A 224020-nucleotide genomic window follows, 5' to 3' on the forward strand; every position below is an offset into this window, starting at 1 on the left:
GCCGCCACGACCAGCCCGCTGCACAGCCAGATGCCGGGCTTCCAGTTGACCCGGCCGACCGGCTTCCAGACGTTGCCGAGCATGTCCTGGAGCATGAAGCGCCCGACCCGGGTGCCCGCGTCGACGGTCGTCAGGATGAACAGCGCCTCGAACATGATCGCGAAGTGGTACCAGAAGGCCTTCATGGCCGTCCCGCCGAAGACCCCGGAGAAGATCTCCGACATGCCGACGGCGAGGGTCGGGGCGCCTCCGGAGCGGGCGATCAGTGTCTGTTCCTCCACCGCCTTCGCGGCCTGCGTGAGCTGGTCGGGCGTGATGGTGAAGCCCAGGCCCGCGACCGCGTGGGACGCCGACTCGGCCGTCGTGCCGAGCAGCCCCGCCGGGGCGTTCATCGCGTAGTACAGGCCCGGCTCCAGGGTCGCCGCGGCGATCAGCGCCATGATCGCGACGAACGACTCCATCAGCATGGCGCCGTAGCCGATCATCCGGATCTGCGACTCCTTCTGGATCAGCTTGGGAGTCGTCCCGGAGGAGACCAGGGCGTGGAAGCCGGACAGGGCGCCGCAGGCGATCGTGATGAAGAGGAAGGGGAACAGCGAACCGGCGAAGACCGGGCCCGCGCCCGATGAGGCGAAGTCGGTCACCGCGTCCGCGCGCAGCACCGGGGCGGCGACCACGACCCCCACCGCGAGCAGCGCGATCGTGCCGATCTTCATGAAGGTGGAGAGGTAGTCGCGGGGGGCGAGCAGCATCCAGACCGGGAGGACGGAGGCGACGAAGCCGTAGCCGACGAGACAGAAGACGAGGGTCGTCGGGCTCAGGGTGAAGGTCGAGGCCAGCGAGGACTCCTGGACCCAGCTGCCGCCGACGATCGCGAGCAGCAGCAGTACGACACCGATGAGGCTGGTCTCGACGACCCGGCCGGGGCGGATGCGGTGCAGCCAGAAGCCCATGAACAGGGCGATCGGGATGGTCATCGCGACGGAGAAGGTGCCCCACGGGGAGTGGGCGAGGGCGTTGACCACGACCAGGGCGAGTACGCCAAGGAGGATGATCATGATGGCGAAGACCGCGATCAGCGCCGCCGCGCCGCCCGCCCGGCCGATCTCGTCCCGGGCCATCTGCCCGAGCGACTTGCCGTCCCGGCGCATGGACAGGAACAGCACGACCATGTCCTGCACCGCACCCGCGAAGATCACTCCCGCGACGATCCACAGCGTGCCGGGCAGATAGCCCATCTGGGCCGCGAGGACCGGGCCCACGAGCGGTCCGGCGCCCGCGATCGCCGCGAAGTGGTGGCCGAGGAGCACCCGGCGGTCGGTGGGGTGGAAGTCGACGCCGTCCTCCAGTCGCTCGGCCGGGGTGGCCCGGCGGTCGTCCGGTTTCAGGACGCGCCGCACGATGAAGCGGGAGTAGAAGCGGTAGGCGATCGCGTACGAGCCGAGCGCGGCGACGACCAGCCAGACCGCGGAGATCTTCTCCCCGCGGGCCAGCGCGAGGACGCCCCAGGCGACCGCGCCGAGCAGCGCGACGGCCGCCCACAAGAGGATCGACCGAGGTGACATACGTGACTTTTCAGGCGACTCAAGGGCAGGCTGAAGGGCGGTTTCGGGCATGGCGGCTCCTCACCGGAAACGGTGGAACGAGAAAGGAAGGGAAAAGGAAGAGAAAGGAGGGAAGGACTCAGCGGCGGTGTCGGTCCGTCAGCGCGTACGCCGCGAGCAGACAGAGACCGCACCCCGGCACCCAGGCCAGCTGGTACCAGTAGAAGAACGGCGTCCCCGCAAGCCGCGGCTCCGCGCCGGCGTACAGCGGAACCCACAGCAGTCCCGCGGCGGGTGCGAGAAGCAGTACGGCGATCGCGACGCGCCGTAGCCGGTGATGACCGGTCCGTGCCATGACCTGCGCTCCTCTCCCCTTCACTGTGGGTCTGTGCAAGAGTTGCCCACCCGTCGCAGACGGTTGACAGCGAATGTCGAGAAGATTTCCCGCCGGTTCCCTGTCATCCGAACCGGCCGCACGCGCAACTCTTGCGCGAGGGTCAAGCCACACCTGCGGGCACACCAAGGACGGTGACCATGGCCGACAGCGCCATGACCGCGACGTTCCTCGCCGTGATCGGCGGAGCGTCGCTGCTCGCCGTGACCGCGCGCCGGCTGCACCCCAGCGACCGGCTGCCGTCCCTGGAGGGCTGGGCGCTCGCCGACCGCAGCCTCGGCCCGGTGTGGACCTGGCTGTTGCTGGGCGGCACGATCTTCACCGCGTACACCTTCACGGCCGTACCGGGGCTGGCGTACGGCAACGGCGCGGCCGCCTTCTTCGCGGTGCCGTACACGGTGATCGTCTGCCCGATCGCCTTCGTGCTGCTCAGCCGCCTCGGGGAGGTGGCCCGGCGGCACGGCTACATCACCGCCGCCGACTTCGTGCGCGGCCGCTACGGTTCGGCGCCGCTGGCCCTGGTGGTCGCGCTGACCGGGATCCTGGCGACGATGCCGTATCTGGCGCTCCAGTTGCTCGGGATACGGGCGGTGCTGACCGCGGGGGGCGTCTATCCGCGGGGCGCGGCCGGTGATCTGGTGATGGTGGCGCTGTTCGCGGGCCTCGCGGTGGCCACCTACCGGCACGGACTGCGGGCGCCCACCGTGATCTCCGCGCTCAAGGCGGTCGCCGTCTTCGTCTCGCTCACCGCCGTCACCTGGCTGGTCCTGGAACGGCTCGGCGGACCGGGCGCCGTCTTCGACGGAGCCGCCGAACGCCTCGGCGGCCCGGCGCTGCTGCTCTCCCCCGAGCAGCAGCCCTCCTACGCCACCCTCGCTCTCGGCTCCGCCCTCGCCCTGCTGATGTACCCGCACGTCCTGACCGCCGCCTTCGCCGCCGACAGCCCGCGCACCCTGCGCAAGGTCGCCGTGGCCCTGCCCGCCTGGACCGGGCTGCTCGCCCTCTTCGGGTTCCTCGGCATCGCGGCGCTCGCGGCGGGTGTGCGGGCACCGGAGGGCGGCGCCGAGACCGCCGTACCGATGCTGGTCGACCGACTGATGCCGGGGCCGCTGGCCGGACTGGTGTTCGGGGCGATCACCGTGGGGGCGCTGGTCCCGGCCGCGGTGATGTCGATCGCGGCGGCCACCAGCTTCGTGCGCAACGTCTACGTCGAGTACGTACACCCCACCGCCACGCCCAAGCGCCAGGTGCGCATCGCCAAGGCCGTGTCGCTGACGGCTAAGGTCGGCGCGGTCGCGTTCGTGTTCGGACTGCGCGACCAGGACGCCGTCAACCTCCAACTCCTCGGCGGGGTCTGGATCCTCCAGATCTTCCCGGCCGTCGCCGTGGGCCTGTTCACCGGACGGCTGCATCCACGGGCGCTGCTCGCCGGATGGGGCGCGGGCATGCTGTCCGGCACCTACCTGGTCGTCCGCGAGGGGTTCTCGTCGGTCGGCACCGGCCCCTTCCAGATCTACGCCGGCCTCACCGCCCTCCTGCTCAACCTGACCGTCGCCGTGATCGGCACCGCGGTCCTCGAACGACTCGGCGTCCCGCGCGGCGCCGACCTGACCGATCTGCCGTCGCGCCTGACCCTCGGCCGGCGCCCGGAGACGGGAGCGAACAACCCGTGAGACAGCACCTGAGACACACCACCTCCGTACCGGTACCGCTCACCCCCGCGGCGACCGATCCGGCCGAGCTGGAACGCGAGGCCGGGGTGGCCCGGCTCTTCGAGCAGCACTACGCCTCGATGCTGCGGCTCGCCGTGCTGCTCGGCGCCGACGACCCGGAGAACGTGGTCGCCGAGGCCTACTACCAGATCTACCGCAAGTGGCGGCGGCTGCGGGACACCGAGGCGGCGGAGGCCTATCTGCGCTCCACCGTCTGCAATCTGACCCGGATGCGGATACGGCACCTCCAAGTTGCCCGCAGACACGTGGAGAACCCTCCTGCCCCACTGGACGAGCTCGTCGCCTCCGCCGAGAGCACCGCACTCCTCCACGACGACCAGCGCGTCCTCATCGACGCCCTCCAGCAGCTGCCGCCCCGCCAGCGCGAGGCGCTGGTGCTGCGACACTGGCTCGGTCTGAAGGAGAGCGAGATCGCCTCCGCGATGGGGATCTCCTGCGGCTCCGTCAAGACGCACACGGCACGCGGCCTCGCCGCCCTGACCCAGGCGATGGAGGCCCGGCGATGAAGGACACGACCCCGGACCGCACCGAGCGGGAACTCCAGGAGGCGCTGGCCGCGTTGGCGGGCGGTGTGCACGCGGCCCCCGACGCCTATCGCACGGCACGCGGCGAGTGGCTGCGCCGCGAACGCCGCCGCCGGCTCGTCCTGGCCGTGCTCATCGCGGTCGTCTTCGCACTGGCGACGCTGATCGGTCTGTGGGTGCTGAACCAGGCGCCCGCCGACCCGGGGGTCATCTTCTCCGGTACGCAGGCGTCACTCCCCCGGCCCTCCCCCTGATTGTCGCCGGGGTTCACCGGGAACCCGCATCCCGTGCCCCGTATCGAGGATTACGCCCTGATCGGCGACGAACAGACAGCTGCCCTGGTCGGCAAGGACGGCAGCGTCGACTGGCTGTGCCTGCCCCGCTTCGACTCCGCCGCCTGCTTCGCCAGACTTCTCGGCGACGAGGAGAACGGCCATTGGCGCATCGCGCCCAAGGGAGTCGACGGTGAGTGCACCCGCCGCGCCTACCGCCCAGGCACCCTCGTCCTGGACACCGACTGGGAGACCGGCGAAGGCTCGGTGCGCGTCACCGACCTTATGCCGCAACGCCACCAGGCTCCCGACCTCGTACGCATCGTGGAAGGTCTCAGCGGCCGGGTCACCGTGCGCAGCACGCTCAGGCTGCGCTTCGACTACGGCTCGGTCGTGCCGTGGGTGCGCGAGTCCGACGGACACCGGGTGGCCGTCGCGGGGCCCGACTCGACGTGGCTGCGCAGCGAGCCGCCGGTACACACCTGGGGCGAACACCTCGGGACGCACTCGGAGTTCACCGTCGAGAAGGGCGAGAAGGTCGCCTTCGTGCTCACCTGGCACCCCTCGCACGAGCCGCGCCCTCCGCTGGTCGACCCGTACGAGTCGCTGGAGTCCAGCGTCACCGACTGGCAGGCGTGGGCGGCGCGCTGCCGCTACGACGGTCCGCACCGGGACGCCGTGGTCCGTTCCCTGATCACCCTGAAGGCGCTCACCTACCGGCCGACCGGCGGCATCGTGGCCGCGGCCACCACCTCACTGCCCGAGGAACTGGGCGGGGTACGCAACTGGGACTACCGCTACTGCTGGCTGCGCGACTCCACGCTCACCCTGGGCGCCCTGGCGTCGTGCGGCTATCTGGAGGAGGCCGAGGCCTGGCGGGACTGGCTGCTGCGCGCGGTCGCCGGCGACCCGGCCGACCTCCAGATCATGTACGGCCTCGCGGGCGAGCGGCGGCTGCCCGAGTACGAACTGCCGTGGCTGTCCGGTTTCGCCGGCTCCAAGCCCGTACGGATCGGCAACGAGGCCGTGAAACAGCTCCAGCTGGACGTGTACGGCGAGGTCATGGACTCGCTGTCGGTGGCCCGGCGGGCGGGGCTGCCCGCGAAACCGCACATGTGGTCCCTCCAGAGCGTCCTGCTGGACTTTCTCCGGGCCTCCTGGCGGCAGCCGGACGAGGGGCTGTGGGAGGTGCGCGGCGGCCGCCGCGACTTCGTCCACTCGAGGATCATGGTGTGGGTCGCCGCCGACCGCGCGGTGCGCGCCCTGGAGACCTACCCGGAGCTGAGCGGCGACGTGGACGGCTGGCGCGCGCTGCGCGACGAGGTGCACGGCGAGGTGTGCGAGAAGGGCTACGACCCCGAGCGGAACACGTTCACCCAGTACTACGGCTCGCGCGAGCTCGACGCGTCCCTGCTGCTGATCCCGCGCGTCGGCTTCCTGCCGCCGGACGACCCCCGGGTCGTCGGCACCGTCGACGCGGTCCGCGCGGAGCTGAACCACGGCGGTTTCGTACGGCGTTACAGCGTCGAGGGGATGCCCGTGGACGGGCTGCCCGGCGGCGAGGGCGCGTTCCTGGCGTGTTCGTTCTGGCTCGCCGACGCGCTCCACATGACGGGCCGTACGAAGGAGGCACGGGACCTCTTCGAACGGCTGCTGGCGCTGACCAACGACGTGGGGCTGCTGGCCGAGGAGTACGACCCGGTGGGCGGCGTGCAGCTCGGCAACTTCCCGCAGGCGTTCAGCCACATCGGTCTGGTGAACACCGCCCTCGCCCTGTTCGGGGGCGAGGAGGCAGGATAGGAGCCATGGATCTTGGACTGAAGGACCGCGTGTACGTCGTCACCGGGGCCACGCGTGGCCTCGGCAACGCGTCCGCGCGTGAGCTGGTCGCCGACGGGGCGAAGGTCGTTCTCACCGGGCGCGACGAGAAGCGGACCGCCGACGCGGCGGCCGAGCTGGGGCCGAACGCGGTCGGGGTGGCCGTCGACAACGCCGATCCGGATGCTCCCGCACGGCTGATCGCGGCCGCGCGGGAGCGCTTCGGCGGCTTCGACGGCATCCTCGTCAGCGTCGGCGGTCCGGCGCCGGGCTTCCTCGCGGACAACACGGACGAGCAGTGGGCCACGGCCTTCGAGTCGGTGTTCCTGGGCGCGGTGCGGCTCGCCCGCGCGGCGGCGGCCGGGCTGGAGGCGGGCGGTGTCATCGGGTTCGTGCTGTCGGGCTCGGTGCACGAGCCGATTCCGGGGCTGACCATCTCGAACGGGCTGCGTCCGGGGCTCGCCGGGTTCGCGAAGTCCCTCGCGGACGAGTTGGGGCCGCGCGGGATCCGGGTCGTGGGGCTGCTGCCGTCCCGTATCGACACGGATCGCGTGCGCGAGCTGGACGGGTTGTCCGCGGACCCGGAGGCCACGCGTGCGGCCAACGAGTCGAGGATTCCGTTGCGGCGGTACGGGACTCCGGAGGAGTTCGGGCGCACGGCGGCGTTCCTGCTGTCGCCGGCCGCCTCCTACCTGACCGGGATCATGGTCCCTGTGGACGGCGGCATGCGGCACGGGTTCTAGATGTCAACTGACCCTTTCCGCCCGGTGCTTGACCGCCTTCAGGCGGACCTCCGCCGGCAGTGACGCCAGGCCCGCCGAAGTGCGGGCGTGGGTCAGGGCCTCCGTCGTCAGGTGGCTCAGCACCGTCCCGGGGTCCACGTGCGGTTCCAGCAGGAGCCGTACGCGGGTCTCCGGGGCGTTGCGCCTGCCCGTCAGGTGGACGTGGGCATGGGACACGCCGTCCAGCTCGGTCGCCTCGTTGGCCAGTACGCCTTCCAGGGCCCGGCCCCGCAGCAGCGCGCCCTCGCCGTCGCCGGTGTCCACCAGGAGCTCGGTCAGACGGTGCCGGCGCAGGTTCGCGGTCAGCCACCACAGGGCGAGCAGGACGAGGACGGCCAGTACGGCGAGGACGGTCGGCCACCACCAGCCGTGGTTCTCCCAGCGGGTGCGTTCGGTGTCGTCGAGCAGTACGTCGTGAGGGCCGTCGTGGATCCACCAGGACGGCGGGTTCAGCCCCAGCCCCACGGCCAGCACCGAACCGCCGACCACCAGCAGGACGAGTCCGGCCACACCGAGCACGACACGGTTGACGATCCGCAGCATCGGACTCACCCCTTCTTTCCCGGCCGCCGTACATGCACCGACAGCGCGGGCGGCCTGGCCAGGCCGAGCCCGCTGATCGCCTCGGCCAGCGTGGCGTCGAGGTCGGCGCGTACGTCGTCCAGTTCGCGGAAGTGCGAGACCGCGCCGACGTCGGCCTTGGTGCGGGTCAGGCGTACGTGTACCGACTGGACGCCGGCGACCTCCACGGCCCGGTCGCGCAGGACCAGGGCGGCGGCCTCGCGGTGGAGTCCGGCGCGTACGTCGGTCCGGATGCGCCGCATCGACAGGACGCCGCGCAGACCGGGGGTGGCGGCGAGGACGATCAGCCAGACGCCGAGCGCCGCGGCGATGCCGGCGCCGACGAGGACCCAGGTGTCGTCGAGGGGGCGTTCGGCGAGTTGCGCGGCCAGCTCTCGGCGCCAGCGCATGGCGGGCTGCTCGGCGCGGACCGCTGTGATGTCGTAGAGGAAGAATCCGGCGACCACCACGAGCAGCAGCGCGACGATGCCCGCGGGGACGCGCCGTGCCGACCAGAAACGGCCCTCTGCCGCGCCCTCATCCTCCGGTACGGGTGGGGGTTCGTACTCCCCGGTGTCGGTGTCGGTCGCCTTCTCCAGCACCGGTAGTCGTTGTGTGGTGCCTTCCGTGCCCTGTGAGCCCTGGGGCTCGCTCATCGCGTCCTCCCCTGTGCCGGACCGTACGGCGGCGTCAGGTGCAGTCGTTCCACATGGACGACGACCTCCGACACCTCCATTCCCACCAACGCGACTACCCGCTCCCCGACATGACGACGCACCTGAGCACAGCGGGCGCCGATGTCGGCGGGGTAGCCGAGTTCGAGGTGGACACGGACGCGGGCGGTCCGATGGTGGACGACGACCGCGGCGTGCGGGCGTGCGGCCCCCTCGGGGAGGTCGCCGATCGCCTCGCCCGCCGCCTGGGAGGCGATCTTCGCCACGACCCGGTCGGCGATCCGGGTCGCACCGCGCTCTCCGGGCGGGACGACGGTCAGCGGTCTGCGGAGCTCACCGGAGTCGGTGGTCACCTATGTCACCGCCGGTCACGGCGGCTGTCACGGGTACGGAAGAAGTCACCGAGCTCCAGGTCCCCCTCCAGAAACCGCCCGACGACGAAACCGATGGCGCCCAGGGCCGCCACCAGCAGGAAGGCACCGAATCCGCCGAAGTACCCGGCGAAGCCCAGCGCCATGCCGGCGATCATGCCGACCACGGCCATGCTCATCCTGCGCTCCCCTCAGCTCTCGCCGGACTCACTGGAGCCGGGACTCCGGCTCTTCGTCCTCTTCCTCGGGCAGCTTCACATCGCTCACCGCGATGTTGACCTCGACGACCTCGAGGCCGGTCATCCGCTCCACCGCCGCGATCACGTTCTCCCGTACGGCGTGGGCCACCTCGTTGATCGACACGCCGTAGTCGACGACGATCTCCAGGTCGAGCGCGGTCTGCACCTCGCCGACCTCGACCTTCACGCCCCGGGTCACGGACTTCGCCCCGCCCGGCACCCGGTCCCGCACGGCCCCGAAGGTGCGGCTCAGCCCACTGCCCATCGCGTGCACGCCGACCACGTCCCGGGCTGCCAGCCCGGCGATCTTCTCCACGACCCCGTCGGCGATGGTGGTGCGCCCGCGCGTCGCCGGGTCCCCTCCACCGCGTTTGGTGGGCTTGCGCGGCTGCACGCCGGTCTCCACCTCGGGAGTCTGCGTCATGTCAGTCATCGCCGTACGTCCCTTCTGATCGTCCTCCTTCGACCACCGTAAGCGGGGTTACGTCGTTGCGCGCCGTCGATGCGGCAGGCTGGAGCAATGACGGCGGACCGGTGGGCGCAGACAGTGCGGCATCAGCTGGGGCTCGGCAGGCTGCTGCCGCTGGGCGGCGCGCACGACGGCGCGTGGATCGCGGAGGAGGCGGCCGAGGCGGTGCTGCGGCGTGCGGTACGGGGGCTGCGCGGCGTACGGCTGGACCGGCTGCGGATCTCCCTCGCCGACCCGGAGGACGTGCACGACCCCGTCGTACCGCCTCCGCCCAGTGCGCTGCCGCCGGGCCCGCTGCGGGTGACGGCGGACTTCGCGGCGACGGCGGACGAGCCGCTGCCGGCCACGGCGGCCCTCCTGCGCACCGCCCTGTCGACGGCGGCGACGCAGCGGCTCGGTCTGACGGTGACCGAGGTCGACCTGCGGGTGACGTCCCTGCTGGACGCGGAACCGGAAGCCGAACCCGTACGGCGGCCGGAACCGGCGTCGGCCGAGCCGGCCGACGATCCCGCGGCCGCCGCGGCGCTGTCGGTGCCCGGTGTCACCGGGCTGACCGCCGCGCTGGGCCGTGCGGTGCAGATCGAGGAGCGGCAGGGCGAGACGGCCCTGCCGCGGCGCCACGTCCGGGTGGAGGTGGCGGTGGATGCGGAGCGCCGGGCGGTGGATGTCGCCCGGGCGGTCCGCCAAGAGGTGGGGAAGGCGCTCCCCGGTCACCCGACCGTGGCGGTGCTGGTCACCGCCGTCGGGTGAGGGCTCACTCGCCCACGCCGGCCAGGTCCCGCAGACGGCGCGTCTGAGCGGCACGCTCGGCGGCGCGCTGCTCGTCGTAGGTGCGGTCCTGCGCACCGCGCAGCAGGGCCTTGGTCTCGATGACGGCGTCCCTGGGGGCGGCCAGAAGTGCCGCGGCCAGGTCCTGGACCGCGCCGTCGAGCTGGTCGAGCGGTACGGCGATGTTGGCGAGGCCGGTGTTCACCGCTTCCTCGGCCGACACGAAGCGCCCGGTGGCGCAGATCTCCAGCGCCCGGGCATAGCCGACCAGCGAGACGAGCGGATGCGTGCCCGTGAGGTCCGGGACCAGACCCAGGCTGGTCTCGCGCATGGCGAACTGCACGTCGTCGGCGACGACGCGAAAGTCGCAGGCGAGCGCGAGCTGGAAGCCCGCCCCGATGGCATGCCCCTGGACGGCGGCGATGGACACGACGTCGCTACGCCGCCACCAGGTGAAGCCCTCCTGGAACTCCGCGATGGCAGCGTCGAGTTCGGCGTCACCACTGCGGGCGAGGTCGATGAACGACGGCTCGCCCTCGATCCCCTCCGGCGTGAACATCTGCCGGTCGAGCCCCGCGGAGAAGGACTTGCCCTCTCCACGCAGCACGACGACACGGACGGAGCCGGGCACGAGCCGACCGGCCTCGGCGAGCGTTCGCCACAGAGCGGGGCTCTGCGCGTTGCGCTTGGCGGGGTTGGTCAGCGTCACCGTGGCGAGCGCGTTGTCGACGGTGAGCCGTACGCCGTCCTTGTCGAGCAGGGGAACGAGTTCCTGGCCCATGGGGCGCCTCCGATGAGTGCGGTCATCCTCCGTGCCACATGGCACGGCTAAGTGACTGCACAGTAACCACCCGGACGATCGGACGACCGACCGGGTGGCCACCATCGAAAGCCGAGGGGCCGCCCGGAATCAGGACGACGCGGCCTTCTTGCCCCGGGTCGCGCCGCCACGCCCACGGAGCGTGACGCCCGACTCGCTGAGCATCCGGTGTACGAAGCCATACGAGCGGCCGGTCTCCTCGGCCAGCGCTCGGATGCTCGCACCGGAGTCGTACTTCTTCTTCAGGTCTGCCGCGAGCTTGTCGCGCGCGGCGCCGGTTACCCGGCTGCCCTTCTTCAGAGTCTCGGCCACCCGTGCCTCCTCATGGGAAGTGCGCTCTGGTCCCCTCATGATCACCCCTCCGGGGCTTCATGGCCACCCATTCGGCAAGGTCCGTAAGACAAGGTTGTGACGACAGGAGCGCATCCCCACATACGGAATCTGTGATTCCGCAGAGAGTTGTTCGTACCGCCGAACGGGTTCTTTTGTGAAATGCCTGGTCAGAGACGCAGCGCGGCCGACCCCTTGTCGATAAAGGGATCGGCCGCGAATTGGATGTAGGACACACCTCGGTACGAGGAGATCTCACACAGATGATGGATCACCGGTAGGCCGAATGATCCATACCTAGTTGATCAACCGTTCGATCAAGCGAGGGCGACGAGGTCCGCGTAGTCGGAACCCCACAGATCCTCGACCCCGTCCGGCAGCAGAATGATCCGCTCCGGCTGGAGCGCCTCGACGGCGCCCTCGTCATGGGTGACCAGGACGACCGCGCCCTTGTAGGTGCGCAGCGCGCCGAGGATCTCCTCGCGGCTGGCCGGGTCGAGGTTGTTGGTGGGCTCGTCCAGAAGCAGCACGTTCGCCGAGGAGACGACCAGGGTGGCGAGGGCCAGACGGGTCTTCTCGCCGCCGGAGAGGACCCCGGCGGGCTTGTCCACGTCGTCGCCGGAGAACAGGAAGGAGCCCAGCACCTTGCGGACCTCGACCAGGTCCAGGTCGGGGGCGGAGGAGCGCATGTTCTCCAGGACCGAGCGCTCCGGGTCGAGGGTCTCGTGCTCCTGGGCGTAGTAGCCGATCTTGAGCCCGTGGCCGGGGACGACCGCGCCGGTGTCCGGCTGCTCGGCGCCGGCGAGGAGCCGGAGCAGGGTCGTCTTTCCGGCGCCGTTGAGCCCGAGGATGACGACCCGGGAGCCCTTGTCGATGGCCAGGTCGACGTCGGTGAAGATCTCGAGGGAGCCGTAGGACTTCGACAGGCCCTCGGCCGTCAGCGGGGTCTTGCCGCAGGGCGCGGGGTCGGGGAAGCGGAGCTTGGCGACCTTGTCGGAGACCCGCACCGCGTCGAGCCCGGCGAGCAGCCGGTCGGCGCGCTTGGCCATGTTCTGCGCGGCGACCGTCTTGGTGGCCTTGGCGCGCATCTTGTCGGCCTGGGAGTGCAGCGCGGCGGCCTTCTTCTCGGCGTTCTGCCGCTCGCGCTTGCGACGCTTCTCATCCGCCTCGCGCTGCTGCTGGTAGAGCTTCCAGCCCATGTTGTAGACGTCGATCTGGGCGCGGTTGGCGTCCAGGTAGAAGACCTTGTTGACGACCGTCTCGACCAGGTCGACGTCGTGGGAGATCACGATGAAGCCGCCGCGGTACGTCTTGAGGTAGTCGCGCAGCCAGACGATCGAGTCGGCGTCGAGGTGGTTCGTGGGCTCGTCGAGGAGCAGGGTGTCCGCGTCCGAGAACAGGATCCGCGCCAGCTCGATGCGGCGGCGCTGACCGCCGGAGAGCGTGTGCAGCGGCTGGCCGAGCACCCGGTCGGGCAGGTTGAGCGCGGCGGCGATGGTGGCGGCCTCGGCCTCGGCGGAGTACCCGCCCTTGGTGAGGAACTCGGTCTCCTGGCGCTCGTACTGCCGCAGGGCCTTCTCACGGGTGGCGCCGCTGCCGTTGGCGATCCGCTGCTCGTTCTCGCGCATCTTGCGGATCAGTACGTCGAGACCGCGCGCGGAGAGGATCCGGTCGCGGGCGAGGACGTCGAGGTCGCCGGTGCGGGGGTCCTGCGGGAGGTAGCCGACCTCGCCGGAGCGGGTGATGGCGCCGCCCGCCGGCTGGCCCTCGCCGGCGAGGCACTTGGTGAGAGTGGTCTTCCCCGCCCCGTTGCGGCCGACCAGACCGATGCGGTCGCCCTTGGCGACACGGAAGGTGGCGGACTCGATGAGTACTCGGGCGCCGGCGCGCAGCTCGATACCGGAGGCGGAGATCACGGACAGACTCCAGGGCAGGTTGTTTGGCGGTTGGGCGGCTGAGGACGTTCCCGCCGTCTAATGCGCGAGGAGAATGGCCATGGGCCAAGTCTAACGGGACCGTGCAACCACTTTTTCTGAGTTCGGGTGTTCGATGGCGCACTGTGCGGTGTCCCTCGTTCGGGTGAGCGCCCGGCGCCGTGCCCCGGGCAGCGGGCGACGATGGCCCCATGCAGTTCGACGACGACGCCCAGCTGGACACCTCCGAGGTCCAGGACGTGCGCGGCAGCCGCATCCCCGGGGGCAAGGCGACCGTGGGCGGCGGCATCGCCGGGCTGATCGCGCTGCTGCTGGGGCTGTTCCTCGGGGTCGGTCCCGACCAGCTCGGGCTCAGCGACGAGGGAGGCGGCCGACCCGTCGCCACGGCTTCCGCCCTCGCCCAGGTCCAGCAGTCCTGCCGCACCGGCCGGGACGCCAACAGCAGGGACGACTGCCGCACGGTGGCCGTGGTCAACAGCGTCCAGGACTACTGGGACCAGGAGTTCCAGCGGCGCAGCGGGACGTACACCCGCTCCCCCACCGTCTTCTTCAGCGAGCGGGTCGGCACCGCGTGCGGCGCGGCCACCTCGGCGGTCGGGCCGTTCTACTGCCCCGGCGACCGCAAGGTCTATCTGGACCTGGGCTTCTTCGACGAGCTGCGCTCCACGTTCGGCGCGAGCGGCGGCGCCTTCGCCCAGGCCTATGTCGTCGCGCACGAGTACGGGCATCACGTGCAGGACCTGATGGGCACGCTGAACCGGTCGCAGGACGGGCGCGCGGGCGAGAACAGCAACGCGGTGAAGGTGGAACTGCAGGCCGACTGCTACGCGGGCGTGTGGGCGCACCACGCGACCACGACGAAGGACGAGTCGACCGGGCGGCCGCTGATCACCAGCCTCACCGAGGCGGACATCACCGACGGTCTGGACGCGGCGGCGGCCGTGGGGGACGACCGGATCCAGGAGCGGTTCCAGGGACGGGTGACGCCGGAGTCGTGGACGCACGGGTCGGCGGCGCAGCGTCAGCAGTGGTTCCACCAGGGGTTCGAGACCGGCGACATGGCCCGGTGCAACACCTTCCGCTGAGCTGTCCTGGCGGTGTTCCGGCTGGTCGGGCGCTGTTGTCAGTGGTCGCTGCAAGACTGGTGACAGGTTCGGATTCGCGGCATTTGATCACAAGGGAGTGATCGGCATGACAGGCACGAGCGGTGGGCGGCCCAGCATCTATCCGACGTTGCTGTACGCGGACGCCAAGGCGGCGGTCAAGCAGCTCACGGAGGCTTTCGGCTTCTCCGAGCTGGCGGTCTACGAGGCCGAGGACGGCAAGGTGGCGCACGCCGAGCTGGCGCAGGGCAACGGCGTGATCATGCTCGGCTCGAAGGGCACCGGCAGCAAGTTCGACGCCGCCATGAAGGACGCCGGCACCACCGGTGTGTACGTCGTCGTGGACGACGTCGACGCACACCACCGGCAGGCGGTGGAGCAGGGCGCGGAGATCCTGATGCCCCCGACCGACCAGGACTACGGATCGCGGGACTACATGGCCCGGGACCTCGAGGGCAACGTGTGGAGCTTCGGGACGTACGCCCCCGAGATCACCGCCTGACCGGCTGTCAGCTGCCCCCCGTGTGCACCTGGAAGGCCGCCCGGCGGACCGCCTTGGCCAGCGCGGGGTCGGGGTGGGCGGCGGCGAGCGCCACCAGGACCTGCACCGTGCGGGGGTGACCGACGGCGCGCACCTCGTCGAGCAGCATGGGGACGGTCGGCTGCACCGCGGACTCGAGATGCCGCACCAGCAGCGGGGCCTCCCCGTGGTCGGCGACGGCGGCGGCGGTGTCGACCCACAGCCAGGTGGCCTCCTCCCGGGTGAGCACCTCGTGGGCGTCCTCCGGGTCGGCGCCGTCGTGCACGGCGAGCCACAGCAGGGCGTACGGCCGCAGGGTCGGCTCGTCGGCCACCGCGCGCACATCGGGCTCGGCGGGGGCGCCGACGACCCGCAGCGCCTCGAAGGCGAGGCCGCGCAGCAGGGCGTCCTCGCCGCGGGCGGCGCCGAGGAGCTCGGTGACGGCGCTGCCGACCGGACGGGCGGCGAGCCAGGCCCGGTACTCGTCGCGGGCCGCTTTGGGGCGGAGCTGGGCACAGCCGCGGAGCATCTCCTCGGCGACGGCCTCGATGTTGCCGGCGGGGCTCTGCGCGGCGACGCAGATCTGCTCCAGCTTGACCCAGACCGCCCAGCTGCCGAGCGGGGTCAGCGTGGCCTGCGCGTCGCCGTAGGTGAGGGCGCCGACGGAGGCGAGGGCGTGCAGGGCCCAGTCGAGGAGCGGGTCGAGCGGGGTGTCCCGGGGCTGTGCCTGGTCCGGGTCGGGCTGCGGACCGTAGGGGATCTCGCACCGTTCGGTGCGCAGTTCGGTGACTCGCTGCTCCAGGAGGTCCAGCAGCTGCTCCACGGGCACGGGCCCGGCGGAGAGCTGGAGGAAGGAGAGCACCTGCGGCATGGCGGAGACGACCTCGGCGACCGCGGCGCCCTCGTGCTCCGCGGGTTCCGGGTGGGCGAGCGACCAGGCGTCGAAGAGGGCGACCCAGCCGCGCAGGACGGCGCTGTCGTCGCGGTCCCAGGCGCGCAGGCGCCAGCCGGGGCGGGCGCTGTCGCCGTGCACCTCGACCAGTCCTGCGAGCCGGGCGGTGTCCCACTCGGCACGCACCTGAGCCGTGCTCAGGCCCAGAGAGGCCGCGGCCTGTTCGGCGCTGGCGTCGGACAGGGTGGCCTTGCCGTCGTGCTGCCCGGCGTCCCGGCCGGGGCCCAGGGCGGCGTCGGCCCAGTGGGCGACGCGGGCGGCGCCGGCCAGCAGGGAGCGCGCCATTCTGGCCAGCTCGGCCTGGGCCGGGGTGCCCTCCGGGGGGCGGGGCGCAGGGCGGCGCGAGGGCCGCTGGGTCATCGCTCGGGGGGCGGCGGCCAGGGGTCGCGGTCGGACGAGTCGAAGCCTGGAGTCGCGCGGGATACGGGACGTCACGGGTGCAGTCTTCCGGTTGACGGTCCGAAAACCCAAACGGAATGTAACGGCGGGCTACGGGGATGGCCAACGCAGGGGTCTCGGCTGGCGTCCGGGGGCCGGAAACTGGCCAGTGGTACGCCCTTAAACGGAACCGGTGGATGTGTCTGCCGGGTGCCGTCGGCGGTCGTCACATCAGCGGGGTCAGAAAGCGGCGGAGCGCCTCTTCGTACCCCGCGGGGTCGGCGTTCCACATGGCTCCGTGCGGAGCGTGCGCAACGGTGTGGAGGGCGATCAGGTCGGGGCGGGCGGCGGCGAGACGGCGCGAGAGGGCCCAGGGGGCGATCGTGTCGTCGGGGCCGTGGACGATCAGGGTGGGCACCTTGAGGAGGTCCGGGTCGGCGCCCTCGGCGGCGGCGTCGGAGTGCAGTCCGGTGCGGCCCTGGGCGGCGCGGACGGCGAGCGGCAGCAGGGCGCCGGGGGTGCGGCGGGCGCTGGCGAGGGCGCGCAGGGTGGTCTGCCAGCTGAGGACAGGGGAGTCCAGGATCAGCCCGGAGACGCGGTCGCGGACCCCGGAGTGGGCGGCGGCGCGCAGCGCCATGGTGGCGCCGGTGGACCAGCCGTGCAGGACGACCTTCTTGGCGCCGTGGCGGACGGCGTAGCGGATCGCCGCGTCCAGGTCGCGCCACTCGGTCTCGCCGAGGTGGTTGAGGCCGTCCGGCGGGCGGGGCGCGCCGAGGTCGCCGCGGTAGGCGAGGGCGAGCACCGGGAAGCGGCGGCTCGTGAGGAACTCCATGACGTTCAGGGAGAGTTCGCGGGTGGTGCCGAGGCCGTGCACGGAGATGACCCACGTGCTCCGTACGCCGGGGACGAACCAGGCGGGCAGGGTGCCGAGTTCGCCCGGGATCTCGACGTCCTCATGGTCGAGGCCCAGGGCGGATCCGGGGTCGCCGATGTGGGTGTTCGGGGTGAACCACACCTTGTCGCCGGGTCGCAGGGTGCCGTGGGTGACGCGTTCCAGGCGGCGTACGACGGTGTCGGCGGAGTGGGACGCGGTGTCGAGGACGGGGCCGACGACCGCGTGGGCGGTGTCGCCGGAGAGGCCGTAGGTGCCGGGGCGCAGGGCGGCCAGGTCCCGGGTGAGCGCGACCTGGCCGGCGGCCGTGGCGTGCACGGTGAGCCGGGGTTCGTTGGGCAGGGGACGGCCAGGGGGCGCCTTCAGCGCGGCGTCGCTGGCGAGTCGTCCGGCGGCGACGCTCGCGGCGCCGGCGGCCAGGGCCATGGTGACGGCTGCGGCCGTCGCTTTGACAGTGCGCACCCGTCCAGTGTCCTGGCGGACCCGGTCACGGGCCAGTGGGAGGGCGATTCGGAGTGACGCGGGACAGTTCGCCGCCGCCGTGCCCGGTCATTGCCGGGACGGCCGGGCGCGCACGGACCCGCGTCACCCGCGCTGCCCGTACCCCCGTAGCCGCTCCCCCGCCTCCGCCACCTGTTCCTGCGACAGCAGGGTCGGGGTCAGGCCCGGCACGGAGGACGCCGTCAGCCACAGGCGGCACATCCACTCGAGCTGGGCGGTGCGGTCGTAGGCCTGGTCCAGGGTGGTGCCGTAGGCGATCGTGCCGTGGTTGCGCAGGAGGCAGCCGGTGCGGTCGGCGAGGGCGTGGAGCATGTTCTCGGCCAACTCCTGGGTGCCGTACGTCGCATACGGGGCAACCCGGACGGCTCCGCCGAGGGCGCCGGACATGTAGTGGATCGCCGGGAGCTCCGGGACGAGCGTCGAGACGGCCGTCGCGTGGACGGCGTGGGTGTGGACGACGGCGCCGGCGTCGGTGGTGCGGTAGATCGCGAGGTGCATGGGGAGCTCGCTCGTCGGGACGAGCGAGCCCAGGACCCGGCGGCCGTCGAGGTCGACGCCGGTCACGTCGTCCGGTGTCAGCCGGTCGTACGGCACACCCGAGGGCGTGACCAGCACGGTGTCGCCGACGCGGACGGAGACGTTGCCGGAGGTGCCGACGACGAGTCCGTCAAGGACGGTGCGGCGGGCGGTCGCGACCAGCGCCTCCCAGGCGGGCACCTCCTCGGCGCGCACACTCCGCTTCCACGGCTCCGGCACATCCTGTGCGCCCTCTCCGGCGCCCCGCCCGTCCCCTTGGTCGCGTCGCTGCTCAGCCATGCCGCGATCCTGTCAGGTGGGGCCGCCGAACGCGGCCGGGCGGGGGCACTTTAGGGCGGAGGCCAGGCGTCCGGAAGGTCGCAAATACGGACACTTCCCCCTTCGCTGCGGCTTGGCCGTAGAGCGCCGAGCATGCGCGGATCTTCCAGTAATCTCTGCCTGTTTTGTCGTGCACGTCGCCATTCCGGGGGGACATATGGCCCGTGATCGCACACCTTCCCGTCACCGCGGCCGCGTCCTTGCCGCGTCCGTGGCAGCGCTCACCCTCGCGGGGACCGCGCTGGCCGAGTTTCCGGCTTCGGCGGCCGGTAAACCCAAGGGGCACGACGTCTCCTCGCATCAGAAGAACGTCGACTGGCCGAAGGCGAAGTCCAAGGGGGCGAAGTTCGTCTACGTCAAGGCGACCGAGTCCCACACCTACCGCAACCCGTACTTCAACCAGCAGTACGACGGCGCGCGCAACGCGGGCCTGATCCGCGGGGCCTACCACTTCGCCCTGCCGAACAAGTCGTCGGGCAAGGCACAGGCGGCGCACTTCGTACGCAACGGCGGCGGCTGGAGCGCGGACGGCTGGACGCTGCCGCCGGCTCTCGACATCGAGTACAACCCGTACGACAGCAAGCACAAGTGCTACGGCCTGAAGAAGGCCGGCATGGTCAGCTGGATCAAGTCCTTCAGCAACGAGGTGAAGCGGCTGACCGGGCGCCGCCCGGTGATCTACACGACCGCCCACTGGTGGAACACCTGCACCGGCGGCAGCGGCGCCTTCGCCTCCAACCACGCGCTGTGGGTGGCCCGCTACAACTCGGCGGACGCCGGGGCGCTGCCGACCGGATGGGGCTACTGGACCATCTGGCAGTACGACAACAGCGGCAGCCTGCCGGGGGATCAGAATCTCTTCAACGGGTCCCTGGCACAGCTGAAGAAGTTCGCCCGGGGCTCGTAACCGCGCGGCGGTCGGGCCGCACCGGAGGATCGGAGGGGAAACCCTCGATTCCAGACACCCTGCGGCCCGCCTCAGTTCACCTTCCGTTCACCCTGGTTACCTACGTTCGACCAGCCAATGACGCTCGAACGATTGCCTGGGTAAATGGAAAACTTCTCGCTGATCCTCGCGATTGTGGTAGTAACCGCACTTGCGTTCGATTTCACGAACGGTTTTCACGACACCGCCAACGCGATGGCCACGACCATCTCGACCGGTGCACTCAAGCCCAAGGTCGCGGTGGCCATGTCCGCCGTGCTGAACCTTGTGGGCGCATTTCTCTCCGTGGAGGTCGCCAACACGATCTCCAAGGGTCTCGTCGACGAGAGCGGCATACGTCCCGAGGTCATCTTCGCCGCCCTGGTCGGCGCGATCCTCTGGAACCTGCTGACCTGGCTGGTCGGACTCCCCTCCAGCTCCTCGCACGCCCTCATGGGCGGTCTGATCGGCGCCACCATCGCCTCGGCGGGCATGGGCGCGGTCCACGGTGACGTCCTGGTCACCAAGGTCCTGATCCCGGCGATCGCGGCGCCCATCGTCGCGGGCCTCGCCGCGATGCTCGCGACCCGCCTCTCCTACTCCATGGGCAAGAAGGCCGACGGCAAGGCCGCCGCGAAGGGCTTCCGCGCCGGCCAGATCGCCTCGGCGGGCCTGGTCTCGCTGGCCCACGGCACGAACGACGCGCAGAAGACGATGGGCATCATCACCCTCGCCCTGGTCGCCGGCGGCGCCGTCGCCCCCGACTCCGACCCGCCCACCTGGGTCATCCTCTCCGCGGGTCTCGCCATCGCGCTCGGCACCTACCTCGGCGGCTGGCGCATCATCCGCACGATGGGCAAGGGCCTGACCGACCTCCAGCCGCAGCAGGGCTTCGCCGCCCAGACCAGCGCGGCCACGGTCATCCTGGCCTCCTCGCACCTCGGTTTCTCCCTCTCCACCACGCACTCGGTCTCGGGTGCGGTGATGGGCGCGGGCCTCGGCCGCAAGGGCGGCGTCGTCCGCTGGTCCACGGCGACGCGGATGTTCGTGGCGTGGGGCCTGACCCTGCCGGCCGCGGCCCTGGTGGGCGCACTGGCGGAGTGGGTCACCGGCTTCGGCGACTGGGGCACGGCGGTCGTGGCGGTCTTCCTCATCGCCTCGAGCGCGGCGATCTGGAAGCTCTCGCGCCGCGAGGTCATCGACCACACGAACGTCAACGACAGCGACGAGGAGCCGGCCGGCGTGGTGACGACGGCGATCGCCGCGGTCACCCCTCCCCCGGCGGGCACGGTGACCGAGGACCTCACGGCCACGATCCCGGCCCCGGCCCCGGCCCCGACCGCAGCCCCGGAGCCCGCCGCTCCGCCGGCCGCCGTCTGAGCCCGCCGCACCCAGGAACGAAGGAATCACCGACATGAAGATCGACTGGGAAGCGCTGGGCTCCGTCTTCGGCGTCAGCCTCGTGGTCACCGTGGCCCTCGTGGCCCTGTTCACCCTCGGCATCATGGGCCTCTCCCGCCAGGAACGGGCCACCGCACAGGGCGGATCCGCGGCCCTCGCGGTCACCGGCGCGTACGCCTGCTTCGCGGCCTGCGCGGCGGCGGTGACGTACGGGATCTATCTGATCGTCGCCTGACGCGACGAGCGAACACCCTGTGGGGTGCGGGACGGTTCACCGTCCCGCACCCCACGTTTTTGTCAGGCCCGCAACCCCCCGTATGTGGGCCTCAGCACACTCTCCCGTCCCAGGTCAACGGCAAGTTGACGGCCCTTCCGGGCCCATGGTGGACTGCCGGAGCCATGTACGACGGCAGAAGAGGAAGCCGGTGGAAGTCCGGCGCGGTCCCGCCACTGTCACCGGGGTAGGTAGCCCCGGGAGCCAGGAACTCTCGTCGTCGGTCTCGTCGAACCAGGGCGTGGACACCCTGAGTGAGGACATATCGCCATGCTCGCCTGCCGTTTGAGATACCGCTCCAGGTCGCTGCCCGACGCCACGGCCGGCTGAGCCGATGCGTGCCGATCGCGTCTTCGCGTACGGCGCCGCCGCCGGACTTCTCGGTGACCTGCTGCTCGGTGATCCACGCCGGGGGCATCCGGTCGCCGTGTTCGGGCGGGCCGCGGGTGCCGTGGAGCGGGTGTTGTGGCGGGACCACCGGGGTTGGGGGGCCTTGCACACCGCGGTGTGCGCCGGGGGCGCCGTCGTGCTCGGTGCCGTGGCGCAGAAGGCCGTACGTCCCTCCCCCGCCGCCTCCGTCGCGCTGACCGGTGTCGCCACCTGGGCCGTCGTGGGCGGCACCTCGCTCGTGCGCGAGGCACGAACCGTCGGGCGTGCCCTGGAAGTCGGGGACGTCGTGGCGGCGCGGGAGCGGCTGCCTCATCTGTGCGGGCGGGATCCGCAGACCCTGGATGCCGACGGGATCGCCCGGGCCGTGGTCGAGTCCGTTGCCGAGAACACCTCCGACGCCGTCGTGGGGGCCCTGGTATGGGGAGCCGTCGGTGGCGTGCCCGGGCTGCTCGGGTTCCGTGCCGTCAACACCCTTGACGCCATGGTCGGGCACAAGTCGCCGCGTCATCGGCGGTACGGCTGGGCCTCGGCCCGGCTCGACGACGTCGCCGGGTGGCCGGGGGCTCGGCTGACCGCCGTACTGGCCGCTGTCGCCGGGAGCGATCCGCGGGGGGCCGTACGAGCCTGGCGTGCCGACGCCGGCGAGCATCCGAGCCCCAACGCCGGGCCCGTGGAGGCCTCGTTCGCCGGGGCCCTGGGCGTGCGGCTCGGCGGGACCTTGTCGTATGCGGGGCGCGTCGAGCACCGGCCCGTGCTGAACCAGGAGGGGCGTTCCGTGGAGGTCCACGACATCGAGCGGGCCGTACGGCTGTCCCGTCGCGTCGGTCTGCTCGCGCTCGGCGTCAGTGTCGCCGCGCGGGTCGCTCTCAAGGCGCGTGCGTCATGACCGGCGGTGGGCTTCTCGTCGCCGGCACCACCTCCGACGCGGGCAAGAGTGTCGTCACCGCCGGGATCTGCCGGTGGCTGGTACGGCAGGGGGTGAAGGTCGCGCCCTTCAAGGCGCAGAACATGTCCCTCAATTCCTTCGTGACCCGCGAGGGCGCCGAGATCGGGCGGGCTCAGGCCATGCAGGCCCAGGCCTGCCGTGTCGAGCCGACCGCGCTCATGAATCCCGTGCTGCTGAAGCCGGGTGGTGAGCAGAGCAGTCAGGTCGTGCTGCTCGGCAAACCGGTCGGTGAGCTCAGTGCGCGCGGCTACCACGGGGGACGCCAGCAGCAGTTGCTCGGCACGGTGCTGGACTGTCTCGCCGAACTGCGGGGCACGTATGACGCGGTGATCTGTGAGGGGGCCGGCAGTCCTGCCGAGATCAATCTGCGGCGGACCGACATCGTCAACATGGGCATCGCCAGGAATGCCCGGCTTCCTGTCCTCGTCGTCGGCGACATCGACCGCGGTGGCGTCTTCGCCTCCTTCTTCGGGACCGTCGCGCTGCTCTCGCCGGAGGACCAGGCCCTCGTCGCCGGGTTCCTCGTGAACAAGTTCCGGGGCGATGTCAGCCTCCTGGAGCCCGGGCTCGACATGCTCCACGGCCTCACCGGGCGGCACACGTACGGTGTGCTGCCCTTCCGGCACGGGCTCGGCATCGACGAGGAGGACGGGCTGCGGGTCTCCCTGCGGGGGACCATACGGGAGTCGAACACGGCCCCGCCCGTCGGCGAGGACGTGCTGCGGGTCGCCGTCTGCGCGATTCCGCTCATGTCCAACTTCACCGACGTGGACGCCCTCGCCGCCGAACCGGGCGTCGTCGTGCGGTTCGTGGACCGGCCGGAGGAACTGGCCGACGCCGACCTCGTGGTGATCCCGGGGACCCGGGGAACGGTCCGGGCGCTGGAGTGGCTGCGGGAGCGGGGTCTGGCTGAGGCCCTCAAGCGCAGGGTTGCCGAGCGGCGGCCCGTCCTCGGCATCTGCGGTGGCTTCCAGGTCCTCGGCGAGCACATCGAGGACGAGGTCGAGAGTCGGCAGGGCCAGGTGGACGGGCTTGGGCTCCTTCCCGTGCGGGTGCGGTTCGCCCGCGAGAAGACCCTCACCCGGCCGGTGGGGGAAGCCCTCGGCGAGCGGGTCGAGGGGTACGAGATCCATCACGGGATCGCCTCCGTGACTTCAGGGGAACCCTTCCTCGACGGGTGCCGGGTCGGCCAGACCTGGGGCACCCACTGGCACGGCTCGCTGGAGTCGGACGGATTCCGGCGGGCCTTCCTGCGCGAGGTGGCGGCCGCCGCGGGCCGCCGTTTCGTGCCGGCCCCTGACACGTCGTTCGCCGCGTTGCGCGAGGAGCAGCTCGACCGGCTCGGCGACCTCATCGAACAGCACGCGGACACGGACGCGCTGTGGCGGCTCATCGAGTCCGGCGCGCCGCAAGGACTGCCTTTCATTCCACCGGGAGCGCCTGCATGAGCACTGTGTTGTTGTTGTCGACCGCCGACACGGACCTGCTGGCGGCCCGCGCCGCTTCCGGTGCCGACTACCGGATCGGCAACCCGACCCGCGTGGACGTCGCCGAGGAGCTGCCCGCGCTCGTCGAGGGCGCCGACATCGCCGTCGTACGACTGCTCGGCGGCAAGCGTGCCTGGGAGGACGGGCTGGCCGCGCTGAAGGCCGCCGGTATCCCGACCGTGCTGCTGGGCGGAGAGAGCGTTCCGGACGCCGAGTTGATGGCCGAGTCGTCGGTGCCTGCCGGTGTCGTGGCCGAGGCGCTCAGATATCTCGTCGAGGGCGGGCCCGCCAACCTGACCGAGCTGGCCCGGTTCCTGTCCGACACCGTGCTGCTGACCGGTGAGGGGTTCGTCGAGCCGCAGAAGATGCCGGAGTACGGCGTCCACGGCGAGCGGACCCATGTGGAAGGCCGCCCGACCATCGGCGTGCTCTTCTACCGGGCCCATCAACTCAGCGGCAACACCGCCTTCGTGGACACCCTCTGCGACGCCATCGAGGCACGCGACGCCAATGCCCTTCCCGTGTACTGCGGTTCGCTGCGCGGGGCCGACGCGGAGTTCTACGAACTGCTGACCAAGGCCGACGCCCTCGTCGCCACCGTCCTCGCCGCCGGCGGCACCCACGCCTCGCAGGCCTCGGCGGGCGGTGACGAGGAGGCCTGGGACATCGGGGCGCTGGCCGACCTGAACGTGCCGGTGCTGCAAGGACTCTGCCTCACGTCGTCCAAGGCCGCCTGGGACGAGTCCGACGCCGCCCTCTCCCCCATGGACGCGGCGATGCAGGTCGCGATCCCCGAGTTCGACGGGCGGCTGATCACGGTTCCCTTCTCCTTCAAGGAGCAGGGTCCGGACGATGTCCCGGTCTACATCGCCGACCCCGAGCGGGCCGCGCGCGTCGCCGGGATCGCCGTACGGCACGCCCGGTTGAAGCACAGGCCGAACGCCGAGAAGAAGCTCGCGCTCGTCTTCACCGCGTACCCGACCAAGCACTCGCGCGTCGGCAACGCGGTGGGACTCGACACGCCCGCGTCGGCGGTGCGGGTGCTGGACTCGCTCCGGGACGCCGGTTACGTCGTCGAGGGGCACCCCGACAACGGCGACGAGCTGATCCACCGGCTCATCAACGCCGGTGGCCACGACGTGGAGTGGCTCACCGAGGAGCAGCTGGCCGCCGCTCCCGCGCGCGTGCCGCTGGCCGACTACCGGGCGTGGTTCGACAAGCTCGACCCGGAGCTGCGGGACGGCATGCTGGAGGCCTGGGGCGAGCCGCCGGGCAACCTGTACGTCGACGGGGACGACATCGTGCTCGCGTCGCTCCGGTTCGGGAACGTCGTCGTGATGATCCAGCCGCCGCGCGGCTTCGGTGAGAACCCGATCGCGATCTACCACGACCCGGACATGCCGCCGTCGCACCACTACATGGCCGCCTACCGGTGGCTGGACAACAGCTTCGGCGCCGACGCCGTCGTCCACATGGGCAAGCACGGCACGATGGAGTGGCTGCCCGGCAAGGGCCTCGGTCTCAGCGGGGGCTGCGCTCCGGACGCCGTCCTCGGTGAGCTGCCGCTGATCTACCCCTTCATCGTCAACGACCCCGGTGAGGGCACCCAGGCCAAGCGCCGCGGGCACGCCACCGTCGTCGACCACCTGGTACCGCCCATGGCGCGTGCGGACACGTACGGCGACCTGGCCAAGCTGGAGCAGCTCCTCGACGAGTACGCGCTCGTCTCCGACCTGGACCCGACGAAGGCACCGGCCGTGCGGGCGCAGATCTGGACGCTGGTGAAGGCGGCCGAGCTCCATCACGACCTCCATGTCGAGGACCAGCCGGACGACGACGCCTTCGACGAGTTCGTCATGCACATCGACGGCTATCTGTGCGAGATCAAGGACGTGCAGATCCGCGACGGGCTGCACATCCTCGGCGGGGGCCCGGTCGACGAGGCGCGGGTCAACCTGGTGCTGGCCGTGCTGCGGGCCTCGCAGGTGTGGGGCGGGCAGGCGAACGCGCTGCCGGGGCTCAGGGCTTCCTTCGCGGCCCATTTCGGGCTCAGCGAGAAGGAGTTGCTGGCCGAGCCGGGGGCGCCGGTGAAGGTGCCGGTGGAGCTCTCCGACCTCGTCGAGGGCCCGTCGCGTACGGCCGCCGACGCGATCGACCTGCTGGAGCAGCTGTGCCGGCGGGTCGCGGAGGGGATGGAGGCGCGGGACTGGGACGCCACGGTCGTCCCGGCTCTCGTCCGCGGTGTGCTCGGCACGGAACTCCCGGACGCGGTCGCCGTGCTGGAGTTCGCCTGCGACGAGGTCGTACCGCGTCTCGCGAAGACCACCGACGAGATCGACCACATCCTCAAGGCGCTCAACGGCGGTTACGTCCCCGCCGGTCCGTCCGGCTCCCCCACCCGCGGTCTCGTCAACGTGCTCCCGACGGGCCGGAACTTCTACTCGGTCGACCCCAAGGCCATTCCGTCCAGGCTGAGTTGGGAGGTCGGGCAGGCGCTCGCCGACTCGCTGGTCCAGCGGTACCTCCAGGACAACGGCGAGTACCCGAAGTCCGTCGGCCTGACGGTCTGGGGCACCTCCGCGATGCGCACCCAGGGCGACGACATCGCCGAGATCCTCGCGCTGCTGGGCTGCCGCCCGGTGTGGGACGAGGCCTCGCGCCGGGTGACCGGCTTCGAGATCATCGGCCTGGAGGAGCTCGGGCGCCCGCGCGTCGACGTCACCGTCCGTATCTCCGGCTTCTTCCGGGACGCGTTCCCGCACGTGATCGGCCTGATCGACGACGCGGTGCGCAAGGTCGCCGAGCTGGACGAGCCCGCCGAGCAGAACTTCGTCAAGGCGCACGCCGACGAGGACACCGCCGAGCACGGTGACCGGCGGCGCGCGACGGCCCGTATCTTCGGCTCCAAGCCGGGGGCGTACGGCGCCGGTCTGCTGCCGCTGATCGACGCGCGGAACTGGCGGTCGGACGCAGACCTCGCCGAGGTGTACGCCGTCTGGGGCGGTTACGCCTACGGGCGCGGACTCGACGGACGGACGGCGCGCGGGGACATGGAGACCGCGTTCAAGCGGATCAACGTCGCCGCGAAGAACGTCGACACCCGCGAACACGACCTCGTCGACGCCGACGACTACTTCCAGTACCACGGCGGCATGGTCGCCATGGTCCGCCACCTCACCGGCGCCAACCCCGAGGCGTACGTGGGCGATTCCGCCACTCCCGACCAGGTGAAGACCCGCACCCTCGGCGAGGAGACCCACCGCGTCTTCCGCGCCCGCGTGGTCAACCCGCGCTGGATGGCGGCCATGCGCCGGCACGGCTACAAGGGCGCCTTCGAGATGGCGGCGACCGTCGACTACCTCTTCGGCTACGACGCCACGGCGGGCGTGGTCGACGACTGGATGTACGAGAAGCTCAGCGCCGAGTACGTCTTCGACCCGGAGAACCGGGACTTCATGAAGAAGTCCAACCCGTGGGCGCTGCGCGGCATCACCGAGCGGCTTCTCGAGGCCGCCGACCGCGGCCTGTGGGCCGAGCCGGACGCGGAGACGCTGGAGCGGCTGCGCGCCACCTACCTGGAGCTCGAAGGCGACCTGGAGGGCGACGACCAGTGACCACCCCCTTTCCCTTTACGGCCGTCGTCGGACAGGACGATCTGCGGCTCGCGCTGCTGCTGAACGCCGTGTCGCCGGCGGTCGGCGGTGTGCTGGTGCGCGGTGAGAAGGGCACGGCCAAGTCCACGGCCGTGCGGGCGCTTTCGGCGTTGCTGCCGGAGGTGCCGGTCGTCGCCGGATGCCGTTTCTCCTGTGACCCTGCCAAGCCGGACCCCGCCTGCCCGGACGGGCCGCACGAGCCCGGCAACGGCGTCGAGCGCCCCGCCCGCATGGTCGAACTCCCCGTCGGCGCCTCCGAGGACCGGCTCGTCGGGTCGCTCGACATCGAGCGGGCGCTCGCCGAGGGCGTGAAGTCCTTCGAGCCGGGCCTCCTCGCGGACGCGCACCGCGGCATCCTCTACGTCGACGAGGTCAACCTGCTCCACGACCACCTGGTCGACCTGTTGCTGGACGCGGCGGCGATGGGCGCGTCGTACGTCGAACGTGAAGGTGTCTCCGTACGGCACGCCTCGAAGTTCCTGCTCGTCGGCACCATGAACCCCGAAGAGGGCGAGCTGCGGCCGCAGTTGCTCGACCGGTTCGGGCTGACCGTCGAGGTCGCGGCCTCGCGGGAGCCGGACCAGCGGGTGGAGGTCGTCCGGCGGCGGCTGGCGTACGACGACGACCCGTCGTCCTTCTCGGCGCGTTGGGCGGACGAGGAGGCTTCCGTACGCCAACGGATCATCGGCGCGCGGGAGTTGTTGCCGTCGGTGCGGCTGGGGGACGGTGCGCTGCGGCAGATCGCGGCGACCTGCGCGGCGTTCGAGGTGGACGGGATGCGGGCCGACATCGTGATGGCCCGGACGGCCACCGCGCTGGCGGCCTGGGCGGGGCGGACCGAGGTGCTGGCGGAGGATGTGCGGCAGGCCGCGCTGCTCGCGCTGCCGCATCGGCGTCGGCGTAATCCCTTCGACGCGCCCGGACTCGACGAGGACAAGCTCGACGAGACGCTGGAGGAGTTCTCCGGCGAGAGCGAGGGCGACGAGGACCCCGATCCGGACGGGCCCGGTGGGGGTGGCGGTCAGCCGCCCTCCGACGGGCCGCAGGACGACGGTGGCTCCGGTGCGCAGCCGGAGGCCGGTGACGGTGGTGAGCCGCAGGCCGGCGGTGCCGGTGCGGGTGAACAGTCCGCCGTACGGGCTGCCGAGCCCTTCCGTACCAAGGTGCTCAGCGTGCCGGGGCTCGGGGACGGGGCCGCCGGGCGGCGTTCGCGGGCGCGCACCGAGCACGGTCGGACGACCGGTGCGCGACGGCCCCGGGGGGCGCTGACCAAGCTGCACCTGGCCGCGACGGTGCAGGCTGCGGCCCCTCATCAGCGGGCGCGCGGGCGGTCCGGGCCCGGCCTCGTACTGCGCCGGGACGATCTGCGGCAGGCGACGCGGGAGGGGCGTGAGGGGAACCTCGTGCTGTTCGTCGTGGACGCCTCCGGTTCGATGGCGGCGCGGCAGCGGATGAGCGCGGTGAAGGGGGCCGTGCTGTCGCTGCTGCTGGACGCGTATCAGCGGCGGGACAAGGTGGGGCTGGTGACGTTCCGGGGTTCGGCGGCGGATGTGGCGTTGCCGCCGACGTCGTCCGTGGACGCGGCCGCGGCTCGGCTGGAGACGTTGCCCACCGGTGGGCGGACGCCGCTTGCCTCCGGGCTGCTGAAGGCCCATGAGGTGCTGCGGGTCGAGCGGCTGCGGGATCCCGCGCGGCGGGCGCTCGTGGTGGTCGTGACCGACGGGCGGGCCACCGGTGGGCCCGAGCCTGTCGCGCTGGCTTCGCGGGCGGCTCGGCTGTTCGCCGCCGAGGGGGTCGCCTCCGTGGTCGTCGACTGTGAGTCGGGGCCTGTGCGGTTGGGGCTGGCGGGGCAGCTCGCCGGTGAACTGGGCGGTACCGCGGTCACATTGGACGAGCTGCGGGCGGACTCCATCGCCGGGCTCGTGAAGGACGTACAGAGGAGGGCCGCGTAATGCCTCAGGGGCAGCCGAGTGTGGTGCCGGACGATGGTCTGACCACGCGTCAGCGTCGTAACCGGCCTTTGGTGGTCGTGCATACGGGGATCGGCAAGGGGAAGTCGACCGCCGCCTTCGGGCTTGCGCTGCGGGCCTGGAACCAGGGGTGGCCCATCGGGGTGTTCCAGTTCGTCAAGTCGGCGAAGTGGAAGGTCGGCGAGGAGAACGCGCTGCGGGTGCTCGGCGCCAGCGGTGAGGGTGGCTCCGTCGACTGGCACAAGATGGGTGAGGGCTGGTCGTGGGTGCAGCGCGACCTTCAGGGTGACAACTTCAGCAACGAGGAGAAGGCCCGGGAGGGCTGGGAGCAGGTCAAGCGGGACCTGGCCGCCGAGACGTATCAGTTGTACGTGCTCGACGAGTTCGCCTATCCCATGCACTGGGGGTGGGTGGACACCGATGAGGTGATCTCCGTGCTGCGGGATCGGCCGGGCACGCAACACGTCGTCATCACCGGGCGGAACGCTCCGGAGAAGCTGGTCGACTTCGCCGATCTCGTGACCGACATGTCCAAGGTCAAGCACCCCATGGATGCCGGGCAGAAGGGGCAGCGGGGTATCGAGTGGTGATGTCCTCGTCCGTTTCCGTTCCTCGGCTGGTCATCGCCGCGCCCTCGTCGGGCAGCGGCAAGACCACCGTTGCCACGGGGTTGATGGCCGCGTTCGCCGCGCGGGGGCTTGTCGTGTCTCCGCACAAGGTGGGCCCTGACTACATCGATCCCGGGTATCACGCGCTCGCCACCGGGCGGGTGGGGCGGAATCTCGACGCGTATCTGTGCGGGGCCGAGTTGGTCGGGCCGCTGTTCGCGCACGGTGCGCGCGGGTGCGACATCGCCGTCGTCGAGGGTGTGATGGGGCTGTACGACGGGGCCGCGGGGGAAGGTGAGCTGGCGTCCACTGCTCATGTCGCGAAGTTGCTCCGGGCGCCGGTGGTGCTGGTCGTGGACGCGTCGTCGCAGTCACGGTCGGTGGCGGCGCTGGTGCATGGGTTCGCCTCCTGGGATCCCGAGGTGCGGGTCGGGGGCGTGATCCTCAACAAGGTCGCTTCGGATCGGCATGAGGAGTTGCTGCGGGAGGCGTTGGACTCGGCCGGCGTGCCGGTGCTCGGGGTGCTGCGGCGGGTGGCTCAGGTGGACACGCCTTCGCGGCATCTGGGGTTGGTGCCGGTCGCCGAGCGGCGGGCGGAGGCCCTGGACGCGGTGGCGGCGATGGCTGCGCAGGTTTCCGCCGGGTGCGATCTTGAGGCGCTGGTGGAGTTGGCGCGGGGTGCGGGTGCGTTGTCCTGGGCGGCCTGGGATGCGGCTGAGGTCCTGGCTTCTTCGCCCCCTCCACCCCTTCCCGTCCCGACCCTGGGGGCTGCGCCCCCGGACAGGCTGGTGGTCGCCGTTGCCGGTGGGTCCGCCTTCACCTTCTCCTATGCCGAGCATGCCGAGCTGCTCACCGCTGCCGGGGCCGTCGTCGTTCCCTTCGATCCGCTTCGTGACGAGCGGCTGCCCGACGGTACCCGTGGGCTGGTCATCGGGGGTGGGTTTCCCGAGGTGTATGCGTCCGAGTTGTCCGCCAACGAGCCTCTGCGCAAGGCCATCGGGGAGCTCGCTCTCCGTGGTGCTCCCGTTGCCGCCGAGTGTGCCGGGCTGCTCTATCTGTGCCGGGAGCTCGACGGGCTGCCCATGTGCGGGGTGCTCGACGCGTCCGCGCGGATGAGCGAGCGGCTGACGCTCGGGTATCGGGATGCCGTGGCCGTCAGTGACAGTGTCCTCGCCGTCGCGGGGACCCGGATGCGCGGGCACGAGTTTCATCGGACCGTCGTCGAGCCGGGCTCGGGGGCGGCTCCCGCCTGGGGGGTGCGCGCCCCTCAACGGCGGGTCGAAGGTTTCGTACAACAAGGGGTGCACGCGAGTTATGTGCACACGCACTGGGCGTCGCAGCCCGGTGTCGCCCGTCGGTTCGTGGAGAGGTGCCGGACGTCATGAGCAGCAAGCTGGTCGGAGTCGGGGTAGGGCCCGGTGATCCGGAGCTGGTGACCGTCAAGGGCGTCAACGCTCTGCGGGCCGCCGATGTCGTCGTCGTGCCGGTCATGGACACCGGGGAGCGGGGGCGGGCCGAGGCGACCGTCCTGCACTACGTGGGTCAGGAGAAGGTCGTACGGGTCGTGTTCGCGCTCAACGAGCGGACCGACCGGGCCCGGCGCGAGGCCGCCTGGGACGCCGCCGGGGAGCGGGTCGCCCAGCTGCTCGCCGAGCATTCCTCCGTCGCCTTCGCCACCATCGGCGATCCGAACGTGTACTCCACCTTCACCTATCTCGCGCAGACCATCGCCGAGCTCGTGCCGGGGACCGTCGTGGAGACCGTGCCGGGCATCACCGCCATGCAGGATCTCGCCGCCCGTTCCGGTGCCGTGCTCACCGAGGGGACCGAGCCGCTGACCCTGGTGCCGGTGACCGCCGGGGCCGCGGCGCTGAAGGAGGCCCTCGCCGGGCCCGGGACCGTGGTGGCGTACAAGTTCGGGCGGCAGGCGCAGGAGGTCGCCGAGGCGCTGCGGGAGACCGGGCGGATCGACGACGCCGTATGGGGGTCCGCGCTCGGGCTGCCGGAGGAGTCCGTGCAGCCCGCCTCCGAGCTCGGCGAGGCCGCGCTGCCCTATCTCTCCACGCTCATCGCGCCCGCCCCGCGCGACGGTGGTCGGGGCGGCAAGCTGTGACACCCCCCGGCCCGCCCGCCAGAGGCTCAGTCGGCGATGCCGACCACCAGCCAGATGAACGCCGCGCCCGCGACCGTGCACAGCAGGGTCGAGCGGGCGGGGTGTTCGTGGTGCGCCTCGGGGAGGATCTCGGCTGCCGCGAGGTAGAGGAGGGCGCCACCGAAGAAGCCCAGATAGGCGCCGAGCAGCTGCTCCGGGATGGTGAGGAACAGGGTGGACGCGGCTCCCACCACCGGGGCCACCGCGTCCGCGAACAGCATCGCGAGGGCTTTGCGGCGGGCGTTCCCGTACAGGCTCGTGATCGTGTACGTGTTGAAGCCGTCCGCGAAGTCGTGGGCGATCACCGCCAGGGCCACGGCCGTGCCCATGCCGCCGCCGACCTGGAAGGCCGCGCCGATCGCCACGCCGTCCATCGCGCTGTGACCGACCATCGCGGCCGCGGCCGTCAGGCCCACCTCGGGGACCCGGCCGTCGTGCTCGTCGCCGCCGTGTGCCGCCTGGCGGACCGCCAGCAGACGTTCCACCAGATGGGCCAACAGGAAGCCGGCCACGAACAGCAGGAGTGCCGCCGGTACACCGAACACCTCGGTGCCCGCCGCCTCCAGCGCCTCCGGCAGCAGGTCGAGGCCCACCACGCCCAGCATCAGGCCGCCTGCCAGGCCGAGGACGAGGTGACGGCGGTCGGTGACGCGTTGTGCCGTCCAGCCGCCGGCCAACGTCATCAGGAACGCGCCGAGCGCGACGAACACCGCCATGGGCCCTTCGTATCCGATCGGACCCCGTGCGCGCACATCCAGCTGCCCTGCGAATCTCTGTGAATCTTCGTTCGAGAGGACCCGAAACCATGGCCGACGCCCCTGCCGGCAAGGTGACCTTCGTCGGTGCCGGCCCCGGCGCCGCCGACCTGCTGACGTTCCGTGCCGCGCGCGCGATCGCCGCGGCCGACGTCGTGATCTGGGCGGCCAGCCTGGTCCAGGCGGAGGTTCTGGAGCACGCCCGCGCAGGCGCGGAGATCCTCGACTCGGCGACCATGTCCCTGGAGGACGTCGTCGCCGTGTACGAGCGGGCCGTCACCGAGGGCCTCCATGTCGCCCGTATCCACTCCGGCGACCCCGCCCTGTGGGGCGGCACCCAGGAGCAGCTCGACCGGTGCGCCCGGATCGGTATCGCCACCGAGGTGATCCCCGGTGTCTCCGCCTTCTCCGCCGTCGCCGCGCTCGCCCAGCGCGAGCTGACCATCCCGGAGGTCGCGCAGTCCGTCGTCCTCACCCGGCTCGGCGGCGGCAAGACGCCGATGCCGCCCGGCGAGGAGGTGCGGGAGTTCGCCAAGCACGGGACCACCATGGCGATCTTCCTGTCGGCGGCCCGTAGTGGGCAGCTCGTGCGGGAGCTGCTCGAGGGCGGCTATCCGACCGCCACCCCCGTCGTGGTCGCCTACCAGGCCACCTGGCCCGAGGAGCTCATCGTGCGGTGCACGATCGAGACGCTGGAGGAGACCGTCAAGGAGCACAAGCTCTGGAAGCACACCCTCTTCCTCGTCGGTCCTGCGCTCGACGCCGAGGGCACCCGCTCGCACCTCTACCACCCCGGCCACTTCCACGGGTACCGCAAGGCCGACCCGGAGGCCCGCCGCGCGTTGCGTCAGCGGGGTGCGAGTACGTGATCACGGTCTTCGGTACGGGGACGGGGACGCCGGTTCCCGCCGATGTGCTGGCCGGGGCCCGGCTGGTCGTGGGCGGCCGGCGTCATCTGGCGTCCGCGGCCCTTCCCGGGGACGTGGAGCAGGTCGTCCTCGGGCCGCTCGCTCCCGCGCTGGACGTCATCGAGCGGCATCTGGACAAGCGGGACCGTGTGGTCGTGCTGGCCTCCGGCGACCCCGGGTTCTTCGGGATCGTGCGGGTGCTGGCCGAGCGGTTCGGGGCCGAGCGGCTCGATGTCCGTGCCGGGGTCTCCTCCGTCGCCGCCGCCTTCGCGCGCGCGGGGCTGCCGTGGGACGACGCCGTGGTGGTCAGCGCACATGGCAGGGACCTTCGTACGGCCGTCAACGTGTGCCGGGCGCGGCCCAAGGTCGCCGTGCTGACCGGGCCGGGGGCCGGGCCCGCGGAGATCGGGGCCGCGCTCAGGGCCGACGACCGGGTCCTCGTCGTGGCGTCCGCGCTCGGGTCGCGGGAGGAGCGCGTCGAGCGGGTCACGCCCGCCGAGGCCGCCGCCCGCGACTGGGGGACGGAGGTGAGCGTGGTGCTGTGTCTGGACGAGGCGCGGGCGCTCGGTGCCGTGCGGACGGTCGCCGGGGCCCCGCCCGGGCCTCCTCAATGGGCCCTGGACGAGGGCGAGTTCACCCATCGCGACTCGATGATCACCAAGTTCGAGGTGCGGGCGCTGGCGCTGGCCCGGCTCGGTCCCCGGCTAGGCGATCTGGTCTGGGACGTCGGCGCGGGCTCCGGGTCCGTGGCCGTGGAGTGCGCGCGGTTCGGGGCCGCCGTCGTCGCGGTCGAGAAGACCCGGGACGGCGTCGAGCGGATCCGCGCCAACGCGGTGGCGCACGGTGTCGACGTACGGGCCGTGCACGGGGCCGCGCCGACCGTGCTGTCCGATCTCGACGATCCGGACGCCGTGTTCATCGGTGGCGGGGGGCGTGAACTGCCCGCCATCGTCACCGCCTGTGCGCGACGGGCGCGGCGGACGGTCGTGGTCGCGATGGCGGCGCTCGACCGGGTGCCGGCGGTGCGCGAGGCGCTCACCGGTGCCGGGTTCGGTTGTGACGGGGTGCTGTTGCACTCCTCGCGGCTGGCGCCGCTGCCGGGTGATGTGACCCGGCTCGCGGCGACCAATCCCGTCTTTCTGTTGTGGGGGGTCCGAACCCCCGTCCCTGAAGAAGGAGTTGCTCTGTGATCGGCCTCATTTCCGCCACCTCGGCGGGCGCGGCTGCGCGGGACCGGCTGGCCGCGGCGTGGCCGGAGCGGACGCGTGTGTACGAGGGTCCCGTCGGGGATGCCGTACGGGCCGCGTTCGCGGAGTGCGAGCAGCTCGTGTGTTTCCTCGCCACGGGTGCCGTGGTGCGGCTGATCGCGCCGCTGCTCGGCGACAAGACGTCGGACCCGGGTGTGGTGTGCGTCGACGAGGGCGGGCGGTTCGCCGTTTCGCTGGTCGGCGGGCACGGCGGTGGCGCCAATGAACTCGCCCGTGAGGTCGGGGAGTTGCTGGATGCGGAGCCCGTGGTGACGACGGCCACGGATGCCGTCGGGCTGCCGGGCCTGGACACGCTCGGGTTCCCGGTGGAGGGCGATGTCGCCGCCGTGTCGCGGGCGCTGCTCGACGGTGAACCGGTCGCTCTCAAGGCGGAGTCGACGTGGCCGCTGCCCGCGCTGAAGGTCACGGGGGAAGGCGACTACTCCGTCCGTCTCACCGACCGTCTCGTCGAGGCCGCCGAGCGCGAGGTCGTGCTGCGGCCGCCGTCCCTCGTCGTCGGGGTCGGTGCCTCGAAGGGGGCGTCGGTGGACGAGGTGCTGGGCCTGATCGAGGGTGTGCTGCGGGGCGCCGGACTGTCGGCCGCGTCGGTCGCCGAACTGGCCACCGTGGACGCCAAGTCCGAGGAGCCCGGCATCGTCCGGGCGGCTCAGCGGCTCGGTGTGCCCCTGGTGACGTACTCCGCCGAGGAGTTGGCGTCCGTCGAGGTCCCCAACCCCTCCGACGCGCCCCTCGCCGCGGTGGGCACGCCGTCGGTGGCGGAGGCCGCCGCGCTCGTCCGGGGCGGCGAACTCCTCGTCCCCAAGCGGAAGTCGGAGCGTGCGGACGGTCAGCCGGCCATGGCGACCTGTGCCGTCGTACGGCGTCCCGCGCGCGGCCGGCTCGCGGTCGTCGGGCTCGGTCCCGGCGCCCGGGACCTCCTCACGCCCCGCGCGAAGGCGGAGTTGCGGCGGGCTTCGGTGCTCGTCGGGCTGGACCAGTACGTCGACCAGATCCGCGATCTGCTGCGGCCCGGCACCCGGATCCTGGAGTCGGGGCTCGGGGCCGAGGAGGAGCGGGCGCGGACCGCTGTGGCGGAGGCCCGCAAGGGGCAGGCCGTCGCGCTGATCGGCAGCGGGGACGCGGGCGTGTACGCCATGGCCTCCCCCGCGCTCGCCGAGGCCTCCGACGACATCGACGTGATCGGCGTACCGGGTGTGACGGCCGCGCTCGCGGCCGCCGCGATCCTCGGTGCCCCGCTCGGCCACGACCATGTGTCGATCAGCCTCTCCGACCTGCACACTCCATGGGAGGTCATCGAGCGGCGGGTGCGTGCGGCGGCCGAGGCGGACATCGTGGTCACCTTCTACAACCCCCGCTCGCGCGGCCGGGACTGGCAGCTGCCGAAGGCGCTCGCGATCCTCGCCGAGCACCGGGAGCCGACGACGCCGGTCGGTGTCGTACGGAACGCGTCGCGGCCGGACGAGTCCGGTCGTCTCACGTCGCTGGGCTCCCTGGACCCGGCGACGGTCGACATGATGACAGTGGTGACCGTGGGCAACACGGCGACCCGTGACATCGCGGGACGCATGGTGACGCCGCGCGGCTACCGCTGGCAGACGGCAGAGGAGGGCGCCAAGTGATCCGTGAGGTCCATCCGATCGAGGTGGAGTCCTACCGGCGGCTGCGCGCCCGCCTGGACACCTCGCACTTCCCGCCGCTGACCCGGTCAGTGGTCGAGAGGGTCATCCACTCCGCCGCCGACCTGGAGTATGCGAGCGATCTCGTCATGGACGAGGGCGAGCTGGAGAAGGCACACGCGGCCCTGCACGGCGGTGCGCCCGTCGTCGTGGACGTGGAGATGGTCGCGGCCGGCATCACCCGGCGCGAGACCGTCTGCCGGCTGAGGGACGCCGTGGCCGGTGCGGGGCTGACCCGTTCCGCGCACGCCGTCCGGCTCGCCTACGAGCAGGTCGGTCCCGGCGCCCTGTGGGTCATCGGCAACGCTCCCACCGCGCTGGAGGAGCTGCTGACCCTGGACGCCGCCCCGGCGCTCGTCATCGGTCTGCCCGTCGGCTTCGTCGGCGCGGTCGAGTCCAAGGCCGCGCTGCGCGAGAGCGGGCTGCCCGCCGTGAGCAACGTGTCCGAGAAGGGCGGCTCCGCGGTCGCCTCGGCCGCGCTCAACGCCCTGCTGTACCACCCCGTTCCGTCTTCCGAGGAGAAATCGTGACCACCCCCCAGCCCGCCCTGCTCATCGCCGGACATGGCACCCGGGACGAGGCCGGAGCCGAGGCGTTCCGCGACTTCGTACGGGAGCTGGGGCGCCGCAACCCCGAGCTGCCCGTCGCGGGCGGCTTCATCGAGCTGTCCCCACCGCCGCTGGGCGACGCCGTCGCCGAGCTGGTGGAGCGGGGTGTACGACGGTTCGCCGCCGTTCCGCTGATGCTGGTGTCCGCCGGACACGCCAAGGGCGACATCCCGGCGGCGCTGGCCCGCGAGAAGGAGCGGCACCCCGGGATCTCGTACACCTACGGCCGTCCGCTGGGCCCGCACCCGGCGCTGCTGTCGGTGCTGGAGCGGCGGCTGGACGAGGCGCTCGGCTCCGCCGAGCGCACCCCCGGCGACCGTTCGGACGTGACCGTGCTGCTCGTCGGGCGCGGCTCGACCGACCCGGACGCCAACGCCGAGGTGTACAAGGCGGCCCGGCTGCTGTGGGAGGGACGCGGGTACGCGGGTGTGGAGACGGCGTTCGTGTCGCTGGCCGCGCCGGACGTGCCGAGCGGGCTCGACCGCTGTGTGAAGCTGGGCGCGCGACGGATCGTCGTGCTCCCCTACTTCCTGTTCACCGGCATCCTCCCGGAGCGGGTCAGGCAGCAGACCGAGGGCTGGGCGGCCGCCCACCCGGAGGTCGAGGTGCACTCGGCGGACGTCATCGGTCCGGAGCCGGAGCTCCTCGATCTGGTGATGGAGCGGTACCGGGAGGCCATCGCGGGCGATCTGCGGATGAACTGCGACTCGTGCGTGTACCGCATCGCGCTGCCGGGCTTCGAGGACAAGGTCGGTCTGCCGCAGCAGCCGCACTTCCACCCGGACGACGACGGCCACCATCACCACCACGGACACCACCATGGCGCCCACTCACATGCGCACTGACGCGGAGGGGGCGGCGGCGCACGACCTCCGCCACCACGGCGACGCCGAGGTCCGCGACGGCGGGGCCCGGCTCACCGACCTCGCCGTGAACGTCCGCGCGAACACGCCCCCGGCGTGGCTGCGGGAGCGGATCGCCGAGTCGCTGACCGGACTGGCCGCCTACCCGGACGGCCGGGACGCACGGGCGGCGGTGGCGGCCCGCCATGGCCTCCCGGTAGACCGCGTGCTGCTGACGGCGGGCGCGGCCGAGGCCTTCGTGCTGCTCGCCCGCGCCCTGGATGTCCGTCAGCCGCTCGTCGTGCACCCGCAGTTCACGGAGCCGGAGGCGGCGCTGCGGGACGCGGGCCACACGGTCGACCGGCTGCTGCTGCGCCAGGAGGACGGCTTCGGCCTGGACCCGGCGGCCGTCCCTGCGGACGCGGACCTGGTGGTGATCGGCAACCCGACCAACCCCACGTCGGTCCTGCACCCGGCCGACACCGTCGCCCGACTGGCCCGTCCGGGGCGGACGTTGGTGGTGGACGAGGCGTTCATGGACGCGGTGCCGGGCGAACGGGAGGCCCTGGCGGGCCGCACGGACATCCCGGGCCTGGTCGTCCTGCGCAGCCTGACGAAGACCTGGGGTCTGGCGGGCCTGCGCATCGGCTACGTCCTGGCCGCCCCGGAGACCATCGCGGAGCTGGAGCGCGCCCAGCCCCTGTGGCCGGTGTCCACCCCGGCCCTCGCGGCCGCCCAGGCCTGCATGGAACCGCAGGCCCTGGCCGAGGCGGCCCACGCGGCCCACCGCATCGCCGCCGACCGCGCCCATCTCGTCGCCGGACTACGGGAGTTCGCCCCGGACGGCCTGGCGGTGGCCGAACCGGCGGAGGGCCCCTTCGTCCTCGTACGGCTGCCTCGTGCGGCCGCCGTGCGCCGGCATCTGCGCGACCTCGGTTTCGCGGTCCGGCGCGGGGACACGTTCCCGGGTCTGGACGAGGAGTGGCTGCGGCTGGCGGTGCGGGACCGGCAGACGGTCAACTCGTTCCTCCAGGCGCTGGATCAGGCGATGGTCCTGGCGAGGTACTGATCCGCTCCCGGGTTCCGTCCGGGAAGCGGATGCCGATGGCTCCCTCGGCGTCGACGGTGACGCTCGCGCCGGTGGTGCGCGCGTCCCCCTTGGTCAGGACGACGAGGGTGACCAGGAGCGGGCCGGTGCCTTCGAGGACGGGGGTCGCGGAGTGGCGTCCGTAGGCGTTGGCGTCGAGGGAGCGTACGACCCTGCCCTCGGCGTCGCTCCAGCCGTGCAGGGCGACGAGGGCGCTGGTGAGGCCGTCGGTACGGCGGGCGAGGGCGAGGCCGGGGCCGGTCTGCGCGTGGGGTGCTGCGGTGTCGTCGGCGACGGCCCAGCCCCCCTCGCGCACACGTGAGTTGCCCGGTACCCGATGGACCCGCACTTCCCATGGTCCGTGCACGACGCTCACTGTCTCGATCCCCGTGGCCTGGCTGGAGGCGGCGCGTCGGCCCTCGACGCCCAGGGGGTGGATGCGCCCCCGTTCGGACGGGGTCCCGTCCGGGCCGAGGAGGGCGATGTGGTTGTCGGGCCCGATCGGTGTGTCCGGGGCGGTGGCGCTGGAGTAGGCGAGCTTGGCGTAGTGCGGGCTGTCCTCGTCCGTGGCCGGTGGGGGCGGGAGGCGGTCGCTGCCGTGGTTGACGAGCCGGACGATCCCGTCGGCCGCCGTGGAGTGCAGCAGCCAGCCCGGGGCGGGCAGGGCGAGGGTGGAGTCGGCGGCGTCGACGGGGCCGGGTTCCTCGGTGGCCGTCCACACGGGGTGGGTCGCGGGCAGGAGGAGACCGAGGAAGGCCTTGCTCGCCCAGTACGGGGAGGCGGGGCCCGAGTAGCGCTGGGTGACCGGGAGGAAGGGCCGGTACCAGCCGAGGCTGAGCAGGCCCCGCTCGTCGGGGGCGCCTCGCTCGGCGAAGTGCTTCAGGGTGCCGGAGGCCAGGCGCCGGGTGCGGCCGGGCGGCAGCGGGGTGGCGTCGGCGAGGGCGCCGGCCCAGAGGGGGGCGGCCGCGGCGAAGCGGTAGGTGAGGGAGCGGCCCTGGTGGACGGGGGCGCCGTCCGAACCGAAGAAGTACTGGTGGGCGGTGAGGAATTCACGCAGACGGGTGCGGTGTCGGGCGACGGTACCGGCGTCCGCACGCGGGCCGGCGATCCGCGCCCACAGCACCGGGTACAGGTGCAGCGCCCAGGCGTTGTAGTAGTCGAACTTCTTGCCCTCCCCGTCGGTGTACCAGCCTCCGCCGCGGTACCAGTCGTCCAGCCTGGCGAGCCCGGCGTCGATCTCGCCACGGCTGTGCGGGGCGCCGACGGAGGCGAGGAACTCCTCCGTGATGACCTGGAAGAGCCGCCAGTTGGAGTCATTGGCGACGGCACCGACGAAGTGGCCCAGCCACTCGGTGACTTGACCTCGTACGGTGTCGTCGAGTCGGTCCCAGAGCCACGGGCGTGACTCGTGCAGCGCGATGGCGATCGAGGCGGCCTCGACCATCGGCTGGCCCCGGTCGGTGATGGGCGGCCAGCGCTCGTCGCCGTACGGATCGGTGCCGGCGGCCAGTCCGGCCGCGTACCGCTCGATGAGGGCGGGGTCGACGCGACCCTCGGCGCCCGCGATACGGAACGCGGCCAGCAGGAAGGACCGGGCGAACCCTTCGAGCCCGTCGGACCAGGGGCCGGAGTGGCTGGGAGGTCCGGGTAGGCGGTACTGGGCGTAGTTCGGGGAGGCGTAGGGAAGCAGGCCGCCGAGGAGCCGGTCGGCGAGGGTTTCCCAGTGGGCGCGGGTCCAGCCGGTGAGGGGTGAGAGCAGTGTGTCCGGGGGTAGAAGGTACGTCGATTCGGAAAGCGGCACGTGAGGCGCGGCCATACGGCTTGGGGTCTCCATTTGTCAGGGGGATGTGGAGCGCCCCGTCAGGGGCGCGGGGAACTGCGCGACCAGCCACAACGAACCGGCAGCCTCACGACGGCGGGCCGCTCACGCTGCGACGAACGACGATGTGAGTGCCGAGCAGGTGGTGGCTCCCGGCCGCCTGAGCGGGATCGCGCAGCGCAATCCGAACGGCAGCCCGCCCCAGCTCCTCCGCAGGCGTACGCACGGTCGTGAGCGGCGGATTGAAGTCCTCGGCAAGCGGGATGTCGTTGTACCCGACGACGGAGATGTCGTCCGGCACCCTCAACCCTGCATCGGCTATCGCGCGAAGCACCCCCGCCGCGACCATGTCGTCACCGGCCACGACAGCGGTGAACTCCCGGGTCTCCTTGAGAAGTTCGGTCATGGCCCGCAACCCGGCCGCCCGTCCGAGCCCGCAGTCGACGACACGCGCGGCCTCCCCGGGCAACCCGTGCTCGGCAAGCGCCGCACGGTAACCGGCGACACGAGCATCCAGAGCCGTGTTACCGGGCAGTCCTCCGAGGAAGACGATCCGGCGATGCCCCGCCGACAACAGGTGCCCCGTGATCGCCCGCGCCCCCGCCTCGTTGTCGAACTCGACGACCAGCGCCGGGATCTCCGGATCCGGCGCCGGACGCCCGCACAGCACGAGCCGCGCGCCCGACGAGTCCAGCGCCTGCGCGTAGTGCGCCACGCGCGAGCGGTACGCGTCGTCCTCGACCACGCCGCCCACCAGAATCACCAGCCGCGCCCCCTCCTCCCGCATGAGCTGCACGAACTCCATCTCCCGCTGCGGATCCCCACCGGTGGCACCCACGACGCACAGCCACCCCCGATCGGCGGCCTCGGCCTCGACGCCCTCGGCGACCTGGGCGTAGAAGGGGCTGGTGACCTGTCGGACGACGACCGCGGCCATCTTCCGGCCGCCCCCCACCAGCGCCCGGGCATGCGCGTTGGCGACATAGTCGAGGTCCCGTGCGGCACGCAGCACGCGGGCCCGGGTCGCGGGTGGCACGGGATGGTTCCCGGTGAGCGCACGCGACGCCGTCGCCGTCGAGACACCCGCCCGCTCGGCGACCTCGCGGATCGTGACCCGTCCCTTGCCTGTCATACCGTTCCCCATCCCCCGCGCCTCTCGCTCCGCCGCCGGAGCGTCACGTATTGGCCGCATAGTCCTTCGCGAACTCCTCGGCCATTCTGTCGCCGCCCCGCGATCGCCACTTCTTCACGGCCGCGTCCCACTCCGACAGCGAGATCCGTCCGGCGACGATCCCGGTGACCGTGTCGTCGAGCATCGCCTTGAGTGTGGTCCCCTGAGCGTTCTTCGTACGGGACTGGAGTCCGTACGAGGCGTTGCGGACGGCGTGCGGCACCGTCTGCTGCTGCCAGGTGTGCAGGGCCCGTACGGCATCCGGCATCCCCGGTACGAACAGCACCTGCGGGCCCTCGGCGAGGTACTTCAGCGGCAGGTTGGTGTTGTTCTCGACCTCGCCGAGCTTGGTGGGCTGCGGGGAGCCGTCCTTGCCGCGGGTGAAGTGGGTGCCCTCGACGCCGTAGTGGACGAGCTCCCACTCCTTGCTGCCGAAGGGGGCGGCGAGGTAGTCGAGGATGCGGAGGAGCAGCTCGACGCGTTCCTTCTTCGCCTTCTTCAGGACGGTGTAGCCGAAGGAGCGGCGGGCGGCGACTATGCCGCCGGGGGTGCCGTCGACGCTGTACGGGAGGGCGGCTGCCGGGGTCAACTTGCCTTGACTCTCACGGTACTTGGGGAGGTAGGCGCCGAAGCCGTCCTGCATGGAACCGACGGTGCCGTTGTAGAAGAGGGTCGTCAGGTCGATCTGGGAGATGGAGGTCGCGTCCGGGTGGTACGCGCCCCCCTTCCGCAGTCCGGCCTGGAAGGCGATCGCGGCCTTGAAGCGTTCGTCGGCCCAACCCGGCTGGAAGACACCGGACTTGGTGACGGCCCACTCCTGCGGTGCGTTGTGCGCGGCGGAGTGCACGGCGTTGCCGAACAGGGACCCCTGGGCGGCACCAAGAGCGTAGGTACGGCCGCTCGTGGCCTTCTTGGCAACGGCCGCGAAGTCCTCCGATGTCCAGCCCTCCGTCATGCCGGCGTCGGTGAACAAGCCCTGGTTGAGCCAGAGGGTGGAGCCGGGCAGCGGGCGTTCCAGGGGGATGCCGTAGACACGGCCGCCGATGCGGCCCATGTCGTGCCAGGCGTGGGTGGGGATGTTGGCGAGGTTGGGGTAGTCGGCGACGGCCGCACCCGAGAGGAACGGGGTGAGGTCCTCGGCCCTGCGCTGCACGAACTCGGCCTCACGGGGCAGGACGAACCCGGAGAACATGTTGATGATGTCCGGCAGGCTGTCGGGGTCGCCCGCCATCACCGTCGCCATCTTCTTCTGGTAGTCGGCCTGGGAGATGATCGTGTACTCGATCTTCACGCCGAGGGCCTTCTCGACGGCCGCCCAGAACTGGTTGGCGGAGGCCGGCTTGGGCGGCGTGCCGAAGGACACCGACATGACCTTGACCGTGGAGCCGTCGCCCGGAGTGCGGGCGACGGACTTCACCAACTCGGCGGGGTAGGCGGTGTATCCGGCCTGGACACCGGCGTCGGTGGGGGCCAGGTCGGGCTTGGGGCCGGTGGCGGGCCGGTACGACGGCCAGGGGGCGAGCTTCTTGCCGGCGTTGGAGACGTCGCTGTCGCCGGAGCCGGTGGAACAGGCCGTCAGTACGCCCGGGACGGCGACGGCGGCCATGGAGCCGAGCAGGGTGCGACGGGACATGCGGGGCATGGGTGAATCACCTCGTGTCAGCTTGTGGGAGCTTGCGTCAGCTCTTGATGGCGCCGGTGAGCACGCCCTTGGTGAAGTACTTCTGCAGGAAGGGGTAGACGAGCAGGATCGGCACGGTGGCGATCACCAGGACCGCCATCTGCACGGTCTGCGGGGCGGTGACCGTGCCCTCGCCGGTGGTGGCGTCGGTGAGTCCGGAACCGGCCACCACGTAGGTGCGCAGCACCTGTTGGAGGGGCCAGTGGTCGCTCTCCAGGTAGAGCGAGGCGTAGAACCAGGAGTTCCAGTACGCCACCGCGTAGAAGAGTCCTACGACGGCCAACGCGGCCTTGGACAGCGGCAGTACGACCGAGAAGAGCACCCGCCAGTCCCCCGCCCCGTCCAGGCGCGCCGCCTCGTACAGCTCCTCGGGGATGCCCTGGAAGAAGCCGCGCAGGACGACGAGGTTGAAGACGTTCACGAGGACCGGCAGGACGAGCGAGGCGTAACTGTCCAGCAGGCCCAGCTCCTTGACCAGCAGGAAGCTCGGGATCATGCCGGGCGGGAAGAGGAACGTGAACAGGACGAGCAGCAGGACGGGCCTGCCGCCGAAGACGCCGGGGCGGGAGAGGGCGTAGGCGAGGGTGACCGTGCAGGCGAGGCTGAGCAGGGTGCCGACGATCGTGACGCCCGCGCTGACGCCGAGGGCGTGGGTGACGATGCCGCCGTCGAGGATGTCGCGGTAGGCGTCGAGCGAGGGCTCGGTCGGCCAGAGCACCCAGCCGCCGTTGGCCACGACCTCGTCGGTGGAGGCGAGTGAGGTCGAGACGATGACGAGGAACGGGACGCAGACCAGGAGGACGACGGCCACGAGGGCCAGGCCCTTGGCTGCCTGGGTCAGCGGCTTCGGCTTCTCCATCCAGCCGGGCCGTACATGGCTGCTCACTTGTAGACCCCCTGTTCGCCGAGGCGGTGGGCGACCTTGTTGGCGGCGTAGACGAGAAGGGCGCCGATGACGCCCTTGAACAGGCCCGCGGCGGCGGCGAATCCGTAGTCGCCGCCGACGATGCCCTGGTAGTAGACGAAGGTGTCGATGATCTCGGCGGCTTCCGGGCCGACCGCGTCGCGCTGGAGCAGCATCTGCTCGAAGCCGACGGAGAGGATCTCGCCGAGCCGCATGATCAGCAGCAACACGATCACCGGGCGGATGGCGGGCAGCGTGACGTGCCAGAAACGCCGCCAGGGGCCGGCGCCGTCGATCGCGGCGGCCTCGTACTGCTGCTCGTCGACCTGGGCGAGGGCGGCGAGGAAGATGATCGTGCCCCAGCCGGCGTCCTTCCAGACGACCTGGGCGACGACGAGCGGCTTGAAGGCGTCGGGGTTGCCGATGATGTCGACGGTGTGCAGACCCATGCCGTCCAGGCCGGAGTTGAGCAGCCCGGTGTCGCCGAGGAGCTGCTGGAAGAGGGCGACGACGATCACCCACGAGATGAAGTGCGGGAGATACGCCACCGACTGCACGAACCGGCGGACGCTGCTCCACGTGAGGCTGTGCAGGAGCAGGGCGAGGGCGAGCGGCACCGGGAAGAAGAAGACCAGCTGGAGGACGGAGATCCAGAGGGTGTTGAGGACCGAGTCCCAGAACGCCCCGTCCTCGAACATCCGCTGGAAGTTGCCGAGTCCGACCCAGGGGCTGCCCCAGATCCCGTCGAAGGGGACGTACTCCTTGAAGGCGATGACGTTGCCGACGAGGGCGCCGTAGTGGAAGAGCAGGAAGTAGGCGAGGCCGGGCAGCATGAGCAGGACCAGGGATCGTGAGGCCCTGCCCTGAAAACCTTTTCGCCGTCGGGGCGCACCGCCGGAACGACGGCGCGCCTCCTTCACCTCCTCGGTACCTGCACGTTCCCGTAGTACAGCGGCCACGGGTCCCCCTCACGTCTCGAAGTCGGAGCGAGAGGAAGTTAAAACGTTTTCATTGGTCGGTCAACAGCTCTGACAGAGAAAGGCTGTTGACCTTCGGGACCCCGGGATCAGTTCCTGGCGCGGCGGGCGACCGCGACCGCTCCCCCGCCGACGAGGAGCAGGGCGAGGGCGCCGCCCACGATGTACGGGGTCGTCGAGCTGCCGCCGGTCTCGGCCAACCCTGCCTCGGCGGGGGCGCCTTGGGGCTCCACGTCTCCCGCGGGAGTGGTCGCGGCGGCGGGTGCGGCCGGGGTCTCGCAGGTGGCTTTCGCCAGTGTCAGGGTTCCCTCGACCTCGGCCACGTTGAGCTTCAACGGGTTGATGGAGACGGTGAGTTCGAGGGCGGTGGCGGCTGCCGTGTTCGTGGTGGTCTCGGTCCTGGAGAGGTCGAGACGGACCTCGCCGACGCCGGGCACCTTGACCTCGGTCGGGCCGCCGGCAGTGAGCGTGACCTTCTTGCCGAGGACGGTCACCGAGCCCAGCAGGTTGGAGGTGGCGGTCGGGGTCCTGCCGGCCTCGCAGGTCGCCTTGGAGGTGACCGTGCCGAGCTCGATGAGCGAGAGCAGGGGCAGGCCGGGGACATGGAGCTCGGCGTGGGCGAGGGTGGTGGAGGCCTCGGCCTTGGCGTCGGTCACGTCCGCCTTCGCCGACGCCACCTGCGCGTCGAGCACGCTGAAGGCCTTTCCGCCGTCGACGCCGTTCAACTGGGCGCTCAGCGCGGTCTTCTCGGCGCTCTGCGGCGCCTGCACTTCGTTGAGGGAGACCGCGAGCGGGACGTTCACGGTCTTGTTGAGCAGGGACACGTCGAGCCCGGTACGCAGGACGACGGCGCTCGCGCGTCCTTCGTCACCGGTCGCGTGCGCGGAGCCGGCGCCGGCCAGGACCGCGGGACCTGCGGCCAGGACCGTGGCCGTCGCGACGGTCGCGAGACGGCGTGCGGGCATGCGGAAGTTCTTGCCGTTCAAGGTGGGGACCCCTCAGAGGAGACTTGCTCGGGACCCGGCAAGAATTACGTACTCAGAGTGAACAGTCAGCAGTCCGGCGGGACTTCACCCCAACGTGGTGTTTCCGTGAACCTTTTCGAATCGTGCGGCACGGGTGTTCCTCGAAGTCACCCCTGGACCCCCATGTGTGCGAGCGCTCCCGTTGACGCGCCGGTTCGAGAGCCGGAGTGCACAACGAAGTGGGGCGACTTTCGGTCACGCTCCGTCAACGACGCGCCCGTTCAGCACGACCCGTCGCGGCGCCGCCAGTACGCGTACATCGGCCCGTGGGTCCTCGTCGTACACCACGAGGTCGGCCGCGGCGCCCTCCTCCAGGCCCGGGCGGCCCAGCCACGCGCGGGCCGCCCAGGTCGTCGCCGCGAGCGCCTCGGTCGGGGGGATGCCCGCCCTGGTCAGTTCCGCGACCTCGGCCGCGACCAGGCCGTGGGGCAGGGTGCCGCCGGCGTCGGTGCCGACGTAGACCGGGATGCCGGCGTCGTAGGCGCTGCGGACCGTGTCGTAGCGGCGTTCGTGGAGGCGGCGGATGTGGGCCGACCAGCGTGGGAACCTGGACTCGCCGCCCTCGGCCAGTTTCGGGAACGTGGCGATGTTGACCAGGGTCGGGACGATCGCCACGCCGCGGTCGGCGAAGAGCGGGATCAGTTCGTCGGTGAGGCCCGTGGCGTGTTCGACGCAGTCGATGCCCGACTCGACCAGGTCTCGCAGCGACGACTCCGCGAAGCAGTGGGCCGTCACCCTCGCGCCCACGCGGTGGGCCTCGGCGATCGCCGCCTGCGCCGCGTCGCGCGGCCAGCTGGGGGCCAGGTCGCCCACTTCGCGGTCGATCCAGTCACCGACGAGCTTGACCCAGCCGTCGCCGCGGCGGGCCTCCTGGGCGACGTACGCGACCAGGTCGTCCGGTTCGATCTCGTGGGCGTAGCCGCGGATGTAGCGGCGGGTGCGGGCGATGTGGCGGCCGGCGCGGATGATCTTCGGGAGGTCCTCGCGGGCGTCGGTCCAACGGGTGTCCGAGGGGGAGCCGGCGTCGCGGATCAGCAGGGTGCCGGCGTCCCGGTCGGTGAGGGCCTGCGCTTCGGCTACGTCGATATCGACCGGGCCGTGCGGGCCGAGGCCTACGTGGCAGTGTGCGTCCACCAGGCCGGGGAGGGTCCAGCCCTCGACGGTGCGGACGTCCTGGGCGCCGAGGGGGCGGTCGTAGGTGATGCGGCCGTCGAGGACCCAGAGTTCGTCTCGGACGTCCTCCGGGCCGACGAGGACCCGTCCCTTTACGTGCAGCGCCACCTGATCACTCATGTACCGCACGATATGCGTTTCGCTCGACGGGTTGTTCTTCGGCTGCGGCCCGGTGGGGGCTTGTCGCGCAGTTCCCCGCGCCCCTAGGGGGCGCGCTTGTCCTCTTCCTCGACATCTGCCATCGCTGGGTCCAGGAGCCGCGACAGAAAATGCCGGGTGCGTTCATGGCTCGGGTTCGTGATGACCTGGGCCGGGGTGCCGTCCTCCACGATCACTCCCCCGTCCATGAAGACCACCCTGTCGGCGACCTCCTTCGCGAACGTCATCTCGTGGGTGACGACCATCATCGTCATGCCCTCCTGAGCCAGCATCCGCATCACCGCGAGCACATCCCCCACCAGCTCCGGGTCCAGTGCCGACGTCGGCTCGTCGAAGAGCATCACCTCGGGGCCCATCGAGAGCGAACGGGCGATCGCGACCCGCTGCTGCTGGCCGCCGGAGAGGGAGGCCGGGTAGGCGTTCGCCTTCTCGGACAGGCCCACCCGCTCCAGGTTCTCGGCGGCCACCTTCGCCGCCTGTGCCTTGTCCCGTCTGAGCACCCTGCGCTGGGGCAGCGTGAGGTTCTCGGTCACGGTGAGGTGCGGGAAGAGGTTGAACTGCTGGAAGACCATGCCGATACGGCGGCGTACGGCGTCGATGTCGACATCGGGGTCGGTGAGTTCGGTGCCGCCGACGAAGACCTGGCCCTTGGTGGGTGCCTCCAGGAGGTTCACGCACCGCAGCAGCGTGGACTTGCCGGATCCGGAGGGGCCGATGACGCAGACGACGTCGCCCTGGCCGATCTCCAGGTCGATGCCCTTGAGGACCTCGTTGTCGCCGAACGACTTGTGCAGAGCGCGGACTTCGATTTCCGGTCGGCTCATTTCACGGCCTCCTGGGCCTTCGCCTCCATGCGGCGCACGACGAAGCCGAGCGGGATCGTCACCAGCAGATAGCACAGGCCGGCGACGAGGATCGGCGTGGAGTTGGCGGTCGTACTGGCCAGGTCACGGCCGTACTTGGACAGTTCGCGCTCCTCCAGGGTGACGCCGAGGAAGAGGACCAGCGAGGAGTCCTTGAAGAGCAGGACGAGTTCGTTGGTCAGCGGCGGCAGGATGATCCGGAACGCCTGCGGGATGATGATCGAGACCATGGCCCGCGCGGGCGAGAAGCCCAGTGAACGGGCCGCCTCCAGCTGCCCCTTGGGCACCGCCTGGATGCCCGCGCGGATCGTCTCCGCCATGTACGCGGCCGCCACCAGGCCGAGCGCGAGGGCGACCTTGCCGTAGGTGCCGCCGGGGATCTCGGTCCCCGGGAAGGCCAGTGGTACGGCCACGCCGATGAAGATGAAGATCAGCAGGGCGGGCAGGCCGCGGAAGATCTCGATGTACACGCCGGCGAACCAGCGGTACGGGCCCACCGACGACAGCCGCATCAGCGCGATGACCATGCCGAGGACGAGTCCGAACACGAAGCCGGACAGCGTGTAGAGCACGGTGTTCTTCAGCGCGAGCGTGATGACGTCCGGGAACATCTGCTCGGCGATGTCCCACTGCGCGAACTGGTTCTTGAGCCGGCCCCAGTCGGCCGACGCCGCGAAGGCGACGACGGCCGCGACGAACACGACGTACTGGGCGCCGCGCGACAGGCTGCGCTTCTGACTCCGGGTCAGGCCCTTCTTGCGAGGCTGGAGTTGTGCGCCGGAGCTCGTCATGAGGCGGACGGGGACGCGGAGGCCGCGGACTCGTCGTAGGGGCCGATCCACTTCTCGTACAGCGTCTTGTACGTGCCGTCGGACTTGGCCTCGGCGAGGGCCTTGTTGATGGCGGCGAGCAGCTTGGTGTTGCCCTTCTTGACCGTGAAGCCGTACTGCTCACCGGTGTTGATCTGCTCGGCGACCTGGAAGGCGTCGGCGTTGGCCTTGGTCTTCAGCCAGCCCTGGACGACCGGGTAGTCGATGACGACGGCCTTGACCTGGCCGGAGCGCAGACCGTTGAGGACGGCGTCGGAGGACTCGAAGGAGACCGGGTCGAGGCCCTGGCTCTTGGCGTAGTCCTCGCCGGTGGTCTGCGCCTGGGCGCCGATCGCGACCTTCTTGGACTTGGCGTCGGCGAGGGACGTGATGCCGCTGCCCTTGTCGACGAGGAGAGCCTGGGTGGCCTCGAAGTACGGGTCCGAGAAGTCGACGTTCTTCTTGCGCTCCTCGGTGATGGTCATGCCGGCGGCCGCGAGGTCGCACTCGCCGGAGTTGAGGAACGCACCGGTCTTGAAGTTCTCGAACGGCGTGTCGAGGATCTCCTGCTTGACGCCGAGGTCCTTGGCGGCGAGGTCGATCAGCGACACGTCGAAGCCCTGCACCTTGCCGTCGATCTCCGACTGGAAGGGCGGGTACGGAAGGTGGGTGCAGGTGGTGAGCTGCCCCGCCTTGACGAGCTCGACACCGCCGGCGGCGGTCTTGGTGCCGCTGCCGCCGTCGTCGTCCGAGGAGCAGCCGGCCACGAGCACGAGCCCGGCCGTCGCGGTGGTGGCGGCCAGGATGCGGGTCCGACGCCCGAGGATCGTCTTCACGGGGAAGCCTCCTGTGAGGGAACTGTCTGTTCCGGATATCGGGTTCCGATTATAAGGAGAAGTTTGAGACCCTCAAATCAAACCGATGGTTATAGGGCCGTCTGACCTAAGAAGTCGGTGGCGGGACGGGGTGCCGAGGGTGCCGGTTACCCTCGATTCGTTGATCCCGTGAGTGAAGAGAGCACCACTGTGACGCACCCCTTCCTGGACCTGGCCCCCCTCAGCGCGGCGCACTTCGCGTCGATCGAGGACCGCGTGGCGCGGCTGCTGAGCACCTCGCAGGATGTCGTGATCATGCAGGGGGAGGCGTTGCTGCCGCTGGAGGGGGCGATCCGCGCGACCGCGGGTCCCGGCACCGTGGCGCTGAACGTGATCACCGGGCCGTACGGGCAGACCTTCGGGGACTGGCTGCGGGACTGCGGGGCCACCGTGATCGATCTGGCGGTGCCGTTCCACACGGCGGTGACCGCGGAGCAGATCCGGGAGGCCTTCGCCGAGCATCCGTCGATCGACTTCGTCTCGCTGGTGCACGCGGAGGCGGCGACGGGCAACACCAACCCGGTCGCGGAGATCGGGGAGGTGGTGCGGTCGCACGGTGCGCTGTTCTACCTGGACGCCGTCGCCTCGATCGGGGCGGAGCCGGTGCTGCCGGACGCGTGGGGTGTCGACCTGTGTGTGATCGGGGCCCAGAAGGCGATGGGCGGGCCTGCGGGTGTTTCGGCGGTTTCGGTGAGCTCGCGGGCGTGGGCCCGGATGGCGGCGAACCCGCAGGCGCCTCGGCGGTCGTATCTGTCCCTGCTGGACTGGAAGGAGCGGTGGGTCGACGGCGGACGCAAGGCGTTGCTGCACGCGCCGGCCCAGCTGGAGATGCTGGCGCTGGAGGCCTGCGTCGAGCGGATCGAGTCGGTCGGGCTCGACGCGGTGATGGCCCGCCACGCGTCGGCGGCCGCGGCGACCCGGGCGGGCGCCGTGGCCCTGGGCGGCGGACTCGAGCCGTATGTGTACGAGGCCCGGGACGCGGCGCCGGTCGCCACGACCCTGCGGGCTCCTGCGGGGGTGGTGGCGTCGGAGCTGGTGGCTCGGGCGCTGGCCTCGGATCCGGCGCTGCCGCTGGCCGCGGGTGGGGGCGCGCTGGCCAAGGAGATGATCCGGGTCAACCACTACGGCGCGGATGCGACGCCGGGCGCCGTGCGGGCGAGCCTCGCGGCGCTGGGGGCCGCGTTGAGTGAGCAGGGGCTGGATGTGGATGTGGAGGGGGCTCTGCGGGCTGTGGAGGACAGCTGGCGGTAGGTGTTCGGGCTGGGGCCGGGTTTTCTCGCCCCCGCCGCCCCGACCCGTCCCATCCCCAGGGACCGCCGCCCCTTCGACTCCGCCCCCAGGGGGGCTCCGCCCCCTGGACCCCCATCGGCCCGAAGGGCCTCGTCCTCAAACGCCGGACGGGCTGGACGGTGCGGGCGGGCTGAAAGGTGCGTTCCGGCATGCCGTACCCCCATGCCATGCTCCCCGCATGACCACCGACACGCCCCTCACCCTCCCCGACGGCCGCCCCGTCCCCCTCCTCACCGGCGGTGAACTCCCCATGCTGGAGAGCTGGTTGCACTTTCATCGGGCCACGTTGGAGCTGAAGTGTGCGGGGCTGGACGACGAGCAGGTGCGGTGCCCCTCCGCGGAGCCGTCCGGGCTCACGTTGCTCGGGCTGGTGCAGCATCTTGCCGAGGTCGAGCGGAACTGGTTCCAGCGGGTGGTCGCGGGGCTCGAGGTGCCGCCCGTGTTCGGCGAGGCGACCGGGTACCGCCTTGATCCCGCCCGCACGCTCGAGGACGCGCTCGATGTCTGGCGGCGGGAGATCGCCCGGGGACGCGAGATCGTCGCCGGGCGGTCGCTCGACGACACCGGGCGGGTCATGGAGGGGCCCGTTCCCGGGATGGAGGTGAGCCTGCGGTGGGTGTTTATCCACATGATTGAGGAGTACGCCCGGCACAACGGGCATGCCGACATCTTGCGGGAACGAATCGACGGGGTGACCGGAACCTAATTCAGGGGTAATTCTGGAATTCATTCCAGAGCAGCTTCCCGTATTCGTCTGCCCGCTTTCCCTCGTCCTAAACGCAAAGATTCTGCGAACGTCAACCGGATGAATTCGGGCAGATCTCATGGGGATTACATGGCTGTGACGCGTTACACATCGGGGGTAGTTTGCGCCCTTTCGTATGGATAAAACCGCCCATACCTCGCACCTTTCACGCGTCCGCCCGCGCCCGCGTGATAACACATGAACCGCCGACCCGTAACCCCTCTCGGCGATGCAATTTTTAATTTCCCTGGGTAAATTCAATTCGCATGACTGCCGCACAAGCAGACACGACAGCAGAACTGCAAATCGACCGACCGTCCGTCGCGGACGGCGCCGCGTTGTGGCGGATTGCGAGGGACTCCAAGGTCCTCGACCTGAACTCGTCGTACAGCTATCTGCTGTGGTGTCGCGACTTCGCCGCGACGTCGGCCGTCGCGCGGGACGAGCGCGGGGAGCCGGTCGGCTTCGTCACCGGATACCTGCGGCCGGACCGTCCGCGCACCCTGCTCGTCTGGCAGGTGGCGGTGGACGAGACGCACCGCGGACGCGGACTCGCCGGGGCGCTGCTGGACGCACTCGCCGTGCGGGCCTCGGCCGAGCAGCGGATCACCGCCGTCGAGACCACCATCACGCCCGGCAACACCGCCTCCGAGCGGCTGTTCGGCGCCTTCGCCGAGCGTCATGACGCCGACCTGGAGCGTGAAGTGCTCTTCGACGCGGGCCTGTTCCCCGACGGGCCGCACGAATCCGAAGTCCTGTACCGCATCGGCCCCCTATCCCTCTGACGACCCGAGACGACCCGAACGCACTCCCCCACGCATCGAGGAGCGATTCTTCGTGACCATCACCCAGCCCGACCTCAGTGTCTTCGAGACCCTCGAGTCCGAGGTGCGCAGCTACTGCCGCGGCTGGCCCACCGTCTTCGACCGCGCGCAGGGCAGCCGCATGTACGACGAGGACGGCCACGAGTACCTGGACTTCTTCGCGGGCGCCGGATCCCTGAACTACGGGCACAACAACCCCGTCCTGAAACGGGCGTTGATCGACTACCTGGAGCGGGACGGCGTCACGCACGGGCTCGACATGTCCACCACCGCGAAGCGGGCCTTCCTGCAGACCTTCCAGGACGTCGTCCTGCGGCCGCGCGATCTGCCGTACAAGGTCATGTTCCCCGGCCCGACCGGCACCAACGCCGTCGAGTCCGCGCTCAAGCTCGCACGGAAGGTCAAGGGGCGCGAGGCCATCGTCTCGTTCACCAACGCCTTCCACGGGATGTCCCTCGGGTCGCTCGCCGTCACGGGCAACGCCTTCAAGCGGGCCGGCGCCGGCATCCCGCTCGTGCACGGCACACCGATGCCGTTCGACAACTACTTCGACGGCGCGGTCGAGGACTTCCTGTGGTTCGAGCGACTCCTGGAGGACCAGGGCTCCGGACTCAACAAACCGGCCGCCGTGATCGTCGAGACCGTGCAGGGCGAGGGCGGCATCAACGTGGCCCGCAAGGAGTGGCTGCAGGCGCTCGCCGAGCTGTGCGAGCGGCAGGACATGCTGCTCATCGTCGACGACATCCAGATGGGATGCGGACGTACGGGGGCCTTCTTCTCGTTCGAGGAGGCCGGCATCACGCCCGACATCGTCACCGTGTCCAAGTCGATCAGCGGCTACGGCCTTCCCATGTCCCTCTGCCTGTTCAAGCCGGAGCTGGACATCTGGGAGCCGGGCGAGCACAACGGCACCTTCCGCGGCAACAACCCCGCCTTCGTCACCGCCACCGCCGCCCTGGAGACGTACTGGGCGGACGGTTCCGCGATGGAGAAGCAGACCCGCAAGCGCGGTGAGCAGATCGAGCAGGCCCTCATCTCCATCACCGAGGAGAACCTCGCCGATGTGAAGGAGTACCGGGGGCGCGGGCTGGTGTGGGGCCTGGAGTTCCACGACAAGGAGCGCGCCGGGCGGGTGGCGCACCGGGCCTTCGAGCTCGGGCTGCTCATCGAGACGTCGGGTCCGGAGAGCGAGGTCGTGAAGCTGCTTCCGGCGCTCACGATCACCCCCGAGGAGCTGGACGAGGGACTCAGCGCCCTGGCCCGCTCCGTACGGGAAACCGTCTGAACCACCGTCTGTACAAACCGTCTACATAGGAGGCATCGCAGCACCGTGATCGTCCGTTCGTTCAAGGACATCGAAGGCACCGACCGCCATGTGAGGGCCGCGTCCGGCACCTGGGAGAGCAAACGCATCGTCCTCGCCAAGGAGCGCGTCGGCTTCTCGCTGCACGAGACGATCCTGTACGCGGGTACGGAGACGTCGATGTGGTACGCGAACCACATCGAGGCCGTCGTCTGCGTCGAGGGCGAGGCCGAGCTGACCGACCACGAGAGCGGGCTGACCCACTCGATCACGCCCGGGACCATGTACCTCCTGGACGGGCACGAGCGGCACACGCTGCGGGTCAAGGAGGACTTCCGCTGCATCTGTGTGTTCAACCCGCCCGTGACCGGCCGGGAGGACCACGACGACAACGGCGTCTACCCGCTGCTCACCGAACCCGAGGAGGTGTGACCGCATGACCACCGTCACCGATCTCTACCCCAGCCGCGGCGCCACCGAGGTGGCCCTCCCGCGCAAGGATCCGGTCGTCTGGTCGGCGCCCGGAGCGCCGGGACCGATCGGCACGGGTGAGCTGGAGTCGTTCGAGCGCGACGGCTTCCTCGCCGTCGAGCAGATCGTCGGCGACGACGAAGTGGCCGTCTACCGGCAGGAGTTGGAGCGGATCGTCACCGATCCCGCGATCCGCGCGGACGAGCGGTCGATCATCGAGCCGAAGTCCAAGGAGATCCGGTCCGTCTTCGAGGTGCACCGGATCAGCGAGGTGTTCGCGCGCCTGGTGCGGGACGAGCGCGTCGTCGGACGGGCCCGGCAGATCCTCGGCTCGGACGTGTACGTCCACCAGTCGCGGATCAACGTCAAGCCCGGGTTCGGCGCGTCCGGCTTCTACTGGCACTCGGACTTCGAGACCTGGCACGCCGAGGACGGGCTGCCGAACATGCGGACGGTGTCCGTCTCCATCGCCCTCACGGAGAACTACGACACCAACGGCGGCCTCATGATCATGCCGGGCTCGCACCGTACGTTCCTCGGCTGTGCGGGGGCCACGCCGAAGGACAACTACAAGCAGTCGCTGCAGATGCAGGACGCGGGCACGCCCTCGGACGAGGCGCTGACCGCGATGGCCGGTGAGTACGGCATCAAGCTGTTCACCGGCAAGGCCGGTTCGGCGACCTGGTTCGACTGCAACTGCATGCACGGGTCCGGCGACAACATCACGCCGTTCCCGCGCAGCAATGTCTTCATCGTGTTCAACAGTGTGGAGAACGCGGCCGTGGAGCCGTTCGCGGCACCGATACGCCGGCCCGAGTTCATCGGCGCGCGGGACTTCACTCCCGTCCGCTGAGCACCTGGCAGTCCGTGCAGCCTTTCGACGCCCCCCGCCGTAGAACGTCTTACGGTCGGGGCGTCGACGGGTCTGCCGAGACCGCTCAGAGCCAGGCCAGTCGGGACGCCTGGTCCAGTACGTTCTGTGCGGCGTCCTCGTCGCCCGAGGTGCCGCGGGGTACCTCGTCGGGGGTGTAGCGGCCGCCCACCAGCAGGCAGAAGTCGACCGGATCCAGGGTGAGTTCGGCCCGTACGGGCTCGTCCAGCGAGCCCAGTACCCATCGTTCGCCGCCGGTGACCGAGAACAGCACCGGCTCGGCGTCCCGGCCCAGGGCCAGGCCGAGGATGCGGACGGCCAGGTGGACCAGCTGCCACAGGTGCGCCTCGGGCGGCGGCGGGACGGCGAGTCCGAGGGCGCGGCCGATGTCGTCGGTGTGGATCCACGCCTCGAAGGCGCGCACCACGTAGTGGTCGGCGACCGGCAGCCGTACCCCCATCAACATCACCGCACGGGCGGCCGGTTCGGGATCGAGGGCCTCGGGCGCGGTGAGCAGTTCGCCCGCCTGTGCCGCCCAGTCGGCGACGGTCTCCTCGGGTGTACGGCCGTACTCGTGGGCGATGACCTCGGCGGTCCGCTCGTTCCAGGCCTTGCCCCAGTGGGTGTCGTGCGGGATCCGGGAGAGCGGCAGACGGGTGTCCAGGCCGAGCAGCCGCGCCAGGTGCTCGTCGGCGGCGAGGAGATGGGCGACGGTCGCGTGCACGTCCCAGTCGTGCACGACGGGGGTGGACCAGCGGCCCTCGATCTCGGGCAGCAGCGCCTTGAGTCCTGCCACCGCCGCGGCGTAGGGGGCGGCGTGCGCCGCGACCCGGGGTGCGGCGGGGCGGGTGCGCAGGGCGCCGGAGAGGATGTCGGCGGCCGGGCGGCGACCCGGGCCGTTCGCCGCGGAGCCGTCGAGAAGTCGTACCGTCTCCCGCAGCCGCTCCGCCTCCGCCGCGCAGCTCTCGCACTCGGCCAGATGCAGCGGGACCGTTCTGCGGTCGGCGGGGTCCAGGGCTCCGAAGGCCCAGGCGGCCAGCAGGTCGCGTACGCCGTCGTGTTCGGTGGTCACCGGACGCCCCCCTTTCGCGCGAGGTCTCCTGCCATCATGCGCCTCTTTCGAGCGCGGGATCGGGTGGGTCCGCCAAAGACTCGGCCAAGGTACGTAACGCTGTGCGCAACCGTGTCTTGGCCGTCCCCTCGGGGATGCCGAGTTCGACCGCGGCCTGCCGGTAGGTGCGGCCCGCGAAGTAGGCCAGGTGCACCACCTCCCGCTGGTGCTGCGGGAGTTCGGCGAGGGCCGAGTGAAGCAGGAGGCAGCGTTCCCGGTCGACGACCGTCTCGTCGGGGCCGGGACCGGGCTCGGGGATGGCCTGGAGCGCGGAGTCGTCGGCGCCGGCGGCCTTGCGGTGCCGGGCCTCGCTGCGCACCCAGTCCACGGCCCGCCGGTGGGCGAGCATGGAGAGCCAGGTGCGCAGGGTGCCGCGGCCCGCGTCGAAGGCGTACGGCCTGCTCCACAGGTGGGCGAAGACCTCCTGCGCCACGTCCTCGGCGGCGCCCGGGCTCCGGGTGACCCGCACGGCGATCCGCAGCACCAGGCCGCCGTACGCCTCGTACGCCTCGGTCAGCGCGGACTCGTCGCCGTACACCAGCCGCCTGTGCAGCTCCGTGTCGACGGGAGGCCGCACGGACGTATCGCCCGCGTGTTCCACCGGCACCACCACCCCTGGTGCCTTTCCTAGCGTTCTCGCCGGGCCCGCGCCAGCGGTTCGCAACAACAGGCCATGGCCAATGGTTCGCGCGCCGTAGGTCAGATGGACAGGGCGTCCAGGAGGCGGTCGACGTCCGCGGTGGTGTTGTAGAGATGGAAGGCGGCGCGCAGATTGCCCGCGCGGTCGGAGACCTCGATGCCCGCCGCGCTCAACGCGGGCTGTTTCGCGCCGAGTCCGGGGACGGAGACGATCGCCGAACCGGGGGCCGGCACGGGTTCGTGGCCGAGGGTGGCGAGGCCCGCGCGGAAGCGGTCGGCCAGGGCCAGGTCGTGGGCGTGGATGGCGGCCACGCCGAGTTCCTCGATCAGGGAGAGGGAGGCGCGCAGGCCGGCATAGGTGAACAGGGCGGGGCTGATGTCGAACCGGCGGGCGGAGTGGGCGAGTTCGGCGATCGGGCCGTAGCAGCTGTTCCAGGGGATCTCACCCGCGACCCAGCCGGCCAGCAGAGGAGTGAGGGCGCCGAAGTCCTCCGGGACCACCAGGAAGGCGGCGCCGTGCGGGCCGAGCAGCCATTTGAAGCCGGTGGAGACGGTGTAGTCGTGCTCGGTCGCGTCCATGGCCAGCCATCCGGCGGCCTGCGAGAAGTCGACGTAGGTCCGGGCCCCGTGCGCCCGGGCGGCCTTGCGCAGCGCGGGCAGATCCGCGATGCGGCCGTCGGCGGACTGGGCGGCGCTGACCGCGACGAGGGCGGTCTCCGGGCGGACCGACTCGGCGAGCCGCTCCAGGGGGACGATGCGGACCTTGAGGTCGCCCCGGGCGTGGAAGGGGTTCACGACGGACGTGAAGTCGTCCTCCGCGGTGAGGACTTCGGCGCCCGCCGGAAGCGAGGCCGCGACCAGGCCGGAGTAGGTGGAGACGGAGGCACCGGCCGCCACCCGGTGCGTCGGCACCGCCGCCAGGCGGGCGAAGGTCGCGCGGGCCGTCTCCACGTCCTCGAACAGCGGGTCCAGCGGCCTGCCCTCGGCCCGGATCCTCGTGGCCTCCGTCAGGGCGGTCACGGTGCGGGCGGGGAGCAGACCGCTGGACGCGGTGTTCAGAAAGGTGTTCTTCGGGGCGAACTCGGTACGGACGAGGCTCTCGAAGGTCTCCATGGATCCACTGTGAAGCCGCTCGAAGCATGAGTCCATTGCGGATTTTTACGTGGTTCCCCTAAGGAACCCTTATGGGTCCGTCCCGACCTGCGCCGTCTCAGTGCTGCTGCGGTACCGCGCATCCGTCGGGGCCGCAGGCCTCCGCGCCGTTGTCCTCGATCAGCGTCAGCGGCGGGCGCTCGCCCCAGGCCTGGGTCAGCGCCTGGGCGAAGACCTCGGCGGGCTGGGCGCCGGAGACGCCGTACTTGCGGTCGAGGACGAAGAACGGCACGCCGTTCGCACCGAGTTCGGCGGCCTCGCGCTCGTCGGCGCGGACGTCGTCGGCGTAGGCAGTGGGGTCCGCGAGGACCTTGCGGGCGTCTTCGGCGTCCAGGCCCGCGGCGACGGCCAGCTCCACGAGCCGCTCCCCGCCCTCGGCGAAGACGGAGCGCTCCTCGGCGAAGTTGGCCTTGTAGAAGATCTGGATGAGCTCGTCCTGCCTGCCCCGCGCCTTGGCGAGGTGGAGCAGGCGGTGCATGTCGAAGGTGTTGCCGTGGTCGCGGTCGCGGGTGCGGTACGCCAGACCCTCGGCGGCCGCCTGGGTGCCGAGGTTGTCCTCGGCGTCCTGGGCCTGGGTCTCGCTGATGCCGTACTTCTTCGCGATCATCGGGACGACGGGTCCGATGTCGGTCTTGTCGCGTCCCGGGTCCAGCTCGAAGGAGCGGTGGACCACCTCGACCTGGTCACGGTGCGGGAAGGCCTCGAGCGCCTTCTCGAAGCGGGCCTTGCCCACGTAACACCAGGGGCAGGCGATGTCGCTCCAGATCTCGACGCGCATGTCTTCGGCTCTTTCCAGGTCGCACGGGTACGGAGACGGCCTCCGGTTAATGGGTGAACGTTCAAGGAGTGGGGTTCATTCCCCGGTCAGCAGGAGGGTCATGCGCAGATGGTGCTGCCCCGGTTCGACGGGGTGCGGGGCCCAGCCCTGACGTGCGTAGAAGGCCCGCGCCCGCGCGTTGTCGACATGCACCTCCAGCACGGCGCTCCGCTTGCCGTCGGCCTGCCACTGCTCGACGCAGGCCGTGTGCAGGGCGGTGCCGACGCCGGAGCGCCACCGGTCGGGGTCGACGTGGAACTGGAAGAGCTTGACCGTTTCCGCCGGGGCTCCCTCGGAGGTACGGAAGGAGGCGAGCCCCACGATGCGCCCGTCGTCCACCAGGCACAGGACATGGCCGTCCGGCCGGGCGATGGCGCCCTGCCAGGCGGCGAGCCAGTCGGTGCCGTCGTCCGGGACGCCGTCGGGGTAGTACGTGGCCCGGGCGCGGGCGTGGAGGGCGGTGACGGCCTCCGCCTCGGCGGGTACGGCGGTCCGGATCACTCGGGCTCCTACGGCCCTGTCATGGATCATGCAACGGAGGACGTGACCTCGGTCGGCCCGGTTCCCAGGCGGCTGTACTGGGCCCGGTAGGCGCTCGGTGTCAGACCGGTGCGGCGGACCAGATGGGCGCGGAGCGAGTCGGCGGTGCCGAGGCCGCAGGAACGGGCCACCTGGTCCATGGGGAGGGTGGTCGTTTCCAGGAGTTCCTTCGCGCGCTCGACGCGCTGGTGCAGGAGCCACTGGAGGGGGCTGACGCCGCTCTCCGCGTGGAAGCGGCGGGTGAGGGTGCGTACCGAGACGCCTGCGTGGCGGGCGAGGTCGGTGAGGGTGAGGGGCCTGTCGAGGTTGCGCATGGCCCAGCCCCGGGTGTCGGCGCAGGCGGTGCCGCGTTCGGGGGGCAGCGGGGTCTGGGTGAACTGGCTCTGGCCGCCCGGCCGTACGGGGGCCACCAGGGAGAGGCGGGCCACCTCGTTGGCGACCGCGGCGCCGTAGTCCGTGCGGATCATGTGCAGGCACATGTCGATGCCGGCCGCGTAGCCGGAGGAGGTGAGGATCTGGCCGTCCTGTACGTACAGGACGTCGCCCTGGAGGTCCAGGGACGGGTAGCGGTCGCGCAGTTCGTCCGCCAGTTGCCAGTACGTGGTGGCGCTGCGGCCGTCCAGGAGGCCCGCCTCGGCCAGTACGAATGCGCCGCTGCAGATGGAGGTCACGCGCTTGCCGGCCGCCGCCGCCTCGCGCACGGCGTGGATGGTGCGCGGGTCGGGGGCGTAGCGGTGGCCCGTCCCGGCCACCACCACCGTGTCGGCGCCCCCGACCGCGTCCAGACCCCGGTCGACGTGGAGGGCGAGGCCGCCGGTGGTGGCGACGGGGCCCGGGTCCGGGGTGCAGACGACGACCTCGTAGCCCTGGCCGCCGTCCACCTCGACCTTCTCGAACAGCAGCTCGGGGATGGCCAGGTTGAACATCGAGACCGGGGTCGGCGCGATGACGACGACGCGGTGCGGGGCGCGGGGCATGGCCAGAACCTCCGGATGTATGGCATTCAGGCCACTACTGTACGGCGGTGAAGATCCGCAGCATGAGGGGCATGTCCGGCAATCACTTGGCCAAGAATCATCAACTCACCGCTTCTTCCGGGGAGTCGCAGTCCATGAGGACCTCTCCCACCACCACGCTGGTCGCCGCCCTTCTCGGCTTCGCGCTGATCACCCTCGACGCGTCCGTGGTGAACGTGGCCCTCCCGGCCATCGGCTCGGCGCTCGGTGGTGAGATGGCGGGCCTGCAGTGGGTGGTGGACGCCTACACCCTCGCCTTCGCCGCGCTCATGCTGTCCACCGGCGCCTTCGCGGACCGGGCCGGGGCGAGCCGGGCGTACGCCATCGGGATCCTGCTCTTCACCCTCGCCTCGGCGGCCTGCGGGCTGGCACCGAACCTGGCGGTGCTGATCGGCGCCCGGGCCGTGCAGGGTGTCGGGGCGGCCGTGGTGCTTCCGGCGTCGCTGGCCCTGGTACGGCAGGCGTATCCCGATGCCGCGCGCCGGGCGCGTGCCGTGGCCACGTGGGCCGCGGGCGGTTCGGTGGCCGTCGCCCTGGGGCCGGTGGCGGGCGGTGCGCTGACGACGGCCTGGGACTGGCGGGGCATCTTCTTCATCAACCTGCCGCTGGGGGCTGTGGCGCTGACGTTGCTGGTGCGGGCCCCTCGGTCGGAGCGGCGTCCGGCCCCTCTCGACCTGCCCGGACAGCTGACGGCGATCGTGGCCCTGACGGCGCTGACGTTCGCGGTGATCGAGGGCGGGGCGACCGGGCTGGTGGCGCTGGCGGTGGCCGTGGTGTCGGGCGTTCTCTTCGTGCGGGTCGAGGCGCGACAGGCGCATCCGGTGGTCCCGCCGGGTCTGTTCCGTACCCGGGCCGTCTCCGTGGCGGTCGCGGCGGGGGTGGCGTGCAGTGTGGCCTTCTACGGGGTGGTGTTCGTCTTCTCCCTCTTCTTCCAGCAGGTCCAGGGGCATTCGGCGCTGTACGCCGGGCTGCTGTTCCTGCCGATGTCGGGGCTGATCGCGGCGTCGAACGTGTCCGCGGGAAGGCTGGCGGGGCGCTACGGGCCGAGGGTGCCGATCCTCATCGGCCAGGGCCTGGCGACGGCCGGTCTCCTGCTGCTGCTCGTGTGCGTCGACGAGGAGACCCCCGCGGCCCTGGTGGCGGCCTTGCTCATCCCCCTGTCCGTCGGCTGCGCGCTGACGGTGCCACCACTGACGTCCCTGATGATGGAGGCGGTACCGGCGGAGCGAGCCGGCCTGGCGGCCGGCGTCCTCAACTCCGCCCGCCAGACGGCCGGAGGGCTGGGCATCGCCGTGTTCGGGACGCTGGTCTCCCACGGGTTCGTCGAGGGGATGCGGGAGAGTCTCGGGATCGGCGCGGCCCTGTTCGCGGTGACGTGGCTGTTCAGCTTCCGTCTCTCAGGTCCTTCGGCCAGTCGGGCCTGAACTCCAGGTGGTCGTACGTCACGACGCAGCCCTCGCCCATCGGGGACTGTGTCATGAAGCCGACGAGGGCGGCGTCGCTCTTCTTCTCGTCGTCGAGGGTGAACAGCCGGACGAATATCCAGCGTTCGCCGTCCCGGGAGGCGTGGAAGGCGAAGGCGCGGCCGGTGCGGCTCACTCTGAGCCAGACCGAACTGCCGTCCACGGTGAAGGAGTTGGCGTCGTCGGAGTGTCCCCGGGTGACCACCGTGCAGATGGTGGCCACGTCCGGGGAGTACTCCAGACAGAGCTTGGCCCAGGCCCGGTCGCCGACATGGACGTAGAGCACACCGGCGTCGAAGGACGCGTTGAACCCCACGGTGACCCGCGCGATGAGCTGAAAGTCCCCTTCGGGCGCACCGAGCAGCCGCGGCGCGTCGGAGGCGGGATCGAGCCCTTCGGCCGTGGGCGGCACGAACCGGTCCTGCCGGGGCCCGGCCCACCCGGTGAGCACACCGTCCTCGTAGGACCAGTGCCCGTCGGGTCCGTAGGTACGGAGGGGAAAGGGCAGTTCGGAAAGCGAGATGTCCATCGACTGATTGTCCCAGGGTGAGTGTCCCCACCTAGGGGCGCTGGGAACTGCGCGACAGGCCGCAACGAACCCGCAGCCGCCACACAGCCCCGCACCCCTACGGCGCTATCGCTCCAGCTGCCCGTTGAACCGACGCGGCAGCCCCAACGGGTTGTCGTCCCGCAACTCCACCGGCAGCAGAGCCTCCGGAGTCGTCTGGTACACGACCGGCCGCATCCACCGCTCGATAGCCGTACCGCCCACAGAAGTGGACGTCGACGTCGTGGCCGGGTACGGACCGCCGTGATGCTGAGCCGCCGCCACGGCGACCCCCGTCGGCCAGCCATTGACGAGCACACGGCCCGCCAGCGGCGTCAGCTCCGCCAGGATCTCCGTGCCACGCCCCTTGCCCTCGGTCTCCTCGGTCGACAGATGAACCGTCGCGGTGAGGTTGCCCGGCAGACGCGACAGCACGGCCCGCGCCTGCGCGTCGTCGTCGTAGCGCGCCACGACCGTCACCGGGCCGAAGCACTCCTCCAGGAGCAGATCGTGCTCGCCCTCGGCGGCCAGCCTGTCCGCCGGCACCGTCAGGAAGCCCGCGCTCACCGTGTGGTCACCGCCCGAGCCCGGCGTGACCGGCGTCTCCACGTCGGCCAGTTCGGCGCGCTCGGCGACCCCGGCGATGAAGTTGTCCCGCATCCGGTGGTCGAGCAGCACGCCCGCGTCGGTGTCGCTGACGGCGTCCGTGAGGGACTTGATCAGACCGTCACCGGCGGCGCCCGACGGCACCAGCACCAGGCCCGGCTTCACACAGAACTGGCCGACGCCCAGCGTCATGGAGCCCGCGAGCCCCGTACCGATGGCCTCGGCGCGCTCGGCGGCCGCGGCCTCGGTGACGACGACGGGGTTCAGGGAGCCCAGCTCGCCGTGGAAGGGGATCGGGACCGGACGGGCGGCTGCCGCGTCGAAGAGGGCCCGCCCGCCACGGATGGACCCGGTGAAGCCGGCGGCGGCGACCAGCGGGTGCTTGATCAGCTCGATGCCCGCCTCGAAGCCGTGCACGAGACCGAGCACGCTCTCGGGGATGCCGTGCTCGGATGCGGCCCGGCGCAGGACGGCCGCGACCAGCTCGGACAGGCCCGGGTGGTCGGGGTGTGCCTTGACGACGACCGGGTTGCCGGCCGCCAGCGCGCTCGCGGTGTCACCGCCGGCGACGGAGAAGGCGAAGGGGAAGTTGGAGGCCGAGTAGACGGCGACGACGCCGAGCGGCACCTTGTAGCGGCGCAGGTCCGGGATCGGCGGGGTCGCGGTGTCGTCGGGGTGGTTGATCACGACGTCGAGGAAGGCTCCTTCGTCGACGATGTCGGCGAAGGCCCGCAGCTGGTAGCTGGTGCGGGCGAGTTCGCCGGTGAGCCGGACCGGGCCGAGCGCGGTCTCGGCGTCGGCCGCCTCGACGAGCTGGTCCTTGGCGGTCTGCAGCTTGTCGGCGGCGGTACGCAGGAACGCGGCGCGAACCGTCCGGTCGGCGAGAGCGCCGCGGGCGTCGTGCGCGGCCCGGACGGTGGCGTCCACCTCCTGGGCGGTAGCCTCCACGGCAACCTGCTCACGCTGCTTCCCGGTTCGGGGGTCGACACTCCAGACTGGTGCTGCTGCCACCGCAGGTCCCTCCACACAGTTCCTAGGTCATCCACCAGGGTCGTTCGATATACTGAACGCTGTCCCTGATGGTGAATATGCTGTTGGAGACTATTTCCCGTCCAACGAAGGGGTCAAGGGCGATGTCGGCAGGCGAGACGGGCGGCGGGGCGCAGGTCAAGTCCGCGGTACGGACGGTTGAACTGCTCGAATACTTCGCCGGACGCCCCGGCATGCACTCCCTCGCGGCGGTCCAGGAGGCCGTCGGTTATCCCAAGTCCAGCCTCTACATGCTGCTGCGCACGCTGGTGGAGCTGGGCTGGGTGGAGACGGACGCGACGGGCACGCGGTACGGCATCGGGGTACGGGCGCTGCTGGTCGGCACGTCGTACATCGACGGCGACGAGGTGGTCGCGGCGGCGCGTCCGACACTGGACCGGCTGTCGGACGACACGACCGAGACCATCCACCTGGCGCGTCTGGACGGGACGAACGTCGTCTACCTGGCCACCCGGCAGTCGCAGCACTATCTGCGCCCCTTCACCAGGGTCGGCCGTCGGCTGCCGGCCCACTCCACCTCCCTCGGCAAGGCGCTGCTCAGCACCTACACCGACGAGCAGGTCCGCAAGATGCTCCCGGAGACACTTCCGGCGCTGACCGAGAACACCATCACCGACCGGGAGAAGCTCATCGAGGAACTGCACCTGGTGCGGGAGCAGGGCTTCGCCGTGGACCGCGAGGAGAACACGCTGGGGCTGCGCTGCTTCGGCGTGGCGATCCCCTACCGGACCCCGGCGCGGGACGCGATCAGCTGCTCGGTGCCGGTGGCCCGGCTCACGCCGGCGCACGAACAGATGGTGAAGGACGCGTTGTTCGACGCGCGGGACCGGCTGACACTGGCCACCCGTAGGCTCTGAGGCATGCAGATCACGCTCCGAGAGGTCCACGACAGCGATCTTCCGGTGTTCTTCCGGCAGATGAATGATCCCGAAGCCCTGCACATGGCGGCCTTCACCTCGAAGGACCCGACCGACCGGGACGCATTCGACGCCCACTGGAAACGCATCCGGGCCTCCGACGCCGTGCATCGCACGGTCCTGGCGGACGGGGACGTGGTGGGCAGCGCTTCGGTGTACGGCGAACCGAACGAGCGCGAGGTGACGTACTGGATCGACCGCGCGTACTGGGGGCAGGGCATCGCCACGGCGGCCCTGCGCGAGCTGGTGACCCAGGTACCCGAGCGCCCGCTGTACGCCCGCGCCGCCGCCGACAACGCCGGTTCCCGGCGCGTGCTGGAGAAGTGCGGTTTCCGGCTGTCGGCCCATGCGCGGGGGTACGCGAACGCCCGCGGCGAGGAGATCGACGAGGTCGTCCTGACGCTGGGCGTCTGACGGCGCCGCGCATGAACGTCCCATGAGAAACGCGGACGCGCGGGAACGATTCGCGGTGCTCTGCTCGTCTACCTGAGCGGAATGAACAAGACGATCAGGCGCGCATCGGTCTTCGCGCTGCTGCTGGTGTTCGCTCTGCTGGTGCGGGCGACCTGGGTGCAGTTCTACGACGGCCAGGCGCTCGCGGACGACAGCGACAACCGGCGGAATGCGATCGAGACGTACTCGTCGCCGCTCGGGAACATCATCGTGGCCGGTGAGTCGATCACCGGTTCCACGCGGACGAAGGGCGGAGACCTCGCGTACAAGCGCACGTACAAGAACGGCGAGCTCTACGCGGCGGTGACGGGCTTCGCCTCGCAGACGGGCAATCCGACCCAGCTGGAGGGTGTCTACAAGGACATCCTCAACGGCACGGACACCCGGCTGAAGTCCGTGATGGACACGGTCACCAACCAGCGGGCCGAGCCGGGCAACGTGGTCACGACGATCGACCCGGATGTACAGAAGGCCGGCTATGAGGCGCTCGGCGACAAGCAGGGCGCGGCCGTCGCGGTCGATCCGGCGACCGGCAAGATCCTGGCCGTCGTGTCGACGCCGTCGTACGACCCTTCGGCACTGGCCGACGCCAACACGTACGGAGACGCGTACGAGAAGCTGGACAAGGAGTCCGACAAGCCGCTGACCAACCGCGCGCTGCGGCAGCCGGTGGCACCGGGTTCGACGTTCAAGCTGGTCGTGGCGGCGGCCGCGCTGGAGGACGGTCTGTACTCGTCGGTGGACGAGAAGACCGACAGCCCGGACCCGTACACACTGCCCGGCACGGTCACCAAGCTGGAGAACGAGAACAAGTCGGCGCCCTGCGAGAACGCCTCGATCCGCACCGCGCTCCAGTACTCCTGCAACAACGTGTTCGCGAAGATGGCGTTCAACCTCGGCCAGGACAAACTGCGGGCGATGGCGGAGAAGTTCGGCTTCAACGACGAGTCGCAGGACGTACCCGTGCGGGCGTACACCAGCGTCTACCCCTCGGACATGGACGACTCGTCGACGGCCCTCACCGGCATCGGCCAGTTCGATGTCACCGCGACGCCGCTGCAGATGGCCATGGTGTCCGCGGCCATCGCCAACGGCGGCAAGCTGGTCTCGCCGCACATGGTGTCGCAGATCACGGACAGCGGCGGCGATGCGCTGGAGAACTACGACGACGAGGCGTCGACGACCGAGGTCGTCAGCTCCGAGACCGCCGAGCAGCTCCAGTCCGCGATGCAGACGGTCGTCAAGGACGGCACCGGTACCAACGCGCAGATCGACGGGGCGACCGTCGGCGGCAAGACGGGTACCGCGCAGCGCGGCGAGAACAACAGCAAGTCGCCGTACGCCTGGTTCACCTCGTACGGCAAGGCCGACGGCAAGGAGGTCGCCGTCGCGGTCCTGGTGGAGCAGTCCGACGCGGAGCGCTCCGAGGTCAGCGGCAACGGACTGGCGGCGCCGGTGGCCAAGGCGATGATGCAGGCGGCGCTGAAGAGCTAGCCGAGGAACCTGAAGAACCCAAGGGCCCCGTCCCCATGCCGAAGGGCCGTCCTACTCCCCCCTGAGGACGGCCCTTCACCCTTGCCGGTGTCAGCTCACTTCGCGCCGAGGATCTGCTCGATCGGGTCGATCGCGAAGTAGATCAGGAACAGCGCCGAGGTGCCCCACAGCAGCCAGTGGATCTCCTTGGCCTTGCCGAGGACCGTCTTGATCACGACGTAGGCGACGAAGCCCGCGCCGATGCCGTTGGTGATCGAGTACGTGAACGGCATCACGGCGATGGTGAGGAACGCCGGGATGGCGATCTCGTACTTCTCCCAGTCGATGTGCTTGACCTGGGTCATCATCAGGAAGCCGACGGCGACCAGGGCGGGGGCGGCCGCCTGGAGCGGGACGATGGTGAGCAGCGGGCCCAGGAACAGGGCGAGGCCGAAGAGGCCACCGGTGATCAGGTTCGAGAAGCCGGTGCGCGACCCCTCGCCGACCCCCGCCGCCGACTCGATGTACGACGTGGCGGAGGACGACGACGCCGCGCCGCCCGCGACCGCCGCCGCACCGTCGATGAGCAGCACCCGGCCGAGGTTCGGGACCTTGCCCTCCTCGTCGAGGAGGCCCGCCTCCGCGCTGATGCCGACGACCGTGCCCATGGTGTCGAAGAAGTCGGACAGGATCAGGGTGAAGATCAGCAGGACGACGGTGATGACACCGACGTCGGCGGCGCTGAACGCCCCGAAGAGGCTGAAGTGACCGATCAGCCCGAAGTCCGGGGTGTCGACGAGCTTGTCGGGCCACGCGGGTGTGGTCAGACCCCAGCTCTTGATGTCGGCCGCCGAGTTGATGATCATCGCGATGATCGTCATGGTCACGATGCTGATCAGGATGGCGCCCTTGACCTTGCGGGCGAGCAGTCCGATCGTCAGCAGCACGCCGAGACAGAAGACCAGAATCGGCCACCCGGAGAGGGTGCCGGTGCCGCCGAGCTGGACCGGCACGGTGGTGTTCGCAGCGTCGGGGATCCGGCTGACGAAGCCGGCGTCGACGAAGCCGATGAAGGCGATGAACAGACCGATGCCGACGCTGATCGCCTGCTTGAGCGGCTGCGGGATGGCGTGCATGACGGCCTCGCGCAGACCGGTCACCACCAGGACGCAGATCAGCAGGCCCTCGAGGACGACAAGGCCCATCGCGTCGTCCCAGCTCATCAGCGGGGCGATCTGGAAGGCGACGACTGCATTCAATCCGAGGCCCGCGGCGAGCGCGAGCGGCAGGTTGCCGCCGACGCCCATGATGATCGTCATCACCGCGGCCACCAGGGCGGTGGCGGTGGTGAGTTGGACCGGGTCGAGGGTGTCGCCGAACTTGTCCTTGGCGCTGCCCAGGATGATGGGATTCAGGACAAGGATGTAGGCCATCGTGAAGAATGTGGCGAAGCCGCCGCGTATCTCGCGGGCGAAGCTGGATCCCCGCTCGGAGATCTTGAAGTACCGGTCGACGCCGTTCGCCGCTGGTGGCGGGCTACTCGGCCGGTCGGCCACCTTCTGCGTGTCGGACATGGCTGTTGCTCCTTGTTGCCTGATTGATCTGTGCGCGGATGCTGGCTGGATTGTTCCCGCGTTGAACACGTTTCAGGTTTTCAACGTGTTACGGAATCGGGGTCCGGTGGGCCAGACTGCGTTCGAAGCCCTGTACGAGCCACGAGGTTGATCACTGCTACGCTTCCGGATCTCGTCCGGGCCACCTCCGGATGATCACATGTCATTCACATGACAGACACAGGGAGGTCTCGCCCGTGGGCACGGTCGTCGACGACGCAGCCTCCGTGGAGTTCCATGCCTTCTTCGAGCGTCACTACGCCGAACTGTCCCGTCTCGCCCATCTGCTGACCGGCGAGTCGGACGCCGCCGACGATCTCGCGGCGGACGCGCTGCTCGCGCTCTGGAACCGCTGGGACCGGGTGCGCGCGGCCGACCATCCGGCAGCGTACGCCCGTGGTGTCGTCGCCAATCTCGCCCGCACCCGCATCCGCAGCGCGGTCCGCGAGCGCCGGCGGATCGCCCTGTTCTGGTCGCAGCGCGAGGAGAAGACGGAGAACCCGGACATAGCGGGTGTCGTGGACGTCCAAGAGGCGCTGCGCAGGCTGCCGTTCCGCAAACGGGCGTGCGTGGTCCTCCGGCACGCGTTCGACCTGTCGGAAAAGGACACCGCTCTCGCACTCGGTGTTTCCGTGGGTACGGTTAAGTCCCAGACGTCCAAGGGCATGGCGGAACTGCAGCGGCTGCTCGGCTCCCAGGGCGTACCGCAGAAGGTGCACGCGGCGATGGCGCGCGGCGGCGAGACCGGAGGACGGAACCGATGAGGCAGCAGGACGTGCACGACGAGCTGCGCGCCCGGCTGCACGAGGCGGCCGGACAGCACGAGCCCGATCGCGCGCGCATCCTGGCGCGGATCGAGCGCGGTATGGCCGAGGAGGTACGCTCGGACCACCGGGCGACCCGTCCGCCGGTGTTCGGCTGGGTCCGGGTGGTCAGCGCCACGGCCGCGGTCGCGTGTGTGCTCGGCGTCGGCGGCTACGCGGTGGCATCGGCCGTGAAGGACGACGCTCCGCAGCAGACCGTGGCGACCACGGCGACCCCCGAGCCGTCGCCGGACGCGACGAGCCGGGCGCCGATCGAACCGGCCGACCCGTCGCCGGGCGAGGCCCAGGAGACCAGCAGGCCCAGCAGCACCCCCACGCGGCAGCAGCCCTCCGCGACCCCCACCGCCCAGCCCCCGGTCACCGCCTCCGGCGAGGAGGACGGCCCCCTCTGGTCGGACGGCTCGGTCGACCCGCACAGCAACGACTTCTGGGCGCAGAGCAACATCACCCTGAAGACCTCCGAGGAACTGACCGCGCTCACCGTGCGGTTGAAGGTCGCGCAGACCGGCGGTGTCACCTCGGCCGGTGCCTGGCGCTCGCTCCCCGAGGACGACTTCACGCTGACGACCGAGGAGAAGGACGGCTTCCTCGTCTACACCTGGACGCTCAAGGAGGGCCACAAGGTCGCCAAGGGCGAGTGGGTGTTCGCGGGGCAGTACGACCATGAGCGCGGCGGCCGCGACGCGGCGGACGACCGGTACACCGCGACCGGCACCGCGGGCGGCGAACAGCTCGCGGTGAAGGGCGACTTCGCCTCCCACTCGGGCGACGACGCGTCCTCCGACGGAGATTCGTAAAGAAATCCGCAGGGGCGGCAACCCTTTCCTTCACCCGTGGCGACCAGGAGCCGTAAGGATCCTCTCCCACGCAAGGAACGGGCATGACTGCACGAGCTGAACAGCGCGTCCGCCACCGCCGCCAGGTCTCCAAGCGCCGGGCGGTGATCGCCGGAGTCTCGGCCCTCGGCATCACGGGTGCGGCGGTCGTCACGACGACGATGCTGTCCTCCGCGAGCGCCGCGTCCTCCTGGCCGACCGCCACCGGCAAGCAGGCCGTGAGCAGCACCATCAAGGTCACGGGCACCTACAACGGCGGCTACAAGCAGTTCTACGGCAGCGGCGCTCTCGGCGGCGACAGCCAGGACGAGGGCCAGGACCCGGTCTTCCAACTGGCGGACGGTGCCGTCCTCAAGAACGTGATCATCGGCACCCCGGCCGCGGACGGCGTCCACTGCCTGGGCAGCTGCACACTGCAGAACGTGTGGTGGACGGATGTCGGCGAGGACGCGGCGACCTTCAAGGGCAAGTCCTCCTCGTCCGTGTACACGGTCTACGGCGGCGGCGCGAAGAACGGCTCGGACAAGGTCCTCCAGTTCAACGGCGCGGGCAAGCTGGTCGTGAGCAAGTTCCAGGTCGAGAACTCCGGCAAGCTGGTGCGCAGCTGCGGCAACTGCTCCACGCAGTACAAGCGCACGATCATCCTCAACGACGTGGACGTCACCGCGCCGATGAACTCGATCGTGGGCATCAACACGAACTACGGCGACACCGCCGCGCTGCGCAAGGTCCGCATCCACGGCGACAGCAGCAAGAAGATCAAGACCTGTGTCCGCTTCAAGGGCAACAACACGGGCGCCGAACCGACCCAGATCGGTACCGGTGCCGACGGAACCTTCTGCAGGTTCTCCTCCTCTGACATTTCGTACGAGTGAGTGAACCTTCAAGCATGACGGAGCCATCCCCTTGAGCACGCACAAGAGACACCTCACGCGCCGACGCGTGCTCGGGGCCTCCGCGATCGGCGTCGCCGCCACCGGCGCCGCCGTCGCGGGCGGCACCGGCCTGCTGTCGTCGGCGTCCGCCGCGACCTTCGGCTACCAGGACGACGGCAAGAACTACGTCATCGACACCGGAGCCTCGCTCGTCCTCAAGGTCTCCAAGTCGACCGGCGACATCACGTCCCTCGCCTACAAGGGCAAGGAGTACGAGGGCTACGGCGGCAGGCACTCGCACGTCGAGTCCGGCCTCGGCGCCTCCACGGTGACGATCAAGCAGGTGGGCTCGACGATCCTGGTGAAGGCCGCGCACGGCGCGATCACCCAGTGGTACGCGGCCCGCAGCGGACAGAACAACGTCTACGCCTGGACGAACAAGGCTGACGCCTCCTTCACCGCGACCCGCTACCTCGTCCGCCTCAAGCCCGGGATGTTCCCCAACGAGGGCTCGGACTCCTGGATCGAGGCCTCCGACAAGGTCATCGAGGCCGGTGACGTCTGGAAGCGCGGCGACGGCACGACCCACTCCAAGCACTACTCGGGCAAGCGTGTCATCGACTACGACCACGTCGGCTTCACCACCGGCTCGGTCGGTCTGTATCTGGTGCGCTCCAACCACGAGAAGGCCTCGGGCGGTCCCTTCTACCGCTCGCTGCTGCGCCACTCCAACGACCTGGGCGCGGGGCTCTACGAGATCCTGCACTACAACCAGGCCCAGACCGAGGCCCAGCGCTTCGGCCTGCAGGGCCCCTATGTGCTGGCCTTCACCGACGGCGGTACGCCCTCGTCGGCCCTCTTCCACGCCAAGCTCGACACCTCCTGGGTGGACGGCCTCGGCATCACCGGCTGGGTCGGCGCGGCCGGCCGCGGCAAGGTGGCGGGCGTCGGGCTGAAGGGGATGGACGCCAGGTACGAGTACACCGTGGGCTTCGCCAACGCGGACGCCCAGTACTGGGCGAGGGCCGCGGCGGGCACGGGCGGGTTCTCCTGCAAGGGGATGCTGCCGGGGACGTACACGCTGACCGTCCACAAGGGCGAACTCGCCGTGCACACAGCGTCGGTGAAGGTCACGGCGGGCGGTACGACGTCTCTGAACTCGTTGAGCATCGCCGGTGACCCGTCCACCGCGAAGGCCCTGTGGCGGCTCGGCGACTGGGACGGCACGCCCGGTGAGTTCAAGAACGCCAAGCTGATGACGTACGCCCATCCCTCCGACGCCCGCGCGTCGAAGTGGACGGGCAATGTGACGATCGGCAGCGGCAGCGAGGCCGCTTCCTTCCCGGCGTACATGTGGAAGGACGTCAATGACGGCATCCTGATCTACTTCAAGTTGACCGCGGCACAAGCGGCGGCCGCGCATACTCTGAGGGTCGGGGTGACGGACGCCTTCGCCAACGGGCGCCCGCGGGTGACGGTGAACGACTGGGTCTCGGCCATCCCCACGGCTCCCGCACAACCCGACACCCGCTCTCTCACCACAGGTTCATACCGGGGGAACAACCATTCGTTCTCCTTCAACGTCCCTAGTAGTGCGTGGAAGACGGACACCTCGCAGTACAACGTTCTGAAGCTCAACATCGTCAGTGGTTCGGGGGGTACGGCCTACCTCAGCGCCGGCACCTCGTTCGACTGCATAGACCTGCTGACCTGAGCCCCCCTCGGTCAGCAGAGCCGGCAGAGCCCCCCTCGGCCGGCACAGAGAACGCCCCGCAGGTGACGACCTGCGGGGCGTTCGCTTACCTGGGGGCGCGGGGAACTGCGCGACCAGCCACAGCCGGCCGGCAGCCCGCGTACAACCGTCAGTTCATCGTCGAACCGATCGTCGTGGAACCCGTGGTCAAGAACGCCGTGGCCGGAAGCGACCCGTCGGACTTCCGCGCGCTGTACGCCGTCGTCGCGTCCGTCGACTTGAAGGACGGCGCCGAGACCCCGCTGTCCCAGTTGTTCGCGGCGGACACCGTCGACGAGCCCAGCTTGGACAGCCCGCCCTTGTTGCTCACGGCCAGGTTCCGCGCCAGGCGGGCCTTGCCCGTGGCGAAGTAGAAGCCCGCCTCGGCGTTGGCGTACGCCGTGTTGCGGTTCAGGACGATCGCACCCGGGTTGGAGTTCTCGGTGAACCCGTTCAGCGTGTTGTCCCAGGCCGCGTTGTTGTTGACGACGTGCGCGACCGTGACACCCCCGCCGCCCAGCTTGTAGCCGTTGCCGTTGCCCTCGAAGGCCGAGTCGTTCCAGCGGTTCTTGCCGTTGCCGAACGCCCAGGAGTGCTCGATGGTGACCGGGGAGGAGAACTGCCAGAGGTCGAGACCGTCATCCGAGTTGTTGTAGAGACGGGCGCCGGTGATCCTGTTGCCGGTGCCGGAGCCGAACTTGACCGCGATGCCGTCGGCGTTCTGCCCGTGTCCGGCCGGGTCGTAGTTGCCGTGGCTGTCCAGGTTCTGCACGAGGTTGTTCGTCGTGCCGTCGCCGCGCAGGGTGAACCCGGAGTCGCCGTTGTTCGCGGTGACGAGGTTCTTGAAGACGCCGCCCACGGACGAGGTCACGACGAAGCCCTGGGCCGGGGAGTTCTGGAAGGTCAGGTTCTGCACGGTCCAGTAGTCGCCGTAGATCCCGGCCAGCCAGGACCCGTCGGCCAGCTTGGAGCCGTCGATCCTGACCTTCTCGCTGCCGTACGCCTGGAGCGTGATCCGTGCCGAACTCGTGCCGTTCGCGGTCGACTTGAGAGTCGCCGTCGGGTAGTACGTGCCGGCGCGGAGCTCGATGGCGGTGCCCGCGGCGGCGCTCTTCACGGCTGCTTCGAGCTGCGCGGTCGTGGACACGGTGACCGTCGACGAAGCGGCCTCGGCACCGCCGTTCGACAGGCCGAGATAGACGCCGCCCGCCCCCGCGGCGACGGCCACCGCCGCGGCGACGGAGAGCGTACGGGTCCTGCGGTGGCGTCCGGTGCTCTGACGCACGGGGCGTTCCTTTCCTAGGCGATGGAGACGAAACGGGCCGGAGGGGCCGCCCCGGCCCGTTTCTGCATCCAGGTCGCCGCCGCATCCGGAAAAGGTTGCCGCGTCCCGTGAAGATCGATCGAAAGTTTCGGTATCGCCCATCCCCCGCACACCGATTGACGCGTCCCGCCCCACCGATAACACTCCGATCGAACACAAACCCCCACACTCACACAGGATGTGTCATGCGCCCCCGCACCGCTCGCACGCTCCTGCTCCCCCTCCTGGCCCTTCTGCTCGGCCTGCTGTCGGCCCCGCCCAGTACCGCGAACTCCGGAGCTCCACCCGTGAACAAGCCCAAGTACGCCGGATATCTCTTCACCTACTTCACCGGCGAGGGCACCGCCGACGGCGAGCAGATCCGCTACGCCCTCAGCCGTGGCAACGACCCGCTGCACTGGCGTGAGCTGAACGCCGGAAAGCCGGTCCTGACCTCGACGACCGGCGAGAAGGGGCTGCGCGACCCGTTCGTGATCCGCTCCCCCAAGGGCGACAAGTTCTATCTGATCGCCACCGATCTGCGCATGTACCGCAACAGCAGCGGCAGTTGGGACCACGTCCAGCGGCACGGCAGCAAGTCGATCATGGTCTGGGAGTCCACCGACCTGGTGCACTGGACCGACCAGCGCCTGGTGAAGGTCTCCCCCGACTCGGCGGGCAACACCTGGGCGCCGGAGGCCTACTGGGACGACTCCCTCGGCGAGTACGTCGTCTTCTGGGCGTCGAAGCTGTACGCCGACGACGACCCCGACCACACGGGATCGACGTACAACAAGATGCTGTACGCGACCACGAAGGACTTCCGCACCTTCAGCGAACCGAAGGTCTGGGACGACCCGGGCTACTCGGTCATCGACTCGACGGTCGTGAAGCACAAGGACACGTACTACCGCTACACCAAGGACGAGCGGGACCCCGGCTCCTCCAGCCCCTGCTCGAAGTTCATCACCGCGGAGAAGTCGACCTCCCTGACCTCGACGACGTACGACTTCGTGGCGGACTGCGTCGGCAGCGGCGCGATGTCGCGCGGCGAGGGGCCGACGGTGTTCAAGTCGAACACCGAGGAGAAGTGGTACCTCTTCATCGACGAGTACGGCGGTCGCGGGTACGTCCCCTTCGAGACGACCGACCTCGACTCGGGCAAGTGGACCCCGTCCACGGACTACCAGCTCCCGGCAAGTCCGCGGCACGGAACGGTACTTCCGGTGACGCAGGCCGAGTACGACCGGCTGCTGGCGGCGTATCCGGTCGGTCCCACCTCGGTCGTCGACGTGACGGCGCAGGACCAGAAGGGGTACGCCATCGTCACGGAGGCCTCCTCGAAGGTCGTGCTGCCGATGCGGCCGGACGCGGACCTCTCGCGCCTGGCACCGAGGCTCGCGATCGGTGAAGGCGCCTCCGTCAGCCCCAGGTCCGGTACCCGTCGCGACTTCCGCAAGCCGCAGACGTACACCGTGACGGCCGCCGACGGCACCCGGCGCACCTGGACGGTGGAGGCGGTACGGACCGGGAGTCCCGTCCTGCCGGGGCTCAACGCCGACCCCGACGTGCACTATCTGAACGGCGAGTACTGGATCTACCCGACGACGGACGGCTTCCAGGGCTGGGGCGGCACCCGGTTCAAGGCGTACTCGTCGAAGGACCTGGTCCACTGGAAGGACCACGGCGTCATCCTGGACCTCGGTCCGGACGTCACCTGGGCGGACACGTACGCGTGGGCGCCGGCGATCGCCGAGCGGGACGGCAAGTACTACTTCTACTTCTGTGCCGAGCAGCAGATCGGCGTCGCGGTGGCGGACTCCCCCGCCGGTCCCTTCAAGGACGCGCTGGGCAAGCCGCTGGTGGCGAAGGGCGGCTCGCTCCAGGGCCAGATGATCGACCCCGCCGTGTACACGGACGACGACGGGACGTCGTATCTCTACTGGGGCAACGGCCACGGATACGTCGTGCCGCTGAACGACGACATGACCTCGTACGACCCGGCGAAGGTCAAGGACATCACCCCGGACAACTTCCGCGAGGGATCCTTCGTGATCAAGCGGAAGGGCACGTACTACTTCATGTGGTCCGAGGACGACACCCGCAGCGAGAACTACCACGTCGCCTACGCGACGGGACCGTCCCCGCTCGGCCCGTGGACCAAGAAGGGGACGATCCTGTCCAAGCGTCCCGAGTACGGCATCCTCGCCACCGGCCATCACTCCGTGGTGAACACGCCCGGCACCGACGACTGGTACATCGTCTACCACCGGTTCGCCCTGAACGGGCCGGGCAAGGCGGGCGGGGACGGCATGCACCGGGAGACGACCGTCGACCGCATGGAGTTCGCGGCCGACGGATCGATTCTGCCGGTGGTGCCGACCCTGGAGGGGATCAAGCCGGTCAGGAAGAACTAGCTGACGAAGTACGTCGGGTTCGGGAGCTTGTACGTCCTGTCGGCGTAGCCGCCGTCCAGGTCCGAGTACTGGTCACCGAAGTTGGCGACGATGTCGTACCCGAGGTCCCGCTCGATGTGCTTGCGGGTGCCGGACTTGTACTGCACGGTCGTGCAGGTCCAGGTGCCCGGCGTGGCGCAGGCGCTGAGGTAGGACGGCGGGTTGGCCTTGTCCTTGAGGAAGACGTGGTCGGCGTCGAGGTTCACATCGGCGCCGATCTTCTTCAGGTTCTCGACGGCCGCGGAGCGCTGCGCCTCGGACAGACCCGAGTTGTAGAAGACCTCCACGCCCTTGGACTCGGCGTACCGGACCAGCTCGGGGCTGCCGAAGACCGCCGGGCGGTCGGCCTTGTTCACGTAGTCGGCCCACGTGGTGGCGTTGTACGTGTAGTTGGTCTTCTTCTCGTAGTCGAGGCTGAGCAGCAGCGTGTCGTCGATGTCGAAGACGACCGCGGGCTTGTCGCCCTTCTTCAGCGCCTTGCGGGCCGCCTTGTCGATCTGCTTCCTGGCGGCCGCGTCGAGCTTCGCCAGGTCCTTGGCGTACTGGCTGCTCGTGGACGCCTGGTAGACGCCGTCGGCGTCGAGGGTGGTGCCGTAGTAGGTGTCGATGTCCTTCACCAGGAGCCCGATGTTGTAGGGCTCGTGGGTGCTGTTCGCGGTGGACTGGCCGGCCGTGGCCGCACCGGCGCCGTAGAGGGCGGCGCCGGTGACGGCACACGCTGCGGCGATCGCCGCGATACGCAGTGGCTTATGCATGACAGACGTTCTACGCGCGTCACCCGGGTGGGCGCGAGACCCGCCGGGCAAAAAACGGGTCAAGCGCCCCGAGGGATCAGTTCATCGTGGCGCCGATGGTCGTCGAGCCCGTGGTGAGGAAGGTCGTGGCCGGCAGGGTGCCGCTGGAGCTGCGGGCGTTGTACGTCGTCGACGCGTTCGTGGAGATGAAGGAGGGCGTCGCGATGCCGGAGTCCCAGTTGTTGCCGGCCGAGGTGACCGACGAGCCCTTGTTGACCGAACCGCCGCTGTTGCTGACGGCGAGGTTCTTGCCGAGCTTGGCGGCGCCGGTGGCGAAGTAGTAGCCCCACTTGCTGTTGGCGTAGGCGGTGGTGCGGTTGATGACGATCGCGCCCTTGTTGGAGTTCTCGGTGAACCCGTTGCCGGCGTTGCCCCAGGCCGCCGAGTTGTTGATGACGTGCGCGACGACCTCGCCGTCGCCGCCCAGCTTGTAGCCGTTGCCGTCGCCCGCGAAGGCCGAGTCGGACCAGCGGTTGACGCCGTTGCCCATGGCCCAGGTGTGCTCGACGGTGACGGGCGAGGAGAAGGACCAGAAGTCCAGACCGTCGTCCGAGTTGTTGTAGAGGCGGGCGCCGGTGATCAGGTTGCCGGAGCCGGAACCGTACTTCACGGCGATGCCGTCGGCGTTCTCGCCGTGGTTGGCGGGGTCGTAGTGGCCGTAGGAGTCGATGTTCCTGACCGTGTTGTTGACGGTCCCGTCGCCGGTGAGCGTGAAGCCGGAGTCGCCGCCGTTGATGGTCTTGATGTTGTTCCACACCGTGCCGGTGCAGGACTGGCAGACGACGGCGCTGTCCGGGGAGTTCTGGAAGGTGATGTTGGAGACGTTCCAGTAGTCCGCGGTCAGCTTGAGGATCCAGTCGCCGTCGGGCAGGTTCGAGCCGTCGATCTTCACGGTCTCCGAACCGTAGGCGGTGAGCTGGACCGGCGAGGACGAGGTGCCGTTGGCCGTGGACTGGAGGGTGGCCGTCGGGTAGTAGGTGCCGCCGCGGACCTGGATGACCGTGCCGGCGGTGGCGCCGGATATGGCGCTGGTCAGTTCGGCCGAGGTGTCGACGACCACGGTCGCGGCCTGGGCCTGGGTGGGGAGGACGGCCACGGCGGTGCCGAGGGCGAGGGCCGTCGTGGCGATCAGAGCGGTACGACGAGACATGGAGTGCGGTCCTTTTCTCGTTCGGACGGGGAGGGGGACGGTGGGTCAGAGGACGTGGTCGAGCCAGTGGAAGACCTCGTCCTGCATGCGGTCGACGAAGACATGGCCGAGATCGGGCCAGGTCTTCAGACGCAACCGCTCCTCGGCGTGGCACGAGTGCCAGACGGCGCGCAACGTGTCGTACGCGGCCTGGACGCCGTCGGCGGGGAACAGCGGGTCGAGCCCGCCGTCGAAGAAGAGCATCGGCCTGGGTGCGGCGATGCTCGCCACGTCGGGGAAGTCGAGGAACCGGGCCAGGCCCGGGTGGAGCATGTAGTACGACGACTGCCCGCGCAGCGCGTTGTTGCCGGGCACCATCATTTCCCTGAGGCCGGTCATCCAGCAGACGGCGGCGGTGGCCGCGATCTCGTGGCTGAGCGCGGCGGTCTGCCAGGCGCGGTAGGCCCCCATGGAGAAGCCGAGGGCCCCGACCCGGCGCACGCGCTTCAGGCCGGCCAGGAAGCCGGCGGCGCGGGCGTCCTCGCGGGCCATGAGTCCGGCGAGCGAGGAGCCGAGATGGTAGAAGTTGCTCGCCAGGGCCTGCTGTTGGTCATAGGCGATCGGGCCGCGGTCCCCCCAGCCCGGGGCGTCCAGGCACAGCACGACATATCCGCGCCGGGCCAGTTCGTCGCCCACGAACCGACCGCTGAAGTACCTGTCGGCCCACGCCCGGGCGGAGGCCAGCCGGGTCTCGTCGTACCAGGGCCGGACGAGTTTCTCCTTGCCGATGCCGAACTCGGCCCCGTGGTCGTGGAGGAGGAGCACGGCGGGGAAGGGGCCGGGGCCGTGCGGGGTGAGAAGGGCACCCCGCACGCGCTCGTATCGGGTGAGGGAGAGCGTCACCAACTCCTGGGTGTAGGAGTCCGTTCGGGACGGCACGCCGTACTCCGGCGCGTACGGGATCTCGTCCTGCCGCTCCACCAGGAGGTGTTTCTCGACCTTGGCCCGGGCCACGAGCCGCCAGTCACTGAAGTCCCGGACCGGTGAGTTGCCCCAGGCGAGCGGGAAGGTGAGCTCCTTCCCGAACGCCGGGTACAGGCTGTCAGGGTTGGCCATACGGCCTCCCCGCGCCGGCGTGGGTCAGGACGTGGTGCTCGACCGCCGCCGGGGACCTGAGCGGCCGGTAGTCGTAGACGTCGGCCGGGTCCCAGCCGACGTCGTCGCTCAGTCCGAGGCCGCTCGCCACCGTGTTCAGCCTGGCCGGGCGGCCGTTGAACCAGGATCCGGTGTCGTGGAAGTGCTCGCCGCCGTAGGCGGCCAGAGCGAGGTTCGGGTCGTACCGGAAGACGTTGCGCTCGGAGTGGATCGCCGACTCCACGCCCACGCCCAGGGCGTAGAGAGGTGCCTGGCCCCGGTAGACGTTGTTGACGACATGCACCTGTCCGAAGCGGACGCGGGGGCCGCGCTGCATGATGTCGGTGAACAGGTTCCGGGCGAAGGTGATCCTGAGGTGCCCCCGGTCGCGGTCGCCGCGTCCGTCGCCCGACCCGATGAGGAGCGCCTTGTCGTGGTCGGTGAACCGGCTGTCGGAGACGGTGATGAAGTCGGAGCCGTCCTCGATGTCCAGCAGTCCGTCGTGCCGTTGGACGTGCTCGCGGTGGAAGCCGAGCGGTGCCTCGCGGTCCGGGAAGCGGCCGTCGGTGAAGGTGCAGTGGTCGACCCAGATGTTCTTGCCGGTGATGACGGTCATCGCGTCGAAGCGGGCGTTCCAGTTGCCCTGGGTGCCGTCGTCGGGCGACCAGCTGGTGAAGTGGTCGACGGGAGCCTCCAGTTGGAGGTTGCGCACGATGATGTTCGTGCCGGTGTTGACCGTCAGGAAGACACCGAGCAGCCGGGCGTCCCGGCCGACACCGACGAGTGTCGTGTTGCTCGGCACGGTCAGCTGGATCTGCGCCTTCTCCTTGTTCGACCCGGTCTGCCGCAGCTGCCGCTGCTGTCTGCAGTAGTCGTGACGGGTGTCGGACCAGGTGGTGCCGTCCTCGCCGAAGCAGGACATGTACTTGGCGAGGTCGTATCCGGGCGCGTAGTCCTGTTCGCCGAGCAGTGAACCGTCGTCCGCCTCATGGCCGTTGATGTCCCCGACGACCCGGATCACCTTGGGTGCGGTGGGATCGCCCGCGTTGGTGAGAGCCTCCTTGAGCTCGGCGCGGGTGTGCACCGTCGAGACGGTGCCGCCCGCCCCGCCGGTGGTGCCGGTGCCGGTGGACGCCCAGCCGACGGGACCGCGCCCGGTGGCGGCGGCCGCCTGCGGTGCCCAGCCGAAGGCCAGGCACACGCAGGCGAGGAGGGCCGCGGCGGCCCTGAGCGTCGGGTGCACCACCGTGCCCCGCAAGGGGCGCGGGGAACTGCGCGGCCGGCCCCCACCGGCCCGCGGCGAACCAACCGCGTGCCCGGCGGAGCGCTCAGGCACGGGGGCGCCAGTCGCCGAGATACGTGGCCCTGGTGTGCGACTCGGCTTGCTCACGCGTCAGTTGAGGCCGGTTGTCCGGCACCGAGATCACCGCGCCGGGGCCGGAGTTGCGGTACTCCCGGAACCGCATGGTCTGCCAGGGGTACGCCTCCCGCATGTTGGTGTAGGGCGCGACGGGGTCGATACCGGGCCCGATCCGGGTGTCCCGCACGACGAGGGACGGCCAGGCGGTCGTCTCGTACGACGGGACCCACGGCCGGGCCAGCTTGTACGCCGCGTCCTCGGCGCCCGAGGTGATGCGGGAGCGGAGGGCGAGGATGCCGTAGGGGTTGGCGCGGGCGGTGGACGGGGCGAAGACCATGCCCTTCGGGGTGAAGGCGACGTCCCGCTGGAGGGTGTGGAAGTGGCACTCCTCGAAGACGGCGGTGGCCCGGCCGAAGACGAAGTCGACGTCGCCCTCGATGTGGCAGCGGTGGAAGTACTGCCGGTCGAAGGAGGTGAGCGCGGTCGTCTCGACGAAGAGGGTGTCCTGGTGCGCGAGCAGCCGGACGTTGTCGAAGTGGGTGCGGTCGCCGTAGGTGCAGGACGCCACCGCCTGGGTGCCGGTGATGTCGGGGTGGTCGGCGCGCAGCCAGTCGTTGGCGAGGGTCAGGTCGCGGACGGTGAGGCCGGGGGCGGCCGAGGTGAAGGTGGCGGAGCCTGCGGTGCCGTACGTTCCGGAGCCGTCGGGCTTCTGTGTGCCGTTCGCGTTGTCGTAGACGATCACGGCGTCGCGGGGGTCGCAGGAGGCACCGCGCAGGGTCAACTCGGCCTTGTCGGCGGCCACGTTGACGACCTCGCGGTACGTCCCCGGGTGCACGACGATCGTCCAGCCCGGACCGTCCACCGCGTCCACGGCCGCCTGGACGGAGTCACCGGGGCGGACGTGCAGGACCCGGCGGGTGCCGGTGGCGAGGGCCGGGGTGGCGGTTCCTGCCGCGAACAGGCCCGCACCGGCGGCGAGAAGGGTGCGTCTGCGCATCTCAGCACCCCTGCTTCCATGGCTGCCAGTCGCCGAGGTAGGCGGCACGGGTCGCCGACTCGGCCTGGTCCTCGGTGAGTTGGGGCCGGTTCTCGGCGACCGTGATCACGGCACCGGGTCCGGTGTTGCGGTACTCGGCGAAACGCTGGTTCTGCCAGGGGAAGCTGTCCGACATGTTGGCGTAGGGCGCCACCGCGTCGATGCCCGCGCCGAGCCGGCTGTCCCGGACGGTGAGGCCGGGGCGGGCGGTGGTGTCGGAGCTGGGCACCCAGGGGCGGGCCAGCTTGTAGTAGGCGTCGGGGGCCTCGCTGCTGATACGGCTCCTCGTGACCAGGTAGCCGAGCGGGTTGGCGCCTGCCGTGGACGGCGCGAAGACGAAGCCGTACGGGGCGGAGGCCAGGTCGGTGCGGGTCAGCGTGCGGAAGTGGCACTGCTCGAACACGGCGGTGCCCCGGCCGAAGACGAAGTCGACGTCGCCCTCGACGTAGCAGTGCGAGAAGTACTGGCGGGCGAAGACGGCCAGGGCGGCGGAGTCCGCGTACAGGGTGTCCTGGTGGCCCAGGAAGCGGCAGTGGTGGAAGGCCGAGCGGTCGCCCAGCACCTTGATGGCGACGGCCTGGGTGCCGGACACGCCCGGATGGTCGGCGCGCAGCCAGTCGTTGGCGAAGGTGATCCAGCGGGCGGTGAAGCCGTCGGGGCGGACCAGGGTGGTGGCCGATCCGGTGGTGCCGTAGGTGCCGGAGCCGTCGGGCTTGGGGGTGCCGGCCGCGTTGTCGTAGACGATGACGACGTCACGCGGGTCCTCGCTCGCCCCGATCCAGGTCAGCTCGGTGGCGGTGGCCGCGACGGCGACCGTCTCCCGGTAGACGCCGGGGGCGAGGACCAGGGTGTACCCGGTGGTGGTGACCGTGGTGACGGCGGCCTGGACGGTGGTGAAGTCGCCGCGGCCCTGAGTGTCGACGTAGAGCGTGGTCGGGGTCAGTCGGGCGGCCGGGGAACCGAACCGGCCGAAGGGACGCCGACCGCCGGCGGAGGCGGGCGCGGACGCGAGGCCGAGCGCGGCGACCGCACCGGCGCTCGCGATCAGGAATCCCCTTCTGGACAGGGGGAGTTGGCGGTGGGGCGAGCGCATGGGAATGCTCCTTGGCTGTGCGGCTCTTCGGGGATGTGCGTGGTGGTTCCTCGCCGTGGGGGTGTGGGCCGGGGCGGGCGGGCGCGCGGTGGTGAGTGCGGTGCGGGCCGCCCCGGCCGTTCAGGGGGCGGGTGTCAGCAGATGCGGCCGGCGCCCGCGCCGTGGTTGACGATGCCGGGGACCGCCTGCGGCCGGTCGACCTTGGTGCGCAGGGTCGGGGTCCAGCCGGCGCCGGACTGGAGGGTCTCGGCGGGGATCTCCGCGTTGTGCACCGCGATGAGGTCGGTCTTCTTGCCGTTGACGTAGTTGTTCTCGGCGGTCAGCGGCGACTCGTTCCACTTCTTCAGCACCTTGCCGACGCTCGCCCCGGCCGGCAGCTTGATGGCGTTGTCGCTGGCGTGGAGCTGCGAGGAGATGCCGACACCGAAGAGGTAGTAGTCGTCCTTCTGCTCCTCGGTCACCGCGTAGTAGTTGTTGTAGACGTCCACCTGACCGAACCGCACCCGCGGGGAGCGCTGGAGGATCCCGTCGAAGCGGTTGTGGTGCATGGTGACCTTGAGCTTGCCGGAGTCCGTGGTGGCGGTGCCGTCGCTGTTGCCGATCAGCATGTTCTTGTCGTGGTTCTCGAAGGAGTTCCAGGACACGGTCACGTAGTTGGCGCCGCGCACGATGTCCGTCAGACCGTCGTGCTGCTGGAACACCTTGCCGAAGTAGACCGGTCGCTCGCTGTCGGGGTAGCGGCCGTCGGTGAGCGTGTTGTGGTCGATCCACACGTGATCGGTGCCGTAGACGACCACCGCGTCGTACTCGGAGTTCCAGTTGCCGGTGTTGTTGTCGTCGGTCGGGTCCCACTTGGGGAAGCAGTCGAGCGGGGCCTCGATCGTGAGGTTGCGCAGGATGACGTTGGACACGCCCTTGACCTGGAGGCTGCCGCCGAGGATGCCGGAGTTCTTGCCGACGCCGACGATCGTGGTGTTGCTCGGGATGTTGGCCTTGATGACCGAGTCCTGGTTGGCGGCGGACGCGACCCGCGCGTCCTCCTGCGGGCCGCTGGCGACCTTGTCGTTGCCCCAGACGGCCGGGTCGTAGTCCTTGAGGTACTGCTGGAGGTCGTAGCCGCCGGCGACGAAGGCCTCGCAGCCCTCGGAGACGGCGTCGATCATGCCGTCGACCTTGATGATCTTGGGCGCGTTGCCGCCGGCCTTCAGCGCGGCCTTGAACTCCGGCCAGGTGGTGACGGTGTAGACGTGCTCGGCGTCGGCGCCGGACCCGCCGGTCGTGCCCGCCCCCTCGGACCCCCAGCCGTCGTTCGCGCCGAGGACCTGGCGGCCGAGGTCACGGGAGCCGGCCTGGGCGCTGGTGCCGGTGACGCCGAGGACGAGCGCGGTGCAGCCGATCAGGGCGGCGGCCTTCGCTATGCCATGTCCATGCCATACCTGTGTGCTCATTGTGCGGCTCTCTCTTCCGGTTCAGGGGGTGTTTACGCGGTGGCTTCGGGCCAGGTGATCCAGGACGTGGGGATCTCCTGGTCGAGCCGCCGCACGTCCTGCGGGCGCAGCACCCGGGTGCGCAGCAGCTCCTGCGCCACGAGCCGCGCCACGGCGATGGCACCGGGCGGGTTGAAGTGCGTGTTGTCCTGCTCGGTCGCGGTCCAGTTGAAGTACGTCTTCGTCTCCTCGACCCCGAGCTTCTGCCACAGCGCGAGGGACAGTGCCTGGATGTCGAGCAGCGCGACCCGCTCCTCCTCGGCGAGCGCACGCATCGACGCCGGGTAGTCGCCGTGGGTCGGCACGGCGTTGCCGGCCGTGTCGAACTTCCGGCGCTCCACGGAGGTCGCGAGCACGGGCCGCGCACCACGGGCGCGGGCGCCGTCGATGTACAGCCGCAGATAGTCCTGGTACGTCGTCCAGGGCTCGGTGTAGCGGGTGGGGTCGGCGGACTTCTCGTCGTTGTGCGCGAACTGGATGAGGAGGAGGTCGCCGGGCCGAATGGCCCCGAGGATCACATCGAGCCGACCCTCGTCGACAAAGCTCTTGGAACTCCGCCCGTTCACCGCGTGATTGGAAACGGGCCGGTCCTTGTGCAGAAAGAACGGAAGCGCCATGCCCCACCCGGTCTCGGGGGCCGCGTCGGCGTATTTCTGGGCGGCGGTGGAATCACCGGCGATGTAGAGGGTTCGGGCGCGGCGCGTTCCGGCTGAAGCGGTACCGGTGGCCGCGAGGGAGAGGGGAACAGCGGCGAGGGCCGCGGTGGTGACCTGTCTGCGGGTGAGCGACATGCGAATGCCTTTCGTTGACCGACCCAGGGGCGCGGGGAACTGCGCGACCGGCCCCAACCGGCCGGCAGTCCCCCGCAACCGAAAGCACCCGGACTCTTAGCCGTTCTGCGACTTCCACTCGGCCTGAGCCTCGTTCAGCTGGTCGGCCAGCGTGTCGAGGAAGTCCTTCGCGCTCATCTTCCCGAGCAGCACCTTCTGGAAGTTCGGCTCGTTGTCGGCCTTCGAGATGGTGCCCCAGTCGGGCAGGTAGTACGGCAGCTGGACAATGCTGGTGGAACCGTCGGTCAGCGCGGCCGCGGCCAGCTTGGTCGGCTCGGCCTTCGAGATCCACGCGTCCTGCGCCGCATCGTTGTTCGCGGGCACCTGCCCCGCGGACTCGTTGAACTTCGAGTTCTCCGCCTTCGACAGCGCGAACTCGATGAACTTCCAGGCCGCGTCCTTGTTCTTGGAGCTCTTGAACAGGCCGAGGCCGTCAACGGGGTTGGAGACCTGGACCCGCTTCCCGTCGGCCCCGGTCGGCTGCGGAATACCCCGGAACTTCTCGACCCCGAGCGCCTTCACATGGTCCTGGTACGACCCCAGGTTGTGGTTCAGCATTCCGATCGTGCCGGAATCCCACTGGGCGACCATCTTGGTGAAGTCGTTGTTGAGGTCGGCGGACGGAGTGTCCTTCTTGAAGAGCGCCGCGTACTTCTCCAGCGCCTCCACGTTCTTCGGGTCGTTGACCGTGGTCTTGTCGCCGTTCCAGAACGACGTGAGGCCGGACTGCCCGTACATCGCGTCCAAGGCCTGCGCGATGGACCCGGCGCCGCCGCGGATCGTGTAGCCGAACTCGTTCTTGTCGGCGTCGGTGAGCTTGTCCGCCGCCTCGTAGAACTTGTCCCAGGTGGTCGGCTCGTCCAGACCCGCCTTCTTGAACAGGTCGGTGCGGTAGTAGAGCACACCGTTGTTCGCGGAGGTCGGGATCGAGTAGAGCCGGCCGTCACCGCCGCCGGCGGCCGTCAGCGACTCGACCATGTCCTCGTTGAGCTTGCCGTTGAGCGAGGACTTGGCGAGCCGGTTGTCCAGCGGCTCCAGCGCGCCCTGCGCGGAGAAGCCCGCGAGCATCGCCGCGCCGACGCCACCGACGTCCGGCAGGCTGCCGGCCTGGATGGCGGTGTCCACCTTGGACTGGTAGTCGGTGGAGGCGATACCGATGTACTCGACGTCGATCTTCGGGTTCGCCTTCTCGAAGTCGGCGATGATCTCCTTCCAGATGTCGGTGCGGACACCACCGTTGTTGTCCCAGAAGACGATCTTGCCCGTGCCACTGCCCTCGTTGCCCTTGTCACCCGTGCTGCTGCCGTCGTCACCGCAGGCGGTGGCGGTCAGCGCGAGGACGGAGCCCAGGGCGACCGCCACGGCGGCTCGCCTGCTTCTGCGGATGCTGATCTTCATTGGTCGGCTCTCTCTTCTGGGTCAATCTCAGCTGGATCGAGATGTGAACTGCTGTGTCGAGATATGAAGTTGTGGGGGTCAGTGGCGGGCGTAGGGCGCCCAGTCGTCGCTGCCGCGGAGGTAGTCGGCGACGGTGTGGGCGCGGGCGTCCTCGTCGCTCATCTGCGGCCGGTCCGCGGTGACTTCGGCTCCGGGCCCGTAGTTGCGGTACTCGGTGAACCGGGCGTCCCTCCACGAGAAACCGCTCATGTCGGTCCACGGAGAGGCCTTGATCGCCGCCGGCAGCTTGGTGTTGCGGATCAGGACCTGGGCGACGGCCTCCGGTTCCCCTCCCGGATGCCAGGGCCTGCCGAGGTGGAAGCTCCCGGCCGGCGCGTCGCTCACGATCCTGGAGTCGGTGATCAGGAAGCCATAGGGGTTCCCGGTCCAGGTCGAAGCCGCCGTGATGTAGCCGTTGTTGGTCGCCGAGCCCCGGCTCAGCGCCTTGATGACCGACCGCTCGATCACGGTCGTCGCCCGGCCGTAGACGAAGTCGACGTCGCCCTCGATGTACGAGTTCCGCACGTAGACCCGGCTGACGGTGGTCAGCTTGGGGCTGTCGGTCATCAGGGTGTCCTGGTTGCCCAGGAAGGCGGTGTCCTCGAAGACGATCCGGTCGCCGGTCGTCTTCATCGCCAGCGCCTGCTCGCCGTTCAGCTCGACCGCGGCCTCGTCGAAGTCGTTGCTGAAGGTGAGGTTGCGCGCCGTGACGTCGTTCGCGGCGATGCGCACGGTGGCGCTGCCGGTCGAACCGCCGTACGCGGCGGGCGTGTCGTAGACGATGACGGTGTCGGACCGATCTTGTCCAGTCCCCTGCAGCACGATGTTCGGCTTGGTCGCGGGGATGAAGACCTTCTCGCGGTAGGTTCCCGGCGCGACGGCGATCTTCACCGCCTCGGTGTTCCCGGCCGGCACGGCGTCCACGGCGGCCTGCACGGTCGCGTAGTCGGCCGGGACGCGCAGGGTCACCCCGCCGATCTGCTTCTGGGGCCCGGAGAACCGCGTCACCAGCGCCGGGACGGCGGCGGCCGGGTCCAGCCGGTAGGCGTAGAACTCCCGGGGGTCGAATGCCTTACCCCATGCGTCGGTTCGCCCGGTCGTGTTCCTCAGGATCGATCCGCGCTGCACCAACTCGGCTGTGGTATCGGCCTGGTAGGGGTGCTGGACGCCGTCGTAGTAGCTGTTCTCGATGACCATCCTGGTCCTGCCGCGCGACCAGTTCCCGTACGTCCACGTCGGGTCCCCGTCGGCGACCTGGGCCGAGAGGTAGTTGTTGTAGAGGTGGGCGTAGGCGCAATTGTCCGCGGAAGGATTGCGCTGCTTGACGCCCGTGAACCAGTTGTGGTCGATCGTGATCTCGGTGAGGACGTTGGTGGTCCAGCCGATCCCCAACGCCTTGTTGTGGTTGGCGAACTGGTTGTAGGAGACGGTGATGTACCGGCTGTCCTTGCGGATGTCGAGCAGCCCGTCGCCCATGTGCGTGAAGCGGTTGTGGTCGATCCAGACGTGGTCGACGGTGTCCATCTGGATCGCGTCGAAGTCGGTGGTCTTGCCGTCCCAGTCGCCCTCGACGTAGGAGTCCCGGATCGTCAGGTTGCGGATGATGACGTTGCTGGTACCGGGGTTGAGGTGCAGCTCGCCGTGGACGATCTCGCCGGTGTCGCCGACGCCGATGATCGTCTTGTTCGAGGCCACGACGATGTCCGAGCCGAACGGCTCGACGGCTATCGCCCCCGACACCCTGATGACATAGGGCTCTTCGGCCGCCGCGTACCGGGCGAGCGAGGCCTGGTCGGTGGCGGTGACGACCTTGCCGCCCGCCCCGCCGGTGGTGCCGCCGGCGAGGGAGGCGAAGCCGTGCGGCTGGTCGGTCCAGCGGGGGGCGGCCACCGGCGAGGGTCCTGCCGAGGCGTCGGCTTCCCCGCTCGCCCCCAGCACGAGGGCAGCCAGCAGGCCCACGACGGTGGCCAGGACTCTGCCGGGACCGAGTCCCGACAAGCGCTTGCTATGGAGGTGCGTCATTGCGGCTCCCAACAGGCGTACAAGGAGGGGTGTGCTACAGCTGGTCGATCCTGAACTTCGTGAAGGTTGCCGCGCCGGCATGACCTTGTCCGGTGGGCGCGAGGGCGACGAGACCGAGCAGAGCGCCGACCCAGCGCCACGGTGTGGCCGCGAAGACGGGACCGGACGGACGCGGGCCGTCGCCGACGTCGTGGAAGAAGCGGCAGCGCGCCCCGGCGCCGATCTCGATCCGCAGCCGCACCCGTCCCTCGGGGGCGATCACGGGGTGGGCGGCGTCGCGCTCGCGCTCGGCGACCGCCTCGGCGAACCGGTGCACGACCCGCACTGTTCCGTCCTCGTCCCGCTGGAGTCCGATCCAGCCGAAGGCGTCCCCGAGGACCGCGAGCCCGGCCCGCGCCCCCGGATCCTCGCTGTCCAGGCGCAGCTCCACCTCGACGGCGGAGGGCGTGCCGGGCAGCCGCTGGGTGAGGACGTTCGGCAGTCTGCGCAGGTCGTGCGTGTCGGCCGAGCGGACGCAGGTGAGGCGGAGCCCGTCGCCGGAGTGGTGGGGGGCCCAGCCGTCCCGCGGGTTGGCGGTCCAGCTCCACTGGCGGCCGAAGCGTCCGCCGGGGAAGTCGTCGTCGGTGGCGGGCGCGGCGGGCGGCTGCGGCGGCAGGTCGGGCTTGGTGTGTACGGCGACGGGGGCGCCGTCGTCCCCGAGCACCGGCCAGCCGTCGTCGCCCCAGCGCATCGGCTGGAGGTGGACGACCCTGCCGTAGGCGCCCTTCTGCTGGAAGTGCAGGAACCAGTCCTCACCGGACGGGGTGCGCACCCAGCCGCCCTGGTGGGGGCCGTTGACGTCGGTGTCCTTCTGCTCCAGGACGACCTTCTCCTCGTACGGCCCGAAGAACTCGCGTGCGCGGAGGGCGCCCTGCCAGCCGGTCTCCACTCCCCCGGCGGGGGCCAGGATCCAGAACCAGCCGTCGTGCCGGTAGAGCTTGGGGCCCTCCAGGGTGAACCAGCCCGGTATCCGGTCGCCGTCGACGATCAGCTTGCCGTCGTCGAGGAGTTCGGTGCCGTCGGGGTGCATCCGGTGGCCGGTGAGCCGGTTCTTGACGCCGGAGCGGGACTTGGCCCAGGCGTGCACCAGGTAGGCCTCGCCGGTCTCGTCGTCCCACAGGGGGCAGGCGTCGATCAGGCCCTTGCCCGCCTTGAGGAGGTGCGGGCGGGTCCAAGGTCCCCTGATCTCGGGGGCGTTGATCTGGAAGATGCCCTGGTCGGGGTCGCCCCAGAAGATCCAGAACCGGTCGTCGTGGTGGCGCAGCGACGGGGCCCAGACCCCGCAGTCGTGCCGGGGTGCCTTGAACTCGGCCGCGGGCTCCAGGCGTTGGAGCGCGTGGCCGACCAGGGTCCAGTTGACGAGGTCGCGGGAGTGCAGCAGCGGCAGGCCGGGGGCGCGGCCGAAGCTGGAGGCGGTGAGGTAGAAGTCGTCGCCGACGCGCAGGACGTCCGGGTCGGACCAGTCGGCGTCGAGCACAGGGTTGGTGTACGTCTCGGCGGTCACAGGCTCACCGCCTTGCGGATCAGGGCGGCGGCCCCGCCTCGGTCCAGGCGGCCGTCGGCGACGACCGTGACGACACGGCGGACGAGGGTGTCGCCCGGGGCGATCGGTACGCGCTCGGCGTGCGCCAACGACGAGCCCACGCCCGGGTATTCACCGGTGCGCACGAACCACGGGTCCCGGCGGGTCTGCTCGGTGGCCCCGGCGAAGACCAGCGTCCAGGTGGAGCCGACGAGGGCGAGCCAGTCGGCTCGGTGGGCGTGCACCTCGGACTCACCGTCCGCGCTCGGGGTGAACACGTCCGGCGCCCGGTCCTCCTTGCGGGCCCGCCAGAAGAAGCCGCCGTACGCGGCGCCGGGGCGGCCGTTGGTGGCCGGGCTGCCGATGGACAGCGGGTCGGGCGTGACGTTGGTGAGCGAGAACGTGAAGTCCAACGCCCAGGCGGCGTCGGTGAGTTCGGTGGCCGCGACCGTACGGCGCTCGCGCAGCAGCTCGGCCCCCGCGGCGATCCAGCGCAGTTCCTCCACGAAGCCGTCCGGGTCGCGGAGTTGGAAGGAGCTGTGGCGCTGGGCGCCGTGGTTGTCGAGCTCGGTGGGGCCCTGGTCGCGGACGTAGGTGCGTCCGCCCCAGAAGTTGAACCCCTCGACGTCGGGAACGGCGACACCGACGCCGAGGTGATGGAGGTGGTCGGCGGGGCTCAGTTCGGTGACTGCCGTGCCGGCCAGGGTGGTGACGGGGTGCAGATAGGGGCGCGGGGAGAGCCGCGCGGGCAGCTCGGGCCGGGTGACATAGCGGCCGACCGGGCGGCCCGCGACGCGCAGGACCGGGGAGTCGGGGGTTGTCATCAGGTACTCACCTCTTTCGGTAGGGCCCAGGTGGCGCCGAGCTCGGAGTAGAGGGCGAGGGTGTCCGCGGAGGCCGCGACGAGCCCGTCGACGCCGGGGACGACCCTGCGGTCCTCGCCGGGGATCAGGTGCCAGGCGCTCTCGGGCAGCGGGGCCGGGTCGGGGGCCGTCCGGATCGCCTCGACGACCTTCATGAAGGCGCCGGTCACGTCCGGCGGGACCAGCAGGTCGGTGCCGTCGGTCAGGTGGTCGACCAGGTTCTCCAGCAGGTCGGTGCGGCCGTGGTCGTACTCCTCCGGGCCGTGGCCCGCGCGCTGGAGCAGGACGCGGTCCTGCTTGTACCAGAACGTGATCCGGCCGCGCGTGCCGTGCACCAGGACGTACGGGTCGTCCGGGTCCTCGGCGCACAGGGTCGCCGCGACGGTGACCGGGCGGCCCTGTGCCGTGGAGATCCGGACGCAGGAGGTGTCGTCGGACTCGATGTCGTTGGCGCGCAGCAGCTCGGTCTCGATGCCGGTGACGTCCTCGGCGCGCGTGGAGCCGTTCAGGGCGAGGCCGGTGGCGACCGCGTGCGCGAGCGGGTTGGTCAGCGCGCCGTCGATCACGTCGACGCCGTTCAGGCGTCGCTTGCCCGCCCAGGGAGCCCGCGTGTAGTAGGCCTCCGGGCGCGCCCAGGCACCGGCGCCACCGACGCCGACCAGCTCGCCGATGGCCCCCTCGGCGACCAGCTGCCGGATCGCGGGCACCGCGTGCGAGCCCAGTGACTGGAAGCCGATCTGGCAGACGACCCCGGCCGCGGCGACCCCGTCGGCCATGCGCCGGAACTCGGCGTACGACGGGGCCGGGGGCTTCTCCAGCAGGATGTGCACGCCTCGGCGGGCCGCTTCGAGCGCCAGGTCGGTGTGGGTCGGGATCGGTGTGCAGATCACCGCGATCCGGGCGCCCGTGGAGTCCAGGAGGGCACCGAAGTCGGCGGACTGCTCGGGCGTGCCGAGGCCCTCGGGGAGCTCGCCCGCGGTCAGCGGGGTCAGCTCGCAGATGCCCGCGAGGCGGACGATCCCCTTGTCCTGGAGCCGGCGGATGTTCTCCAGGTGCCAGCGGCCGTGGCCGCGCGCTCCCGCCAGGACGATGTCTACGGTGCTCATGGGATCCTCCCTGCGCCCGCGCCGCGTGCCACCTCTCGGTCGGCCGCCCCGGCGCTGTCGATCTTTGTGTGCAGGGTAGGCGTCCAGCCGACGTCGGCCGTGAGATCACGCTCGCTGCCGGAGTTGTAGGCGTTGTAGATCGGCAGCAGGTCGACCGGGAAGCCGTTGAAGAGGGTGCCCTCGTCGTGCAGGGCGGTGCCGTTCCAGCTCTTGACCAGGTCGGCGACCTCTACATGGCCGGGCGTGGTGAAGGCGTTGTTCTGGGCGTAGAGGCCGGACTCGGTGGAGACGCCGATCGAGTAGCGGTAGTCGTGGACGTCCTCGGGGACGACGTACCGGTTGTTGTAGACGTGCACCTGGCCGAAGCGGACCCGCGGGGCGCGCTGGACGATCGACTCGAACTGGTTGTGGTGCAGGGTGACCCGGAGCTTGCCGCGGTCCCCGGTCGCCGAGTCGCCGCTGCCGATGAGCATCGCCTTGTCGTGGCCCACGAGCCGGCTCCAGGAGACGGTGACCAGGTCGGAGCCGTTGGTGATGTCCAGCAGGCCGTCGTGGCGCAGGTAGTTGCGGCCGAAGTGGGTGGGTTCCTTCTCGTCCGGGTGACCCTTGTCGCTGAGGGTGACGTGGTCGACCCAGACGTGGTGGGAGCCGGTCAGCCAGATGTTGTCGTACGCCGTCTTCCAGTCGCCGAGGCCGCCGGTGTTGGGCTGCCAGACGGGGAAGCAGTCGTAGGCGTCGCGCAGGTCGAGGTTGCGGATGATGACGTTGGAGGCGTTCTTGACCTGGAGGTTGGCGCCCTTGAGGACCGCGCCCTCGAGCCCGACGATCGTGGTGTTGGAGCCGACGTTCAGCGTGACCCGCTCGGCCTGCCGGGCCGCGGAGGCCTGGCGGGCCTCCTCCTGCGCTCCGCCGGGCTTGGCCGAGCCCCAGGTGCGGGGGTCGTAGGCGGCGAGGTACTTCTTCAGGGTGTAGCCGTCGGTGGCGTAGTCGGCGCAGTCCAGGTGGTCGCCGTCGTCGTCGGTGTTGGCGTCGATCGTCCCGGCGATCTTGATGATCTTCGGGGTGGCGCTGCCTCCGTCGAGGGCCGCCGCGAGCTCGGCACGGTCGGTGACCGTGAGGACATGGGCGTCGTCGGCGGCGGAGCCACCGGTGGTGCCCGTGCCCTCGGCGGCCCAGCCGTCGTTCGCCGGCAGCGTGTCGCGGCCGATGTCGCGGGCCTCGGCGTGGGCGGGGACGCAGAGGAGTCCCAACACGCCTGCCGTGACCGCGATCTGACGGACTCTCATCACCCCTTCACCGCCCCTGCGCTGAAGCCGGTGATCAGCCACTTCTGGATGAAGGCGAAGACGATGACGACGGGTACGGCCGCGATGATGCCGCCCGCCGCGAGCGCGCCGAGGTCGACGCTGTCCGCGCCCATCAGGGTGTTGAGGCCGACCGGGATCGTCTGCTTGTCCTGGTTGTTGAGGAACATCAGGGCGAACAGGAAGTGGTTCCAGGAGTGCACGAAGGCGAAGGAGCCCACCGCGATCAGACCGGGCCGCAGCAGTGGCAGGACGACGATCCGGAACGCGGTGAAGCGGTTGCAGCCGTCGACCCAGGCCGCCTCCTCCAGGGAGTACGGCACGTTCTTGATGAAGTTGCTGATCAGGATGATCGACAGCGGCAGCTGGAAGACCGTCTCGGCGATGATGACACTGGTCAGCGAGTTGATCATCTGCAGTTCGGCGAAGATCTCGAACAGCGGCACCAGGAGCAGCGCCCCCGGCACGAACTGGGAGCACAGCAGGGCAAGCATGAAGACCCGCTTGACCTTGAAGTTGAACCGGGCGAGGGCGTAGCCGCCGGCCAGCGCCACGAGGGTGGTCATCACCAGGGTGGCGACGCCGACGAGGACGCTGTTCTCGAAGTAGGTGCCGAAGGACCGTTCCGTCCAGACCTTCTCGAAGTGGTCGAAGGTCATCGGCCAGGGTACGAGCGAGGTCGAGCCGGACGGGCGGAGCGCGAAGAGCAGGATCCAGTAGAACGGGATCAGGGTGAAGAGCAGGTAGATACCCAGGGGCAGGTAGATGTGCCAGCGGGGGACCTCGTCCCAGGCACGCCGGTGCTTCTTCGGGCGCGGCGGTGCGGGGTCCGCGGCCTGCGGGGCCGGGGCGACCGGGGTGGCTTCCTTGGTGATCACTTGTCGTCGCCTCCGAACTTGCTCAGGCGCAGATAGACCATCGAGCAGAAGAGCAGAATCACGAACGCCACCGTGGTCAGGGCCGATGCGTAGCCGAAGTTGTGGGCGTCGACGCTGGTGTTGGCGATGTAGAGCGGGAGGGTCGTCGTCTCCCCGGCGGGTCCGCCGCCGGTGAGGGTGTAGAGCAGGTCGACGTTGTTGAACTCCCAGACCGCCCGCAACAGCGTGGACAGGATGATCGCGTCCTTCAGGTGCGGCAGCGTGATGTGCAGGAACTGCTTGATCCGGCTGGCCCCGTCGACCTCGGCGGCTTCGTAGAGGTCCTTCGAGACGGACTGGAGGTCGGCGAGGATGAGGATCGCGAAGAAGGGGACACCTCGCCACAGATCGGCGACGATCGCCGCCGAGAACACGGTGGAGGTGTCCGACAGCCAGCTGGTGCCGTAGGAGCCGATGCCCATGTCCGCGAGGTAACGGGTGATGCCCGTCTGGGAGTTGTAGAGCAGGACCCAGATCGCGGAGGTCAGCACACCGGAGACGGCCCACGGGGAGAAGACCATGGCGCGTCCCATGGCCCGGCCCACGAAGCTCTGGTTGACGATGAGCGCCAGCGCGAGGCCGAAGAGCAGCTGGAGGCCGACCTCGACGAAGACCCACTTGGCGCTGAAGATCAGCGTGTCCCAGAAGATCGGGTCCTCGGTGAAGGCGTGGACGAAGTTGTCGAAGCCCGCGTATCCGTTGCGCCAGGGCTTCGTGGGGTTGTAGTTCTGCAGGCTGTAGTAGAAGACGCTGATGACCGGGTAGGCGATGAAGCCCAGCATGAGCAGGCCGGCCGGTGCGATCAGCAGATAGGGGAGCTTGCGTGGGGTGGCGGAGGCACGGCGCCGCCGGGGTGGCGCTGGCGGTTTCGCCACGGCTGCGGCTTGGGCCATGACTGTTCTCCGATCTCGGTACGTCTTGGTACGTCTTGCGGGAAGCGCTTTCTCTCTGGACGTGCGGGTGCGCTGTGGTGCTGCTGCGGCTCAGCCGGCGTGCGGGTCGGTCGCCTTGCCCGGACGGGCGAGGAACTCGAAGTCGCAGCCGGTGTCGGCCTGCGTGATCTGCTCGTTGTAGAGCGCGCCGTAGCCTCGCTCGTAGCGGACCGGCGGCGGCGTCCACTGCGCCCTGCGGCGCTCCAACTCCTCGTCGTCCACATGGAGATGGAGGGCGCGCGCCTCGACGTCCAGGGTGATCCGGTCACCGCTGCGGACGAGGGCGAGCGGTCCGCCGATGTACGACTCGGGCGCGACGTGCAGCACACACGCGCCGTAACTCGTGCCGCTCATCCGGGCGTCGGAGATCCGGACCATGTCCCGCACCCCCTGCTTGAGCAGGTGGTCGGGGATGGGCAGCATGCCGTACTCGGGCATGCCGGGTCCGCCCTTGGGCCCGGCGTTGCGCAGCACCACCACGCTGTCGGCGGTGATGTTCAGCGACGGGTCGTTGATGGTCCGCTGCATGGTCTTGTAGTCGTCGAAGACGACCGCGGGACCGGTGTGCTTGAGCAGGTGCGGCTCGGCGGAGATGTGCTTGATGACCGCGCCGTCCGGGCAGAGGTTGCCGCGCAGGACGGCGACACCGCCCTCGTCGGCGACGGGGTTCTCGCGGGTGCGGATGACGTCGTCGTCGTGCACGACGGCACCTTCGAGCTGCTCCCCCAGCGTGCCGTTGACGGTCGGCCGGTCCAGGTGCAGCAGGTCGGTGATCCGCGTGAGGAAGGCGGGCAGGCCGCCGGCGAAGTAGAAGTCCTCCATGAGGTACGTCTGTCCGCCGGGCCGTACGTTCGCCAGCACCGGGACGGTACGGGCGATGTGGTCGAAGTCGTCCAGGGCGAGCTTGATCCCGGACCGGCCCGCCATCGCGATCAGGTGGATCACGGCGTTGGTGGAGCCGCCGAGTCCGAGCACCGTGGTGACGGCGTCCTCGAAGGCCTCCCGGGTGAGGATCTCCGACGGCTTGAGGGCGGTCCAGGCGAGCTCCACGGCACGGCGCCCGGAGGCGGCGGCCATCCGCTCGTGCCCGGACTCGACGGCCGGGATCGAGGAGGCGCCCGGCAGTGTCATGCCGAGGACCTCCGCCGCCGCGGTCATCGTGGACGCGGTCCCCATGGTCATGCAGTGACCGGGTGAACGCGCCAACCCGCCCTGGAGCTCGCGGAGTTCGCAGTCCGTCAGATTGCCCGCGCGATGCTCGTCCCAGTACTTCCACATGTCGGTGCCGGACCCGAGGGTCTCCCCGCGCCAGTGCCCCGGCAGCATCGGCCCCGCGGGCACGAAGAGCGAGGGTACGTCGGCCGAGGCGGCGCCCATGAGCAGCGCCGGCGTCGACTTGTCGCAGCCGCCGAGCAGCACCGCCGCGTCGATCGGGTACGACCGCAGCAGCTCCTCCGTCTCCATCGCGAGGAGGTTGCGGTAGAGCATCGGGGTCGGCTTCTGGTACGTCTCCGAGAGCGTGGCGACCGGGAACTCGAGCGGGAAGCCCCCGGCCTGCCACACGCCCCGCTTGACCGCCTCGGCGCGCTCACGCAGATGGACGTGGCAGGGGTTGATGTCGGACCAGGTGTTGAGGACGGCGATCACCGGGCGGCCCCGGTACTCCTCCGCCTCGTAACCCAGCTGACGCATCCGGGCGTTGTGCGACCAGGTGCGCAACTGGCCCTCGGTGCCGAACCACTGGTGGCTCCGGAGCTCCTCGGGGCGCTTTCGCTCTCTGTCGGTCATATCGACCACCCGGCGGCTATCCCGGCGACCTCGGCCCGCTCGTCCTCGGGCAGCGGCCGGCTCGGCGGACGCACCTCGCGGCGGCACAGACCGAGGGAGGCGAGGGCCTCCTTGACGATGGTGACGTTGTTGGCGGAGCCGTTGGCGGCGCGGAGCTCCTCGAAGCGGCGGATCTGCTCCCAGACCTTCATGGCGGCCGGGTAGTCACCGGATCGCAGCGCTTCGATCATGTTCAGCGAGACGGCCGGGGCGACGTTCACGAGTCCGGAGGTGAAGCCGGTGGCGCCCGCGGAGAAATAGGAGGGGGCGTAGGGCTCGGCGAGGCCGGCGACCCACACGAAGCGTTCCAGTCCCGCGTCCCGGGCGAAGGCGGCGAATCTCGCCGCGTCCGGGACGGCGTACTTCACCCCGATGACGTTCGGACAGGCGTCGGCGAGTTCGGCGAGACGAGCACCGCTGAGCTGCGCGTTGCGGATGTACGGCACGACACCCAGCTCGGGCACGGCCTCGGCGATGGCGTGGTGGTAGTCGACCCAGCCGCCCTGGGAGACGTAGGGATGGACGGGCTGGTGCACCATCACCATCGCCGCGCCCAGCTCACGGGCGTGCCGCGCGGAGGCGACGGCGGTGGGCACGTCGTGGCCGACGCCGACGAGGATCACGGCGCGGTCGCCGGCCTCGTCGATCGTCAGCTCGGTGACGAGCCGGCGCTCTTGGGGGGTCAGGGCGTAGAACTCGCCGGTGTTCCCGTTGGGGGTGAGGGTCGTGACCCCACCGTCGAGGAGACGACGCAGCAGGGCCCGGTGGGTGTCCTGGTCGACGGTGCCGTCCTCGGCGAACGGTGTCACCGGGATCGCCACCACGTCGGCCAGGGCCGCCCGTTGGGTCTCGAACGTCGTTGTCATGCCTGACCGTCCTCTCCCTGGGCCTCGGACTCCGCGTCCGGGAAGGCCCGTTGCACGAACGACGCGATGTGCGCGTGGAGGGCGCGGGCCGCGCCGTCGGCGTCACCGTCGAGGGCGAGCCGCAGGATCTCCCGGTGCTCACCGGCCTCCCGCTCCCAGGAGGGCGAGGCCGCCCAGGCGACGGCGGAGACGAGGGCCGCCTGGTCACGGACCTCGTCGAGCATCCGGCCGAGCAGCGGGTTGCCGCACGGCAGGTACAGGGACCGGTGGAACTCCCGGTTGGCGAGGGAGCGTTCGGCGGTGTCGGTGGCCTGGTCGGCACGGGTCAGCGCGTCACGGGCCTCGTCGAGGGAGGCGCCGCGCTTCACCGCCCGCTTCAGCGCCTCGGGTTCGAGGAGCAGCCGGACGTCGTAGACCTCGCGCGCCATGTCCGCGTCCACCATGCGCACCGTGACGCCCTTGTACTGGTTCATCACGACGAGCCCGGTGCCGGCCAGGGTCTTGAGCGCCTCGCGCACCGGGGTCTTGGACACCCCGAACTGCGCGGCGAGCTCGGTCTCGACCAGAGCCTGCCCCGGCGTCAACTGGCCGGTGAGGATGCGGCGTTTGATCTCCTCTTGCACGTACTGCGTGCGGGAGGGGATCGGCGTGGGCACAGAGGTCATGCGCGCCTCTCGGATCTCGCGTATCGGATCTCACGTATCGCGTCTCATATATGACGTACGAAGTACGACGGGTTGAAGGTAGGAGGGGGCCCGTGTTTCGTCAATGCTTCTGACAAAGGAAGTTGAGGTTGCCGATCAGAGAGTTCAGACGGTGTACGTCTCGCCGACACGTGCGGCGACGGCGGTGCCGCCGAAGACGGAGGCGGCGCGCGCGGTGGCGTTCTCGGGGGTGAGGGTGGGCCCGACGTGGGTGATCAGCAACGTCCCCACGTCCCCTGCCCCTCGGGCGAAGGCCCCGGCCTCCTCCGGTGTCAGATGCACCGGGTCGACTTCGCCTTCGCAATGCGCGTCGACATCGGCCTCGCAGAGGAACAGGTCCGCCCCACCGGCGAGATGCAGCAGTGCGTCGCACGGCCCGGTGTCCCCGGAGTACGCCAGGGCCCGCCCGCCGCTCTCGGCCCACAGGCCGTAGGCCTCGACGTCGTGCAGGACCTCGCGGGCGGTGAGCGTCAGATCGCCGTGCCGGACGGTGTGCCCGTCGTGCAGCGGATGGAAGTCGAAGACGCCGCTCAGGAACCCGGTGTCCGGGCGTCCGAAGAACCCGGCGAGGCGTGGGGCGCAGTCGCGCGGCGCGTACACCGGGATCGGCGCGGGAAGGGTGAGCCCGCCGTACGCGAAGCCGTAGAAGGCGGCCGTCAGGTCGGCGTAGTGGTCGGCGTGCAGATGTGAGATCCAGATCGCGCTCAGCCGCGTCGGATCCGTGTGCCGCTGCAACTCGGCGAAGGTCCCGGTCCCGGCGTCCACCCACACCTCGGCACCGCCTCCCCGTACCAGATGGCCGGAGCACGGAGTGTCCGGGCCGGGGTGCGGGGAGGCGGTGCCGAGGACGGTGAGGGTGAGAGACATGCGAGGAGCGTAGGTCCGGGTGCCTCGCACACGCTTCTGATCAAGGCCGCTCGGTCAAGGCCGCTCGGTCAAGGCCGCTCGGTCAAGGCCGCTGCCATCCCGGATTCCGCCCGCTCAGCCCGACGGCCCGGTCGAGCAGCGGGTCGCCGTCCGGCACGGGGACCACGGGACCGAAGATGCCACCGCCCCGGTCGTCCTCCTTGGCGGCCGCGAGCAGGAACTCGTACGACACCTGGAGCGCGACGGGGTCCGGGTCGTACGGGAGGCCGGTGGCGCGGGCCAGGTCCCAGCCGTGGACGACCAGTTCGTCGATCGCGACCGCTCCCGCCACCTCGCCGGGCAGGTCGACGCCGCCCGCGCGGGTCATGCCGGTCCAGGCGGACGGTTCGCGCCAGGCGTCGGCGAGTTCGTCGAGGACCTTCGGCAGCTCCTCGCGCCAGCCGGGGCCGACGTCCGGTACGGCGGCGGTGGGGTCGGTGTTCGTCGTGGGGCCGAGGTCCTTGCGGGCGGCGTCGCGGAAGGCGACGCTCAGGCCCAGCAGGTGGCCCAGCAGATTGCGGACCGCCATGTCCGGACAGGGGGTCGGGTCCGCCAGCTGCTCGTCCCGGACGGCCTGGGCGAGGCGTGCCAGGGTGCGGGTCTGGGGGCCGAGGTCGAGAGTCATGCGCGCTCCTCCGGGATGGGTGCCCTTCGGGAGGTAGACCGACGGGACTCCCGGAACTCATCGCTGTCTGTGGAAACACGTCTCCTTCCAGGGCACCTGCCCGATCCCCGCACCCCCTCCTTAGTCCCACGATCAGCAGGCATGGCACCTCTCCGAACCGTCCTGCGCGACCGCGACGCCGGGCTCTACCTCACCGCCGTCGTCGTCTCCGGCTTCGGCAGCTCCGCGCTCTGGCTGGCCTCGGGCGTCTGGGTCAAGGACCTCACCGGCTCGGACGGCCTCGCCGCGCTGTGCCCGCTCGCCATGTGGACGCCGACGCTGCTCGGCCCGCTCCTGGGCACCCTCGTCGACCGCGTGCGGCGCAGACCGCTGCTGATCGGCGCGAACCTGCTCCTGGCCGCCCTGCTGCCCACCCTCCTCACCGTCGATTCCGCCGACGGCCTCTGGCTTGTCTACACGGTCCTCTTCGTCTACGGCGCGGCAGGCGTCGTCCATGACGCGGCCGAGTCCGCCCTGGTCGCCGCCGCCGTCGACCCGGCCCTGCTCGGTGAGTTCAACGGGCTGCGGACGGCGATCACGGAGGGCATGAAACTCGTGGCCCCGCTGGCGGGCGCGGGACTCTACACCGCGTACGGCGGCCCGGCCGTCGCCCTCCTCGACGCCGGCACCTTCGTCATCGCCTCGGTCCTGTACGGCACCCTCCGCGTCCGGGAGAGCAGGCCGGGGCCGTCCCGGCGCACCCCGGCCGCCGAGGCCGTCCGCCACCTGCGGGCCCACCCGCTTCTGCGCCCTCTCGTCCTGGCCGGCGGCACCACCATGCTCTTCGCCGGCCTGACCGGTGCGATGCTCTACGCCGTCATCGACGACCTCGGGCACTCCCCCGCGTACGCCGGTGTCCTCTACGCCGTCCAGGGCGCCGGTTCCGTGGTGGTCGGGCTGCTCTCGGGCCCCGCCCTGCGGCTTCTCGGCGCCCGCCGGTTCGCGGCGTACGGCATCGCCCTGACGGCCGTCGCGACGGGGCTGCGGGCCGTCCCGTCCGATCCGGTGGCCCTCGCGTGCAGCGCGGCGAGCGGGGTGGGGCTGCCCTGTGTGCTGATCGCCGCGCTCACCGCCGTACAGCGCGAGACACCGGACGCGCTGCTGGGCCGCACGGTCGCCACGGCCAACACCCTGGTGTTCGCACCGAACGTCCTCGGGCTGGCCGCGGGGGCGGTCCTGGTCGAACTGGTCGACCAGAAGCCGCTGTTGGTCGTCCTGGGCGGGCTGTGGCTGCTGACGGCGGTACCGCTGGCTCAGAGGCCGGCGAGCGCCGCGCGCACCAGCTCCAGATCCCCGTCCGACGCCAACCCCGCGTGATAGAGCCGCATCTCCGTGGCGCCCAGCTCCCGCGCGCGTACCGCGTCCTTCGCGAGCGTGCTGGGGCTGCCCCCCATCCCGGAGACCACGCCGAAGTTGGCGGCGATCACCGCGTCCGTCCGGCCCTGCTCGGCGAACGGCGTCAGCAGGCCCGGTCCGCCCGCGCACGGCACGACCACGCCGTCCGCGACGGAGAGGATGTGCGCGGGGTCCACGCCGGGGTTGGCGCCGACGTGATACGTCACCGGGTCGGCGTGCAGCAGGATCTGGAAACCGTCGGGAGCGGCCGCGCGCACCGCGCCGACCGCCGCCTCCTGGAGCGTGCGGGCGGTCTCGTCGCGCCACGCGCGCGTGGCCGCCGCCACCGAGGCGCCGAGGAGCTTCTCGACACCGGCCCAGTCCCGGTCGTCCGGCGCCCCCTGCCACAGCGGCTCCAGCGCGTCCCGTACCGCGGCGGCCAGTTCGTCGGCGTCCAGGCCCTGGGCGGCGTAGCCCTCCCGGCAGACCGCGCAGAAGCAGAGCGCCATCAGATACATCCCGGCGTCCCCGAGGCCGACCCCGCCGGTCTTGTCGTGGGCGTGCAGATGCTGGAGGCCGTACCAGCCGAGGGACTCCAGTTCGGTGCCGCGCGCGCCCGGGCGCACCGCGGCCTCGGCGGCCAGGTCGACGAGGTATGCGCGGGTGGCAGGCCGGGCGATACAGGGGGCCCACGGGTAGCGGTCGCCGTAGGCGTTGACGACCGAGGTGTCCGGGTGTTCCGCGCCCAGGCGGGAGTTGTGGGCGAGGACCACCCAGGTGTGCACCTCCAGACCGGCCCGCGTCAGCGCGGCGGCCGCCTCGCCGAACGCGTCGCCGGGCGCCCAGTCGCCGGCCGGGTACGGGCTCAGCTCCCGTCCCCGCCAGCGGTCGTCGGTGGGATAGAGCACGGACGCGTGCTCGGCGGTGACGATGCGGTGGCGCGGGTGGCGGGGCGTCAACGCGCGCGTGGAGTGGTACGCGGAGGCGAGCGTCACCTGCCGCACACCGAGGGAGGCGATGCGCGCGGCGGCCTCCGGGTCCCCGTTGACGTCCCAGGGGTAGACGAATGTCGACGCCTTCACTTGGTGTCCTCCTCCAGCAGCGCGTATCCACGCTCGATGATCTGGGCGAGCTGCTTCACATGATCCTCGGTCGGCTCGTGCAGCGGCGGCCGCACCTCCCCCACATCGAGCCCGCGCAGCCGTACACCGGCCTTGACCAGGGCGACGGCGTAACCGCGGCCCTGGGCGCGCAGCTCGACGAACGGGCGGTAGAAGCCGTCCAGCAGACGGTTGACCGTCCCGGAGTCACCCGATTCCAGCGCCCCGTGGAAGGCGAGGGCGATCTCGGGGGCGAAGCAGAACACGGCGGAGGAGTAGAGCGGGACGCCGACCGCGCGGTAGGCGAGCTGGGTCTGTTCGGCGGTCGGCAGGCCGTTGAAGTAGAGGAAGTCGCCGGGGACCTCGGTGCGTACTGCGCTGACGATCCGCTGGACGAGGTCGAGGTCGCCGAGCCCGTCCTTGAGGCCGACGATCCCTTCGGTGCGGGCCAGTTCGACGACGGTCGGCGGCGTGAACACGGCGTTGTCGCGCTGGTAGACGACGACGGGCAGCGCGGTGGCCGCCGCGATCTCCTTGTAGTGCCGCAGCAGGCCCTCCTGCCCGGCGATCACGAGGTACGGCGGCAGCGCGAGCAGTCCGTCCGCGCCGGCCGCCTCCGCAAGCTTCGCGTACCGCACGGCGAGCGCGGTGCCGTACCCGGCGCCCGCGACGACCGGCACACGTCCCGCCGTCTCCTCCACGGCCGCCTGCACGCACGCCTCGAACTCCTCGGGCGTCAGCGCGTGGAACTCCCCGGTGCCGCAGCACGCGAAGACGGCGGCGGCCCCGGCCTCCACCCCGCGGCGCACATGCGCGCGGTAGACGTCGAGGTCGACCGAGCCGTCGGGCGCGTAGGCGGTGACGGGGAAGAACAGCGGCCCGCTGGGGATGCCGAGTCGGGTGGCGAGGTCGGCAGTCGTCACGGGCTCTCCCTAGAACGAGAAACAGAGGCGTGCGGGATTCTGATCAGAGTTTACATTTCTGAACATGCACAGCACCACCCTTGACGAGGCGCAGCGATGATCCTTAACTTGTCCACGAATGTGAATACCGAGCAGTCTTACGGCCATCGACCCAAGGAGAACCGAGGATGCCAGCGCCCCGCACCGTTCTGCTCACCGGCGCCGCCGGCGGGCTCGGCACCCTGATGCGGGACCTGCTTCCCGGGTACGGCTACGAGCTGCGCCTCCTCGACCTGCTCCCCGTCGAGGGCGAACCCGACGCGATCGTCGCGGACCTCGCCGACAAGGCCGCCGTGCGGGAGGCCGTCCGGGGCGTCGACGCGATCATCCACCTTGCGGGCATCTCCCTGGAAGCCTCCTTCGACAAGATCCTCAAGGCGAACATCGAGGGCACCTACAACCTGTACGAGGCCGCCCGCGAGGAGGGCGTACCGAGGATCGTCTTCGCCTCCTCCAACCATGCGGTGGGCTTCACCCCCCGCCCGCAGGGCGACGCCCCCCTGATCCCGATCGACACCCCGCACCGCCCGGACACCTTCTACGGCCTGTCCAAGTCCTTCGGCGAGGACCTCGCCCAGCTCTACTGGGACAAGCACGCCCTGGAGACCGTGTCGGTACGCATCGGCTCCTGCTTCCCCGAGCCCAGCAGCGTCCGCATGCTGTCGGTGTGGATGAGCCCGGCCGACGGCGCGCGCCTCTTCCACGCGGCCCTGACCGCCGAGGACGTCCAGCACACCGTCGTCTACGGCTCCTCCGCCAACACCCGCCTGTGGTGGGACCTCAGCACGGCCCGGGCGATCGGCTACGACCCCCAGGACGACTCCGAGCAGTACGCCGAGAAGATCATCGCCGAGCAGGGCGAACTGGACCCGGAGAACATCGCCCACGCCCACCTCGGCGGCCACTTCGTGAGCGACCCGCCGATCTGGCCGTACTGACGGTCACGGAACGGACCGGCCAGCCGATCGATACGGGCATGACGGGCGCCGTGGATCGTGGCGCGCAGCGCCACGTCCAGGGGCGCGGGGAACTGCGCGACCAGCCACAACAAACCCGCGGCCGCCACACAGCCGCCACCTCCGAGCTCATGGGCGCACCCTGCCCGAACGGGCACATCCGGTCAGCATCCCCCTCGTAACAGACCTGGTCACCACCCCGTCCCCGCTGTACAACTTCCTGCATACGGCCCGAACGGGCAGCACGACAGGAAGGCGGGTGACCGAATGACCAGAACCGCGGAAGAACGCCAGCGGGAAATCGTCCATGCCGCCCGCACCACAGGCGCCGTGGACGTCAACACACTCGCCACCCAGCTCGGCGTGGCAAAGGAAACCGTCCGCCGAGACCTCCGCGCCCTGGAGGACCACGGCCTGGTCCGCCGCACCCACGGCGGCGCCTACCCCGTGGAGAGCGCCGGCTTCGAGACCACGCTCGCCTTCCGGGCCACCAGCCACGTCCCCGAGAAACGCCGCATCGCCACCGCCGCGGCCGAACTGCTCGGGGACGCCGAGACGGTCTTCGTCGACGAGGGCTTCACCCCTCAGCTCATCGCCGAGGCCCTCCCCCGGGACCGCCCCCTGACCGTGGTCACCGCGTCCCTCCCGGTCGCGGGCGCCCTCGCCGAGGCGGAGAACACCTCCGTGCTGCTGCTGGGCGGCCGGGTCCGGCCCGGCACCCTGGCCACCGTCGACCACTGGACGACGAAGATGCTCGCCGGCTTCGTCCTCGACCTCGCCTACATCGGCGCCAACGGCATCTCCCGCGAACACGGCCTCACCACCCCCGACCCGGCGGTCAGCGAGGTCAAGGCGCAGGCGATCCGAGCCGCGCGCCGCACGGTGTTCGCGGGCGTCCACACCAAGTTCGGGGCGGTCAGCTTCTGCCGGTTCGCGGAGATCGGCGCGCTGGAGACGATCGTCACGAGCACTCTGCTCCCCACGTCCGAGGCCCACCGCTACTCACTGCTCGGGCCCCAGGTCATCCGCGTCTGAAAAACCAACTCACCACTCAATGCGGCACGCCATACCTTGCTGCGCCCTTTATCTCCCCATAAGTCCAGGAGCGATCCATGCGAACCCAGAGCCGACGACGGCCACCGCGAGCCACGCTCGCCCTGGCCGCCGCAGGGACGCTGCTCACCCCGCTGCTCTCCGGCTGCTGGGTCGGAGCCGGCGGGGCGGGGGCGGGCGGCGACTCGATCAACGTCCTCATGGTCAACAACCCCCAGATGACCGAGTTGCAGAAACTCGCCCCCCGCTTCACCGAAGAGACCGGCATCAAGGTCAACTTCACCGTCCTGCCCGAGAACGACGTCCGCGACAAGATCAGCCAGGACTTCGCCAACCAGGCGGGCCAGTACGACGTGGCCACCCTCTCCAACTACGAGATCCCGATCTACGCCCGCAACGGCTGGCTGCACGAGATGGACTCCTACGTCGCCAAGGACCCGGCGTACGACGAGCAGGACGTCCTCAAGCCCATGCGCCAGTCCCTGACCGGCGACGACGGCAAGCTCTACGGCCAGCCCTTCTACGGCGAGTCCTCCTTCCTGATGTACCGCAAGGACGTCTTCGCGAAGGCGGGCCTGACGATGCCGGCCCACCCCACCTGGACCCAGGTGGCCGACCTGGCCGCGAAGGTGGACGGCGCCGAGTCCGGCATGAAGGGCATCTGTCTGCGCGGACTGCCGGGCTGGGGCGAGGTGATGGCGCCCCTGACGACCGTCGTGAACACCTTCGGCGGCACCTGGTTCGACCAGAACTGGAAGGCCCGGCTCGACTCCCCCGAGTGGGAGAAGGCGACCAAGTTCTATGTCGACCTCGTCCGCGAGCACGGTGAGTCGGGCGCACCCCAGTCCGGCTTCGCCGAGTGCCTGAACAACATGACCCAGGGCAAGGTCGCCATGTGGTATGACGCCACGAGCGCCGCCGGTTCCCTGGAGGCGAACGACTCCCCCGTCAAGGGCAAGGTCGGCTACGCCCCCGCCCCCGTCGAGGAGACGAAGTCCTCCGGCTGGCTCTACACCTGGGCCTGGGGCATCCAGGACGCCTCCCGCAACCCCGACAAGGCCTGGAAGTTCGTGTCCTGGGCCTCCGGCAAGCAGTACGAACAACTGGTCGGCGACCAGATCGGCTGGTCCAACGTCCCGGCCGGCAAACGCGCGTCGACGTACACGAATCCGGCGTACGTCAAGGAGGCCGCCGCCTTCCAGGAGATGACCAAGGAGGCCATCGAAGGCGCGCGGCCCAATGACCCGGGGGTGCAGCCGCGCCCCGCGCCCGGCATCCAGTTCGTCGGCATCCCCGAGTTCACCGATCTCGGCACCAAGGTCTCCCAGGAGATCAGCGCGGCCATCGCCGGACGCCAGTCCGTCGAGTCGGCGCTGGAGAAGTCCCAGCGGCTCGCCGAGAAGATCTCCGAGGAGTACGAGGGACGATGACAGCGACAACGACGGCCCCCGTGGCCGCACCTCCCGTACGCGCCGCCCGCCCACCGTCGGCCCGTCTGCGCAACTGGGCCACCCGGGCCCCGCTCCTGCCCGCCCTGATCTTCATGATCGTGGTCACCCAGCTGCCGTTCGTGGCCACGCTGGTGATCTCGTTCTTCGACTGGAACGCCCTGTACCCGAAGGCCCGGCACTTCACGGGCATCGACAACTACCAGCAGGTCCTGACCGACGAGGCCCTGCGCCGCTCGGTGTGGACGACGGTCCTGTTGACGGTCGCCGTGGTGCTGGTCAGCCTGGTGCTCGGCCTGGCCCTGGCACTGCTCCTCGACCGGAAGTTCCGGGGCCGCGGCGTGGTCCGCACCCTCCTCATCGCCCCCTTCCTGGTGGTCCCCGTGGCCGCGGCACTGCTCTGGAAGCATGTGCTCTACAACCCTGAATACGGTCTGCTCAATGGGCTGTTGCACTACGTGGGCGGCCCACAGCCCGACTGGATCTCCAACACCCCGCTGCTCGCCGTCGAGGCTTCTCTCGTCTGGCAGTGGACGCCGTTCATGATGCTGATCCTGCTGGCCGGCCTGCAGAGCCGCGACCAGCAGCAGATGGAGGCGGCGAAGGTGGACGGCGCCAGCGAGTGGCAGATGTTCCGCTACCTGACCCTCCCGCACCTGCGCCGCTACCTCGAACTCGGCGCCCTGCTGGGCTCGATCTACATCGTCCAGAACTTCGACGCGGTCTTCACGATCACATCAGGCGGCCTGGGCACGGCAAATCTTCCCTACACCGTCTACCAGAGCTTCTACCAGGCCCACGAGAACGGCCTCGCCTCGGCCGCGGGCGTCCTGGTGGTCATCGGCTCGATCATCATCGCGACCTTCGCCCTGCGCGTGGTGTCGTCCCTGTTCCGTGAGGAGGCGGGTCGGGCATGAGTGCAATGACCGTACGCCGTAAGGGCGTTGGCCTGGGCCTGCTGGCCTGGTTCCTGGGAGTGGTGTTCTTCCTCCCCATCGCGTGGATGGGGCTGACGTCCTTCCACTCGGAGGCGGACGCGGCGACGAATCCCCCCTCCTTCGGAGCGGCCCTCACCCTGGACGGCTACCGCGAGTTCTTCGGCACGGGCGGCGGCGCGAGCCCCTGGCCCTCGCTGATCAACTCGACGGTGGCATCGCTGGCGTCGACGGCCTTCGTCCTGCTCCTGGCACTGCCGGCGGCGTACGCGCTGTCGATCCGCCCGGTGAAGAAGTGGACGGACGTCCTGTTCTTCTTCCTGTCGACGAAGATGCTGCCGGTGGTGGCGGGTCTGCTGCCCATCTACCTGTTCGCCAAGAACACGGACATGCTCGACAACATCTGGCTGCTGGTCATCCTCTACACCTCCATGAACCTGCCGATCGCGGTGTGGATGATGCAGTCGTTCCTGGCCGAGGTGCCGGTGGCGATCATCGAGGCGGCCCGGGTGGACGGGGCGCGGCTCCCGACGATCCTGGCGCGCGTGGTGGCCCCGATCGCCCTCCCGGGAATCGCCGCGACAGCGCTGATCTGCTTCATCTTCAGCTGGAACGAGCTGCTGTTCGCGAGGGTCCTGACCGGCGTGGTGGCGGAGACCGCCCCCGTCTTCCTGACCGGCTTCATCACCAGCCAGGGCCTGTTCCTGGCGAAGGTGTGCGCCGCGTCGCTCGTCATCTCCCTGCCGGTGCTCGCCGCGGGGTTCGCCGCCCAGGACAAGCTGGTCCAGGGTCTGTCGTTGGGAGCCGTGAAATGAAGGCCGCCGTCATCGAGTCCGTGGGCCGTGCCGTCGTCGCCGAGGTCCCGGACCCGACGCCGGGTCCGCGCGAGGTCGTCGTCGAGGTCGCCGCGTGCGGTCTGTGCGGCACCGACCTGCACATCCTTCAGGGCGAGTTCGCGCCGAAGCTGCCGATCGTGCCGGGGCACGAGTTCGCGGGCGAGGTGGTGGGGGTCGGCCGGCAGGTGACGGAACTGTCGGTGGGCGACCGGGTGGCGGTGGACCCGTCCCTGTACTGCTACGAGTGCCGCTACTGCCGTACGGGCCACAACAACCTCTGCGAACGCTGGGCCGCGATCGGTGTGACCACGGCCGGCGGCGCGGCTCAGTACGCGGTGGCGCCGGTGGCGAACTGCGTACGGCTCCCCGAGCACGTCCGCACGCAGGACGCGGCCCTGGTGGAACCGCTGTCGTGCGCGGTACGCGGCTACGACGTCCTGCGGTCCCGGCTGGGCGCCCACGTCCTGATCTACGGCTCCGGGACCATGGGGCTGATGATGCTGGAGCTGGCGAAGCGGACGGGTGCGGCGAGTGTGGACGTGGTGGATCTGAACCCGTCCCGCCTGGAGACGGCCCGCCGGCTGGGCGTCTCGTCCTCGGCGGCGAACGCGGACGAGCTCGAGCGCCCTCAGGGCTGGGACGTGGTCGTCGACGCGACGGGCAACGCGGCGGCGATCCAGGACGGGCTGGAGCGGGTGGCGAAGGCGGGCACGTTCCTCCAGTTCGGCGTGGCCGACTACGCGACGCGCGTGACGATCGACCCGTACCGCATCTACAACCAGGAGATCACCATCACGGGCTCGATGGCGGTCCTGCACAGCTTCGAACGGGCGGCGGAACTCTTCGCGAACGGCGTCCTCGACCCCGAGATCTTCATCAGCGACCGCATCCCGCTGGACCGGTACCCGGAGGCACTGGACCAGTTCGCGGCGGGTGTGGGCAGGAAGATCGTGGTCGTGCCGTAGGGGCTTTCCTCGCCCCCGCCGCCCTACCCGTTCCCATCCCCAGGGACTGCCGCCCCTTCGACCCCGCTCCCAGGGGCCGCTGCCCCCTGGACCTCCGTTCCTCACACGCCGGAGAGGCTGAATTCACCTCAGCCCCTCCGCCGCCCCGCCCCCACCCGCCGGGCAACCGCATCCTTCAGCCCGTCCGGCGTCTGAGGACGGGCCCGTTCAGGGCCGACAGCGGGGTCTGGGGGCGGCAGCCCCCAGGGATGGGACGGGTAGGGGCGGCGGGGGCGAAAACCGTTGGGGGCTGCCCACACCGAGCCCCTACCATCCCCGCATGCCAAGACCCCAGGGATTCCACTACGAGGCCCACGCCGACGGAACCGTCCACATCACCCACCACAACCGCCCCGCCACCACCCTCCACGGCCCGAGAGCCGCCCAGTTCCTCGCCGAGGTCGAGTCCTCCTCCGACCCCCAGCTCGTCATGGCCCGCTGGACCGGAAACTACAAGCGCGGCAATGAACGCACCGCCCGCAACCACCCCAGAAACCGCCACTGAGCCGATCGGTCGCAGGTAAGGGAACGGTAAAGCGGGCTCGATCGTTCACCGGTCATGACAGCTATGACCCCCGGCTCGAACATCCCTCTCTCCACCGCGCGCGTGACGGTGGACGTCGCCGCCCCGGTGCGGCTCGACGTATCGGGCCTGCTGCTCACCGCCGACGGCAAGGTGCGCTCGGACGACGACTTCATCTTCTACAACCAGCCCAACGGCCCGGGCGTGACGTACCGCTCCGGCGGTGGCGCAGCCCCGGACGCGATCGTCGTCGACACCGCCGCGCTCCCGCCCGGCATCGAGAAGATCGTCGTCACCGCCAGCCCGGACGCGGCCGGCCAGACCTTCCAGGGCGTCGAACCGACGGCGACGATCCGCAGCGCCGACGACAACGCCGTCCTGGCCACCTTCACACCCCCGCAGCTCGGTGCCGAGACGGCGCTGGTGGTCGTGGAGATCTACCTGCGCAACGGCGCGTGGAAGGCACGCGCGGTGGGCCAGGGCTACTCCAACGGCCTGGCCGGCATCGCCACCGACTTCGGCGTGAGCGTGGAGGAACCGGCCCCCGTGGCTCCGCCCCAGCCGGCCGCCCCCGTCACCCCCGTCACCCCGCCCGCCCCGCCGATGACCACTCCGGCGACCCCGCCGCCGCCCGCGCACGCCCCGGGAGCGGGGAAGATCAACCTCGACAAGGGCCGTGTCAGCCTCCAGAAGAACCAGACGGTGTCCCTCGTCAAGGACGGCCGCCCCCTGCTCTCCTCGGTCAAGATGGGCCTCGGCTGGGAGCCGGCGTACCGCGGCAAGGACATCGACCTGGACGCCTCGGTCATCGCGTACGGCCCGCAGCGCAACCATGTCGACAGCTGCTACTTCGGCAAGCTCCAGATCGTGGGCGGCGCCATCCGCCACTCCGGCGACAACCTCACCGGCGAGGGCGGCGGCGACGACGAGGTCATCACCGTCGACCTCGGGCGGCTGCCGCAGGAGGTCAGCGGACTGGTCTTCACGGTCAACTCCTTCTCCGGGCAGAAGTTCACCGAGGTCGCCAAGGCCTACTGCCGGCTGCTGGACGCCACGACCGGCGAGGAGCTCGTCCGCTTCGACCTCACCGGCGCCGAGGCCCAGACCGGCGTGATGATGGCCAAGCTGATCCGCCAGTTCTCCGGCGAGTGGGAGATGACGGCGATGGGCGACTTCGTGAAGTCCCGCACGGTGCGCGGAATGGTGAAGCCGGCCGCTCAGGCCCTGTAGCCGTCACGGGTCCGGCCGGCGTCCTCCCCCGGCCGGACCCGACCGCCGATCCGGTCCGCTGATCCGGTCCGCCGAAGCCCGTCGCGGCTCAGAAGAGCGCGCTGTAGGCGTTCAGCGCCGGCTGCCCGCCCAAGTGGGCGTACAGGACGGTGGAGTCCCGCCCGATCTCCCCGCGCTCCACGAGATCGACGAGGCCGGCCATGGACTTCCCCTCGTACACCGGGTCGGTGACCATCCCCTCGGTACGCGCGGCGAGCCGCATCGCCGCGAGGGTGGTCTCGTCGGGGATGCCGTAGACGCCCGCGTGGTACCGGTCGTCCAGCTCGATGTCCGCCTCGGTCAACTCCCGCTTCACCCCGATGAGTTGTCCGGTGCCGTGGGCGATCCGGGCGATCTGCTCACGGGTGGCGGCGGGCTTCGCGGACGCGTCGATGCCGAGCACCCGGCGCGGCCGTCCGCCCGCCTCCTCCAGGGCGGCGAACCCGGCGACCATGCCGGCCTGGGTGGACCCGGTCACCGAGCACACCACCACCGTGTCGAAGAAGACCCCCGACTCCCGTTCCTGCTCGGCGACTTCGTACGCCCACCCGGCGAATCCGAGGCCGCCGAGCGGATGGTCGGAGGCGCCGGCGGGGATGGCGTACGGCTTGCCGCCCGACTCCTCGACCTCCCTGAGCGCCTGCTCCCAGCTCTCCTTGAACCCGATCCCGAACCCGGCCTTCACCAGCCGCACATCGGCCCCGGCGAGCCGGCTGATCAGGATGTTGCCGACCTTGTCGTACACGGCGTCCGGCCAGTCCACCCAACTCTCCTGGACCAGCACGCACTTGAGCCCCGCGCGGGCGGCACAGGCCGCGACCTGACGGGTGTGGTTGGACTGCACCCCACCGATCGAGACCAGCGTGTCGCAGCCCTGGGCGAGGGCGTCGGCGATCAGATACTCCAGCTTGCGGGTCTTGTTCCCGCCGTACGCCACCCCGGAGTTGCAGTCCTCGCGCTTGGCCCAGATCGCCGCACCGCCGAGCTGCGCCGTGAGCCGCTCCAACCGGTGCACCGGCGACGGTCCGAAGAGGAGCGGGTAACGGTCGTACGAGGAAAGGGACATGGGTCCTCCCGGGACGGGTTCAGTCGCTGTCGGCGAGTTCGGCGAGGCCACGCCAGATCTCGGCCGTGACCCGGACCGCCTCGTCCACGTCACCGGCCGCGCAGGCCTCGATGAGCCGCTCGTGCAGCCCGGCGGAACGGCAGGTACCGCCCTCGCCGAAGCGCCGTCGCTCCAGCCGGCGGATGAGCGGGGTGTAGCGCGCGGCGGTGGCGGCCGCGGCGCGGTTGCCGCTGACTCGGACGAGGACGTCGTGGAGTTCGTCGTCGGCCTGGAGGGCGCTGTCCACGTCGCCCGCGGCGACGGCCGCCGCGAACCGCTCGTTGGCCGCGCGCATCGTCTCGACGTCCGCGGCGAAGAGCCGGGGCACGGCGACCCGGGTGACGAGTTCGTGCATGGCACCCACCACCGACGCGGCGTCCCGCACCTCCCCGGCCATCAGCGGGGTCACCCGCGTATAGCTCTGCGGCTTGCTCTCCAGCAGCCCCTCGTCGACGAGCCGCGAGAACGCCTCCCGCACCGGCGCCCGGGACAGCCCGAGCCGCTCCGCGAGATCGGCGTCCCGCACCGCCGCGCCGGGTGCGAGCTCACCGGCGACGATGGCGTCCCGGATGGCTTCGTAGGCACGGTCCCTGAGCAAGGTGCGCGGTATGGCTTCCACGAACTGAAATGTTAGATGTCAATCCACGAGGCGGACAAGAGTGCGAACAAGGGTGTGGCCCGCACTCCCCATGAAAGTGCGGGCCACGCTTGTCACCGCTCAGACGGCCCACGGCCAGTCGGCGTCCCGAGCGCTCTCCAGCAGCGGAACCATCCGGAAGGCCGCGTCCGAGAGGCCACCGAACGTGTGCCGGTTCGCCTTGCCCGACGGACCGTGGCCCGCGCGGTAGCCGGCGAGGTTCCAGGTGTAGACCGGCACATGTGCGGGGACCTGCTGGGTCGGGTCACCGTGCCGGTTGAACGCGTACTGCTCGTCGGTGACGATCAGCACCCGGTCCTGCCCCCGGTAGTGCGCACGGACCGCCGAGGTGGTGTCGGTGCCGCCCAGATCGCCGAATCGCCCCAGGATCTTCAGCACCGACTCACCCTTGCCGTACGCCAGGTTCCGGCTCGTGGTCCCGAACTCGACGAGGTCCGCCTGCTCGGCCCGCAGCGCCAGCGCCGTACCGAAGATCGCCGCCGCGTCGGCCCGGTTGAGCTGCGAGCGGTCCGACAGCCGCGCCCACATCGAGCCCGAACGGTCCACCAGGACCAGCGTCCGGCCGGGCAGCGCGGGCACATTGACCAGCGAGTGGCCGAGCGCCTGCTCCAGCGGGTACGACCAGCGCAGCGAGGGCGCGTGCTGGTACGCGGCCAGGTACCGGAAGGGGAACTGCCGCGACCGCGCGACCTCGGCCGGGTCGCTGATGCGCGCCGCGACCTGGGCCGCGACCTCGTCCGAGACTCCGGCCTGGTCGAAGTTCCGCAGGTTGCGGACCAGCGCCATGGCACCCATGGACGGGATCACGGCCTCCCAGGCCGCCTTGTCCATCGGGCCCTGGAGCCATCCGGCCAGCGCCTCCCACGTCATCCCGGCCGCCGCGAGCCGCTCGGCGCCGCCCTCGGACGTGACGACCGCACGCCGCTGCCCGACCGGCAGCGCCATCAGCTCGCGGTGCGCGGTCAGCACGGTGTCCGACGCGGGCGGCACGGCCGTGTCCGGGTTGTGCCGGCGGTCGAGCGCGTACCGGAACAGCTCGCCCTGCCACGGCTTGTCCGCGTCGGGCGCCGCGTGCACCAGGTTGAGGATGTCGCCGAAGCGGTAGCCCTTGGACGCGGTGTCGTACTTCAGCAGCGACTTGCCGCTGTAGAGGCGCTGTACGGCGTCGGCGACACCGCGCTTGACGGGCTTGGGCACGGCGCGGCCGTACGTCGCCGTCCAGTACCCGAGCAGCTCGCCGGGCTCGTCCGGGCGCCGCAGCACCGAGGCGATGACCTGCCGGTTGGCCGGTCCGTCGGTGATGCCCGCGTCCAGACGTGCCTTCACGTACTCGGCGGCGCCCACGATCGAGGCCGTACGGAGGTTGCCCTCGCCGCGCAGCCAGCCGAGCAGGCCGGCCGTCCACGCGGGGTCCTCGACGGCGAGCTGCCGGACGAGGCGCGCGAAACGGTCGTCGCGGTCGGCGCCGGACTCGTAGAAGGTCTGCTGCGAGACGAAGTTGGCGATCGCCAGCAGAAAGAGCTCGGAGCGCGCGTCCCGCTCGTGGCCGCGGCCGCCCTCGTACGACCGGAGTACTCGTCCGGTGGAGGTGACACGCGAGGTGGGCTGAGCTCGTGCCGCCTTCTTGTTGAATCGCGCCATGGTGAATTCCCCCGAATTCATTGCCGTTTCGGAGGGAGGCACAGCAAAAGGAGGGGGTCCGAGGTCGAAGTCGACTGCGGTTGCTCATAACTGGCGCGTCTTCCGTTCCGCCACACCGGCCCTGGGCCGATGACGGGATTCGAACCCGCACGAGGGACTCGCCCCCACCAGTTCCCGAAGTATCCGCTGCCTGCGCACCGGGCACCCACCTTGAGCTGCGCCTCCCCGAGATCAAAATGGTTCGCACCGGGAGGTGCATGAAGTTGTGGTGTCCAGAGTTCAGGTCGGCGGAACCGACATTAGGTGCTCTAACCCCTGAGCTACACCGGCGCGTTGTACCGGTGGCGGGACTCGAACCCGCGGCCGCCCCATTATCAGTGGAAGTAGGTCCTGCCTTCGCACCTGGACGTTCATCACTGTAGGAGGGCGGCCGCGGAACGGGCGAGCGAATTAATTACCCGCGCTTCTGGCGCTTCCAGGGACCGGTGATGGCGAGCATGATTCCGGGTGTCTGAATGTTGGCGTACAGGGTTCGGCCGTTGGGCGAGAAGGTGACACCGGTGAACTCGCTGTACTCGGGCTCCTCTTCGGTGCCGATGTTGAGTTCGTTGCGGGCGATGGGGTAGGTGCGGCCGCTGTCGGTGGCGCCGAACAGATGCTGGACGCCCTCGCCGTCCTCGGCGATGACGAGGCCGCCGTAGGGGGAGACGGTGATGTTGTCGGGGCCGTCGAAGGCGCCGTCCTTGGAGGGGTCGGGGTTGACGCCGAGGAGGACCTTCAACGTCAGCGTGCGGCGCTTGGGGTCGTAGAACCAGACCTGGCCGTCGTGCTGGACGGGGCTCTCGTCACGGGCGTACGAGGAGACGATGTAGGTGCCGCCGTCGCCCCACCACATGCCCTCCAGCTTGCGGGCGCGGGTGATCTCGCCGTCGGCGAACTGCTTGCGGACGGGGACGGTCTTCGCGTCGCGGTCGGGGACGTCGATCCAGTCGACACCGTAGACCGTGCCGATCTTCGTGGCGCGGGAGAGGTCGTCGACGAACTTGCCGCCGGAGTCGTAGCACTTGGGCGCCTGGAGGACACCGGCGTCGTCGGCGAGGGCACGGAACTTTCCGCGGCCGTACGCGAAGCCCTTCGGCGGGGTCCAGCGGAAGAGGAGGCCGTTGGGGCTCGCGGCGTCCTCGGTGAGGTAGGCGTGGCCGCGCTTGGGGTCGATGACGACGGCCTCGTGGTCGTAACGGCCGAAGAACTTGAGCGGCTTGGGGTTCTTGTTGGCCCGGCGGTCGCCGGGGTCGACCTCGAAGACGTAGCCGTGGTCCTTGGTCATGCCGTTGGTGCCGGCCTTGTCGGAGTTCTCCTCGCAGGTGAGCCAGGTGCCCCAAGGGGTGCTGCCGCCCGCGCAGTTGGTGGAGGTGCCGGCGATGCCGACCCACTCGGCGACCTGTCCGTCGGGGCGTACCTCGACGACGGTGCAGCCGCCGGACGCGGCGGGGTCGTAGACCAGGCCCTCGGTGAGCGGCACGGGGTACTTCCAGTTGGCGCGCGGGCCCTTCAGCTCGTGGTTGTTGACGAGGAGGGTGGTGCCGCGGGGGCCCGGGAAGGCGGCCGTGCCGTCGTGGTTGGAGGGCGTGATCTCGCCGGACTCCAGCGTGGTCTTCCCGCTGTAGGTGATGACGCGGTACTTGAATCCGGCGGGCAGCGCGAGGATGCCGTCGGGGTCGGGGATCAGCGGCCCGTAGCCGACACCGCCGTGGCCGCCCGCGGCCTCCGCTCCCTGGCTCTCGATGTCGGTGGCCGCGAGCGCGTTGGGCGCGGTGGCGAGGGCGCCGACGCTGCCGGCCAGCGCGACCCCGGCACCGGTGAGCGCGGATTTCGTGGCGAAGTCCCTGCGGGTGAGCGACATGGTGTCTCCTGTGACGGTGGGTGGTCTGGAGGGTGGGGGACCTCGGGTCGGCGCCACCGTCCCGCCCACGTCTGAACGGCAGTTGAACAGGGGGCGGCTGCGAGGGCCCCGCTTCCGTGAATCCGCCAGACCGCCTCTGTTCGAGCCGATGGGCGGAATAATCTTCGTAATGAAGGTCAACAGGGGCGAATCGTAATGAAATTCGTGATTCATTTCAGAATGCCTTGACTCTCGAAGCCCCGGGACATAGACCGGAAGAGCACACCACCCGAAGGGGAGGCGAGCCCGATGGACGCGAAGCGGGTGAGTCGCCTCCATGAGGGCCGGCTCATGAAGCCGGCCCATGTGAGTGGAGTCGGCACCGGGAGGGACGAGCACTCGGGACAGGACGTGATCATCGTCTTCGTCACCCGGAAAGTGCCCCGTGACCGGCTCCTTCAAGAAGACGTGGTTCCGGACGAGCTCGACGGCGTACCGGTGCGCGTGCTCGCGATCGGTGAAGTGAGCGCTCAGGGAGAGGACTTGTGAGCCTTGTGAGCCCTGTGCGCTGAGTCACCGCGCCGCGGCCCGTAAGGAACCCAGAGCAGAAGACTGAAGAGGTGGCCTGGCGTGAGCCAGCCCGAAATGATGCGAGGACCGACTGGTGGTCAGCTGAGTGACAGCTCCCGCCAGCAAGCGAATTCAGACTTCCTGCGGCCGCAGTCGCCGCTGGCCAACGTCGTAGGCTTCGGCCACGGCGTGAAGTGGATCGACGGACAGCCCACGGGCGAGGCAGCCGTGCTGGTGTTCGTGACCCAGAAGGTTCCGGAGTCCCAGCTTCCCGAGCGGGATGTCATCCCGCAGGTGATGGACGACGGCACCCCCACCGACGTGATCGCGGTCGGCCATGTCGCCGCGCAGCGTCAGCAGCAGCGCAGGACCTCGGGCCGCTCCGAGGACCGCAGCGCCTCCTACCGGTCCGACGGCAGCGTGGCCGAACAACTCGCCGGACTCTCGCAGCCGTTGCTGGAAGAGCTCAGCGGTCTCGGGCAGTTCGAGCCGCAGCTCCTCAAGCGCCGTATGCGCCCGTCCCCTTCCGGCATCTCGGTCGGCAACGTACGGGTGACCGCGGGCACGCTGGGCAGCGTGGTGTACGACTTCCTGCCGGGCGCCTCCGTGGACCCGCCGGGTCCCGGCCTCGGCACACCGTCGAAGTTCTACATCCTCTCCAACAACCACGTGCTGGCCGACTCCAACCGCGCGCAGCTGGGCAGCTCGATCCTGCAGCCCGGGGCGTTCGACGGCGGCACGGACCCGGCGGACCGGATCGCGACCCTGGACCGGTTCATCCCGATCCAGTTCGCGCCGCAGATCCCGGTGGAGCGCCACAACAACGTCGTGGACTGCGCGCTCGGTGCGGTGGAGTTCCAGGACGCCACCCGTGAGCAGTACTTCAGCGGTACGCCGCGCGCCTGGCGGCGCAAGGCAAACGTCGCGGTCGGCGACCTGGTGAAGAAGACGGGACGTACGACGAACATCAGCTTCGGCCGGATCATCGCGACCGACGCCACGATCGACGTCGGCTACGGCACGGCGGGCACGGCCAGGTTCAAGGACCAGATCCTGACGACGGCCATCTCGGCGGGCGGCGACTCCGGTTCGCTGGTGACCTCCCTCGACAACGTCGCGACCGGTCTGCTCTTCGCGGGCTCCTCGGTCGTCACCGTGGCCAACCACATCGAGAACGTTCGTGCACTGCTGCGGGTGGAGATCGCCGAGCAGCTGGCCTGACGGTCGATCGACACCCGTACAGGAAGAGGGAATCAGCATGACCACGCAGACCAAGCGGCAGAAGAGCCAAGCCGGCTCCGAACACCGCTTCCACAACCCCCAGGGCGCGGAAGTCAAGACGCGTGACGAGGCGTTCGCCTCACCGCAGGACGCGTCCCCCGACGCGGTCTCCACGTCCGCCAAGCTGGAACTGCACAACGGGACGGTGGCCTTCGCCATGGAGGTGAAGTACAACCCCAACACCTACCCGCACGTCGTGACCAGCGGCAAGATCACCTCCGGCATCAGCGGCGCCCCCTGGGACATCACGGGCGGCTTCATGGGCGAAACGATTCGCCTGGACGCGAAGCGCACCGGCCAGGGCTCTCACGCCCACACGATGACCCTCGTCGGCGAGTTCCAGAACCCGTCGGCCTACCGGGGCACGTACGGCTTCAACGGGGCGACGTCGTCGTTCAAGCACACGACGAGGTACCACTGCTGAGGCAATGAACCGCTGAAGCGGTGAACGACCGAGTGCTGTGGCGGGGAGGTCAGCGACCTCCCCGCCACAGCCGTGTGTGTCAACTCCCCTGCTGGGAACGCGCCTTGAAGGCCGCCTTCCGCGCTTCCTTCGCGATCTTCTTGTCCGGATGCAGCCGCCCCATCGCCTCCAGCACATCCGCGGTCGCCGGGTGATCCACCCGCCAGGCAGCCGAGAAGAACCCGCTGTGCTGCTGTGCGAGCCCCTCGACCAGTGCCCTCAGCTCATCGGAGTTGCCTTCGGCCGCGAGCTGCGCGGCAACCGTGTCCACGGTCAGCCAGAAGATCATCGACTCGGGCGGCGGCGGAACGTCGGAAGCGCCCTGCTCGCTCAGCCAGACCCGGGCCAGACCTCCGAGCTCCGCGTCATCGAGCACTTCCCGCAGGGCGGGCTCGGCAGTGGCGCCCACCAGCGACAACGCCTGCTGGCACCGCAGCCTGCGCAGCGGCGCCCCGGCGTCCGCGCCCCGCGCGGCCGCCAGCAACTCCCGTGCCGCGGCGAGGGGTTCGCGCCGCGCCAGCCACTGCTCGGTCTCGGCCTGCGCGGCGGCGGGCGGGAAGTGGGCGGTGCCGTCGAGGAGCGCGTCCGCGCCCTTGTCGGCGAGGTCCCCGACGGCGGGCGCCGGGAATCCGGCCTCCATCAGCCGCGCCCGCAGCCCGTACAGGCCGAGCGGGGTGAGCCGCACCATGCCGTACCGGGACACGTCGGTGTCGTCGACCGGCGCGGCGGGCTCCTCGTCGACGTCGGCCATGAGCGCCTCGTCGACGGGCTGGTACTCGACCAGACCGACCGGCTCCAGGAGCCGGAACTGGTCGTCGAGGCGCATCATGGCGTCGGAGACCTGCTCCAGGACGTCGTTGGTGGGCTCCCCCATGTCGCTGGGCACGATCATCGAGGCGGCGAGCGCGGGCAGCGGCACGGGTCCGTCGCCGGGCCCTTCCTCGTTGACGGTCAGCAGATACAGATTGCCGAGCACCCCGTCGAGGAACTCGGCCTCCGCCTCCGGGTCCCAGTCCAGCGAGGAGAGGTCGATCTCCTCGATCCCGTCTTCCGGGTTCACCGCCTCGACCAGGTCGTCCAGGTCCGGCACGCTCGCGTCGGCGAGCACCGCCTCCAGCGCCGTCTGCCACACGGCGAGCACGTCGTGCGGTGTGCCGCCGGTCAGCAGGGCGAGCTCCTCGCCCGCGGCGACGGTGCCCTCTTCCTCGTCGGTGATCTCGACGAGCCCGGTGTCGACGGCGACCCGCCAGGCCTCGCTCGCCCAGGCGGCGGCGTCGTCCCCGGTCAGGCCGAGCAGCTCGGCGGCGGCCGGCAGCTGCTCCTCGACGAGCTCGCCGCCGGCGTCGACGCGGGTATCGGGGCCGGCCCAGCGGGCGAGCCGTGCGGCCCGGGACAGCAACGGCGTGGACAGCGCGTCCCGCGCCAGCTCCGCTTCGGGATGCAGCCGCACCGGCGGCAAGGGGGAGCTGTCTGACATCGGCTGGTTCTCCTAGAGACGGCGTGACGACTCAGCCGCTCAGCCTAGACGGATTTCGACCCATGCCGCCCGGTTCATCTACCCGTCGGGCCGCGTACATGGCCGAAACCTTGACAAGTGGCCTGACCAGGCAGGAGATTACGCGCGTAGAAATCTGCTGGACATGTGTTCACTGTAATTTCTACGCGCGTCGCACCGCCCCACCGGTTCGGCTCCACACACGTTTCACCCTCGTCCCGGCGCTATGCACGTCCCCGGAGGGATCCCGTTGCCGAGCAAGTCCTCTGCGCGCCTCGCCGCGCTCACCGTCGCCGCCGTATGTTCCGCGGCGTCCACCATCGTCCTGACCTCTCCCGCGCACGCGGACTCCGTGGCCATCCACGACATTCAGGGCACCACGCGCATATCCCCGTACGCGGGCAAGGCCGTCACGGATGTGTCCGGAATCGTCACCGGCATCCGCACCTACGGCTCCTCCAGAGGCTTCTGGATCCAGGACCCGAACGCCGACGCCAACCCGGCCACCAGTGAGGGCGTCTTCGTCTTCACCAGCTCCACCCCGAAGGGCGTCGCCGTCGGCGACCTCGTCACGGTGTCCGGCACGGTCTCGGAGTTCGTCCCGGCCGGCGCCACCTCCGGCAACCAGTCGATCACCGAGATCACCAAGCCGACGTTCACCGTCGTCTCCAGCGGCAACGCCGTCCCGGCCGCGAAGGTCATCGGCGCCAAGTCGGTCCCGGCCGCGTACGCCCCGGCGGGCGACAGCGCCGCGAGCAACTCCGTCAACGGCCTGACCCTGAAGCCGTCGAAGTACGCCCTGGACTACTACGAGTCCCTGGAGGGCGAGAACGTCCAGGTCGCCGACGCCCGCGTGACCGGCGCCACCGACCCGTACACCGAGCTCTGGGTCACGGTGAAGCCGCGCGAGAACGCCAACCGCCGCGGCGGCACGGTCTACGGCTCCTACGAGTCGCAGAACACGGGCCGCATCCAGATCCAGTCCCTCGGCGCGACCTCCGCCTTCCCGAAGGCGAACGTCGGTGACGTCCTGGAGGGCGCCACCTCCGGCCCGCTGGACTACAACCAGTTCGGCGGTTACACCCTCGTCGCCAACACGATCGGCACGCTGAAGAGCGCCGGTGTGGCCCGTGAGACGACCGAGAAGCAGAAGAAGGGCGAGCTGGCGGTCGCGACGTACAACGTCGAGAACCTCGACCCGTCCGACAACACCTTCGCCGAGCACGCCGCCGCGATCGTGCACAACCTTCAGTCGCCCGACATCGTGTCCCTGGAGGAGATCCAGGACAACAACGGCGCGACCAACGACGGCACGGTCGCCGCCGACCAGACGGTGCAGAAGCTGATCGACGCGATCACCGCCGCGGGCGGCCCGACGTACGACTGGCGCTCCATCGACCCGGCGAACGGCACCGACGGCGGTGAGCCGGGCGGCAACATCCGCCAGGTGTTCCTCTTCAACCCGGAGCGGGTCTCCTTCACCGACCGCGCGGGCGGCGACGCCACGACCGCCGTCGGGGTCACCAAGGAGAAGGGCAAGGCCGCGCTGACGGTCTCCCCGGGTCGTATCGACCCGGCCAACGCGGCCTGGGCGAACAGCCGCAAGCCGCTGGTCGGCGAGTTCGCCTTCCGTGGCAGGACGGTCTTCGTGATCGCCAACCACTTCAACTCCAAGGGCGGCGACTACGGTCTGACCTCGCAGTACCAGCCGGTGCCGCGCAGCTCGGAGACCCAGCGTCACCTCCAGGCGACCGCGGTGAACGCGTTCGTCAAGGACGTCCTGGCCACCCAGAAGAACGCGGACGTCATCGCCCTCGGCGACATCAACGACTTCGAGTTCTCCGACACCGCCAAGATCCTGGAGACCGACGGCGCCCTCTGGTCGGCGATCAAGTCGCTGCCGAAGAGCGAGCGTTACTCGTACGTCTACCAGGGCAACGCCCAGGTCCTGGACCAGATCCTGGTCAGCCCCTCGATCCGGAAGTCCTGCGACTTCGAGTACGACAGCGTGCACGTCAACTCGGAGTTCAACGACCAGATCAGCGACCACGACCCGCAGGTGCTGCGCTTCCAGCCGTAAGCCCCTTGGGCTCAGGACTGGTTGAACACCCCGTTCAGCCAGTCCTGCCAGGCGGCTTCGCACTCCTTGATGTCGTCACCCGGCGTGAAGTCGTGCAGGGAAACGCCGACCGGGTAACCCCAGTTGTTCCGCCCGAAGATCCGGGTGAGCCCCCGGTCGGTGCGCAGCCCGATGAAGTAGGGGTTGCGGAAGTCGACGACGGCGTCGAACTCGTCGGGCCCATGGACCCTCACCGAGGTCCCGGCGGCCACGCCCTCCCCGACCCCGAGCGCCCGTGCGACGGCTTCCAGCGCGTCCGCGGCCTTCGACGCCTCGGGTCCGTCGAAGGTCGCGAAGGCGGCGGGCCGGGGCGCGAAGTGGGTGAGGTACTCGCGCAGGGTGTGCAGATAGAAGTCGGTGTGCTTGGCGGCGCCGTCGTACTGGTTGTCCCAGTCGTCGACGAAGATCCCGCTGTGCACATACCGCACCCAGGCGCGGCGGCCGTCGTCGCGCGGCTCGACCGTGTAGTCGAGCTGGTTCATGGTCTGCTCGGAGATGCCCTCCACGTTCTCGACCCGGTTGGTGTAGCGGTGGGGCGGGTCCCAGGCGGTGACGGTGGACCCGAAGGGCCCCTTGCCGCCGACCTTGGGCTCCGGCGGCTCCATCGGCCACAGATAGCCGTCGGTGCCGGTGGTGACGGCGTCCCACACCTGCTGCGGGGTGGCGTCGACCTCGAACTCGCGGACGATCTCGAACTCTTTGGACATGATCTACTCCAACTCGGTCTGCTTGAGGGTGGGATGGACCGCCACGACGATCCGATGGTCCCGGCCGCCCTCGGAATCCGGGGCGTCGTACTTGCGGATCAGCGTGGTGACTCCAGCCGTCAACTCCTGGATGAACGCGGCTCGTTCGGCGGCCGATGCGAACCGCACCTCGCCGTCCAGCGCGTAGGTGGCGAGCCCCTTGCGCGCCTTTGCCGCACCGGTGATCAACTGCCCGACGTCCCGCACCAGCCGGGCGCCGAGCGCGAGCAGCCAGCGCGCGGAGAGCTGGTCGCGGAAGCGGTCCGGGTCCGGCTGCACGGAGGCGAGCGCGAGCGGCGAGATGACGTACGACGCGGCCGTCGCCCGCATCAGCCGCTCGGTGACATTGCCCTTACGGCGCTCCCCGGCCAGCTCGACCAGGCCGTGCCGCTCCAGCGCCTTGAGGTGGTAGTTCACCTTCTGCCGGGGCAGCCCGACCTTGCCGGCGAGCATCGCCGCCGACGCGGGTCCGGCGGCGAGCTCGGCGAGCAGCCTGGCCCTTATGGGGTCCAGCGAGACGGCTGCGGCCTCGGGGTCCTCGATCACGGTCACGTCCAGCATGCGTCCACCGTCTCACCGAAAACTTTTTTTGTCCAGGAGAGAAGAATTTTCGGTGACGGGCCCCTCGGTCGGGTCACTCGGGTACGAGCCCCAGCGCGTGGTCGTACCGGCTGACCGTGCTGCTCCTGAGCCCCGGCCAGGTCTGGACGCGCTCCCAGAGGGCGCTCGCCGAGCCGATACCGTCCCCGGGTGCGGCCATGGCATCGATATGGGCCTGGGCGCTCTCCCACCCGGCGTAGTTCAGGACCCCGGTGCCGTCGGTGCTCAGGTGGAAGTGGCCGGAGATTCCTCCGGGATGCGGGTTCGGCTCGCTCTCCAGCGCCTCGAAGACGGCGTCCACCCAGGCCCGCTGCCGATCCGGATCGGGGCCCTCGAACTCCACTTCGACGATCACGATGCACCCCGGCACCCGTGTGTCGCCCTCCCGGACGCCACTGCGGTAGCGCCGGTAGCGGCCGAGCCACAGGCGCTCGATGCCGGGCACGGCGGTGTCGATCTCGTCGACCCGCTCCTGCCGGTGCGTCTTGACGAAGGCCTCGTACGCCGCCTCGCCCGTCCACTGCGAGTGGTGGAGCAGCGTGCCCGTGTCATGGCCGGTGTAGACGTGGTACGAGCGCAGATCGGGCGTCGGCCAGGGCCTGCGCTCCCAGGTACGGGCGATGGCCTCGACCGCGTCGCGCTGCCGCTCGGGGGTGCCCACGCGCCAGGTGCTGAAGAAGGGGGCGCCGACACAGGGGTCGGTCAGGTCGGGGTGGTCGTCGGTACGACGGGTCATGGCGGACTCCCTCACTCGTGATCGCTCGCGATCGGTGTACGCCCCACCCTCCAACCTCAACCAAGATTCAGGTCAAGCCCGTGCCTGGCCACGGGATTTCGGGAGACCCGCCTGGTCATGGCCGAGAAGGACAGTCCCTCCGCATTGCCCGCACGTTCCTGGCGGGCGGTGTTGCGGCGCACGGTGAAGGAGTTCCTGGACGACGAACTCTCCGACCGGGCGGCCGCGTTGACGTACTACGGCGTACTGTCGCTGTTCCCCGCGCTGCTCCTGCTGGTGTCCCTGCTGGGGGTGGTGGGGAAGAGCGCCACGGACACGATCCTCGGCAACATCGGGAACCTGGCCCCGGGTCCGGCACGGGACATCCTGCGGAACGCGGTGGTGCGGCTGAGCGACACGGGAGGCACGGGGAGCGTCCTCGCGGTGCTCGGACTGCTGGCCGCGCTGTCGTTCGCGTCCGGTTACGTCGCCGCGTTCATCCGTACCTCCAACGCGGTGTACGACCTCCCCGAGGGCCGCCCGGTGTGGAAACCGGCGCCGCTCAGGCTGCTCCTGACCGTGGCCCTGATGCCGATGCTCGCCGCCGGCGCGCTGATCGTGGTGTTCACCGGCCCGCTGGCGAAATGGGCGGGTACGGCGATCGGGCCCGGGAACGCGGCGATCACCCTCTGGGACATCGCCGAATGACCGGTCCTGCTGATCCTTGTGGTGCTGATGATCGGCCTGCTGCACTGGGCCGCCCCCAACGTCCGCGGCCGCGGCTTCCGCTGGATCTCCCCCGGCAGCTGCCTCGCCACCCTGATCTGGCTCGCCGCCTCCGCGGGCTTCGCCGTCCACGCGGCCAACCTCGCGATCCTGCTGGGCCTGGAATTCGACGCCGAACTGGCCGGAGAACGAGCAATCACCGACGGCCGCCCCCCGGCGGAGGAACCGTACGTGGCGCCAAGGGAGACCCGAAAACGGCCACCGAAGTGGCGAGCGGCAAGGGAACAGTGACCACAACGCCGGTCCGCACCCTTCAGCCCGTCCGGCGTTCGAGGACGAGGCCCCTTCATGGCCGAAGCGGGGGTCTGGGGGCGCAGCCCCCAGAGATGGGACGGGTAGGGGCGGCGGGGGCGAGAACAGCCCGGCGCGCACCCCCACCATCACCCCGTAACGCCGACGCCGGCCGGGCAGCACTCACCCGGCCGGCGCCACACAACTCCCCGCTCCGCCTAGCGTCCGTTCCGCCGCCGCACCATCTCCCCCACGACCACGACGCCCACCACCGCCCCCACGACCATCACCGGCCGCGGATTCCGCAGCGCCGCCTGGACGACGCTACGAACAGGACGCGGCACGCTGTGCTCGACGGCGTGCCCCGCATGAGTCGCCTTGTCCTGCACCGTGTGCCCGACCTCGCTCGCCCTGCCCTGAACGGCATGCCCCGCCCGACTCGCCCGGTCCTGAACAGCATGACCGGCCTCAGCCGCAGTGCTGCGCAGCTGCACGGTCATCGCGCCGGCCTTGTCCTTGAGATCCGCGGCACGCGCCATGGCCCGCCCCTTCACATCCGCCTTGTTCGCCAACTCCTCGACGGTGTCGCCGAGTTGGCCCCTCGTCTCCTCGATCTGCCGACGCAGCTCCTCGGGACTCCTGGCCCCGTCCGCCACGCCCGGCGTCGTCTTGTCCGTCATCGGTGTGCCCTTTCCCTGATCTCCTCGACATCGGCCCTGACGCTGCCGAGGGCCTCCTCGGGCGTGGGGGGCGCGGCCCGGCGCAACTGCGCGCGACCGCGAGCGGCAAGCACAGCCGCGATCACGAACAGCACCGCCGTCACGATGAGAGCCGCGGCCCAGACATCCAGCGCCAGCGAGAGCGCGGCGGTCGCCGTACCGGCCAGGGCGAGCAGACCGGCGTAGGCGAATGCGCCCGCGGCGCCGAGCAGCCCGCCGCCGCGGCCTGCGCGCCGGCCCTTCTCGGCCAGCTCCTCCTTGGCGAGGGCCACTTCCTGTCGTACGAGCTGGGAGAGCTGTTCGGTGGCCTGTCCGACGAGTTCACCCACGGAGTGCTGGGTCGGGCCGGGGGCCGTGGAGTGGATCACGGTCTCCGCCTCCTCTCTGGTTCGGAGCGGACGAGTACCCGGTTGCGGTCCCCACAAGCACCGCTTCGCGAGTTCGGTCACCGGACCGGCGCCCTAGCCCTCCTCGCCCTTCCCACGCTCCCCCAGCTTCGCCAGTTGGCTCTGGAACCAGTCCAGCCGCGCCTGCAACAAGGCCGCCTCCGCGGCGAGTTCGGGTACGCCGAGGCCGCCGGCCGCGCCATCCGCCACCGCCGCTCCACTCCCCGCCACGACTCGCAACCCCTCCCCCGCCAGCCGCGCGAACGACGCGAGCGAGACGGACGTACGACCCCGCAGACACCCCGCACACGAGGGCGCGAGCGCACGCCAGCCAGGGCGGCCCCAGCCTGCGTCGGCCAGCGCGGAGGCGACCGTGCCGCAGGCACAGGGGCCCACGGTGGCGACCCGGATCCGCTGGCGTGCATAGCGGAAGCCGCGTTCGAAACGGAGGTAGCGGCCGATGACCGAGACCTCGAGCAGGACGGCCGCCCGATGCTCGGCCGTGCACAGCAGCGCCTCGGCCGTCGAGCGGTCGTGCACACAGTGGAAGCCGCAGTCGCAGCGACGGTGCGGCGCCCGGTGCCGCAGGCCGTAGACGCAGGACGCGTCGGCCACGACTCCGTACGGCAGCGCGCCGCCCAGCGACACACCGGTGAACCCGGCCCGGGTGCCGTCGTGGGACAGCACCGGGTGGGCGATCTTGTATCCGGTCGGCGGCTCCGTCGGGCGTTCCTCCGGAAGCCGCAGCCTCATCGGGCGGCCGGGACCTCTTCGGGCGCCTTCAATTCCTTGATCTCTTCCGGAAGTTCGCGTTCGGGTTCCTGCTCGTGCGCCTGCGGCCGCTCTTCCGCGACTCCGGTGGCGAGTGCTTTACCGAGCTTCATGACGCCTCCCATGACCAGGGGCCGATGACCGTCCTGGCCATGGTGACCCATGAAGTGCCGATTTGGACATAGGGCCCTGGCGTCGCTCACTGCCAACAACCGCTTAGCATCACTTATCAATACTGCGTAGAAAAATTAAGTGGAGCTTCACGATGGCTCCGCCGAGACTACCCCCATGACGTACTCCGCTCCCTCCACCCCTCCCTTCGGCCGCGCCCTCTGCGCCATGATCACGCCCTTCACCGAGGGCGGCGCCCTCGACCTCGACGGTGCCCAGCGGCTAGCGGAGCGGCTGGTGTCGGAGGGCTGCGACGGGCTGGTGCTCTCCGGGACGACCGGTGAGTCGCCCACGACGACGGACGCCGAGAAGGCGCAGCTCGTACGGGCGGTGCGGGAGGCGGTGCGCGAGCGGGCGTCGGTCGTGGCGGGCGTCGGCACCTTCGACACCCGGCACACCGTCGAACTCGCCCTGGAGGCCGAAAAGGCGGGCGCGGACGGTCTGTTGGTGGTCAGCCCGTACTACAGCAAGCCCCCGCAGGAGGCGATCGAGGCGCACTTCCGCCAGATCGCGGACTCCACCGGCCTGCCGATCGCGCTCTACGACATCCCGGGCCGCACCGGCACCCGTATCGAGCCCGACACCCTGATCCGGCTCGCCGCGCACCCCCGGATCGTGGCGGTGAAGGACTGCTCCTACGACTTCCTCGCCGCCCAGAAGGTCATCACCCGCACGGAGTTGGCGTACTACGCGGGCTGCGACGAACACAACCTCGCCCTGTACGCCGTAGGCGGCGCGGGATACGTGAGCACCGTCGCGAACCTCGTCCCCGCCCAACTCCGCGCGGTCCTCGACCTGTTCGACGCGGGCGACACGGCGAAGGCGGCACGTCTCCAGCAACGCGCCACGCCCCTCATCGAGTTGACGATGTCGGCGGGCCTGCCCGGCACCGTCACCGTGAAGGCCCTCCTCAACGACCTGGGCCTGCCCGCGGGCCCGGTCCGCGCACCGCTGCTGCCCGCCGGCCGGGATGCGGTCGACGGGCTGCGGGCGGCATACGAGGAACTGACGGCCGGCTGATCAGCGCTCGGCGAAGACGGGCTCCCACGGCTCCGGGTCGGTCTCCGGATGCTCGCGGACTCCGCTCAGCGGTACGACCTTGTCGCTGCCGATCGTGACCAGCACGAGCCGGTCCTCGTACGCCTCGTCCAGACCGGTGGTCCGCTCCCAGGCGATGAGCCGCTGGTCGTCGACCCAGGCGAGCAGTTCGGCGCCGCGGACCTTGGTGATCTCCTTGCCGGTGAGGGGATCCTTGATGAAGGAGTACGACTTGCCGGCCATGGTCCTGTGCCCCGGGGCGATGGCAGGATCGACCTCCTCCGCCAGACCGAGGGCGGCCAGCTTGCCGTTCGGGGACAGCCGCGCGGGCACGTCCCACCGCAGGTGCTTCTCGTTCGCGGGCGCGGCGGTCTCCTTGCCCGACAGGTCGTAGAACTTCGGCCGGACGAGGGTGCTGAGACCTCCACCGGCCGCGAACAGGTGCCTGTCGTCACGAGTGAAGGAGAAGTCGGCGCGGCCACCCGCGGAGGAACTCGGGACCGGGTGCCAGATACCCCCGCCCCCCTCGGCCAGGTCCAGGAGGAGGAACCCGGTTCGGCTCACCCTGTGCGTGGACATCCACGCGCCCTCGCTGTCTCCGGGGTTCTTGAACTTCTCGAGCGCGTCGGGGTGCTCGGAGTACGTCGTGGCGACCAGCTCGGTCCCGCCGTTCGAGAACGCCAGCCCGGCGACCCCCTTCCCGACCGGGATCCACCGCTCGACCTCCCCCGTCGCGAGGTCGAGCAGCCCGATCCGGGCGGCGGGCAGGGTCCGCTCCAGCACGGCGGCGGTCTTCAGACCCGGTGCCACGGCGACGAACGACCACCGGGTGTCCTTCTTGTACTTGCCGGTGTCGGGATCGAGCAGCCAGTAGGTCCGCTCGTGGGTCGCCTCCTTCTTGTTCTTCGCCACGATCGGCCTCGTGTAGTACGCGGCGAGCGCCGACCGCCCTGCCGCGATCAGGTCGCTCGGCGGCGACTGGTCGGGGTGGGCGCTGATCCCGTCCTGCTGCGTGACACTCGCGGGGCGTGCGTCGTCGCGTCCTTCGTTCAGCAGCGGCACCGCCACGGAGACGGCCACCACGGCCGCGGTGGCGGCGGCGACGGCCACGAGCCGGCGAGTGCGGCGGCGCCGGCGGACGGCCAGCACCCGGTCGGCGAACCCGGGGCCCGCCGACGCCTCTTCGACGGCCAGCTCACGCAGGGAGTCACGCACGAGTTCCTCGACGTTCACGGACGTACCTCCACGGGTGTGTAATCGTGAGCCGGCGGCTGCCGGATGGCCTCGCCACCGCTCAGGGCGGCCAGTTCGGGCGCGAGGGTGCGCAGCCGGGCGAGCGAGCGGTGGGCGGTGGACCGTACGGTGCCGACGGAGCAGCCCAGGATGCGGGCCACTTCGGCCTCGGGCAGGTCCTCGAAGTAGCGCAGCACGAGCACGGTGCGCTGCCGGGCGGTGAGGCGGGCGAGCGCGCCGCGCATCACGAGACGCAGTTCGGCGGCGGACGAGGCGTCCGCGTCCGCCCGTGCCTCCGGCGGCTCGGCGACACTCAGTTCACGTCTGGGCCACTTCAGCCGCCAGCGGCTGATCTGCTGCCGGTAGAGGATCTGCCGTACGTACGCCTCGGGTTCGTCGATGCGGTGCCAGCGGCCGGCCGCCTTGATCAGCGCGTTCTGCAGCAGGTCCTCGGCGGTGTGCCGGTCCCCGCCGCTGAGCAGCACGGCCGTCTTCAGCAGCGCGGACGACCGGTGCTCCACGAACTCCCGGAAGCTGTCCTGCGCTTCGGCATCCATCGTCACCTTCTCTTCCCCCCGGGGCGGACCCGATGTCCACCCCCTGTGCCCCTTCTGACGCGCGGGACCGCACCCCGCTATGTCTGCGCGTACGAGAAAATTCCACCGACCCGCCAGATGCCCTCCCGTACGGTGACCCGATGAGCCGCCCGCACCCCCGCCCGCTCCTCTTCCTCGACGTCGACGGCCCCCTCAACCCGTACGCGGCAAAGGCCGAGCGCCGCCCCGAGGGCTACACGACGATCAGGGCGTCCGTGCAACCGGGCCGCCCCCTGCGCGTGTGGCTCAACCCCACCCACGGCGCGGCCCTCCTCGCGCTCCCCTACGACCTGTGCTGGGCGACGACCTGGATGGACGCGGCCAACCGCTGGATCGCCCCGGTCATCGGCCTCCCCCGGCTCCCCTACGTCGACTTCGGCGACTCCCTGCTCGTCCACCGCCCCGACGGAATCCACTGGAAGACGGAGGCCATCGTGACGTACGCCGAAGGCCGCCCCTTCGCCTGGGTCGACGACGAGCAGAGCCCGGCGGACACCACCTACGTCACCGACCACCACCCGGCACCCGCCCTCCTCCACCACGTCGATCCCCGACTCGGCCTGCGCGAGGAGGACTTCACGGCCCTGACCGAGTTCGCGACGACGCTGCGGACATGAGTGAGCGCCCTCCCGCACTCGGCGGAAGGGCGCTCACCGTGACGCCGGACGTCAGTTGTGGCTGTGCAGGATCTCGTTCAGCCCGCCCCACACCGCGTTGTTCGGCCGGGCCTCGACCGTGCCGGTGACCGAGTTGCGGCGGAAGAGGATGTTCGAGGCGCCGGAGAGCTCACGGGCCTTGACGATCTGGCCGTCGGGCATGGTGACGCGGGTGCCGGCGGTGACGTACAGACCGGCCTCGACGACGCACTCGTCGCCCAGCGCGATACCGACGCCCGCCTCGGCGCCGATGAGGCAGCGCTCGCCGATGACGATACGGACGTTGCCACCACCGGACAGCGTGCCCATCGTCGACGCGCCGCCACCGATGTCGGAGCCGTCACCGACCACGACACCGGCGGAGATACGGCCCTCGACCATCGACGTGCCGAGCGTGCCGGCGTTGAAGTTGACGAAGCCCTCGTGCATGACGGTGGTGCCCTCGGCGAGGTGGGCGCCGAGGCGGACGCGGTCGGCGTCGGCGATGCGGACACCCTTCGGCGCCACGTAGTCCGTCATGCGCGGGAACTTGTCGATGGAGGTCACCTGGAGGTGCAGCCCCTCGGCGCGGGCGTTGAGCCGTACCTTCTCGACGTCGTCGACGGCGACCGGGCCCAGCGAGGTCCAGGCGACGTTGGCGAGGAGGCCGAAGATGCCGTCCAGGCTCTGGCCGTGCGGCTTGACCAGGCGGTGGGAGAGCAGGTGCAGGCGCAGGTAGGTGTCGTGCGTGTCGGTCGGCTTCTCGTCCAGCGAGGAGATGACCGTACGGACCGCGACCACTTCGACGCCACGCCGGGCGTCCGGCCCGATCGCCTTCGCGGCACCCTCACCGAGCAGCTCCACGGCCCGATCGGCGGACAGCCGCTCGGTACCGGACGGCCCGGCCTCCGCGGTCAGCTCGGGCGCGGGGAACCAGGTGTCCAGCACAGTGCCGTCGGCGGCGATCGTGGCGAGGCCGGCGGCCACGGCGCCGGTGGTACGAGAAGCAGTCGTATCGGTCATGAGGGCAACCTAACCGCCTCACCGCCACAGAGGCCAACCAGCCAAGACACCGTCTCAGGTACCGAACCGCCGCACTGGGCCGGAGCGGGGTCGGAGCACGGACGACAGTGGGGCGCCCCGCACGCCGACCCACCCAACCGCAGCCCACCCGACGTTCGAGGACGAGGACTTGCCATCCCGATCCCCCACCCACCCACCCACCCACCCACCCACCCACCCACAGGTGCTACGCCCCTGGACAGCGGTCCGCGCAATCTCAGCCCGTCCGGCGTTTGAGGACGAGGCCCTTTCGGGGCCGATCGGGGTCTGGGGCGGAGCCCCAGTGGGGTCGAAGGGGCGGAGCCCCTGGGGATGGGACGGGTAGGGGCGGCGGGGGCGAACCAAGACCCTGCACGGCCCCCACCCGCCCCATCCCCTGATAAGTCTCTTTTGGGAACGTACGCTGTCGGTGCAACGACGCGCGAAGGGACGGTACGCCCATGGCCCGCAGGACGAGCCTGGAGGACTCCAGCTGTGCCATCGCCCAGGCCCTGGACGTCGTCGGCGACTGGTGGACCCTCCTGATCGTCCGCGACACCGCCCGCGGCGTACACCGCTTCGACGACCTCCAACGCGAACTCGGCCTCTCCCGCAAGGTCCTCACCGAACGCCTGCACCTCCTCGTGGAGGCGGACGTCCTCGCGAAGACCCCGTACCAGGACCGCCCCGTACGCCACGAGTACCACCTCACCCCCCGCGGCCACGCCCTGCTCCCCGTCCTGATTGCCCTCCAGGACTGGGGCGACACCTGGATCCTCGGCGACGAGCCCGGCGCCACGACGGCCACCGCGGCGGAGACATCCACACAGACCCGCCGCGTCCACGAACTCGTCGGCACCAAGGTCCCGGACCTACGGCTCCTCGACGACCGGGGCCGGCCACGCGACCCGATCGCCGACAGCACCCCGTACACCGTCCTGTACTGCTTCCCCGGCGCCTACGCCCGCCCCGACGCCTACCCCCCGGGCTGGTCCGACATCCCCGGCGCCCCCGGCTGCACCCTGGAGTCCCGCACCTACCGCGACCGCCACGCCGAGTTCACCGAGGCCGGCGCCACCGTCCACGGCGTCTCCACCCAACGCCCCGACGAGCAGCGCGCGTTCTCGGCAGCGGAGCAGTTGCGCTTCCCGCTGCTCTCCGACGCCGACCTGTCCCTCATCGCCGCGCTGCGCCTGCCGACGTTCCGCGCGGCGGGCGCGAGCCGGCTCAAGCGCCTGACGCTGGTCGTCGACCGCGACCGGGTCGTACGGGACGCGCAGTACCCGGTGACGGACATCGCGGGAAGCGTCGAAGCCGCCCTGTCGACGATCAACGGGCTCCGGAAGGAATGACCCGCCCCAGTACCTCCCGCGCATACCCCTCGTCGTACACCCCGTCCGTCAGCAGCACCTGCAGACAGATCCCGTCCATGAGCGCCACCAGCGCCCGCGCCGTGACCGCGTCCGTGCGGCGGCCCAGCCGCTCGGCGAGGTCCTCGGCCCACTCCGCGGCGACCGGCCGCAGCGCGGGACGGCGCAGGGCGGCGAGATAGAGCTCGCACTCCAGCTCCACGCCGGTACGGTCACCCGCGAGCCACTCACCCAGCAGACCGGCTAGTTCGGTGGCCAGATCCGCATCCCGGTCCTCCAGGCCGCCCCGCGCCACGACGACCTTGGCGAACCCCTCGTTGGCCTGCCGCAGCGCGGCGACCATCAGCTCGTCGAGGGTCTTGAAGTGGTACGTCGTCGAGCCGAGCGGCACATCGGCCTCGGCGGCGACGGAGCGATGGCTCAGCCCGGCGAGGCCATGGCTGCCCACGACCCGGATCGCCGCGTCGATGATCCGCTGCCGCCGCTCGGGGTCGTAGCGCCGGGCCATCAGTGCGCACCGCCCAGGTTCAGCACGACCACCCCGGCGATGATCAGCACGATCCCGGCGGCCTTGACGGGGCTCATCCCCTCACCCAGGAACGTGAACCCGATCGTGGCGATCACGGCGGTCCCGACGCCCGCCCAGATCGCGTAGGCCGTCCCGACGGACACGGTCTTCAGCGTCTGCGCGAGCAGTGCGAACGCCAGGGCGTACCCGAGGACGGTCAGCAGCGACGGCAGCAGCTTGCTGAAGCCGTCGCTGTACTTCATGGCGGTCGTCGCGGCCACCTCGGCGGCGATCGCTCCGGCGAGCAGCACATATCCCATGTGTACGAGTGTACATAACAGCGCTCACACAGAGGCCGGCCGAGCCGCCGGGACGGGGCCCGTCTCGCGCACCCTCGCCAGGCGGTCGAGCAGCCGACGCTTGCTGTGGGCCGCGCGGCGCAGGGCGGAGACCCTGCGGTAGCGGAGCAGTTCGGCGGGGTCGGGCCGGACGGCTCCGCTCAGCCCGTAGCCGTTGCGGACCAGCCGCTCGCCCGGCACGGCGTCGCAGAGCCTTGTCCGGTCGGGCGTCAGCCGCTGTTGCCGGCTGCCCGCCCGGGAGGTGTCCAGGGCGCCGTGCGTACGCCGGTGCCAGGTCTTGCGGGCGGGTACGGCCTGGTGGGCCACGCGGCTCGGCTCGGTCGTCTCGGGGACGTACTCCTCGCCCAAGTAGCCGCAGAGTGCTCTCGGTCGGGGCTCGGGGTCGGCCAACAGGTCCTCGAAGCGCAGCTCGTGCCGGCTGTCGGGGCCCAGCCGGTGTGCGCAGCGCCGGGTCACGTCCATGACCTGCGCCCAGGTGGCGACGGCCTCGTGGAAGCCGCGGTGCCACCAGGGCATCCCCAACAGCGAGGCGACACAGTCCCGTCCGTCGCGGACGAGGTGCACGAACTGCGCGTCCGGGAAGAGCCGCCGGATCTCCTCGACATGGAGGGCGCAGGCGGGCCGTTCGTCGCCCCAGCGGACCTTGCCGTGGCTCTCCGCGTAGGCCCTGAGCGCGGAGCCCAGAGCGGGCGGGCCGCCCTCGATGCGCCGGGCGACGGTCCCCGCGTCCAGCCCCAGTTCGTGGAAGCGTGTCTCCTTGCGTCCGGTGATCCAGTGGGCGAGACCGGCCCGGTTGTCCGCGTCCCACAGGTCGCCGAAGCCGAACCGGCCCTCGTAGGCGGGCAGGACGATGGGGGCCCCATGCCCCTCAAGGGCTATGGGGGAGGGTTTCCGGCGGCAGCGCGGTGCGCGGGTGCGCATGGAGCATGAGCGGCAGCAGCGTGGTGCCGGAGCGGGGGCAGCCGAGGACGAAGACGGGGCGCGCGGAGGAGGGAGCGGAGGTAGCCACGCTCCGACGCTGCCGCCGGAGACTGAGGCCGGACTGGAAGGGCTCTGAGAAAGTCGTGGGGAAGCTGCTGAGAAAACGATGTGGAAACCGCTCACACAAACAGCTGCTCGAAGAGCGCCAGGTCCACTACTGTGCCATCTGCTTCACCGTTCATCTACCGCGCCGTCACGGCTGCGGCCTCCCCCATGGGCTCCGCCAGAGGAACTGCGCATGCCAGACACCAAGTCCCAGCCCCCACATGACCGACCGTGGGAGACCGGCTGGGCACCCGACACCTCCCGGGCACCGGGAACCCGCCGTCTCTATCTCGCGGGCGTCCTCGCCGTGGCGACCGTCGTCGCCTGCGTCACGGCGATATCCATGACGGACAGCACTCCTGACGCCGTGGCGAAGTCGGCGCCCCCCGTGGACGGCGGGACGATACCGGGCCTGGCCGGCTACGCCAGCCCGTCCGACACCACAACGGTCCCCCCGAAGGGCAAGAGCGGCCTGGCGACCTCCGAGAAGACCGGCTCCGCCGCGCGCCAGCAGGGCTCCTCCCCCTCGCCCGCCCCTGATCCGACCTCCAAGTCCCCCTCGTCCAAGCCGAGTTCGTCGCCCCCGAAGCCGACGGTCAAGTGGCGTTCGGTCCGCTCGGTGAACTACCCCGACCGCTACTGGCACGTGAGCGGCGGTTACGTGAAGCTCGACCCGGTCAGTGGCTCGGAGTCCCGCGAGGACTCCACCTTCAAGCTGGTCAAGGGTCTTGCGGACAGCTCCTGTTACTCCTTCGCCACCCAGGACGGCAGGTATCTGCGCCATCGCAGCTTCGTCCTGGTCGCCGACCGCAACGACGGCTCGTCCATCTTCAAGCAGGACGCGACCTTCTGCGCCCGCTCCTCGTCGGTGTACGGCGCGGTCATGCTGGAGTCGGTGAACTACCCGGGCCGCTTCCTGCGGCACCAGAACTTCCAGCTGAAGCTGGACTCGTACCAGTACAACGACCTGTACCGATCGGACTCGGCGTTCCAACTGGTCGACGGGCTGACCTGAGCACACGCACGGAAAACGGCGACGTCCCCAAGGACGTCGCCGTTTCTTCGTACGCGGTCGGTCTCAGACGTTGAACCCGAGCGCCCGAAGCTGCTCACGCCCGTCATCCGTGATCTTGTCCGGGCCCCACGGCGGCATCCAGACCCAGTTGATGCGCAGCTCGTTGACGATGCCGTCCGTGGCGGACTTGGCCTGGTCCTCGATGACATCGGTCAGCGGGCAGGCCGCCGAGGTCAGGGTCATGTCGATCGTCGCGATGTTCGCGTCGTCGATGTGAATGCCGTAAATGAGGCCGAGGTTGACGACATCGATGCCCAGCTCGGGGTCGACGACGTCGTACAGGGCCTCGCGGACTTCCTCTTCGGAGGCCGGCTTCATCTCAAGGGTCTCGCTCATGCCGTCTTCCTTTCGGCGTCGGCCCCGCCCAGGGCCTGGGCCGTCGCGTCCTTCCACGCCATCCAGCTGAGGAGGGCGCACTTGACCCGGGCCGGGTACTTGGAGACACCGGCGAACGCGACCGCGTCCTCCAGCACCTCCTCCATGGCGTCGTCGGGCTCGATCTTCCCCTTGGACTGCATCAGCTCCAGGAAGGTCTCCTGGATCTTCTGCGCCTCGGCGAGGTCCTTGCCGACGAGGAGGTCGTTCAGCACGGAGGCGGAGGCCTGGCTGATCGAGCAGCCCTGGCCCTCGTACGAGATGTCGGTGATCTGCTCGCCGTCGTACTTCACGCGCAGGGTGATCTCGTCGCCGCACGTCGGGTTGACGTGGTGCACCTCGGCGTCGCCATCCCGAAGACCGCGCCCGTGCGGGTGCTTGTAGTGGTCCAGGATGACTTCCTGGTACATCGAATCCAGCTTCACGGTCTCAGCTCACGCCCTTCAGCCGAAGAAGTTCCGTACGTGCTCCAGCCCGTCGACCAGAGCGTCGATCTCGGCCGGCGTGGAGTACAGATAGAACGACGCTCGCGTGGTCGCAGGAATTCCGTAGCGCAGGCAGACCGGGCGGGCGCAGTGGTGGCCCACGCGGACCGCGATGCCCTGCTCGTCCAGAACCTGGCCCACGTCGTGCGGGTGGATGTCGCCGAGCGTGAAGGAGATCGCCGCGCCCCGGTCCTCGGCCGTCGTCGGGCCGATGATCCTGAGGTCCGGGACCTCGCCGAGCCGCTTCACCGCGTACTCGGTGAGCGCGTGCTCGTGGGCGAGGATCTTGTCCATGCCGATCGAGTTCAGGTAGTCGATCGCCGCGCCCAGACCGACCGCCTGCGCGATCGGCGGGGTGCCGGCCTCGAACTTGTGCGGGGCGGGAGCGTAGGTCGACGAGTGCATCGACACCGTCTCGATCATCTCGCCGCCGCCCAGGAACGGCGGCAGGTCCTCGAGCAGCTCCTGGCGGCCCCAGAGGACGCCGATGCCGGTCGGACCGCACATCTTGTGGCCGGTGAAGGCCACGAAGTCGGCCTGCAGCGCCTGCACGTCCAGCGGCATGTGCGGGGCGGCCTGCGAGGCGTCGATGCAGACGAGCGCACCGACCTCCTGCGCACGGCGCACTATCGCCTCGACGGGGTTCACGGTGCCCAGGATGTTGGACACCAGCACGAAGGAGACGATCTTCGTCTTCTCGGTGATGACCTCGTCGATGTTGGAGAGGTCGAGGCGGCCGTCGTCGGTGAGGCCGAACCACTTCAGCTTCGCGCCCGTGCGCTGCGAGAGCAGCTGCCACGGCACGATGTTGGAGTGGTGCTCCATCTCCGTGATGACGATCTCGGTCTCGTGGTCCACGCGGTAGGGCTCGTCGGCCCAGCCCAGCATGTTCGCCACGAGGTTGAGCGACTCGGAGGCGTTCTTGGTGAAGATCACCTCGTCGCGGCTGGGCGCGTTGATGAACGCGGCGGCCTTGTCGCGCGCGCCCTCGTACAGCGCCGTGGCCTCCTCGGCGAGCACATGCACACCGCGGTGGACGTTGGCGTTGTAGCGCTCGTAGTACTCGTTCAGGGCGTCCAGGACCTGGCGCGGCTTCTGCGAGGTCGCCGCGTTGTCCAGGTACACGAGCTTCTTACCGTCGTGGACCTGGCGGTCCAGGATGGGGAAGTCCTTGCGGATCGCCTCTGTGTCGAGGAGGCCCGGCAGCTGTGTCACGCGGATGCGCCACCCTTCACGTACTTGTCGTAGCCCTCGGCCTCGAGCTGGTCGGCGAGCTCCGGGCCGCCGGACTCGGCGATCCGGCCGTTCGCGAACACGTGCACGTGGTCGGGCTTGATGTAGCGCAGGATGCGCGTGTAGTGCGTGATCAGCAGGGTGCCGACCTCGCCGGACTCGCGGACGCGGTTGACGCCCTCGGAGACGATACGAAGGGCGTCGACGTCCAGACCGGAGTCCGTCTCGTCGAGGACCGCGATCTTCGGCTTGAGCAGCTCCAGCTGGAGGATCTCGTGGCGCTTCTTCTCACCGCCGGAGAAGCCCTCGTTGACGTTGCGCTCGGCGAAGGCGGGGTCCATGTTGAGGCGCTGCATGGCCTCCTTGACCTCCTTCACCCACAGGCGGAGCTTGGGGGCCTCGCCGCGGATGGCGGTGGCGGAGGTGCGCAGGAAGTTGGAGACCGAGACGCCGGGGATCTCGACCGGGTACTGCATCGCCAGGAACAGGCCCGCGCGGGCGCGCTCGTCGACGGACATCTCCAGGACGTCCTCGCCGTCGAGGGTGACGGTGCCGCCGGTGATCGTGTACTTCGGGTGGCCCGCGAGCGAGTAGGCGAGGGTCGACTTGCCGGAGCCGTTGGGGCCCATGATGGCGTGGGTCTCGCCCTGCTTCACGGTCAGGTCGACGCCCTTGAGGATCTCCTTCGTGGCGTTGTCGGCCTCGACGGTGACGTGCAGGTCGTGGATTTCAAGCGTTGCCATGGGTTCCTCAGGACTCCTGGGTGAGGGAGACGAGCACGTCGTCCCCTTCGATCTTTACGGGGTATACGGGGACGGGGCGCGTCGCGGGAAGGCCGGACGGCTTGCCGGTGCGGAGGTCGAACGCGGAGCCGTGCAGCCAGCACTCGATCTGGCAGTCCTCCACCTCGCCCTCGGAGAGCGAGACGTTCGCGTGCGAGCAGATGTCGTTGATCGCGAACACCTCGCCCTCGGTGCGGACGACCGAGACCGGCGTGCCGTCGAGTTCCACCCGCTTCGGGGTGTCCTCCTCCAGCTCGCTCAGCCCACAGGCGCGTACGAACGTCATCAGACCGACGCCTCCAGCTCCTCGTCGATCTTCACGAGAAGGCGTTCCTGGATGTCGTCGACACCGATCTGCTGGACCAGCTCGGCGAAGAAGCCGCGGACCACCAGGCGACGGGCCTCGTCGGCGGGGATGCCGCGGGCCATCAGGTAGAAGAGCTGCTCGTCGTCGAAGCGGCCGGTCGCGGAGGCGTGCCCGGCGCCGACGATCTCGCCGGTCTCGATCTCCAGGTTCGGCACCGAGTCGACGCGCGCGCCGTCCGTGAGGACGAGGTTGCGGTTCATCTCGTAGGTGTCGGTGCCCTCGGCCTTGGCCTCGATGAGCACGTCGCCGATCCACACCGCGTGGGCGCCCTCGCCCTGGAGCGCGCCCTTGTAGACGGCGTTGGACTTGCAGTGCGGGACGTTGTGGTCGACCAGGAGGCGGTGCTCCTGGTGCTGGCCGGCGTCCGTGAAGTAGAGACCGAAGAGCTCGGCCTCGCCGCCGGTGCCGGCGTAGGTGACACGCGGGTGGAGGCGTACGAGGTCGCCGCCGAAGGTGACCACGAAGGACTTGAAGGTGGCGTCCCGGCCGATCAGCGCGTTGTGCTGGGCCACGTGCACGGCCTTGTCGTCCCAGTCCTGGACGGAGACGACGGTCAGCTTGGCGCCGTCGCCCAGGAGGTAGTCGACGTTGGCGGCGAGCACCGCGTCACCGGTGTGGTCGATGACGACGACGGCCTCGGCGAAGGCGCCCAGCTCGATCACCTGGTGGGCGAAGGCGGTGCCGCCCTCGCCGTGCACGGCGATCCGGATCGGCTCGGTGAGGACCGTCTCCTTGGGGACGGTGATCACGCCGGCCTTCTCGAACGCCGAGTAGGCCTGGGCGGCGATGCGGTCCACCGGGGTGCCCGCCTTGCCCAGGCGCGCGTCGTCGCGGTCGACGGTCTCGACCGTGACGCCCTCGGGCGCCTCGACGTCGACCTTCAGGCCCTCGCCGGTGGCGACGGCGGTGCCGTCGTGCAGCCCGCGCAGGCGCTCCAGCGGGGTGAACCGCCACTCCTCCTCACGGCCGTGCGGGACCGGGAAGTCCGCGACGTCGAAGGACGGGGGCGCGCTCATGCGCGTGGCGACGGTCGACTCGGCGGCCACCGCGATCTGGCCGGCGGTGGTGGACCCCACCGGGATGTTCTGAGCCTCAGCCATGGCTGTCGGTCTGCTCTCTTCCTACGTCAGATTTCGCTAGCTGTGTCCGAAAGGGGGGCGGGTGTCAGCCGACCGCGCCTTCCATCTGCAGCTCGATCAGCCGGTTGAGCTCCAGCGCGTACTCCATCGGCAGCTCCTTCGCGATGGGCTCGACGAAGCCGCGCACGATCATGGCCATCGCCTCGAACTCGGTCATGCCCCGGCTCATCAGGTAGAAGAGCTGGTCGTCACTGACCTTGGAGACGGTCGCCTCGTGGCCCATGGACACGTCGTCCTCGCGGACGTCCACATAGGGGTACGTGTCGGAGCGGGAGATGGTGTCGACGAGCAGCGCGTCGCACAGCACGTTGGACTTGGAGCCGTGGGCGCCCTCGCCGATCTCGACGAGACCGCGGTAGGACGTACGACCGCCACCACGCGCCACGGACTTCGAGACGATGTTGGAGGAGGTGTTCGGCGCCATGTGGACCATCTTGGAGCCGGCGTCCTGGTGCTGGCCCTCGCCCGCGAAGGCGATGGAGAGGGTCTCGCCCTTGGCGTGCTCGCCCATCAGGTAGACGGCCGGGTACTTCATGGTGACCTTGGAGCCGATGTTGCCGTCGATCCACTCCATGGTCGCGCCCTCGTACGCCACGGCGCGCTTGGTGACCAGGTTGTAGACGTTGTTCGACCAGTTCTGGATGGTCGTGTAACGGCAGCGGGCGCCCTTCTTGACGATGATCTCGACGACCGCGGAGTGCAGGGAGTCCGACTTGTAGATCGGCGCCGTACAGCCCTCGACGTAGTGGACGTAGGCGTCCTCGTCGACGATGATCAGCGTCCGCTCGAACTGGCCCATGTTCTCCGTGTTGATACGGAAGTAGGCCTGGAGCGGGATCTCGACCTGCACGCCCTTGGGCACGTAGATGAAGGAGCCGCCGGACCACACCGCGGTGTTCAGCGACGCGAACTTGTTGTCGCCGACCGGGATGACGGTGCCGAAGTACTCCTTGAAGAGCTCCGGGTGCTCCTTCAGCGCGGTGTCGGTGTCGAGGAAGATGACGCCCTGCTCCTCCAGGTCCTCGCGGATCTGGTGGTAGACGACCTCGGACTCGTACTGGGCCGCGACACCGGCGACGAGGCGCTGCTTCTCCGCCTCGGGGATGCCGAGCTTGTCGTACGTGTTCTTGATGTCCTCGGGCAGGTCCTCCCAGGACTCCGCCTGCTTCTCCGTGGAGCGCACGAAGTACTTGATGTTGTCGAAGTCGATACCGGAGAGGTCCGAGCCCCAGTTCGGCATGGGCTTCTTGTCGAACAGGCGCAGGCCCTTGAGACGGAGCTTGGTCATCCACTCCGGCTCGGACTTCTTCGCGGAGATGTCCTTGACGACGTCCTCGTTGATGCCGCGCCGCGCGGAAGCACCAGCCGTGTCGGAGTCCGCCCAGCCGTATTCGTACTTACCCAGGCCCTCGAGCTCGGGGTGGGCAGTCTCCTCGATGGGGAGAGTCATGCGGGGTTCCTCCCGGCCGTGCTTGCAGATGCGTTATGTGTGGTGTGGGAAATCTTTGGGATGAACGTCGTGCAGACGCCGTCACCGTGCGCGATGGTCGCCAGTCGCTGGACGTGCGTTCCGAGCAGCTGGGAGAAGATCTCGGTCTCCGCCTCGCAGAGCTGGGGGAACTTTTCCGCGACGTGGGCGACGGGGCAGTGGTGCTGGCACAGCTGCTCGCCGACCGGTGCGCTGCGCGCCGTAGCAGCGTACCCGTCCGCGCTCAGGGCCTTGGCCAGGGCTTCGGTGCGCGCCTCGGGGGCGGCGGCCTCGATCGCCTTGCGGTACGCGGTGGCCTGCTCGGCGATCCTCGCACGGGCGAAGGCCACGACGGCCTCGTCCCCGCCGAACCGCTCCGCGATCCAGCGCAGGGCGTCCGCGGCGAGCTTGTCGTAGGACTGGTCGAAGGCGTCGCGGCCGCAGTCGGTGAGCGCGAAGACCTTGGCGGGACGCCCCCGCGTCCGCGCGCCGTAGATCTTCTGCTCGCGCGCCTCCACGACGTCGTCGACGACCAGCGCGTCCAGGTGCCTGCGCACGGCGGCCTGGGTCAGGCCGAGACGGCCGGCCAGCTCGGCGACGGTCGACGGCCCGTGGTCCAGGATGGATCGCGCGACCCGGTTGCGGGTTGACCGCTCTCCGGTCGCGAGCTCCTCCTGCAGGGCCCCCGTGGGGGTCTCCTGAGCCTCGCCGACGTTTTTCACAACACCATTGTTGCGTAATTCCTCAGGGGCGGGCAACCCGCGTCCCGGCCGATGGACGGTGCGGTGCATCACTTAGGTAAAGCTAACCTGACCTGCGAGAACGATCTTTGATCGATCAATTCGGTGGCATCGCCGGACCTCTTGCGGGACACTCCACAACCATGCCCATACCCCCTCCGACCGGCCCTCTCGTCACCCGCGGCACCGTGGCCGCACAACTGCGTGAGCTGGGCGTCCGGGACGGCGAGGCCCTCCTCGTCCACTCCTCCCTGAAGTCGCTCGGCTGGGTCTGCGGAGGACCTGTGGCCGTGGTCCAGGGACTGCTGGACGCCCTCGGCCCGGACGGCACCCTCGTGGTCCCCACCCAGACCGGAGACCTCTCGGACCCCGCCCTGTGGGGAAATCCACCGGTCCTCGAGGAGTGGTGGGACACGATCCGCACGTCCATGCCGGTCTACGACCCGCAGGTCACGCCATCGCGCGGGGTCGGCGTGCTCCCGGAGACCGTGCGCACCTGGCCGGGCGCCCTGCGCAGCGCGCACCCGCAGACGTCGTTCGCGGCGATCGGCGGCCGTGCTCGTCAGATCACCCACGGACACGCGACCGACTGCCGCCTCGGCGAGCACAGCCCCCTCGCCCGTCTCGAAGACCTGGACGCGCGCGTGCTCCTGCTCGGCGCCGGCTACGACACCTGCACGAGCTTCCATCTCGCCGAGTACCGCATCCCCTCGCCCCTGGTGAAGGTGGGCCGGCCGGGCCCGGCCGGCTGGGAGACGGTGACCGAGGTGTCGATCACCTCGGAGCAGTTCGACGAGCTCGGGCACGACTTCGAGCGGGACCGTCCCGTCGTGCGGGGGAAGGTGGGCGCGGCCGAGGTACGGCTGTTCCCGGTGGCCGACGCGGTGGCCTACGCCGAGCGGTGGCTGACGGCGCACCGCCCCCGTGAGGAGGAGATCCTGCACCCGCCCGTCTGAGGCGCGCATCGCGTACCTAGACTCTTGAGCCATGCGAAGCGAGCCCGTGGTCCAGGTCCAGGCCCTGGTGAAGCGGTACGGCACGAAGACCGCGGTGAACGGCCTCGACCTGGTGGCCACGGCGGGGGTGACCGCCGTACTCGGTCCCAACGGGGCGGGCAAGACGACCACGGTGGAGACCTGCGAGGGGTACCGCAGGCCGGACTCCGGCACGGTGCGCGTCCTGGGCCTCGACCCGGTCCGGCACTCCCGTGAACTGCACACCCGGATCGGCGTGATGCTCCAGTCCGGTGGCGTGTACTCGGGTGCCCGGGCGGACGAGATGCTGCGCCATGTCGCCAAGCTGCACGCCCACCCGCTGGACGTGGACGCGCTCATCGAGCGCCTGGGACTGGGCGGTTGCGGCAGAACGACGTACCGCCGGCTGTCGGGCGGCCAACAGCAGCGGCTCGCCCTCGCGATGGCCGTGGTGGGCCGCCCGGAGCTGGTGTTCCTGGACGAGCCGACCGCCGGGCTCGACCCGCAGGCCCGCCACGCGACCTGGGACCTGATCCGCGATCTGCGCACCGACGGCGTCTCCGTCGTCCTCACCACCCACTACATGGACGAGGCCGAACAGCTCGCCGACGACGTCGCGATCATCGACGCGGGCAAGGTCGTCGCCCAGGGCTCCCCCGAGGAACTGTGCCGGGGCGGCGCCGAGAACACCCTCCGCTTCACCGGCCGCCCGGGCCTGGACGTGGGCTCGCTGCTGAAGGCCCTCCCGGCCGACTGCACGGCCGCGGAGCTGACGCCGGGCTCGTACCGGGTCGGCGGCAAGGTCGACCCGCAGCTGCTGGCGACGGTGGCCTCGTGGTGCGCGCAGCACGGGGTGATGCCGGAGAAGATCTCGGTCGAACGGCACACGCTGGAAGACGTGTTTCTGGAGCTGACCGGCAAGGAGCTGCGCTCGTGACCGTGGGTACCTACACCCCGAAGCCGGGGGCGGCCCCGCTGCCCCGCATGATCATGGCGCAGGCCGCACTCGAGACGAAGATGCTCCTGCGCAACGGCGAGCAGCTCCTGCTGACCGTCGTGATCCCCACCCTCCTGCTGGTCCTGTTCAGCTCGGTCGACATCGTCGACACGGGCTCGGGCGAGGCGGTGGACTTCCTGACCCCCGGCATCCTCGCCCTCGCGGTCATGTCCACGGCCTTCACCGGCCAGGCGATCGCGACGGGCTTCGAGCGCCGCTACGGCGTCCTGAAGCGGCTGGCCGCCTCCCCGCTCCCCCGCTGGGGCCTGATGACCGCCAAGACGGCGTCGGTCCTGATCACGGAGATCCTCCAGATCGTCCTGCTGACGGTGATCGCCTTGGCCCTGGGCTGGGAGCCGCACGGCAACCCCCTGGCCGTCCTGCTCCTGCTGATCCTGGGCACGGCCGCCTTCTCCGGCCTGGGCCTGCTGATGGCGGGCACCCTGAAGGCAGAGGCCACCCTGGCCGCCGCGAACCTCGTCTTCCTGCTGCTGCTCGTCGGCGGCGGCGTCATCGTGCCCATGGACAAGTTCCCCTCCGGCGCGCAGGACGTACTCGGGCTGCTCCCCGTCAACGCGCTCTCGGACGGACTGCGGGACGTACTCCAGCACGGGGCCGGCATGCCGTGGGGCGACCTGGGGATCCTGGCGGTGTGGGCGGTCGTGGGACTGGCCGCGGCGGGCAGATTCTTCCGTTGGGAGTAGGCCCGTGCCGGACCCTCGTGAAAGCGTGCACAAGCGGCGGCCTACGATGGGGCACGTGCCGAACCTGACCCCCGCCGACGCCTCAGCCGCCGTGCGCAACCCGCTCGCCTTCATCGCCGCACGCTGGACCCCGGACCCCCGGACGGTGCAGCGGGCGGCCCTCGCCGCACTCGTCATGTCGGTGGTCATCGTGGTCACCGGCGGTGCGGTGCGGCTCACCGGCTCGGGCCTCGGCTGCCCGACCTGGCCCAAGTGCACCGACGACTCGCTGACCACCACGAGCGCCATGGGCGTGCACGGTGTGATCGAGTTCGGCAACCGCATGCTGACGTACGTGCTGTGCGCCGCCGTCGGCTGGGCGATCATCGCCGCGCGCTCCGAGAAGCCGTACCGGCGCAGCCTCACCCGGCTGGGCTGGGCGCAGTTCTGGGTCGTGATGGGCAACGCGATCCTCGGCGGCATCGTGGTGCTGGTCGGCCTCAACCCGTACACGGTCGCCGCGCACTTCCTGCTGTCGACGGCGCTGATCGCGGTGGCCACGGTGATGTGGCAGCGCACCCGGGAGGGCGACGGGGAGTCGCGTCCGCTGGTCGGCAAGTCGGTGCAGCAGCTGGTGTGGTTCCTGGTCGCCGCGTCCGTGCTGCTGATCGCGGTGGGCACGGTGGTGACCGGGTCGGGACCGCACGCGGGCGACTCCAGCGAGGTCGAGCGGATGCCGCTGGACTGGGAGACGGTCAGCAAGCTGCACGCCGTCCTCGCCTGGATCGTGGTGACGCTGACGTTCGCCCTGTGGTTCGTCCTCAAGGCGGTCGACGCGCCGAAGGGCCCCCTGCACCGCACGCGCGACCTCTTCCTGGTCCTGCTCGCCCAGGGTGTCATCGGCTACGTCCAGTACTTCACCGATCTGCCCGAGATCCTGGTCGGCCTGCACATGTTCGGCTCCTGCCTGGTCTGGATCGCGGTCCTGCGCGTGCTGCTGGCGCTGCGGGAGCGGCCGGGGACGGACACCGAGGTGCCGCTCCCGGCGCAGGCCACGTCATCGCTCTCCGCCGGGATCTGACCCTCCGTCCCGAACACCGCGAGCAGCCGGTCAGGCGTACGCCGCCACGAGTTCGTCGATCGCCGGTCCCAGGTAGCCCCGGGTCAGCTCACCCCTGCGCGCCGTCCATTCCTCGGTGGGCGGCGCGGGGTCCTCGTACCGCCGCCGCCTGATGTCCTCCACCACCTCGACCGGCGCTCCCAGCTCCGGCAGCAGTTCCAGCGCCTCCCGCTTGGTGATGAGCCGTCCGTCGCGCAGGGTGGCGGTCGCGCGGGCGAAGGTCGTCAGGCCGACGTCGACCCAGGGGGCCTGCCGCCAGCGTTCCGCCTTCTCCAGCTTGGGCCGCCAGAAGTCACGCTGGTCGCGTACGACGAACTCGTCGAGTTCGAGGTCCAGCACCGGCGGCAGCAGCCCGGCCGGGCCCTTCCCGTGCAGTACCCGCCCGAACGTGTGCAGTTCGCGCCGGGTCACCGGGGTCACGGGCCGCTTGAACAGCTGCTCGTGCGCCCAGGTCAGGTGCGGCCGGGCGGAGTTCTCCACGGCATCCGGTGTCAGATACGTGCAGTGCAGATTCGGGGCGAGCGGTTCGTCCCGCAGCCGGGCGTGTCCCTTCGCCAGCCGCCAGGTCGTGCGGGTCGAGACCGGACGGTCCAGTACGGCGATCAGGTCCAGGTCGCTGCGGCCCTCCTGGTAGTCGCCGCCGGCGAGGGACCCGTGTGCCCAGACGGCGAGTGGCGCGAGCGGTTCGAGGCCGGTGAGGAAGCGGTCGAGTAACGCATCGGTCTGCATACACCCATCCTGTACAGCCCGCACGGACCCGTACACCCTCCCCGCACCCCGTCCGGGCGCACGCGAGCCCGAACCCGCCCCCGGCTCACTCCAGCCCGTACACCCGGCGCGCGTTCCCCGCCGCGATCAGCCCCGCGACCCGCTGTGCGTCCGCCAGCGACCACGCCCCCTCGGCGACCCAGTTGCCCAGCACCCGGGCCAGCGCCTCGCGGAACAGCCGCGCGCCGACCACGTGCAGTTCGGGCAGGCCCTGGGCACCGCTGGAGAAGAGGATCTTGCCGAAGGGGGCGAGTTCGAGGATCTCCGCCAGAACCGTCGCCGCACGGGCGCCCGTACGCACCAGAGCGGCGCCCGAGTCGGCGTACACATGCGGGAAGACCCCGGCGAGATGGGCGGCGTGACGGTGGTACGGATAGCCGTGCAGCAGGATCAGGTCGGTGCCGAGCCCGGCGGTGGCGCGGACGAAGTCCGTGAGCAGAACCGGGTCCGTACGGTCGATCCGCAGCCCCGGCTCACCGAGCCCGGCGTGCAGCTGGAGCGGCAGCCCCGAGGCGACCGCGATCCACAGCAGGTGTCGTAGCAGCACCGGATCGGACAGCTCGCCGCCCACCCGGCGGCCCGCCAGCCAGCGGCCGGCCGCGCCCCGCACCTCCCCCGGCCCCGGTGGCTCGGGCGCCAGTGCCAGTCCGTGCCGTACCCCCGCCACCGAGGTGAAGGCGACCGCACCGACCGCCGCCCCGTGCACCGACTCGGCGAGGTTGGCGAGGAAGGACTCGACCGTGCCGGAGGTGTCGGCGACCTGTTCGGCGAGGAGTTCGAGCCGCACGATCTCGCGGGCCTCGGCGGCCGACGCCGCCGCCATCTCGCCGGGGCCGGTCAGATCGCCGGGCAGACCCGTGTCGACGAGGTACGTCGTGATGCCGCTGCCCCGCAGCAGCCTGCGGCCCGCCTCCAGTACGCCGAGTTCACGACGCCGGGCGAGATAGCGGGCGGGTGGGCAGTGCGGTTCCAGACCGAGGAGCGGGGGGCACAGCCGCCGTAGGGCGAAACCGGTCTGGGTGTCGAAGAGGGTCGTACCGGGGGCGGGCGGCCCCTCGGTACGGGCCAACTGGGCCTCGAAGGTACCGAGGCCCAGCTCGGTTCTCAGTACGCCGTGGCAGTACTGGTCCACGAGGGACGGCGTTTCGATCATCCGGGCTCCCGTGGCTGGACCGTGTCCTTGCTACGGGGCCTAACGGGTGAACGGGGTGTCAGGTGTTGCTGTCACGCACCCGGTGTGAAAGCCGTGTGCGTCAGCCGTTCTTCGGGCCGCCCACCTGGATGCCCGCCATACGGGTCCACTCGTACGGACCCGTGCGCACCTTCGCGGCGAACTCGCCGTCGAAGTCCTCGTGGACGGTGATGCCGGCCTTCTCGACCGCCTTCTGGGCGATCTCGACGGTCGGGGCCACCAGGTTGCCCCACTCGCCGTCCTCGCCGACGAGGGCGATCCGGGCGCCGCGGTCGCCCAGGTAGGCCACCTGGCCCTCGGCGCCGCCGTGTGCCTTGGAGAAGGCGCCGATCTGCTTGGCCAGCTTGGCCGCCGTGCGGTCGGCCTTCGCGTCAACCTGCTGCGTGTCTGCCATGGCCAGGATGCTACCGACGGGTAGATCAAACGGCGACGGGCGGGGTGCGTGACCCTTGCCTCAGCGCGACTAGCGCAGGAAGGGGTCGACCGCGACGGCGAGGAACAGGATCGACACGTACGTGATCGACCAGTGGAACAGGCGCATCTCCTTGAGCTTCCCGCCTGTCACCTCGGCCTTGGCCCGGTTCTGCAGTCCGTGCGCCTCCCACAGCCAGAAGCCGCCGGCCAGCAGCGCCACCAGCGTGTAGAACCAGCCCGTGTATCCGAGCGGGGTCAGCAGCAGCGAGACGGCGACCATGACCCAGCTGTAGATGACGATCTGCCTGGCGACCACCTTGTTGGAGGCGACCACCGGCAGCATGGGCACGCCCACGCGCGCGTAGTCCTCTTTCACCTTCATGGACAGCGGCCAGTAGTGCGGCGGCGTCCAGAAGAACATGACGAGGAAGAGGATGACCGGCGCCCACGACAGGGAGTTCGTGACGGACGACCAGCCGATCAGCACCGGGAGACAGCCGGCGATGCCGCCCCACACGATGTTCTGCGACGTACGCCGCTTGAGGATCATCGTGTAGACGACGACGTAGAAGAGGAGCGCCCCGAGCGACAGCCAGGCGGACAGCCAGTTGACGGCCAGGCCGAACAGCAGCGTGGAGACGATCGCGAGGGTGATGCCGAAGGCGAGGCACTCGCGCGGCGACACCATGCCGGTGACCAGCGGTCTCTGCGAGGTGCGGTCCATGAGCGCGTCGATGTCGCGGTCGATGTACATGTTCAGCGCGTTGGCGCCGCCCGCGGAGAGGTAGCCGCCGAGGCAGGTGAGGAGCACCAGCGTCAGGTCGGGCACACCCTGCTCGGCGAGGAACATCACCGGGACCGTGGTGATCAGCAGCAGTTCGATGATCCGAGGCTTGGTCAGCGCCACGAATGCCTTGACACGGGCCCCGAACGGCCGGTGACTCGAGCTCTTGCTCTCCCCCAGCACCCCGGCTGGACGGGATTCGACGGCCGTCACGCACACCCCTACAGAGACATCCCAGCAAACCCCTCCCGTGTGAAGTCCCGGTAAAGGCTCGCGCGTACCACGCCACTGTAGACGTTGCCCATACCCCGACATTCGCGGGGGTGGGGTCGTGTTGGGCAGCACCCCCGGAAGAGCTGATCAGCACCCCCGGACGAGCCGATCGACACTCGGTTGAGCACTCGAACGAGCGCGTCCGTATTCAGTTGCCGAATGGCGAATCGGCCCAGTCAGGAGGCGGATCGTCGTGACTCCCGGCAGTCTGGAATGACGCGAAAAAACGCACGTACTTACGGGGGTAGGCTCGACAACGGCCGGGGCGCCCCGTGCACCGGCATTCGACATGCGTGACATGTGGAGAGGAGCCCTGACCCAGGGTGAGCACCAAGCCGACCACCACAGACCTCGAGTGGACCGAGTTGGACCAGCGGGCCGTCGACACCGCCCGCGTCCTGGCCGCCGACGCCGTACAGAAGGTCGGCAACGGCCATCCCGGTACGGCGATGAGCCTGGCTCCCGCCGCCTACACCCTCTTCCAGAAGGTGATGCGGCACGACCCCGCCGACCCGGAGTGGGTCGGGCGTGACCGCTTCGTGCTGTCCGCGGGCCACTCGTCCCTGACCCTCTACACCCAGCTCTACCTGGTCGGCTTCGGCCTGGAGCTGGACGACCTGAAGTCGTTCAGGACGTGGGGCTCGAAGACCCCCGGTCACCCGGAGTACGGCCACACCAAGGGCGTCGAGACGACGACCGGCCCGCTGGGCCAGGGTGTCGCCAACGCGGTGGGCATGGCGATGGCGGCCCGCTACGAGCGCGGTCTGTTCGACCCTGAGGCCGCCGAGGGCGAGTCCCCGTTCGACCACTTCGTGTACGCCATCGCCGGTGACGGCTGTCTCCAGGAGGGCATCTCCGCCGAGGCGTCCTCGCTGGCCGGTCACCAGAAGCTCGGCAACCTCGTGCTGCTGTGGGACGACAACCACATCTCGATCGAGGGCGACACCGAGACGGCCGTCTCCGAGGACACCGCCAAGCGCTACGAGGCATACGGCTGGCATGTGCAGCGCGTCGCCCCGAAGCCGGACGGCGACCTCGACCCGCACGCCCTCTACAACGCCATCGAGGCCGCGAAGCAGGTGACGGACAAGCCGTCCTTCATCGCGATGCGCTCGATCATCGCCTGGCCCGCCCCGAACGCGCAGAACACCGAGGCCGCCCACGGCTCGGCGCTCGGCGACGACGAGGTCGCGGCGACCAAGCGGGTGCTGGGCTTCGACCCGGAGCAGAGCTTCGAGGTCTCGGACGAGGTCATCAACCACACCCGGGGTGCCCTGGACCGTGGCCGCCAGGCCAAGGCCGAGTGGGAGAAGCAGCTCCAGGAGTGGCGCAACAACAACGCCGAGCGCGCCGCCGAGTTCGACCGCATCGTCGCCGGTGAGCTGCCCAAGGGCTGGGAGGACAAGCTCCCGGTCTTCGAGCCCGGCAAGGGTGTCGCCACGCGTGCCGCCTCCGGCAAGGTGCTCCAGGCTCTCGGCGCGGTGATCCCCGAGCTGTGGGGCGGCTCCGCCGACCTGGCCGGCTCGAACAACACCACGATCGACAAGGACAGTTCCTTCCTGCCGGCGGACAACCCGCTGCCGGAGGCGAACCCGTACGGCCGCACGATCCACTTCGGCATCCGCGAGCACTCCATGGCCGCGGAGATGAACGGCATCGCGCTGCACGGCAACACCCGTATCTACGGCGGTACGTTCCTCGTCTTCTCCGACTACATGCGCAACGCGGTGCGGCTGTCGGCGCTGATGCACCTGCCGGTGACGTACGTGTGGACGCACGACTCCATCGGTCTCGGCGAGGACGGCCCCACCCACCAGCCGGTCGAGCACCTGGCCTCGCTGCGCGCCATCCCGGGCCTGAACGTGGTCCGCCCGGCCGACGCCAACGAGACCGCGATCGCCTGGCGCGAGATCCTCAAGCGCTACACGAAGGTCTTCGGCAAGGGCGCCCCGCACGGTCTGGCGCTGACCCGGCAGGGCGTGCCGACGTACGAGTCCAACGAGGACGCGGTCAAGGGCGGCTACGTCCTCTTCGAGGCGTCGAACGACGCCCCCGAGGTCGTGCTCATCGCCACCGGTTCCGAGGTGCACGTCGCCGTCGAGGCGCGCGAGCGGCTGGAGGCCGACGGTGTGCCGACGCGGGTCGTGTCCATGCCGTGCGTGGAGTGGTTCGAGGAGCAGGACCAGGGGTACCGGGACAGCGTCCTGCCGCCGTCGGTGAAGGCGCGTGTCGCGGTGGAGGCCGGCATCGGTCTCACCTGGCACAAGTACGTCGGGGACGCCGGCCGCATCGTTTCCCTGGAGCACTTCGGTGCTTCGGCCGACGGCAAGGTCCTCTTCCAGGAGTTCGGCTTCACTGCGGAGAACGTGGCCGCGAAGGCGCGGGAATCCCTCGCCGCTGCCCAGCGCTGACGCTCATATACGACACGTAGGAGATGTAATTCCATGACAGACGCACTCAAGCGCCTCTCCGAAGAAGGCGTCGCGATCTGGCTGGACGACCTGTCGCGCAAGCGGATCACGTCCGGCAACCTCGCCGAACTGATCGACCAGCAGCACGTCGTGGGCGTCACGACCAACCCGTCGATCTTCCAGAAGGCGATCAGCAGCGGTGACGGTTACGAGCAGCAGCTCGCCGACCTCGCCGCCCGCAAGGTCACCGTCGAAGAGGCGATCCGCATGATCACCACGGCGGACGTCCGCGACGCCGCCGACATCCTGCGCCCGGTCTTCGACGCCACCGGCGGCCAGGACGGCCGTGTGTCGATCGAGGTCGACCCGCGCCTGGCCCACAACACCAAGGCGACCATCGCCGAGGCCAAGCAGCTGGCCTGGCTGGTCGACCGCCCCAACACCCTCATCAAGATCCCGGCCACCAAGGCGGGCCTGCCGGCCATCACCGAGGTGATCGGCAACGGCATCAGCGTCAACGTCACGCTGATCTTCTCGCTGGAGCGCTACCGCGAGGTCATGGACGCGTACCTCGCGGGTCTGGAGAAGGCCAAGGCCAAGGGCCTGGACCTCTCCCTGATCCACTCCGTGGCGTCCTTCTTCGTGTCCCGCGTGGACACCGAGATCGACAAGCGGATCGACGCGCTCGGCACCGAGGCGGCCAAGGCCGCCCGCGGCAAGGCGGGCGTCGCCAACGCGCGTCTGGCCTACGAGGCGTACGAAGAGGTCTTCTCCTCTTCCCGCTGGCAGGAGCTGGACAAGGCGCAGGCCAACAAGCAGCGCCCGCTGTGGGCCTCGACCGGCGTGAAGGACCCGGCCTACAAGCCGACCCTCTACGTCGACGAGCTGGTGGCGCCGAACACGGTGAACACCATGCCGGAAGCCACTCTCCAGGCCACCGAGGCGAGCGGCGAGATCCGCGGCAACGCCGTCGCCGGCACCTACGAGCAGTCCCGTGCCGAGATCGACGCGGTCGAGAAGCTCGGGATCTCCTACAACGAGGTCGTGCAGCTGCTGGAGGACGAGGGCGTCGAGAAGTTCGAGGCGTCCTGGAACGACCTGCTCAAGTCGACCGAGGCAGAGCTGGAGCGCCTCGCCCCCTCGGAGGGCTGAAACCTTGTCGAGCAGCAACCCGCTGCGTGACCCCGCCGACCGACGGCTCCCGCGTATCGCGGGGCCGTCGGGGCTCGTCATCTTCGGCGTCACGGGCGATTTGTCCCGGAAGAAGCTCATGCCCGCCGTGTACGACCTCGCGAACCGGGGTCTGCTGCCGCCGGGCTTCTCGCTGGTCGGTTTCGCCCGGCGCGAGTGGCAGCACGAGGACTTCGCGCAGGAGGTCCACGACGCCGTCAAGGAGCACGCCCGCACGCCGTTCCGCGAGGAGGTCTGGCAGCAGCTCATCCAGGGGATGCGCTTCGTCCAGGGCACCTTCGACGACGACGACGCGTTCGAGCGGCTGCGCGGCACCATCGAGGAGCTCGACAAGGCACAGGGCACGGGCGGCAACTTCGCCTTCTACCTCTCGGTGCCGCCGCGCTCCTTCCCCGTGGTCATCCAGCAGCTGAAGAAGCACGGGCTCACCGACCAGTCCGCCGGCTCCTGGCGCCGTGCGGTCATCGAGAAGCCCTTCGGTCACGACCTGAAGTCGGCCGAGGACCTCAACAAGGTCGTCCACGAGGTCTTCGCCCCAGACCAGGTCTTCCGGATCGACCACTACCTCGGCAAGGAGACCGTCCAGAACATCCTGGCGCTCCGCTTCGCCAACCAGATGTTCGAGCCGATCTGGAACCGGTCCTTCGTGGACCACGTGCAGATCACGATGGCCGAGGACATCGGCGTCGGCGGCCGCGCCGGCTACTACGACGGCATCGGCGCCGCCCGTGACGTCATCCAGAACCACCTCCTCCAGCTCATGGCCCTCACCGCCATGGAAGAGCCGTCCTCCTTCGACGCGGACGCGCTGGCCGCCGAGAAGACCAAGGTGCTCGGCGCGGTGAAGCTGCCGAAGGACCTGGGCCGGGACACCGTCCGCGGACAGTACGCGGAGGGCTGGCAGGGCGGTGAGCAGGCGGTCGGGTACCTCCAGGAGGAGGGCATCGACCCCAAGTCCAAGACGGACACGTACGCCGCCATCAAGCTGGAGGTCGACAACCGCCGCTGGGCGGGCGTCCCCTTCTACCTGAGGACCGGCAAGCGCCTGGGCCGCCGTGTCACCGAGATCGCGGTGGTGTTCCAGCGGGCGCCGCACTCCCCCTTCGACTCGACGGCCACCGAGGAGCTGGGCTCCAACGCGATCGTCATCCGCGTCCAGCCCGACGAGGGCATCACGGTCCGCTTCGGTTCGAAGGTCCCCGGCACCTCCATGGAGATCCGGGACGTGTCGATGGACTTCGCCTACGGCGAGTCCTTCACGGAGTCCTCGCCCGAGGCGTACGAGCGACTGATCCTCGACGTGCTGCTCGGTGACTCGAACCTCTTCCCGCGCACCGAGGAGGTCGAGCTGTCCTGGAAGATCCTCGACCCGATCGAGGAGTACTGGGACCAGCACGGCAAGCCGGCCCAGTACCCGTCCGGCACCTGGGGGCCGGTCGAGGCGGACGAAATGCTCGCACGAGAGGGACGGAGCTGGCGCCGGCCATGAAGATAGACCTCACGGACACCACGGCCAGCAAGATCAACAAGGCACTGGTCAAGGGCCGCCGGGCCATCGGCACGCCGGCCGTCGGCATGGTGCTCACGCTGGTCATCGTCACGGACGAGGAGAACGCCTACGACGCCCTGAAGGCCGCCAACGACGCGTCGCGCGAGCATCCCTCGCGCACGCTCGTGGTCATCAAGCGCGTCTCCCGCACTCCCCGCGACCGCACCCAGTCCCGCCTCGACGCCGAGGTGCGGGTGGGCGCGGACGCGGGCACCGGCGAGACGGTGGTCCTGCGGCTGTACGGCGATGTCGTGAACCACGCCCAGTCGGTCGTCCTGCCGCTGCTGCTGCCCGACGCCCCCGTGGTCGTCTGGTGGCCGGTGGAGGCACCGATCGACCCGGCGAACGACCCGCTGGGCGCCCTCGCCCAGCGCCGGGTCACCGACACCTACGCCTCCGAGCAGCCGGTACGGGACCTCGGCGCCCGCGCCGACACCTACACGCCGGGCGACACCGATCTGTCCTGGACCCGCATCACGCCCTGGCGCTCGATGCTGGCAGCAGCCCTGGACCAGGTCACCGTGGACGTCAACGCCGTCGAGGTGGAGGGCGAGGAGTTCAACCCGAGCTGCGAACTCCTGGCCATGTGGCTCGCGGACCGGCTGGACGTCCCGGTGAAGCGTTCGCTGTCGGGCGGCCCCGGCCTCACCGCGGTCCGCATGGACACCAGCCACGGTCCGATCACCCTGGACCGCGCGGACGGCTCGCTGGCGACGCTGTCCATCGAGGGCCAGCCGGACCGTGCGGTGGCGCTCAAGCGGCGGGAGACGGCCGAGCTGATCGCGGAGGAACTGCGGCGGCTCGACCCGGACGACACGTACGCCTCGGCGCTGCGGTTCGGGGTGGAGCGGCTTAACCCTTCGGCACAGGGCGTGGCGGCTCCGGCGGCCTCGGCTCCGGTCGCTTCGGCCGAGGAACCGGTCGCGGTTCCTGTGGAGGAGGCGGCGAAGGCTCCCGCGAAGAAGGCGGTGGCCAAGCCCGGCCCGGTGAAGAAAGCGACGGTCAAGTGAGCACTCCGCAGCTGGTCGTGCACCGCGACAAGGAGCTGATGGCGCAGGCCGCCGCGGCCCGTCTGATCACGAAGATCGTGGACGCGCAGGCCTCCCGGGGTTACGCGTCCGTGGTCCTCACCGGCGGCCGCAACGGCAACGGCCTGCTGGCCGCGCTGTCGGCGGCTCCCGCGCGGGACGCGATCGACTGGGGCCGGCTCGACCTGTGGTGGGGTGACGAGCGGTTCCTGCCCGAGGACGACCCGGACCGCAATGTCACGCAGGCCCGCGAGGCCCTGCTGGACTCGGTGCCGCTCGACCCGAAGCGGGTGCACGTCATGCCCGCCTCGGACGGCCCGTACGGCAAGGACGTGGAGGCTGCGGCGGCCGCCTACGCCGAGGAGCTCGCCCGTGCGGCGGGCCCGGAGAACCACGGCTCGGTGCCGACCTTCGACGTCCTGATGCTGGGCGTCGGCCCGGACACGCATGTCGCGTCGCTGTTCCCGGAGCTCCCGGCGGTCCGCGAGACCGAGCGCACGGTGGTCGGCGTCCACGGCGCGCCGAAGCCCCCGCCGACGCGCGTGACGCTGACGCTGCCCGCCATCCGCGCCGCCCGCGAGGTCTGGCTCCTCGCGGCCGGTGAGGACAAGGCCCAGGCGGCGGCGATCGCCCTCTCGGGCGCGGGCGAGATCCAGGCTCCGGCGGCCGGTGCGTACGGTCGCCAGCGCACACTCTGGCTCCTGGACGCGGCGGCAGCCTCACAACTGCCGCGCTCGCTGTATCCGCCGGCGTCACCCTGAGCGCACTGCCGGAAGGCCCCAGGTCGATGATCTGGGGCCTTCTTGTGTTCACGGGACGCTGCCGCGGTGGAGGCGGGCCCGTCAGTGTCCGTAGGGGTTGCCCTGGTTGTAGGGGTTCCCGGCCGGCGGCCCGTAGGGGTTGCCGTGGTGGTACGGCTGCCCTGTGCCCGGCCCGTACGGGTTGCCCGGGTGGTACGCCTGTCCCGGGCCCGGCCCGTACGGGTTGCCCTGCGGCGGCACGTACGGCGGCATCGGCGGGGGCGGTGGGGTGAGGTGCGGCTGGGTGGCCGGGTGGGCCGCCAGCCGGATGCCGTAGCGCTGCGCAAGTCGCCGCATCTCCAGCAGCGCGATCCCCGTGACCGTCAGTGGTGCGCCCAGGATGAACAGGACGCCCATCCCGAGGCTGAGCCCGTGCAGGTCGCCCGTGAGGAGGTCGGGGAGTGCCATCAGCCAGGACGTGACCGTGGCGAGCAGCGGCGGCAGACAGCGGTGCACACCCGCGGTGCCGAAGAAGTTCGCACCCACGTGCCAGGCCCCGCGGGCCACGAAACCGATCAGCCAGAGCACGACCGGGCCGAGGACCAGGATGAAGAACCCCGCGCCGCCCGCGGTCTGCAACAGCACGACCGTGAGCACGATCGTCGCCACGAAGAGCAGCAGCAGCTTCAGTGAGTTGAACAGCGGGGGCTTCAGCCCGCTCACCGAGCCGCGCCGTCGCCACACGAAGAGCATGACGCCGACCGTCAGCGGTGTGATGAAGAGCAGGACGACTGAGGCCGTCAGCATGTTCTCCAGCATCTCGTCGAAGGCGAAGCCGCCCTCGACGAGGGTGTACACACCGATCGCCGCGACCGTCCCGGCGACGAGACGGATCTTCTTCAGCTGTTCCACCGCCGGGTCGATGGACTCCGGTATCCACGCCGGATGAAACACCGCGCGTGCCGCGTACTTCGGTTTCCAGAGCGACCCCGCCGTCAGCGCGCCGCCCGTCCAACTTCCTTGCGAACCAGCCACCTTGCACTCCCCCGAGCCATGGCTTTCATGATCGTCGGGGATTCTACGGGAAGCGGACGGCTCGGCGCCGCCCGCTTTCCGCGATCTGCGGTCACGAACGGCCGCGCAGCTCCCGGTACTTGGCCACCAGAGCCTTGGTCGACTCGTCGAGACCCGGAACGTCCGTGCCCTCGGTCAGTGCGGGCTCCACGCGCCTGGCGAGGACCTTGCCGAGCTCCACTCCCCACTGGTCGAAGGAGTCGATGTTCCAGACGGCTCCCTGGACGAACACCTTGTGCTCGTACAGCGCCACGAGCTGCCCGAGCACCGACGGCGTCAGCTCGCGCGCGAGGATCGTCGTGGTCGGGTGGTTGCCCTGGAACGTCTTGTGCGCCACCAGCTCCTCGGCCACCCCCTCGGCCCGTACCTCGTCCGGTGTCTTGCCGAACGCGAGGGCCTGCGTCTGCGCGAAGAAGTTCGCCATCAACAGGTCGTGCTGGGCCTTGAGCCGGTCGCCGAGCTCGGCGACGGGCTCGGCGAAGCCGATGAAGTCCGCCGGGATCAGCTTCGTGCCCTGGTGGATCAACTGGTAGTACGCGTGCTGCCCGTTCGTCCCCGGAGTCCCCCACACCACGGGCCCCGTCTGCCACTCCACCGGAGCACCGTCCCGGCCCACGTACTTGCCGTTGGACTCCATGTCCAGCTGCTGGAGGTACGCCGTGAACCTGGACAGGTAGTGGCTGTAGGGCAGCACCGCGTGCGACTGGGCGTCATGGAAGTTGCCGTACCAGATCCCCAACAGGCCAAGGAGCAGCGGCACGTTGGACTCGGCGGGCGCGGTCCTGAAGTGCTCGTCGACGAGCCGGAACCCGTCGAGCATCTCCCGGAAGCGGTCCGGGCCGATGGCGATCATCAGGGACAGCCCGATCGCCGAGTCGTACGAGTACCGTCCGCCGACCCAGTCCCAGAACTCGAACATGTTGGCCGTGTCGATACCGAAGTCGCCGACCTTCTCGGCGTTCGTCGACAGCGCCACGAAGTGCTTGGCGACGGCGGCCTCGTCACCGAGCGCGTCCAGCAGCCACTGGCGTGCCGAGGTCGCGTTGGTGATCGTCTCGATGGTGGTGAAGGTCTTGGAGGCGATGATGAACAGTGTCTCGGCCGGGTCCAGGTCGCGGGTCGCCTCGTGCAGGTCGGCGCCGTCCACGTTGGACACGAAGCGGACCGTGAGATCACGGTCGGTGAAGCTGCGCAGCACCTCGTACGCCATCGCCGGGCCGAGGTCGGAGCCGCCGATGCCGACGTTGACGACGTTCTTGATGCGCCTGCCGGTGTGTCCCTTCCACTCCCCCGAGCGGACGCGCTCGGCGAAGCCGGCCATCTTGTCGAGGACCGCGTGCACGCCCGGGACGACGTTCTCCCCGTCGACCTCGACCACCGTGTCCCGGGCGGCCCGCAGCGCGGTGTGCAGGACGGCCCGGTCCTCGGTGGTGTTGATCTTCTCGCCGCGGAACATGGCGTCCCGGAGGCCGAAGACATCGGTGGCGGCGGCCAGCTCGCGCAGCAGCCGCAGCGTCTCCTCGGTGACGAGGTGCTTGGAGTAGTCGACGTGCAGGTCCCCGACCTGGAGCGTGTACCCGGCGCCGCGGCCCGGGTCGGCGGCGAACAGCTCGCGCAGCCCCACCTCGCCGAGCCCCTCGCGGTGCTTGGCCAGAGCGGTCCACTCGGGTGTCTGGTTGAGCCTCGTACGGCCGTCTGCGTTCATGTCCGACTTCAGCCTTCTTTCGTGCCTGTCCCAGCTGGTCCAACCTAATTGATCAGCGCGTGACATGAACTGTCGCGGCGCCGTCCTGCGGTGCAACAACAGGTACGTCCGGCTTGAGCGCAGGTGTCAACGAGGCGACGGAGAGAACGAAGAAGCCGGCCGCGAGCAACGCCGGGGTGTTGAGCCCCCAGACCGTGGCGACGACACCGCCGAGGAGCGCGCCCAGGGGTGCCCCCGCGACCGCCAGGGTCCGGAAGGCCGAGCTGACCCGGCCCAGCATCTCGGCGGGGCTGCGCTGCTGCATGAGGGTCGTGGTGTTGACGTTCCACACCATGCCCATCAGCCCGAAGACGGCCATCGCGGCGATCATCGCGGCCAGGCTCCGCACCGTCCCCATCACGACGAGCGCGCCGATCTGCACGGTCCCGGCGAGCAGTACCGCCCGCACCCGCCCTATGCGGGAGACCAGCCGGCGGTTGAGGGCTCCCCCGGCCAGGGAGCCGACGGTGTAGCCGGTCGTCGCCGCCGCGAACCCGGCATGCCCCGCGCCGATCCAGTCGGTCACCAGAAGCACCATGGTGGCGATGAGAGCGCCCACGCCGACATTGCACAGGGCCGTCGCCGCGCACAGGCCGCGCAGGGCCCGGTCCCCGGCCAGGGTGCGCAGCCCCTCCGCGATCTCCCGGCGCAGGGTGCTGCCCGCCGGTCTCGGCTTCCGCGCGGGCCCACCGGTCCGCAGGGAGGCCACCAGCGCCGCCGCCACCAGGAAGGTCGCCGCGTCGGCCACGAAGGGCATGGGGGCGCCGACCACCAGCAGCAGGGGCACGACGGGGGCGCCGAGCAGACCGCCGGCGATCTTCTGCCCGGTCATCAGACGGGCGTTCGCACTGCCGAGTGCCTCGTCGTCCACCAGAGCGGGCAGCAGCGCGGTGGAGGCGTTGTCGAAGAGTGTCTGCAGGGTGGTCAGGGCGAAGGCCAGCGCGATCAGCAGACCGATGGAGGCCTGTCCGAGCGCCACGGCCACCGCGAAACAGGCGACCAGCAGCCCTCGTAGCGCATCCACCGTCCACATCGCGCGCCGCTGATCCACCCGGTCGGCGACCGCTCCGCCGAGCAGCCCGAAGACGATCCAGGGCAGATAGCCGCAGGCGGTGACCGCCGCTATGGCCAGGGGCTCGTCGGTCAGGGTGGCGGCCAGCAGGGGCAGCGCCGCCGTACGCAGCGCGTCACCGAAACTGGAGAGCACGGCGGCACTCCACAGCCGCCCGAACCCTCCACGCCACGCGGGCACCCGCACACCCGCAGCCTCGACCGTCACCACAGCTTCCCCCTCACGATTGGCCCGCCTTGCGGCGATGCACAAACCGTAGAGGTCACCACTGACAGCGCGGTGGGCCTGTGGATAACGTGAGAACAGCTCCGGCCAGGCACCTCTCGGTGCCCGGCCGGCTGTCAATTCCTAGATCTCGCCCCGCAGTTTGGCGAGCGCCTCGGCGAGGATCGCCTCGCCGTCCGCGTCGCTGCGCCGCTCCCGTACGTACGCGAGGTGCGTCTTGTACGGTTCGGTGCGCGGCGGGTCCGGCGGGTTGTCCCGGTCCTGTCCGGCGGGGAAGCCGCAGCGCGGGCAGTCCCAGGTTTCGGGAACCTGCGCGTCGCTGGCGAAGCTGGGCTGCGTCTCGTGCCCGTTGGAGCACCAGAAGGAGATGCGCAGCCGGGGCGCGGACTCGCCACGCTCGGCCTCGCCCATCGGCCCCGCCCCGACCCGGCTTCCTCGGATCGCGTTGCCACTTGCCACGGTCGTAACTCCCTGCGTGATGGTGCCGCGAAGCGAGTCGGCGTTTTCGCTTCGTTGCGAGCGCCTCAGTCTACGTAAGGCCCAACGCGCGTCCAGTGATTGGAGTTACAGCCCTCACACCTAGACGCAAGCCCCATGATAGGCCGCGCTCAGGGGCGCGTACCGAACATGGGGCCTTACGTACGGATTGTGCGTGCCGGTCAGTTGTTCACCTTCATCAGAAGGCCGAGCACGATGATGCACGCGAACCACAGCAGACCGACCACGATCGTGATCCGGTCGAGGTTGCGCTCGGCGACCGAGGAGCCGCCGACGGAGGACTGCATACCGCCACCGAACATGTCGGAGAGACCGCCGCCCTTGCCCTTGTGCATCAGCACCAGCAGCATCATCAGGCCGCTGAAGACGATCAGGGCGATCGAGAACCCCATAACCACGGCTGGACCAACTTCCTCGGATCTGGATGGACGACAGGGGCACAGCCACTGGGCTGTGCCCCCGCAAGGGTACGACGTTCCGCGCTTAGCGCATACTCACTGGTCGCGGAAGCGCACGATCTTGACGAACTCGTCGGCATCGAGCGCCGCACCGCCCACGAGCGCACCGTCGATGTCGGCCTGCGCCATGATCTCGGCGACGTTGCCGGACTTCACGGAGCCGCCGTACTGGATGCGGACCTGGTCGGCCAGCTCCTGGGTGTAGAGCTCGGCGACCTTGCCGCGGATGGCGGCGCAGACCTCCTGGGCGTCCTCGGCGCCGCAGACCTTGCCGGTGCCGATGGCCCACACGGGCTCGTAGGCGATCACGACGGACTCGGCCTGCTCGGCGGGGAGGTCCTTCAGACCGCCCTCGACCTGGGCGAGGGTGTGGGAGACGTGGTTGCCCGCCTCGCGGACGTCCAGCTCCTCGCCGACGCACAGGATCGGGGTCAGGCCGTGCTTGTAGGCGGCCTTGACCTTGGCGTTGACGATCTCGTCGGTCTCGGCGTGGTACTGGCGGCGCTCGGAGTGGCCGATCGCCACGTACGTGCACTTCAGCTTGGCGAGCATGGCGCCGGAGATCTCGCCGGTGTAGGCGCCGGAGTCCTGCGCGGAGATGTCCTGGGCGCCGTACTTGATCTTGAGCTTGTCGCCGTCGACCAGGGTCTGCACGGAGCGCAGATCGGTGAAGGGCGGCAGGACGGCGACCTCGACGGCCTCGTAGTCCTTGTCGGCCAGGGCGAAAGCGAGCTTCTGGACGTGCGCGATGGCCTCGAGGTGGTTGAGGTTCATCTTCCAGTTACCCGCCATGATCGGCGTGCGAGTGGTCATGCGGGGTCAGTCCTCCAGTGCGGCGAGGCCGGGGAGCGTCTTGCCCTCGAGGTATTCGAGGGAGGCGCCGCCGCCGGTCGAGATGTGGCCGAACGCGTTCTCGTCGAAGCCCAGGATGCGGACGGCCGCGGCGGAGTCGCCACCGCCGACGACCGTGAAGGCCTGGGAGTCGAGGAGGGCCTGGGCGACCGCCTTGGTGCCCTCGGCGAATTCGGGGTGCTCGAAGACGCCCATCGGGCCGTTCCAGAAGACGGTGGCGGCGTCGGTGATCTTCGAGGCGTACAGCTTGTTGGACTCCGGACCGATGTCCAGGCCCATCCGGTCGGCCGGGATGGCGTCCGCGGCGACGGTGGTGGCGCCCGCCGGGGCCTTGGTCTTCAGGTCCGGGAACCCGGGAGCGACCACCGCGTCGACAGGCAGCACCAGCTCGACGCCGGTCTTCTCCGCGCGCTCGATGTACTCGAGGACGGCCGGGATCTGGTCCTCCTGGAGGAGCGACGCGCCGACCTCGTAGCCCTTGGCCTTGAGGAAGGTGTACGCCATGCCGCCGCCGATGAGGATGCGGTCGGCCTTGCCGAGCAGCTGGTCGATGACGGCGAGCTTGTCGGAGACCTTGGCACCGCCCAGGGCGACCACGTAGGGGCGCTGCACCTCGTCCGTGAGCTTCTTCAGGACACCGACCTCGGTGGCGATGAGGTGGCCGGCGTAGTGCGGCAGGCGGGCCGGAAGGTCGAAGACCGAGGCGTGCTTGCGGTGCACCGCGCCGAAACCGTCGCCCACGTACACGTCGGCGAGGGCGGCGAGCTGGTCGGCGAAGGCGCCGCGCTCGGCGTCGTCCTTGGACGTCTCGCCGGCGTTGAAGCGCAGGTTCTCCACGACCGCGACCCGGCCGTCGGCGAGGCCGGCGACGGTGGACGTGGCGGACTCGCCGACGGTGTCGGTCGCGAAGGCCACGTCGGCGCCGAGGAGTTCACCGAGGCGCGCGGCGGCGGGAGCGAGGGAGAAGGCCGGGTCCGGGGCGCCCTTGGGGCGGCCCAGGTGGGAGGCGACGACCACGCGGGCGCCCGCCTCGGCCAGCGCCTTGACGGTGGGCAGCACGGCGCGGATACGGCCGTCGTCGGTGATCGTGGTGCCGTCCAGCGGCACGTTCAGGTCGGCGCGGACGAAGACCCGCTTGCCTGCGACGCCTTCGGCGAGAAGTTCGTCGATCGTCTTCATTGAGAGGGCTCCCGAGGGGACTGGTGGTGCTCGTGATCCTAAGAGGGCTGGTCTGTACGTGAGTCAGGGCCCGAGCGGCGCGTCGTTGCGCCGCCCGAGCCCTGCTGTCACATCAACGTGCCTGCTCTGTCGGTCAGAGCTGGTTGCCGACGAAGACCGTGAGGTCGACGAGTCGGTTGGAGTAGCCCCACTCGTTGTCGTACCAGCCGAGGATCTTCACCGACTTGCCCTCCTGGACCATGGTCAGGGAGGAGTCGAAGGTGCAGGAGGCCGGGTCGCTCACGATGTCCGAGGACACGATCGGGTCCTCGGTGTAGACGAGGATGCCCTTGAGGTCGCCGTCGTCGGCGGCCTTCTTGAACGCGGCGTTGACCTCGTCCTTGGTGACCTCGCGCTGGAGCTCCACGACCAGGTCGGTGGCCGAGCCGGTCGGGACCGGGACGCGCATCGCAATGCCGTCGAGCTTGCCCTTGAGCTGCGGGAGGACCAGGGCGGTGGCCTTGGCGGCACCCGTCGTGGTCGGGATGATGTTCTCGGCGGCGGCGCGGGCGCGGCGCAGGTCCGAGTGCGGGAAGTCCAGGATGCGCTGGTCGTTGGTGTACGCGTGGACCGTCGTCATCAGGCCCTTGACGATGCCGAAGTTCTCGTCCAGAACCTTGGCCATCGGCGCCACACAGTTGGTGGTGCAGGAGGCGTTGGAGATGACGTGGTGGTTGGCCGCGTCGTACTTCTCCTGGTTGACGCCCATCACGATGGTGATGTCCTCGTCCTTGGCCGGAGCCGAGATGAGGACCTTCTTGGCACCACCGGCGATGTGCTTCTCGGCATCGGCCTTCTTGGTGAAGATGCCGGTCGACTCGATGACGATGTCGACACCGAGCTCGCCCCACGGGATGTCGGCGGGGTTGCGCTCGGAGAGCACCTTGATGGTGTGGCCGTCGACGGTGATGGTGTCGGCGGTGTGCGTCACCTCGGCCTTGAGGCGGCCCAGGATGGTGTCGTACTTCAGCAGGTGGGCGGTGGTCGCAGTGTCACCCAGGTCGTTGACAGCCACGATCTCGATGTCAGCACCCTGCTCCAGCAGTGCGCGGAAGTAGTTGCGACCGATACGACCGAAGCCGTTGATGCCTACGCGGATCGTCACGAACCGATCTCCTCGTTGGTACGCCGGCTATGCAGTGCCGGCGAGCTCTGTTTGGGATGTCCCCGACCGCCTACGACCCTACCTCCCTGAGGCTCTCCCGGTGACATCGAGATGCCGCATACACGGGCAGGCGGTCCGTACCCGCCAGTAGGGGTACGGACCGCCCGGGTCGAAAGGCCGTGTCGCTCGAATTGGTTACGGAGGGTCAGTCACCGTTGACCGGTGCGTTCACCCTCCGAGAGCCGCGAGCGCCTTGCGGAGCAAGGTCGTGCGGTCGGCCGCCGCGGTGACGTGCTCCAGGCCGAAGCCCAGCAGCACGGTGTCGTCCGTGGTGACCGCGCCGTACGTCTTGAACAGCTCTCCGGAGAGCCCCCAGTCCTTGACGACCGCCGGGCTGCCCGCGGGCGGTCCGGGGACGCTCCAGGCACCGAGCGAGGTCTCGAAGCCCTCGGTCTCGACGGCGTTGCCGCCGATCACCACGGACGCGTTGTCGGCGAGGACGCCGCGGCCGCCGGATCCGGGGTCGGTGATGTAGCTGAGGGAGACCTCGACCCTCTTGCCCGCGTACGCGGAGAGGTCGAAGGAGACCTCCTGCCAGCCGGCCGACGCCCCGGTGAAGCTGTTCCACTGGCCGCTGGTCCCGGAGGCCGTGCAGCCGCCGTCGCCGAGGGTCAGATACCGCTTGAGTGCGGGATGGGCCGCGATGAAGTACCCGGCGTCGCACTCCGCGGGCACGGCGGTGGTGGTCCTGCCGTTCTTCTCCGGGAGCGTGGTCCAGTCGTCGGCCCCGGCCGTGTGGGCCTCGAGGACCGCGTGGTCGTAGCCCTCCTCGGTGCTCCACAGCAGCCGGGTGCTGAGTGTGGGTGCCTGGGCGGCGGTCACCGAGGTGAGGTCGATGGTGCGGGTGAGGCGGTTCCACGCGTAGTCGCTGTGCGTGACGGCCGCCATGGAGGCGCCTTCGTAGGGGCCGTACGGGTTGACCGTGCCGGGGTAGGTGCCGCCGCCCGCGCTCGCGAACTGCGGGAACGTGGCGACCGGCAGGGTGTCCGAGGTGACGCTGAACGACCCGGCCGTGTCGAGCGGGTTGCCCGGGGCCGCGCCGAGCGCTCCGCCGGCGCCGGAGAGTTTGCCGACGCCCTGGAAGGCGGTGGTTCCCGGCAGGGACGTACGGGTGTAGGCGCCCAGGTAGTACTGGCTGAAGTCGTTCGACAGGGTGCCGCCGCCGAGGTCGACGTTGCCGCCGGCCCGCTCACCCGCCTCGATCAGCTTGCCGCCCTCGTTGAGGAAGGCCCGCAGCCGGAGCTGGGTGGCGTTGCCCGGGACGCTCGCGCCCGTGTAGTGGACGACCGTCTTGAAGTGGTCCAGGACGCCGAGCGCGTCGGGCGCGCCCTGGGTGGCGACGTCCCAGACGATCGCCTTGCGGCCGTTGGCCTTCAGGGCGTCGACGTAGGTCTGCGCCTGTGTGGCGGCCGCGCCCTCCTCGGCGACCACGAGCACGTCCGCGCGTGGCCGCGCGGCCACGGTGTACGTGAAGTGCTCGCTGGAGGTGCGCTTTCCGCTGCGCGTCTCGCCGGTGAACCACACCTCGACCTTGTCGCCCGGGTCGCCGTCGGCGACCTTGGCGCGGTACTCGTCGAAGTAGAGGTTGTCCTCACCGCCGAACGTCTCGCCGCCCTTCCATGCCTTGAGCGCCATGTCCTCGACACGGCCGCCGTTGACGCGGTACTTGAGCTCCTTGTCGCGCACGGACTTGCGTGCGACGACGGAGACTTCCTGGTCCGCGCCGCGCGAGTACGACGTGGTGAACGTCTTCGGGGTGAAGTCTGCGGCCTTCAGGCCGAGCGAGGACTTCGGCTGGTCGGGTTGGCCCGCGGACTCGGCGACGGAGAGCGCGAACGGGATGTTCTTCTCGAACTCCTGCTGGATCAGCTTCTCGTCGTCCGGGAAGTTGAAGACCGACTGGCAGTCGGCCGCGTTCCACTGGTCGTCGGGGTAGAGGTCCGACACGGTCTGGCAGGTCGACATCTCGGGGGTGTACATCGCCAGGCCGTTGACGTTCGACGCGTGGCCGTCCGCCTCGCCGTTGGTGGTGTACAGCTCCGAGGAGACCTGGGGCCGGTAGCCGGGGATCGCGGAGTTGTCCGGGGTGCCGGCGAGCGACTTGTAGAGGACGTCGTCCGGCGTGTCGGTGGCCACCTGCCAGCCGACGCCGTAGAGGAGGAGTTCGGCGGCGGAGTGGTAGTTGATGCCGTACGTGAAGCCGATCCGCTTCTGGAAGGCGTCGATGGCCTTCGTCTCGGGCTCGGAGCCCGGGCTCGTGCCGCGGTAGGTCTCGCTGGTGGGGGTGGGTGACGAACCCTCGTTGTCGTAGCCCCACTTGTAGGAGAAGTTGCGGTTGAGGTCGACGCCGTCGCCGATGGCGATGGTGCCGTCGGCGTTGTTGTCGCGCAGGTTCTTGCGCCACAGGCGGGAGTCGTCGCCCTTGAAGGTGTGGTCGTAGCCGTCGGGGTTGGCCGAGATGACGAACCACAGCTCGGTCGAGTCGACGATCTTCTTGATGCGCTTGTCGGACTTGTAGTTGTCGACGTAGTGGTGGAGCAGCCGTCTGGTCATCTCCGGCGTGATCCACTCGCGCGCGTGCTGGTTGGACATGTACAGCACGGAGGGCTTGGCGCCGTCCTTGGTCTTCTTCGCGTTCTTGGTGAGCTTGAGCGCGAGGATGTCCTGGCCGTTGACCGTCTTGCCGATGGAGACGACCTTGGTGAGGCCGGGGTTCTCCTGGCCGGTGCGGAGGATCTCCTCCTTGATGTTCCCGGCCCCGCTGTACGGGCGGAACACACCGTCGGCGGCCGCCTCGACGCGCTTCTCGGCCTTGGCGGAGAGGGTGTGCTCGGTGAGGTCGACGCCCTGCTTCTCGAGCTTGTCCGCCTGTTGGTCACTCAGGTAGACCTCGACGGTCGCGGTGCCCTTGGCGGGTACCTGCTCGCTCAGTTCGTGACCGTCCTGCCCGGCCGCCAGCAGCAGGGGTACCTGCTGGCTGGTGACCTCGGCCCGGAAGACCTTGATCTCGTCGGGATCGGGAGAACCTGCGCTCTCCGCGGCCTGGGCGATGGGTGCGATGCCCGCACCACCCAGAAGGAGTGCGCCAACAGCGAGGATCGGTCTCGCTCTTCGTCTCATGTGCCCCCCTTGCGTGTGTCCGCCACAGCAGCGAACAGATGCCAGGCTCATGACAGTTCATGATCCAGTCAAGGGGGCCTCAAGGACGGACAAACGCCGGTGCCGACACTCCAATGGAGTATCGGCACCGGCGTGGTGACGGTGAGTCAGCCTGCGAAGTTGTCGGCCATCTCCTCGGTGATGCTGGACTCCGTGCCCGGGATACCGAGGTCCTGGGCCCGCTTGTCGGCCATCGCCAGCAGTCGGCGGATCCGGCCGGCGACGGCGTCCTTGGTCAGCGGCGGGTCGGCGAGCGCGCCCAGCTCCTCCAGGGAGGCCTGCTTGTGGTCCATACGCAGACGCCCGGCGGCGGCGAGATGCTCGGGCACCTCGTCGGCGAGGATTTCCAGGGCCCGCTGGACGCGGGCACCGGCGGCGACGGCCGCGCGCGCGGAGCGGCGGAGGTTGGCGTCGTCGAAGTTGGCGAGACGGTTCGCCGTGGCCCGCACCTCGCGGCGCATCCGGCGCTCCTCCCAGGCCAGCACCGACTCATGGGCGCCGAGCCGGGTGAGCAGCGCGCCGATCGCGTCGCCGTCACGGACGACCACCCGGTCCACCCCGCGCACCTCACGGGCCTTCGCTGCGATGGAGAGCCGGCGGGCGGCGCCGACCAGGGCGAGCGCGGCCTCCGGACCCGGGCAGGTCACCTCCAGCGAGGAGGAACGGCCGGGCTCGGTCAGCGAGCCGTGCGCCAGGAAGGCCCCGCGCCAGGCGGCCTCGGCGTCGCAGGTGGCCCCGGAGACGACCTGCGGGGGCAGACCGCGGATCGGGCGCCCCCGGCCGTCGACCAGGCCGGTCTGCCGGGCCAGCTGGTCACCACCGGCGACCACACGCACCACGTAACGCGAACCGCGGCGCAGTCCGCCCGGAGCCATCACGATCAGCTCGGAGCTGTGGCCGAAGATCTCCAGGATGTCCCGCTTGAGCCGACGGGCCGCCATCGCGGTGTCCAGCTCCGCCTCGATCACGATGCGCCCGCTCACCAGGTGGAGGCCGCCGGCGAACCGCAGAATGGCGGAGACCTCCGCCTTTCTGCAGCAGGTCCGGGTGACGGGAAGCCGGGAGATCTCATCCTTCACCGCTGCCGTCATCGCCATGGGCCGATCCTTCCATGCATCCGAAAAATACGGTCGTACGCGGCGGCCAACAGCTCCGGGTCGTGCCTCGGGGTCCCATCGGGCCGGGCCACCGGCGCCAGCTCGACCGCGGCGCCGAACCGCTTGGCGGCATCGGTCAGGGAATCGCGGTCGGGCACGGCGGCCTGGTCGGCCAGCACCACGTCCAGGGCGAGTTTAGGGGCGTGTCGTCCCAAAACCTCCAAATGACGCTGCGGGGAGAAGCCATCGGTTTCTCCGGGCTGCGGGGCAAGGTTCAGCGAGAGCACCCGGCGTGCCTTCGTCTGGGTGAGGGCGTCCAGGAGTTCGGGCACCAGCAGATGCGGGATGACCGAGGAGAACCAGGAGCCGGGGCCGAGCACCACCCAGTCCGCGTCGAGGACGGCGGCGACGGCCTCGGGGACGGCGGGCGGGTCGTGCGGTACGACGTGCACGGACTGCACCTCGCCGGGGGTCAGGGCGACGGTCGCCTGTCCCCGGACGGTGTCCACGTCCTCGGGCCGCTCCGGGTCATGCCCCTTGACCAGGGCCTGGAGCTCCAGGGGTACGGCGGACATGGGCAGCACGCGGCCGTGCGCACCCAGCAGCCTGCCGACCAGGTCGAGAGCCTGGACGGGGTCGCCGAGCTGCTCCCACAGGGCGACGATCAGCACATTGCCGACCGCGTGGTCGTGCAGGTCGCCCTTGGACTGGAAGCGGTGCTGGATGACTCGGGCCCAGGTCTGGCCCCAGTCGTCGTCGCCGCACAGCGCGGCCAGCGCCTTGCGCAGATCGCCGGGCGGCAGTACGCCCAGCTCGTCGCGGAGCCGCCCGCTGGAGCCGCCGTCGTCGGCCACGGTGACGACGGCGGTGAGGTCACCGGTGATCCGGCGCAGTGCGGCGAGCGAGGCGGACAGGCCCATGCCGCCGCCGAGGGCGACGACCTTGGGCTGGGCGCCTCGGCGGCGCGGCTTGGCGCCGCGGGCCTCCACGGGCCGGGTCGCGCGTCCCTCGGGCACGACCCGGCGCAGCCTGCTCAGCCGCGGAGAACGTCCTGTCATTCCCGTCCCATGTCCCGGTGTACGACCACCGTCTCCACGCCCTGGGAGGCGAGGCGGGCGGCGAGCTTCTCGGAGGTGGCGACGGAGCGGTGCTTGCCGCCGGTGCAGCCGACCGCGATCGTCACGTACCGCTTGCCCTCACGGCGGTAGCCGGCGGCGATGAGCTGGAGCAGCTCGGAATAGCGGTCGATGAACTCCTTCGCGCCGGGCTGGTTGAAGACGTACGCCGACACCTCCTCGTTGAGGCCGGTGAAGGGGCGCAGCTCCGGGACCCAGTGCGGGTTGGGCAGGAAGCGCATGTCCACGACCAGGTCGGCGTCGACCGGAAGGCCGTACTTGAAGCCGAAGGACATGACGGTGGCCCGCAGCTCGGGCTCCTCCTCGCCGGCGAACTGGGCGTCCATCTTGGCGCGCAGCTCGTGGACGTTGAGGCTGGAGGTGTCGATGACCAGGTCGGCGTCGCCGCGCAGCTCGCGCAGCAGCTCGCGCTCGGCGTCGATGCCGTCGACGATGCGGCCGTCGCCCTGGAGGGGGTGCGGGCGGCGCACCGACTCGAAGCGGCGGACCAGGGCCTCGTCGGAGGACTCCAGGAAGACGATCCGCCGGGTGACGTGCTTGGCCTCGAGGTCGGCGAGGGACTCGCGCAGGTTGTCGAAGAAGCGGCGGCCGCGGACGTCGACGACGACCGCGATCCGGGCGACGTTGCCCTGGGAGCGGGCGCCGAGCTCCACCATGGTGGGGATCAGCGCGGGCGGCAGGTTGTCGACGACGAACCAGCCGAGGTCCTCCAGACACTTGGCGGCGGTCGACCGGCCGGCTCCGGACATGCCGGAGATGATCACCAGCTCGGGGATGGCCGCCTCGGGAAGTCCGGCGGGCTCGCCGGTCGTGCCCGTACTCACTTGTGCTCCGTCTCCGTCTTGGCTCTGTTGGCCTTCGTTCTCGTTCACATTCATGTCTCCTGCCCCCGTCGTTCGTCCGGGGTGCCCGCCGTCACGGGCTCCCCACCGGAACCCATGGTGTCGGGTTCCTCTTCCATGATCTCTCCAGTAGCTGTGTTCACCGCAGGCGCGGCCGGTGCCGCCTGAGCGAGGGCCACGGCGATGGTCTCTGCCGTTTTGCGCCCTATGCCGGGAACCTCGCAGATCTGGTCGATGGTGGCAGATCGAAGTTTCCTCAACGAGCCGAAATGTTTGAGAAGCGCCTGCTTGCGTGTCTCACCGAGGCCCGGGACGTCGTCCAGGGGGCTCGACCGGAACCGCTTGGCCCGCTTGGCGCGCTGGTAGGTGATCGCGAAGCGGTGGGCCTCGTCGCGGACGCGCTGGAGCAGATAGAGGCCCTCGCTGGTGCGGGGCAGGACCACCGGGTCGTCCTCGTCGGGCAGCCAGACCTCCTCCAGGCGCTTGGCGAGGCCGCAGACGGCGATGTCGTCGATGCCGAGCTCGTCCAGGGCCTTCTTGGCCGCGGCGACCTGGGGCTGTCCGCCGTCGACGACGAGGAGCTGGGGCGGGTAGGCGAACTTCTTGGGGCGGCCGTCGTCGTCCTTGAGACCGTTGACGGGCTCACCGGCGAGCCCGTCCTCGTGGCCGTCCTCCACCCACTCGCCGGTCTTCTCCTTCTCGGCGAGGTAGCGCCGGAAGCGGCGGGTGATCACCTCGTGCATCGAGCGGACGTCGTCCTGGCCCTCGAAGCCCTTGATCTGGAAGCGGCGGTACTCGCTCTTGCGCTGCAGACCGTCCTCGAAGACGACCATGGAGGCCACGACGTCGTCGCCCTGGAGGTGCGAGATGTCGAAGCACTCGATCCGCAGGGGCGCGCTGTCCAGGTCGAGGGCCTCGGAGATCTCCTCCAGGGCGCGCGAGCGCGTGGTCAGGTCGGAGGCGCGCTTGGTCTTGTGCAGCGCGAGGGTCTGCAGGGCGTTGCGCTGCACGGTCTCCATCAGCGCCTTCTTGTCACCGCGTTGCGGGATGCGCAGCGAGACGTTCGAACCGCGGCGCCCGGTGAGCCACTCCTGGACCGGCCCGACGGGGTCGGGCAGGGCCGGGACGAGGACCTCCTTGGGGACGGAGTCCCCGGTCTCCTCGCCGTAGAGCTGCTGGAGGGCGTGCTCGACGAGGGCGCCGGTGGTGATCTCCTCGACCTTGTCGGTGACCCAGCCGCGCTGGCCGCGCACGCGTCCGCCGCGGACGTGGAAGATCTGCACGGCCGCTTCGAGTTCGTCCTCGGCGACCGCGATGAGGTCGGCGTCGGTCGCGTCGGCGAGCACGACGGCGCTCTTCTCCATGGCCTTCTTCAGGGCCTCGATGTCGTCGCGCAGGCGGGCCGCCCGCTCGTACTCCATCTCCTCGGCCGCCTCCGTCATCTGTTTCTCCAGGCGGCGCAGGTACGTCCCGGTCCGGCCTGCCATGAAGTCGCTGAAATCCTCGGCGAGTTCGCGGTGTTCGTCGGCGGAGACGCGGCCGACACAGGGCGCGGAGCACTTGCCGATGTAGCCGAGGAGGCAGGGGCGGCCGGTGCGGGCGGCGTTCTTGAAGACGCCGGCGGAGCAGGTGCGGACGGGGAAGACGCGCAGCAGGAGGTCGACGGTGTCGCGGATCGCCCACGCGTGCCCGTAGGGCCCGAAGTACCTGACGCCCTTCTTCTTGTGACCGCGCATCACCTGCACGCGCGGGAACTCCTCGTTCATCGTCACCGCGAGGTACGGGTAGCTCTTGTCGTCGCGGTACTTGACGTTGAACCGGGGGTCGTACTCCTTGATCCAGGAGTACTCCAGCTGCAGGGCCTCGACCTCCGTGGACACCACCGTCCACTCCACGGACGCGGCCGTGGTCACCATCGTGCGGGTGCGGGGGTGCAGGCTCGCCAGGTCCTGGAAGTAGTTCGCCAGGCGCTGGCGCAGGCTCTTCGCCTTTCCGACGTAGATCACCCGGCGGTGCTCGTCGCGGAATCTGTAGACCCCGGGAGAGTCCGGGATCTGTCCCGGCCTGGGGCGGTAGCTGGAGGGGTCGGCCATGTCTCCCACCCTACTGGCGGGGGCTGACAGTCCGACGGGGCCGGGGACGACGGCCGCGCGACCTCTACCTGGACTCCAGGAACGTCAGGACGGCCAGGACCCGGCGATGGTCGTCCGTGTCCTCCGTCAGGCCGAGCTTGCCGAGGATGCTGCGGACATGTTTCTCGACCGTGCCCTCGGTGACCCACAGACGGCGGCCGATGCCGGCGTTGGAGCGGCCCTCCGCCATGAGGGCCAGGACCTCCCTCTCGCGGGCGCTGAGGTGGGACAGGGGGTCGTCGCGGCGCTGGGCCGTGAAGAGTTCGTGGACCAGGGAGGGGTCGACCACCGCTCCGCCCTTGCCGACGCGGTCCAGTGCCTCGATGAACTCGTCGACGACCGTGACCCGGCTCTTCAGCAGGTAGCCGACCCCACGCCCGCCGGCCAGCAGTTCCAGGGCGTCCTCGACCTCGACGAACGCCGACAGGACGAGGATGCCGGTGCCGGGGTGGCGCTCCCGGATGGTGCGGGCCGCCTTGAGTCCCTCCGTGGAGTGGTCGGGCGGCATCCGTATGTCGACGATGGCGATGTCGGGGCGCTCCTCATGGACCAGTTCCAGGAGCCGCTCCGCGTCACCCGCCTGGCCGACCACCTCGTACCCGACTCTCTCGCAGAGACTCGCCAGTCCCTCCCGGAGCAGGATGTCGTCGTCGGCGAGGACCACCCGTCCCCGCACCTGCCGCTGCGATGCGTCGTCCATGGCCCCGGCTCCCCTTGCCCGACCGATCTGCTGCGCGCCCAACAGCCTGCCCCACCGGCCGGATTACGGCTAGCCGGAAGCGGGATTGGGGGCTTGCCGTGACGACACACGGACGTATGCGAGCGATTCTCGTACCAGTGCGATGCAGAGGGACCGGTCGCTTCGGGCGAAAGGCGACGGGTCGCGGGACCGAAGGGTTGCGGGACATGCGGCGGACGCGGATCGAGAAGGCAAGGCGGTCGACCCGTGTCCGCCCAGGCACCGAGGACACGTACGGCTTCGGCGACATCCTCGACCCCCGGGATCCCGACATAGTGCGCGCCAAGCGCCTGCTGTCGGCACACCACGGCGGTACCCACCGCCCCTAGAACCGGACGGCAGCCTCTCCGTCCGACATGACCGCCCGGTGCGTACGCGACGTCACCAAGTCCGAGGTCCCCCGCCTGGACAACTCCCCCGCGTGCGCGTCGGGCGGTCACACGTTCGTCGACGGCGGTCTCAGCGGCAGCCGTACCCCCATGGTGGTGCCCTCGCCCGGCGGACTGCTGACGTCCAGCTTGCCGCCGATCGCCTCGACGCGGTCGATGAGCCCGATCAGCCCGGATCCCCGGCCGGGCTCGGCTCCCCCGACGCCGTCGTCGCGGATGACCATCTCCAGCCAGTCGTCCCGGATCTCGGCCCCGACCTCCACCACGCGCGCGTGGGCGTGTTTCACGGCGTTGGTGAGGCACTCCGAGGTGACGTAGTACGCGGCCACCTCCAGCTGCTCCGGGAGTCGCGTCGCGGGCAGCTCCAGGTCGAGTTCCACGGGGACGGCGGAGCGGCGGGCCAGGGAACGCAGGGCGGGGCCCAGGCCGCCCTTGGAGAGGATGGCCGGATGGATGCCTCGGGCCACCTGGAGCAGGTCCTGGAAGGCGTCGTCGAGGCCCTTGCTCACATGGGCGAGCTGCTCGGCGAGTTCGGAGGAGGGGTCCGTCAGCAGGGACTCGGCCAGCCTCAGGTCCAGTTGGAGGGCGACGAGCCGCTGCTGGACCCCGTCGTGCAGATCGCGCTCGATCCTGCGCCGGGAGGCGTCCGAGGCGGCCACCACGCGCGCGCGTGACGCGGTCAGCTGGGCGCGGTTGTCGGCGTTGGCGATGGCGGTGGCGATGAGCTCGGTGAAGTCGGCCAGCCGCGACTCGGTGCCGCCGGGCAGTGCGTCCAGCGGGGAGGCCGCGAGGACGAAGCCCCACAGCCGGTCGTCGACGACGATGGGCGCGCCCACGACCTGTCCGACATGAGCCGCGCGCCGGGTCCCGGACACCTCGTGTATCGCCTTGAGGCCCGCCTGCCGACGCTCCTCGCGGCTCGCTCGCTCGAGCTCCTCCGGGATCCCGTACGCGGTACCGAGGACCGTGTGGCTGCCGTCGGGCTCCTGCCGCAGCACGGCCGCGGTCGTGTTCAGCAGGGCCCCGACCTCCTCCGCCACCCGCGTGAACACCTCGGACGGCGGGGCTCCGCGGGCCACCAGGGTGGCGACCCGGCGCAGCGCGGCCTGCTCCAGTGCGGCCCGGCGGCTCTCCGTGACGTCGCGCGCGGTGGCGTAGATGAGGCCCTCCTCGGGGACCGGCCGGGCGCTCCACTGGAGCCAGCACTCGGTGCCGTCCGCGCGCAGGTAGCGGTTCTCGAACTCGGCCACGTCGACACCGCTCGCGAGACGGTCTAGGGCGACGCGGGTGCTGTCCCGGTCGTCCTCGTGCACGAACTCGATGTAGGGCTTGGACAGCAGTTCCTCGCCCGAATGGCCGAGGGTCCTCTCGAAGGCCGGGTTGACCCGCTTGAAGTAGCCGTCGAGGCCGCTGATGCAGAGCAGGTCGAGGGAGAGGTTGAAGATGCTCTCCACTTCCTGTTCGGCCTTCTCGCGCCGCCCGTGGGCCGCCGCGAAGGACGCCATGGTGCCGTTCATGCCGCCGAGCAGCTGGGCCCAGGTGCCGCCGAAGGAGGCGACGTCGGCGCGGTGTCCGAGCCGGTTGTCGTCGATCGCCGAGTTCATGGCCCGGATCTCGCCGGCCAGCCGCTCGGTGGTGACGCGCAGTTCGCGGAAGGTGTCGGCCACATCGCCGAGTTCGTCACGGCCGGCGTACCGGATGTCGTACGAGAGATCGCCGTACGACAGGGCCCGCGCGCCCTGCGAGACCTCGCTGAGGGGGCGGGTGATGGAGCGGCGCAGGGCCAGCGCGAGGAGGGTGACACCGCCGAGGACTGCCAGGGAGGCTGCGAGGTCGCGCCGTACGCGGGTCTCCGCGCTGTGGCGGGCGCGCGCGGCGGTGACCTCGAGGGTGCGCGCGGCCTGGTCCTGGATGCCGCGCAGGGAGTCGATGCGGGCCGTGGAGTCGGTCAGCCAGCTCTCGTACGACGGCCGGTGGACGGTCTCGGGGACGGGTGCGGCGAGCGTCTCGCGGGCCTTGCGGACGGCCCGGCCGGGCGCCTCGAACTGGGTTCTGTACAGCTCATCCCGCAGTTCGTCCGAGGTGTTCTGCTTGAACGTGTCCAGTTCGGCCGCCTCGAGCTCGGGCCAGCGTCCGGCGGCGGTGGGGCGTTGCTCGGCGGGTGCGTCCAGCAGGATCGCCAGCTCCACGCGCTCGCGTTCGGCGGCCTCGATGGCCCGTACGAGGGCGATGTGGGCGTCCGCCGCGCGGCCCGAGGTCCGGGTGGGGCTCCCCGCCTCGAACACGGCGACGTTGTCGAGCAGGGCGTCCTCGATGCCCGCGTAGTCCTGGGCCACCGTGCGGGCGGTGAGCGAGGCGGTGCCCGTCTGGACACGCAGCGCGTGCAGCCGGCGGCCGGCGGCGTCGAGGTCTCCGGCGGCGTCGGCCCCGGCCCAGCCGGCGGTTCGGTCGACGGCCCGCTCCAGGGCCTGGTCCGTGGCCCGTTCGACCGCGGCACGGGCCGCCGGGGTGACCGTGCTCGGGCGCAGCCGGGCCCGTACGGCGGCGATCCGCTCCCGGGCGACGGCGTCGGAGACCTCGGTGAGCGCGAACGACACCTCGGCCGTGGTGTGGAAGGCCCGCAGGTCGCTCGCCTCCTGCCACTGGGCGACGCCGCTGAAGGCGGTGAAGGCCAGCAGCCCGGTCACCGGCAGCAGTACGAGAAGCATCAGCTTGCGTCCGACACGCAGACGGGCCAGGAGCGCGGGACGCTCCGTCCGTGTCGGTCTCACGCCGCGCACGTTCGTTCCTCAGCGCCCGGCGGACGGGTAGTACTGGTGGTCCGCCAGGTCCTTGTCGATGGCCTCCACCGCCCCGTCGAGTGCTGCCTTCACCTGTGCCTCGTCGAACATGATCCTGGCGAAGGCCCGGGAGAAGGCGTCGGTGATCGCCGGGTAGGCGGGCGTCTGCGGCCGGGGGCGGGCGACGCCGCCCGTCAGTTGCTCGATGAACAGGCGCTCGGCGCCGTCGGTGCCGTAGGCGGACGAGAGCTTCACCGCACTGTGTGTGGCCGGGATACCGCCGTTGGCCTCGCTCATCCGGTGGACCTGGTCCGGCTTCAGCAGATAGGCGAGGAAGCGCCAGACGGCGTCCCCTTCGGCGGCGCCCGAGGTGACGCCCCACTGCCAGGAGCCCATCCCGGTCACCGTGCCCCGGCCGAAGTCGGGCAGCGGCACGATCGTCACGTCGCCGGGGTGCGCCTTGCTGTAGTCCGGGTACCACCAGTGGCCGGTCCAGGAGATGACGCTACGGCCCTCGGTGAACGCCTGGTCGTCGGTCCTGCCGGGCTCGACGAGCCCCTCCTCGGCCCAGGTCTGCATGGTGGTGAGCGCCTTGACCGCCTCCGGGCTGTTGAGGAAGCCGTCGGCCGTGCGGAACGTCCTGGGCTCGATGAGATCACCGCCCGCCGACCACACCGCGGGCGCGAAGCCGTAGGTGTTCCACTCCTCGCCGGGCTTCGCGTGGACGAGCCCGATGTCGAGGGGGGTCTTGTGGCCCGCCTTGCGCAGGGTGCGCAGAACGTCCGTGAATTCGTCGGAGGTCCAGGCGTCGTCGACGCCCTGGGGGATACGGATGCCGGCCTTCTCCAGCACCGAGGGGCGCACATACAGCCCCAGCCCGGAGTCGAAGGTGCCGATGCCGTACAGCTTCCCCGCGTACGTGCCCTGTTGGCGGATCGAGGCCAGCAGATCGCTCCGCACGCTCTCGGGGACGCAGGAGTCGATCGGCTTGAGCCTGCCGGACCAGGCGTAGCTGTAGAGATAGGGGCCGTCGAAGTCGAGCAGGTCCGGAAGGTCGCCGCTGGCCGCGGCGGAGTTCACCAGGTCGGTGTACGGGCGGTGCTCGGGCAGGGTGACGAGCTCCACCCGCACCTGTTTCTGTGCCTTGTTGAACTCCGCGACCTGCTTCTGCAGGGTGCTGAGCTCCCCGCTCGGCCCGGCGTGGAACCACATCGTCAGATGCTCGGTGCCCTCGATCCTGCCGTCGCAGGTCGTGTCGCTGCGTGCCTTGCCGTTGGTTGTGTCGTCGTCATCGCCTCCCCCACCGCACGCGGCCAGCAGCAGGACGACCCCCAACAGCCCTGCGGCCAGGGCGCGATGATGGCGATCCGTTCCGACGTTCCTGATCCACGCCTGCATCGCGCACCCCCACTCGACCGGCCTTCAGCGGCCTCCCCAGGGCAGCCCACATGCTACCCCCGGTGACGTGCCGCTGCGCTGTGTAAGCGGGAACCGGTGGATTCGGCAAGGGACTTCAGCACATTCCAGCTGCCCGGAAGCAACGCGCGCCGACTCTTTCCGGGTAGCTGGAAAGCGCAATCATCCGCCTGTTGGGACCCTGTGGGGCATGTCCATGCGCTGTCTTCTCGTCGATGACAGCATCCGATTCCTGGAAGCCGCGCGCACTCTGCTGGAGCGCGACGGGATACCCGTCGTCGGCGTCGCCATGTCAGGTTCGGAAGCTCTGGCTCGGGCCACCGAACTGGCCCCGGACATCGTCCTGGTGGATCTCGACCTCAACGGGGAGAACGGCTTCGACCTCGCGGTGGAGCTCGCCGGCAATGTCACATCCGTGATCATCCTGATCTCCACACACTCCCTGGACGACTTCGAGGAACTGGTCGCCGCCAGCCCGGCACATGGCTTCCTTCACAAGTCCGCCCTCTCCGCACGGGCGATCAGAGACGTACTGGGCAACGACAGCCCGGGCGCGCCGACTTGACTTCTCCAGGCCGCATCCCGGCCAGGAGTGCGTGACTGTTGGGCATGAGGTGTTGTCGGGACTTGGTCAACACGCTTCAATGCGGGGGAACTCGGGACCGTGAAGAACGGCGTACGGATGTGAAGACGCCCCGGCCCCGGTGCGAATCCGCACGAACGGTCTGACCAGCCGTCGTGACCACACAGAAAGGCCCCTGCATGCCGCACGCCACACAGCACGGGGACGTTTCCGCCGTCGCCGACGCGGAACTGGACACGGCCCTGCGAGGCGGCCCCTTCCATGTCGCCCTGCGGGCGGCGATCGCCGCCCGCGGACTGCCGCTCCAGCGCGTGCAGCACCATCTGTCGCGCTACGGGGTGAAGGTCGGCGTCACCAGCCTGAGTTACTGGCAGCAGGGTGCGCGCCGCCCTCAGCGCCCCGAGTCACTGCGCGCGGTGCGGGCCCTGGAGGAGATCCTCCAACTGCCGGAGGAGTCGTTGATCCGGCTGCTCGCCGAGGCCGACGCACACGCGGCCGGCCAGCGCCCCGCCGTCCGCTCCTACCGTTCCCTCGTCGAGGCCTCCGGCGTCCTGGAGCGTCTGCTGGCCGAGCTGGACTCACCGCCGGACGGCGGGCTGCACACCCTCGGGCACCACGAGCGGGTACGGATAGGGGGACGCCGGGAGCTTCTCGGGCGCGAGTCGCACCACATCGTGCGCGCCCACCAGGACGGCGTCGACCGGTTCGTGGCCGTGCACCACGGCGACCCGGGGTGCGCGCCGGAGCGCATGCAGGTGCACGCCCTGGAGAACTGCCGCACGGGACGCGTCCGCTCCCACCACGAGACCGGCGTGCTCGTGGCCGAGCTGCTCTTCGACACTCGGCTGCGGGCCGGCGAGACCTTCCTGCTCCGTTACGGCGTCGAGGACGGCACGGCGGGTGTCTCCCGCGAGTACATCCGCGGGTTCGGCCCGTCCGGCGGGCAGTACGCGCTCCAGGTGCGCTTCGACGAGAACGTGCTGCCGGCCCGCTGCCACCGGTTCACCCAGCACTCGGCGGCGGCCCCGCGCAGTGGGCGCCAGGAGCTGGCGCTCACCGGGACGCACCGGTCGGTGCACATCGTCGAGCCGCGGGTGCGGACGGGGATCGTGGGGATCGGCTGGGACTGGGAGTGAGCTGTCCGGGGCCTGCCTGACGTAAACGCTTGCGCAAGCGTTTACGTCAGGCGTCGGATGGGATACGTTCCCGGCCTGAGGGGTGTCCCGCCGAAGGGTGTCGCCCAAGGGCTGTCCAGGAGGGAACGTCATGCCGACCATGGCCGATGTCGCGCGCTGTGCGGGCGTGTCCGTGGCGACCGTCTCGCATGTGCTCAACGACACCCGGCCGGTGCTCCCGCACACCCGTCAGGCCGTCCTGGACGCCATCGACGAGCTCGGCTACACACCCAACACCCTGGCCCGCTCCCTGGTGACCTCTCGCACCCGGTCCATCGGGCTCGCGGTGTCGGCGATCAGCAATCCGTACTTCACGGAGATCCTCCAGGGCGTCGAGGCCGAGGTCCTGGAACGCGGCTACAGCCTGCTGATCGCCGATCCCCACGACGACCCCGCCCATGAGCGCAAGGTCGTCCAGCTGCTGCACGAGCGGCGGGTGGACGGCATGATCGTCGCGCCCTCCGCGGACCCCGGGGAGCTGCTGGCCTATCTCGGCCGCCATGCCGTACCCACGGTGCTCCTCGACCGTGTCGTCGACGCCGCGCCGCCCTTCGACCAGGTCTGCGCCGAGAACACCGCGCCGATGAGCGAGCTGGTCGCCCATCTCGCCGTGCTCGGCCACCGGCGGATCGGGCTGGTGGCGGGCCTGCCCGGGCTCAGCACCAGCGGTGAGCGGGTCGCCGGGTACCGTGGCGGGCTCGCCGCCGCCGGGCTGCCGTACGACGAACGGCTCGTGGTCCACGGCGACTCCGCGTCGGCCGGTGCCGAACGGGCCACCGCGGCCCTGCTGGCCCTCGCCGAACCGCCGACGGCGCTCGTCACCGCCAACAACGCGATGACCATCGGCGCACTGCGCACCCTGCGCGACCGTGGTCTCGCCGTACCCGGCGACATCGCCCTGTGCTGCTTCGACGACTTCGCCTGGGCCGACCTCTTCTCACCCCGGCTCACCGCGATCGCCCAGCCCAGCAAGGAGATCGGCGCCCTGGCGGTGCGGGTGCTCCTGGACCGCCTGGCCGATCCGGACCGGCCGGCCCGGACGGTCCGCCTGCCCTGTGACCTCGTGCATCGCACGTCGTGCGGGTGCCCCGAGGAGACGGCGGTGTCCGAATGACGGCTGCCCGAGGGGGCCGAGGTGTCCCGGCAGCGACTGACCGAAGACGGCATCAGCCGATGAGCGGCCTGCACCACGACGGCCCTCTTAGTCGCCGGGGTGTCACGACAGCGGCTTCCCGGAGAGGCCAGGGTGCCCCAACGGCAGCTACCCGAGGGGCAGTTGCCATCGCCTCCGCCTGTCCCCGTACCGCAGACAGCCCCGCAAGCCCGAGAAGGGAACACGTTCGTGATCGTCGTCGCCGGTGAGGCCCTCATCGACCTGGTACCGCAGGGCACGGGAGCCCTGGCGGGACTGACGCCCGCGCTCGGTGGCGGCCCGTACAACACGGCCGTCGCCCTCGGCCGCCTCGGCTCCCCCGCCGCCTTCTGCTCCCGTACGTCGTCCGACGCGTTCGGCGAGGCTCTGCTCGACGGGCTGCGGCGGGCGTCGGTGGACGTGTCGGCGGTGCAGCGCGGGCCGGAGTCGACCACCCTGGCAGTCGCCACGATCGACGCGAGTGGCTCGGCCGCCTACTCCTTCTATGTCGAGGGCACCGCCGACCGTCTGTTCGAGGCCCCCGCCGAGCTCCCCGCCGGTACGCGCGCGGTGTCCTTCGGCACCTGCTCGCTCGTCCTGGAGCCAGGGGCGAGCGCCTATGAGGAGCTGATGCGGACCGCGGCCGCGCAGGGCGTGTTCACCACGCTCGACCCGAACATCCGGGCCGGGCTGATCCCCGATCCGGACGGCTACCGGGCCCGGTTCAAGAGCTGGCTGCCGTCGGTGTCACTGCTCAAGCTCTCCGAGGAGGACGCGCTGTGGCTCGGCGGCACCCCGCGCGAGTGGCTGGCCGCGGGACCCTCGGCCGTGGTGATCACTCACGGCGGTGAGGGTCTGACCGCGTTCACCCGGGACGGCTCGGTGCACTCCGTGCCGGGCGAGAAGGTCGACGTCGTCGACACGATCGGGGCCGGTGACACGGTGAACGCGGCGCTTCTGCACGGTCTGTCCGTCCGGGACGCCCTGTCCGCCGAGGCGCTCCTGGGACTGGGCGCCGACGGCTGGACAAGGCTGCTGCGATTCGCGGCGCGGGCAGCCGCGATCACCTGCTCCCGGGCGGGGGCGGAACCGCCGTACGCCTCCGAACTCGGCGACCTGTAGGGGGCGTTCGGCCTTCCGCCGGTTCCGCTGTTCAGGAGTCAAGGTGCGTCCCGGCCGCAGGGTTCGGGCGGCTGATCCTGCAACGATCGGCGCCCCGCGGGGAGTTCCCGCGGGGCGCCGAACATTTCCGTATTTCTCAGGACCTGTCGCCCATGGGGCTCAGGCCTTGCGGGCCCGTGTCGTCTTCTTCGCGGGTGCCGCCTTCTTGGTGGCGCCGGCCGCCTTCTCGGTCGCCGTGGTGTCGGCGGCCTTGGTCGCGGTCGTCCTCGCCGTGGCCGTCTTCTTCGCGGCCGTCTTGGCGGCGACGGTCTTCCTGACCGCCGTCTTGCGCGGGGCCTTCACCGAGGACGCGTCGCTGATCCGGTCGGCGCCGAGGATCTCCCGCAGGAACTTGCCGGTGTGGCTGGCGGGGACTCCGGCGACCTCCTCGGGGGTGCCCTCGGCGACGACGAGGCCGCCGCCCGCGCCGCCCTCGGGGCCCATGTCGACGACCCAGTCGGCGGTCTTGATCACGTCGAGGTTGTGCTCGATGACGATGACCGTGTTGCCCTTGTCGACCAGGCCGGAGAGGACCTTCAGCAGCTTGCTGATGTCCTCGAAGTGCAGACCGGTGGTCGGCTCGTCCAGGACGTAGACCGTGCGTCCGGTGGAGCGCTTCTGGAGCTCACTGGCGAGCTTCACGCGCTGGGCCTCGCCGCCGGACAGGGTGGTCGCGGACTGGCCGAGGCGGACATAGCCGAGACCGACGTCGTTGAGCGTCTTGAGGTGGCGGTTGATCGCCGGGACGGCCTCGAAGAAGTGCATGGCTTCCTCGATGGGCATGTTCAGGACCTCGGCGATGGACCTGCCCTTGTAGTGGACCTCCAGGGTCTCCCGGTTGTACCGGGCGCCGTGGCAGACCTCGCACGGGACGTAGACGTCCGGGAGGAAGTTCATCTCGATCTTGATCGTGCCGTCACCGGAGCAGTTCTCGCAGCGGCCGCCCTTGACGTTGAAGGAGAAGCGGCCCGGCAGATAGCCGCGGACCTTCGCCTCGGTGGTCTCGGCGAACAGCTTGCGGACGTGGTCGAAGACGCCGGTGTACGTCGCCGGGTTGGACCGCGGGGTGCGGCCGATGGGCGACTGGTCGACGTGCACGACCTTGTCGACGAGGTCGTCGCCGTCCACGCGCGTGTGGCGTCCAGGGACGCTCCGGGCGCCGTTCAGCTCACGGGCCAGATGGGTGTACAGAATGTCGTTGACCAGCGTGGACTTACCGGAGCCGGAGACGCCGGTGACGGCGGTGAACACACCGAGCGGGAACGAGACGTCGATGTCCTGGAGGTTGTTCTCCCGGGCGCCGTGCACCGTGAGCCGGCGGGACGGGTCCTGCGGGCGGCGGATGTCGGGGAGCGGGATCGCCTTCCTGCCGGACAGGTACTGGCCGGTCATGGACTCGTCGTTGGCGAGCAGCTCCTTCAGGGAGCCGCTGTGCACGACCTCGCCGCCGTGCTCGCCGGCGCCGGGGCCGATGTCGACGATCCAGTCGGCGACCTTGATGGTGTCCTCGTCGTGCTCGACGACGATGAGCGTGTTGCCCATGTCGCGCAGCCGGACCAGGGTCTCGATCAGCCGGTGGTTGTCACGCTGGTGCAGACCGATGGACGGCTCGTCCAGGACGTACAGCACGCCGACGAGTCCGGAGCCGATCTGGGTGGCCAGGCGGATGCGCTGTGCCTCACCGCCGGACAGGGTGCCGGCCGCGCGGTTGAGCGAGAGGTAGTCGAGGCCGACGTCGACCAGGAACTTGAGCCGCTCGTTGACCTCCTTCAGCACCCGCTCGGCGATCTTCTTGTCGCGGGCGTTGAGCTTCAGCTCGCCCAGGAAGTCCGCGCAGTCGCTGATGGACATCCCGGAGACCTCGGCGATGGACTTCCCCATCACCGTGACCGCGAGGACGATCGGCTTGAGTCGGGTGCCCTCACAGGTGGGGCAGGGCACCTCGCGCATATAGCCCTCGAAGCGCTCACGGCTGGCGTCGCTCTCGGACTCGCTGTGCCGGCGCTTGACGAAGGGGACGGCACCTTCGAAGGGCGTCGTGTAGACCCGCTCGCGGCCGTACCGGTTCCGGTAGCGGACCTCGATCTGCGTCTTGTGGCCGTACAGCAGGGCCTTCTTGGCGCGCTGGGGCAGGCCCGCGAAGGGGATGTCGGTCCGGAAGCCGAGCGCGTCCGCGAGGGCCCCGATCAGGCGGCCGAAGTAGTCCTTGGTGTGACCGTGCGACCAGGGGTGGATGGCGCCCTCGTCGAGGGACTTGTCCTCGTCGGGGACGATCAGCTCGGGGTCGACCTCCATGCGGGTACCGATGCCGCTGCACTCGGGGCAGGCGCCGAAGGGCGAGTTGAAGGAGAAGGAGCGGGGCTCCAGCTCCTCGAAGGACAGGTCGTCGTACGCGCAGTACAGGTGCTCCGAGTACAGGCGCTCGCGCTCGGGGTCGTCCGCGGGCAGGTCGACGAAGTCGAGGACGACCATGCCGCCGGCGAGGCCGAGTGCGGTCTCCACGGAGTCGGTGAGACGGCGCTTGGCGGACTCCTTCACCGTGAGGCGGTCGATGACCACCTCGATGGTGTGCTTCTCCTGCTTCTTCAGTGTGGGCGGCTCGGAGAGCTGGATGGTCTCGCCGTCCACGCGCGCGCGGCTGTAGCCCTTGGTCTGGAGGTCGGCGAAGAGGTCGACGAACTCGCCCTTGCGCTCGCGCACCAGCGGCGACAGCACCTGGAAGCGGCTCCCCTCCGGCAGCTCCAGGACCTTGTCGACGATGGCCTGCGGCGACTGGCGCGCGATCGGGCGGCCGCACTCGGGGCAGTGCGGCTTGCCGATCCGCGCGAAGAGCAGCCGGAGGTAGTCGTAGACCTCGGTGATGGTGCCGACCGTCGAGCGCGGGTTGCGAGAGGTCGACTTCTGGTCGATGGAGACCGCGGGCGAGAGGCCCTCGATGAAGTCGACGTCCGGCTTGTCCATCTGGCCGAGGAACTGGCGGGCGTACGAGGAGAGCGACTCCACGTACCGACGCTGACCTTCGGCGAAGATCGTGTCGAAGGCCAGGGAGGACTTGCCCGACCCGGACAGGCCCGTGAAGACGATGAGCGAGTCACGCGGCAGGTCGAGCGAGACGTTCTTGAGGTTGTGCTCGCGCGCGCCACGGACGATGAGACGGTCGGCCACGCCGGTCCGCACCTTTCTTGAGAAGAAGTGACAGGGGCGAGGCCCCCGTGCTTTTTCAGACTAGGGGGAGCCACTGACAACGCCGGTCGGATTCCCGGATGCATAACAATCCCCGGCTTTCCAGCATGCCCGACGCCGCTGTCGACCATATAGCACGTGCATTCGATTTACGGCACTGCTTCACCACCTTCACCCAAAGGTGTGGCGGGGTTAGTGTCAGCAGCATGATTGATCACGCGCATGACCTGGCGTCTGTACGTGACGCGACGGAGCGGCTGCTCACCGCAGCCGCCAAACTGGACAACGCGTCTGTGACCGAGCCGTCACGGCTCCCCGGGTGGACTCGCGGCCACATCCTCGCCCACCTCGCCCGCAACGCGGACGCCCTCGTGAACGTTCTGGAGGGCCGCCCCATGTACGCCTCCGGTGAGGCCCGGGACGCCGACATCGACCGGGACGCCCCGCGCCCCCTCGACATCCAGCTCACGGACGTCCGTGACAGCGCCGCCCGCTTCCAGGAGGTGGGAGCCGTCCCGGCCGACTGGTCGCGCATCGTGCAGCTGCGCAACGGGGTCACCGACTCGGCGGCCCGGGTGCCGTTCCGGCGGTGGGTGGAGGTGGAGCTGCACCATGTGGACCTCGGGATCGGGTACGAGCTGGAGGAGGTGCCCGCGGAGTTCGCGGACCGGGAGATCGCCTTCCTCGCCGAGCGGTTCACCGGGCACCCCGACGTACAGCCGACCCGCCTGACGGACGACACGCGCGCGTGGACCACGGGCCGGGTGGCGGAGGCGCTCGTGGTCACGGTGACGGGCTCCCCCGCCGACCTGCTCGGCTGGCTCGCCGGACGCCGTGACGGATCGGCGCTGAGGGTGGAGGGCGGAAGGCTGCCGGAGCTTCCTCCGCTGTAGGGGCGCCCTAGACTTACCGCCATGACGTACAGCGGACAGGTCACGGTCGGCGGCCCGGCGGACGTGCACGAACTCAAGGACCTGATGATCACCAAGATCGCGGTCGGTCCCATGAACAACAACACCTATCTGCTGCGCTGCCGGGCCACGGACGAACAGCTGCTGATCGACGCGGCCAACGACGCGGAGACACTGATCGGCATGATCGGTGACGACGGCATCGCGTCCGTCGTCACCACGCACCAGCACGGCGACCACTGGCAGGCCCTGGCCCGGGTCGTCGACGCCACCGGCGCCCGTACGTACGCGGGCCGGGAGGACGCCGCCGGCATCCCCGTTCCGACCGACGTCCTCGTCGACGACGGCGCCACCATCCGGGTGGGGCGTGTGGAGCTGACCGCACGCCATCTGGTCGGACACACACCGGGGTCGATCGCCCTCGTCTACGACGACCCGCACGGCCACCCCCATGTGTTCACCGGCGACTGTCTCTTCCCCGGCGGCGTGGGCAACACCCGCAAGGATCCCGAGGCGTTCGCGAGCCTGATCCACGACGTGGAGACGAAGATCTTCGACGTCCTGCCGGACGAGACGTGGGTCTACCCGGGCCACGGCGACGACACATCGCTCGGCGCCGAGCGTCCGCAGTTGCCGGAGTGGCACGCGCGCGGATGGTGAACGACGGGGCGCGCGACGCATCCCTGTACACCGGCGCGTAGCCAACTCGCGCCCGCCCAGGGCATATCGACCCTCGCGCGCCCCGCGCACAACACACCTTTACGCGCCGCATCTTCGCGCCCCCGGCGCGCATGCCTTCGCACGCGCCCCGTGTGAACCGTTCACACACGCCGGTGTCCTGCGCACGCTCCCCGCGCACATGGTTGCGCGGTCAACTGGTAGCAGCCCCGCACAGGATGACGGCTCCTGCGCGGCAAGGGCCGCCGGTCTTCCGATCCCCGCCCTCGGCCGGCGGCCCCGGCGACGTACACAGGAGGCGTTCACAAGAACGCAACACCCGTTCCCAGTATGCGGACAAAAACCGTCGTGACCTCGACAAACGGGGCGACCTGCTGTCAATCTCCCGCCATGCACCTCGCCCCCCGCACCCTGCGCCGCGCTGTCGCCGCCGCGACCATAGCCCTGCTCGCCACCGCCGTCGGCTGCGCACCGCAGCCGGAGGAGGACTCGGCCGCCAAGCCTTCGGGGTCGTCGACCGGCACCACGTGCGCCAAGGGGAAGCTGGCCACCGAGACGTCCGGCAAGCTGACGATCGCCACCGACGAGCCCGCGTACGAGCCGTGGTTCAAGGACGACAAGCCCGCCAACGGCAAGGGGTTCGAGTCCGCGGTCGCCTACGCCGTGGCCGAGCAGCTCGGCTACGACAAGAGTGCCGTCGTCTGGCAGAGCGTTCCCTTCAACAAGGCGTTCGCGCCCGGTGAGAAGACCTTCGACTTCGACATCAACCAGGTGTCGATCAGCGACGAGCGCAAGAAGGCCGTGGACTTCTCGTCCGGCTACTACGACGTGCGTCAGGCCGTCATCGCCCTCAAGGGCACCAAGGCGGCGAAGGCGACGAGCATCGCGGACCTGAAGGGCCTCAAGCTGGGCGCCCAGGTCGGCACGACCAGCCTCAACTACATCGAGGACGTGGTGAAGCCGACCCGGCAGGTCGCCGCCTACGCCAAGAACGACCAGGCCAAGTCCGCCCTGAAGAACGGCCAGGTGGACGCCATCGTCGTCGACCTGCCGACCGCCTTCTACATCACCGCGGCCGAGGTGACCGACGCCGAGATCGTCGGCCAGTTCGAGAACCAGGGCGGCACGCCGGAGCAGTTCGGCCTCGTCCTCGACAAGGGCAGCGCGCTCACGTCCTGCGTGACCGCCGCGGTCGACGCCCTGCGCGAGAACGGCACGCTGGCGAAGATCGAGCAGCAGTGGCTGTCCGACGCCGTCGACGCCCCGGTGCTCAAGTGACGCTCACGAAGGAAGAGTCCGGCGCGGAGTCGCCGGACTCGGGCGACGCGTACACGCCCTCCGAGCGGCGGCTCGAGCGGGAACGCCACAAGCGGACCCGCTCCCGCCGAGCCACGGCGATCGCCGCGCTCTCCACGCTCGTCACGGCCGTCGTCCTCTACCTGGTCGTCGTCAACGCGCCGGGCTGGCCGCGCACCAAGGAGACCTTCTTCAACGGGGAGTACGCGCGCGAGGCGTTCCCCAAGGTCCTCGAAGGGCTGTGGCTCAACCTCCGGCTGCTGCTGATCTGCGGCGTGGCGGTGCTCGTCCTCGGCATGCTCATCGCCATCGCCCGCACCCTGCGCGGCCCGGTGTTCTTCCCGCTGCGGGTACTGGCCGCCGCCTATACGGACTTCTTCCGGGGCCTCCCGCTCATCATCAACCTGATGATCGTGGTCCTGGGCGTCCCGGCGCTGCGGCTCCAGGGCGTGACCGTCGACCCGGTGCTGCTGGGCGGCACGGCGCTGACGCTGACGTACTCCGCGTACGTGGCCGAGGTGTTCCGCGCCGGCATCGAGTCCATCCACCCCTCGCAGCGCGCCGCGGCCCGCTCGCTCGGCCTCTCCAACCGGCAGGCACTGCGGCACGTGGTGCTGCCACAGGCCGTACGACGCCAGGTGCCGCCCCTGCTCAACGACCTGGTGTCGCTGCAGAAGGACACCGGGCTCGTGTCGATCGGCGGTGCGGTGGACGCCGTACGGGCCGCCGACATCATCGTGGGCCGCAGCCTCAACTACACGCCGTACATCGTCGCGGGACTGGTCTTCGTCGCGCTGACCATTCCGATGACCCGGTTCACGGACTGGGTGACGGCCCGGATGGACCGTCAGCGGGCCCAGGGAGGGACCACATGAGCGACGCACCGGTGCTGCGGATGGAGTCCGTCCGCAAGACGTTCGGCGGCTCGGTCGTGCTGCGGGACGTGGACCTCGAGGTCGCCTCGCACACGGTGACCGCGCTGATCGGCGCCTCCGGTTCCGGCAAGTCCACGCTGCTGCGCTGCGCGAACCTCCTGGAGGAGATCGACGACGGCGCGATCTGGCTGGACGGCGAGGAGATCACCGACCCGCGGGTCGACCAGGACGCGGTACGCCGCCGTATCGGCGTGGTCTTCCAGGCGTACAACCTCTTCCCGCACATGACCGTCCTGGAGAACATCACGCTCGCCCCGCGCCGGGTGCACGGGGTGTCCCGCGCGGAGGCCGAGGAGCGCGGCAGGGAGCTGCTGGAGCGGCTCGGGCTCGGTGGCAAGGCGGGCGAGTACCCGGACCGGCTGAGCGGCGGTCAGCAGCAGCGGGTCGCGATCGTGCGCGCGCTGGCCGTACGTCCTCGGCTGTTGCTCCTCGACGAGATCACCGCGGCCCTCGACCCGGAGCTCGTGGGCGAGGTGCTCAGCGTCGTCCGTGATCTGAAGGACGAGGGCATGACCATGGTGCTGGCCACGCACGAGATGGGCTTCGCCCGCGATGTCGCCGACCAGGTTTGTTTTCTGGACGGAGGCGTGGTCCTGGAGAGCGGGACGGCCGAGCAGATCTTCGGTGACCCGCAGCAGGAGCGCACACAGCGCTTCCTGCGGCGGATCGTGGAGGCCGGGCGCCTGTAACAGGCGCCCGCCAGGAGCACGGGACTTACGCCTCGGTCTGTCCCGTCCCCGCCAGTGCCGCGACCCGCTCCACGCCGAACGCGTATCCCTGCACGCCACAGCCCGCGATGACGCCGTCGGCACGCAGGGAGACGTAGGAGTGGTGGCGGAAGGACTCGCGCTTGTGGATGTTGGAGATGTGGACCTCGAGGACCGGCAGCCCGTCGCAGGTGTTGAGTGCGTCCAGAATCGCGACCGACGTGTGCGAGTAGGCGCCGGGGTTGATGACGATCCCGCAGTGGTTCAGCCGCGCCTCGTGGATCCAGTCGACGAGCTCGCCCTCGTGGTTGGACTGCCGGAGGTCCACGGTGCCGCCGTGCGCGGCCGCGGTCTTGGCGCACAGGGCCTCGACATCGGCGAGGGTGTCGGAACCGTAGATCTCCGGCTGGCGCTGGCCGAGCAGGTTCAGGTTGGGGCCGTTGAGGATCATGATCGGGGCGTTGGCCAGGGTGCGGGGCACGGTTCCTCCGGTCCGGTGGCGGGTGCGCGATCCGTTGAAGACCGCTGCTCAGACCCCGGTTTATCACGGTGCCCCCGGAGCGCGGACAGCCGTACCCTCCACGGATGACGACGATCTCGTACCCGTCCAAGCCCTCCCCCGGCGACCGTACAGCCGTCATCTCGCCCGGCGCCGGCCTGCCCGAGCTCTTCCCGCGCCCCTTCGAACTGGGCCTGGAGCGACTGCGCGAGGACTACGGCCTCATCCCGGTCGAGTACCCGACGACCCGCAGGATGGGCGCGACGCCGCAGGAGCGCGCCACCGACATCCACGCCGCCTTCGCCGATCCGGACATCAAGGCGGTCATCGCGTCGATCGGCGGCGACGACCAGATCACCGTGCTGCCGTACCTGGACCGGGAGTTGATTCGGGCGAACCCGAAGCCGTTCTTCGGGACGAGCGACAACACGAACCTGCTCGTGTATCTGCGCAACACGGGGATCGTCGGCTTTCACGGCGCGACCGTGATGTGCGAGCTGGGCCGCCCCGGCGCCATGAACCCGCGGACCGCGGACTCCCTGCGGGCCGCGCTGTTCACCTCGGGCGAGTACGAGCTGAGGCCCGCCGGCCGCTGGAACGACGTCAACCGTGACTGGGCGGACCCGGCGACCTTCGAAGCGGAGCCGGAGACCAGGCCCGGCAACGGCTGGACCTGGGTGAATCCCGACCGCGTGGTCGAGGGCCGGACTTGGGGCGGCTGTCTGGAGATCCTGGCCTGGCTGCTGATGGCCGACCGCGAGATCGCACACGACCTGAGCGATTACGACGGCGGCGTTCTGCTCCTGGAGACCTCCGAGGAGATGCCGAGCGGCGAGGAGGTCTTCCGGATCCTGCGCAACATGGGCGAGCGCGGCCTGCTCCGGCGCTTCTCCGCACTGCTGATGGCGCGCGCCAAGACCTGGTCCTTCGAGCAGCCCAACAGCCCGGCGCAGGCCGAGCGTTACGCGGCCGAGCAGCGTGCGGCAGTACTGCGCGCGATGCGGACGTACGCCCCCGACACCATGATCGTCTTCGACGTCGACTTCGGGCACACCGACCCCCAACTGGTCATCCCCTACGGCGGTCTCGTCCGCGTCGACGGTCCCGCCCGGCGCATCACGGTCACCTACTGACGCACTCGCACGCCCCCGTAACCCGTCGTCACCGTGGGTAGTTGACGCGGCATGCACGACGTACGCACCGTAAGGGCGCCCTCCATGCTGCGGCTCGCGGCCGCCTCGCTCGCCGGGACGGCCATCGAGTTCTACGACTTCTTCGTCTACGGGACCGCGGCGGCGCTGGTCCTGGGGCCGCTGTTCTTCCCGACGTTCTCGCCGCTGGCGGGGACGCTGGCCGCCTTCGCCACGTTCGGCGTGGGGTTCGTGGCGCGGCCGCTGGGTTCGGTGCTGTTCGGGCACATCGGGGACCGGCGCGGGCGGCGGCCGGTCCTCGTCGCCTCACTGCTGCTGACCGGCGGCGCCACGGTCGCGGTCGGTTGTGTCCCGACGTACGACTCGATCGGGGTGACCGCTCCCCTGCTGCTGCTCGTACTGCGGTTCCTGCAGGGCCTGGGGCTCGGCGGGGAATGGGGCGGAGCAGTGCTGCTGACGGCCGAGCACGCGCCGCCCGAGCGGCGGGCCCTGTGGTCGAGCTTCCCCCAGATCGGGCCCGCGGTGGGATTTTTGCTCGCCAACGGCGTGATGCTCGTCCTGTCGGCGTCGCTGACCGAGGCGCAGTTCGCCGCGTGGGGGTGGCGGGTGCCGTTCTGGGCGGCGGGGGTGCTGGCCGTGGCGGGGCTGTGGCTGCGGTCGTCGCTCACCGAGAGTCCCAGCTTCCTCGAGATCGACGACCACGCGCGTGTGCCGCTCGTCGAGGTCGTGCGCGACCACTGGCGGCTCGTCCTGCTGACGGCCGGGGCGCTCGCGGTCGGGTACGCGATCTTCTACGCCGTCACGACCTGGTCCCTCGCGTATGCGACGGAGCGGCTGGGTGTGGGCCGTACGGTCATGCTGGCCTGCATCATGGCCGCGGTCGTGGTGAAGGGATCGCTCACGCCGGTGGCGGCGTTGCTCGGCGACCGCTACGGGCGGCGGCCGCTGTGTCTGACGGGGTGCGCGGCGGCCGCCGTGTGGATGTTCCCGATGGTCGCGCTGCTCTCGACCGGCGAACCGCTGCTGATGTTCCTGGGGTTCCTGGGCGCGCTGCTCGCGTTCATCACGATGTTCGCCGTGATCGCGGCGTATCTGCCGGAGCTGTACGAGCCGAGGGTGCGCTGCACGGGCGCCGCGGTCGGCTACAACCTCGGTGGGGTGCTCGGAGGCGCGCTCACGCCGATCGTGGCGACGGCGCTCGCCGAGCGGGGCGGCCGGGTGCCGTGGGGCGTGGGGGCGTATCTGACGGGGATCGCGCTGCTGAGCCTGGGGTGCTTCGCGCTGCTGCCGGAGACGCGTCCGGTGCCGGTGGCCGCCGCGGCGGAGCCGGCCATGGATTGATCCGGGGAATCGGTCCATGGGCCGACAGGTCGGTCTACGGATTGATCGCCAGCTCCAGGTAGGCCGCGAACAGCACCAGGTGTACGCCGCCCTGGAGCGGGGTGGCCCGGCCCGGCACCACCGTCAGGGAGCTGACCACCACGGTCAGGGCGAGCAGCACCATGTGGGTGGCGCCGAGGCCCAGGACGAGCGGGCCGTCGAGCCAGATGGAGGCCAGGGCGACCGCGGGGATGGTCAGGCCGATGCTGGCCATCGCCGAGCCGAGCGCGAGGTTGAGGCTGGTCTGCACGCGGTCGCGGCGCGCGGAGCGCAGCGCGGCGATGGTCTCGGGGAGCAGCACCAGCAGAGCGATGATCACGCCGACGACGGCATGCGGCAGTCCGGCCGCGGACACCCCGGACTCGATGGTGGGCGACACTCCCTTGGCCAGGCCGACGACGCCGATCAGAGCCAGTCCCAGCAGCCCGAGGCTGGTCCGGGCGGTGCGGGAGGACGGCGCGTCGGCGTGGTCGTCGACGGTGACGACCACGCCCTGGCGGGTGATCGGGAGGAAGTAGTCGCGGTGCCGCACGGTCTGGGTCGCCACGAACAGGCCGTACAGGACCAGCGAGGAGAGCGCGGCGAAGGTCAGCTGGACGCCGGAGAACTCCGGGCCCGGCTTGCTCGTCGTGAACGTCGGCAGGACCAGGCTGAGGGTGGCCAGGGTGGCGACGGTCGCGAGGGCGGCGCCGGTGCCCTCGGGGTTGAAGACGGCGATGCCGTGGCGCAGCGAGGCGACCAGGAGGCAGATGCCGACGATGCCGTTGCAGGTGATCATCACGGCCGCGAAGACCGTGTCCCGGGCGAGAGTCGAACTTTTGCCACCGCCGTCGGCCATCAGGGTGACGATGAGGGCGACTTCGATGATGGTGACGGCGACGGCGAGGACGAGGGAGCCGAAGGGTTCGCCGACCCGGTGCGCGACCACTTCGGCGTGGTGCACGGCTGCCAGAACGGCGCCCGCGAGGACCAGGGTCACCAGGGCGACGATCACGCCCGGCAGATCGCGCCCCCAGGTGAGGGCCAGGAGGACGACGGCGAGCACCGGCACGAGGATCGTCCACTGGGTGGTGAGCGACCTGAGCCGAGTGATCATGCAGCGATCGTCGCAGAGGGGGTGGGGCCCCGCACCCTGGCGGGACGGGGCCCCGCGGGCCTCACTTGAGGTCGGTGACGTCCACCAGATCGCAGTCCGTGAAGGTCGGCGCCTTGGTGCACAACGCGGCCATCTGCTCCGCGAACTTGCCCGTCTCCGGGTCGCCGCTGTTGCGCATGGCCTCCTCGTAGGAGTCGAACTCGATCACGGCGAGGTAGCGGTTGGGATTGTTGCGGTCCCTCAGCACCATGCGGTGGGTGGGACCGTCGGTGCGGCCGGCGAACTGTTCCTCCGCCTGCCGCCCCAATGCCTGCATCTCTTCGATGCGGTCGGTCTCGTAGTCGATGATCTGCACGAACTTCATGGGTGCGTCCATGGTGCCTCCACCCGGCCGTGGCGTCTCCGGGCGGGAGACGCTCCGCACACAACGGAAGCACCGGGAGCGGTGGGCGGCAATTGGCCGCGCGGCGCTCCCGGTGCTGGTTGTTCTACGACCGACGTGGTCAGACGTCGATGCTGTCCTTCGGAGCGCCATCGCTCTGCGCCTGCGCCGCCTCGGCCGCCGCCTGCTTCTTGGAGGCGCGGAGGCTGGTGATCGTGGTGATGATCAGGACCGCGCAGATCACGCCGAGGGAGACCGGGATGGAGATCTCCGGGACGTGGACACCGGACTCGTGCAGCGCGTGCAGCACGAGCTTGACGCCGATGAAGCCGAGGATGATCGACAGGCCGTAGCTGAGGTGGACCAGCTTCTTCAGCAGGCCGCCGATGAGGAAGTACAGCTGGCGCAGACCCATCAGGGCGAACGCGTTGGCCGTGAACACGATGTACGGGTCCTGGGTCAGGCCGAAGATCGCGGGGATCGAGTCCAGGGCGAAGAGCACATCGGTGGTGCCGATCGCCAGCATGACGACCAGCATCGGGGTCATGACCCGCTTGCCGTTCTCCTCGATCCACAGCTTGGTGCCGTGGTATCGGTCGGCGACGCCGAAGCGGCGCTCGACGGCCTTGAGCAGCTTGTTCTCCTCGAACTCCTCTTCGTCCTCGTCGGCCCGGGCCTCCTGGATGAGCTTCCAGGCGGTCCAGATGAGGAAGGCGCCGAAGATGTAGAACACCCACGCGAAGCTGGCGAGGATCGCGGCACCCGCGGCGATGAAGATGGCCCTGAGCACCAGGGCTATGAGGACACCGACGAGCAGGACCCGCTGCTGGTACTGCGACGGGACCGCGAACTTCGCCATGATCAGGACGAAGACGAAGAGGTTGTCGACGCTCAGGGACTTCTCGGTGATGAAGCCCGCGAAGAACTCTCCGCCGGCCTGTCCACCGCCGAAGATGAGCAGGCCGAGCCCGAAGAGGCCGGCCAGGGCGATCCAGACGACCGTCCAGATTCCGGCTTCCTTGATGGACACGTCGTGCGGCTTGCGGCCGATGAAGAAGTCGACCGCGATGAGGGCTGCGAGGCCCACGATCGTCAGGACCCACAGGGTCACGGAAACATCCATTGCTGCGCCTCCGGCATTACGTAACGGCAAATAACCAGCGTCGTCGCGCTGCCGGAGGTCTCTTCCACCCAAGGTGGGCCGACGCCCCGGGATCGGATCCGATCCGTATTGACGGGTACGCCGCATCGACAGGGAGTACTCCCCTCCGTGAGGAAGACGGTACCCCAATCACCAAGGAAAGGTAAAGCGATTGGCAAAAGAAAGGTCAAAGCACCTGGTCAGATGACTTTACGTGTACTTGGTGCGGGCCGCCGCCACCTGCTGAAGCACCTGCTGGAGCACCTGGCTGCCCGCCGGCACGAGCGAGGGCTCGTACGTCCAGGCATGCCCCACCCACGGGTCGGCGAGATGGTCGTCGGGAACCGGCGTGAGTCGCATCAGCGAACGCCACAGCGGGTCGAGCAACGGACCGTACCCGGAGGCCTCCTCGCGGTCCGCGACCATCATCAGGTGGACGCCGACCGCCGGGCCCTCGTCGGCGAGGTAGCGCAGCTGGGTCACGGCACGGTCGTCGAAGCCGTGCGGGAAGTCGTTGACGATCAGGAGCTGCTCGGAGGTGTCGAAGCCGGGCGGGAGCGCGTCGGGCGCACCGCCCCGCACCGCCATCTGCACCAGGTCGACCCGTTGGGTGAGCCGGGCCAGGACGTCCGTCACACCCGCCGCGCCGACCGCGGGCGGAGCCGCGAGCACGCCGCTCTGCACCAGCGGCACCAGCGCCTGTCCGCCCGAGCCCGCCGGGTCGATCACGTGCACGGTGAACTCGCGCGCGGGATAGACGGCGAGCAGCCGGGCCGCGACCGCCACCGCGGTGTCCATGGCCAGGCGCTTCACTTCGTGGGAGTCGGTGTACGAGCCGTCGATCGTGCCGGCCCGCCCGCTGTCGATCCACAGTCCGCGCTCCAGCGGGAGCCTGACCAGCATCGGGATGCTCACCTGCGGGGCCTCGGGAAGGTGGAGGTCGCCCAGGCGCAGGGCCATGGGGATCTCCATCGGCACCCGGTAGCCGTGCCAGACGGGGTTGTCCCAGCGGGCGTACGCCGGCGGCAGCGCGGGTTCCACGACATCGGCCTCGGCGGCGAGCTGCGCGAGGTCCCGGTCGAGGGCCGCCTGGGCCTGGTCGACGAGCTGGGCGTGCTTGGCGCGGGCCGCCTCGCGCGCGGCGTCGCCCTGGCCCCCGATCCGGCTGCGCGGGTCGGACAGGACCTGGTCGAGCTCCTTCTCCATGCGCGACTCGGCGAAGTCGACGGCGCTGCGGTACGCGGCCATGGAGCGGGCCAGGTCCTCGAACATGCCCCACACCTGGTTGTAGAGCCGCTCGTCCATGGACCAGCCGGTCGCGTCCCCCGCGACGGGCTGCTGCGGCTGCCCGGGCTGGGCCGGGGGCGCGGTCGGCGGGGGCGGCGGCGGTGCCGTGGTCTGCCGGTGCGGGTGGCTGTAGTCGACCGGACCGCCCGCGGTGGGCGCGGACGGCTGGGTGGCCGCGGAGGGGTCCGTGGAGCCCTGCTGGGCGCCCTGCGCGCCGTAGGGAGAGGTGGGCTGGCCGGACGTCTGGGCGCCGTAGGGCGACGTCGGCGGCTGCGGTGGTACGGCGCCCTGTGGTGCCGTACCCCCCTGGTCCGGGCCGAGTGCCGGTGCGGCCGTCTGCCGGGTGCGATCGCCGTCGGCGGTGCGCGGCGGGGCCGGGACGGAGCGGGCCAGGCCCTGGGCCACGGCCTCGTTGATGCTGCCGGCGAGCGTGTGGGCCTCCGGCATGCCCTGGTCCGCCAGGAGTTCGGCGAGGCCGCCGGCGTACCCCTGGCCGACGGCGCGCACCTTCCAGGCGCCCTGACGGCGGTAGAGCTCCAGGGCGACGACGGCGGACTCGGCCTCCAGGCCGGTGATGGTGTAGCTGGCGACCTCGGCGCCGTCGAGGCCGGTGACCGCGACGAAGGGGGCGGCCAGGCCACCGAAGCGGACCGGCCCCGCCACGCCCGTCGGCAGCGCGAGCAGCACACTGATCCGGTGCACCGCCTCCGGCATGGCGCCGAGGTCCACCGCGAGGCGGTGGTCGGCGGCCGCCTGCCGGGAGACCTCCAGGCCCGGCAGGGTGGGTGCGCCCGGGTGGGCCACCCACTCCACGCCGTGGACCTTGCCGTGCTCGTCGCTCAACGCGGCTCCGGCCACGATCGGCTTGCCGGCCGAGACCCGGATCTCGAGACGGGCCTGGGAGAGCGGGTGGTTCTGCCCCCGCACCAGCTCGGCCGTCATGCCTTCGTCCCCCTGTGTCGCTGTTCGGTGTCGGGTACCGCTCGCGCGGCTTACAGGTGCGGCAGGATCGCCGGCATCAGGTCCTGGAAGGTACGGCCGTTGGCCGGAGTACCCAGGGCCGTCATCGTCCAGCCAGGGCCCGTGCGGTGCACCTTCGCCATGATCTGGGCCGTGTAGGCGCCACCGCCCGCGAGCGTGTAGCGGGCCAGCTCCTGGCCGTTGGTCTCGTCGACCAGGCGGCAGAACGCGTTCTGCACCTCCTGGAAGGTCTGGCCCGTGAAGGAGTTCACGGTGAAGACGATCTGGTCGATGTGGACCGGGATGCGCGCCAGGTCGACGAGGATCGCCTCGTCGTCGCCACCCTGGCCGACACCGCCGACGAGGTTGTCGCCGGTGTGGCGCACCGAGCCGTCGTCGCTCACCAGGTGACGGAAGAAGACGACGTCGACCGGCTGCTTGTCCGCGAACAGGACAGCGGAGGCGTCGAGGTCGATCTCCCGGGTGCGCGAGCCGAACAGGCCGCGACGGGGAGCCGCCTGCCAGCCGAGACCCATGCGCACCGAAGTCAGGCTGCCGCCATCGTTCTTCTGCAGACTGATGGCCTGACCCTTGGTCATGTTGACGGTCACGCGCTGATTCCCCTCTCGAACTGTCCCCTGTTACCGCGGGCTCCGCGGTTGACCAGAACCCTACGCAGTGGCACTGACAGTGCCGCTACCCAGGTCCGCACTTTGTGTCGGTCTTGCAACACAGCGCGTTCGCGGCGAGGGCGGGGCGCCCGTCAGGCCAGGCCGGCCTCCCTCATCTGACGCAGTTCCTTCTTCATCTCGGAGACCTCGTCGCGCAGCCGGGCCGCGATCTCGAACTGGAGGTCGGCGGCGGCGGCGCGCATGCGCTCGGTCATCTCCTCGATCTGCCCCGCGAGCTCGGCCGCGGGCCGGTCGGTGGGCACGGTCTCCTTGGCCTTGCCCTTGGCGCCCTTGGCCGCCTTGCCACCGAGAGAGGGCACGGGGGCCTTGGCGGCCTTGCCGTCCTTCTGCTTGCGGTACCCGGAGCCGAGCAGCTGCTCGGTGTCGATGTCCTCGCGGGCGATCTGCGCCACGATGTCGTTGATCTTCTTGCGGAGCGGCTGGGGGTCGATGCCGTGCGCCGTGTTGTACGCGACCTGCTTCTCCCGGCGCCGGTTGGTCTCGTCGATGGCCTTCGCCATCGCCGGGGTGATCTTGTCGGCGTACATGTGGACCTGACCGGAGACGTTGCGCGCCGCGCGGCCGATGGTCTGGATCAGGGAGGTGCCGGAGCGCAGGAAGCCCTCCTTGTCGGCGTCGAGGATGGCCACCAGGGACACCTCGGGCAGGTCGAGGCCCTCGCGCAGGAGGTTGATGCCGACCAGGACGTCGTACTCGCCGGAGCGCAGCTCCCGCAGCAGTTCGACGCGGCGCAGGGTGTCGACGTCGCTGTGCAGATAGCGGACCTGGATGCCGAGCTCCAGGAAGTAGTCGGTGAGGTCCTCGGACATCTTCTTGGTGAGTGTGGTGACCAGGACACGCTCGTCCTTCTCGGTGCGCTTGCGAATCTCGTGCACCAGGTCGTCGATCTGGCCCTCGGTGGGCTTGACCACGACCTCCGGGTCGATGAGGCCCGTCGGGCGGATGATCTGCTCGACGACGCCGTCCCCACGGGAGAGCTCGTAGTTGCCCGGTGTCGCGGACAGGTAGACGGTCTGTCCGATCCGCTCCTGGAACTCCTCCCACTTCAGGGGGCGGTTGTCGAGGGCGGAGGGCAGCCGGAAGCCGTGGTCGACAAGGGTGCGCTTGCGGGAGGCGTCGCCCTCGTACATGGCGCCGATCTGCGGGACCGTGACATGCGACTCGTCGATGACGAGCAGGAAGTCGTCCGGGAAGTAGTCCAGCAAGGTGTTCGGCGGGGAGCCGGGCTCTCGGCCGTCGAAGTGCATCGAGTAGTTCTCGACGCCCGAGCAGGAGCCGATCTGGCGGAGCATCTCGAGGTCGTACGTCGTTCGCATGCGCAGACGCTGGGCCTCCAGGAGCTTGCCCTGCTTCTCCAGCTCGGAGAGGCGCTCGCCCAGTTCCTTCTCGATGTCGTTGGCCGCCCGTTCCAGGCGCTCGGGGCCGGCGACGTAGTGGGAGGCCGGGAAGACGTACAGCTGCTGGTCGTCGCTGATGATCTCGCCGGTGAGCGGGTGGAGGGTGGACAGGGCCTCGATCTCGTCGCCGAACATCTCGATGCGGACGGCGAGTTCCTCGTAGACCGGGAAGATCTCGATGGTGTCGCCGCGGACGCGGAAGGTGCCGCGGCTGAAGGCCAGGTCGTTGCGCGTGTACTGGATGTCCACGAAGCGGCGCAGCAGCTGGTCGCGGTCGATCTCGTCGCCGACCCTGAGGGGGACCATGCGGTCCACGTACTCCTGCGGGGTGCCGAGGCCGTAGATGCAGGAGACCGAGGCGACCACGATGACGTCACGGCGGGTGAGCAGCGAGTTGGTCGCGGAGTGGCGCAGGCGCTCGACCTCCTCGTTGATCGAGGAGTCCTTCTCGATGTAGGTGTCCGACTGCGGGACGTAGGCCTCGGGCTGGTAGTAGTCGTAGTACGAGACGAAGTACTCGACCGCGTTGTTCGGCAACAGCTCCCGGAACTCGTTCGCCAGCTGGGCGGCCAGGGTCTTGTTCGGGGCCATCACCAGGGTGGGCCGCTGGAGCTTCTCGATCATCCACGCGGTGGTGGCGGACTTGCCGGTGCCGGTCGCACCGAGGAGGACGACGTCCTTCTCACCGGCCTCGATGCGCTTGGCCAGGTCGGCGATGGCCGCCGGCTGGTCGCCGCTGGGCTGGTAGGGACTGACGACCTCGAAGGGCGCCACCGTGCGTTCGATCTGGGAAACGGGCCGCATGGAGTCCACCGTACGACCCCCCACTGACAACGCGGTCCGATCACCGGTTCTGCGGGGTGCGGGAGCTGCGGTGGCCGACGCCTCGGCGGGGGCGGATCGAGGTGCGGCGCGGGGTGTGCGGGGCGTCGGCGTGGGCCGGGATGCCGGGCTTGTTCTCGGCGGGGGTCCACTCGGGCTTGCCCATGACCATCAACGGGTCGAACATCACGACCACACCGGCGATCAGCAGAAAGGCCAGGGGGCCGACCATCATGGGCGCGAGCAGCTCGGCAGGCGAGTCGCCCGAGGAGGGGGCGCCGCTGGCGCCGTGCAGGTGGACGCTGAGGGCTGCCATGCCGGTGTAGTGCATACCGCTGACGGCGAGCCCCATGACGAGACTGGCGCCGACGCTCCACAGGAAGCCTCTGACCTGGCCGGCCGCCCACAGGGCCGCGGTGGCGGCGCACATGGCTATGACGACGGAGGCGGCCACGGTGAGCGTGTTGTACTCCAGCTTTCCGTTGAACCGCATTCCGGCCATGCCGAGATAGTGCATGGAGGCGACGCCGAGGCCGGTGATGGTGCCGCCGGTGAACAGGGCCGTTCCGCTCGCGCCCTTGTAGCCGACTATGAAGATCCCGACGCCCACCATGACTATGGCGACGCCCAGGCTCGCAAAGGTCGTCGGCTTGTCGTAGTGGATCGGCGCGCCCTTGACCGTGAAGCCCATCATGGCGACGAAGTGCATGGTCCAGATGCCGGAACCGATGGCCGCGGATCCGAGGGCGAGCCAGCCGGGTCTCCAGGAGTTCGAGACCAGCATGGACCGGGTGGTGCAGCGCAGGCCGAGGGCACCTCCCAGGCAAGCCATGAGGTAGGCCACCAGCGGTGTGACGAGTCCGTAGCTGAATCCGTCGACCGTGCCTTGCATGCGCGGCTGTCCTTCCCGCCCTCTTGCGTCCAGGAATGTGCTGAAATACGCCCCCTCCCGGGACCGCCCGAGCGGTCAGGGTTGAGGCAGAGAGTATGACTCCCACCGGAATGGTCGAACGATTTTCCGGCAAAGAAACACGCCCTTGCCGCAGTTGTGCGGCACCAGTGAGCGGAGTTGGGCAACCCCATTCAATCTGTGGTCATTCTGTACCCCCCTGCTGTTGACCCACTGCTGTCACAGTTGAGCTGTCCGTGATCGCTCGACGCAAGGAGTCAGCATGCACGCGCGCGCAGTTGCCGCCACGACCTCCGCGCTCCTGGGGGCTGCCACGCTCCTGCTCCCCGCCTCCGACGTCCGCGCCGTCGAGGTCGGCGAACCGCCGACGGTCATCGCCCACCGGGGCGCGTCCGCCTACGCCCCCGAGAACACCCTGGCCGCCGTCGACAAGGCGGCCGAGCTGGGCATCCGCTGGGTCGAGAACGACGTCCAGCGCACCCGGGACGGCGAGCTCGTCGTCCTCCACGACGACAACCTGCGGCGCACCACCGACGTCGAGGAGGTCTTCCCCGACCGGGCGCCCTGGAAGGTGAAGGACTTCACGGCGGCCGAGATCGCGCGTCTCGACGCGGGAAGCTGGTTCGGCCCCGCGTACGCGGGCGCGCGCGTGCCGACCCTGGAGCAGTACGTGCGCCGCGTCGACCGCAACGACCAGAAGCTGCTGCTGGAGATCAAGAACCCCGAGCTGTACCCGGGCATCGAGCAGCAGACCCTCAAGGTCCTCGCCAACGAGAGCTGGCTCGACCGGCAGCACCGGTCCAGGCTGATCGTGCAGAGCTTCAGCGCGGACGCCGTGCGGACCGTCCACACGCTGAAGCCCGACGTCAAGACCGGCCTGCTGGGCACGCCGAACGTGGCGGACCTGACCGTCTACGCGCAGTTCACCGACCAGATCAACCCGTCGCACAGCACCATCTCCACCGGGTACGTCTCCGCCGTACAGGCGTTCACCGGGGCGCACGGCAAGCCGCTGGAGGTCTTCGCCTGGACCGTCAACGACGCCGCGACCGCGAGGCGGGTCGCGAGGTACGGCGTCGACGGCATCATCACCAACACGCCGGACGTGGTGCGGGACGCGGTGGGGGCGCCCTGAGAGCCGCCCCGCCCGGGGAGCCGCCGTGCTCCGGCCGCACCCCGGGCGTTGTCAGTGGCGGGTCGTACGGTGGGTCGCATGAACAGCCATGGGCAGTACGAGCAGCAGGTCGTGTGGGCTGTGGTGGGCACCGACATCGGGCCGCTGCTGCTGGCCGCGAGCCGTGAGGGTCTGGTCAACGTCGTGTTCCACGCCACCGAGGCGGTGCGCGACCACGCGCTCGGCCGGCTGGCGTCCCGGCTGGGCACCGAGCCCGTGGAAGCGCCCGGCTCCCCGCTGCTGGCCGAGGCGATACGCCAGGTGGAGGCGTACTTCGCGGGCGCGCGGCACGACTTCGAGCTACCGCTGGACTGGTCGCTGATCTCCGGCTTCAACCGTGAGGTGCTGCGCGAGCTGGCGTCCGGGGTGCCGTTCGGCAGCGTCGTGGGATACGGCGACCTGGCCGGACGGGTCGGCCAGCCGGGGGCGGCCCAGGCCGTGGGGGCGGCGATGGGCGCCAACCCGCTGCCGGTGGTCGTGCCCTGTCACCGGGTCGTCGCGAGCGACGGCGGCATCGGCGGGTTCGGGGGCGGTGTGGAGACCAAGCGGAAGCTGCTCGCCCTGGAGGGGGTGCTTCCGGAACCGTTGTTCTGAGGGTCTGAAAGCGGGCCGGATCCGTCCCCGCGCGAAGGCTGGCCGGAAAGCTGCGGCGGTAGCAGACTCCGCCATGCGCACAGCCACTGGCATCCGAAGACTTCGGAGCCGAAGGGACGGCGATCACGCATGAGCGCAACCGGAAACAGGGCAGTCGCGTATCTCAAGCCGGGCGCGGTGGAGGTCAGGACCATCGACTACCCGACGCTCGAGCTCCAGGACGGGCCGGGGGTCGCAGTCGCCAATGTCGGCCGCAAGTGCCGGCACGGTGTGATCCTCAAGGTGCTCGCCAGCAACATCTGCGGCAGCGACCAGCACATGGTGCGCGGGCGAACGACCGCGCCCGAGGGGCTGGTCCTCGGACACGAGATCACCGGAGAGGTCGTCGAACGGGGACCGGACGTCGAGACCCTCGACGTGGGCGACATCGTCTCCGTACCGTTCAACATCGCCTGCGGGCGATGCCGCAACTGCAAGGAACGCAAGACCGGCATCTGTCTGAACGTCAACCCGGCACGGCCCGGGGCGGCCTACGGATATGTCGACATGGGCGGATGGGTCGGCGGTCAGGCCGAGTACGCCATGGTGCCGTACGCGGACTTCAACCTGCTGAAGTTCCCGGACCGGGACCAGGCCCGCGAGAAGCTGCTCGACCTGACCATGCTGTCGGACATCTTCCCGACCGGCTTCCACGGCGTGGTGAGCTCGGGAGCCGGTGTCGGTTCGACGGTGTACGTCGCGGGAGCGGGGCCGGTGGGCCTGGCGGCGGCCGCGTCCGCGCAGCTGCTGGGCGCCGCGGTCGTCATCGTCGGCGACCTCAACGCCGAGCGGCTCGCCCAGGCGCGGAGCTTCGGCTGCGAGACCGTCGACGTCTCGCGGGGCAGCGTGGGCGAGCAGATCGCGCAGATCCTCGGGGAACCCGAGGTGGACGCCGCGGTCGACGCGGTCGGCTTCGAGGCACGGGCCCACGGCCCGCAGGCCCCGGAGGCGCCCGCGACGGTCCTCAACTCGCTCATGGGCATCACGCGCGCGGGCGGCGCTCTGGGCATTCCCGGTCTCTATGTCACGGACGACCCGGGCGGGGTCGACGCGGACGCGAAGTCCGGGACGCTGAAGGTGCGGCTCGGGCTCGGCTGGGCCAAGAGTCACCGCTTCACCACCGGTCAGTGCCCGGTGATGCAGTACCACCGGAACCTGATGCGGGCGATCCTGCACGAGCGCGTGCACATCGCCAAGGCGGTCAACGCGACCGTGATCGGCATCGAGGACGCACCACGCGGCTACGCCGAGTTCGACCAGGGCGCAAGCCGCAAATACGTGCTCGACCCGCATGGGGCGCTGGACGGCGTACGGCCGGTCTGACACCTCTGGAGGGGGCCACAACCCGTGTGGCCCCCTCGCCGCGCCCCGCTACTCGTAGTGGCGGGCCTCGAAGACGTTCCCGTCGGGGTCGCGGAAGTAGAAGCTGCGGCGGGCCGTGCCACGGGCTCCGAAGGAGTCGTAGGAGAAGTCCGAGACGGGGACCGCCTGCTCCTCCAGGCGGACGCGGAGTGCCTGGAAGTCGTCGCCGGGCAGGGCCAGGCAGACATGGTTGACGGGATGTCCCGAGCTCTCGGTGGCGCCGGGGAGCATCGTCATGCGGTGCGTCATGGTGAGCGGCATCAGGTCGAAGATGGTCTCGTCATTGAGTCGTACGGAGGGGAAGGACACCGCTCCCGCGGCGTAGTCGGTGATCCTCAGGGGCGCCATGCCGACTGCCTTCTCGTAGAAGTCGGCCGATGCCACCGGGTCGCGCACCCAGAGGACGACATGGTCGAGACGTGTGGCGTTGTCCGTCATGTCCCCAGGCTGATGTCGTCCCCCACAGCCCGCAAGGGTTTGGCCGGGTGTGCTGCCCGCCAGAGATCAGGGAGGACCCATCGACAGGAGGCAGGCGCGTGGTGCTGGTGTTGTCGGAGGAAGTGCGCGAGGCGGTCGACGCGCGTCGACCCGTGGTGGCCCTGGAGTCCACGATCATCGCCCACGGGTTGCCGCGGCCGCGGAACCTGCAGGTGGCGCTGGAGCTGGAGGACGTCGTACGGCAGGAGGGTGCCGTTCCCGCGACGATCGCGGTGCTGGACGGGCGACCCCATGTCGGCCTGGACAAGCAGCAGTTGGAGCGGGTCGCCAACGAGGACGGGATCCGCAAGCTGGGCCATCGTGACCTGCCGCTCGCGGTGGCCGCCGGGGCGAGCGGGGCGACCACGGTGTCGGCGACGGCACAGCTGGCGGCGCTGGCGGGTGTGCGGGTGTTCGCGACCGGTGGGCTCGGTGGGGTGCACCGGGAGTGGACGGTGACGCAGGACGAGTCGGCGGACCTGGGGCTGCTGGCGCGCACCCGGATCACGGTCGTCTGCGCGGGCGTGAAGTCGATCCTCGACGTGCCGGCGACCCTGCAGCGGCTGGAGACACTGGGCGTCGCGGTGGCCGGGTACGGCACGGACCGCTTCCCCGGCTTCTACCTGTCCGATTCGGGGCATCCGGTGGACTGGACGCTGGACTCCCCGCAGCAGGTCGCGGACGTGATGCGGGCCCAGGACACCCTGGACGGACCCGGGTCGGCGCTGATCGTCGCCAACCCGGTCCCCGAGGCCGAGCAGTTGGACCCGGAGCTCCACGCGCGCGTGCTCGCGGACGCGTTGCGGGCCGCCGAGGAGGCGGGGGCCACCGGTCAGGGGGTCACGCCGTTCCTCCTCTCCTACCTCGTACGGCACACCGACGGCGCCTCCCTGAGCGCCAATCTGGCGGCGGTGCGGGGCAACGTCCGACTGGCGGGGCGGATCGCGGCGGCCTGGGCCGGGGCGTGACGGCCGCAGCCGACGGTTCCGGGGCCGAACCGGCTCCGGGTGGTGCGCTGTTGGTCGTCGGTGACGTCGTCACCGACATCGTGGCCCGGCACCGGGGGCCACTCGCGCCGAGCACCGACACGGCTGCGGCGATCCGGACGCTGCCGGGCGGGGCGGGGGCCAACGTGGCCTGCTGGGCGGCCGGTCGGGGCGGCGTCGAGGTACGGCTGCTCGGGCGGGTGGGGGCGGACGCGGCCGCGTGGCACGAGCGGGAGCTGGTGGCCTGCGGGGTACGGCCCCGTCTTGTCGTCGACGCGCAGGCGCCGACGGGGACGGTGATCTGCCTCGTCGACACGGGCGCCGCGGCCGAGCGGACGTTCCTCACGGACAGTGGCGCGGCCCTGCGGTTCGATCCGGACGACTGGTCGGACGCGCTGCTCGACGGGGTGGCCCGCCTGCATCTGTCGGGCTATCTGCTGTTCTCGGAGCCGAGCCGCGCGCTGGTGGAAGTGGCCCTGTCCGCCGCACGCGCGCGTGGTGTGCCGGTGAGCCTGGATCCGGCGTCGACGGGGTTCCTCGTGGAACTCGGTGTCGACCGTTTCCTGACGCTGGTGGAGGGGATCGACGTCCTGCTGCCCAGCCGTGACGAGGCGTGTCTGCTGACGGGGCTGCCCGACCCGGCGGACGCGGCGGCCAAGCTGAGCCACCACGTCCCGCTGGTGGTCGCCAAACAGGGGGCGGACGGTGCGCTGCTGGCCCGCTCGGGCACGGTGCTCGCCCAGGTCCCGGCCGTACCGGCGACGCCCAGGGACACCACGGGCGCGGGCGACGCGTTCACGGGCGCGTTCCTCGCCGCTCTCCTCACGGGTGCCGAGCCCGAGGAGGCGGCGCGGGAGGGATGCCGGGCGGGGGCGATGGCGGTCGAGCGGGTGGGCGGCAGACCGCCGGCCGTGACCGGCTGACGTTCGGCCACCGGGGCGGCGGTTCGTGGGGAGCGGACCGCCGATCCCCTCGGGGTGCCGGGCGGTGCCCCGTGGTGGACGGGCGCCGTGGACAGCTCCGCACCGGCTCCCGGACCCGAGCGGCGCCGCCCCACTGCCCGTCACCCGCCCCTGTCGGCGCCCGGCCCGCCACCTGCCTGTCGCCGGCCGTTCCCGACCTCCGTCGGCCAAAGGCACCCCGGCTCCCGGCCCTTCCCGCACGCCGATGCCCGCCCTACGCCTTGCGCCCCCACGCCGAGATCATCGGCGCCGTGGCCAGGTCCATGCCGCCCGCCGCGACGTTCGCCAGGTGCTGGTCGATGTCGTCGTCCGTGGCGAGGCCCGCGGTGACGAGTTGGCCGCGGATCTGGCGGATCGTGGCGGACTCCAGGGCCGCGCAGGCGGGTGAGCTGAGCGGGAAGTACGCGTCGGCCTCCACGCGGTGCAGGCCCGCCTCGCGGAGCAGGCGCGGCAGGCGGCGGCCGTAGGAGAGGTCGGCGCCGCGGTCGGCGAGCAGCCGGCGGAAGCCCTGGCGCAGACGGTTCGCCAACTGCTCGGCGGGGCCGTGGTCGTCGGGGCAGGTCAGGGGCTGGAGGGCGGGGTCGGCGTCCTCGATCAGGAGGCGGCCGCCGGGGCGCAGGGACCCGGCCATGGACCGCAACGCCCGTTCCCGGTCGGGCACATGGACGAGGACGAGGCGGGCGTGGACGAGGTCGAAGCCCTCCCCCGGCGCCTCCTCCGCGCCCACGTCGTGGACCCGGACCTCGACCGGCGGGCGGGCGGCCGGGGCGAGCCGCGAGGTGTCGATGTCGGTCGCGACGACCCGTCCGGTCGGGCCGACCTTCTTGGCCAGCCAGGACACCACGGACGTGCCGCCGGCGCCGACCTCCCAGCAGCGCCAGCCGGGTCCGATGCCGAACGACTCGAGGTGCCGGAACGTCGTGGGGTCGAAGAGGGCGGCGAAGGCGTCGAAGCGCTCTGCGGCCTCCGTCTGTTGGTTGTCGAGGAGATACCCGTCGGTTCGCGTCATGTCGCGATCATCCCATTTGCCTGTCTTGTCCATACGGGTCGACGCTCCGGCGCCCCGACGCCACCGTACGACGGCGCCCGCCGGAACCAACGGCAGTCACCCCGCCGTCACAGCGGCCGAAGCCCGTCGTCCACAGGCGGGAACAAAGCGGAACATCCTGTTCCCACAGGCTTGCACGCCTTTTACCCCGAACTGGCAGACTGGCCGGCCAGGGCGCAGAGATGCGGTGAGCGGGGATCCACCCAAGGAGATCCAGATGTCCATGGCAGGGAATCTGCGGAAGGTCACGAGCCTCAGCAGGGTCGGCGGCCTCCGCAAGGTGGCGCGGTTGGCGCGGCGGCGCCGGCGCGTCGACCTGAGCCACCCGGCCCGATCCCCCCTGGGTTCCTCCGTGGTGAACTGCGTGACGTACCGGGACGGCGGACGCGTCCTGGGCGGCAGCGATCTGGTCGACGCCGTGGAGCGGGTGCGCAAGCACGGCGACGGTTTCGTCTGGCTCGGTCTCCATGAACCGACGGACCAGGAGTTCGCGGGCATCGCGGAACTCTTCGAGCTCCATCCGCTGGCGGTGGAGGACGCGATCGAGGCACATCAGCGGCCGAAGCTGGAGCGGTACGACGACGTGCTGTTCGCGGTGTTCAAGACGGTCTGCTACGTCGAGCACGAGGAGCTCACGGCGACGAGCGAGGTGGTGAACACCGGCGAGATCATGGTGTTCGTCGGCGAGGACTTCGTGATCACGGTCCGGCACGGCATGCACGGCTCACTGGGTCCGCTGCGCGAGGAGCTGGAGACCGACCCGCAGCAGCTCGCCAAGGGCCCCGCCGCGGTGCTGCACGCGGTCGCGGACCATGTGGTCGACGACTATCTGCACGTCACCGACCTGGTGCAGGCCGACCTCGACCAGGTCGAGTCGGACGTCTTCTCCGAGAACGGCGCACGGCTGGACCCGGGGCGTATCTACCAGCTCAAGCGCGAACTCCTGGAGCTGAAGCGGGCCGTGGTCCCGCTGACCCGGCCCATCGAGGAGCTCTCCACCCGGCCGATACGGGCGATCGCCCCGGAGATACAGGCCTACTTCCGCGACGTGTCCGACCATCTGCTGCGCGCCAAGGAGCAGATCGCCGCCTTCGACGAACTGCTCAACTCGATCCTGCAGGCACACCTCGCGCAGGTCTCGGTCGCACAGAACGAGGACATGCGGAAGATCACGGCCTGGGCCGCGATCGTCGCCGTGCCGACGATGGTCTGCGGGGTGTACGGCATGAACTTCGAGCACATGCCGGAACTGCGCTGGATGTTCGGCTACCCCCTGGTCCTCAGCGTGATAGCCGTCGCGTGTCTGACGCTGTACCGCGGCTTCCGACGCAGCGGCTGGCTCTGAACCCCGAGGAGGAACCGGGGGTGGACGGGGTGGACTCCACCCGTCGGAGGCGGGCGGACTCACCCACCCCCGACCGCGCCCACCCCCGACCGCGCCTCGCGGATCAGCGCATCGAGCTCTTCGCGTAGACGCTCTCCGCCCAGGTGTGGATCTGGTCCTCCGTCAGGTGCTGGGCCAGGTCGGCCTCGCTGATCATGCCGACCAGGCGCTTGTTCTCGATGACGGGGAGCCGGCGGATCTGGTGGTCCTGCATCTCGCGGAGCACATCGCCGACGTCGGCGCCCGCCTCGATCCAGCGCGGGGTGCCCTGGGCCATCTCACCGGCCGTGACCTTGGCGGGGTCGTGTCCCATGGCCACACAGCCGATGACGATGTCGCGATCGGTGAGGATGCCGCAGAGCCGTTCGTTCTCGTCACTGATGGGCAGGGCTCCGACATTGAGCTCGCGCATCAGCTGGGCGGCGCGGTCCAGGGTCTCGTGGGCGGGGATCCACTGGGCGCCGCGGTGCATGATGTCTCCGGCGGTGGTCATGAAGTACCTCCCGGTGCCGGACGGCCGGCGCGGCGCGGGGCGCGCCGCTGGTCCCGGCGCCCTACATTCTCGCCGCGCCGCCGGGCCCCCGCACCCGGAACCGGGGAGCCGCTCAGGCCGAGAATCCGACGATCTTCCGCGGCACGATGCGGATGATCACGCGGGCCTCGTCCTCCTTCTCGGCGGGCGGGTCGATGCCGAGGTACTTGTGCGAGAGGTCGTGCGGGAGTTGCTTGTCCGGGTCCGGGAGGATCTCGGCGGTGCCGCGGATCTCGACCGAGGTGTACGGGTTGGCGAGGTCGTAGACAGAGACGCTGATCCGGGGGTCGCGGCGGAGGTTGCGGACCTTCTGACGGTGATCGGTGGAGGAGAAGAGGACGGTGTCGCCCTCGCGTTTGATCCAGACCACCGAGTTCTGCGGGGAGCCGTCAGGGCCGAGGGTGGCGACGCTGGCGAAGTTCTTGCCGTCGAGGAGGGCGCGGACGGAGTCGTCGAAAGAGAGGTGATCGCTCAAGGAAGTCGTCATGGCACCCACCCTAGTTAGATGCACGCGCATATAAAAGCGCTTTGGTGGATCTTCTCTGAAGAACGGCCGGAAGTATCGGATCAACCGCCCCATGCCGGGTGCCGGGGGTCGTCGGCTCTCACCAGGACGTCGGCGGTGCCGGCGGGGTCGGTCTCGTCCGCGTAGCGCTCGAAGGCCTCCAGCGTCCACTGGTCGGCCTCGGGGGTACGGCGGCGCAGAGCGCCCGGGGAGAGGAGGACGTGGACGGACAGATCGAAGGGGAACCAGTGCCGCAGCAGGAGGGGGCCGTGCAGCAACAGGACGCCACCGGGCGGGAGTTCGACATAGGGACTGCGGGTGGCGCGGTCGGTGTCGGGATCCCACAGGTCGGGCAGGACACGGCCGTCGCCGCCCGGTTCGAGGGGGCCGAAGACCTCGCGCCACAGGGCGCCGGTGTCGAACCAGCCGTCGTAGTACGCCTCCACGTCCTGGCGGCCGTACTCCAGACGGAGCGAGGCGGGGCGCAGAAAGCCCTGGGTGCCGACGACGAGCGAGGGGCTGCCGCGTGTCCGCAGGGCCTCGGAGACGCGCTCGGCGAGATCCTGCGGGCGGGCCGCGGGGGCACCGTCGAAGGCGACGCGCGTCCAGGGGCTGTCGTCGGCCGGCTTCAGGTCGAGCAGACGGTCGGCCAGCACATCGCCGAGCCGCTCCCAGGTGATCGCTTCGAGTCGCACACGGCCCATGATGCGTCAACCGACGGTCAGGACACGTCCCGCTCATGGACCCGACGGGCGGCGAGCAGGTGCGGGAGGTGGGTCTCGCTCCAGGCACGGGCGGCGTCGAGCAGGGGGATCAGGGTGCGGCCGAGAGGGGTGAGGGCGTATTCGACGCGGGGCGGGTTCTCGTCGTACGCGGTGCGGGTGAGAAGGCCGTCGCGCTCCATCGCGCGCAGGGTCTCGGCGAGGACCTTGGGGGTGACGGCCCTGAGCGGGACCCGGAGTTCGGTGAAGCGGCGCGGGCCCCCTTCGAGGCAGCGGATGACCATGCCGGTCCATTTGTCCCCCACTCGGAAGGGCATCACCGAGGAAGGGCAGACGGGGTCGAACATGTCGGGGTCCAGCGGAGCCCGTCGGGAGCCGTCCGAGGAGTCGGTCATCGGTCGAGGTTAGCGCCGATACCGTTGAAGTAACCGGCCCTTGTGTCTCCAACGTCCAGGTCAGACACCGAACCGCGGTGTGTGACAAGGAGGTTGGGCATGGGTGGGATCGTCGTCCTCGGAGCGGGCGGACGTGCGGGGCGGGCCGTCACGGCGGAGGCCCGGCGGCGTGGGTACGAGGTGACGGCCGTGGTGCGGGATCCGGCGCGGTATGCGGAGCTCGGGGCGGACGGGGTGGCCGTGGTCCGGGGCGATGTGACGGATCCCGGTTCGGTCGGTTCCGTGGCGGTCGGGCACCTGGCCGCCGTGCACGCGGTGTCGCCGTTCAGCGGGCCGGAGCAGGGCTTCGGCGCGCTCGACCCGGACTTCTTCGTGAAGGCCGCGGACGCGCTGCTCGGCGGGCTCACGGCGGCGGGCGTACGGCGGCTGGTCGCCGTGGGGCTGTTCGCGGATCTGCTCGGGGCGGACGGACGGCCGGTGATGGACGACCCCGCGGCGTTCCCGCCGGAGATCCGGCCGTTCGCGCTGGCGCACACGGCGGGGCTGAGCCGGCTGCGGGCGGAGGGTGACGGCGGCCGCGTCGACTGGGTGATGCTCACCCCGGGGGGGGAGGACTGGAGGAGGGCGCTCCGCGCACCGGGCGCTATGTGCTCGGCGGGGAGCGGGTGCCCGACGGGACGCGTGTCCTGTCGTACGCGGACCTCGCCGTGGCGGTGGTCGACGAGATCGAGCGGCCCACGGCGCATCGGACGCGGGTGTCGGTGGTCGACTCCGGAGAGGACGCCGAGTAGGGCAAGGCCGTGGTTCATGGCCCGCTCGCGGGAATGAACCCGGTATGTCTCGCCTCGCGACTCCCCCGCGCCGCACCGGGCTTCTCGTCGTCCAGCCCCTCAGGCGGAAGCAGTGCGCCGAGTGCCGGGGCGGGCCGTTGTCGCTGCTGGTGCTGGAGGAGGGGGCACCGCGGTGTCTGGACTGCGCCGACCTCGGGCATCTGGTGTTCCTGCCGCGCGGCGACACCGCGCTGACACGCAGGGCGCGGGAGGAGAGCGCGCTGTCGGCGGTGGTCGTCCGGTTCAACCGGCGCAGGTCGAGATACGAGCGGCAGGGCGTGCTCGTCGAGGAGGAGGCGCTCACGCGGGCCGAGGTGCGGTGCCTCGCGGACGCCGAGGCGCGGCGGCGGCGCCGGTCGCGGGACGCGCGGCGGCGGGCGGCGGAGGACGTGCGGTTCACGGACGCGTTCGCGGCGGAGATACGGCGGCTGTTTCCCGGCTGCCCGGCGGAGCGGGCGCGGGGGATCGCGGCGCATGCCTCGGTGCGGGGCAGTGGACGGGTGGGGCGGAGTGCGGCGGGGCGGGCGTTGTCCGAGGGGGCGGTGGTCTCGGCGGTCGTGGCGTCCGTACGGCATCTGGACACGCCGTACGACCAGTTGCTGATGAGCGGGGTGCCGCGGCACGAGGCGCGCAGGCGGATCGCGGCGGCCGTGGAGACGGCGCTGGGCGGATGGCGGGCGACGGAGGCCGAGGCCGGTTGAGGGGGCGAGGCCGCGGTCCCACGGCATCGCCGGGCTGTGCCGCCGTCCCGCCGCGCCCGGGAGTGGACCGGTGATTCGGAGGGCTGCGGCGGGGGGAGGTTCTCCTCTTTGGACGCTCGCGTATGCCCGCGCGGCCTTCGGCCATGGTGACCCTTCCCGTACGGGAATTCACTTGTGGTGACGGTTGGTGCCGGGCAGGATCTCGGCTCGATGCGGGAGTTGACGACATGATCGAGGGACCGTACTTCGTACTGACGGTGCTGGGTGTGCTCGGGACCGGTCTGGTGGCCGGGGTCTTCTGCGCCTTCTCCACCTTCGTGATGAAGGGGCTCGCCGCGCTGCCGCCGGCGCAGGGCGTCGCCGCCATGAAGGCGATCAACGTGACCGCGCTGCGGCCCGCGTTCATGCTCGTGTTCGCCGGGTCGGCGGTGCTGTGCGCGGTGATCGCGGTGGTGACGTTCGTGCTGTGGCCGGACGAGGGGACGGTGGAGCTGCTGCTGGGCAGCGCGCTGTATCTGTTCGGCTCGTTCGGGGTGACGATGGTCGCGAACGTGCCGCGCAACGACACGTTGATGAGGCTGGACGCGGGGACGGCAGAAGCGGCCGCGTACTGGCCGGAGTATGTGCGCGAGTGGACGGTCTGGAACCACGTCCGTATGGTCGCCTCGGGCGCCGCGGCGGTGTCCTACGTGCTGGCCCTCACGTAGCCGCGCGAGTACGGGGACAGCCCGGAGGAGCCACCGGAAAGCGCTGTCCCCTCGCCCTGTCTTCTCCCCTGCGCGAGTGGCCGACGGGACGTATCGTGGCCGAAAGGGTGCCGCCCGATGACGCACGGCCCGTCGACGCCCACGCAAGGAAGACGGCCATGGCCGATCCCAAGGGATTCATGACCACTCCTCGCCAGGAGTGGCCTCGCCGGCCCGTCGAGGAACGGGTCGGGGACTGGGACGAGGTGTATGTCCCCGGGGCGTTGCTGCCCATCATCAACAAGCAGGCCGACCGCTGCATGGACTGCGGCATCCCCTTCTGCCACGACGCGTGTCCACTGGGCAATCTGATCCCCGAGTGGAACGACCTGGTGAGCCGGGACGACTGGCGCCAGGCCGCCGACCGGCTGCACGCCACGAACAACTTCCCGGAGTTCACGGGTCGGTTGTGCCCGGCGCCCTGCGAGGCAGGGTGCGTGCTCGCCATCAACCAGCCCGCGGTCACCATCAAGAACGTCGAGGTGGCCATCGCCGACCGGGCCTGGGAGCTGGGGTTCGCACCACCGCGGCCACCGGACCGGCTCTCCGGGCGCACGGTCGCGGTGATCGGGTCGGGGCCGACCGGACTCGCGGCGGCACAGCAGCTGACCCGGGCGGGGCACACGGTCGCGGTGTACGAGAAGGACGACCGCCTCGGCGGGCTGATGCGGTACGGCATCCCCGAGTTCAAGATGGAGAAGCGCCATCTTCAGCGGCGGATCGAGCAGATGCGGGCCGAGGGCACGAAGTTCCGTACGTCGACGGTGGTCGGACGGGACATCGGGGCGGCGGAGCTGCGGGCCCGCTACGACGCGGTGGTGATCGCGACCGGGGCCACGGCATGGCGTGAACTGTCCGTGCCCGGGCGGGAGTTGGCGGGAGTCCACCAGGCGATGGAGTATCTCCCGCTGGCCAACCGGGTGTGCGAGGGGGACTTGGAGAGCTCCCCGATGTCCGCCGCCGGGAAGCATGTCGTCATCGTCGGCGGTGGTGACACGGGGGCCGACTGTCTGGGGACGGCGGTGCGCGAAGGGGCCGCGTCCGTCAGCCAGTTGGACATCTACGCCCAGCCCGGCGCCGAGCGCGACGAGGACGCCGAGCCCTGGCCGACCTATCCGAAGATCTACCGGCTCTCGGCCGCGCACGAGGAGGCCGGCGACCTCCGGACCGCACCGGCGGCCCACGCGGACGCGCGGCTGTTCGCGGCGTCCACGCTCCGCTTCACCGGCGACGCGGACGGGCAGGTGCGGTCGCTGCATCTGGTCGAGGTCGACGCCGAGCGGCGGCCGGTGTCGGGCACCGGGCGGACGCTCCCCGCCGATCTCGTCCTGCTCGCCCTCGGCTTCTCCGGGCCGGACCGGGAGGACGGGCTCGTCGATCAGCTGGGGCTGGCGATGGAGCCGCGCGGCACGATCACCCGGGACGCCGACTTCGCGACGAGCGCTCCCGGGGTGTTCGCCGCGGGGGATGCCGCCCGGGGGCAGTCGCTCATCGTGTGGGCGATCGCAGAGGGACGGGCGGTGGCGGCTGCGGTCGACCGCCATCTGACGGGGAGTTCGCGACTGCCGGCGCCGATCGGGCCGTACGACCGGCCTATGACGGTGTAGCCGAGCCGCAGACGGCGACGGCGGGCGCCACGGCCCGTCGGCCCCTCCCTCGTTCGGATCCGCTCGTCCACGTCGCTTCCGTGACGAGTCGAAGATCGTCCGGTTCTCCCAAACCACGCTCAGACCCGCTCGTCCGTCCCCGCCACCTTCTTCGTCGCCAGGGCCAGCCTGTTCCAGGTGTTGATGGCGAAGATCAGCCCGAGCACCTGCGCCAGCTCCTCCTCCCCGAACCGGGCCGCGGCCTGCGCGTACACCTCGTCCGGGACGCCCCCGTCGGCCACCAGCGTCACCGCCTCGGTCAGGGCCAGGGCCGCCTGCTCCCTCTCCGTGAAAAAGTGCCGGGCCTCGCGCCAGACGGCGACCATGTGGAGCCGGTCCTCGCTCTCGCCGGCCTTGCGGGCGTCGTTGGTGTGCATGTGGAGGCAGTAGGCGCAGTGGTTGAGGTGCGAGGCGCGGATCTGGATCAGTTCCACCAGGGCCGGGTCCAGGCCCGCGCGGGCGGCGGCGTCGAAGCCGATGAGGGCGCGGAAGACCTTCGGGGCGGACTTGGCGAAGTCGAGGCGGGGAGCGGCGGCGGTGTTCGTGTTCGTCGTCATGTCCCTCAACCTATGGGGCCGATAGACCCGCTGTAGGGTGCATTTCCATGGCTAGATCGTGGGTCAATTCCGCGGAGCGGATCGGCTCCGACCTGCACCTGGAGCTTTCCGGGCCGGGCAGCAGACGGGCCGCTCTCATCGATGCCCTGAGGGAGGCCGTACGCAGCGGCCGGCTCACCCCCGGGACCCGGCTGCCGCCGTACCGTTCGCTCGCCGCCGACCTGGGCGTGGCCCGCAACACGGTGGCCGACGCCTACGCCGAGCTCGTCGCGGAGGGCTGGCTCACCGCCCGGCAGGGGTCGGGGACGCGGGTCGCCGAACGGACCGAGCCGTTGCGTCCGAACCCGAAGCACGCGCGCGTACCCGTGAAGACTCCGCCACGCGCGCGTGGACCCCGGCACGACCTGCGCCAGGGCACCCCGGACGCGTCGACGTTCCCGCGCGCCGCCTGGCTGGCCTCCTACCGGCGGGCCCTTCAGCAGGCGCCCAACGAGGTGTTCGGCCCCGGCGATCCCGCCGGCCGCGTCGAGCTGCGGGAGGCGCTCACGGAGTACCTGGCACGCGCGCGTGGCGTACGCACCGAGCCGGGCCGGATCGTGATCTGCTCCGGCTTCGCGCACGCGCTGCGGCTGCTGTCCGGGACGCCGGTCCTGCGCGGCACCCTGGCCGTCGAGGCGTACGGTCTGCCCTTCCACCGCGAACTCCTCGCCGACGCGGGCGTCCGGACCGTACCGCTCCCCCTGGACGAACACGGCGCCGATGTGGGCCGGTTGGCGCGGGAGCGGGCCGTACTGCTCACGCCCGCCCACCAGTTCCCGACCGGCGGGCCGCTGCACGCCGAGCGGCGGGCGGCCGTCGTCGACTGGGCACGCGCGCGTGGCGGGGTGGTGCTGGAGGACGACTACGACGGGGAGTTCCGCTACGACCGCAAACCCGTCGGTGCGGTCCAGGGCCTCGACCCGGAGCGGGTGATCTTCGTCGGCTCGGTCAGCAAGAGCCTGTCGCCCGCGCTGCGGCTGGGGTGGATGGTGCTGCCGGAGCGCCATGTCGCCAGCGTGCTCGCGGCCAAGGGCGAGCGGGAGGCCTGGGTGAGCGTCCTCGACCAGCTGAGCCTCGCCGACTTCCTGTCGTCGGGGTCGTACGACCGTCATGTGCGGCGCATGCGGCAGCACTACCGGAGCCGCCGTGACCGCCTGGTCGCGGCGCTGGCCGAGCACGCGCCGCACATCGAGGTGACCGGGGTCGCGGCCGGGCTGCACGCGGTGCTGAGGCTGCCGCCCGGCACCGAGCGGTCCGCGCTGAAGGCGGCCGCCTGGGCGGGCATCGCGCTGGACGGCCTCGCCGAGTTCCGGCACCCGCAAGCACCGAAGACACCACAGGCACCGAAGGCATCGAAGGCGCCGGAGCCGTCCGAGGCCGCCGTACCGGCCTACGACGGGCTCGTCGTCGGATACGCGACGCCCTCGGAGCACGCGTACGGCGCGGCGCTGGACGCCCTGTGCCGGGTGCTGCCCCCCGAGGCCGGCTGAGGGGTCTCCTTCCCCCGGAGGAGGCGCGGCGTACTGCCTGCGAAGGAGCGCGCCCCGGGCGCTCTCCTCCGGTGCTCCTGATTCCTCTCCGTACGTCCGAAAAGTGGCTTCCGACCGGCATGGAAACCAACAGCGGTGGGATCATTGCAGCAGGAGGTGTGCTGCCGTCGGACCCCCGGTGGGATCGGCAGCGGCTCGCCCCATCCTTCGTTCCGCCGTCAGGCGCAGGGCCACCCCCGCGCGTCCCCCCTGTTGGCGGCCGGTCCTGGAGGGTGAGCGATGACGACGCTCGACGAACGTCACGGAGAAGGCGCACGCGACGGGGACAGGCCTCGCGGCGAGGTGGCCCTCGGTCTGGTCGACGCCCATGCCCCGGTCACCGTCCCGCTCGACCGTCCCGGCGCCGCGGTACCCACCGACGCGGGGTCCAAGGCCGCGAACCTCGCGCGCGCGGCCGGTGCGGGGCTGCCGGTGCTCCCCGGCTTCGTGATCCCGTACCAAGGGGGCGACGACCCGGTCGCCCTGCGGCGGGCCTGGCAGGAGCTCTCCGACGGCGGCGCCCGCCCGCTCGTCGTCCGGTCCTCCTCGCCCCAGGAGGACACGGAGGAGTCGTCCCTGGCGGGCCAGTTCGCCTCCGTCCTGGACGTGCGGGGATGGCAGGACTTCCGTACGGCGGTGCGGACCGTGCTCGATTCTGCGGTACGGCCCGACGGGGCAACGGCGCCGATGGCGGTCCTCGTGCAGCCGATGCTCGCGGCGCGGGTCGGCGGGGTCATGTTCGGTGCCGATCCCGTGGAGGGGCGGACCGACCGGATGCTGGTGAGCGCGGTGCGGGGCGGTCCGGACACGCTGGTCAGCGGGGAACAGGCGGGCACCAACTACTGGCTGAGCGGGCGGGGACGGCTGCTGCGGACGGAGCCTTCCGAGGCCGGTGCGCTGCTCACCCGCTCCGAGCTGGCCCGCCTCGCGCGGCTCGCGCGGCGGGCCCGGCAGATCTTCGGCGGGCCTCAGGACATCGAGTTCGGGTTCGACGGGGACGGGCGGCTGTGGCTGTTCCAGAGCCGTCCGATCACGGCGATGGCGGCGCGACCGCCGCACGGGGCACGGCTGCTCGGGCCCGGTCCGGTGGCGGAGACGCTGCCCGAGCAGCTGACGCCGCTGGAGGAGGACCTGTGGGTGGCGCCGATGGCCCGCGGGCTCGCCGCCGCTCTCGACATCGGCGGGAGCGCGCCGCGGCGGCTGCTGCGGACGGTGCCGGTGGTCACGACGGTCGGCGGTCGGGCCGCCGCCGACCTGCGGCTGCTCGGCACCACGGGTCCGCGGCACCGGTGGCTGGCGCTGCTCAACCCGGCGCCGGGGGCCCGCCGACTGGGCGCCGCCTGGCGGGTGGGCCGCCTCTCCGCGGCGCTGCCGGGTCTGGCGACGGATCTCGTGGCGGACGTCGACCGCCGCCTCGCCGAGCTACCGCGGCTGTCCGCGCTCCCCGCGTCCGCCCTGGTCGCGGAGGTCCGCTGGACCCGCAGGACCCTGGTCTCCCTGCACGCCCAGGAGGCCCTCGCGGGAACGCTCCTCAAGGAGCCCCCCAAGAGCCGTACTGCGGCGGGCACCGCACTGGCCGCCCTGGAGACGGCACGCGCGCGTGGCGTGCCCGACGAGCGGGTGATCGCCGAGAACCCGGTGGTCCTGGCGCTCACCTCACCGAGCCTGCGCAAGCGGGGGCGGCTCCCGTCGCCGGCGGACGTGGCCGGCGACGAGGAGCAGGCCGTGCCGAGGTCCCGCGTACCGGACACTGCCGAGAACGTTCCGCCGGAACCCCGGCACGGCACGCACCACTCCCCCACCACCGGCCTCCCGCCCCGCGAGTCCCTCCGCCTCCGCATCCGCTGGGTGCAGGAGCTCCAGGTGCGGCTCGTGCAGGAGGCGGCGCGGCGGCTCGGGCTCGACGCGGAGCGGGTCGGGCTGCTGCGGTGGCGGGAGCTGGCCGCGGGGCTGCACGGCGCGCCGCTGCCCGCCGATCTCGGGGCACGGGTGCCCCTGGACGAGTCGGCGCCGTTGCCGGACGCGTTCCGGCTTACGGAGGCCGGAGGTGTCGTCGCCGAGCGGGGGGGCGGGAACCGCCACGGTATGCGCGGGGTGTCCGGTGGACGGGCCGTCGGGACCGTCTGGGACGGGGCGGGGCCGCAGCCCGAGGACGCCGTGCTCGTCGTACGGACCCTGGATCCCGCGCTCGCCCCGCTGCTGCCCGGTCTCACCGGGCTGGTCGCGCAGACCGGCAGCCCCTTGTCCCATCTCGCGGTGCTGGCAAGGGAGTTCGAGCTCCCCGCCGTCGTGGGGGTGACGGACGCCGTGCACCGCTTCCCTGTCGGTTCCCGCCTCACCGTCGACGGGACCGCCGGGGACGTACGGCCGGGAGACACGCCATGAGGAGGATCGCGTACGTCTTCGCGGGCCTGGCCGCGGCCGGCGCCGGGACGTACCTCGTCGTCTATCTGTACCGGTGGCAATGGCAGCGGGCCATGCTGATGGGTGTTCTGCTGCTGGTCGTCGAGGTGCTGCTGCTCGGCATCGTGATGCTGGGGCGGCTGACCCGTATCGAGGAGCGGCTGAGCGCGTCCGACCTGCGGCAGCGGGAGCTGGCGGCACGGCAGGAGGACGCGCTGGCCCGGCTGAGGCAGCCGGCCGTGGAACGGGAGGAGACCCGGTTCCGGTGGCTGGAGGACCCGGCGGACCGGGCGTATGTCTTCGTACCGGTCCTCATGGTCACCGGTGTGCTGCTGTCCGGGCTCGCCTGGGTGGTGCAGCGCGTCGCCTCGGCCACGGCCCGTCCCGCCGAGCGGCGGCTCGCCGGGCGGCTGGCCGTCCTCACCGCACCCGACCCGGCCTCGCCCGACGACCTGGAGGACCTGCCGTCGCCCGCCGCCCGCCGCTCGCCGGGCCGTACCGCGCGTCTCGTCACCGTCGGGGTCGTCGGTGCCGCCCTGCTCGGCGCGCTGGTCGTGGGTCTCGCCGACCTCACCCAGACCAGGGAGGAGAAGGCGGACGAGAGCGAGGCCACATCGGTGCTCGTCCAGGTCGACCTGCGCGGGCCGGACACGACGGCCGCACGCCGATCCCTGGCCGCGCAGCAGGTCTGGGAGCGCTGCCGGGACTCCACGTCCGTACCGTTGCGGCACGCCGCCCTCGGTGACCTGGGGGACGGCCTCTTCGCGGGCGTCGTCCACCCCGCTCTGACCGAGCACGACCGTATGCGGCTGCGGGGCTGTC

Annotated in this window: 210 protein-coding genes, 1 pseudogene and 1 riboswitch (2 of these 212 cut by a window edge); of the genes and pseudogenes, 91 read left to right on the plus strand and 120 right to left on the minus strand. The window is 70.4% G+C overall.

The features are described from left to right. Both ACWD3I_RS17495 and ACWD3I_RS17500 read right to left on the minus strand, forming a co-directional pair. Positions 1–1565 carry the 5' portion of a carbon starvation CstA family protein gene (locus ACWD3I_RS17495; RefSeq protein ID WP_451084114.1) on the minus strand. It extends 538 nt beyond the left edge of the window, so the window shows 1565 of its 2103 coding nt (coding positions 1–1565); the start codon lies at positions 1563–1565; its stop codon lies off the left edge, out of view. A gap of 118 nt (positions 1566–1683) precedes the next feature. Continuing rightward, the gene (locus ACWD3I_RS17500) at positions 1684–1899 is read right to left on the minus strand and encodes a DUF3311 domain-containing protein (RefSeq protein ID WP_266829048.1); all 216 of its coding nucleotides are present in this window, start codon (positions 1897–1899) and stop codon (positions 1684–1686) included. A gap of 179 nt (positions 1900–2078) precedes the next feature. Between ACWD3I_RS17500 and ACWD3I_RS17505 the strand changes: the two genes are divergently transcribed. The 5 genes from ACWD3I_RS17505 to ACWD3I_RS17525 are packed head-to-tail and all read left to right on the plus strand — an operon-like array spanning position 2079 to position 7028. Continuing rightward, the gene (locus ACWD3I_RS17505; protein WP_365400539.1) at positions 2079–3611 is read left to right on the plus strand and encodes a sodium:solute symporter family protein; all 1533 of its coding nucleotides are present in this window, start codon (positions 2079–2081) and stop codon (positions 3609–3611) included. Next, positions 3608–4177 (plus strand): SigE family RNA polymerase sigma factor, encoded by a 570-nt coding sequence (locus ACWD3I_RS17510; RefSeq protein ID WP_307032526.1) that lies wholly within the window; start codon positions 3608–3610, stop codon positions 4175–4177. Before ACWD3I_RS17505 ends, ACWD3I_RS17510 begins: the two co-directional genes overlap by 4 nt. After that, complete coding sequence (locus tag ACWD3I_RS17515) at positions 4174–4449, plus strand: hypothetical protein (protein ID WP_365400536.1); 276 nt, start codon at positions 4174–4176, stop codon at positions 4447–4449. Before ACWD3I_RS17510 ends, ACWD3I_RS17515 begins: the two co-directional genes overlap by 4 nt. A 33-nt stretch (positions 4450–4482) precedes the next feature. Then, a complete protein-coding gene (locus ACWD3I_RS17520; RefSeq protein ID WP_365400533.1) occupies positions 4483–6267 on the plus strand; it encodes a glycoside hydrolase family 15 protein in 1785 nt (594 codons plus the stop codon). Between the two features lie 5 nt (positions 6268–6272). Beyond that, on the plus strand, positions 6273–7028 hold the full coding sequence (locus ACWD3I_RS17525) for an SDR family oxidoreductase (RefSeq protein ID WP_365400530.1): 756 nt from the start codon (positions 6273–6275) through the stop codon (positions 7026–7028). A gap of 3 nt (positions 7029–7031) precedes the next feature. Here the strand turns inward: ACWD3I_RS17525 and amaP are convergent, their stop codons facing one another. The 5 genes from amaP to ACWD3I_RS17550 are packed head-to-tail and all read right to left on the minus strand — an operon-like array spanning position 7032 to position 9345. Further along, positions 7032–7610, minus strand: a complete 579-nt coding sequence (gene amaP / locus ACWD3I_RS17530; protein ID WP_365400527.1) for an alkaline shock response membrane anchor protein AmaP — start codon at positions 7608–7610, stop codon at positions 7032–7034. Between the two features lie 5 nt (positions 7611–7615). Further along, positions 7616–8284: a DUF6286 domain-containing protein gene (locus tag ACWD3I_RS17535; RefSeq protein ID WP_365400523.1), complete on the minus strand. Its 669-nt coding sequence runs from the start codon at positions 8282–8284 to the stop codon at positions 7616–7618. Continuing rightward, complete coding sequence (locus tag ACWD3I_RS17540) at positions 8281–8655, minus strand: Asp23/Gls24 family envelope stress response protein (protein WP_365400520.1); 375 nt, start codon at positions 8653–8655, stop codon at positions 8281–8283. The genes ACWD3I_RS17535 and ACWD3I_RS17540 overlap by 4 nt, the downstream gene beginning before the upstream one ends. A gap of 5 nt (positions 8656–8660) precedes the next feature. Continuing rightward, a complete protein-coding gene (locus ACWD3I_RS17545; RefSeq protein ID WP_046257709.1) occupies positions 8661–8852 on the minus strand; it encodes a hypothetical protein in 192 nt (63 codons plus the stop codon). A 28-nt stretch (positions 8853–8880) separates the two neighbouring features. Then, positions 8881–9345 carry an Asp23/Gls24 family envelope stress response protein gene (locus ACWD3I_RS17550; RefSeq protein ID WP_046257708.1) on the minus strand — a complete coding sequence of 155 codons (465 nt, stop codon included), beginning with the start codon at positions 9343–9345 and terminating at the stop codon, positions 8881–8883. An 87-nt stretch (positions 9346–9432) separates the two neighbouring features. On the opposite strand from ACWD3I_RS17550, the gene ACWD3I_RS17555 reads away from it, so the two are divergent. Continuing rightward, the gene (locus ACWD3I_RS17555; RefSeq protein ID WP_365400516.1) at positions 9433–10131 is read left to right on the plus strand and encodes a nucleopolyhedrovirus P10 family protein; all 699 of its coding nucleotides are present in this window, start codon (positions 9433–9435) and stop codon (positions 10129–10131) included. Positions 10132–10135: 4 nt separating this feature from the next. On the opposite strand, the gene ACWD3I_RS17560 is transcribed toward ACWD3I_RS17555, so the two are convergent. The 3 genes from ACWD3I_RS17560 to ACWD3I_RS17570 all read right to left on the minus strand — a co-directional run bounded on the left by ACWD3I_RS17560 (position 10136) and on the right by ACWD3I_RS17570 (position 13215). Beyond that, positions 10136–10930, minus strand: a complete 795-nt coding sequence (locus ACWD3I_RS17560; protein WP_365400513.1) for an enoyl-CoA hydratase/isomerase family protein — start codon at positions 10928–10930, stop codon at positions 10136–10138. Positions 10931–11059: 129 nt separating this feature from the next. Next, positions 11060–11281, minus strand: a complete 222-nt coding sequence (locus ACWD3I_RS17565; RefSeq protein WP_004002281.1) for a helix-turn-helix domain-containing protein — start codon at positions 11279–11281, stop codon at positions 11060–11062. 335 nt (positions 11282–11616) lie between these two features. After that, on the minus strand, positions 11617–13215 hold the full coding sequence (locus ACWD3I_RS17570) for an ABC-F family ATP-binding cassette domain-containing protein (protein WP_266894229.1): 1599 nt from the start codon (positions 13213–13215) through the stop codon (positions 11617–11619). 209 nt (positions 13216–13424) lie between these two features. Between ACWD3I_RS17570 and ypfJ the strand changes: the two genes are divergently transcribed. Both ypfJ and ACWD3I_RS17580 read left to right on the plus strand, forming a co-directional pair. Further along, positions 13425–14318, plus strand: a complete 894-nt coding sequence (gene ypfJ / locus ACWD3I_RS17575) for a KPN_02809 family neutral zinc metallopeptidase (RefSeq protein ID WP_365400508.1) — start codon at positions 13425–13427, stop codon at positions 14316–14318. 106 nt (positions 14319–14424) lie between these two features. After that, positions 14425–14838 (plus strand): VOC family protein, encoded by a 414-nt coding sequence (locus ACWD3I_RS17580; RefSeq protein ID WP_365400505.1) that lies wholly within the window; start codon positions 14425–14427, stop codon positions 14836–14838. A gap of 7 nt (positions 14839–14845) precedes the next feature. Here the strand turns inward: ACWD3I_RS17580 and ACWD3I_RS17585 are convergent, their stop codons facing one another. The 3 genes from ACWD3I_RS17585 to ACWD3I_RS17595 all read right to left on the minus strand — a co-directional run bounded on the left by ACWD3I_RS17585 (position 14846) and on the right by ACWD3I_RS17595 (position 18395). Beyond that, a complete protein-coding gene (locus ACWD3I_RS17585; protein WP_365400502.1) occupies positions 14846–16243 on the minus strand; it encodes a hypothetical protein in 1398 nt (465 codons plus the stop codon). 169 nt (positions 16244–16412) lie between these two features. Further along, positions 16413–17540 (minus strand): alpha/beta hydrolase, encoded by a 1128-nt coding sequence (locus tag ACWD3I_RS17590; RefSeq protein WP_365400499.1) that lies wholly within the window; start codon positions 17538–17540, stop codon positions 16413–16415. Between the two features lie 123 nt (positions 17541–17663). After that, entirely contained in the window at positions 17664–18395 is a 732-nt protein-coding gene (locus tag ACWD3I_RS17595; RefSeq protein WP_365400496.1) for a class II aldolase/adducin family protein, read from the minus strand. A 196-nt stretch (positions 18396–18591) separates the two neighbouring features. On the opposite strand from ACWD3I_RS17595, the gene ACWD3I_RS17600 reads away from it, so the two are divergent. The 10 genes from ACWD3I_RS17600 to cobI all read left to right on the plus strand — a co-directional run bounded on the left by ACWD3I_RS17600 (position 18592) and on the right by cobI (position 32201). Continuing rightward, positions 18592–19341, plus strand: a complete 750-nt coding sequence (locus tag ACWD3I_RS17600) for a lysozyme (RefSeq protein WP_365400493.1) — start codon at positions 18592–18594, stop codon at positions 19339–19341. 144 nt (positions 19342–19485) lie between these two features. After that, a complete protein-coding gene (locus ACWD3I_RS17605) occupies positions 19486–20739 on the plus strand; it encodes an inorganic phosphate transporter (RefSeq protein WP_365400490.1) in 1254 nt (417 codons plus the stop codon). 34 nt (positions 20740–20773) lie between these two features. After that, positions 20774–20995 carry a hypothetical protein gene (locus ACWD3I_RS17610; protein ID WP_266829011.1) on the plus strand — a complete coding sequence of 74 codons (222 nt, stop codon included), beginning with the start codon at positions 20774–20776 and terminating at the stop codon, positions 20993–20995. A gap of 132 nt (positions 20996–21127) precedes the next feature. Then, positions 21128–21267, plus strand: a riboswitch (cobalamin riboswitch). 101 nt (positions 21268–21368) lie between these two features. Then, positions 21369–22310, plus strand: a complete 942-nt coding sequence (locus ACWD3I_RS17615) for a cobalamin biosynthesis protein (protein ID WP_365409871.1) — start codon at positions 21369–21371, stop codon at positions 22308–22310. Continuing rightward, positions 22307–23818: a cobyric acid synthase gene (locus ACWD3I_RS17620; protein ID WP_365409874.1), complete on the plus strand. Its 1512-nt coding sequence runs from the start codon at positions 22307–22309 to the stop codon at positions 23816–23818. The genes ACWD3I_RS17615 and ACWD3I_RS17620 overlap by 4 nt, the downstream gene beginning before the upstream one ends. Continuing rightward, a complete protein-coding gene (gene cobN, locus ACWD3I_RS17625; protein WP_365409877.1) occupies positions 23815–27471 on the plus strand; it encodes a cobaltochelatase subunit CobN in 3657 nt (1218 codons plus the stop codon). Before ACWD3I_RS17620 ends, cobN begins: the two co-directional genes overlap by 4 nt. Continuing rightward, positions 27468–29462, plus strand: coding sequence for a putative cobaltochelatase (locus tag ACWD3I_RS17630; protein WP_365409880.1), 1995 nt, complete (start codon positions 27468–27470; stop codon positions 29460–29462). Before cobN ends, ACWD3I_RS17630 begins: the two co-directional genes overlap by 4 nt. Continuing rightward, a complete protein-coding gene (gene cobO / locus ACWD3I_RS17635; RefSeq protein ID WP_365409883.1) occupies positions 29462–30070 on the plus strand; it encodes a cob(I)yrinic acid a,c-diamide adenosyltransferase in 609 nt (202 codons plus the stop codon). The genes ACWD3I_RS17630 and cobO overlap by 1 nt, the downstream gene beginning before the upstream one ends. After that, on the plus strand, positions 30070–31473 hold the full coding sequence (locus tag ACWD3I_RS17640; RefSeq protein ID WP_365409886.1) for a cobyrinate a,c-diamide synthase: 1404 nt from the start codon (positions 30070–30072) through the stop codon (positions 31471–31473). The genes cobO and ACWD3I_RS17640 overlap by 1 nt, the downstream gene beginning before the upstream one ends. Next, a complete protein-coding gene (gene cobI / locus ACWD3I_RS17645; protein ID WP_365409889.1) occupies positions 31470–32201 on the plus strand; it encodes a precorrin-2 C(20)-methyltransferase in 732 nt (243 codons plus the stop codon). The genes ACWD3I_RS17640 and cobI overlap by 4 nt, the downstream gene beginning before the upstream one ends. 26 nt (positions 32202–32227) lie before the next feature. Here the strand turns inward: cobI and ACWD3I_RS17650 are convergent, their stop codons facing one another. Beyond that, positions 32228–32956 (minus strand): ZIP family metal transporter, encoded by a 729-nt coding sequence (locus tag ACWD3I_RS17650; RefSeq protein ID WP_266894199.1) that lies wholly within the window; start codon positions 32954–32956, stop codon positions 32228–32230. A gap of 89 nt (positions 32957–33045) precedes the next feature. Here ACWD3I_RS17650 and cobM point away from each other — a divergent pair, with 89 nt between their 5' ends. From cobM to cobC, 6 genes are read left to right on the plus strand one after another with little or no spacing between them, the layout of a single operon-like run. Next, on the plus strand, positions 33046–33864 hold the full coding sequence (cobM, locus tag ACWD3I_RS17655; protein WP_365409892.1) for a precorrin-4 C(11)-methyltransferase: 819 nt from the start codon (positions 33046–33048) through the stop codon (positions 33862–33864). Continuing rightward, complete coding sequence (gene cbiE, locus ACWD3I_RS17660; RefSeq protein ID WP_365409895.1) at positions 33861–35093, plus strand: precorrin-6y C5,15-methyltransferase (decarboxylating) subunit CbiE; 1233 nt, start codon at positions 33861–33863, stop codon at positions 35091–35093. Before cobM ends, cbiE begins: the two co-directional genes overlap by 4 nt. After that, on the plus strand, positions 35090–36790 hold the full coding sequence (cobJ, locus tag ACWD3I_RS17665) for a precorrin-3B C(17)-methyltransferase (protein WP_365409898.1): 1701 nt from the start codon (positions 35090–35092) through the stop codon (positions 36788–36790). Before cbiE ends, cobJ begins: the two co-directional genes overlap by 4 nt. Further along, on the plus strand, positions 36787–37377 hold the full coding sequence (locus ACWD3I_RS17670; protein WP_365409901.1) for a precorrin-8X methylmutase: 591 nt from the start codon (positions 36787–36789) through the stop codon (positions 37375–37377). Before cobJ ends, ACWD3I_RS17670 begins: the two co-directional genes overlap by 4 nt. Continuing rightward, positions 37374–38300, plus strand: a complete 927-nt coding sequence (locus tag ACWD3I_RS17675) for a sirohydrochlorin chelatase (RefSeq protein WP_365409904.1) — start codon at positions 37374–37376, stop codon at positions 38298–38300. Before ACWD3I_RS17670 ends, ACWD3I_RS17675 begins: the two co-directional genes overlap by 4 nt. Beyond that, a complete protein-coding gene (gene cobC / locus ACWD3I_RS17680) occupies positions 38290–39366 on the plus strand; it encodes an Rv2231c family pyridoxal phosphate-dependent protein CobC (protein WP_365409907.1) in 1077 nt (358 codons plus the stop codon). The genes ACWD3I_RS17675 and cobC overlap by 11 nt, the downstream gene beginning before the upstream one ends. Here the strand turns inward: cobC and ACWD3I_RS17685 are convergent. From ACWD3I_RS17685 to ACWD3I_RS17730, 10 genes are all read right to left on the minus strand, one after another. Then, positions 39314–41200 (minus strand): DUF2264 domain-containing protein, encoded by a 1887-nt coding sequence (locus ACWD3I_RS17685; protein ID WP_365409910.1) that lies wholly within the window; start codon positions 41198–41200, stop codon positions 39314–39316. The genes cobC and ACWD3I_RS17685 overlap by 53 nt on opposite strands. A gap of 91 nt (positions 41201–41291) precedes the next feature. Next, entirely contained in the window at positions 41292–42335 is a 1044-nt protein-coding gene (locus tag ACWD3I_RS17690; protein WP_365409913.1) for a LacI family DNA-binding transcriptional regulator, read from the minus strand. A 43-nt stretch (positions 42336–42378) separates the two neighbouring features. Continuing rightward, the gene (locus ACWD3I_RS17695) at positions 42379–44016 is read right to left on the minus strand and encodes a type 2 periplasmic-binding domain-containing protein (protein ID WP_365409916.1); all 1638 of its coding nucleotides are present in this window, start codon (positions 44014–44016) and stop codon (positions 42379–42381) included. Between the two features lie 37 nt (positions 44017–44053). After that, positions 44054–44941, minus strand: coding sequence for a carbohydrate ABC transporter permease (locus ACWD3I_RS17700; RefSeq protein ID WP_365409919.1), 888 nt, complete (start codon positions 44939–44941; stop codon positions 44054–44056). Next, positions 44938–45792, minus strand: coding sequence for an ABC transporter permease (locus ACWD3I_RS17705; protein ID WP_365409922.1), 855 nt, complete (start codon positions 45790–45792; stop codon positions 44938–44940). The genes ACWD3I_RS17700 and ACWD3I_RS17705 overlap by 4 nt, the downstream gene beginning before the upstream one ends. A gap of 233 nt (positions 45793–46025) precedes the next feature. Next, positions 46026–46922, minus strand: a complete 897-nt coding sequence (locus ACWD3I_RS17710) for an SCO1860 family LAETG-anchored protein (RefSeq protein WP_365409925.1) — start codon at positions 46920–46922, stop codon at positions 46026–46028. Between the two features lie 234 nt (positions 46923–47156). Further along, the gene (locus tag ACWD3I_RS17715) at positions 47157–48254 is read right to left on the minus strand and encodes an amidohydrolase family protein (RefSeq protein WP_365409928.1); all 1098 of its coding nucleotides are present in this window, start codon (positions 48252–48254) and stop codon (positions 47157–47159) included. A gap of 83 nt (positions 48255–48337) precedes the next feature. Beyond that, entirely contained in the window at positions 48338–49117 is a 780-nt protein-coding gene (locus ACWD3I_RS17720) for an amino acid ABC transporter ATP-binding protein (protein WP_365409931.1), read from the minus strand. After that, entirely contained in the window at positions 49114–49947 is an 834-nt protein-coding gene (locus ACWD3I_RS17725) for an amino acid ABC transporter permease (protein ID WP_365409933.1), read from the minus strand. Before ACWD3I_RS17725 ends, ACWD3I_RS17720 begins: the two co-directional genes overlap by 4 nt. Further along, positions 49944–50801, minus strand: coding sequence for a transporter substrate-binding domain-containing protein (locus ACWD3I_RS17730; protein ID WP_365409936.1), 858 nt, complete (start codon positions 50799–50801; stop codon positions 49944–49946). Before ACWD3I_RS17730 ends, ACWD3I_RS17725 begins: the two co-directional genes overlap by 4 nt. Before the next feature lie 189 nt (positions 50802–50990). Between ACWD3I_RS17730 and ACWD3I_RS17735 the strand changes: the two genes are divergently transcribed. From ACWD3I_RS17735 to thpD, 6 genes are all read left to right on the plus strand, one after another. Beyond that, positions 50991–52091 carry a pyridoxal-phosphate-dependent aminotransferase family protein gene (locus tag ACWD3I_RS17735; RefSeq protein ID WP_365409938.1) on the plus strand — a complete coding sequence of 367 codons (1101 nt, stop codon included), beginning with the start codon at positions 50991–50993 and terminating at the stop codon, positions 52089–52091. Between the two features lie 217 nt (positions 52092–52308). Beyond that, a complete protein-coding gene (locus tag ACWD3I_RS17740; protein ID WP_365403627.1) occupies positions 52309–52836 on the plus strand; it encodes a DinB family protein in 528 nt (175 codons plus the stop codon). 305 nt (positions 52837–53141) lie between these two features. Next, positions 53142–53660, plus strand: coding sequence for a diaminobutyrate acetyltransferase (gene ectA, locus ACWD3I_RS17745; protein ID WP_365403630.1), 519 nt, complete (start codon positions 53142–53144; stop codon positions 53658–53660). Positions 53661–53712: 52 nt separating this feature from the next. Continuing rightward, positions 53713–54984, plus strand: coding sequence for a diaminobutyrate--2-oxoglutarate transaminase (gene ectB, locus ACWD3I_RS17750; protein WP_365403633.1), 1272 nt, complete (start codon positions 53713–53715; stop codon positions 54982–54984). 45 nt (positions 54985–55029) lie between these two features. Further along, positions 55030–55434: an ectoine synthase gene (locus ACWD3I_RS17755; RefSeq protein ID WP_266894161.1), complete on the plus strand. Its 405-nt coding sequence runs from the start codon at positions 55030–55032 to the stop codon at positions 55432–55434. A gap of 4 nt (positions 55435–55438) precedes the next feature. Next, positions 55439–56326, plus strand: a complete 888-nt coding sequence (gene thpD, locus ACWD3I_RS17760; protein WP_365403635.1) for an ectoine hydroxylase — start codon at positions 55439–55441, stop codon at positions 56324–56326. Between the two features lie 85 nt (positions 56327–56411). Here thpD and ACWD3I_RS17765 read toward each other — a convergent pair whose 3' ends face one another. The 6 genes from ACWD3I_RS17765 to ACWD3I_RS17790 form a co-directional block, all read right to left on the minus strand. Next, on the minus strand, positions 56412–57416 hold the full coding sequence (locus tag ACWD3I_RS17765; protein ID WP_365403638.1) for a maleylpyruvate isomerase family mycothiol-dependent enzyme: 1005 nt from the start codon (positions 57414–57416) through the stop codon (positions 56412–56414). A gap of 34 nt (positions 57417–57450) precedes the next feature. After that, positions 57451–58068, minus strand: coding sequence for an RNA polymerase sigma factor (locus tag ACWD3I_RS17770; protein ID WP_365403642.1), 618 nt, complete (start codon positions 58066–58068; stop codon positions 57451–57453). Between the two features lie 86 nt (positions 58069–58154). After that, positions 58155–59207, minus strand: a complete 1053-nt coding sequence (locus ACWD3I_RS17775) for an aminotransferase class V-fold PLP-dependent enzyme (protein ID WP_365403645.1) — start codon at positions 59205–59207, stop codon at positions 58155–58157. A 97-nt stretch (positions 59208–59304) separates the two neighbouring features. Further along, positions 59305–60024, minus strand: coding sequence for a DsbA family oxidoreductase (locus tag ACWD3I_RS17780; protein ID WP_365403648.1), 720 nt, complete (start codon positions 60022–60024; stop codon positions 59305–59307). Between the two features lie 75 nt (positions 60025–60099). Beyond that, on the minus strand, positions 60100–60594 hold the full coding sequence (locus ACWD3I_RS17785) for a GNAT family N-acetyltransferase (RefSeq protein ID WP_365403651.1): 495 nt from the start codon (positions 60592–60594) through the stop codon (positions 60100–60102). Then, positions 60591–61580: a GlxA family transcriptional regulator gene (locus ACWD3I_RS17790; RefSeq protein WP_365403654.1), complete on the minus strand. Its 990-nt coding sequence runs from the start codon at positions 61578–61580 to the stop codon at positions 60591–60593. The genes ACWD3I_RS17785 and ACWD3I_RS17790 overlap by 4 nt, the downstream gene beginning before the upstream one ends. 134 nt (positions 61581–61714) lie before the next feature. Between ACWD3I_RS17790 and ACWD3I_RS17795 the strand changes: the two genes are divergently transcribed. Next, positions 61715–63043 carry an MFS transporter gene (locus ACWD3I_RS17795; protein ID WP_365403657.1) on the plus strand — a complete coding sequence of 443 codons (1329 nt, stop codon included), beginning with the start codon at positions 61715–61717 and terminating at the stop codon, positions 63041–63043. Here ACWD3I_RS17795 and ACWD3I_RS17800 read toward each other — a convergent pair. Beyond that, entirely contained in the window at positions 63003–63611 is a 609-nt protein-coding gene (locus ACWD3I_RS17800) for a DUF1349 domain-containing protein (protein WP_267016252.1), read from the minus strand. The genes ACWD3I_RS17795 and ACWD3I_RS17800 overlap by 41 nt on opposite strands. A gap of 105 nt (positions 63612–63716) precedes the next feature. Further along, positions 63717–65246: an aldehyde dehydrogenase (NADP(+)) gene (locus tag ACWD3I_RS17805; protein ID WP_365403660.1), complete on the minus strand. Its 1530-nt coding sequence runs from the start codon at positions 65244–65246 to the stop codon at positions 63717–63719. Between the two features lie 122 nt (positions 65247–65368). On the opposite strand from ACWD3I_RS17805, the gene ACWD3I_RS17810 reads away from it, so the two are divergent. The 3 genes from ACWD3I_RS17810 to ACWD3I_RS17820 all read left to right on the plus strand — a co-directional run bounded on the left by ACWD3I_RS17810 (position 65369) and on the right by ACWD3I_RS17820 (position 68149). Further along, positions 65369–66142, plus strand: coding sequence for an IclR family transcriptional regulator (locus ACWD3I_RS17810; RefSeq protein ID WP_327716337.1), 774 nt, complete (start codon positions 65369–65371; stop codon positions 66140–66142). A gap of 3 nt (positions 66143–66145) precedes the next feature. Continuing rightward, complete coding sequence (locus ACWD3I_RS17815; protein WP_365403663.1) at positions 66146–66616, plus strand: GNAT family N-acetyltransferase; 471 nt, start codon at positions 66146–66148, stop codon at positions 66614–66616. Between the two features lie 81 nt (positions 66617–66697). Beyond that, on the plus strand, positions 66698–68149 hold the full coding sequence (locus tag ACWD3I_RS17820; RefSeq protein ID WP_365403666.1) for a peptidoglycan D,D-transpeptidase FtsI family protein: 1452 nt from the start codon (positions 66698–66700) through the stop codon (positions 68147–68149). Between the two features lie 95 nt (positions 68150–68244). Here ACWD3I_RS17820 and ACWD3I_RS17825 read toward each other — a convergent pair whose 3' ends face one another. Continuing rightward, complete coding sequence (locus tag ACWD3I_RS17825) at positions 68245–69702, minus strand: NCS2 family permease (RefSeq protein WP_365403669.1); 1458 nt, start codon at positions 69700–69702, stop codon at positions 68245–68247. Between the two features lie 236 nt (positions 69703–69938). Between ACWD3I_RS17825 and ACWD3I_RS17830 the strand changes: the two genes are divergently transcribed. The 4 genes from ACWD3I_RS17830 to ACWD3I_RS17845 all read left to right on the plus strand — a co-directional run bounded on the left by ACWD3I_RS17830 (position 69939) and on the right by ACWD3I_RS17845 (position 73990). After that, entirely contained in the window at positions 69939–70505 is a 567-nt protein-coding gene (locus ACWD3I_RS17830; protein ID WP_266828930.1) for a SigE family RNA polymerase sigma factor, read from the plus strand. Beyond that, positions 70502–71362: a hypothetical protein gene (locus ACWD3I_RS17835; protein ID WP_365403672.1), complete on the plus strand. Its 861-nt coding sequence runs from the start codon at positions 70502–70504 to the stop codon at positions 71360–71362. The genes ACWD3I_RS17830 and ACWD3I_RS17835 overlap by 4 nt, the downstream gene beginning before the upstream one ends. Positions 71363–71445: 83 nt before the next feature. Continuing rightward, positions 71446–72276: a pectate lyase gene (locus ACWD3I_RS17840; protein ID WP_365403675.1), complete on the plus strand. Its 831-nt coding sequence runs from the start codon at positions 71446–71448 to the stop codon at positions 72274–72276. 31 nt (positions 72277–72307) lie between these two features. After that, positions 72308–73990 carry a rhamnogalacturonan lyase B N-terminal domain-containing protein gene (locus ACWD3I_RS17845; protein ID WP_365403678.1) on the plus strand — a complete coding sequence of 561 codons (1683 nt, stop codon included), beginning with the start codon at positions 72308–72310 and terminating at the stop codon, positions 73988–73990. A 148-nt stretch (positions 73991–74138) separates the two neighbouring features. Here the strand turns inward: ACWD3I_RS17845 and ACWD3I_RS17850 are convergent, their stop codons facing one another. Next, on the minus strand, positions 74139–75293 hold the full coding sequence (locus tag ACWD3I_RS17850; RefSeq protein WP_365403681.1) for a right-handed parallel beta-helix repeat-containing protein: 1155 nt from the start codon (positions 75291–75293) through the stop codon (positions 74139–74141). 224 nt (positions 75294–75517) lie between these two features. Between ACWD3I_RS17850 and ACWD3I_RS17855 the strand changes: the two genes are divergently transcribed. After that, positions 75518–77728 carry a family 43 glycosylhydrolase gene (locus ACWD3I_RS17855; RefSeq protein ID WP_365403684.1) on the plus strand — a complete coding sequence of 737 codons (2211 nt, stop codon included), beginning with the start codon at positions 75518–75520 and terminating at the stop codon, positions 77726–77728. On the opposite strand, the gene ACWD3I_RS17860 is transcribed toward ACWD3I_RS17855, so the two are convergent. The 21 genes from ACWD3I_RS17860 to ACWD3I_RS17960 all read right to left on the minus strand — a co-directional run bounded on the left by ACWD3I_RS17860 (position 77725) and on the right by ACWD3I_RS17960 (position 101700). Continuing rightward, positions 77725–78522, minus strand: a complete 798-nt coding sequence (locus tag ACWD3I_RS17860) for an HAD family acid phosphatase (protein ID WP_365403687.1) — start codon at positions 78520–78522, stop codon at positions 77725–77727. The two genes, ACWD3I_RS17855 and ACWD3I_RS17860, sit on opposite strands and share 4 nt — an antisense overlap. Before the next feature lie 76 nt (positions 78523–78598). Further along, positions 78599–79711 carry a right-handed parallel beta-helix repeat-containing protein gene (locus ACWD3I_RS17865; RefSeq protein WP_365403690.1) on the minus strand — a complete coding sequence of 371 codons (1113 nt, stop codon included), beginning with the start codon at positions 79709–79711 and terminating at the stop codon, positions 78599–78601. Between the two features lie 45 nt (positions 79712–79756). Then, positions 79757–80806, minus strand: a complete 1050-nt coding sequence (locus tag ACWD3I_RS17870) for a dienelactone hydrolase family protein (RefSeq protein ID WP_365403693.1) — start codon at positions 80804–80806, stop codon at positions 79757–79759. Next, complete coding sequence (locus tag ACWD3I_RS17875) at positions 80793–82067, minus strand: pectate lyase family protein (protein ID WP_365403696.1); 1275 nt, start codon at positions 82065–82067, stop codon at positions 80793–80795. Before ACWD3I_RS17875 ends, ACWD3I_RS17870 begins: the two co-directional genes overlap by 14 nt. Before the next feature lie 85 nt (positions 82068–82152). Then, a complete protein-coding gene (locus ACWD3I_RS17880) occupies positions 82153–83181 on the minus strand; it encodes a pectinesterase family protein (RefSeq protein ID WP_365403699.1) in 1029 nt (342 codons plus the stop codon). 1 nt (position 83182) lies between these two features. Beyond that, the gene (locus ACWD3I_RS17885; protein WP_365403701.1) at positions 83183–84313 is read right to left on the minus strand and encodes a pectinesterase family protein; all 1131 of its coding nucleotides are present in this window, start codon (positions 84311–84313) and stop codon (positions 83183–83185) included. A 134-nt stretch (positions 84314–84447) separates the two neighbouring features. Then, a complete protein-coding gene (locus tag ACWD3I_RS17890) occupies positions 84448–85761 on the minus strand; it encodes a pectate lyase family protein (protein WP_365403704.1) in 1314 nt (437 codons plus the stop codon). A gap of 32 nt (positions 85762–85793) precedes the next feature. Then, the gene (locus ACWD3I_RS17895; RefSeq protein ID WP_365403707.1) at positions 85794–86591 is read right to left on the minus strand and encodes a rhamnogalacturonan acetylesterase; all 798 of its coding nucleotides are present in this window, start codon (positions 86589–86591) and stop codon (positions 85794–85796) included. Between the two features lie 96 nt (positions 86592–86687). Beyond that, a complete protein-coding gene (locus ACWD3I_RS17900) occupies positions 86688–88028 on the minus strand; it encodes an ABC transporter substrate-binding protein (RefSeq protein WP_365403710.1) in 1341 nt (446 codons plus the stop codon). A 78-nt stretch (positions 88029–88106) separates the two neighbouring features. Further along, entirely contained in the window at positions 88107–90089 is a 1983-nt protein-coding gene (locus ACWD3I_RS17905; protein ID WP_365403713.1) for a pectinesterase family protein, read from the minus strand. Between the two features lie 34 nt (positions 90090–90123). Next, on the minus strand, positions 90124–91632 hold the full coding sequence (locus ACWD3I_RS17910) for a glycoside hydrolase family 43 protein (protein ID WP_365403715.1): 1509 nt from the start codon (positions 91630–91632) through the stop codon (positions 90124–90126). Further along, positions 91629–92474, minus strand: coding sequence for a DUF6807 domain-containing protein (locus tag ACWD3I_RS17915; protein ID WP_365403718.1), 846 nt, complete (start codon positions 92472–92474; stop codon positions 91629–91631). Before ACWD3I_RS17915 ends, ACWD3I_RS17910 begins: the two co-directional genes overlap by 4 nt. Then, positions 92474–93619, minus strand: a complete 1146-nt coding sequence (locus ACWD3I_RS17920; protein WP_365403721.1) for a Gfo/Idh/MocA family protein — start codon at positions 93617–93619, stop codon at positions 92474–92476. The genes ACWD3I_RS17915 and ACWD3I_RS17920 overlap by 1 nt, the downstream gene beginning before the upstream one ends. Continuing rightward, positions 93616–94905 carry a pectate lyase family protein gene (locus ACWD3I_RS17925; protein ID WP_365403724.1) on the minus strand — a complete coding sequence of 430 codons (1290 nt, stop codon included), beginning with the start codon at positions 94903–94905 and terminating at the stop codon, positions 93616–93618. Before ACWD3I_RS17925 ends, ACWD3I_RS17920 begins: the two co-directional genes overlap by 4 nt. Further along, a complete protein-coding gene (locus ACWD3I_RS17930; RefSeq protein ID WP_365403727.1) occupies positions 94905–95801 on the minus strand; it encodes a carbohydrate ABC transporter permease in 897 nt (298 codons plus the stop codon). Before ACWD3I_RS17930 ends, ACWD3I_RS17925 begins: the two co-directional genes overlap by 1 nt. Next, positions 95798–96733 (minus strand): carbohydrate ABC transporter permease, encoded by a 936-nt coding sequence (locus tag ACWD3I_RS17935; RefSeq protein WP_365403730.1) that lies wholly within the window; start codon positions 96731–96733, stop codon positions 95798–95800. The genes ACWD3I_RS17930 and ACWD3I_RS17935 overlap by 4 nt, the downstream gene beginning before the upstream one ends. Before the next feature lie 90 nt (positions 96734–96823). Continuing rightward, on the minus strand, positions 96824–98560 hold the full coding sequence (gene araD / locus ACWD3I_RS17940) for an L-arabinonate dehydratase (protein ID WP_365403733.1): 1737 nt from the start codon (positions 98558–98560) through the stop codon (positions 96824–96826). Continuing rightward, positions 98557–99465, minus strand: a complete 909-nt coding sequence (locus ACWD3I_RS17945) for a dihydrodipicolinate synthase family protein (RefSeq protein WP_365403735.1) — start codon at positions 99463–99465, stop codon at positions 98557–98559. The genes araD and ACWD3I_RS17945 overlap by 4 nt, the downstream gene beginning before the upstream one ends. Next, positions 99462–100130, minus strand: a complete 669-nt coding sequence (locus tag ACWD3I_RS17950; protein ID WP_365403738.1) for a GntR family transcriptional regulator — start codon at positions 100128–100130, stop codon at positions 99462–99464. The genes ACWD3I_RS17945 and ACWD3I_RS17950 overlap by 4 nt, the downstream gene beginning before the upstream one ends. A 144-nt stretch (positions 100131–100274) precedes the next feature. Then, on the minus strand, positions 100275–101036 hold the full coding sequence (locus ACWD3I_RS17955) for an MBL fold metallo-hydrolase (protein ID WP_365403741.1): 762 nt from the start codon (positions 101034–101036) through the stop codon (positions 100275–100277). An 82-nt stretch (positions 101037–101118) separates the two neighbouring features. Next, the gene (locus tag ACWD3I_RS17960; protein ID WP_365403744.1) at positions 101119–101700 is read right to left on the minus strand and encodes a TIGR03086 family metal-binding protein; all 582 of its coding nucleotides are present in this window, start codon (positions 101698–101700) and stop codon (positions 101119–101121) included. Positions 101701–101841: 141 nt separating this feature from the next. On the opposite strand from ACWD3I_RS17960, the gene ACWD3I_RS17965 reads away from it, so the two are divergent. Beyond that, on the plus strand, positions 101842–103056 hold the full coding sequence (locus ACWD3I_RS17965; RefSeq protein ID WP_365403747.1) for an MFS transporter: 1215 nt from the start codon (positions 101842–101844) through the stop codon (positions 103054–103056). Here the strand turns inward: ACWD3I_RS17965 and ACWD3I_RS17970 are convergent. Beyond that, entirely contained in the window at positions 102993–104156 is a 1164-nt protein-coding gene (locus ACWD3I_RS17970) for a hypothetical protein (protein ID WP_365403750.1), read from the minus strand. The two genes, ACWD3I_RS17965 and ACWD3I_RS17970, sit on opposite strands and share 64 nt — an antisense overlap. Then, positions 104153–105097 carry a 5-dehydro-4-deoxyglucarate dehydratase gene (locus tag ACWD3I_RS17975; RefSeq protein WP_365403753.1) on the minus strand — a complete coding sequence of 315 codons (945 nt, stop codon included), beginning with the start codon at positions 105095–105097 and terminating at the stop codon, positions 104153–104155. Before ACWD3I_RS17975 ends, ACWD3I_RS17970 begins: the two co-directional genes overlap by 4 nt. A 167-nt stretch (positions 105098–105264) precedes the next feature. Between ACWD3I_RS17975 and ACWD3I_RS17980 the strand changes: the two genes are divergently transcribed. The 8 genes from ACWD3I_RS17980 (at position 105265) to ACWD3I_RS18015 (ending at position 113121) form a co-directional block, all read left to right on the plus strand. Next, positions 105265–106074 (plus strand): NAD-dependent epimerase/dehydratase family protein, encoded by an 810-nt coding sequence (locus ACWD3I_RS17980; protein WP_365403756.1) that lies wholly within the window; start codon positions 105265–105267, stop codon positions 106072–106074. Positions 106075–106359: 285 nt separating this feature from the next. Further along, entirely contained in the window at positions 106360–107127 is a 768-nt protein-coding gene (locus ACWD3I_RS17985; protein WP_365403759.1) for a DeoR/GlpR family DNA-binding transcription regulator, read from the plus strand. A gap of 77 nt (positions 107128–107204) precedes the next feature. Then, positions 107205–108575: an ABC transporter substrate-binding protein gene (locus ACWD3I_RS17990; protein ID WP_365403762.1), complete on the plus strand. Its 1371-nt coding sequence runs from the start codon at positions 107205–107207 to the stop codon at positions 108573–108575. Next, positions 108572–109510, plus strand: coding sequence for a carbohydrate ABC transporter permease (locus ACWD3I_RS17995; RefSeq protein WP_365403765.1), 939 nt, complete (start codon positions 108572–108574; stop codon positions 109508–109510). The genes ACWD3I_RS17990 and ACWD3I_RS17995 overlap by 4 nt, the downstream gene beginning before the upstream one ends. Positions 109511–109515: 5 nt before the next feature. Next, positions 109516–110343, plus strand: a complete 828-nt coding sequence (locus ACWD3I_RS18000) for a carbohydrate ABC transporter permease (RefSeq protein WP_451084116.1) — start codon at positions 109516–109518, stop codon at positions 110341–110343. Next, positions 110340–111329 carry a zinc-dependent alcohol dehydrogenase family protein gene (locus ACWD3I_RS18005; RefSeq protein ID WP_365403771.1) on the plus strand — a complete coding sequence of 330 codons (990 nt, stop codon included), beginning with the start codon at positions 110340–110342 and terminating at the stop codon, positions 111327–111329. Before ACWD3I_RS18000 ends, ACWD3I_RS18005 begins: the two co-directional genes overlap by 4 nt. Before the next feature lie 319 nt (positions 111330–111648). Then, positions 111649–111873, plus strand: coding sequence for a hypothetical protein (locus tag ACWD3I_RS18010; protein WP_365413407.1), 225 nt, complete (start codon positions 111649–111651; stop codon positions 111871–111873). A gap of 63 nt (positions 111874–111936) precedes the next feature. Then, positions 111937–113121, plus strand: a complete 1185-nt coding sequence (locus ACWD3I_RS18015) for a TerD family protein (protein WP_365413411.1) — start codon at positions 111937–111939, stop codon at positions 113119–113121. A gap of 88 nt (positions 113122–113209) precedes the next feature. Here ACWD3I_RS18015 and ACWD3I_RS18020 read toward each other — a convergent pair whose 3' ends face one another. From ACWD3I_RS18020 to ACWD3I_RS18035, 4 genes are all read right to left on the minus strand, one after another. After that, complete coding sequence (locus ACWD3I_RS18020; protein ID WP_365413405.1) at positions 113210–114226, minus strand: 1-aminocyclopropane-1-carboxylate deaminase; 1017 nt, start codon at positions 114224–114226, stop codon at positions 113210–113212. A gap of 19 nt (positions 114227–114245) precedes the next feature. After that, positions 114246–114875: a GntR family transcriptional regulator gene (locus ACWD3I_RS18025; RefSeq protein WP_365413409.1), complete on the minus strand. Its 630-nt coding sequence runs from the start codon at positions 114873–114875 to the stop codon at positions 114246–114248. Between the two features lie 108 nt (positions 114876–114983). Next, positions 114984–116564: a TROVE domain-containing protein gene (locus tag ACWD3I_RS18030; RefSeq protein WP_365413403.1), complete on the minus strand. Its 1581-nt coding sequence runs from the start codon at positions 116562–116564 to the stop codon at positions 114984–114986. 454 nt (positions 116565–117018) lie between these two features. Continuing rightward, a complete protein-coding gene (locus tag ACWD3I_RS18035) occupies positions 117019–118467 on the minus strand; it encodes an alkaline phosphatase PhoX (RefSeq protein WP_365413401.1) in 1449 nt (482 codons plus the stop codon). A 288-nt stretch (positions 118468–118755) separates the two neighbouring features. On the opposite strand from ACWD3I_RS18035, the gene ACWD3I_RS18040 reads away from it, so the two are divergent. The 3 genes from ACWD3I_RS18040 (at position 118756) to ACWD3I_RS18050 (ending at position 120721) form a co-directional block, all read left to right on the plus strand. Next, positions 118756–118995, plus strand: coding sequence for a hypothetical protein (locus ACWD3I_RS18040; protein ID WP_365413399.1), 240 nt, complete (start codon positions 118756–118758; stop codon positions 118993–118995). Positions 118996–119076: 81 nt separating this feature from the next. Further along, positions 119077–120237, plus strand: coding sequence for a chymotrypsin family serine protease (locus ACWD3I_RS18045; protein ID WP_365413397.1), 1161 nt, complete (start codon positions 119077–119079; stop codon positions 120235–120237). 37 nt (positions 120238–120274) lie between these two features. Next, positions 120275–120721, plus strand: a complete 447-nt coding sequence (locus ACWD3I_RS18050; RefSeq protein WP_365413395.1) for a hypothetical protein — start codon at positions 120275–120277, stop codon at positions 120719–120721. Between the two features lie 79 nt (positions 120722–120800). Here the strand turns inward: ACWD3I_RS18050 and ACWD3I_RS18055 are convergent, their stop codons facing one another. After that, positions 120801–122237 carry a hypothetical protein gene (locus ACWD3I_RS18055; protein ID WP_365412921.1) on the minus strand — a complete coding sequence of 479 codons (1437 nt, stop codon included), beginning with the start codon at positions 122235–122237 and terminating at the stop codon, positions 120801–120803. Positions 122238–122505: 268 nt separating this feature from the next. On the opposite strand from ACWD3I_RS18055, the gene ACWD3I_RS18060 reads away from it, so the two are divergent. After that, the gene (locus tag ACWD3I_RS18060; protein WP_365412919.1) at positions 122506–124335 is read left to right on the plus strand and encodes an endonuclease/exonuclease/phosphatase family protein; all 1830 of its coding nucleotides are present in this window, start codon (positions 122506–122508) and stop codon (positions 124333–124335) included. An 11-nt stretch (positions 124336–124346) separates the two neighbouring features. Here ACWD3I_RS18060 and ACWD3I_RS18065 read toward each other — a convergent pair whose 3' ends face one another. The 3 genes from ACWD3I_RS18065 to ACWD3I_RS18075 all read right to left on the minus strand — a co-directional run bounded on the left by ACWD3I_RS18065 (position 124347) and on the right by ACWD3I_RS18075 (position 126456). Then, complete coding sequence (locus tag ACWD3I_RS18065; protein ID WP_365412917.1) at positions 124347–125081, minus strand: SRPBCC family protein; 735 nt, start codon at positions 125079–125081, stop codon at positions 124347–124349. 3 nt (positions 125082–125084) lie between these two features. Further along, a complete protein-coding gene (locus tag ACWD3I_RS18070) occupies positions 125085–125681 on the minus strand; it encodes an ArsR/SmtB family transcription factor (RefSeq protein ID WP_365412915.1) in 597 nt (198 codons plus the stop codon). 73 nt (positions 125682–125754) lie between these two features. Continuing rightward, complete coding sequence (locus tag ACWD3I_RS18075; protein ID WP_365412913.1) at positions 125755–126456, minus strand: antibiotic biosynthesis monooxygenase; 702 nt, start codon at positions 126454–126456, stop codon at positions 125755–125757. Positions 126457–126573: 117 nt separating this feature from the next. Here ACWD3I_RS18075 and ACWD3I_RS18080 point away from each other — a divergent pair. After that, positions 126574–127452: pseudogene (locus tag ACWD3I_RS18080) on the plus strand (YihY/virulence factor BrkB family protein). 218 nt (positions 127453–127670) lie between these two features. Here the strand turns inward: ACWD3I_RS18080 and ACWD3I_RS18085 are convergent. The 4 genes from ACWD3I_RS18085 to ACWD3I_RS18100 all read right to left on the minus strand — a co-directional run bounded on the left by ACWD3I_RS18085 (position 127671) and on the right by ACWD3I_RS18100 (position 129441). After that, positions 127671–128132 carry a DUF3618 domain-containing protein gene (locus tag ACWD3I_RS18085; protein ID WP_365412911.1) on the minus strand — a complete coding sequence of 154 codons (462 nt, stop codon included), beginning with the start codon at positions 128130–128132 and terminating at the stop codon, positions 127671–127673. After that, the gene (locus tag ACWD3I_RS18090; RefSeq protein ID WP_365412909.1) at positions 128129–128539 is read right to left on the minus strand and encodes a phage holin family protein; all 411 of its coding nucleotides are present in this window, start codon (positions 128537–128539) and stop codon (positions 128129–128131) included. Before ACWD3I_RS18090 ends, ACWD3I_RS18085 begins: the two co-directional genes overlap by 4 nt. A gap of 93 nt (positions 128540–128632) precedes the next feature. Continuing rightward, positions 128633–129310 carry a hypothetical protein gene (locus ACWD3I_RS18095; RefSeq protein ID WP_365412907.1) on the minus strand — a complete coding sequence of 226 codons (678 nt, stop codon included), beginning with the start codon at positions 129308–129310 and terminating at the stop codon, positions 128633–128635. Next, positions 129307–129441, minus strand: coding sequence for a hypothetical protein (locus ACWD3I_RS18100; RefSeq protein ID WP_365412905.1), 135 nt, complete (start codon positions 129439–129441; stop codon positions 129307–129309). Before ACWD3I_RS18100 ends, ACWD3I_RS18095 begins: the two co-directional genes overlap by 4 nt. A 175-nt stretch (positions 129442–129616) precedes the next feature. On the opposite strand from ACWD3I_RS18100, the gene dapA reads away from it, so the two are divergent. After that, positions 129617–130519 carry a 4-hydroxy-tetrahydrodipicolinate synthase gene (gene dapA, locus ACWD3I_RS18105; RefSeq protein WP_365412903.1) on the plus strand — a complete coding sequence of 301 codons (903 nt, stop codon included), beginning with the start codon at positions 129617–129619 and terminating at the stop codon, positions 130517–130519. Here dapA and ACWD3I_RS18110 read toward each other — a convergent pair whose 3' ends face one another. Next, complete coding sequence (locus ACWD3I_RS18110) at positions 130520–131770, minus strand: YncE family protein (RefSeq protein WP_365412901.1); 1251 nt, start codon at positions 131768–131770, stop codon at positions 130520–130522. Further along, the gene (locus ACWD3I_RS18115; RefSeq protein ID WP_365412899.1) at positions 131767–132327 is read right to left on the minus strand and encodes a SigE family RNA polymerase sigma factor; all 561 of its coding nucleotides are present in this window, start codon (positions 132325–132327) and stop codon (positions 131767–131769) included. Before ACWD3I_RS18115 ends, ACWD3I_RS18110 begins: the two co-directional genes overlap by 4 nt. A 140-nt stretch (positions 132328–132467) precedes the next feature. Between ACWD3I_RS18115 and ACWD3I_RS18120 the strand changes: the two genes are divergently transcribed. Then, positions 132468–132983 carry an HAD domain-containing protein gene (locus ACWD3I_RS18120; RefSeq protein WP_365412897.1) on the plus strand — a complete coding sequence of 172 codons (516 nt, stop codon included), beginning with the start codon at positions 132468–132470 and terminating at the stop codon, positions 132981–132983. A gap of 51 nt (positions 132984–133034) precedes the next feature. Here ACWD3I_RS18120 and dapD read toward each other — a convergent pair whose 3' ends face one another. After that, the gene (dapD, locus tag ACWD3I_RS18125; protein ID WP_365412895.1) at positions 133035–134024 is read right to left on the minus strand and encodes a 2,3,4,5-tetrahydropyridine-2,6-dicarboxylate N-succinyltransferase; all 990 of its coding nucleotides are present in this window, start codon (positions 134022–134024) and stop codon (positions 133035–133037) included. 479 nt (positions 134025–134503) lie between these two features. Here dapD and ACWD3I_RS18130 point away from each other — a divergent pair, with 479 nt between their 5' ends. Further along, on the plus strand, positions 134504–135394 hold the full coding sequence (locus ACWD3I_RS18130; protein WP_365405208.1) for a winged helix-turn-helix transcriptional regulator: 891 nt from the start codon (positions 134504–134506) through the stop codon (positions 135392–135394). On the opposite strand, the gene ACWD3I_RS18135 is transcribed toward ACWD3I_RS18130, so the two are convergent. Genes ACWD3I_RS18135 through ACWD3I_RS18150 form a run of 4 tightly spaced genes read right to left on the minus strand, consistent with a single transcriptional unit; the run spans position 135372 to position 137288 of the window. Continuing rightward, complete coding sequence (locus ACWD3I_RS18135; protein ID WP_365405211.1) at positions 135372–135920, minus strand: TetR/AcrR family transcriptional regulator; 549 nt, start codon at positions 135918–135920, stop codon at positions 135372–135374. The two genes, ACWD3I_RS18130 and ACWD3I_RS18135, sit on opposite strands and share 23 nt — an antisense overlap. After that, on the minus strand, positions 135920–136240 hold the full coding sequence (locus tag ACWD3I_RS18140; protein ID WP_365405214.1) for a DMT family transporter: 321 nt from the start codon (positions 136238–136240) through the stop codon (positions 135920–135922). The genes ACWD3I_RS18135 and ACWD3I_RS18140 overlap by 1 nt, the downstream gene beginning before the upstream one ends. A 24-nt stretch (positions 136241–136264) precedes the next feature. Beyond that, positions 136265–137200, minus strand: coding sequence for a sulfotransferase family protein (locus ACWD3I_RS18145; RefSeq protein ID WP_365405217.1), 936 nt, complete (start codon positions 137198–137200; stop codon positions 136265–136267). Then, positions 137148–137288, minus strand: a complete 141-nt coding sequence (locus ACWD3I_RS18150; protein WP_365405219.1) for a sulfotransferase — start codon at positions 137286–137288, stop codon at positions 137148–137150. The genes ACWD3I_RS18145 and ACWD3I_RS18150 overlap by 53 nt, the downstream gene beginning before the upstream one ends. Before the next feature lie 210 nt (positions 137289–137498). On the opposite strand from ACWD3I_RS18150, the gene ACWD3I_RS18155 reads away from it, so the two are divergent. Then, entirely contained in the window at positions 137499–138320 is an 822-nt protein-coding gene (locus ACWD3I_RS18155; RefSeq protein ID WP_365405222.1) for an AbfB domain-containing protein, read from the plus strand. Positions 138321–138383: 63 nt separating this feature from the next. Here the strand turns inward: ACWD3I_RS18155 and ACWD3I_RS18160 are convergent, their stop codons facing one another. From ACWD3I_RS18160 to ACWD3I_RS18195, 8 genes are all read right to left on the minus strand, one after another. Beyond that, positions 138384–138716, minus strand: a complete 333-nt coding sequence (locus ACWD3I_RS18160; protein WP_005477879.1) for a metal-sulfur cluster assembly factor — start codon at positions 138714–138716, stop codon at positions 138384–138386. After that, positions 138713–139180 carry a Fe-S cluster assembly sulfur transfer protein SufU gene (gene sufU, locus ACWD3I_RS18165; protein ID WP_365405226.1) on the minus strand — a complete coding sequence of 156 codons (468 nt, stop codon included), beginning with the start codon at positions 139178–139180 and terminating at the stop codon, positions 138713–138715. The genes ACWD3I_RS18160 and sufU overlap by 4 nt, the downstream gene beginning before the upstream one ends. Before the next feature lie 18 nt (positions 139181–139198). After that, on the minus strand, positions 139199–140455 hold the full coding sequence (locus ACWD3I_RS18170) for a cysteine desulfurase (protein ID WP_046261803.1): 1257 nt from the start codon (positions 140453–140455) through the stop codon (positions 139199–139201). Further along, positions 140452–141216 (minus strand): Fe-S cluster assembly ATPase SufC, encoded by a 765-nt coding sequence (gene sufC, locus ACWD3I_RS18175; RefSeq protein ID WP_361544730.1) that lies wholly within the window; start codon positions 141214–141216, stop codon positions 140452–140454. Before sufC ends, ACWD3I_RS18170 begins: the two co-directional genes overlap by 4 nt. A 7-nt stretch (positions 141217–141223) precedes the next feature. Further along, the gene (locus ACWD3I_RS18180; RefSeq protein WP_046261801.1) at positions 141224–141541 is read right to left on the minus strand and encodes a bifunctional 3-phenylpropionate/cinnamic acid dioxygenase ferredoxin subunit; all 318 of its coding nucleotides are present in this window, start codon (positions 141539–141541) and stop codon (positions 141224–141226) included. After that, positions 141541–142722, minus strand: coding sequence for a Fe-S cluster assembly protein SufD (sufD, locus tag ACWD3I_RS18185; protein WP_365405231.1), 1182 nt, complete (start codon positions 142720–142722; stop codon positions 141541–141543). Before sufD ends, ACWD3I_RS18180 begins: the two co-directional genes overlap by 1 nt. Before the next feature lie 64 nt (positions 142723–142786). Next, positions 142787–144211: a Fe-S cluster assembly protein SufB gene (gene sufB, locus ACWD3I_RS18190; protein ID WP_365405234.1), complete on the minus strand. Its 1425-nt coding sequence runs from the start codon at positions 144209–144211 to the stop codon at positions 142787–142789. Continuing rightward, the gene (locus ACWD3I_RS18195; protein WP_365405237.1) at positions 144208–144951 is read right to left on the minus strand and encodes a helix-turn-helix transcriptional regulator; all 744 of its coding nucleotides are present in this window, start codon (positions 144949–144951) and stop codon (positions 144208–144210) included. Before ACWD3I_RS18195 ends, sufB begins: the two co-directional genes overlap by 4 nt. Before the next feature lie 161 nt (positions 144952–145112). On the opposite strand from ACWD3I_RS18195, the gene ACWD3I_RS18200 reads away from it, so the two are divergent. The 4 genes from ACWD3I_RS18200 to ACWD3I_RS18215 are packed head-to-tail and all read left to right on the plus strand — an operon-like array spanning position 145113 to position 148704. Then, positions 145113–145925, plus strand: a complete 813-nt coding sequence (locus ACWD3I_RS18200; RefSeq protein WP_365405239.1) for an aminoglycoside N(3)-acetyltransferase — start codon at positions 145113–145115, stop codon at positions 145923–145925. A 31-nt stretch (positions 145926–145956) separates the two neighbouring features. Then, positions 145957–146880 (plus strand): ABC transporter ATP-binding protein, encoded by a 924-nt coding sequence (locus ACWD3I_RS18205; RefSeq protein ID WP_365405242.1) that lies wholly within the window; start codon positions 145957–145959, stop codon positions 146878–146880. A 47-nt stretch (positions 146881–146927) separates the two neighbouring features. Further along, on the plus strand, positions 146928–147644 hold the full coding sequence (locus tag ACWD3I_RS18210; protein ID WP_365405312.1) for an ABC transporter permease: 717 nt from the start codon (positions 146928–146930) through the stop codon (positions 147642–147644). Between the two features lie 46 nt (positions 147645–147690). Beyond that, positions 147691–148704, plus strand: a complete 1014-nt coding sequence (locus ACWD3I_RS18215; protein WP_365405244.1) for a COX15/CtaA family protein — start codon at positions 147691–147693, stop codon at positions 148702–148704. A gap of 30 nt (positions 148705–148734) precedes the next feature. Here the strand turns inward: ACWD3I_RS18215 and ACWD3I_RS18220 are convergent, their stop codons facing one another. The 4 genes from ACWD3I_RS18220 to ACWD3I_RS18235 form a co-directional block, all read right to left on the minus strand. After that, the gene (locus tag ACWD3I_RS18220) at positions 148735–149472 is read right to left on the minus strand and encodes a nucleotidyltransferase domain-containing protein (RefSeq protein ID WP_365405247.1); all 738 of its coding nucleotides are present in this window, start codon (positions 149470–149472) and stop codon (positions 148735–148737) included. Positions 149473–149557: 85 nt separating this feature from the next. Then, entirely contained in the window at positions 149558–150664 is a 1107-nt protein-coding gene (locus ACWD3I_RS18225; protein WP_266894009.1) for an amidohydrolase family protein, read from the minus strand. Positions 150665–150764: 100 nt separating this feature from the next. After that, complete coding sequence (locus tag ACWD3I_RS18230; protein ID WP_365405250.1) at positions 150765–151097, minus strand: hypothetical protein; 333 nt, start codon at positions 151095–151097, stop codon at positions 150765–150767. Positions 151098–151166: 69 nt separating this feature from the next. Next, positions 151167–152120, minus strand: coding sequence for a heme o synthase (locus tag ACWD3I_RS18235; RefSeq protein WP_266894005.1), 954 nt, complete (start codon positions 152118–152120; stop codon positions 151167–151169). A 377-nt stretch (positions 152121–152497) separates the two neighbouring features. Between ACWD3I_RS18235 and tkt the strand changes: the two genes are divergently transcribed. From tkt to pgl, 5 genes are read left to right on the plus strand one after another with little or no spacing between them, the layout of a single operon-like run. Next, complete coding sequence (tkt, locus tag ACWD3I_RS18240; RefSeq protein ID WP_365405253.1) at positions 152498–154585, plus strand: transketolase; 2088 nt, start codon at positions 152498–152500, stop codon at positions 154583–154585. Between the two features lie 33 nt (positions 154586–154618). After that, a complete protein-coding gene (gene tal, locus ACWD3I_RS18245) occupies positions 154619–155737 on the plus strand; it encodes a transaldolase (protein WP_365405256.1) in 1119 nt (372 codons plus the stop codon). 4 nt (positions 155738–155741) lie between these two features. Next, on the plus strand, positions 155742–157265 hold the full coding sequence (zwf, locus tag ACWD3I_RS18250; protein WP_365405259.1) for a glucose-6-phosphate dehydrogenase: 1524 nt from the start codon (positions 155742–155744) through the stop codon (positions 157263–157265). After that, positions 157262–158335 carry a glucose-6-phosphate dehydrogenase assembly protein OpcA gene (gene opcA, locus ACWD3I_RS18255; RefSeq protein ID WP_365405262.1) on the plus strand — a complete coding sequence of 358 codons (1074 nt, stop codon included), beginning with the start codon at positions 157262–157264 and terminating at the stop codon, positions 158333–158335. The genes zwf and opcA overlap by 4 nt, the downstream gene beginning before the upstream one ends. Beyond that, positions 158332–159114, plus strand: a complete 783-nt coding sequence (gene pgl, locus ACWD3I_RS18260) for a 6-phosphogluconolactonase (protein WP_365405265.1) — start codon at positions 158332–158334, stop codon at positions 159112–159114. The genes opcA and pgl overlap by 4 nt, the downstream gene beginning before the upstream one ends. An 81-nt stretch (positions 159115–159195) precedes the next feature. Here the strand turns inward: pgl and ACWD3I_RS18265 are convergent, their stop codons facing one another. From ACWD3I_RS18265 to ACWD3I_RS18330, 14 genes are all read right to left on the minus strand, one after another. Beyond that, positions 159196–160128: a hypothetical protein gene (locus tag ACWD3I_RS18265; protein WP_365405267.1), complete on the minus strand. Its 933-nt coding sequence runs from the start codon at positions 160126–160128 to the stop codon at positions 159196–159198. A 91-nt stretch (positions 160129–160219) separates the two neighbouring features. Continuing rightward, complete coding sequence (gene pgi, locus ACWD3I_RS18270) at positions 160220–161872, minus strand: glucose-6-phosphate isomerase (protein WP_365405270.1); 1653 nt, start codon at positions 161870–161872, stop codon at positions 160220–160222. 52 nt (positions 161873–161924) lie between these two features. Further along, positions 161925–163193: an MFS transporter gene (locus ACWD3I_RS18275; RefSeq protein ID WP_365405273.1), complete on the minus strand. Its 1269-nt coding sequence runs from the start codon at positions 163191–163193 to the stop codon at positions 161925–161927. 138 nt (positions 163194–163331) lie between these two features. Further along, positions 163332–163667 carry an RNA polymerase-binding protein RbpA gene (locus tag ACWD3I_RS18280; RefSeq protein WP_003976875.1) on the minus strand — a complete coding sequence of 112 codons (336 nt, stop codon included), beginning with the start codon at positions 163665–163667 and terminating at the stop codon, positions 163332–163334. Between the two features lie 200 nt (positions 163668–163867). Continuing rightward, on the minus strand, positions 163868–164098 hold the full coding sequence (secG, locus tag ACWD3I_RS18285) for a preprotein translocase subunit SecG (RefSeq protein ID WP_046261782.1): 231 nt from the start codon (positions 164096–164098) through the stop codon (positions 163868–163870). 102 nt (positions 164099–164200) lie between these two features. Beyond that, entirely contained in the window at positions 164201–164977 is a 777-nt protein-coding gene (gene tpiA / locus ACWD3I_RS18290) for a triose-phosphate isomerase (protein ID WP_365405276.1), read from the minus strand. 6 nt (positions 164978–164983) lie between these two features. Next, entirely contained in the window at positions 164984–166195 is a 1212-nt protein-coding gene (locus ACWD3I_RS18295) for a phosphoglycerate kinase (protein ID WP_365405278.1), read from the minus strand. A 133-nt stretch (positions 166196–166328) separates the two neighbouring features. Further along, a complete protein-coding gene (gene gap / locus ACWD3I_RS18300) occupies positions 166329–167339 on the minus strand; it encodes a type I glyceraldehyde-3-phosphate dehydrogenase (RefSeq protein ID WP_365405280.1) in 1011 nt (336 codons plus the stop codon). A 228-nt stretch (positions 167340–167567) separates the two neighbouring features. Then, positions 167568–170519 carry a M14 family metallopeptidase gene (locus ACWD3I_RS18305; RefSeq protein WP_365405282.1) on the minus strand — a complete coding sequence of 984 codons (2952 nt, stop codon included), beginning with the start codon at positions 170517–170519 and terminating at the stop codon, positions 167568–167570. 146 nt (positions 170520–170665) lie between these two features. Then, positions 170666–171655, minus strand: a complete 990-nt coding sequence (whiA, locus tag ACWD3I_RS18310) for a DNA-binding protein WhiA (RefSeq protein WP_365405285.1) — start codon at positions 171653–171655, stop codon at positions 170666–170668. Then, complete coding sequence (locus ACWD3I_RS18315; protein WP_266828694.1) at positions 171646–172713, minus strand: gluconeogenesis factor YvcK family protein; 1068 nt, start codon at positions 172711–172713, stop codon at positions 171646–171648. The genes whiA and ACWD3I_RS18315 overlap by 10 nt, the downstream gene beginning before the upstream one ends. Then, entirely contained in the window at positions 172710–173669 is a 960-nt protein-coding gene (gene rapZ, locus ACWD3I_RS18320) for an RNase adapter RapZ (RefSeq protein ID WP_266893976.1), read from the minus strand. The genes ACWD3I_RS18315 and rapZ overlap by 4 nt, the downstream gene beginning before the upstream one ends. Next, complete coding sequence (gene uvrC / locus ACWD3I_RS18325; protein ID WP_365405290.1) at positions 173666–175726, minus strand: excinuclease ABC subunit UvrC; 2061 nt, start codon at positions 175724–175726, stop codon at positions 173666–173668. Before uvrC ends, rapZ begins: the two co-directional genes overlap by 4 nt. Before the next feature lie 64 nt (positions 175727–175790). Then, entirely contained in the window at positions 175791–176465 is a 675-nt protein-coding gene (locus tag ACWD3I_RS18330; protein WP_365405292.1) for a response regulator transcription factor, read from the minus strand. A gap of 206 nt (positions 176466–176671) precedes the next feature. Between ACWD3I_RS18330 and ACWD3I_RS18335 the strand changes: the two genes are divergently transcribed. Further along, positions 176672–176833, plus strand: a complete 162-nt coding sequence (locus tag ACWD3I_RS18335; protein ID WP_365405295.1) for a hypothetical protein — start codon at positions 176672–176674, stop codon at positions 176831–176833. A gap of 107 nt (positions 176834–176940) precedes the next feature. Here the strand turns inward: ACWD3I_RS18335 and ACWD3I_RS18340 are convergent, their stop codons facing one another. After that, complete coding sequence (locus ACWD3I_RS18340; protein ID WP_365405316.1) at positions 176941–179601, minus strand: PAS domain S-box protein; 2661 nt, start codon at positions 179599–179601, stop codon at positions 176941–176943. An 81-nt stretch (positions 179602–179682) separates the two neighbouring features. Then, entirely contained in the window at positions 179683–181071 is a 1389-nt protein-coding gene (locus ACWD3I_RS18345; protein ID WP_365405298.1) for an ABC transporter substrate-binding protein, read from the minus strand. A 208-nt stretch (positions 181072–181279) separates the two neighbouring features. Here ACWD3I_RS18345 and ACWD3I_RS18350 point away from each other — a divergent pair, with 208 nt between their 5' ends. The 4 genes from ACWD3I_RS18350 to ACWD3I_RS18365 all read left to right on the plus strand — a co-directional run bounded on the left by ACWD3I_RS18350 (position 181280) and on the right by ACWD3I_RS18365 (position 185101). After that, entirely contained in the window at positions 181280–181654 is a 375-nt protein-coding gene (locus tag ACWD3I_RS18350; RefSeq protein WP_365405301.1) for a response regulator, read from the plus strand. Between the two features lie 197 nt (positions 181655–181851). After that, entirely contained in the window at positions 181852–182808 is a 957-nt protein-coding gene (locus ACWD3I_RS18355; RefSeq protein WP_365405304.1) for a hypothetical protein, read from the plus strand. Between the two features lie 130 nt (positions 182809–182938). Beyond that, complete coding sequence (locus ACWD3I_RS18360; protein WP_365405307.1) at positions 182939–183961, plus strand: LacI family DNA-binding transcriptional regulator; 1023 nt, start codon at positions 182939–182941, stop codon at positions 183959–183961. Positions 183962–184189: 228 nt separating this feature from the next. Further along, positions 184190–185101 (plus strand): carbohydrate kinase family protein, encoded by a 912-nt coding sequence (locus ACWD3I_RS18365; RefSeq protein ID WP_365405310.1) that lies wholly within the window; start codon positions 184190–184192, stop codon positions 185099–185101. Between the two features lie 159 nt (positions 185102–185260). Here ACWD3I_RS18365 and uvrA read toward each other — a convergent pair whose 3' ends face one another. Next, complete coding sequence (gene uvrA, locus ACWD3I_RS18370; protein WP_451084115.1) at positions 185261–188305, minus strand: excinuclease ABC subunit UvrA; 3045 nt, start codon at positions 188303–188305, stop codon at positions 185261–185263. A 224-nt stretch (positions 188306–188529) separates the two neighbouring features. Between uvrA and ACWD3I_RS18375 the strand changes: the two genes are divergently transcribed. The 5 genes from ACWD3I_RS18375 (at position 188530) to ACWD3I_RS18395 (ending at position 192832) form a co-directional block, all read left to right on the plus strand. After that, the gene (locus tag ACWD3I_RS18375; protein WP_365394612.1) at positions 188530–189216 is read left to right on the plus strand and encodes a maleylpyruvate isomerase family mycothiol-dependent enzyme; all 687 of its coding nucleotides are present in this window, start codon (positions 188530–188532) and stop codon (positions 189214–189216) included. A 21-nt stretch (positions 189217–189237) separates the two neighbouring features. Further along, on the plus strand, positions 189238–189894 hold the full coding sequence (locus ACWD3I_RS18380) for an MBL fold metallo-hydrolase (protein WP_365394611.1): 657 nt from the start codon (positions 189238–189240) through the stop codon (positions 189892–189894). A 408-nt stretch (positions 189895–190302) separates the two neighbouring features. After that, on the plus strand, positions 190303–191190 hold the full coding sequence (locus ACWD3I_RS18385) for an ABC transporter substrate-binding protein (protein WP_365394610.1): 888 nt from the start codon (positions 190303–190305) through the stop codon (positions 191188–191190). Continuing rightward, a complete protein-coding gene (locus ACWD3I_RS18390) occupies positions 191187–192083 on the plus strand; it encodes an amino acid ABC transporter permease (RefSeq protein ID WP_365394609.1) in 897 nt (298 codons plus the stop codon). The genes ACWD3I_RS18385 and ACWD3I_RS18390 overlap by 4 nt, the downstream gene beginning before the upstream one ends. Further along, positions 192080–192832, plus strand: coding sequence for an amino acid ABC transporter ATP-binding protein (locus ACWD3I_RS18395; protein ID WP_365394608.1), 753 nt, complete (start codon positions 192080–192082; stop codon positions 192830–192832). The genes ACWD3I_RS18390 and ACWD3I_RS18395 overlap by 4 nt, the downstream gene beginning before the upstream one ends. A 25-nt stretch (positions 192833–192857) precedes the next feature. Here the strand turns inward: ACWD3I_RS18395 and aroQ are convergent, their stop codons facing one another. Further along, positions 192858–193331 (minus strand): type II 3-dehydroquinate dehydratase, encoded by a 474-nt coding sequence (gene aroQ, locus ACWD3I_RS18400; RefSeq protein ID WP_365394607.1) that lies wholly within the window; start codon positions 193329–193331, stop codon positions 192858–192860. Positions 193332–193435: 104 nt separating this feature from the next. On the opposite strand from aroQ, the gene ACWD3I_RS18405 reads away from it, so the two are divergent. Together ACWD3I_RS18405 and ACWD3I_RS18410 are read left to right on the plus strand one after the other, a co-directional pair. Continuing rightward, a complete protein-coding gene (locus tag ACWD3I_RS18405; RefSeq protein ID WP_365394606.1) occupies positions 193436–194482 on the plus strand; it encodes a S66 family peptidase in 1047 nt (348 codons plus the stop codon). Positions 194483–194533: 51 nt separating this feature from the next. Next, positions 194534–195841, plus strand: a complete 1308-nt coding sequence (locus ACWD3I_RS18410; RefSeq protein WP_365394605.1) for an MFS transporter — start codon at positions 194534–194536, stop codon at positions 195839–195841. Positions 195842–195875: 34 nt separating this feature from the next. On the opposite strand, the gene ACWD3I_RS18415 is transcribed toward ACWD3I_RS18410, so the two are convergent. The 7 genes from ACWD3I_RS18415 to ACWD3I_RS18445 all read right to left on the minus strand — a co-directional run bounded on the left by ACWD3I_RS18415 (position 195876) and on the right by ACWD3I_RS18445 (position 204549). Further along, on the minus strand, positions 195876–196976 hold the full coding sequence (locus ACWD3I_RS18415; RefSeq protein ID WP_365394604.1) for a calcium:proton antiporter: 1101 nt from the start codon (positions 196974–196976) through the stop codon (positions 195876–195878). Positions 196977–197037: 61 nt separating this feature from the next. After that, on the minus strand, positions 197038–197352 hold the full coding sequence (locus ACWD3I_RS18420) for a hypothetical protein (RefSeq protein WP_365394603.1): 315 nt from the start codon (positions 197350–197352) through the stop codon (positions 197038–197040). A gap of 127 nt (positions 197353–197479) precedes the next feature. After that, complete coding sequence (locus ACWD3I_RS18425; RefSeq protein ID WP_365394602.1) at positions 197480–198481, minus strand: TerC/Alx family metal homeostasis membrane protein; 1002 nt, start codon at positions 198479–198481, stop codon at positions 197480–197482. Between the two features lie 228 nt (positions 198482–198709). After that, the gene (locus ACWD3I_RS18430; protein ID WP_365394601.1) at positions 198710–200728 is read right to left on the minus strand and encodes a TerD family protein; all 2019 of its coding nucleotides are present in this window, start codon (positions 200726–200728) and stop codon (positions 198710–198712) included. Positions 200729–200778: 50 nt separating this feature from the next. Further along, the gene (locus ACWD3I_RS18435; RefSeq protein ID WP_046263565.1) at positions 200779–201357 is read right to left on the minus strand and encodes a TerD family protein; all 579 of its coding nucleotides are present in this window, start codon (positions 201355–201357) and stop codon (positions 200779–200781) included. Positions 201358–201509: 152 nt separating this feature from the next. Then, positions 201510–203639, minus strand: coding sequence for an excinuclease ABC subunit UvrB (uvrB, locus tag ACWD3I_RS18440; RefSeq protein WP_365394600.1), 2130 nt, complete (start codon positions 203637–203639; stop codon positions 201510–201512). Positions 203640–203679: 40 nt separating this feature from the next. Further along, positions 203680–204549 (minus strand): MHYT domain-containing protein, encoded by an 870-nt coding sequence (locus tag ACWD3I_RS18445; protein WP_365394599.1) that lies wholly within the window; start codon positions 204547–204549, stop codon positions 203680–203682. 280 nt (positions 204550–204829) lie between these two features. Between ACWD3I_RS18445 and ACWD3I_RS18450 the strand changes: the two genes are divergently transcribed. The 3 genes from ACWD3I_RS18450 (at position 204830) to fdhA (ending at position 207697) form a co-directional block, all read left to right on the plus strand. Then, positions 204830–205702, plus strand: coding sequence for a glycerophosphodiester phosphodiesterase (locus ACWD3I_RS18450; protein ID WP_365394598.1), 873 nt, complete (start codon positions 204830–204832; stop codon positions 205700–205702). Positions 205703–205780: 78 nt separating this feature from the next. Continuing rightward, a complete protein-coding gene (locus tag ACWD3I_RS18455; RefSeq protein ID WP_365394597.1) occupies positions 205781–206335 on the plus strand; it encodes a methylated-DNA--[protein]-cysteine S-methyltransferase in 555 nt (184 codons plus the stop codon). A gap of 129 nt (positions 206336–206464) precedes the next feature. After that, on the plus strand, positions 206465–207697 hold the full coding sequence (gene fdhA, locus ACWD3I_RS18460) for a formaldehyde dehydrogenase, glutathione-independent (protein WP_365394596.1): 1233 nt from the start codon (positions 206465–206467) through the stop codon (positions 207695–207697). Positions 207698–207745: 48 nt separating this feature from the next. Here the strand turns inward: fdhA and ACWD3I_RS18465 are convergent, their stop codons facing one another. Beyond that, entirely contained in the window at positions 207746–208174 is a 429-nt protein-coding gene (locus ACWD3I_RS18465; RefSeq protein WP_365394595.1) for a VOC family protein, read from the minus strand. A gap of 98 nt (positions 208175–208272) precedes the next feature. On the opposite strand from ACWD3I_RS18465, the gene ACWD3I_RS18470 reads away from it, so the two are divergent. Both ACWD3I_RS18470 and ACWD3I_RS18475 read left to right on the plus strand, forming a co-directional pair. Further along, positions 208273–209181: a pseudouridine-5'-phosphate glycosidase gene (locus tag ACWD3I_RS18470; RefSeq protein ID WP_365394594.1), complete on the plus strand. Its 909-nt coding sequence runs from the start codon at positions 208273–208275 to the stop codon at positions 209179–209181. Further along, a complete protein-coding gene (locus ACWD3I_RS18475) occupies positions 209178–210122 on the plus strand; it encodes a carbohydrate kinase family protein (RefSeq protein WP_365394593.1) in 945 nt (314 codons plus the stop codon). Before ACWD3I_RS18470 ends, ACWD3I_RS18475 begins: the two co-directional genes overlap by 4 nt. 253 nt (positions 210123–210375) lie before the next feature. Here the strand turns inward: ACWD3I_RS18475 and ACWD3I_RS18480 are convergent, their stop codons facing one another. Next, positions 210376–211170, minus strand: coding sequence for a methyltransferase domain-containing protein (locus ACWD3I_RS18480; RefSeq protein ID WP_365394592.1), 795 nt, complete (start codon positions 211168–211170; stop codon positions 210376–210378). A gap of 256 nt (positions 211171–211426) precedes the next feature. Here ACWD3I_RS18480 and corA point away from each other — a divergent pair, with 256 nt between their 5' ends. Continuing rightward, positions 211427–212554 carry a magnesium/cobalt transporter CorA gene (gene corA, locus ACWD3I_RS18485; RefSeq protein ID WP_365394591.1) on the plus strand — a complete coding sequence of 376 codons (1128 nt, stop codon included), beginning with the start codon at positions 211427–211429 and terminating at the stop codon, positions 212552–212554. 103 nt (positions 212555–212657) lie between these two features. Here the strand turns inward: corA and ACWD3I_RS18490 are convergent, their stop codons facing one another. The 4 genes from ACWD3I_RS18490 to ACWD3I_RS18505 all read right to left on the minus strand — a co-directional run bounded on the left by ACWD3I_RS18490 (position 212658) and on the right by ACWD3I_RS18505 (position 214747). Beyond that, entirely contained in the window at positions 212658–213086 is a 429-nt protein-coding gene (locus ACWD3I_RS18490; RefSeq protein ID WP_365394590.1) for a CBS domain-containing protein, read from the minus strand. A gap of 112 nt (positions 213087–213198) precedes the next feature. Next, positions 213199–213612 (minus strand): PPOX class F420-dependent oxidoreductase, encoded by a 414-nt coding sequence (locus ACWD3I_RS18495; RefSeq protein WP_365394589.1) that lies wholly within the window; start codon positions 213610–213612, stop codon positions 213199–213201. 80 nt (positions 213613–213692) lie between these two features. After that, positions 213693–214334, minus strand: a complete 642-nt coding sequence (locus ACWD3I_RS18500) for a nucleoside/nucleotide kinase family protein (protein ID WP_365394588.1) — start codon at positions 214332–214334, stop codon at positions 213693–213695. A 17-nt stretch (positions 214335–214351) separates the two neighbouring features. Further along, the gene (locus tag ACWD3I_RS18505) at positions 214352–214747 is read right to left on the minus strand and encodes a winged helix-turn-helix transcriptional regulator (protein ID WP_365394587.1); all 396 of its coding nucleotides are present in this window, start codon (positions 214745–214747) and stop codon (positions 214352–214354) included. Between the two features lie 99 nt (positions 214748–214846). Between ACWD3I_RS18505 and ACWD3I_RS18510 the strand changes: the two genes are divergently transcribed. The 4 genes from ACWD3I_RS18510 to ACWD3I_RS18525 all read left to right on the plus strand — a co-directional run bounded on the left by ACWD3I_RS18510 (position 214847) and on the right by ACWD3I_RS18525 (position 218631). Beyond that, entirely contained in the window at positions 214847–215575 is a 729-nt protein-coding gene (locus tag ACWD3I_RS18510) for an NAD(P)-dependent oxidoreductase (protein WP_365394586.1), read from the plus strand. A 7-nt stretch (positions 215576–215582) separates the two neighbouring features. After that, positions 215583–216278, plus strand: a complete 696-nt coding sequence (locus tag ACWD3I_RS18515) for a DUF2293 domain-containing protein (protein WP_365394585.1) — start codon at positions 215583–215585, stop codon at positions 216276–216278. Between the two features lie 227 nt (positions 216279–216505). Further along, positions 216506–216985, plus strand: a complete 480-nt coding sequence (locus ACWD3I_RS18520) for an anthrone oxygenase family protein (RefSeq protein WP_046262712.1) — start codon at positions 216506–216508, stop codon at positions 216983–216985. Between the two features lie 158 nt (positions 216986–217143). Next, a complete protein-coding gene (locus tag ACWD3I_RS18525) occupies positions 217144–218631 on the plus strand; it encodes a glutamate synthase subunit beta (RefSeq protein ID WP_365394584.1) in 1488 nt (495 codons plus the stop codon). A gap of 119 nt (positions 218632–218750) precedes the next feature. Here ACWD3I_RS18525 and ACWD3I_RS18530 read toward each other — a convergent pair whose 3' ends face one another. Continuing rightward, positions 218751–219227, minus strand: coding sequence for a carboxymuconolactone decarboxylase family protein (locus tag ACWD3I_RS18530; protein WP_365394583.1), 477 nt, complete (start codon positions 219225–219227; stop codon positions 218751–218753). 47 nt (positions 219228–219274) lie between these two features. Between ACWD3I_RS18530 and pdxR the strand changes: the two genes are divergently transcribed. The 3 genes from pdxR to ACWD3I_RS18545 all read left to right on the plus strand — a co-directional run. Beyond that, positions 219275–220756, plus strand: coding sequence for a MocR-like pyridoxine biosynthesis transcription factor PdxR (gene pdxR, locus ACWD3I_RS18535; protein WP_365394582.1), 1482 nt, complete (start codon positions 219275–219277; stop codon positions 220754–220756). Positions 220757–221035: 279 nt separating this feature from the next. Next, a complete protein-coding gene (locus ACWD3I_RS18540; RefSeq protein WP_365394581.1) occupies positions 221036–223180 on the plus strand; it encodes a PEP/pyruvate-binding domain-containing protein in 2145 nt (714 codons plus the stop codon). After that, a protein-coding gene (locus tag ACWD3I_RS18545) for a hypothetical protein (RefSeq protein ID WP_365394580.1) crosses the window boundary here: on the plus strand, positions 223177–224020 show its 5' portion. It continues 74 nt past the right edge of the window; only the first 844 of its 918 coding nucleotides appear in the window; the start codon lies at positions 223177–223179; its stop codon lies off the right edge, out of view. Before ACWD3I_RS18540 ends, ACWD3I_RS18545 begins: the two co-directional genes overlap by 4 nt.

The sequence above is a fragment of the Streptomyces sp. NPDC002817 genome, from assembly GCF_053592055.1.

Coding starts and splice junctions, on each gene's coding strand:
- ACWD3I_RS18445 (WP_365394599.1), bottom strand. CDS start 204,549: ATGCAAGGCACGGTCGACGGATTCAGCTACGGACTCGTCACACCGCTG.
- ACWD3I_RS17825 (WP_365403669.1), bottom strand. CDS start 69,702: ATGTCCGACACGCAGAAGGTGGCCGACCGGCCGAGTAGCCCGCCACCA.
- ACWD3I_RS18215 (WP_365405244.1), top strand. CDS start 147,691: ATGGGGCACGTGCCGAACCTGACCCCCGCCGACGCCTCAGCCGCCGTG.
- ACWD3I_RS18120 (WP_365412897.1), top strand. CDS start 132,468: ATGAGCCGCCCGCACCCCCGCCCGCTCCTCTTCCTCGACGTCGACGGC.
- ACWD3I_RS18200 (WP_365405239.1), top strand. CDS start 145,113: ATGCCCATACCCCCTCCGACCGGCCCTCTCGTCACCCGCGGCACCGTG.
- ACWD3I_RS18030 (WP_365413403.1), bottom strand. CDS start 116,564: ATGGCGCGATTCAACAAGAAGGCGGCACGAGCTCAGCCCACCTCGCGT.
- ACWD3I_RS18155 (WP_365405222.1), top strand. CDS start 137,499: ATGCCAGACACCAAGTCCCAGCCCCCACATGACCGACCGTGGGAGACC.
- ACWD3I_RS18525 (WP_365394584.1), top strand. CDS start 217,144: ATGGCCGATCCCAAGGGATTCATGACCACTCCTCGCCAGGAGTGGCCT.
- thpD (WP_365403635.1), top strand. CDS start 55,439: ATGACCACCGTCACCGATCTCTACCCCAGCCGCGGCGCCACCGAGGTG.
- ACWD3I_RS17840 (WP_365403675.1), top strand. CDS start 71,446: ATGACTGCACGAGCTGAACAGCGCGTCCGCCACCGCCGCCAGGTCTCC.
- ACWD3I_RS18425 (WP_365394602.1), bottom strand. CDS start 198,481: ATGGATGTTTCCGTGACCCTGTGGGTCCTGACGATCGTGGGCCTCGCA.
- araD (WP_365403733.1), bottom strand. CDS start 98,560: ATGACCGACAGAGAGCGAAAGCGCCCCGAGGAGCTCCGGAGCCACCAG.
- ACWD3I_RS18160 (WP_005477879.1), bottom strand. CDS start 138,716: ATGAGCGAGACCCTTGAGATGAAGCCGGCCTCCGAAGAGGAAGTCCGC.
- ACWD3I_RS18130 (WP_365405208.1), top strand. CDS start 134,504: ATGGCCCGCAGGACGAGCCTGGAGGACTCCAGCTGTGCCATCGCCCAG.
- cobC (WP_365409907.1), top strand. CDS start 38,290: ATGCGCACTGACGCGGAGGGGGCGGCGGCGCACGACCTCCGCCACCAC.
- ACWD3I_RS18005 (WP_365403771.1), top strand. CDS start 110,340: ATGAAGGCCGCCGTCATCGAGTCCGTGGGCCGTGCCGTCGTCGCCGAG.
- ACWD3I_RS17740 (WP_365403627.1), top strand. CDS start 52,309: ATGACCACCGACACGCCCCTCACCCTCCCCGACGGCCGCCCCGTCCCC.
- sufC (WP_361544730.1), bottom strand. CDS start 141,216: ATGGCAACGCTTGAAATCCACGACCTGCACGTCACCGTCGAGGCCGAC.
- ACWD3I_RS17920 (WP_365403721.1), bottom strand. CDS start 93,619: ATGAGCACCGTAGACATCGTCCTGGCGGGAGCGCGCGGCCACGGCCGC.
- ACWD3I_RS18335 (WP_365405295.1), top strand. CDS start 176,672: ATGCGGCGGACGCGGATCGAGAAGGCAAGGCGGTCGACCCGTGTCCGC.
- ACWD3I_RS17715 (WP_365409928.1), bottom strand. CDS start 48,254: ATGAGTGATCAGGTGGCGCTGCACGTAAAGGGACGGGTCCTCGTCGGC.
- ACWD3I_RS18430 (WP_365394601.1), bottom strand. CDS start 200,728: ATGACGGCCGAGCTGGTGCGGGGGCAGAACCACCCGCTCTCCCAGGCC.
- ACWD3I_RS18340 (WP_365405316.1), bottom strand. CDS start 179,601: ATGCTTCTCGTACTGCTGCCGGTGACCGGGCTGCTGGCCTTCACCGCC.
- ACWD3I_RS17815 (WP_365403663.1), top strand. CDS start 66,146: ATGCAGATCACGCTCCGAGAGGTCCACGACAGCGATCTTCCGGTGTTC.
- ACWD3I_RS17560 (WP_365400513.1), bottom strand. CDS start 10,930: ATGGGCCAGGAACTCGTTCCCCTGCTCGACAAGGACGGCGTACGGCTC.
- ACWD3I_RS18115 (WP_365412899.1), bottom strand. CDS start 132,327: ATGGATGCCGAAGCGCAGGACAGCTTCCGGGAGTTCGTGGAGCACCGG.
- ACWD3I_RS17985 (WP_365403759.1), top strand. CDS start 106,360: ATGACCAGAACCGCGGAAGAACGCCAGCGGGAAATCGTCCATGCCGCC.
- ACWD3I_RS17785 (WP_365403651.1), bottom strand. CDS start 60,594: ATGATCCATGACAGGGCCGTAGGAGCCCGAGTGATCCGGACCGCCGTA.
- ACWD3I_RS18495 (WP_365394589.1), bottom strand. CDS start 213,612: ATGACGACTTCCTTGAGCGATCACCTCTCTTTCGACGACTCCGTCCGC.
- pdxR (WP_365394582.1), top strand. CDS start 219,275: ATGGCTAGATCGTGGGTCAATTCCGCGGAGCGGATCGGCTCCGACCTG.
- ACWD3I_RS18180 (WP_046261801.1), bottom strand. CDS start 141,541: ATGACGTTCGTACGCGCCTGTGGGCTGAGCGAGCTGGAGGAGGACACC.
- ACWD3I_RS18480 (WP_365394592.1), bottom strand. CDS start 211,170: ATGACGCGAACCGACGGGTATCTCCTCGACAACCAACAGACGGAGGCC.
- ACWD3I_RS17600 (WP_365400493.1), top strand. CDS start 18,592: ATGGCCCGTGATCGCACACCTTCCCGTCACCGCGGCCGCGTCCTTGCC.
- ACWD3I_RS18000 (WP_451084116.1), top strand. CDS start 109,516: ATGACCGTACGCCGTAAGGGCGTTGGCCTGGGCCTGCTGGCCTGGTTC.
- ACWD3I_RS17620 (WP_365409874.1), top strand. CDS start 22,307: ATGACCGGCGGTGGGCTTCTCGTCGCCGGCACCACCTCCGACGCGGGC.
- ACWD3I_RS18455 (WP_365394597.1), top strand. CDS start 205,781: ATGAACAGCCATGGGCAGTACGAGCAGCAGGTCGTGTGGGCTGTGGTG.
- ACWD3I_RS17810 (WP_327716337.1), top strand. CDS start 65,369: ATGTCGGCAGGCGAGACGGGCGGCGGGGCGCAGGTCAAGTCCGCGGTA.
- ACWD3I_RS18505 (WP_365394587.1), bottom strand. CDS start 214,747: ATGACCGACTCCTCGGACGGCTCCCGACGGGCTCCGCTGGACCCCGAC.
- ACWD3I_RS17525 (WP_365400530.1), top strand. CDS start 6,273: ATGGATCTTGGACTGAAGGACCGCGTGTACGTCGTCACCGGGGCCACG.
- ACWD3I_RS17610 (WP_266829011.1), top strand. CDS start 20,774: ATGAAGATCGACTGGGAAGCGCTGGGCTCCGTCTTCGGCGTCAGCCTC.
- ACWD3I_RS18380 (WP_365394611.1), top strand. CDS start 189,238: ATGACGTACAGCGGACAGGTCACGGTCGGCGGCCCGGCGGACGTGCAC.
- ACWD3I_RS18345 (WP_365405298.1), bottom strand. CDS start 181,071: ATGCAGGCGTGGATCAGGAACGTCGGAACGGATCGCCATCATCGCGCC.
- cobO (WP_365409883.1), top strand. CDS start 29,462: ATGCCTCAGGGGCAGCCGAGTGTGGTGCCGGACGATGGTCTGACCACG.
- ACWD3I_RS18050 (WP_365413395.1), top strand. CDS start 120,275: ATGACCACGCAGACCAAGCGGCAGAAGAGCCAAGCCGGCTCCGAACAC.
- ACWD3I_RS17855 (WP_365403684.1), top strand. CDS start 75,518: ATGCGCCCCCGCACCGCTCGCACGCTCCTGCTCCCCCTCCTGGCCCTT.
- ACWD3I_RS17555 (WP_365400516.1), top strand. CDS start 9,433: ATGACGGCGGACCGGTGGGCGCAGACAGTGCGGCATCAGCTGGGGCTC.
- cobM (WP_365409892.1), top strand. CDS start 33,046: ATGGCCGACGCCCCTGCCGGCAAGGTGACCTTCGTCGGTGCCGGCCCC.
- ACWD3I_RS17880 (WP_365403699.1), bottom strand. CDS start 83,181: ATGCGCAGACGCACCCTTCTCGCCGCCGGTGCGGGCCTGTTCGCGGCA.
- ACWD3I_RS17835 (WP_365403672.1), top strand. CDS start 70,502: ATGAGGCAGCAGGACGTGCACGACGAGCTGCGCGCCCGGCTGCACGAG.
- dapA (WP_365412903.1), top strand. CDS start 129,617: ATGACGTACTCCGCTCCCTCCACCCCTCCCTTCGGCCGCGCCCTCTGC.
- ACWD3I_RS17580 (WP_365400505.1), top strand. CDS start 14,425: ATGACAGGCACGAGCGGTGGGCGGCCCAGCATCTATCCGACGTTGCTG.
- ACWD3I_RS18350 (WP_365405301.1), top strand. CDS start 181,280: ATGTCCATGCGCTGTCTTCTCGTCGATGACAGCATCCGATTCCTGGAA.
- ACWD3I_RS17550 (WP_046257708.1), bottom strand. CDS start 9,345: ATGACTGACATGACGCAGACTCCCGAGGTGGAGACCGGCGTGCAGCCG.
- ACWD3I_RS17695 (WP_365409916.1), bottom strand. CDS start 44,016: ATGCCCCGCATGTCCCGTCGCACCCTGCTCGGCTCCATGGCCGCCGTC.
- ACWD3I_RS18420 (WP_365394603.1), bottom strand. CDS start 197,352: ATGGACGCACCCATGAAGTTCGTGCAGATCATCGACTACGAGACCGAC.
- ACWD3I_RS18530 (WP_365394583.1), bottom strand. CDS start 219,227: ATGACGACGAACACGAACACCGCCGCCGCTCCCCGCCTCGACTTCGCC.
- ACWD3I_RS17915 (WP_365403718.1), bottom strand. CDS start 92,474: ATGACAACCCCCGACTCCCCGGTCCTGCGCGTCGCGGGCCGCCCGGTC.
- ACWD3I_RS17895 (WP_365403707.1), bottom strand. CDS start 86,591: ATGTCGCTCACCCGCAGACAGGTCACCACCGCGGCCCTCGCCGCTGTT.
- ACWD3I_RS18415 (WP_365394604.1), bottom strand. CDS start 196,976: ATGATCACTCGGCTCAGGTCGCTCACCACCCAGTGGACGATCCTCGTG.
- ACWD3I_RS18055 (WP_365412921.1), bottom strand. CDS start 122,237: ATGTCAGACAGCTCCCCCTTGCCGCCGGTGCGGCTGCATCCCGAAGCG.
- ACWD3I_RS17890 (WP_365403704.1), bottom strand. CDS start 85,761: ATGAGCACACAGGTATGGCATGGACATGGCATAGCGAAGGCCGCCGCC.
- ACWD3I_RS17950 (WP_365403738.1), bottom strand. CDS start 100,130: ATGACCTCTGTGCCCACGCCGATCCCCTCCCGCACGCAGTACGTGCAA.
- ACWD3I_RS18010 (WP_365413407.1), top strand. CDS start 111,649: ATGCCAAGACCCCAGGGATTCCACTACGAGGCCCACGCCGACGGAACC.
- ACWD3I_RS17775 (WP_365403645.1), bottom strand. CDS start 59,207: ATGGAGACCTTCGAGAGCCTCGTCCGTACCGAGTTCGCCCCGAAGAAC.
- ACWD3I_RS17640 (WP_365409886.1), top strand. CDS start 30,070: ATGTCCTCGTCCGTTTCCGTTCCTCGGCTGGTCATCGCCGCGCCCTCG.
- ACWD3I_RS18500 (WP_365394588.1), bottom strand. CDS start 214,334: ATGGGCCGTGTGCGACTCGAAGCGATCACCTGGGAGCGGCTCGGCGAT.
- ACWD3I_RS18100 (WP_365412905.1), bottom strand. CDS start 129,441: ATGAAGCTCGGTAAAGCACTCGCCACCGGAGTCGCGGAAGAGCGGCCG.
- ACWD3I_RS17955 (WP_365403741.1), bottom strand. CDS start 101,036: ATGTCTCTCACCCTCACCGTCCTCGGCACCGCCTCCCCGCACCCCGGC.
- ACWD3I_RS18210 (WP_365405312.1), top strand. CDS start 146,928: ATGATCATGGCGCAGGCCGCACTCGAGACGAAGATGCTCCTGCGCAAC.
- ACWD3I_RS17900 (WP_365403710.1), bottom strand. CDS start 88,028: ATGAAGATCAGCATCCGCAGAAGCAGGCGAGCCGCCGTGGCGGTCGCC.
- ACWD3I_RS18220 (WP_365405247.1), bottom strand. CDS start 149,472: ATGCAGACCGATGCGTTACTCGACCGCTTCCTCACCGGCCTCGAACCG.
- ACWD3I_RS18405 (WP_365394606.1), top strand. CDS start 193,436: ATGACGACGATCTCGTACCCGTCCAAGCCCTCCCCCGGCGACCGTACA.
- ACWD3I_RS18515 (WP_365394585.1), top strand. CDS start 215,583: ATGTCTCGCCTCGCGACTCCCCCGCGCCGCACCGGGCTTCTCGTCGTC.
- ACWD3I_RS17865 (WP_365403690.1), bottom strand. CDS start 79,711: ATGTCTCGTCGTACCGCTCTGATCGCCACGACGGCCCTCGCCCTCGGC.
- ACWD3I_RS18225 (WP_266894009.1), bottom strand. CDS start 150,664: ATGATCGAAACGCCGTCCCTCGTGGACCAGTACTGCCACGGCGTACTG.
- ACWD3I_RS17650 (WP_266894199.1), bottom strand. CDS start 32,956: ATGGCGGTGTTCGTCGCGCTCGGCGCGTTCCTGATGACGTTGGCCGGC.
- ACWD3I_RS17725 (WP_365409933.1), bottom strand. CDS start 49,947: ATGACGAGCTCCGGCGCACAACTCCAGCCTCGCAAGAAGGGCCTGACC.
- ACWD3I_RS17860 (WP_365403687.1), bottom strand. CDS start 78,522: ATGCATAAGCCACTGCGTATCGCGGCGATCGCCGCAGCGTGTGCCGTC.
- ectA (WP_365403630.1), top strand. CDS start 53,142: ATGACTGCCGCACAAGCAGACACGACAGCAGAACTGCAAATCGACCGA.
- ACWD3I_RS18410 (WP_365394605.1), top strand. CDS start 194,534: ATGCACGACGTACGCACCGTAAGGGCGCCCTCCATGCTGCGGCTCGCG.
- ACWD3I_RS18395 (WP_365394608.1), top strand. CDS start 192,080: ATGAGCGACGCACCGGTGCTGCGGATGGAGTCCGTCCGCAAGACGTTC.
- ACWD3I_RS17870 (WP_365403693.1), bottom strand. CDS start 80,806: ATGGCCAACCCTGACAGCCTGTACCCGGCGTTCGGGAAGGAGCTCACC.
- sufD (WP_365405231.1), bottom strand. CDS start 142,722: ATGGCTGAGGCTCAGAACATCCCGGTGGGGTCCACCACCGCCGGCCAG.
- fdhA (WP_365394596.1), top strand. CDS start 206,465: ATGAGCGCAACCGGAAACAGGGCAGTCGCGTATCTCAAGCCGGGCGCG.
- ACWD3I_RS18295 (WP_365405278.1), bottom strand. CDS start 166,195: ATGAAGACGATCGACGAACTTCTCGCCGAAGGCGTCGCAGGCAAGCGG.
- ACWD3I_RS17500 (WP_266829048.1), bottom strand. CDS start 1,899: ATGGCACGGACCGGTCATCACCGGCTACGGCGCGTCGCGATCGCCGTA.
- ACWD3I_RS17800 (WP_267016252.1), bottom strand. CDS start 63,611: ATGGACATCTCGCTTTCCGAACTGCCCTTTCCCCTCCGTACCTACGGA.
- ypfJ (WP_365400508.1), top strand. CDS start 13,425: ATGCAGTTCGACGACGACGCCCAGCTGGACACCTCCGAGGTCCAGGAC.
- cobN (WP_365409877.1), top strand. CDS start 23,815: ATGAGCACTGTGTTGTTGTTGTCGACCGCCGACACGGACCTGCTGGCG.
- corA (WP_365394591.1), top strand. CDS start 211,427: ATGTCCATGGCAGGGAATCTGCGGAAGGTCACGAGCCTCAGCAGGGTC.
- ACWD3I_RS17720 (WP_365409931.1), bottom strand. CDS start 49,117: ATGAGCCGACCGGAAATCGAAGTCCGCGCTCTGCACAAGTCGTTCGGC.
- cobI (WP_365409889.1), top strand. CDS start 31,470: ATGAGCAGCAAGCTGGTCGGAGTCGGGGTAGGGCCCGGTGATCCGGAG.
- ACWD3I_RS18315 (WP_266828694.1), bottom strand. CDS start 172,713: ATGACAGGACGTTCTCCGCGGCTGAGCAGGCTGCGCCGGGTCGTGCCC.
- rapZ (WP_266893976.1), bottom strand. CDS start 173,669: ATGAATGTGAACGAGAACGAAGGCCAACAGAGCCAAGACGGAGACGGA.
- ACWD3I_RS17795 (WP_365403657.1), top strand. CDS start 61,715: ATGAGGACCTCTCCCACCACCACGCTGGTCGCCGCCCTTCTCGGCTTC.
- ACWD3I_RS17995 (WP_365403765.1), top strand. CDS start 108,572: ATGACAGCGACAACGACGGCCCCCGTGGCCGCACCTCCCGTACGCGCC.
- uvrC (WP_365405290.1), bottom strand. CDS start 175,726: ATGGCCGACCCCTCCAGCTACCGCCCCAGGCCGGGACAGATCCCGGAC.
- ACWD3I_RS17885 (WP_365403701.1), bottom strand. CDS start 84,313: ATGCGCTCGCCCCACCGCCAACTCCCCCTGTCCAGAAGGGGATTCCTG.
- ACWD3I_RS18540 (WP_365394581.1), top strand. CDS start 221,036: ATGACGACGCTCGACGAACGTCACGGAGAAGGCGCACGCGACGGGGAC.
- opcA (WP_365405262.1), top strand. CDS start 157,262: ATGAAGATAGACCTCACGGACACCACGGCCAGCAAGATCAACAAGGCA.
- ACWD3I_RS18330 (WP_365405292.1), bottom strand. CDS start 176,465: ATGGACGACGCATCGCAGCGGCAGGTGCGGGGACGGGTGGTCCTCGCC.
- ACWD3I_RS17790 (WP_365403654.1), bottom strand. CDS start 61,580: ATGCCCCGCGCCCCGCACCGCGTCGTCGTCATCGCGCCGACCCCGGTC.
- ACWD3I_RS18020 (WP_365413405.1), bottom strand. CDS start 114,226: ATGTCCCTTTCCTCGTACGACCGTTACCCGCTCCTCTTCGGACCGTCG.
- ACWD3I_RS18450 (WP_365394598.1), top strand. CDS start 204,830: ATGCACGCGCGCGCAGTTGCCGCCACGACCTCCGCGCTCCTGGGGGCT.
- ACWD3I_RS17505 (WP_365400539.1), top strand. CDS start 2,079: ATGGCCGACAGCGCCATGACCGCGACGTTCCTCGCCGTGATCGGCGGA.
- ACWD3I_RS18360 (WP_365405307.1), top strand. CDS start 182,939: ATGCCGACCATGGCCGATGTCGCGCGCTGTGCGGGCGTGTCCGTGGCG.
- ACWD3I_RS18520 (WP_046262712.1), top strand. CDS start 216,506: ATGATCGAGGGACCGTACTTCGTACTGACGGTGCTGGGTGTGCTCGGG.
- ACWD3I_RS17685 (WP_365409910.1), bottom strand. CDS start 41,200: ATGGCCGCGCCTCACGTGCCGCTTTCCGAATCGACGTACCTTCTACCC.
- ACWD3I_RS18135 (WP_365405211.1), bottom strand. CDS start 135,920: ATGGCCCGGCGCTACGACCCCGAGCGGCGGCAGCGGATCATCGACGCG.
- ACWD3I_RS18065 (WP_365412917.1), bottom strand. CDS start 125,081: ATGTCCAAAGAGTTCGAGATCGTCCGCGAGTTCGAGGTCGACGCCACC.
- ACWD3I_RS17945 (WP_365403735.1), bottom strand. CDS start 99,465: ATGACAACGACGTTCGAGACCCAACGGGCGGCCCTGGCCGACGTGGTG.
- ACWD3I_RS17545 (WP_046257709.1), bottom strand. CDS start 8,852: ATGAGCATGGCCGTGGTCGGCATGATCGCCGGCATGGCGCTGGGCTTC.
- ACWD3I_RS18015 (WP_365413411.1), top strand. CDS start 111,937: ATGACCCCCGGCTCGAACATCCCTCTCTCCACCGCGCGCGTGACGGTG.
- ACWD3I_RS17960 (WP_365403744.1), bottom strand. CDS start 101,700: ATGACTCTCGACCTCGGCCCCCAGACCCGCACCCTGGCACGCCTCGCC.
- ACWD3I_RS18095 (WP_365412907.1), bottom strand. CDS start 129,310: ATGAGGCTGCGGCTTCCGGAGGAACGCCCGACGGAGCCGCCGACCGGA.
- whiA (WP_365405285.1), bottom strand. CDS start 171,655: ATGGCGATGACGGCAGCGGTGAAGGATGAGATCTCCCGGCTTCCCGTC.
- ACWD3I_RS17965 (WP_365403747.1), top strand. CDS start 101,842: ATGGCACCTCTCCGAACCGTCCTGCGCGACCGCGACGCCGGGCTCTAC.
- ACWD3I_RS18205 (WP_365405242.1), top strand. CDS start 145,957: ATGCGAAGCGAGCCCGTGGTCCAGGTCCAGGCCCTGGTGAAGCGGTAC.
- ACWD3I_RS17515 (WP_365400536.1), top strand. CDS start 4,174: ATGAAGGACACGACCCCGGACCGCACCGAGCGGGAACTCCAGGAGGCG.
- ACWD3I_RS18140 (WP_365405214.1), bottom strand. CDS start 136,240: ATGGGATATGTGCTGCTCGCCGGAGCGATCGCCGCCGAGGTGGCCGCG.
- ACWD3I_RS17935 (WP_365403730.1), bottom strand. CDS start 96,733: ATGGCCCAAGCCGCAGCCGTGGCGAAACCGCCAGCGCCACCCCGGCGG.
- dapD (WP_365412895.1), bottom strand. CDS start 134,024: ATGACCGATACGACTGCTTCTCGTACCACCGGCGCCGTGGCCGCCGGC.
- ACWD3I_RS17605 (WP_365400490.1), top strand. CDS start 19,486: ATGGAAAACTTCTCGCTGATCCTCGCGATTGTGGTAGTAACCGCACTT.
- ACWD3I_RS18355 (WP_365405304.1), top strand. CDS start 181,852: ATGCCGCACGCCACACAGCACGGGGACGTTTCCGCCGTCGCCGACGCG.
- ACWD3I_RS17980 (WP_365403756.1), top strand. CDS start 105,265: ATGCCAGCGCCCCGCACCGTTCTGCTCACCGGCGCCGCCGGCGGGCTC.
- ACWD3I_RS18510 (WP_365394586.1), top strand. CDS start 214,847: ATGGGTGGGATCGTCGTCCTCGGAGCGGGCGGACGTGCGGGGCGGGCC.
- ACWD3I_RS17690 (WP_365409913.1), bottom strand. CDS start 42,335: ATGACAGGCAAGGGACGGGTCACGATCCGCGAGGTCGCCGAGCGGGCG.
- ACWD3I_RS18035 (WP_365413401.1), bottom strand. CDS start 118,467: ATGTCGCTCACCCGCAGGGACTTCGCCACGAAATCCGCGCTCACCGGT.
- ACWD3I_RS18490 (WP_365394590.1), bottom strand. CDS start 213,086: ATGACCACCGCCGGAGACATCATGCACCGCGGCGCCCAGTGGATCCCC.
- tpiA (WP_365405276.1), bottom strand. CDS start 164,977: ATGACCACTCGCACGCCGATCATGGCGGGTAACTGGAAGATGAACCTC.
- ACWD3I_RS17925 (WP_365403724.1), bottom strand. CDS start 94,905: ATGAGAGTCCGTCAGATCGCGGTCACGGCAGGCGTGTTGGGACTCCTC.
- ACWD3I_RS18465 (WP_365394595.1), bottom strand. CDS start 208,174: ATGACGGACAACGCCACACGTCTCGACCATGTCGTCCTCTGGGTGCGC.
- ACWD3I_RS17990 (WP_365403762.1), top strand. CDS start 107,205: ATGCGAACCCAGAGCCGACGACGGCCACCGCGAGCCACGCTCGCCCTG.
- ACWD3I_RS18305 (WP_365405282.1), bottom strand. CDS start 170,519: ATGAGACGAAGAGCGAGACCGATCCTCGCTGTTGGCGCACTCCTTCTG.
- uvrB (WP_365394600.1), bottom strand. CDS start 203,639: ATGCGGCCCGTTTCCCAGATCGAACGCACGGTGGCGCCCTTCGAGGTC.
- sufB (WP_365405234.1), bottom strand. CDS start 144,211: ATGACTCTCCCCATCGAGGAGACTGCCCACCCCGAGCTCGAGGGCCTG.
- ACWD3I_RS17615 (WP_365409871.1), top strand. CDS start 21,369: ATGCGTGCCGATCGCGTCTTCGCGTACGGCGCCGCCGCCGGACTTCTC.
- ACWD3I_RS18075 (WP_365412913.1), bottom strand. CDS start 126,456: ATGACCCGTCGTACCGACGACCACCCCGACCTGACCGACCCCTGTGTC.
- ACWD3I_RS18375 (WP_365394612.1), top strand. CDS start 188,530: ATGATTGATCACGCGCATGACCTGGCGTCTGTACGTGACGCGACGGAG.
- ACWD3I_RS17535 (WP_365400523.1), bottom strand. CDS start 8,284: ATGAGCGAGCCCCAGGGCTCACAGGGCACGGAAGGCACCACACAACGA.
- ACWD3I_RS18385 (WP_365394610.1), top strand. CDS start 190,303: ATGCACCTCGCCCCCCGCACCCTGCGCCGCGCTGTCGCCGCCGCGACC.
- ACWD3I_RS18070 (WP_365412915.1), bottom strand. CDS start 125,681: ATGCTGGACGTGACCGTGATCGAGGACCCCGAGGCCGCAGCCGTCTCG.
- ACWD3I_RS18085 (WP_365412911.1), bottom strand. CDS start 128,132: ATGACGGACAAGACGACGCCGGGCGTGGCGGACGGGGCCAGGAGTCCC.
- ACWD3I_RS17595 (WP_365400496.1), bottom strand. CDS start 18,395: ATGGCTGAGCAGCGACGCGACCAAGGGGACGGGCGGGGCGCCGGAGAG.
- ACWD3I_RS17780 (WP_365403648.1), bottom strand. CDS start 60,024: ATGCGCGTCGAGATCTGGAGCGACATCGCCTGCCCCTGGTGTTACGTG.
- secG (WP_046261782.1), bottom strand. CDS start 164,098: ATGGGGTTCTCGATCGCCCTGATCGTCTTCAGCGGCCTGATGATGCTG.
- amaP (WP_365400527.1), bottom strand. CDS start 7,610: ATGCTGCGGATCGTCAACCGTGTCGTGCTCGGTGTGGCCGGACTCGTC.
- tal (WP_365405256.1), top strand. CDS start 154,619: ATGACAGACGCACTCAAGCGCCTCTCCGAAGAAGGCGTCGCGATCTGG.
- ACWD3I_RS18230 (WP_365405250.1), bottom strand. CDS start 151,097: ATGGCAGACACGCAGCAGGTTGACGCGAAGGCCGACCGCACGGCGGCC.
- ACWD3I_RS17820 (WP_365403666.1), top strand. CDS start 66,698: ATGAACAAGACGATCAGGCGCGCATCGGTCTTCGCGCTGCTGCTGGTG.
- ACWD3I_RS18040 (WP_365413399.1), top strand. CDS start 118,756: ATGGACGCGAAGCGGGTGAGTCGCCTCCATGAGGGCCGGCTCATGAAG.
- ACWD3I_RS17905 (WP_365403713.1), bottom strand. CDS start 90,089: ATGACGCACCTCCATAGCAAGCGCTTGTCGGGACTCGGTCCCGGCAGA.
- ACWD3I_RS18145 (WP_365405217.1), bottom strand. CDS start 137,200: ATGCGCACCCGCGCACCGCGCTGCCGCCGGAAACCCTCCCCCATAGCC.
- ACWD3I_RS17705 (WP_365409922.1), bottom strand. CDS start 45,792: ATGCTGCCCGGCCTCGCCTACTTCCTGCTCTTCCACTACGGCGCCCTC.
- pgi (WP_365405270.1), bottom strand. CDS start 161,872: ATGAACGCAGACGGCCGTACGAGGCTCAACCAGACACCCGAGTGGACC.